Source organism: Streptomyces sp. R41, from assembly GCF_041053055.1.
Lineage (GTDB): Bacteria > Actinomycetota > Actinomycetes > Streptomycetales > Streptomycetaceae > Streptomyces.
The window spans coordinates 8,436,591-8,667,276 of sequence record NZ_CP163443.1; the positions used below are offsets into that span (position 1 = coordinate 8,436,591).

The window sequence follows — 230,686 nt, forward strand, 5'->3', positions numbered from 1 at the left end:
GTAGCCGACGCCGGGCACCGTGGCGATGATCCATGGTTCGCCGAGCCGTTTGCGCAGTGCGGAAACGGTGATGCGTACGGCGTTGGTGAGGGGGTCGGCGTTCTCGTCCCAGGCCCGTTCCAGCAGCTCTTCGGCGCTGACGACCCCGCCCTCGGCGGCGACGAGGACTTCAAGCACGGCGAACTGTTTGCGGGTGAGCGCGACGTAGCGTCCGTCGCGGAAGACCTCCCGGCGGAAGGGGTCGAGCCGCAGGCCCGCGATCTCGCGGACCGGGGGCCGGGCGTACGCGCGTCTGCGGTCGAGCGCCCTCAGCCGCAGGACGAGCTCCCGCAGCTCGAACGGTTTGGTGAGGTAGTCGTCGGCGCCGAGCTCGAACCCGGAAGCCTTGTCGTCGATCCGGTCGGCGGCGGTGAGCATGAGGATCGGGATGCCGCTGCCGGAGGCGACGATGCGCCGGGCGACCTCGTCGCCGGAGGGGCCGGGGATGTCGCGGTCGAGGACCGCGAGGTCGTAGGAGTTGACGCTGAGCAGTTCCAGGGCACAGTCGCCGTCGCCGGCGATGTCGGCGGCGATCGCCTCCAGCCGCAGACCGTCACGGACGGCTTCGGCCAGGTAGGGCTCGTCCTCAACGATCAGTACGCGCATGTCTGAAGCCTAAGCAGCACAACATATCGCCGACGTATGCAAAGACGTGTGCACACCGGACATGCGACTCAGCCCGCCGGTGCCGGCGCGGGGCGAGGCTGGTCCGACGGCGCTTTTGCCGTAGTGCGCCACCAGCGGCGCGACGCCAGCCCCGCCAGCACGGCGCCGGCGGCGTTGACCAGTACGTCGTCCACGGAGGACACCCGGTCCAGCCGCAGGACGTACTGTGCGGTCTCGACCAGGACAGAGCAGCCCGCGCCGAGCGCCAGGATCCGCGGCACGGACGCCAGCGCCGCGAACCGCATCGGGGCGAAGAACCCCAGCGACGCGAAGACCAGCAGGTTGCCGACGATCCCGAGCGGCCCCATCGTGACCAGGTCCCGCAGCGGTACCAGGCTCACCCGGGCGGGGACGATGCCGGCCCCGCCGCCCGGCATCATGGTCAGCCACAGGAACGGCACCGTCCCATGGACCATGCCCACCTCGGCCAGCGACGTCCGCCACGCCGCCGCGACGCCGGCGGCACGCCGACGGTGCGCCAGAGCCCACACCACCAGCGCCGACAGCGGCAGCGCGACCAACGTCATGAGCACGACTCCGTTGAACGTGTCGAAGCAGCCGTGCCACCGCCCGGCCATGCACCTCGGAGCGGCCATCATGAGCGGCCCCCGCACGACGAACGCGGCGCCCGCCATGCCGAGGATCGCCAGGCTGATCAGCACGATCCCGCGCGTGCGGCGGGGCGGTGCTGACAGGGATGCGTCGTGGTTCATGCCCCCATTGGAAACGGAGGGCCGTTGCGGTGGCGTATGCGATTTTCGATACGCCCGCGATACACGGAATCCCCGGCATCAAGGAACTCGCGCAAGCCGGGCAGTGAGATGGTCCCGCCGCTGGTGATCGCGCCGGCCCCGCTACCGCAGGTGCTGGACGACTCGTCCGTGAACATCGCACTGCCGAGCATCCAGGACGAGCTCGCCGTCACGCCCGCACATCTGCCCTGGACCGTGAACGCCTAAAGGCTGTCACGTATGGGGCGAGAGTTGTCCCGCGAGGGCGAGGTTGTGAAGCCGGGCGATGCCGAGCATGGCCTGGTGGACGCAAGTGTTCAGGAGGCCGTGTACGCCGGAACAACTGACCCCGGCACTGCAATGCCCGGGGCGGGATCGCGTGTGGTGGAGCCCGGGCGGCCTATGAGGAGGAGTAATCGCTGCCGCGCAGGCCCGAGTTGAAGTGCGCTTCAGGGCGGCGAACAGGGACAAGTCCTACTTCCCCTCGGTGGGTAGTCCGCGCAGGAGCTTCGGCAGGGCCGTGCCGATCGGTTCGCGTACGACTTGGTCGGCGAGTTCGTCGTACGGGGTCGGTTCGGCGTTGACGATGATCAGCTGTGCGCCGTGGTCGGCGGCGACGCCCGCGAGGCCGGCTGCGGGCTGGACCTGGAGGCTGGTGCCTACGGCGATGAAGACCTGGCAGGCTTTGGTGATGGCGACGGCCTCGCCGAGGACCACGGGGTCGAGTCGTTCGCCGAACATCACGGTCGCCGACTTGAGGATCCCGCCGCATTCCAGGCACAGTGGATCGTCCTCACCGGCCTCGACCCGGGCCAGGGCGTCCTCCATGGGGCCGCGTGCGTGGCACTTCGTGCAGACGACACTGCGTGCGGTGCCGTGCAGTTCGAGCACCTTGCGGGCAGGCAGGCCGGCGAGCTGGTGCAGCCCGTCGACGTTCTGCGTGATGACCCGGACGGGCACCCCGGACTGCTCCAGCTCGGCCACGGCCCGGTGCGCGGCGTTGGGCTCGGCCTTGAGCGTCCGGTTCTTCCGCCGCATCTGCCACGACCGCCGCCGGATCTCCGGATCCCCCATGTAGTACTCGTACGTGACGAGCTTCTCGGCCTCCGGATCCCGCCGCCACAGCCCGTTCGGGCCGCGATAGTCCGGGATCCCGGAATCCGTGGAGATCCCGGCACCGCTGAGAATGGCGACGAGTGGCTTGGTCATGGTGCCGAGGGTAGGTCGTGCGTCCGGACGCGGCGAATGGATATCGCCGGGGCCAGGGGCTGCTGGACCCTCCGGTGCTAGGGTCCGCGCATGGCCAAGGTCACCGTCTCGCTCGACGCCGAACTTGTCGTGGAAGTCATGGTGCTCGCGGGCGTGGGCAGTCCCCAGGACGCCGTCGAACTCGTCGTACGCGACTACATCGAGCGCGGTCACCGCACGGAGGCCAGGATCACCGAGCGCGACGAGGCCCTGCGCGCGGTGGACATCAAGCCGCGGGACGTCGAGGGCTGAACCGGTTCCGGTCAGCCGACCCGGTGGCCGTTCTCCAGTTCCGCCGTTCCCGCGCCCTCCGCCAGCACGTCGAGCCCGGCGAGTACGCGTCGCCCGAGGGCGCCCGGCAGATATTCGGCGAGCTCTTCGCGGGGCACCAGGCGCCAGGACAGCAGCTCCTCCTCCTGCAAGCGGATCGACTTGAGGTCGTCCTCTCCGAGGACGCCGCCGTCGTACAGGTAGGCCACCAATGGCGGCCGCGCCGTCCCGTGCACCCAGTCGACCGCGAGGAGCCGGCCGAGTTCGACGTCGAGGCCGATCTCTTCGGCCGTCTCGCGGTGTGCGCCCTGGCGTGGGGTCTCCCCGTCGTCCGACTCGACGGTGCCGCCCGGAAGGGCCCAGCCCTCGCGGTAGTTCGGCTCGACGAGCAGCACCCGCCCTTCGGCGTCGAGGAAAAGGGCGGCGGCGCCGGCGAGGACGCGGGGCAGGCCCGCGATGTACGTGGCGAAATCTGGAGTGGTCACCCACGAAGGGTAACGAGAGTCGTCATTCGCCAAGGGCGACGAGCCTGCGCAGCCGTTCCTCGGACTCGCTGCCCGGCTCGGCGAAGTGGCAGATCAGGCTGAGCCGGGGTGCTTCCTCCACTGCCAGGCGTACGTACGACACTTCGAGGTCGCCGGCCTCGGGGTGCCGGTAGCGGCGTACGGAGGAGCGGAACTCCACGACGTCGTGGGTCTCCCAGGCCTCCGCGAAGTACGGGCTGGTGTCGATGAGTTCGGCGACCAGCTCGGAGAAGCGCGGATTGTCGAGTTCGTACGCCGCCTGCTGGCGCAGCAGCCCGGCCATCCAGCGGGCCTCCCGCTCCCACTCCGGCATCAGCGCGCGGATCTCCGGGACGCGGAACAGCATCCAGGCGCTGTTGAGTTCGCGGCGCGGGCGGTCCAGCAGGGCCGGGCCGAGGATGCGCTCCTGCGCCGGGTTCCAGGCCAGGATGTCGAAGCAGCGGTCGATGACGAACGCCGGGTTGGGCATCAGCTTGTCCAGGAAGGTGCGGACGGCGTCCGGGACTTCCAGGGAGCGCTCGGCGGGCTCGGGCGCCGGAAGGCCCGCGAGCCGGAAGAGGTGGGCCCGCTCCACCTCGTCGAGCCGGAGGGCACGGACCAGGGCGAGCAGGATCTGTGGGGAGACATGGATGTCACGGCCCTGTTCGAGCCAGGTGTACCAGGTCAGGCTCACGCCGGAGAGCAGCGAGACCTCCTCGCGGCGCAGCCCGGGGGTACGGCGGCGGCCACCCGGTGGCAGCCCGGTCCCCGCGGGGTCCGCGCGCTCGCGGCGGGAGCGCAGGAACGCGGCGAGGGCCTTGCGGCCGTGATCGTCAGGGACCGGGGCGAGCGCCTTGCGGGCCTGGTCGCCGGTTCCGGGTGCTGATCCTGGTGTCGCTGCCACCAGTAAATTCTGCACTCTTCAACCGGGGTGCGGCCTGGCGGAGGGTGGAAGGGAAAGCGAACCCCCTTGTGAAAGGCGGCCCTTGTGGCTGAGCTGACCCCTGCCCGAACCGTTCTGATCACCGGCGCCACCGGCGGTGTGGGTGGCGCCCTCGCGCGCAGGCTGAGCGGCGACGGCTGGATCGTGTACGCCGCCCACCGCAAACCCGCGGACGCCGAAGCGTTGCGCGACGCCGGCGTGACCCCCGTCCTCCTCGACGTGACCGACGAGGAGTCCATCGCGGCGGCCGCGGACGTCGTGGGGCCCCGTCTCGACGCCCTGGTGAACAGCGCCGGAATCATGGGGCAGGGCCCCGTCGAACTGGTCCCGGCCGAGGCCTGGCGCCGCCAGTTCGAGATGAACGTGATCGGGCAGGCGGCGGTGATCCGCGCCTTCCTGCCCGCCCTGCGCGCGGCCGGCGGCCGGATCGTGAACCTCGGTGCCGTGTCCGCCCGCGTCACCCCGCCCTTCTTCGGCCCGATCGCCGCCTCCAAGGCCGCCCTCTCGGCGCTCACCCAGGCCCTGCGGATGGAACTGCGCCACCAAGACGTCAAGGTCTCCCTGATCGAGCCGGGAGCCATGGACACCGCCATCTTCACCACGGCGGACAAGGCGAGCGCCGACATGGGCTGGGCGGGCTCGCCCGAGACCCAGCACCGGTACGCGGCCGCCCTGGACGCCGTACGGACCGCCGCGGCACGCCAACCGCTGGGGCCGGTCGCCCCGGCCGTCAACGCCGTCGTACGAGCCCTGACCGCTCGTCGGCCCGCCACGCTCTACACCACCGGACGCGACGGACGGGTGCTCGCCCTGCTGCGCTTCCTCCCGGACGGCATGCGCGACCGACTGCTGCTGCGGGCGATGGGGGTGACGGCCGAGGCGTTCAGGACGAGCACGGCCGCGATCGTGGGCTAGGGCCTGTCTGACAATTTCCGTCGTCGCCCGGAGGGCGGCCTCGGGGCGTCAGGTGCGTGCTCTCGGCGTGCCGGGCGAAGGCCCTCGTACTGGACGTACTTGGGTCCGCGCCCGGTGCGGCGAAGGGGGTCCCCCGCCCGAGCCGAAGCCGGTTCGAGGGTGGGGGCGCGTGCATGGCGTCGCGGGGCAGACGGGAATTGTCAGACAGGTCCTAGGCCTCGGCCCCCACCAGCGCGACCGTGCGCGAGGCCAGCTCGCTGATCCGTACCCCGTCGAAGCCGAACACCGCGCTGCGGACGGTGTCCTCCAGCGGATCCTTCCACTGCGAGGGGACCGCGGTGGCCCCGCACAGGACGCCCGCGACGGAGCCGGCGGTCGCGCCGTTCGAGTCGGTGTCCAGGCCGCCGCGGACGGTCAGTGTGATGGTGCGGGTGAAGTCGCCGTCGCCGTACAGGAGCCCCGCCGTGAGCACCGCGGCGTTCGGGATCGTATGGATCCAGCCGAGGCCCGCGGTCTCCTCTGCCACCGTGCTGAGCGTGTCCTCCCAGGTCATCCGGGTCTCGTGAAGCGTGAGCACCCGCCGCACCGTGCGCGCGAGGCGGCTGCTCGCGGGGATGACGGTCAGCGCCGTGTCCAGGGCGTGCCGCACGGTGGGCGCGGTGAACGCCGCAGAGATCAGCGCCGCCGCCCACATCGCGCCGTACACACCGTTGCCGGTGTGCGAGAGGACGGCGTCCCGGCGGGCCAGGGAGGCCGCGCGGCGCGGCAGCCCCGGGCAGGTCCAGCCGTAGACGTCGGCGCGGATGAGCGCGCCGATCCACTCCTGGTAGGGATTGTCGTATGTCGCCGTCAACGGCGGTTTCAGCCCATTGGCGAGATTGCGGTACGCCGCCCGCTCCGCCGTGAACGTCTGCAGATACGGCAGCCGCAGCAGCCACAGGTCACCGACCTGCTCGGTGCTGAAGGAGAAACCGTGGGTCTCCAGGAGGTCGAGCCCGAGGATGGCGTAGTCGACGTCGTCGTCCCGGCAGCTGCCGTGGATCCGGCCGCGCACGCACTGCCGCCACTCCGGCCGCAGCTCGAACTCGGCGCTCGCCGCGCCGTCGCCGGCGGGCTCCGGGAGGTAGTCGGTGAGCGGCAGGGCAGCGGCCTGCCGCAGATAACGGTCGATCCGGTCCCGCGTCCAGTGGTCGCCCTGCTCGACCGGCTTGCCGAGCATGTTGCCCGCGATCCGGCCCAGCCAGCCCCCGAGGATGCGGTCGGCGAGCTCAGTGCCCACAGGGGTCATAGCTCCGGTTTACCCAATTCCGGGCGGGCACGCGCGGCATTCCGCGAGCTGGGCGGGGCATGACGGCGGGGGCTTCCTCCGGTTAAGGTCGCAGCGGCGCGACTGCCTTGACGTGAGCAAGGCCCGGAAAGCAAGGGGAATGCAAGGTGGCGGACGCTGCTGTGAATCGGACCCCGCGTGTGCTCATCGCCGCGGACAAGTTCAAGGGATCGCTGACGGCCGTGCAGGTCGCGGAGCGGGTGACGGCCGGACTGCGCCGATTCGCGCCGCGGGTCGAGGTCGAGGCGCTGCCCGTGGCCGACGGTGGCGACGGGACCGTCGACGCGGCGGTCGCGGCCGGCTTCGAGCGGCAAGAGGTGCGGGTCGCCGGGCCGCTGGGCGACGAGGTCACGGCCGCGTTCGCGCTGCGCGGAGACACCGCGGTCGTGGAGATGGCCGAGGCGAGCGGGTTGCAGCGGCTGCCCGCCGGGGTCTTCGCGCCGCTCACGTCCTCGACGTACGGCTCCGGGGAGCTGCTGCGCGCCGCGCTGGACGCCGGTGCCCGCACGATCGTTTTCGGCGTCGGCGGCAGCGCCACGACGGACGGCGGAGCCGGCATGCTCTCCGCGCTCGGCGCGCGCTTCCTGGGCGCGGACGGGGAGCCGGTGGCTCCCGGCGGTGCCGCGCTGCGTGACGTCGTGACCGCCGATCTGTCCGACCTGGACCCCCGGCTCTCCTCCGTCGACTTCGTCCTCGCCAGCGACGTGGACAACCCGCTGACGGGTCCCAAGGGTGCCCCTGCCGTGTACGGCCCCCAGAAGGGCGCGAGCCCCGACGACGTGGCCACCCTGGACGCGGCCCTCGCCCACTTCGCCACCGTCCTGGAGAAGGCGATCGGTCCCAAGGCCGCCGAGTTCGCGGCCGCGCCGGGTGCGGGCGCCGCGGGTGGCATCGGGTACGGGGCCCTCGTGATCGGCGCCCGCTTCCGCCCCGGTATCGAGGTCATGCTCGACGTCCTCGGCTTCGCGCCCGCGCTGGAGCGCGCCACGTTGGTGATCACCGGCGAGGGGTCTCTCGACGAGCAGACCCTTCATGGCAAGGCTCCCGCCGGGGTCGCCGCCGCTGCCCGCGCGGCGGGCAAGGAAGTCGTCGCCGTCTGCGGGCGCCTCGGCCTGCGCCCCGAGGCCCTCGGCAAGGCGGGTATCCGTCGCGCCTACCCTCTCACCGAGGTCGAGCCCGACGTCGCGAAGTGCATCGCGGATGCCGGGCCGATCCTGGAGCGGGTGGCGGAGAACATCGCGCGGGACTTCCTGACGGGCTGAGCGGGGATTTTCTTCGCCCCCTCCGCCCCTGCCCGTCCCGTACCTGGGGGCTGCCGCCCCCAGACCCCCGCTTAAAAGATTGCGCAGTTCCCCAACGCGCCGCAGCCGAAGAGACCGTCCATAGCCGAAGGGCCCCGAACCAACAGGTTCGGGGCCCTTCGATCACGTACGAGAAACGCCGCTACGGCAGCTGCGCCGCTCGCGCCTCCCGGCGATTGTCCCGGAAGTTGTTCACCCTCCGAGCGGTAGCGAAGAGGGGAATCACGGCGCCCATGACGAGCTGCAGCGCGCAGCCGGTCTGAAGGAGCAGCTGGCCACTCGGCGCGTCGAAGGCCCACGCCGCCAGCAGCCCCATGCTGAGCACGATCCAGGAGAGCATCGCCACCGCGAGGCGCCCCCGCGGCTTCGGGTACTCGACCCGGCTCACCATCAGCCACGCGGTACCGATGATCGCCATGAGCGTGGCGACGAACGGAAGCTCCAGCAGGACGATGGAGACCACGGTCAGCGCACCGAACGGCGACGGCATGCCCTGGAACGTGCCGTCCTTGACGGTGACGCAGGAGAAGCGAGCGAGTCTCAGCACCACGGCCAGCAGGACCACGATGGCCCCGACCGCCGCCACCCGCTGATGCGCGTCGTCCGCGACCATGCCGTAGACCAGCACGAAGTAGGCCGGGGCCAGACCGAAGCTGATCAGGTCGGACAGGTTGTCCAGTTCCGCGCCCATGGGGGAGGAGCGCAGCTTGCGGGCGACCAGACCGTCGAAGAGGTCGAAGACCGCCGCGCAGAGCATCAGGATGACGGCCGTGGCGGCGCTGTGCCGCGCCATGCCCGTCTCCTGGCTGCCGGTGAGGTGCGGGATGAGGATGCCCGTGGTGGTGAAGTACACCGCCATGAAGCCGCACGTGGCGTTGCCGAGGGTGAGGGTGTCCGCTATTGAGAGGCGGAGCGAGAGGGGCATCTCCTCCTCGTCGTCCACCTCGTCGGCCTCCGGCACCCAGCCGGCCTGTGTCTCAGGATCAATCACGGTCAATTCGAGTCACCCCAGCCACGGTCTTCTGACCGACCTCCACGTCGACCTCGACACCCTCGGGGAGGTAGATGTCGACGCGCGAGCCGAAGCGGATCAGCCCGATTCGGTCGCCCTGCTCGACCTTCGTGCCCTGGGGGATGTACGGCACGATACGCCGGGCGACCGCTCCGGCGATCTGGATCATCTCGATGTCGCCGAGCTCGGTGTCGAAGTGCCAGACGACTCGCTCGTTGTTCTCGCTCTCCTTGTTGAACGCCGGAACGAACCCACCGGGGATGTGCTCGACCGAGGTCACCGTGCCGGAGAGCGGCGCGCGGTTGACGTGGACGTTGAGCGGGCTCATGAAGATCGCGACGCGGGTGCGCCCGTCCTTCCACGGCATGATGCTCTGCACCACACCGTCGGCGGGCGAGATGACCCGGCCCTGGGTGATCTCGCGCTCGGGGTCGCGGAAGAACCACAGCATGCCCGCCGCGAGCGCGGTGGCGGGTACGGCCACGGCCTTGGCGGCGCCGGAGCGGCGCGCGCGGGCCAGGCTGAGTGCTGCGGTGGCAACGGTCGGGAGAAGCCACGGCGATGCTCCGCGCGCGAGGCGGACCCGGCCGCGTGGTGCAGAGGTTTGGCTGTGGGGCATGGATGACCTTCGTAGCGGATGATGCCGCGCTGCAACGGGGGACGGCGGCTTTCCCGGGATCGTACCGGTCGCGGGCCACAACTGGGCAAGCCAGGAAGCCGAGTCGGCGGCCGAAGAGTGTTGACGGGGTGTGATCTTCTTCTCGAAGAAAACACCCCGAACCCGGACATCTAGCCCTGGAGTCGATACTCTTCGAGCAACCTGCGCCCGATGATCATTTTCTGGATTTCGGCGGTACCTTCACCGATCAACAGCATCGGAGCCTCTCGGTAGAGGCGCTCGATCTCGTACTCCTTGGAGAAGCCGTAGCCGCCGTGGATCCGGAAAGCATCCTCCACGACCTCCTTGCAGTACTCGGAGGCGAGGTACTTCGCCATCCCTGCTTCGAGGTCGTTTCGTTCCCCAGAGTCCTTTTTGCGTGCCGCGTTCACCATCATCGCATGAGCGGCCTCGACCTTGGTAGCCATCTCGGCGAGCTTGAACTGGATGGCCTGGTGCTGGGCGATCGGCTTGCCGAAAGTGTGACGCTGCTGGGCATATGAGACACCCAGCTCGAACGCACGCTGTGCGACGCCGCAGCCGCGTGCCGCTACGTTGACGCGGCCGACCTCGACTCCGTCCATCATTTGGTAAAACCCTCGGCCGGTGGTCCCGCCGAGCACACGATTGGCCGGAATGCGCAGTCCGTCCATGATGAGCTCGGTGGTGTCGACGCCCTTGTAACCCATCTTGTCGATCTTCCCGGGGATGGTGAGGCCGGGGCGGACCTCTCCGAAGCCGGGCTCCTTCTCGACCAGGAAGGTCGTCATCGACTTGTGGGGCGCGCTCCCCTCGGGGTGTCCTTCGTCACTCCGGACCAGAACGGCCACCAGGGTGGACGTGCCGCCGTTCGTCAGCCACATCTTCTGACCGTTCAGGACGTACTCGTCGCCGTCCTTGACCGCTTTCGACGTGATCGCCGACACGTCCGAGCCAAGGCCCGGCTCCGACATCGAGAAGGCCCCACGCACCTCGCCGAGCGCCATGCGCGGCAGGAAGTAGTCCTTCTGCTCCTGCGTGCCGTGCTGCTTGAGCATGTACGCCACGATGAAGTGCGTGTTGATGATGCCGGAGACCGACATCCAGCCGCGGGCGATCTCCTCGACGCACAGCGCGTACGTGAGGAGCGACTCGCCCAGGCCCCCGTACTCCTCGGGGATCATCAGCCCGAAGAGGCCCAGCTCCTTGAGGCCGTCGACGATCTGCTGCGGGTACTCGTCGCGGTGTTCCAGCTCGGTCGCGACCGGGATGATCTCCTTGTCCACGAAGTCGCGGACGGTGGAGAGGATCTCCTGCTGGATGTCGGTCAGACCGGCGGTCTGGGCGAGTCGCGCCATGGCTACTTCTCCGTCTGCTTCAGCTCCGGGCGGCCAGGCTGCTCGCCGCCGCGCTCCTTGATGTACGTCTCGGTGGGGACCATGACCTTGCGGCGGAACACGCAGACCAGCGTGCCGTCCTGCTTGTAGCCCTTGGTCTCGACGTAGACGATCCCGCGGTCCGACTTGGACTTGGAGGGCGTCTTGTCGAGGACCGTGGTCTCGCCATAGATCGTGTCGCCGTGGAAGGTCGGCGCCACGTGCTTCAGCGACTCGATCTCCAGGTTGGCGATCGCCTTGCCCGAGACGTCCGGGACGGACATGCCGAGCAGCAGCGAGTAGATGTAGTTCCCGACGACGACGTTCTTGCCGAAGTCCGTCGTCTTCTCCGCATAGTTCGTGTCCATGTGGAGGGGGTGGTGGTTCATGGTCAGGAGACAGAAGAGGTGGTCGTCGTACTCCGTGACCGTTTTCCCGGGCCAGTGCTTGTAGACCGCGCCGACCTCGAACTCCTCGTACGTGCGTCCGAACTGCATGGTGCTCAGGCCTCCGGGGCTTCGAACTTGGACGTGCGCTGCATGCCGGCGGCCCGGCCCTTGCCCGAGATGACCAGCGCCATCTTGCGGCTGGCCTCGTCGATCATCTCGTCGCCGAGCATCGCGGAGCCCTTCTTGCCGCCCGCCTCGGACGTGTAGTACTCGTACGCGTCCAGGATCAGCTCCGCATGGTCGAAGTCCTCCTGGGAGGGCGAGAAGATCTCGTTGGCCGCGGCGACCTGGTCCGGGTGCAGCACCCACTTGCCGTCGAAGCCGAGGGCGGCGGCGCGCTGGGCGACCTCGCGGTAGCCCTCCTGGTTGCGGATCTGCAGGTAGGGGCCGTCGATCGCCTGGAGGTTGTGCGTGCGCGCGGCCATCAGGATGCGCATGAGGATGTAGTGGTACGCGTCCGCCGGGTAGCCCGGGGGCTGCTCGCCCACGACGAGCGACTTCATGTTGATCGACGCCATGAAGTCGGCCGGGCCGAAGATGATGGTCTCTACACGCGGTGAGGCAGCGGCGATCTCGTCAACATTGACCAGACCCTTCGCGTTCTCGATCTGCGCCTCAATACCGATCTTGCCGACCTCGAAGCCCATCGTCTTCTCGATCTGCGTCAACAGCAGATCGAGAGCCACGACCTGCTGGGCGTCCTGCACCTTCGGCAGCATGATGCAGTCGAGGTTCTGGCCCGCGCCCTCGACGACGGTCACGACATCGCGGTACGTCCACTCGGTCGTCCAGTCGTTGACGCGCACGACCCGCGTCTTGCCGGTCCAGTCGCCCTCGTTGAGGAACTTGACGATGGTGTGCCGCGCCTCGGGCTTGGCGAGCGGGGCGCACGCGTCCTCCAGGTCGAGGAAGACCTGGTCCGCGGGGAGGCCCTGGGCCTTCTCCAGGAAGCGGGGGTTCGAGCCGGGCACGGCCAGGCAGGAGCGCCGCGGGCGAAGGCGGTTGACGGGCGTGGTCATGCGGGGACCTCCAGGGGGTCGAGCTTGTTCGCTTTGCGGATCTCGTCGACGATACGGCCGATGATTCCGGTGATGTCGAAGTCCTTCGGGGTGAAGACCGCGGCCACTCCCGCGGCCCGCAGCTGTTCGGCGTCGGCGTTCGGGATGATCCCGCCCGCGATCACCGGAATGTCGGCCGCGCCGGCCTCGCGCAGCCTCTCCAGCACGTCCGGGACCAACTGGGCGTGCGAACCGGACAGGATGGACAGTCCGACCCCGTGCACGTCCTCGGCGACCGCGGCGTCCACGATCTGCTCGGGCGTGAGCCGGATGCCCTGGTAGACCACCTCGAACCCGGCGTCGCGGGCCCGCACGGCGATCTGCTCGGCGCCGTTCGAGTGCCCGTCCAGGCCCGGCTTGCCCACCAGGAAGCGGAGCTTGCCGACGCCGAGGTCCTTCGCCGTCAGCTCCACCTTGCGGCGGACCAGCGCGAGCGCGGTGCCCTCCTCGGCGGTGACCGCGACGGGGGCGGAGGAGACGCCGGTGGGGGCGCGGAACTCGCCGAACACCTCGCGCAGCGCCCCGGCCCACTCGCCGGTCGTGACACCGGCGCGGGCACACTCCAGGGTGGCCTCCATGAGGTTGTCGGTGCCCTTGGCGGCCTCCTTCAGCCGCTCCAGCGCCTTGCACGGGCGAGGGTGGTTGAAGGGCGGCTGGTAGCGCGTGTCGCGCCAGTGCTGGAGCGCGGAGATCACCCGGGCCTCGACCGCCGGGTCGACCGTCTGGATCGCCGCGTCCAGGTCGGCCGTGAGCGGGTTCGGCTCGGTCGACTCGAAGATGTTGACGCCGACTATCTTCTCTTGACCGGACTCGATACGGCCCCGGCGCTCGGCGTGCGAGGAGACGAGCTGCGACTTCAGGTAGCCCGACTCGACAGCGGCCATCGCGCCGCCCATCTCCTGGATCCGCTCGATCTCGGCCAGCGACTCCTCGACGAGAGCCGACACCTTGGTCTCGATCACGCGCGAGCCCTCGAAGATGTCCTCGTACTCCAAGAGGTCGCTCTCGTGCGCGAGCACCTGCTGGATACGCAGTGACCACTGCTGGTCCCAGGGGCGCGGCAGGCCCAACGCCTCGTTCCAGGCGGGAAGTTGGACGGCACGCGCGCGTGCGTCCTTCGAGAGCGTCACGGCCAGCATCTCGAGCACGATCCGCTGGACGTTGTTCTCCGGCTGCGCCTCGGTCAGACCGAGGGAGTTGACCTGGACTCCGTACCGAAAGCGCCGCTGCTTGGGGTCCTCGATGCCGTACCGCTCGCGCGTGATCTTGTCCCAGATCCGCCCGAACGCCCGCATCTTGCACATCTCCTCGATGAAGCGGACACCCGCGTTCACGAAGAAGGAGATACGGGCCACGACCTCGCCCTTGCGTTCCTCGGCGATCTGGCCGGACGCGAACACCGCGTCCAGGACGGCGATCGCGGTGGACATCGCGTACGCGATCTCCTGGACCGGGGTGGCTCCCGCCTCCTGCAGGTGATAGCTGCAGATGTTGATCGGGTTCCACTTCGGGATGTGGTTCACCGTGTACGTGATCATGTCCGTCGTCAGACGGAGGGAGGGACCCGGCGGGAAGACGTGCGTCCCCCGCGACAGGTACTCCTTCACGATGTCGTTCTGAGTCGTCCCCTGGAGCTTGGTGATGTCCGCACCCTGCTCCTCGGCGACGACCTGATAGAGCGCCAGCAGCCACATGGCGGTGGCGTTGATGGTCATCGAGGTGTTCATCTGCTCCAGGGGTATGTCCTGGAACAGCCGGCGCATGTCACCGAGATGCGAGACCGGCACCCCGACCCGGCCGACCTCGCCGCGGGCGAGGATGTGGTCGGGGTCGTAGCCGGTCTGCGTCGGCAGGTCGAACGCGACCGACAGGCCGGTCTGGCCCTTGGCGAGGTTGCGCCGGTACAACTCGTTGGACGCCTCGGCGGTGGAGTGACCGGCGTACGTGCGCATCAGCCACGGCCGGTCCTTCTGGCGCTCTGTCATCTGGGGGACCTCAGACGTTCCGGAAGCGGTTGATGGCGTCGATGTGCTGGGCGCGCTTCTCCTCGTCGCGCACACCCAGACCCTCGCGGGGCGCCAGCGCGAGAACGCCGACCTTGCCCTGGTGGAGGTTGCGGTGCACGTCGTAGGCGGCCTGCCCGGTCTCCTCCAGGGAGTACACCTTGGAGAGCGTCGGGTGGATCTTGCCCTTGGCGACGAGCCGGTTGGCCTCCCAGGCCTCGCGGTAGTTCGCGAAGTGCGAGCCGACGATGCGCTTCAGCGACATCCACAGGTAGCGGTTGTCGTACTCGTGGTTGTAGCCCGAGGTCGAGGCGCAGGTGACGATGGTGCCGCCCTTGCGGGTCACGTACACACTGGCGCCGAAGGTCTCGCGCCCGGGGTGCTCGAAGACGATGTCGACGTCCTCGCCGTCGGTCAGCTCGCGGATGCGCTTGCCGAAGCGCTTCCACTCCTTCGGGTCCTGGGTGTGCTCGTCCTTCCAGAACTTGTAGCCCTCGGCGTTGCGGTCGATGATCGCCTCGGCGCCCATCTTCCGGCAGATGTCCGCCTTCTGCTCGCTGCTGACGACACAGATCGGGTTGGCGCCACCGGCGAGCGCGAACTGCGTGGCGTACGAGCCGAGTCCGCCGCTCGCGCCCCAGATGAGCACGTTGTCGCCCTGCTTCATGCCGGCGCCGTTCCGCGACACCAGCTGGCGGTACGCGGTGGAGTTCACCAGGCCCGGAGCGGCGGCCTCCTCCCACGACAGGTGGTCCGGCTTCGGCATCAGCTGGTTCGACTTGACGAGGGCTATCTCGGCGAGACCGCCGAAGTTCGTCTCGAAGCCCCAGATGCGCTGCTCAGGGTCGAGCATCGTGTCGTTGTGGCCGTCGGAGGACTCCAGCTCGACGGACAGACAGTGCGCGACGACCTCGTCACCGGGCTTCCAGGCGTTGACGCCCGGGCCGGTGCGCAGGACGACGCCCGCGAGGTCGGAGCCGATGATGTGGTACGGCAGGTCGTGGCGCTTGGTGAGCTCGCTGAGCCTGCCGTAGCGCTCCAGGAAGCCGAAGGTCGCCATCGGCTCGAAGATCGAGGTCCAGACCGAGTTGTAGTTGACGGAGGAGGCCATGACGGCCACCAGAGCCTCGCCCGGGCCGAGTTCCGGCACCGGCACGTCGTCCAGGTGGATCGACTTGCGGGGGTCCTTGTCGCGGGTGGTGAGCCCGGCGAACATCTCCGTCTCGTCCTTGTGCACGGTGATCGCGCGGTACGACTCGGGGAGCGGCAGAGCTGCGAAGTCGGCGGACGTGGAGTCCGGCGACTGAATCGCGTCCAGGATTTCCTTCACGGTGTTGCCTCCGGCGATGAGCGTCCTGAGGGAAGACGCTGAGGGTTACGTCGGTGCTGCTGCTGAGGGGTGTGCCGTCGGTTCGGCGGAGGTGGTGCTGTGGCAGCGCTTTGTGGCGCGGGAGGTTGCCTGTGACGCAGGCGTCCGGGCGCGCAATCCAGTGGCTTGCGGGGACAGCCGGCGTACGAAAGGTCTCTGCACGCCGGCCGCCCGGACACCTTCAACGTATGGCACGGCGTGTCACCCCGCAAGGCACGGAGTGCCAGAAGTTGCGCTCAGGTGAAATCTTTACGTAACACGTGAGCGATGATCGATCAGACTGCGCGATGATCGATCGAATTCGGGGCGCAAAAACGCCGGACGCGCTCAAATCGAGCCCGTCCGGCGATGGAGAAGAAGCGGCGAAGCCGCGGTGCTGTGAGGGAAGTCGCTCCGACCGTTCCGGTCCTACGACCGTTCCTTGAGTGCCTGCTCGATGGTGCGCATCACCTGGTCCAGCGGGGCATCGACCCGGGCCACGGTCACCAGCACGTCCCCCTCGGTGAAGGAGGACGCCGGCGCCGACCGGGGCGCGGCCTCGCGCCCGGCGCCGATTCCCGTGCCGAACGTCTTGCGGACGATGGAGAAGGCGTGGTCCAGCTGGGCCTCGACGTCCCCCTGGCCGCCGGCCCGCAGCCAGCGCCGTAGAACATGGTTGTGCGCCGTCACCACGGCCGAGGCGGCGACCTCGGCGAGCAGCGGGTCGTCGTTGGCGTCGTCGTCGTGCGCGTGCTCGTCGAAGTGGCCCAGGAGATAGCGGGTGAAAAGCCGCTCGTACCGGGCCACCGAGGCGATTTCCGCCTCCCGCAGCGTCGGCACCTCGCGCGTCAGCTTGTAGCGCGAGACGGAGATCTCGGGCCGGGCCGCGTACATCTTCATGACTTCCTTGATGCCACGGCACACGGTGTCGAGCGGGTGCTCGTGCGCGGGCGCCGCGTTGAGCACCGCCTCGGCCCGGATCAACGTGTCGTCGTGGTCGGGAAAGATCGCCTCTTCCTTGGAACGGAAGTGACGGAAGAACGTGCGGCGGGCCACCCCGGCCCGGGCTGCGATCTCGTCGACCGTGGTCGCCTCGTACCCCTTGGTCGCGAACAGTTCCATGGCCGCGGCCGCCAGCTCTCGGCGCATCTTGAGCCGTTGCGCGGCCGCGCGACTGCCTGCGGCACTCTCCGGCGCGTCGGGCGTGGCTGGTGTACGTGAGGACTTGGCGGGCTGGGACATGACCCGAACGTACTGCATCTGCGCAGGAGAGCGCGCATGCCCGGGGATCCCCCCGCCCTCGACGGGCGGGGGGGTTCCGGTCGGGTCGAGCAGTCCGCCCCAGTCGGCGCTGTCTTCGAACCAGTCGCCCGGACGCTCAGCGCCGGGCATATTCGCGGAAGCCGCGGCCCGTCTTGCGGCCGAGGCAGCCCGCGGCCACCAGGTGCTCCAGGAGCGGCGCCGGGGCGAGGCCCGGGTCGCGGAACTCGCGGTGCAGAACCTTCTCGATGGCCAGGGAGACGTCCAGCCCGACCACGTCCAGGAGCTCGAACGGGCCCATCGGGTACCCGCCGCCCAGCTTCATCGCCGCGTCAATGTCGTCAAGAGACGCATAGTGCTCCTGCACCATCTTGATCGCGTTGTTCAGGTACGGGAACAGCAGCGCGTTCACGATGAAACCGGCACGGTCCCCGCAGTCCACCGGGTGCTTGCGGATCTTCGCGCAGACCTCACGCACGGTGGCGTGCACATCGTCGGCGGTCAGCACGGTCCGCACCACCTCGACGAGCTTCATCGCCGGGGCAGGGTTGAAGAAGTGCATACCGATCACGTCCTGCGGCCGCGAGGTGGCGCGGGCGCAGGCGACGACGGGCAGCGAGGAGGTGGTGGTGGCGAGGATCGCGCCGGGCTTGCAGACCTTGTCGAACGTGGCGAACAGCTGCTGCTTGATCTCCAAGTCCTCGGCGACCGCCTCAAGCGCCAGATCGACCTCGGCGAAGGCGTCGTACGAGCCGGCCGGAGTGATCCGCTCCAGGGTCTCTGCCGCCGCCTCGGCCGTCATCCGGCCCTTGTCGACAGAGCGCGAAAGCGACTTGCCGATACGGGCCTTGGCGGCCTGCGCCTTCTCCTCGCTGCGGGCGGCGAGGACGACCTCGTACCCGGCCTTCGCGAAGACCTCGGCGATACCGGACGCCATCGTGCCGGAGCCCGCGACGCCGACGGAGCGGACCGTGCGGCCCGGGGCCAGAGCGGCCCCCTCCAGCGGCGTCAGCGCGTCCCGCACGACGGTGGTGCTGCCGGGAGCCTCGTACGAGTAGAAGCCGCGCCCCGACTTGCGGCCGGTCAGGCCCGCCTCGCTGAGCTGCTTGAGGATGGGCGCGGGGGCGTGCAGCCGGTCGTGCGACTCGGCGTACATGGCCTCCAGGACGGTCCGCGCGGTGTCCACGCCGATCAGGTCCAGCAGCGCGAGCGGACCCATGGGCAGTCCGCAGCCCAGCTTCATCGCGGCGTCGATGTCCTCGCGGGAGGCGTACTTCGCCTCGTACATCGCGGCGGCCTGGTTGAGGTAGCCGAACAGCAGCCCGTCGGCGACGAAACCGGGCCGGTCGCCGACCGCGACGGGCTCCTTGCCGAGTTCGAGGGCGAGGTCGGTGACCGAGGCCACCGCGCTCGGCGCGGTGAGCACGGACGAGACGACCTCGACGAGCTTCATCGCGGGTGCCGGGTTGAAGAAGTGCAGGCCGAGCACGCGCTCGGGGTGGGCCGAGTCGGCGGCCAGGCGCGTCACGGACAGCGCGTTGGTGCCGGTCGCCAGGATCGTCTCCGGGCGCACGATGTCGTCGAGGGCGCGGAAGACCTGCTGCTTGATGTCGTACGACTCCGGGGTCACCTCGATGACCAGGTCGGCGTCGGCCGCGGCCTGCAGATCGGTGAACGTGCGGAAGCGGGAGAGAACGTCGGCGCGCTCCTGCTCGGTGCAGCGTCCGCGCTGCACGCCGCGGGCGGTGGACGCTTCGAGCGCCGTGACGGCCTGGGCGGTCGCGGCCTCGCTGATGTCGATGCCGATGACTTCGCGGCCGGCCCGGGCGAGGACCTCGGCGATGCCGGTGCCCATGGTGCCGAGGCCGACGACGGCGACGGTCTTGAGCGGGGACAGAGGGGTGTCGGACAGGGGAGTGGCCATCGCGGGACTCCAGGGAGAGGGTGACGACTGAGGAGCGCACGCAGGTGCGCCAACAGGCGCACACAGTGCGGAGGTTGCGGGTGTTGCCGGGCTGACGAGCGCACACGCCCGGTGCCGTCCTAGGGGCGCCGATGAACGGACGCCGCGCGGAACGGTGCTGATCGACCGGCCCTGTCCCGGAGCCGTGTCGTACGCAGGTACCTGAAGTACCGAACCGACTGCTCTCACGGTGGCTGCGTCACCAGGCCACCGTAAGTAAGACGCGAGTGGGTAACTCGCTCGTCTGAGCTTAACCCGCCAGTAACGAGCGCGCCAGCCCCCGAGTTTGTGATGTACGTCCCCGCGCCTCACGGGTTTCTCTAGGCTCGGCGCCATGGACGAAGCGTTGCGATCACTCACGGAGCGTATAAGGAGCGAGGCCGGGGCCTCGGCGGAGTACGACCGTCTGCTGGCGGCCGCGGACCTCGACGAGCTGGCGGCGGTGCTGACCGCGCCCGGGCAGCCACTGTGGGCCCGGGAGCTGGTCGCCTTCCGGCTCGGAGTCGCCGGGGACCGACGGGCCTTCGAGGCGCTCGTCCTGTTGCTCAACCACCGCGACCCGCAGCGCTGCGCGTCCGCCGCATTCGCCCTGGCCCGGCTCGGCGACCCCCGCACGGCCCGCGCGGCGGCCGCGCTCGCCACGAACGAGCTGCGCGTGGCCTACGCGCTCCACCCGGTACGGCTCCTGGTCGAGCTGCGCGCACCCGAGGCCGTGCCCGCGCTGATCACCACCCTGGAACGCAGGCTGCGCCCGCACGATCCGTACCGCAGGGTCGCACTCGCGTGCGTGGAGGGCCTGGGCGCGCTGGGGGACGTACGCGCGAGACCCGTCCTGAACGAGGCGCTGGCGCATCCGGCGCTCGCGGAGGCGGCCGTGCACGCGCTGGCGCGGCTGCCGAAGGATGAGGCGTAGGCCGACGCTCGCCCCAAGGAGATGGCGTAGGCCTATGTCCCACCCAGCGAGACCGTGCGGGCGTATGGCCGACCCAGCGGGACCGCGCAGGTGGATGGGCGACCCAGCGAGACGGCGCAGGTGCTCGCCCGATCCAAGAGGGAGGCGCCGCTGCACGCCCGCCCCAAGGAGACGGTATAGGTGTGCGTCAGTCCGCTCCGGCGTCGGCCAGCGGCCACACGTAGCGCACCTCGGGCACCGCGACCCCGTCCACGTCGAAGGGCTCCTCGGCGCCGTCGGGGGCGAAGCCGGCGCGCTCGTAGAAGCGGCGGGCCGGAGCGTTCTCCTTGAGCACCCACAGCAGCATCCGTGCGTGCCCTGCCGCCGCGCACCGGTCGACCGACTCCCGCAGCAGCGCGCGCCCCACCCCCTCGCCAACCCGGTCGGGATGTACGTAGATCGCGTACAACTCGACGTCGTCCGTGCCGACTTCACCGTCCCGGTACGGTCCGTGGCAGGCCCAGCCGACCACCTCGCCGTGCCGCTCCGCGATCAGGTTCACGATCTCGCCGCCGCCCTGCTCGAAGTACGCGTGGCGCCGTGCGGCGTCCCTCTCCACGCTGAGCGCGTCGAGGTACGGCTGCGGTATCAGTCCCTTGTACGCGGTCTGCCAGCCTCGGATACGGATCTCGGCCACGCGGTCGCAGTCGGCGAGGGTCATCTCGCGGATCAGGAGCCCGCTCACTCGGCCACCACCGCGTACGCCTCGATCTCCATGAGGAACTCCGGACGGACCAGCCCGGCGACCTGGACGGCGGAAGCGGCCGGGAGGCGGTCGGCGGGTATGTGTGCGTCGCGGGCCGCGCGGATCGCGGGCATATGGGCCATGTCCGTGACGAAGAAGGTGAGCTTGACGACGTCGTCGAACGTGGCCCCCGCGGCGGCGAGACACCGGCGCAGGTTCTCGAAGACCTGACGGGCCTGGGCGGCCGGGTCGCCCTCTCCGACGAGTTTGCCGTCCTCGTCGAGGGCGAGCTGGCCCGAGACCGCCACGAAGCGGCCGGTACCCATCACGACGTGGGTGTACGCGGCGGCGGGGGCGACCCCGTCGGGGGCGGAAATGCGCGTCAGCTCACTCATGCGTCCATGGTGGACCATGGGTCCGACAACGCCCCCGACGGGCCACTGCTCAGCGGGGGTTCAGCCCCGGAAGCCGAGCAGCCCGTGCAGCGCCGAGCCGCGCGAGGTGGTGGAGGCCACCTTGGTGCTGGTCAGCGGCTCCGGATCGGGCAGTGTCTTGCACACCGCGTCGATCTCGCCACCGCCGTGCGGCACCTTGCCGTTGGTCAGATACGTGGCCAGGTACTTGTCCAGGCAGTCGTTCCCGCTCAACGTGATGCCGTGGTTCCCACCGCCCTGCTCGACCACCAGGCTGGAGCCGCGCAGCTGGTGGTGGACGGTGACACCGCCCTCGTACGGGGTGGCCGCGTCGTTCGTGGCCTGGAAGAGCAGCGTCGGGGGCAGCGCGTTGTTGGAGATGTCCACCGGCTGGAGCGAGTCCGTCGGCCAGAAGGCGCACGGCGCGTTGTACCAGGCGTTGTTCCAGGCCATGAAGGGCGCCTTGTCGTACACCGCCCAGTTGTCCTTGCGCCACTGGTTCCAGTCGCGCGGCCAGGAGGTGTCACGGCACTGCACCGAGGTGTAGATGCTGTAGCCGTTGTCGCCCGAGGCATCGACGGCGCCGAAATTGCCGTACGCCTCGACGAGCGGGTCCGAGTTCTTGTCGTTCACATAGGCCGCGAACGCCTCGGCGAGGTAGGGCCAGTAGCCGTTGTAGTAGCCGCCGGGGATGAAGGTGTCCTCCAGTTCGGAGGCGCCCACCTTCTTCTCCGCGCGCTTCTTGCCGAGGGCCGCGCGCATCGCGTACCACTTGGCCTCGACCTTCGCCGGGTCGCTGCCGAGCTTGTACGTCGCGTTGTGCTTGGCGACCCAGGCCAGGAAGGCCAGGTGGCGGTCGTTGAAGGCGTAGTCCTGTGCGATGTTGTCGTCGTACCAGACACCGGTGGGGTCGACGATGGAGTCCAGGACCAGGCGGCGTACGCGGTTCGGGTAGAGCTTCGCGTACACGGCGCCCAAGTAGGTGCCGTACGAGTACCCGAAGTAGTTGATCTTCTGGGCGCCCAGCGCGCTCCGGATCGAGTCCATGTCCCGGACCGCGCTCACCGTGTCGATGTACGGAAGCAGGCTCGCGTACTTGGTGCCGCACGCCTTGGCGAAAGCCTTGGCGCGGTCGAGGTTGGCCTTCTCTATGGCCGGGGTGCTGGGGACGGTGTCGGGGCGTGCCGGGTTGAACTGCCCGGGCTTGCAGTCCAGAGCGGGCTTGCTGGCGCCGACGCCGCGCGGGTCGAAGCCGATGACGTCGTACTGCGCCGCCACCTTCTTCGGCAGCGAGGACGCCACGAATCCGGCCAGTGTGAGACCGCTGCCGCCGGGTCCGCCGGGGTTGACGAGCAGGGGCCCCTGGTATGTCTTCGCGGTGTGCGGGACGCGGGACAGGGCGAGTGTGATCAGCCCGCTGTGCGGGTTCGAGTGGTCCAGCGGCACCTTCAGGGACGCGCACTGGAGCTTCGGATAGTCGCTGGTGCCGCACTTCTTCCAAGTGAGCTTCGCGGTCTGGGTAGTGCGCGGTGCGGTCGCGGAGCCGGCGCTCGCGTCGGCGGGGATCGACGTGATCATCCCGGCCAGCACGGCGGCTGCCCCGCACAGAGCAGCTGCGCGTTTCTTCATAAAGCCTCCCCAGGACGGAGGATTTTGAGCCGTGCAGGCCACGGCCCTCGCCGCATCGTCCCGGAAAGGAAGGCCGGAAGAACTCGTTCTGACAAGACTTGACCCGATTGAGCCGCGGGATGCGCTCGGATGCCGTCAGGGATGTTTCGAAGGTGCGTCAGAGCAGCGTGAGCTGAGTCGGCTCCGCGGTCGCCGGCGGCTCGGCGGGGGTGGCGATCCTTCGGGGCATCCCCGCGCGCGTGGGGCCGATGCCGTACTCCTCGGCCAGCTCGTGGACCTGACGGGTGATCCGGCGCTGGTACCACTTCGGGGCGTACGCGCCCTCCGCGTACAGCCGCTCGTAGCGCCGTACGAGATACGGGTGATGGTGCTCGAGCCAGGCCATGAACCACTCGCGGGCGCCGGGCCGCAGGTGCAGCACGAGCGGGGTCACCGAGGTGGCGCCGGAGGCCGCGATCGCCCGTACCGTGGCGCGCAGCTGGGCCGGGTGGTCGCCCAGGAAGGGGATCACCGGGGCCATCAGGACACCACAGCCGATGCCGTGGTCCGTCAGGGTACGGACGACGTCCAGGCGGCGCTCCGGGGCAGGTGTGCCCGGCTCGACGGTGCGCCACAGGTCGGGGTCGGTGAAGCCCACGGAGACGGAGATGCCGACGTCGGTGACCTCGGACGCCTGCTTCAGGAGATCGAGGTCGCGCAGGATCAGTGTGCCCTTCGTCAGGATCGAGAAGGGGTTCGCGTGGTCGCGCAGCGCGGAGATGATGCCGGGCATCAGACGGTAGCGGCCCTCCGCACGCTGGTAGCAGTCGACATTGGTGCCCATCGCGATGTGCTCGCCCTGCCAGCGGCGTGAGGCGAGCTGGCGGCGCAGCAGGTCCGGCGCGTTGACCTTCACCACGATCTGGGAGTCGAAGTCGAGTCCCGTGTCGAGGTCCAGATAGCCGTGCGTCTTGCGCGCGAAGCAGTACACGCACGCGTGCGTGCACCCCCGATAAGGGTTGACCGTCCACTCGAAGGGCATGCGGGAAGCCCCCGGCACCCGGTTCACGATCGAGCGCGCCCGGATCTCGTGGAAGGTGATCCCGCGGAACTCCGGAGTGTCGAAGGTACGGGTGGTCACCGCGTCCGCGCCGAACAGCGCGGCGTCTCGGGCGGGGTCCCCGGCGGGGTCCACTGTGAGGTTCTCCCAGCGCATGACGCCTCCTCGATAGCACTGGGCACAGAATAGAACACATGTTCCCTTGATCGTGCGACCTCCTTTCCACGGCACCCCCGAGCGCCTCCCGGTGGCCCGTCCACGCCCTACGGGGACCCCGATTTGGGCGGCCGGGCCGCCTGGTGGTTGGCTGGCCGCACACCCCCGAGGAACCAATTGCTGGAGGAAGTGCCATGGCGCAGGTCGAGGCCACGACGGAACGGGTCATCGCGGCGGACGCGGAGGCGGTGTTCGACGCCCTGGCCGACTACAGCGGCACGCGCGCGAAGCTGCTGCCCGAGCACTTCAGCGAGTACGAGGTGCGCGAGGGCGGCGACGGCGAGGGCACCCTCGTCCACTGGAAGCTCCAGGCCACCAGCAAGCGCGTCCGCGACTGCCTGCTCGAGGTGAGCGAGCCCACCGACGGCGAGCTCGTCGAGAAGGACCGCAATTCCTCGATGGTCACCACCTGGCGGGTCACCCCGGCCGGCGAGGGCAAGTCGCGTGTCGTGATCAGCACCGCCTGGAACGGCGCGGGCGGCATCGGCGGCTTCTTCGAGAAGGCCTTCGCGCCCAAGGGCCTCGCCCGGATCTACGACGCGGTGCTCGCCAAGCTCGCCACCGAGGTGGAGAAGTAGCCCAAGGGGCGACCTCGCGGGAGCGAGCCCGACCAGCGGCAACTCCGTGGGAGCGCACCGCCCCAGAGGTCACTCCGTAGGGGCGCACCGTCCAAGAGGCAACCCTCCAGGGCGTGTTGCGCCCTCACCGTTTCGAGTGGATCTCCCTGTCGCGCGACGGTACGCCGTAACTCGTCGCGCTTACTCGCAGTTGTCGCGATAAGCGGGAATTGTGCAGTGGGCGCGACGAGGGGAGCGGTACGTGGGCGGGATCACTCTGATGAAGGACCAACCGGCTGCCGCGCCCCCGCAGGACTCCACTCAGCCGGCCACCGAGCCCGTCCAACTGGGCCCGCGCCAGGTGCGGTTGGTCTTCTTCGGGCTCATGCTCGCCCTGCTGCTCGCCGCCCTGGACCAGATGATCGTGGCCACCGCGCTCCCGAAGATCGTCGGGGAGCTGCACGGCCTGGACAAGATGTCCTGGGCGATCACCGCCTATCTGCTCACCTCCACCGTCGGACTCCCGGTCTACGGCAAGTTCGGTGACCTCTTCGGCCGCAAGGGCGTCTTCCAGTTCGCGATCGCCGTCTTCGTCGTCGGCTCGGCGCTCGCTGGATGGTCGCGCACCATGGACCAGTTGATCGCCTTCCGCGCGATCCAGGGCGTCGGCGCGGGCGGCCTCATGATCGGCGTGCAGGCGATCATCGCGGACATCGTGCCGCCGCGCCAACGCGGGCGCTTCATGGGCCTGATCGGCGCAGCGTTCGGCCTCGCCTCGGTTGCCGGCCCTCTTCTGGGCGGCTACTTCACGGACCACCTCTCCTGGAGGTGGTGTTTCTACATCAACGTTCCCTTCGGCCTGGTCACACTGGCCGTCGTCACCGTCGTGCTGAAGCTGCCGAAGCCCACCGCCAGGGGCCGCCTCGACCTGCTCGGGGTACTGCTCCTCGCCGCCGCCTCAACGTGCCTGGTACTGCTCACCAGTTGGGGCGGCACCGAGTACCCGTGGGGCTCGCGGGTCATCCTGGGGCTCGGGGCGGGTGCGCTCGCGGCGACCGTCCTCTTCTTCGTCGCCGAGCACTTCGCGGCCGAACCCCTCATCCCGCTACGGCTGTTCAAGGACGGCGTCTTCAACATCACCGCGCTGGTGGGCCTGGTCATCGGCGTCGCCCTCTTCGGGGCCGCCAGTTACCTGCCCACCTTCCTGCAGATGGTCGACGGGGCCAGCGCCACCGAGTCCGGACTCCTGATGCTCCCCATGATGGGCGGCATCGTCGGCGCCTCCGTGGTCTCCGGGCAGCTCATCAGCCGCACCGGCCACTACAAGGTCTATCCGGTCCTCGGCAGCGCCCTCTCCGCGGTCGGCATGTGGCTGCTGTCCCGCCTGGAAGTGGACACCCCCCGGCTGCACTACAGCATCTGGATGGTGGTGCTGGGCGCGGGCATCGGCATGGTGATGCCGGTGCTGATCCTCGCCGTGCAGAACTCCGTACGCCCGGCCGACCTCGGCACCGCGACCAGCGCCAACAACTACTTCCGGCAGATCGGCGGCAGCGTCGGAGCCGCCATCTTCGGCACCCTGTTCGCCCATCGGCTCACCGACGCGCTCGCCGATCGTCTCCCCACGCGCGCGGGGGCCGGTCTTCCGGACTCCGAGTCCCTCACCCCACAGCTCGTTCACGCGATGCCCGCCGCCCTGCGCGACGACTACATCGGGGCTTACGCGGACGCCATGCCGCGGATCTTCCTCTACCTCGTGCCCGTGCTCGTCCTGGGCCTGCTCATCGCCTTCTTCCTCAAGGAGAAACCTCTGGTGTCCCACAACACCCCCATCGCCGACCCGGAGTCCGGCCAGGTGAACGCCCGGATCCCGCAGGCCCGTTCGGCGTACGCGGCCGGAGTCCCCGTCTGCGGCACGGTGCAGCACCCCGACGGAACCGTCGTGCCGCGCGCCGCGCTCACCCTCATCGATGTCGCGGGACAGCAGATCGGGCGGGGTGCCAGCGGCGAGGACGGGCGGTACGCGCTGTCTACGCCCGGCTCGGGATCGTACGTCCTGATCGCCGCGGCGGGCGGCCACCAGCCGCAGGCCGTCTCGGTGACGGTCGGCGAGCGCCCCGTGGAGCTGGACGTCGTGCTCGGCGGCGCGGGACGCCTCGCCGGAAGCGTGCTGACCGCGGACGGCACCCCGGTGCGCGACGCCACCGTCACGCTCACCAATGTGCACGGTGAGGTGGTGGCCACCACGCGCAGCGGACGCGAAGGCGGCTATGTCATCACGGAGTTGGTGGCCGGTGAGTACACCCTCGCAGGCAGCGCGCCCGCGTTCCGCCCGGCCGCGCTCCCCGTCACCGTCCAGGCTGCCCGCGAGACCCGCCAGGACGTCGAACTGGCCGGCGGCGCGGTGCTGCGCGGCACTGTACGGGCGGGCGGCGGGCGGCCCGTCGAGGACGCGCGCGTGACGCTCCTGGACGCCGCGGGCAACGTGGTGGACACGCTGACCACCGGCGCAGACGGAACGTTCCGGTTCGTCGATCTGTCGTCCGGCGAGTACACCGTCATCGCGGCTGGCTATCCGCCCGTGGCCACTGTGCTCCAGGTCGCCGGGGGCGGCAGGACGGAACGGGACTTGCAGTTGGGGCACGAAGACTAGACAGACGGGGCATAGTGCGGCCCCGCCGTGCGCCGGAGCCGCCCCCGGAGAGGTCAATTCCCGTATTGCCACACATCGCTACGGGCCGCCGCCGTACGGTAGTGGAGGCGGCACAGATCTTGCGGAGCCGTGGGGAGAAAGGGCCTGGGCCATGGATCGTGGCACCGAAGTGGGCGCAGCTCCCAGTCGCGGAGCTGGGACCGGCGCGATGGGGCACGCCGCCGTCGGCCGCATCCCCCTGGCCGTGGTCGTCGTGGACCGCGACGGCCTGGTGTCGCACTGGAGCACCGGCGCCAGGCGCCTGTTCGGTGCCCCCAAGGAGGGCGCGGTGGGCCGCCCCGCCGTCGACCTGCTCCCCGTCTCCGGCGCGCTCCCCGAGGACGATGACACAGCGCCCTTCGGGGCATACGCGGCCTACGACGGACTCGGCCCCGACCTGGAGTCCTCCCTCGACGGGCGGATCTCCTACCCGGCCGCCGGGCGCGCCCGGCTCACGGTGACCGGCAGCGACCGGGTCGACGTTCTGTGGTGGGCGTACCCGCTCGTGGGCCCCGGACGTGAGCGACTGCTCGTGCTCGCCGCCGACGCGGGCGCGATGCGCCACGAGGACGACGACGTGGCCGTCGAGCGCATCGCACCCGGCTTCGCGCTGCACACCGACTTCCCCGGCGCCGAGGAGCTGGCCCGCAGGCTGCCCGAGATCCTGCCCAGCATGAGCGTGGGCGAGAGCGCCCGCATCGTCGCGCAGGTCCTTGAACTGGGCTATCCCGTCCTGGAGTTCAGCCAGAACGACCGGGTGCCGGTCACCCCCGACTGGGGCGTGCCCCGGCGGGCCGAGCGCAAGGCGCGCCGCGAGCGGGTGGCCAGGGCTGCCGCCTCCGGCGAGCCCGTGCCCCAGGACGTCAAGGACGAGGGCGAGGACCTCGAATACGTCGCCGTGCGCGAGCGCCTGGAGTTCCTCAACGAGGTCAGCGGCCGCATCGGCACCTCCCTCGACCTGTCGCAGACCATCCTCGAGGTCAGCCGGGCCGTCGTGCCGCGCTTCACCGATGTCGCGGGTACGTATCTGAGGGAACAGGTCGTCGCCGGTGAGGGCTTCCCCGAAGGGGTGCCCGACACGACCACCATGTGGCACCGGGTCGCCGTGGAGCACACGGACGAGCCGGGCCGCTGGGACGACGTCGTGCCGGTCGGCGAGGCCATGCCCTTTCCGGCGCACACCCCGTTCTTCCAGTGCATGACCACCGGGGAGCCCGTCCTCGTGCCGCGCATCAGCGAGCAGATGGGGCACATGATCGCCGCGCAGTTCGAGAAGCGCGACATCAGGCCGCTCATCACCAACCGCTCCATGCTGGTCGTGCCCCTGAAGGCCCGCAATGTGGTCCTCGGGTTCATGATCCTGCTGCGCCACCCCGAGCGGGTCGAGTTCAACGACATGGACCGGGTCACCGGCGCCGAACTCGCCGCCCGCGCGGGCCTCGTACTCGACAACGCGCGCATGTACACGTACCAGGAGAGTGTCGCCGAGACCCTCCAGGACAGCATGCTGCCGCACATCGCGCCCCGCATGTCCGGCTGCGACATCGCGACCCGCTACCTGCCCGGCACGCTTCTCGGGCGGGTCGGCGGCGACTGGTTCGACTCGGTGAAGCTGCCCGGCTCCCGCACCGCCCTGGTCGTCGGCGACGTCATGGGCCACGGTCTCAACTCGGCCGCGATGATGGGCCAGTTGCGCACCGCCGTCCAGACCATGGCCGCGCTCGACCTGCCGCCCGCCCAGCTGCTGCGCAACCTCGACGACCTCGCCCAGCGGCTCGGCGACAACTATCTCGCGACCTGCCTGTACGCCGTCTACGACCCCATCGCCGGCGAGCTGAGCATCGCCAACGCGGGCCACATCCCGCCCGTCCTGGTCCGCGCCGCCGACGGGTACAGCGAACTGCTCGACCTGCCGACGGGCGCGCCCATCGGAGTCGGCGGAGTCCCCTTCGAGGCGGTACGCGTGCGCGTGGCGCCCGGCGACCGGCTCGTGATGTGCACCGACGGACTGGTCGAGGTGCGCGGCGAGGACATCGGCGTCGGCCTCGCCACACTGTGCGAGTCCGCCGCCCACCCGGCCGCGTCCATGGACGACGCCTGCGACACCATCATCCGCGCGCTCAACACCCGTGGTGGCCGCAAGGACGACGTCGCCCTCCTGATGGCCCGGCTCAACGGCATCGAGCCCGAGTACGTCGCCGAATGGCGGCTCGCGCTCGACCCCCTGGAAGTGGGCAGGGCACGCGCCATGGTCCGCGAACAGCTGCATGTGTGGGGCCTGACCGCCCTTGCCGACAGCGCCGAGCTGATGGTCAGCGAGCTGGTCACCAATGCCGTACGGCACGCGCACAGCCGCCAGATCGGGTTGCGGCTCGTCCGGGGCGACGCCTTGCTGTGCGAGGTGGACGACGACGATCACACACTGCCGACGCTGCTCAGCGCCGGGCCCGGCGACGAGTTCGGGCGCGGCCTGCGCGTCGTCAGCACACTGGCCCACGAATGGGGGACCAGCCGGACCAGCGCGGGCAAGACCGTGTGGTTCGAACAGACACTGCCGCGACGCTGACCCCGTCGCGAGACGCCCGGGCGGGAGGGGGCGCGGGCGGTGTGCGGAGGCGTACGGGTGTCGAATGCGCCGTGAAGGAATGCGCCATCCGCTTGTCGCTTCGCGCCGGGCGCGATAAACCGTTCTGGCCTGCCAGGTCCCGGCGGGCTGCGGTCGCAACCTGGGGAGCGGGCATGAGTGTGACGAGTCGGTACCGGGAAGCCTGGGAGGGCTTCTGGCGCGAGGCCCCCGAGGAACAGGGGGCGGTCTTCTGGGATGCCGAGCCCGCGCTGACCGTCGGCGTCCATCTCCCCCTCTTCGAACCGCACTTGACGGCCCGTGACCTGCCCGTCGTCGACCTCGGCTGCGGCAACGGCACCCAGACCCGCTTCCTGGCCGACCGCTTCCCGCACGTCGTCGGCGCCGACCTGTCGGCCGCGGCACTCGACCACGCCCGTCTTGCCGACCCGGCGGGCCAGGCCGGGTACCGTCTGCTCGACGCGGCGGAGAAGACCGAGGCGGAGACGCTGCACGCCGAGCTCGGCGACGCCAACGTCTATATGCGAGGTGTGCTTCACCAGGCCGAGCCGGACGACCGGCAGCCGTTGGTGGACGGGCTGGCGACGCTGGTGGGGGAGCGCGGCCGGATCTTCCTCGTGGAACTCGCCGAGGCCGCCGGACTCGTGCTGAGGGGCCTGGCGCAGAGCGCCGGCGGGCCGCCACCCAAGCTCGCTCCGGTCTTCCGGCACGGCATCGCCCCCGGCGAGGTCGCGGACGCCGCGGTCCCCGAGTACCTCCGCGCCGCGGGCCTCACGGTCGTCGCGAGCGGCGAACTCCCCCTCGTCACGACCGAGTACACGGCCGACGGCTCGCGTATCGAACTTCCGTCGAAGTGGCTGGTGGCGGGGCGTACCGGGTGATGCCAGTGGTCTGGGCCGGTGAGAGTTGTCCACAGGCTCTGCCGGGCCCGGGCCGAAGCGCGTACGGTTTCGGGCATGAAGATCCTCATCAGCGCCGACATGGAAGGCGCCACGGGTGTGACCTGGCCGGCCGACGTGCTGCCGGGGACTCCGCAGTGGGAGCGGTGCCGCTCGATGTTCACCTCGGACGTCAACGCCGCCGTGCTCGGCTTCTTCGACGGCGGCGCCGATGAGGTGCTGATCAACGAGGCCCACTGGACCATGCGGAACCTGCTGCTGGAGCGACTGGACGAAAGAGCGGAGATGCTCACCGGGCGGCACAAGTCGCTGTCCATGGTGGAGGGAGTGCAGCACGACGACGTGGACGGCATCGCGTTCGTCGGCTACCACGCGGGCGCCGGCATGGAGGGCGTCCTCGCGCACACCTATCTGGCGAACTCCATCACCGGCGTCTGGGTGAACGACATACGGGCCAGTGAGGGACTGCTCAACGCACACGTCGTCGCCGAGTACGGAGTGCCGGTCGTGCTGATCACCGGCGACGACGTGGCCTGTGAGGACGCCCTGGGATACGCGCCCGAGGCGCTGAAGGTCGCCGTCAAGGACCATGTGTCGCGCTACGCGGCGGTGTGCCGTACGCCGTCCAGGACCGCGGCGGACATCCGGGCTGCCGCCAAGGAGGCCGCCTCGCTGGCGGTGCGTCACGAGCCGGTCGATGGCGGCCCATTCACCGTCGCGCTGGAGTTCGACGCCGAGCACCTGTCGATGGCCGCCACCGTCGTGCCCGGTGTCGAGCGCATCGGGGAGCGGAAGGTGGCGTACACCAGCGACACCATGTACGAGGGGATTCGCACCTTCAAGGCGGTCACCACGATCGTCTCGGCCGCGGTGGAGGAGCAATATGGCTGACGCACTGGCTCTCGATGAAGTCGTACGGTTCACCTCGGACCTCATCCGTATCGACACGACCAACCGTGGCGGCGGGGACTGCCAGGAGCGCCCGGCCGCCGAGTACGCCGCCGCGCGGCTGGCCGAAGCGGGCCTGGAGCCCACACTCCTGGAGCGCACGAAGGGACGTACGAACGTCGTCGCCCGCATCGAGGGCACCGATCAGTCCGCCGACGCGCTGCTCGTCCACGGCCATCTGGATGTCGTGCCCGCGCAGGCGGAGGACTGGAGCGTGCACCCGTTCTCCGGGGAGATCCGCGACGGTGTGGTCTGGGGGCGCGGCGCGGTCGACATGAAGAACATGGACGCGATGATCCTGGCCGTCGTGCGCGCGTGGGCGCGCGAGGGGGTGCGGCCTCGCCGCGACATCGTCATCGCGTTCACCGCCGACGAGGAGGCGAGCGCCGAGGACGGCTCGGGGTTCCTCGCCGACGAGCATCCCGGTCTCTTCGAGGGCTGCACCGAGGGCGTCAGCGAGTCGGGTGCCTTCACCTTCCACGACGGCGGCGGCAGGCAGTTGTATCCGATCGCGGCCGGCGAGCGGGGCACAGGCTGGCTCAAGCTCACCGCACACGGGCGGGCGGGGCACGGCTCCAAGGTGAACCGGAGCAACGCGGTGACGCGGCTCGCCGCCGCCATCGCGCGGATCGGTGCGTACGAGTGGCCGCTGCGGCTCACACCGACGGTGCGCGCGGCATTGACCGAACTCGCGGTTGTGTACGGCATCGACGGCGACCTCGACGACGTCGACGGCCTCCTGGAGAAGCTCGGTCCCGCCGCCACGCTCGTCGAGTCGACCGTGCGCAACAGCACCAACCCGACCATGCTGAGCGCCGGTTACAAGATCAACGTCATCCCGGGAGAGGCCGTCGCCTACGTGGACGGCAGATATCTGCCCGGGGCCGAGGACGAGTTCCGCACGACGCTGGACCGGCTCACCGGACCGGACGTGGAGTGGGAGTTCCACCACCGTGAGGTGGCCCTCCAGGCACCGGTGGACTCGGTGACGTACGCGAAGATGCGCGCGGCCGTCGAGGAGTTCGCGCCCGACGGGCATGTCGTGCCGTACTGCATGTCGGGCGGCACGGACGCCAAGCAGTTCTCGCGCCTCGGCATCACCGGGTATGGATTCGCGCCGCTGAAGCTTCCGGAGGGCTTCGACTACCAGGCGCTCTTCCACGGCGTCGACGAGCGCGTGCCGGTGGAGGCGCTCCACTTCGGCGTCCGTGTCCTCGACTGCTTTCTGCGCACGGCCTAGGGGGACGGGATGCAGAGCCTGGCATACGGTTCGTGGCCTTCGCCGATCGACGCGACGCTCGCCGCCGCGCACGACGGGCACGCCGAGTTCGTGGGCTTCGTCGGGGACGAGGCGTGGTGGACCGAGCCGCGGCCCACGGAAGGCGGGCGGCGCACGCTCGTACGGCGCAAGGGTGACGGCACGGAGGAGTCGGTGCTGCCGGCCCCGTGGAACGTACGGAGCCGCGTCATCGAGTACGGCGGTCACCCCTGGGCGGGGGTCATGCGCCCCGAAGGCCCTCTGGTCGTCTTCGTCAACTTCGCCGATCAGCGGCTGTATCGGTACGAGGCCGACGGCGAGCCACGGCCGTTGACACCCGTATCGCCGGTGGGCGACGGACTGCGCTGGGTGGACCCGCAGTTGCGGGTGGAGCACGGTGAAGTGTGGTGCGTCCTGGAGGAGTTCACCGGGGACGGGCCGACCGACGTACGGCGGGTCGTCGCCGCGGTGCCATTGGACGGGTCGGCCGCGCAGGACCGGGATGCCGTGCGGGAGCTGACCGACGGGCGGCACCGGTTCGTCACCGGCCCCCGGATCTCGCCCGACGGCCGGCAGGCGGCCTGGCTCGCCTGGGACCATCCGCGGATGCCGTGGGACGGGACGGAGGTGGTCCTCGCGGAGGTCGCCGACGACGGCACGCTGCGTGAGGCGCGGTCCGTCGCCGGTGGCCCCGAGGAGTCCGTCGTCCAGGCCGACTGGGCCCCCGACGGGACCCTGCTGTACGTCAGTGACCGCACCGGCTGGTGGAATCTGTACCGGCTCGGCCGGGACGGCGAGGAGACGGCCGTCTGCTCGCGCGAGGAGGAGTTCGGCGGCTCGCTGTGGCGGATCGGGTACCGCTGGTTCGCACCACTGGAGAGCGGGCTGATCGCCGTCGTGCACGGACGGGGCGCCACCGCGCTGGGCGTCCTGGACCCGGAGACCGGCGAGGTCGTCGACGCGGCGGGCCCCTGGACCGAGTTCGCCCCGACGCTCGCCGCGCACGGCAGCAGGATCGTGGGCGTCGGCGCCAGCCCCCGCAGCGCCTACGAGGTCGTCGAGCTGGACGCCCGCACCGGGCGGGCCCGGGTGATCGGCGCCGCGCACGACGACCCGGTGGACCCCGCGCACTACCCGGAGCCGCAGATCCGCACCTTCACCGGACCCGCGGGGCGCGAGATCCACGCGCACATCTATCCACCGCACCACCCCGACCATGTCGCCCCGGGCGACGAGCTGCCGCCGTACGTCGTCTGGGCACACGGCGGTCCCACCGGCCGGTCGCCCCTCGTCCTCGACCTGGAGATCGCCTACTTCACCTCGCGCGGGATCGGTGTCGTCGAGGTCAACTACGGGGGATCGACGGGACACGGGCGGGAGTACCGCAACCGGCTGCGCGAGCAGTGGGGCGTAGTCGACGTCGAGGACTGTGCGTCCGTCGCGCTCGCGCTCGCCGAGGAGGGCACGGCCGACCGGCGGCGGCTGGCCATCCGCGGGGGCAGCGCGGGCGGCTGGACGACCGCCGCGTCCCTGACGAGCACCGATGTGTACGCCTGCGGGACGATCCTCTATCCGATCCTCGACCTCGTCGGATGGGGTTCGGGGGAGACTCACGACTTCGAGTCGCAGTATCTGGAGTCGCTGGTCGGGCCGTTCGCCGAAGTGCCCGGCCGGTACCTGGAGCGCTCGCCCTCCGAGCACGCCGACCGGATCACCGCGCCCTTCCTGCTGCTCCAGGGCCTCGACGACGCCATCTGCCCGCCCGTGCAGTGCGAGCGGTTCCTGGCCAGGCTGGAGGAACAGGGCCGACGCGTTCCGCACGCCTACATCGCCTTCGAGGGGGAGGGACACGGCTTCCGCAGGGCCGAGACCATGGTGCGGGTGCTGGAGTCCGAACTCTCGCTGTACGCGCAGGTCTTCGGGCTGAACCCGTCCGGTATCCCCACCTTGGAGCTGGCCAAGTGAAGTTGTTCGGTCAGCATGTGGGTCAGCAGGTGGGTCAGCTTTTCGATCGGGATTTCCATCAGGATCTGGAGTACACCGAGTGACCTCACCGACCCCCCTGACCCGGCCCGCGCGACTTGCCGCCGGGGCCCGCGTCGCCGTCGTCGCGCCCAGCGGACCGGTGCCCGACGAGCGGCTCCAGGCCGGTCTCGACATCCTGCGCGGCTGGGATCTCGACCCGGTCGTGGCACCCCATGTCCTGGACCGGCACGCCGGGTTCGACTACCTGGCGGGCACGGACGCGGACCGGGCCGCGGACTTCCAGGCCGCCTGGTGCGACCCGGACGTCGCCGCGGTGCTGTGCGCCCGCGGCGGGTACGGCGCGCAGCGGATGGTCGACCTGCTGGACTGGGACGCGATACGGGCAGCGGGGCCCAAGGTGTTCCTCGGGTTCAGTGACATCACGGCGCTGCACGAGGCGTTCGCGAACCGTGCGGGCCTCGCAACCCTGCACGGACCGATGGTGGCGGCCGTCGACTTCCTCAAGAACGCGCGGGCGCAGGAGCATCTGCGGGCGACGCTCTTCGAGCCGGAGTCGGTGCGGACCATCGCGTCCAGCGAGGGCACCGCGCTGGTGCCGGGACGGGCCCGGGGTGTCACCCTCGGCGGCTGTGTGAGCCTGCTCGCCGCCGACCTGGGCACACCGCACGCCCGTGCCTCGGCCGGGGGAGGGCTGCTCCTGATCGAGGACATCGGCGAGGAGGCGTACCGGCTGGACCGGATCCTGACCCAGCTCCTGCGGGCCGGATGGCTCGACGGGGTCGCCGGTATCGCACTCGGCTCATGGGTGGACTGCGGTCCGTACGAGGGGTTGCGCGCGGTGTTCACCGACCGGCTCGGCGGGCTCGGCGTGCCCGTCGTCGAGCACTTCGGGTTCGGGCACTGCGAGGGGGCGCTCACGATTCCGTTCGGCCTCGGGGCCGAACTGGACGCGGACGCGGGGACGTTGACGCTGGACGAGCCCGCGCTGGCCTAGCGGCACTGCACCGCGCCCGCAGCCTCCGCGCACGGGGCCGTGGGCGCGGCCCGTTCACTGAATCTCCGTCAAGAAACGCTCGGCACGGTGATTGACCTCGTCTGACACGTGTCACAGCATGACTACCGGCCGGTAAGCACCGGTCGGTAGTCGGGTTGTCCTCAGTGTGGAGGTCTACGTGTCCCGTCGTTCGCGTGTGCCCAGATCCCGTTCCCGTGCCTCGCTCGCCCTGGCCCTCGGTGCGGCGCTCACCGCACCGCTCGCGTTCACCGCGCCCGCTTCGGCCACGGATCAATACACCGTCACCGCGCTGAAGTTCACGGTCCGGGCCGGTGGCCGCACCTGCACGATCGACGCCGATCTGTACCGTCCCGCGGGCGTGGACCGCGAACACACCGCGCCAGCCGTGCTCGCCACCAACGGTTTCGGCGGCAGCAAGTCGGACGGTTCGACGGACGCGATCGGCAAGGCGTTCGCGGCCCGCGGCTATGTGGGGCTCGTCTACTCGGGGCTCGGCTTCGGCAGGTCGGGCTGTCTGATCTCCCTCGACGACCCGCGCATCGACGGCGTGGGCGCGTCCCGGCTCGTCGACTTCCTGGCAGGCACGCGGGCCGCCGACGACGGCACGAAGGCCGACTACGTCACCCGGGACGGCAAGGGCGACCCGCGCGTCGGCATGGTCGGCGGCTCGTACGGGGGCGCCGTCCAGATGGCCACGGCCGCCGTGGACCACCGCGTCGACGCGCTGGTCCCGCTGGTCACCTGGAACGACCTGGCGTACTCGCTGGACCCGAACAACACGGTCGGCGCGACCGACGTGCCCGGCGCCTTCAAATGGCAGTGGGCCAACGGCTTCTACCTGATCGGCGAGAGCCAGCCACTGACCGCGCCGAATCTCGACCCCTCCCGGATCAACTCCCTCGCCTGCGTGCACTTCGTGAGCGACGCCTGCGACACGGTGCGGACCCTGAACTCGGGGAGCTACCCGGCCGCCAAGACCGGACCGCTGCTTCGCTACGCCCGCAGCGTGTCGCCCGTATCGTACCTGTGCGACGTGCAGGCGCCGACGCTCCTCGTCCAGGGGCAGGCCGACAGCCTGTTCAATCTGAACGAGGCGACAGCGACGTACAAGACGCTCAAGGCGCAGGGCACCCCGACGAAGCTGATCTGGCAGTCGTGGGGGCACAGCGGAGGGCTCACCGACCCGGCGACCGGTGAACTCAACCTGGGCCAGGGCAACTTGGAGACGAGTTACGTCGGCCGGCGGATCCTCGCCTGGTTCGACCGCTATCTGCAGCACCGCAAAGGCGTCGACACGGGGCCGGCCTTCGCGTACTACCGCGACTGGATCGCCGACCCGAACAACACCTACGCCACGGCCTCGCGGGTGCCGTCGCTCAGCCAGAAGCTCTATCTCTCCGGGGACGGCAAACTCGTCGACAACCGCAAGAAGGTCGCGCGCGGCAGCCGCGAATACCGCAACCAGCTGGTGCCCACGAGCCACTCCGAGAGCTCGCTCACCGGGATCGTAGGGCTGCCCGACCCGGCGCCGTACGACACCGAGGGCACCTATCTCGGCTGGACGAGCGAGCCCCTGTCCCGGGCGGTCGAGGTGGCCGGCGCGCCCAGGGCCACGCTGAAGGTCGTCTCACCGGAGACGGAGCGTGTGCAGAACTCCGGCAACGCTGCCGACAAGCTGCTCCTCTTCGCCAAGCTGTACGACGTGGCGCCCGACGGCACGAAGACGCTGGTGCACCGGCTGGTGGCGCCCGTGCGGGTGCCGGACGTGACGAAGAGGTTCACCGTCACGCTGCCGGGGATCGTGCACCGGTACGAGGCGGGGCACCGGCTCCAGTTCGTCGTCGCCGCCAGTGACGACGCGTACTTCGGGAACAAGGGGGTCAAGCCGGTGACGATCACCAGCGCGCCCGACGACACCGGGGTGTTGCAGCTGCCGGTCGTCGGGGACTGAACGCCTCGCCGCTGAGGATCGGCTGGGGATCGGGCTGGGATCAACCCGGGATCACCCGGAGGAACCTGCCACCGCGCGGGCCGGCACCTCGCGGCTCATGCTGAGCCCATGAGCCCGAAGACCTCGGAGAGCGCCGGCGCGAGCGGCGGGAAGAGCGGCGGCGGGCTGCTGACGCCCGGCAGGGTCAGTGTCGCCACACTGGCCCTGCTCGCCCTGATCTTCGTCTTCGAGAACACGCGCAGTACCAAGATCCGGCTGTTCATTCCGGAGGTGATCGTGCCGCTGTGGATGGCACTCCTCGGTACCGGGGTGATCGGCGGCCTGTGCGGGGCGTACGCCGTGAAGCGCAGAGGCTGAGCGCGCGCTCGCGTAGGGTGACGGGATGCCTGACAACGCCCGCTATCTCGCCGAAGGCCCTCGCGTGGGCATACGCCACTTCAGGTACGAGGACGGTGCGGAGTTCACCGCCCGGGCCCGGGAGAGCAAGGATCTGCACCAGCCGTGGCTCTTTCCGCCCAGCAGCGCCGACGCCTATGCCGCGTACGCCGGGCGGCTCATCGAGGATCGGACGAAGGCCGGGTTCCTCGTCTGTGAGCGGGACGGGGGCGGCATCGCCGGGTTCATCAACATCAACAACATCGTCGAGGGCGGCTTTCTGTGCGGGGCGCTGGGGTACGGCGCCTTCGCGCACGCCGCGGGGCGCGGGCTGATGGCCGAGGGGCTCGGCCTCGTCGTGCGGTACGCCTTCGGAAAGATGGGCCTGCACCGGCTGGAAATCAATGCGCAGCCGGGGAACGCCGCCTCCATCGCGCTCGCCCGGCGCTGCGGCTTCCGGCTGGAAGGCTTCTCACCGGACTTCATCTACATCGACGGGGCCTGGCGGGACCATGAACGGTGGGCGATCACGGCGGAGATGGTCTCTTCCCGCTGAGCTCTTCGCGGGTGAGGATGAGCCCCATGCGGAACATTGTCGTGCTCGACGCCCCGTCCAACCTGGGCCTGCGTCCGCCCGCGCCCGGCACCGTCCCCGGCTGCTACAAGCTGGCCGGTGCCCTGCGCGAGCAGCGGATCGTGCAGCGGCTCGGCGCGCTGGAGGGCGGGGTCGTCGTGCCGCCGCGCTACGACCGCGGGGACTGGCAGGAGGGCGACGGGGTCTTCAACGCGGCCGCCATCGCGACCTACACCCGAAAGCTCGCCGACCGCATCGAGCACCATGTCCGCGCCGGTGACCTGCCCGTCGTCCTCGGCGGTGACTGCTCCATCCAGCTCGGCGCCTCGCTCGCGCTGCGCCGCATCGGCCGTTACGGGCTCGCCGCGGTCGACGGGTCCGCGGACTTCCGGCATCCCGGGAACTCGGACCGGATCGGCGCGGCCGGCGGCGAGGAACTCGCCCTCGCGACCGGTCGCGGCCAGGACGACCTGGCGAACCTCGAAGGGCTGAAGCCCTATCTGCGGGACGAGGACGTACGGCTCTTCGGCATCCGCGACTACGACACGGAGCGGGACGAGCTCGCCGCGCTGAAGATCCCCACCGTGACCGTCGGTGAACTCCGCGAATGGGGCGCCGACGCGATCGCCAGGGCCACCGTGCAGACCCTCGAGCTCCCGCACCTGGACGGCTTCTGGGTGCACCTCGACGCCGACTCCCTCGATCCGAGCGTCATGCCGGCCGTGGACAGCCCGGACCCCGACGGACTGCTCCCCGACGAACTCCTCGCGTTGCTGCGCCCGCTGGTGACCTCCCCGCACTGTGTCGGCCTCAACGTCACCATCTACGACCCCGATCTGGACCCGGAGGGCACGGCGGGCGCGCTGATCGCGGACCTCGTCGTCTCCGCCTTTGCGGAATCCTGACCGGATCCTGACGAGCGGAGACCCTGGTCAGCTCGTCGATGACCATGTTCGATGGTCATCGTGACGACGATCCGACGTGACGTACTGACGCTTCCCGCCGCCGAGTTGGGTCCGAGCAACCCGCTGCCGCCGCTCCGGCCCCTCGACGAGATGCACCGCATCGACGAACGGGACAAGGAGGGCCTGCCGCGCGACATGGCGCGGCAGATCGGATACGAGCCGCTGCGCAGCGTCCTGCCCGAGCGCATCCGGGACGGGTACGGCAGACAGCGGGCGCCGCGCGAGATCGACACGATCGTGATCGAGAACGACCGGCTGCGGGCCACCGTGCTGCCCGGCTACGGGGGCCGTGTCGTCTCGCTCTTCCACAAGCCCTCGCAGCGCGAACTCCTCTATCGCAACCCGGTGTTGCAGCCCGCCTGCTTCGCCCTCAACGGCGCCTGGTTCTCCGGCGGCATCGAGTGGAACATCGGCGCGACGGGCCACACCACCCTGTCCTGCTCGCCCGTCCACGCCGCACGCGTCACCGCCCCCGACGGCGGCGAGATGCTCCGCCTGTGGGAATGGGAGCGGCTGCGCGACCTCCCCTTCCAGGTCGACCTGTGGCTGCCGGAAGGCTCCGACTTCCTGTACGTCGGCGTACGCATCCGCAATCCGCACGAGAAGCCCGCGCCCGTGTACTGGTGGTCCAACATCGCGGTCCCCGAGGAGCGCAGGGTGCTGGCGCCGGCCGAGGAGGCATGGCACTTCGGATACGAGCGCCGACTGCGGCGGGTGCCGGTACCGGAGTTCGAGGGTGTCGACCGGACCTATCCGCTGAACAGCACTTTCCCCGCCGACTACTTCTACGAGGTTCCCGACGGGCGGCGGCGCTGGATCGCCGCGCTCGACGACGCCGGCGACGGGCTCGTGCAGACGTCCACCGACGTCCTGCGCGGACGCAAGCTGTTCGTCTGGGGCTCCGGTCCGGGCGGGCGACGCTGGCAGGAGTGGCTCACCGAACCGGGGACCGGCGGATACTGCGAGATCCAGGCCGGTCTCGCGCGCACCCAGCTCGAACACGTACGGCTCGACGCGCAGAGCGATGTGTCCTGGCTGGAGGCGTACGGGCCGTTGGCCGCGAACGCGGAGGCGGTTCACGGGGCGGACTGGGAGGCGGCGCGGGCGGAGGCCGAGGCCCGGCTCGACGCCTGCCTGCCGCGGGGCGATGTCGACGCCGCATACGACGCCTGGTTGCCGCACGCCGACGCCGAGCCGGGCGAGGTGCTCGCCGTCGGATCCGGCTGGGGTGCGCTCGAAGTGCGCCGGGCCGCCTACAAGCTGCCGGGTACTCCCTTCGACGAGTCCACGTTGGGTGACGCGCAGGCGCCGTGGCTTGAGCTGCTGCGGTCCGGTGCGTTTCCCGAGCCGCGACGGGTCGGTCCGCCCGGCGAGACCCTGGTCGCCTCGCACTGGCGCGACATGCTGGAGACCGCGCCCGCCGCGCCGCTCGCCGAATATCACCTCGGAGTTGCCCAGTGGCACGCGGGAGATCTGGCGCAGGCGGTGAGGAGTTGGGAACGGGCACTCGAACTCGCCCCGTCCCTCTGGCCGTTGCTCCGCTGTCTCGCCGTTGCCGACCAGGAGGCCGGCAACCGGGAGCGGGCCGCCGACCGGTACGCCGAGGCGTTCGACGATCTGTGCCGGGAGCGCCGGGACGACGGTGAGGTCTGGACTGCCGCTACGGCGGCGCTGGGGCGTGAGGCGATCGGAGCCCTGCTCGCGGTGCGGCGGGTGGCGGATGCGCGGGCGGTGTGGGAACGGCTTCGGCCCGCTACGCGCTCGCGTGGGCGGTTCCGGTTGATCGAGGCGCAGTTGTTGCTGGCGGAGGGGGAGGTGGGGGCGGCTCGGGGTGTCTTCGACGCGGGGTTCGACGTTGCGGATCTGCGGGAGGGGGCCGAGGTGATTTCCGAGCTGTGGGCTCGGGTGACGGATGAGCCGTTGCCGGCGCGGTACGAGTTCCGGATGCGGCCGCCGGGCGAGTGAACGTGGGGGATTCTCGCCCCCGCCGCCCCTGCCCGTCCCGTCCCTGGGGCTCCGCCCCAGACCCCGTTCGCGCAGTTCCCCGCGCCCCTTTTCAGGGGCGCGGGGAACTGCGCAATCTTTTGAGCGGGGGTCTGGGGGCGGCAGCCCCCAGGGACGGGACGGGCAGGGGCGGCGGGGGCGAACAACCTACTCCGTCGGCCGGCGGTCCACGTACTCGTACACCGCGCCGTCCGGATGCATCGCGATCAGATTGCGGCCCACCGGCGTCGCCACCGGCCCCGCCAGGATGCGGGCGCCGGAGTCGCTGAGGACGCGGTGGGCCTCGTCGACGTCCTTGACGGCGATGGTCGCGGCGACCTTGCGGAGGACGTCCAGCTCGGCCTCGGGCCCGCTCATCAGCAGGAAGCAGCCGACCGCGGCGACCGAGACGCCACCGCGCTCGAAGCGGAGGGCGTGCCCGCCCGCGAGTCTTTCGTAGAAGGGGACCGAGGCCTCCAGGTCGTCGACGCAGATACGCAGCGTGGCTCCCAGAATCTCCATGCGCAGGAGCCTAGTTGGGTCCGGCGGCGGAGGAGATCGTTTCGTACGGACAGGGGCTCGGCCCAGACGATCGGGAGAGGAGACACCGTCTGGACCGAGAGATCAAGAGAGCGACCGGCCGACCTGGCGACCGGCAGACCAGCAAGCGGCCGACCCAGCGGCCGAGCGACCTGGAGACAGGGAGCCCGGCGGGGCTCGGTCACAGGCCGGGTAACCCGGGCGCGCGCCCCGAAACGTCGAGCGCCCCCGCGTTTGGGTGCCCTGACCAGGGGGACGCGGAAAGCCTCGTACGAGCGACACCGCCGGAGGCGAAACGTGAGTCGACCCCGCATTCTGATCGTCGGTGCCGGCTTCGCCGGGTATCGGACGGCCCGCACCCTGTCGCGGCTGACCCGGCACGAGGCCGACATCACCCTTCTGAATCCGACCGACTACTTTCTGTATCTACCCCTGCTGCCCCAGGTCGCCGTCGGGGTCCTGGAGCCACGCCGTGTCACGGTCTCGCTCTCCGGCACGCTGCCCCACGTACGGCTGGTGCTGGGTGAGGCCGACGGCATCGACCTCGACGGGCGCACCGTGCACTACACCGATCCGGAGGGTGACGGGGGCACGCTGACGTACGACCGTCTCGTGCTCGCCGTCGGCAGCGTCAACAAGCTGTTGCCCGTGCCCGGTGTCGCCGAGTACGCGCACGGCTTCCGGGGGCTGCCCGAAGCGCTGTATCTACGGGATCACGTGACCCGGCAGGTGGAGCTGGCCGCCGCGTCCGACGACCCCAAGAGCTGCGCCGCGCGGTGCACCTTCGTGGTGGTCGGCGCCGGGTACACCGGGACCGAGGTCGCCGCGCAAGGGCAGCTGTTCACCGATGCGCTGGTACGGAAACAGCCACTTCGGGAGGGCATGCGACCGCGCTGGCTGCTGCTCGACATCGCGCCGCGTGTGCTGCCGGAGCTGGACGAGCGGCTCTCGCGCACCGCCGACCGGGTGCTGCGGCAGCGCGGTGTGGATGTACGCACGGGAACCTCGGTGGAGGAGGCCACGCCGACCGGAGTCCGGCTCAGCGACGGGGAGTTCGTCGATACGCGGACGCTGGTGTGGTGTGTCGGCGTACGACCCGATCCGCTGGTCGAGGGGCTCGGGCAGCCCCTTGAGCGGGGGCGGCTGCTTGTCGATCCGTATCTTCAAGTGCCGGGCCGGCCAGAGGTGTTCGCGTGCGGGGATGCGGCAGCCGTACCCGATCTGGAGAAACCCGGCGAGTACACGCCGATGACCGCTCAGCACGCCTGGCGGCACGGGAAGGTCGCGGGCCGCAATGTCGCAGCCTCGCTCGGCATCGGCAGCCGCCGCGCCTACCGCCACCGCGACCTGGGCTTCACCGTCGACCTCGGCGGCGCGAAGGCGGCCGCCAACCCGCTCGGCGTCCCGCTGTCGGGGCCGCTCGCCGGAGCCGTCACCCGTGGCTACCACCTCGCCGCGATGCCCGGAAACCGCATCCGGGTCGCGGCCGACTGGCTGCTGGACGCCGTACTGCCGCGCCAGGCCGTGCAGTTGGGCCTGGTCCGCTCGTGGTCGGTGCCGCTGGACTCCGCCTCGCCGGAGCTGGCGAAAGCGCCCGGGAAGCCCGAGAGCCGTCCCGAAGGAGAGTCGTCATGAACACCCGTCAACTCATCGATCTCGCCCAGCAGTTGCGTGTGGACAGCGTTCGCGCCTCCGCCGCCGCCGGGTCCGGGCACCCCACCTCCTCGATGTCCGCCGCGGATCTGGTGGCGGTGCTGATGGCCCGCCATCTGCGCTACGACTTCGACCGCCCCCAGCACGCCGGCAATGACCGCTTCGTGCTCTCCAAGGGGCACGCCTCACCGCTGCTGTACGCCGCGTACAAGGCGGCCGGGGCCATCAGCGAGACCGAGCTGCTCACCTTCCGCAAGCTGGGCAGCCGGCTCGAAGGGCATCCGACGCCGCAGCGGCTGCCGTGGGTCGAGACGGCCACCGGCTCGCTCGGACAGGGGCTGCCCGTCGGGGTCGGCATCGCGCTGGCCGGGAAGCGGCTGGACCATACCGGATACCGCGTCTGGGTCCTGTGCGGCGACAGCGAGCTCGCCGAGGGCTCCATATGGGAGGCCGCCGAGCACGCCGGATACGAGCACCTCGACAACCTCATCACGATCGTCGACGTCAATCGCCTCGGCCAGCGCGGGCCGACCCGGCACGGGCACGACCTGGACGCGTACGCCCGCCGGTTCCAGGCCTTCGGCTGGCACACCGTCGAGATCGACGGGCACGACGTCGACGCCGTCGACCGCGCGTACACCGAGGCCGAGTCCACCGCCGGACAGCCGACCGCGATCCTCGCCCGCACCCTCAAGGGCAAGGGCGTCGCATCGGTCCAGGACCGCGAGGGCCTGCACGGCAAGCCACTGCCTGACGCCGACGAGGCGATCGCGGAGCTCGGCGGCGTGCACGACCGCCGGGTGGAGGTCCAACCGCCGCCCGCCGCAAGGATGTTGCACGCCGTACGGTCGGGCCATCTCGACCTGCCCCGCTACGAGCTCGGCGACAAGGCCGCAACCCGTGACGCCTACGGACAGGCGCTCGCCGCGCTCGGCACCGCCCGCGGGGACATCGTCGCCCTGGACGGCGAGGTGAGCGACTCGACGCGCTCCGAGTTCTTCGCCAAGGAGCACCCCGACCGCTTCTTCGAGTGCTACATCGCCGAGCAGCAGCTGGTCGCGACCGCGGTCGGCATGGCCGCGCGCGGCTGGGTGCCGTACGCCTCGACCTTCGCGGCCTTCCTCACCCGCGCGTACGACTTCGTCCGCATGGCCGCGATCAGCGGCTCCGGCATCAACCTCGTCGGCTCGCACGCGGGCGTCTCCATCGGCCAGGACGGGCCCTCGCAGATGGGCCTGGAGGACCTGGCGATGTTCCGCGCGGTGCACGGCTCGACCGTGCTGTACCCGTGCGACGCCAACCAGACCGCGAAGCTCGTCGCCGCGATGGCGGGCCTGGAGGGCATCCGCTATCTGCGCACCACACGCGGGGACACTCCCGTCATCTACAGCCCCACCGAGGAGTTCCCGGTCGGCGGCAGCAAGGTGCTCCGGGCCTCCGGCGAGGACCGGCTGACCCTCGTCGCGGCGGGCGTCACCGTCCACGAGGCCCTGGCCGCCGCCGAGTCGCTCGAGCGCGTGGGCATTCGGGCGAGGGTCGTCGACCTCTACTCGGTCAAGCCCGTCGACCGCGGCACCCTGAGGGAGGCCGCCGAGGACACGGGTTGCCTCATCACCGTCGAGGACCATCGCGAGGAGGGCGGCATCGGCGACGCCGTGCTCGACGCCTTCCTCGACGGCCGTCCGGTGCCGCGCCTGGTGCGCCTCGCCGTGCGGACGATGCCGGGCTCGGCCACCCCCGCCGAGCAGCTGCACGCCGCGGGCATCGACGCCGAGTCGATCGCGGCGGCGGCACGACTGCTGGTGGAGACGGCCATCGTGCCCTGACCCACGAAACCGAGAGCCGCGACGGCCATTCTCGACGTGCCCGCAACGGAACAAGACGCGTCCGCAAAGGAACACGACAAAGAATACGAGCCTGCAAAACAAATAGCGCGAAATGCGGCCCGAGGTCTGAAAGCCAGACCTCGGGCCGCTTGGACCGCTACTTCCCAGGGAACGGATTCACCCACTTCCCAGGGCACGGATTCACCACCGGTACCAGCGACTCCTGCCTCCCGAGGCGCTCGTGCCGCGCATCAGGAATCCGAGAAGCCACAGGACGAGAACCGCCAGTGCTATCCACCACAGAAGTTTCACTGCGAAACCCGCGCCGAAGAGAATCAGCACCAGAAGCAGTACCAGCAGGATAGGGACCATAATGTGAACCTCCTGCTGTCCGGGTTTCCCGGAGCGGCCGGATTAGACTTCCTTTCGGCAGAGAATTTCTCCGTGCAGTACGGAGAACCAGCCGTCCTTCTGCCGCCCCCACTCACGCCAGGCGTCCGACACGGCCCGCAGTTGCTCCGCAGTGGCGTGGCCACCCGCCGTGGCGCGTTCCGCGTACGCCGAGGCCAGCGTGCGGTCCGCCCACAGGCCGCTCCACCACTCCCGCTCGTCCTCGGTGGCGAAGGTCCAGGTGCTCGACGTGGCCGTGATGTCCCGGATGCCGGCCGTCAGCGCCCACGATGTGAGGCGTCGCCCGGCGTCGGGCTCGCCCCCGTTGGCGCGGGCCACCCGCAGATACAGGTCCAGCCAGTCGTCCATGCCCCGCGACTGCGGGTACCAGGTCATCGCCGAGTAGTCCGAATCACGAACGGCGATGAACCCGCCCGGCTTGGTCACCCGGTACATCTCGCGCAGCGCCTGCACCGGGTCGCCCACGTGCTGCAGCACCTGGTGGGCGTGGACCACGCAGAAGGTGTCGTCCGGATACTCCAGCGCGTGGATGTCCGCGACCGCGAACTCGACGTTGCCCAGGCCGCGTTCGGCTGCCACGGCACGCGCCTGGTCCAGGATCGCCGGTGCGTGGTCGACGCCCGTGACATGTCCGTCGGGAACCAGTTCCGCCAGGTCGGCGGTGATGGTGCCCGGGCCGCAGCCGATGTCCAGGATCTTCATGTGGGGCTTCAGCGAGTCGAGCAGGTACGCCGCCGAGTTGGCGGCGGTGCGCCAGGTGTGCGAACGCAGCACGGACTCGTGGTGGCCGTGCGTGTAGACGGCGGTCTCCTGCGACTTCGACATGGCCGTTCCCCTTCGCGTCTTCTCGGCGGTTACGCATCACCGTACGCGTCCATGTCGAATAGTGAGACCTGCGTCTTGCTATATGGACCAATGAATCGACTGAGGACTCTGAATCCGACTGCCCGACTGCCGTATGGACCCTTCAGTGAAGGGGGAGCGGGCGGTAGACGGTGAGCGCCTCGGGCAGCTTCCGGAGCGTCACCTCGCCCTCCACCTCGGTGACTTCACCGTCGTACGCGAGGAGCGTGCCGGGTGCGACGCCGTCCAGGTGCAGACGGCGCACGCGTACGGCGGCGTGGGCGGGAGAACGGGTGAGCGGGCCGGCGAAGGCGGCGGCCAGCAGGCGGACGGCGGGGCGGCGGCCGCCGTGCACGACCCGTACGTCCAGCCCTCCGTCCGAGAGGTCGAAGCGACGGGCCGGGGCGAGACCCACGCGGTGATACGTCCCGTTGCCGGCGAACAGAAGCCACAACGGGTGCGTGCGGCCGCCCAGTTCGGCGCGCAGCGGATGGCGGTCGGCGCGCAGGACGCGCAGGGCGCCGAGCACTCCGGCCGGCCACCCGCCGATCAGCGGCGACCAGCGTTCCCGTTCACGCACGAGTTCCGGATAGACGCCCAGGCTGCAGGTGTTGAGGAAGATGCCCTCCGTGGCGCCCGACGAGAACCGGCCCACGTCCACGCGTATCGCGTCGCCCTGCTGGAGGGCGCGGATCAGGTCGCGCTCGCCCTCCACACCGAGGTCCTGGGCGAAGTGGTTGAGAGTGCCGCCCGGGAGGACGGCGAGGGGGAGGCCGTGGCTCAGGGCCACCTCGGCGGCGGTGTTCACGGTGCCGTCGCCGCCGCACACGCCGAGAACCCGGGCGTGGGTCGCCGCCTTCTCCAACTCGGCCTGGATGTCGGACGGTTCGCACTCCACGATCTCCGCGTGCGGCATTGCGTCACGCAGGGCGTTCACCCGGTCCGGGGTGCCCGCGCCCGTGTTCGCCACCATGACCAGGCCGTCGCCCTCGGGGAGTGCGGGCGCGTCCACGCGGGGGCGGCCGGGAGGCGGGAGCTGGTCTCGGGTCGGGACCAGACCACGTACGGCGTAGGCGGCGCCCGCGCCCAGGGCGGCGCCCGCGAGGACGTCGCTCGGGAAGTGGACGCCGGTGTAGACGCGGGAGAGGGCGACCGCTGCGGCGAGCGGTGCGATCGCCGCACCCCAGCCGCGGGACTCCAGGGCCACGCCCGTGGCGAAGGCCGCGGCGGAGGCGGCGTGGCCCGACGGGAACGAGGTGGTGATCGGCTGGCGCTTGAGCTGTCGGATCAGCGGGACGGGGTCCAGGGTCGGGCGAGGGCGGCGGACCGAGCGCTTGCCGAGGGTGTTGATGGTGGCGGAGGCGAGGGTGAGGGAAGCGAGGCCTCGGGCGGCGGCCCGGCGGGACCTGGGGGTGCGGGTCGCTGCGAGGGCCGTGGCTGTGGCGAACCAGAGTGCGCCGTGGTTCGCGCTCTGGCTCAGCCTCGGCAGAAGGCGGTCGCAGCCCGGCCAGTGCCGGGCCGCTGCCGCCTCGAAGAGGCGGCAGTCCGCGGCGAGCAGCCAGTCCCTGAGGATGTGGGGTCCCGGGGGGCGGACGGTGAGGTCTACGTCTGGGGTCATGGCGGTGCGGGTACCCGGGACGAGCGTTTTTTCGCCCCCTCCGCCCCTACCCGTCCCGTACCTGAGGGCTCCGCCCCCGGCCCCCCCTGGGTTGTCCTTTTGCTGCGGACCGGTGGGGGCTTGTCGCGCAGTTCCCCGCGCCCCTTCCGGGGCCCTTACCTGGGGGCGGAGAAACCGCCCGGACCGGCACCCCGAATACGCGTTTGCCCATTGGCCCCGGCTGCCCGGAGAATGCCGCCTCATGGGACATCTCGAAGCCGCGCATCTGGAGTACTACCTTCCCGACGGGAGGGCGCTGCTCGGCGACGTGTCTTTTCGGGTGGGGGAAGGGGCCGTGGTGGCCCTCGTGGGGCCCAACGGGGCCGGGAAGACGACGCTGCTGCGGCTGATCTCCGGGGAGCTGAAGCCGCACGGGGGGACCGTCACCGTGGGTGGCGGGCTGGGCGTGATGCGGCAGTTCGTGGGGTCCGTACGGGACGAGACGACCGTACGGGAGCTGCTCGTGTCCGTGGCGCCGCCGAGGATCCGCGAGGCGGCCAAGGCCGTGGACGCCGCCGAACACGGGATCATGACCGTGGACGACGAGGCCGCGCAGCTGCGGTACGCGCAGGCGCTGTCCGACTGGGCCGAGGTGCGCGGATACGAGTCCGAGACGCTCTGGGACATCTGCACGATGGCCGCGCTGGGCGTGCCGTACGAGAAGGCGCAGTGGCGGCTGGTGCGGACGCTGTCCGGGGGCGAGCAGAAGCGGCTCGTGCTGGAGGCGCTGCTGCGCGGCACCGACGAGGTGCTGCTGCTCGACGAGCCGGACAACTATCTCGACGTGCCCGGGAAGCGCTGGCTGGAGGAGCGGCTCAAGGAGACCCGTAAGACGGTTCTCTTCGTGTCGCACGACCGGGAGCTGCTCGCTCGCGCCGCCGAGAAGATCGTCAGCGTCGAGCCCAGTCCGACCGGTGCGGACGCCTGGGTGCACGGCGGTGGATTCGAGACCTATCACGAGGCGCGGCGGGAGCGGTTCGCGCGGTTCGAGGAGCTGCGCAGGCGCTGGGACGAGAAGCACGCCCAGCTGAAGAAGCTGGTGCTGAATCTGCGTCAGGCGGCTTCCATCAGCCATGAGTTGGCGTCCCGGTATCAGGCCGCGCAGACCCGGCTGCGGAAGTTCGAGGAGGCCGGACCGCCTCCGGAGCCGCCGCGCGAGCAGGACATCAGGATGCGGCTGCACGGCGGACGCACCGGCGTCAGGGCCGTCACCTGCAAGGGACTTGAGCTCACCGGACTGATGAAACCGTTCGACCTGGAGATCTTCTACGGCGAGCGGGTCGCCGTGCTCGGCTCCAACGGCTCCGGCAAGTCGCACTTCCTGCGCCTGCTGGCGGGCGGCGCCGTGGCGCACACGGGGGAGTGGAAGCTCGGCGCCCGGGTCGTGGCGGGGCACTTCGCGCAGACACACGCCCACCCCGAGCTGGAGGGGCGGCCCCTGCTCGACATCCTGTGGACCGAGCACGCACAGGACCGCGGCGCCGCCATGTCGCGGCTGCGCCGCTACGAGCTGACCGCGCAGGCAGAGCAGCGCTTCGAGAAGCTCTCCGGCGGCCAGCAGGCGCGCTTCCAGATCCTCCTGCTGGAACTGGAGGGCTCCACGGCGCTGCTCCTCGACGAGCCGACCGACAACCTCGACCTGGAGTCCGCGGAGGCGCTCCAGGAGGGCCTGGAGGCTTATGAGGGCACGGTGCTCTCGGTCACCCACGACCGCTGGTTCGCGCGCTCGTTCGACCGCTATCTGGTCTTCGGCTCCGACGGCCGCGTCCGCGAGACCCAGGAGCCGGTGTGGGACGAGCGCAGGGTGGAACGGGCCCGCTAGAGCGCACCCCGAGGGCGCCCGCCGGCGCGCCCCAGGGGCCATTTCGAGCGCCGTACACGCACATACGGAGGCCCGGGGACCCGGATGTTCGTAGAGTGGAGGGAGACAGGTGAGTTCCATGGCTCCCTCCCGGACACCGCTCGGGGTAACTGCTTGCCGGGCGGGTACGCGGACCGCACCGAGGACACGACGAGCGGGGTACCACCATGACCGGAGTCGACCCGGGCCGGCTGGACGACCAGCAGCTCATGAAAGAGCTGGAAAGCATCCACCGCACGCGCCACGACACACTGCTGCACGGTTCGAACGACGCGCTGCGGACCCACAACGAGCGCATGGCCCAGCTGGAGGGCGAGTACCTGCGCCGCCATCCTCGCCGCCCCGCCAGCGCAGGCCGTACGCGTGACGGGGCGCGGGAGCGGGGATGCGCGGGAGCGCCCCCGGCATGACCGGCCCGAACCCGCTTCTCATCCGGCACGAGGAAGCTCTCGAGCTGTTCGGCGACCGCGTCCACACGGTCCGGGACGACCAGTGGGACGCCCCCACGCCCTGTGCCGACTGGGCGGTGCGTGATCTCGTCAACCATCTGGTCTCCGAACAGCTGTGGGTGCCCGCGATGGTCCGGGACGGCGCCACCGTGGAGGCGGTCGGCGACGTCTTCGACGGCGATGTGCTGGGCACCGATCCGGTCGCCGCCTGGGACACGTCGGCCCACGCCTCCTGTGCCGCCTTCGCCGCGCCGGGCGCGCTCGACCGCACCGTCCACCTCTCGTTCGGCGACACCACGGCCGCCTTCTACTGCGCTCAGATGGTGACCGACCTGGCCGTGCACGCCTGGGACCTGTCCCGGGCGATCGGCGCCGACGAGCGGCTGCCGGGCGACCTCCTGGAGTTCACGGTGCGCGAGGTCACCCCGTACGTTGCCGACCTGGCGAAGACCGGCCTCTTCGCCGCGCCGGTGGAGCCGCCGCCCGGCGCGGACGTGCAGACCAAGCTGCTGTGCCTGCTGGGGCGTGAGCCCTAGCGGTGAGTCAGGGGACATCAGGGGGGTGAGTGACGACTTCCTTCCGGACGAACGAAGTCGACCGGGCGCGCCGGTTGATCGGCGAGCGGTTCTACGCCAACTTCATGGATGTGCTGGGCGATACGCGCCGACTCGACGCCCGCTTCGACTTCGTACGCCGCGGGTCGGTGACCGTCGGTGTCCTCAACTGCGGTGCCGAGGTGCGCATCCGCACCGGCGAAATCGGCGCCCACCCCGTCGACGTACCGCTGAGCGGGCACATGGACTGGCCGCTGGTCGCCGCGCTCCAGGAAGCGCTGGTGAACGGGTTGCTGCCGACCGCCGGACACGGTCCCCCGGAGGAACTCGACCGGCCCGCACACCTGTTGCGGCCCGCGCCGCCACCTTGGGGCGCTTCGCCGAGCAGGACCGGGCGCACATCGCCCGCACGGCCCCGTCTCACGCCGTCTGACGCGTGAACGCCTCCAGGAGCGCCTCGCGGAACGCCTTGAGATCGGCCGGCTTACGGCTGGTGATCAGCGTGTTGGGCCCCTGCTCACAGACGTGTACGCGCTCGTCGACCCAGGTGCCGCCCGCGTTGCGGATGTCCGTGCGCAGGCTCGGCCAGGACGTGAGCACGCGGCCCCGGACCACGTCGGCCTCGACGAGTGTCCAGGGGGCGTGGCAGATCGCGGCGACCGGACGGCCCCGGTCGAAGAAGTCGCGTACGAAGGACACGGCCCGCTCGTCCAGCCGCAGGGTGTCGGGGTTGGCCACGCCGCCCGGCAGGACGATCCCGTCGAAGGACTGGGCCGACACGTCGGCGACGACCTCGTCCACGGTGAACGTGTCCGCCTTGTCCAGATGGCGGAAGGCCTGGATCCGCCCGGGCCTGGTGGACACGAGGACGGGCTCGCCGCCCGCGTCCCGGACGGCCTGCCAGGGATCGGTGAGTTCGACCTGCTCGACGCCCTCCGGCGCCATCAGGAACGCGATACGCATGGCTGCTCCCTCTTCTTTCCCTGCCGTCACAGAGGCGGGCGCGGGGTGCCGGGCCACCGCTCCGGTGCGGCGCGGCTGATGTCGGCGAGTGCCGAGCCCGGGTCCTGCGCCACCGCGAGGTCGCCGAGGCTCACCATCCCCACCGGCCGGCCGTCCTCGACGACCGGCAGCCGGCGTACGGCGTGCTCGCGCATCAGCTCGATCGCGTTGGACACGGTGTCGTCGGGGCCGATCACCACCGGATGAGGGGTGCACACGGCCTGGGCGCTCACGGTCAGCGGATCGGCACCGTCGGCTACGGCGCGCAGCGCGATGTCACGGTCGGTGAGGACCCCGATCAGCCGGTGGTCGCCGGTCACCAGGACATCGCCGATGTCCTGCGCACGCATCAGCTGCGCGGCCTCGACGAGCGAGGCGTCCGGGCCGACCGCGACGACTCCCGGCGTCATGACTTCCCTGACGAAATCTGCCATGGCTGATGGGCCTTCCTGCGTTCCCCGGCTGCGGGGGTGCGGATACGTCGGCGGGACGACGGCCGCAGTACCCCCGAGCCGGGCGCCTATGCCTTCCCTTCCGGCTACCCGGCGTGCACGACCGCTTCGGCCAGCTCGTGTGCCGTGGTGTAGCGCGCCTTGTGCGGCAGTCGCTCCAGGGCCTCGACGAGCACGTCCGGCGCGTGCTTGTCGCGCAGCAGGCCGGTCAGCTCGCGGGGACCCGCGGGGAACGACGTGCGGCCCAGCAGCCGCGCCAGTTCGAGCCGCACCGACTCGACGGAGGCGGTCGGCCGGCCCGGCGTCACGGGCCCGCCCGCGATCTCCGGGTCGTCGTCGGCGGTCGGCTCCGGATCGTGCCACTCCTCGGTCCGGGTGGGGTGCCCCGTCCTGAGCAGCTCTCGTAGTTCGTGCTTCATCTCTTCGTCCCGGTGGACGCTCAGCCGGTCGCTGCCTCGCTGCATGACTCCCTCCAGATGTTCGGGGGTGGTCATCACGTACCCGTGGACCGGGAGTCGACACGTCGCTCAGCAGTCACCAATCGCCCCGCTTTCGTAGCTGTGGGTGTTTGCGCCGCATGCCTCGGGGCAGACGCATTCCCAGTGCTTCGGACAGGAGGCACGTCCGTGGGAGCGGCGAACCGTCGCCACGGGTGTGTCTGTCCGGCACGCCCGCGTACTCCCACGGTGACTGTCCAACTCATGGCACTTCCAAGGGAGTTGCGACGCACCATGCGAACTCAAGCGAGCGCGAAGCATCATCCGCACGACGACGCCCCCGACACCGCAGAGGCATTCCGCAAGCTCGCCACGCTCCCCCCGGGCCAGCAGCGCGACACGCTCCGTGAGGAGATCGTCGAGGCCTGGCTGCCGATGGCCGAACGGCTCGCGGGGCGGTTCCGCAGCCGCGGCGAGAGTTACGAGGATCTGCGCCAGGTCGCGGCGCTCGGCCTGGTCAAGGCCGTCGACCGCTACGACCCCGAGCTCGGCAACGCCTTCGAGAGCTACGCCGTGCCGACCGTCACCGGTGAGATCAAGCGCCACTTCCGCGACCACATGTGGACCCTGCACGTGCCGCGTCGCGTCCAGGACCTGCGCAACCGCGTGCGGTTCGCCAGCCAGGACCTGTCGCAGACCATCTCGGGCCGCAGGCCCACCGTCGCCGAGATCGCCGAGCACGCCCGGATGAGCGAGGAGGACGTCCTGACCGGTCTGGAGGCCCTGGAGAGCTTCACCGCGCTCTCCCTGGACGCCGAGCTCCCGGGCAGCGAGGACGGCTACTCGCTCAGCGACGCCCTCGGCTCGCCCGACCCGGCCCTCGACACCGTGATCGACCGCGAGGCCGTCAAGCCGCGCCTGCAGGCCCTGCCCGAGCGGGAGCGCGCCATCCTCTACATGCGTTTCTTCGGCGACATGACCCAGAGCAGCATCGCCGACGAACTGGGCATCTCCCAGATGCATGTCTCCCGGCTGATCAGCCGCTGCTGCAACCGACTGCGCGACCAGGTGATGCACGACGTGGCCTAGCGTCCTTCGCCCGCACGATCCCGCCCGCGGGTCAGTTCAACCGCGCCATGGCCAGCGCGATGTGACGGGACATCATGTCCATCGCCTGCGCCTCGGCCATCGAGAACGCCAGCCGCGCGCCGCTGCGGAACAGCGTCAACACGCCCCGTACGGGCCCTGATTCGGTCGTCAACGGTACGCACAACAGTGACGTCACATTCGCGCGTACGAGGACGGGCGCGCCCGAGGTGTCACGGCCGAAGGCGTCCGGGTCCTCGGGGCGTACCTGCAGGGCAGTGGAACCGCCGCGTGCCGCCTCGACGACGAGGGGGCACGCGGCGGGATCCTGCCCGGCCACGGCCGCCACCTCCTCGGCGCGCTCCGACGGTCCCAGGACGGCCGTACGGGACAGCCGCGCGGCCCCGGCGTCGGCCACCACCCAGTCCGCGAACCGCCCGTGCAGCACCCCGGCCGCCCGTTCGAGCACCGCGGAGCGGTCCCCGCCGGGCGCGCTCAGCAGCGCCGTGGTCATCGCGTCCACCAGGTCCATCAGCGTGGCGTGCCGGGTGGTCTCGGAGAGGCTCGGCACCGCCTGGCCCGGCACGCTCCCCTCCGACGGCGCCCGGGAATCCCCGGGCTGCAGGACGACGAGGACGGCGGTCCGGGGTTCCCCGCTGGGCCGCAGGGCGGTCAGCGTCGCGCGCACCGGTACCTCCGGCTGCTGCTGGAGGTGCACGGTGAGACCGCGGTCGCCCTCGCCGCGCGCCACCGCCGCCGCCTGCGAGCGGAACGCGGCACGGTCGGCGTGCGCGAGGAACCCGGTCAGCGGCCGCCCCGTCGCATAGCCCGCCCGGACCCCGGTGAAGGCCGTCGCCGCGAAGTTCAGTCTGCGCACCACCGTCTCGCGGTCCACCAGCGCGACGGGCACCGGCACCCGCTGGAAGAGCGCCTTGAGAAGCTGCTGTTCCTGACGGTCCACCGAGGCGACGCCGGACGGGCCGTCCGAGTGCAGGCGCTGGAACCACGGCCACAACTGGTCGGCCACATGGTCGAGTTCGAAGATCGCCGCGTCGAGGACCGTCGGAAGGTCGTCGGCGGGCACGGACCGCGCCGCCTTGAGCTCCGCAACACGGCGTACGAAATCCGCGAGTTCTTCACCGAATTCGTCCGTCTGCGCCATGCGATGAACGTAACCCGAGCGGAGCGTTCCGGGTGTCGCGGGGGCCCAACCCGTAGAAGCAGTTTTCCGCGCTGGTGAGCGGGAAGGCGCGAAGAGAGGACGAGAGGAGGAGTGAAGCATGCCCGAAACCGATCAACTCGGCCAACTGGCAACGGAATCACCCGAGTCCGCCCTCCCCGGAAGGAGGCTCTCGGAACTCGCCGAGCAGGCCGCGCGCTGCACCACCGACTGCTGCGGCGCCAGCAGCATGGTGTCCGAGGGCGGCGCCGAGCGGCCCGCCGCGGTGACCCACCCCGACCTCGCCGGGCTCGTCTCGGTGCAGCTCCGCTCCGGTGACGGGCCGATCCCGGCCGCCCTGGAGCGCGGTGAGCCCGTCGACTCGGCGGATCTGTTGCGCGAGGAGCGCTGGCCGGAGTACCGCGCCATGGCCCTCGACGCGGGCGTGCGCTCCAGCATCACCATCCCCTTCCGGCGCTCCGGGCTGACCGTCACCCTCAGCCTCTACAGCTTCCGGCCCGGCGCCCTGGAGGACGCCCGCCGCGGCCCCGCCCGCGCGCTCGGCGACTTCACCACGACCTGTCTGCTCCGCGACCGCTCCTACCGTGCCGCGCTCACCGAGCTCGACCAGCTGGGCACCGCGCTGCGCTCCCGGCCCGTCGTCGACCAGGCGTGCGGCATCGTCATGCATGTGCTGGGCTGCGACGCGGACACGGCCTTCGGGGTGCTGCGCCGCATCTCGCAGGGCACCAACCGCAAACTGTCCGACGTCGCCTCGGCCGTCGTGGACAAACGGGGCCGGGGGCTGGAGAAGGAGCTCGTCTCACTGTCCGACTGAGGCTTCGTGGGCGCGGGCGGCCGGGCCCGGACGGGCGGCGGTCCTCGCGTCCGTGGCGGCGGGCGGTCTTCGTGCCTGTGGTGTCACCCGCTCGGGCGTCCGTGTCGCGCGAATGGTGCCCGGCCGCGCGCGCCGCGCCGCCGGGCGGGCTGTGATGGGCCCCGGGGGCACGACGGCCGTGCCCCCGGGAAAGCCGCCCGGCCGAAGGAGCCCATCCCATGCGCCGTACCGCCCGTGCCCTGTCCGCCACCGCCCTGGCCGGTGCCGCCCTTGGCGCCGCCGCGTCGGCCGCGTCCGCGGATCCGGCCGCGGAGGTCAGCCCGGGGTCCGTCGAGCCCGGTGGCACCGTCACCATCTCCGTCACCTGCGACGCGATCGGCGGCTCTCCGCCCGACTTCATCGACGCCACCTCGGAGGGCTTCGAGGAGGGTAAGGTCCAGCTGCGCCGGGTGGAGGGCGACGCGCAGGGTGTGGCGGGCGCCGCCGCCTACCGGGGTACGGCCCGTATCCCTCAGGGCGACGCCGCCGCCGACGACCCCGAAGCGGTGGGCGCGGAGTCGGAGTGGGGCGTCGACGGGGCGTGCCCCGGTGCCTCGGGTGGCCAGGAGAAGAAGTGGAAGGCCTCGTACACCGTGGCCCGTGGTCCAACCGCGGCGAGCGACACCGCCCAGAGCCTGCCGGACAGCGGTACAGGGCAGAGCCTGCTGGACAGCGACGCCGTTGAGCGCCCGCCGGACACTGGCACTGGGCAGAGCCTGCCGGAGAGCGACGCCGTTGAGCGCCCGCCCGACAGCGGTACAGGGCAGAGCCTGCCGGACGGCGACGCCGTTGAGCGCCCGCCGGACACTGGCACTGGGCAGAGCCTGCCGGAGAGCGACGCCGTTGAGCGCCCGCCCGACAGCGGTACAGGGCAGAGCCCGCCCGACAGCGGCACAGGGCACAGCCTGCCGGACAGCGACGACGGCGAGCGCCCGCCGGGAGTCGGCACCGTACAGCCCGAGAGCGGTACCGGGCAGCGTCCGCCGACCGTTGAGGGCGGGGTGCAGGCCGGGGAGGGCGGCGCCTTCACCGACTCCGTCCCGGCGTTGGTCGCCGGGGGTGTCCTGATCGCGGGCGGGCTGGGCGCTGCTGTCCACCGACTGCGCCACAAGGACACGTCAGCCGACGATTGACGCTGTGACGGGCAGAACCCGTCCGGCCGCCATGGGGCGACCGAACCCTGGGTACGGAGAGGCCGAGGGCGCGAGCGGCACCGTACGAGAGGCTGTACGAAGGGACAGGAACACCGGGGACGGTACGGAGGCAGGAGCACCGGAGCGGGGCACGGCAGCGGCGACGGGGCAGTACACCGGCGACACGGCACGGCACCACGGACTGCGCGGAGGAACGTATGCGGCGGACGGTTCCGGAAGGTCACGGCCCCGTCCGTTACGGCCCGCCCCTTCCCGATCAGGGCCTGCCCGTGCTGCCGGAACTCCGCTCCGCGCTGGCCGCCGCCGCGGATCGCGCCCACGCCGAGCCCTCCGGCGGCGGGCCGGCGCTCCTCGACGCGGCCTGTGCCTACTGGAGCCGACGCGGACTGCCCACCGCACACGACCGGGTGGCCGCCGCACCCGGTGCCCCCGCGCTGCTCCTCGCGCTGACCGGCGCGCTCGGCGGCGATGTCCTCGTGTCGCGCCCGTGCGCCGCCTGGTGGGCGCCGCAGGTACGGCTGTTGGGCAGATCCGTGTTCCATGTGGCGACGCCCGCGGAGTGCGGGGGCCTCCCGGATCCGTACGCCCTCCTGGAAACCGTCCGAAGGGTCCGCGCCGAGGGCGGTGAACCGCGGCTGCTCGTGCTCTCCGTGGCCGACGACCCCACCGCGACCGTCGCGCCGCCCGAGGTCGTCCACGAGACCGTCGAGGCCGCGGTGGGCGAGGGACTGCACATCGTCAGCGACGAGACCTGGCGCGACACGCTGCACCGGCCGCACGACACGGTGCTGCTCAGCCCCGCCGAGATGCTCCCCGACGAGGTCACCGTTCTCACGGACCTCACGGGCGCCTTCCTGCCGCAGGGCTGGCCGGCAGCCGTCGCCCGCTTTCCGGACACCGACTCCGGGGTCGGGCTGCGTGCCCGTGTCCTCGACGTGCTCACCGTGCTGGGCGCGCTGGTCGCCGAACCGGTCGCCGCGGCGGCCGCGTACGCGCTCGACGAACCCGCCGCGATCACGGATCGGCTCACCGCCGCCGTACACCTGCACGCGCGCGTGGCCGCCGCCGCGCACCACGCGGTGGTCGACGCGGGCGCCGTCGCGCGGCCCCCGCAGGCCGGCAGACACCTGTATGTGGACCTCGGCCCGCTGCGCTCCGCGCTCGGCGCGCACGGCGTGGGCGACGCCCAGGACCTGGAGGACTTCCTCACCGCCCGTCTCGGCATGCCCGCGCCGGGCGGCCACCGGTTCGGCGACGACCTCGCGGCGCTGAGGGTGCGGCTGGGCACCGGGCCGCTGCTCGGTGCCACGGACGAGGAGCGGGCGGAAAGCCTCACGTCACCCTCGCCGTTGGAACTGCCACATGTGCAACGCGCGTTGACCCTGTTGGGGTCGGCCTTCGACGATCTCCGTGACGACGCTCAGCGATGGGAGCCTCCTCGATGACGCAGCAGTCCGAGTCGACCACGAGCACGACTACGACCACTCAGGACGCCGACGATCCGGCGTCCTCTTCGCCCCCGGCGGCGGCCGGGCACGTGTCTCCCGCCGTTCCTCTCGCCCCTGCTGTTCCTGCCGGTCCTCTCGCTCCTGTCGGTCCCCTCGCCGAGCCCCGTCCGCTCGGCGAGCGGCGTGTCTGGCCGCGGTCCTTCGTGGACCGGCTGACCGCGCCGCTGCCCGGGATGCGGGCCTTCGCCCGGTTCGCGCGCGAGGGCGCGTTGCGGCCGGGGGCCGAAGGGCTCGCCGACATTCCGCTGCTGCCGTTCGACCCGGGGCCGTTGCCCCGGGTCGACGCGCGCACGGTCGCCGTCTCCTGGGCGGGCCACGCGAGTTGGGTGATCCGGATCGGCGGACTCACCGTCCTCACCGACCCGGTCTGGTCCCGCAAGATTCTCGGCACCCCGGCCCGGATCACGCCGGTCGGTGTGGCCTGGAGCGCGCTGCCGCGTGTCGACGCGGTCGTCATCAGTCACAACCACTACGACCACCTGGACGCGCCGACCCTGCGCCGACTCCCGCGCGACACACCGGTGTTCGTACCGGCCGGCCTCGGCCGCTGGTTCAGGTGCCGCCGGTTCACCCGGGTCACCGAGCTGGACTGGTGGGAGGCGGCCGAACTGCGCGGCGTCCGCTTCGACTTCGTCCCTGCCCACCACTGGTCCAAGCGCAGCCTGACCGACACCTGTCGCACGCTGTGGGGCGGCTGGGTCCTCACCGCACCGGACGGGCAGCGCCTGTACTTCGCGGGCGACACGGGGTACGGGCACTGGTTCGCCCGCATCGGCCGGCGCTACCCGGGTATTGACCTGGCGTTGTTGCCGATCGGTGCGTACGACCCCCGGTGGTGGCTCAGCGATGTCCACTGCGACCCGGAGGAGGCGGTGCGGGCCGCCGTCGACCTCGGCGCGCACCGCATGGCGCCCATGCACTGGGGCACCTTCGTCCTCTCCGCCGAGCCCGTCCTGGAACCGTTGACACGGGTGCGGGCGGCCTGGGAGAAGGCGGGGCTGGCCCGGGAGGCGTTGTGGGACCTGCCGGTGGGGGCGTCCCGGGTGCTGGGCCCCGTCAGGGGCGCGGGGAACTGCGCGACAAGCCCCCACCGGCCGGCAGACAAAGAACAACCCAGCGGGGTCTGAGGGCGGAGCCCCCAGGTACGGGACGGGTAGCGGCGGAGGGGGCGAAAATCGCTGGCCATGGCCTACGCGGCCGGCCTCCGTACCCTCCGCCACACGCTCGGTGCCACGCTGATCGCCAGCGTGAGCGCCACCGCGGCGACCACTCCCTCCCACGGCTCGCTGAAGAGGGACCCGCCGAGGATGCCGATCAACTGGTACGTCACCGCCCAGGCGAGGCAGGCGGGAACGTCGCCGCGGGCGAAGGTGCGCAGCGGCATCTTCGCCATGAGACAGGCGAGCATGACCGGGATGCGGCCGGCCGGGACCAGTCGGGAGAGGACGAGCACGGCGATGCCGTGGTCGCTCAGCTTCTCCTGGGCCTGGGCGAGCCGGTCCTCGGGGGCGCGGTCGCGGAGGGTCTCCAGCCAACGCGAGCCGTTCTTGGACCGCATACCGCGCTGACCGAGCCAGTACAGCGCGACATCACCGAGGAACGCCGCGAGCGCCGCCACCGCGAAGACCAGCAGGAGCGCGAACGGCGCCGTCTGATGAAAGGCGACGACAGCCGCCGAACTCACCAGCGCTCCCGTCGGCACCACCGGCACCAGCGCGCCGATCAGCACCAGCAGGAAGAGAGTGGGGTACCCGATCGCCTGCTGCGTGGACTCCGGCGGCGTGGTCGTGGCGGCCGCGGTCAGGAATATCACCGGGTGACCTCCGGCCGAGCGTCTCCGCCGTGCTCCGCTCCATGCACGGCATTCGCCGCGGGTGCGGTGGACAGGCTCGTCACCGCGCGGCCGCCTGCCGGGCGGCGCGACGACGGTCGCGGCGTCGCGGTGGACAGGTTCGCCACTGCGCGGCCGCTCGCCGGGCGGTGCGGCGGCTTCGGTGTCGCGGTGGCCAGGTTCGTCACCGCGTGACCGCCGGCCAGGCGGTGCGACGACGGTCGCGGCGTCGCGCTGGACGGGTTCACCGCGCGACCTCCGGGCGTACGCTCTCGCCGTGTTCGAGGCGGTGGACCGTGACCTGGGGCGCGCGTTCGGCGGCGAGGCGTACGAACTCCTCGCCCGGCGCGTGGAATTCGTGGGGGCGCACGGCGTCCATCCCGATCGGCCAGTACGTGCCGTAGTGCACCGGCACGGCGCTGAGCGGCATCAACTGGGCGAGCGCCTCCGCGGCGCGCCCCGCGTCGAGGTGGCCCTCCCCGAGGTACGGCCCCCATCCGCCCACCGGTAGGAGCGCGACGTCGACCGGTCCGACCTCCTCGGCCATTGTCGCGAACAGCCCGGTGTCCCCGGCGAAGTACGTGCGCGCCTCGCCCTCGACCACGTACCCGACGGCGGGGGAGCGGTGCGGCCCGACGGGCAGTCGCCGCCCGTCGTGGCGTGCCGAAACGGTGCGTACCACCAGGTCACCGACCTGCGTCCGGTCGCCGGGCACCACCTCGGTGATCCGGAGATGGTCGAGCCTGCGCAGCCCGGGCACCGCGCGCGGCGCGCCCTTCGGCACCAGCAGCCGCGTACCGGGCGCGAGTTTCGCCAGCGAGGGCAGGTGCAGATGGTCGGCGTGCAGATGGGAGACCAGTGCCACGTCGGCGACCGCCGCCCGGGGCGGGGGCGGCGCCCCGCGCCTGCGCCGAAGGTGTGCGAGCCGGCGCGCGAAGAGCGGGTCGGTGAGCAGGCGTGTTCCGGAGTCCTCCAGCGTGCAGGTGGCGTGCCCCCACCAGGTGATCTCCACCGGCACCTCTTTGCCTCCTTCGCGCGACTCCCCCCGAGCCTACGGGCAGGAGTAGGGTCGGCGGCGAAACCCGGAGGTGAGGGGGACGCCATGGGAGACGCGCGCGGTGCCTTTGGCACGCACGCCCTCAAGTTCTCGCTCGAACAGGGCGGCCCCGCGTCGCTTCGCGTGACGGCGATCGCGAGCCTGACGCCCCTGGAGGAGCTCGACGCGGACCCCTTCCTCGTCGACTCCCGCAGCCAGCACGCGATGTGCGCCCGCTGGGCCGCCGAGCGCGGCTACGTGGTCACGCGGGAACTCCTCGTACGTGGTCTGCGCCCCGATCACCGCACCCTGTGGGCGGACGTCGAGGCGGGCCTCGTCGATCTGTTCGTCGCGCCCAGCCGGCGTGTGCTGGAGCGCGCTCTCGCCTCGGTCGACGAGTTCACCGCCGAGTGCGCGCGCCGCGGCGTGCGGGTCGAGACCGTCGGCTGCGCGGAACCGTCGTACGACGCCCAGATGAAGGCCCGGGTCCACCGCCGTCTGTCGATGCCGACGGCGGGGTACGACGGCCGCTGAACCCCCGACGGGGACACAGAGCCCCATCCGCCCGTTGTGACAGGGTGGGAGCAGGCCTGGTCGACCGGGCGGGCCGGGACGTGAGGTGGACTGGGCGTGGGTGGAGGGCGTTGGCGGCGGGTCCTCAGCGGAGTGTGGCGGAGCATCGCGGTGTGGGCCGTGTCCACGGTCACGATGCTCGTCCTGGCCGGTGTGCTGCCCGACTTCCAGTTGCAGTCGGACACCGGAGACAGTGCCACGCAGATCACCGTCACCGCGGCGGCCGGCGCGGGCGTCTTCGGTCTGCTGTCCTCGCTCGTGTGGCCCCTGCTCGTCAGGGCGTTGCTGCTGGTGCCCGCCCTCGTGCTCGGGCTGCTCGTCTTCTTCCTCAACGGGTCCCTGCTGCTGATCGCCCTGCGGATCAGCCCCTCCGGGCAGGGTGAGGTCGCCCCCGAGACGGCCGTGGTCGTCGCCGCCGTGATGTCGGCCGTCGCCTCGGCCACGGGTGGTGCCCTGGCCGTACGGGACGACGACGCGTACCGACGCAGGCTGTACCGGCTCGCCGACCGGCGCCGCAGGCGCGCCGCCGGACAGGCCGGGCCCTCGACCCCCGGCGCCGTCTTCCTCCAGCTCGACGGCGTGGGCCACGACGTCCTGGAGGGGGCCATCGGCAAGGGGCTCATGCCGACCGTCGCGCAGTGGCTCGGCGGCAGGCGGCCCACCCACCGGCTCACCCCCTGGCGCACCGACTGGTCCAGCCAGACCGGCGCCAGCCAGCTCGGCATCCTGCACGGCAGCAACCACGACATCCCGGCCTTCCGGTGGTACGAGAAGGACAGCGGCGAGGTCATGGTGTGCAACCGGCCCACGAGCGCCGCCGAACTCCAGCGCCGGGCGATCGAGTACACCGGTGACGGGGGACTGCTCACCGTCGACGGCGCCAGCCGCGGCAACCTCTTCAGCGGCGGTGCCGACGAGTTGGCCCTCGTGCTGTCCATCGCGGCGCGAAGGGGCAGGGAGAACCGCTCCAGGGCAGGCTATTTCGCCTACTTCAGCGACCCCGCCAACGCCGTCCGAACCGCCATGTCGTTCGTCGCCGAGGTCTTCCGGGAGAGGGGCCAGGCCACGTGGGCCCGACTCAAGAAGCGGCGCCCGCGCGTCAAGCGCGGCGGGCTGTACCCCTTCGTCCGCGCCTTCGCGACCGTCGTCGAGCGGGACGTCGTCGTCGCCGCGGTGATCGGCGACATGCTCGCCGGGCGCAACGCGGTCTACGCGGACCTGGTGGCGTACGACGAAGTGGCACACCACTCCGGGCCGCGCAGCCGCGACGCCGAGAAGGTCCTGGAGCGGCTCGACCGGTCGCTCGCGCTGATGGCGAAGGTCGCCGAGCACGCGCCGCGGCCGTACCGGATCGTGCTGCTGTCCGACCACGGCCAGAGCCCCGGCGAGACCTTCCTGACCCGCTACGGCCTCACCCTCGGCAATCTGGTCCGCGCTGGCTGCGGGCTGCCCGTGCCGCGCAAGGCGCAGCGCACGCACAGCGGTGCCGAGGCCCGGGCCGCCGTACGGGCCGCGCTGCGCAGGCCGGTCGAGGAGGGCGGCGAGCAGCACCGCCCCTCGCGGCGCCGCTCCGAGCCCATCGTGCTGGCCTCCGGCAACCTCGGCCTGGTCTCCTTCCCCGATGTGCCGCACCGGATGAGCCGGGAGGAGATCGACCGGCGCCATCCCGCGCTGCTGTCCACGCTCGCCAACCACCCCGGCGTCGGCTTCGTGCTCGTCCGCAGCGAGGAGCACGGCGGCCTCGTGCTCGGCGCCCACGGCGCTCAGGTACCGGTGGACGAGCTCGACGACGCATACCCGGGCCCGCTCGCCGACTTCGGCCCCGGCGCCGCCGACGCCGTACGGCGCACGCACGCGTTCCCGCACGTCGCCGACATCATGGTCAACTCCTGGTACGAACCCGGGGAGGGCGAAGTCCTCGCCTTCGAGGAGCAGATCGGCTCGCACGGCGGACTCGGCGGGGCTCAGGCACGGCCCTTCCTGCTGTCGCCGGTGGCGCTGTCCGCGCCGGTGGAGGACGACGGCGAACTCGTCGGCGCGGAGCACGTGCACCGCGTACTGCGGCGCTGGCTGCGCGAGTGCGACGGCCCCCAGGTACCGCTGGCGGCACGCCCGAACGAGCGTGCCGCCTGAGCGCCCCCGCGCCCGCTGACTCGGAGTGGCTGAGCGCCTCTGCCTGCTGACTCAGCGGGCCTGAGCGCCTCTGCCCTGCCGACTCATCGGGCCAGTGGAGCGACCACCCAGCGCTGCGTCTTGTACATGCTGTCCTGCTGCCCGATCTCGATCAGCTTGCGGGCGGCCGGGAACGCCTCGTTGCCTTCGATCTCGTAGCCGACCTGGAGCGTGCCCGGCACGTCCCGGATCTCCAGCTGCTCGTGGATCTCGGCGGCGGAGCGCTGTTCGTCGGAGCCCACCACGGCGAGGTGCTGGACCAGCCTCAGCTGGGCCGCGGCCAGCGACTCGGCCGGGTCGCGCGGGAGCGGTGCCGCCGCGGCCTGCCGGCCCCGCCCGGACGGGGGTGCGACCACCGAACTCGGCGTCCGGGTCGAACCTGCCGCCTCCCGCGTCGACAGGTGCGCCTGCACGACCGTGCCGTCGTTGTCGAGCGCCACGCGGATCTCGCCGCGCCCCGGCGTGATGACGGGTACACCGTCGAAGGTCTGACGGAAGGTCACATGCGTCTGGAGCGATACGGGTTCACCGAGCTGCGAGCCGTCCTTGGTGCCGGAGTTCTGCCACAGGTCGTGCACCCCGTCGACGATCAACTCGGCGCCATCCGCGTGCTGTTCGGCGAAGTCTCGGGCCAACTCCACGGCCCGGCCGGTGTCCAGCTGGTCGGTGTTGCGGTGGTTGGCCTCGGCGAGCTTGACCCACCGCGCGGCGAGCGGCGCCGTCGCGACGTACCGGTCACCGGAGTTGGCGCTCAGCACACCCTGCCGCTCGACCTGGACCTCCTGGAGCGCGGCGGCCGGGAAGCTCGCCGCCTGTCCGAGCCTCGCGAGTTCCGCGCTCGGGTCGCGCGGCGCCAGCTGAACGGTCTGCTCCGGTACGGCGGTCGCCGCCTCGCGCAGGCTGCTGCGGGCGTAGTACCAGCGCCACGCGTACCAGGCGTCGGAGACATGCTCGCGGAAGAACGTCCGCTCGGCGTTGAGTCGGTTGGTCGCCTCCGCCTGGGTCGGCCCGGTCGCGCAGACCGAGGGCGCCTGCCCGTGGTAGATGTCCCAGGACGCGTTCAGCCAGGCGTCGCAGTACGTCTGCCCGGCCCGCCACTTCTCCCAGAACTTCTTGCCGTAGTCAGGGCTGTCGATGCTCGTCGTCTCGAAGCCGAAGATCATCCGGGAGCCGAGGTTGGGGCCCGCCCAGGTGCGCACCGGGGTGTGCCCGTCCAGGACGCGCAGCGAGTTGCAGGTGGACCAGAAGACGTAGTTCGCCTTCTCGTTGCCGAAGCCCATCCGGTTGGAGATCGCGTCACTGCGGCCGTCCCACACCGCGCCGAGCGGCGCGAAGAACACGCCGTTGCCGTCCATGCCGCCGTGTCCGGAGTGGTAGACGGCGACCACGGCGTCCACGCCGTAGCGGTCCTGCCAGTTGTCGTACGTCTCCTCGTACGCCCACACCTGCGCGCCGCCGTCCGCGAACCAGAAGTTCCGGTCGTAGAACTGCTGGAGATAGGCGAGCCACCCGGTGGCGTCCTCGTGCGTGTGCGAGAGCGGGTTCTGGTTCACGAACTTCTGGATGCTGAACGCACCCCACCAGCCGAACGTCGAGTCGCGGTCGGCCGCGCCGGGCTTGCCGGAGTCGAGTGGTGACGGACCACGGTCCGCGTAGATCATGCGCATGGTCAAACCCCCTGATGGTCCACCTCGCCGCGCTCGGTCCCGGAGGGGCGAGGAGGCCTCAAAATGTCACCGGCGCGGGGGTTTGCCCAGCGCGCATACCGGCCATCGCGGCCGCGTCCCGGGCATGGCACGGCGCCTCACCGGTCGCTCCCGGACAGCTGTCCCGTTGGTACGGAGGGAGTCCCGTGCGCCGGAAAACGGGCCGCAGTGGCGGACTCGTGCCCCCGCAATGTTCGTATCGCACACCGCGCACCAGCGCGCCCCACTCGAACACCCTTGTCCCTGCCGCGAAGTGATCAGGCCCGGTGCGATCACATCGGCTCAGAAGGTCTCGATGTCCTCTTCTGGACCCTACGGCGGCCGGACTTCGCCGGGATGCTGCAGACCTCGCCGAGTGGAAGAGAAAGCCTCCGCTTTCCCTGTCTTTCGTTGTTCGTCGTCGCCCTTCTGTCCTCACCCAGTCCCCACGGCGTCCCCACGGTCGAGGCGCGGCTGGGGTGTCAGGCGGGGAGGGTCATGCGCTGGGTGGGGATGTCTCAGCGGCACTCGCGGTAGAGGCGGTTGTAGTCGTGTTCGGCGTCGGGGTCGTCGGCGTTGCACGGTTCGTAGCCGTGGGGCCGAGGCGGTAGTAGAAGCCGTATTCGATGCATTCGGTTTCGCCGGGGAGGGTGCCGGTCCAGATGGTGTTGCAGGTCTCTGGTGGGTGGCAGGTGTCGCGCTGGCGTCCGGTGAGTGCGCAGCGGGCGATGTCGCAGCGGTCGAGGTCCCGGGCGTCCTCCCGCACCGCGCGGTCCCACTCCACTGCGAGACGGTGCTGCGGACCATGATCCGCAAGGGCACACGCGACTACCAGGAACTGCCCGCGACCCCCGATGCGTTCGTCTGGTTGCGGCTCGACCAGGAAGAAGCCTGGCGGAAGGGCATCCCCCGTCGTCGCAGGCAGCCGCTCTGGTGGACTCTGCGCCGGCCATGGGACCGTTGACCTACGACGCGGCCCGTGCCATGTTCAACCGCGCCAACCAGGTGCTGGGCGCCACCAACTGGACGCTGCACAACCTGCGCCACCCCGCGACCTGCTTGATGCTCGGCGATCCGTCGATGCCGCCTGCCTACGTCCAACACATCCTGGGCCACAAGTACTTGTCGACGCTGGACATTTATGACCGTCCCACCAGGGACGAGGCCATCGCCGCAGGACTCGCACACCATGTCCGCCAGCAGCAACGACGGGAGAACCCGCCGCCGGCTCCAGCCGCTCCGGCCGCCGAAGCCGGATCAGGCGCGCAGGGTGACGCCGAAACGGGTCCTCATCCGCCGCAGTTCCCACAGCGAGACAGCGGTCACCGACAGCGGCCCGCCCAGCGTGGAGCAGAACTGGACGATGGGCGGGCCCCCCGGCATGCCGTCGCCGATCAGGCTGAAGGCCGCGAACACCCACACCAGCGTCAGGGTGAGGACGGGCGGCAGCATCGGGTGGACCTGGGCGCTGTTGAAGGCACTTCGGGCCGAGTACAGCGACGCCATGAAGAAGAAGGGAAAACCCCACACGATCACGATCAGCGAGGCGACGGCCAGTACGTACTCCCACCAGCTCTTCCCGTCGTCGGCGTCGACGGTCAGGGCCGTCGGGACGAGGATTCCGCCCATCACGACCAACGTCAGCACGTACCAGCTGACCGCCTTGAGCGGAGCGCGCAGCCGGGAGCGCAGATGCGGCCGCAGGTGCGGGGGCGCGTAGTAGATGAATCCGATGATGACCAGGGGCGCGGCGATGATCAGCACGAACGGGGCGACGATGAGTTGGGCGGCACCGCCGTACGCCGCGTCCTCCCAGCGGTTCGGATCCACGTTGTAGGCGAGGATCAGGGCGATGGTGGCGGCGGCACCGAGCACCGTGCGGGCCAGCTGGACGCGGTCCACGGTGCGGTCCGCGATCCGGCCGTCGCCCTGCGCGAAGAGCCTGGTGGCAACGCGGTGCGCGGAGCGCAGGATCACGCCGACGAGCCCGAAGGGAGAGCCGAACGACAGGCAGCCGCGGCGGCGCCGGGCGGCGGGCCTCGTGGGCTGGGGGCCGTAGGGGTACGGAGGTTGGTTCGGGTACGGGCCCGGATTCGGTGGTGGCGGACCGTACGGGCCGCCCTGCGGTGGTCCGTAGGGAGCGCCCCAGCCGCCCTGGCTTCCCGGTCCGTTGCCGCCAGGCTGACCCGGGCCGTTTCCCGGCCCCCATCCCCCCGTAGCCATGCCGCTCCCCGTTCGCTTTCGGCCAGTTGGTGTGTGTCCTGTGGTGCCAGGCGCAGTGTAGTGGCACATCAGGTGACAGAGGCCGCGCTCGTTGCCGGTCGCGGCACCTTGCCCGTCGCGTCACATACGTGCATATTGCCACCCGCACGCGCGGGGATGATCCCCGCTACAGCCACTACGGGTCGCGCGGCATTCTCTGCTCCCCGCGCACGCGGGGAGGTTCCCGTCGTTCAGGCTCCGCGCACTGACTGCGACGTCTGCTCCCGGCGCCTGCATGGTGGTCCACGCTGTTGAAGGCAGGCGCGCGGAGCGTGTCGAGTTCGGCGTTCACCTGGTCGCGGCTGGCCATCTCGGGCAGGCCGCTCGGCTCCGGGGTCACGAGCTCGCCGCCGAGCGGGAGCTGCCCGTCGGTGGCGGCGCGGGCGCGGAACTGCCGGTGCAGTTCGGTGGCCTGCAGCAGCAGATCCCGAGCTCGACGCAGAGCTGCAAGACGACCACCAGGCGTCGGCGATGTGCCGTTGGAGGAGCGGATCCATTCCACCCTCTCGGCGCTGGTCAGCGATCTCCTGTAAGCGGGGCAGGATCGCGGCGCACTGGTTCGGCGAAAGGTCGGGGCCGGCATCTGAGGAGCGGTGTGAGCGGGGTGGAGACGTCGTTCCAGGAGCACGCGCCGGCCTCACCAAGATCTCGGGCTCAGTCCAGCCGATGGTGGCAGTCCCCCCGCCGGCTTCGCGTCGGGCCCGGTTTGACATGGATGCGGTACACGTTAATTATTAGTCGTATGGTTAACAATGTCGATGGGACGTTGTCGGCCCTGGCTGATCCCACCAGGCGCCAGATCGTTGAGCTGCTCCAGCAGCGGCCCCGGCGGGCCGGCGAGCTGGTGGCCGCGTTCGACGTGAGCGCGCCGTCGATCAGCCGGCATCTGCGCGTGCTACGGCGCAGTGGGCTGGTGACCGAGTCGGGCATACCGGACGACGCCCGCGTCAAGGTCTACGAGCTGCGCCAAGAGCCATTCGTGGCCCTGCAGGCATGGCTGGACCAGGTACAGGCGTTCTGGACCGACCAGCTCGGCGCCTTCAAGGAGCACGTCGAGAACACGAGTAAAGGAACAGAGAAATGAGCACGACCGCATCGGCATCCATCGAGGTGGCCTGCGACCCCCAGACGGCCTTCGACGCCTTCACCGCCGACATCGGCAGCTGGTGGAAGCGCGGCACGCAGTACTGGAACGACCCCGAGAAGGGCAAGGAGCTGCGCTTCGAGCCGAAGGTCGGCGGACGTCTGATCGAGGTCCACGACCTGGAAACCGGCGAGGGCTTCGAGATCGGCCGGGTGCTGGTGTGGGAGCCCGGCAAGCGGGTCGCGTTCACCTGGCGCCTGGCCCGCTGGGACGAGTCCGAGAACACCGACGTCCAGGTCGGCTTCGAACCCACCGTGGAAGGCACCCGCGTCACCATCGAGCACGGCGGCTGGGACCGGGTCCCCTCCGCGCCGCCCGGCATGATCCAGGGATACAGCCACGGCTGGAAGGAACTCCTCGGCTTCTACGCCCAGGCCACCCGCACGCAATGATCCTTCCTCCGTCTCCAACAGCCCAAGGCTGTGCCCTCTACGTCGTGAAGGTGGGACCGCCTCTGGTTATGCCTGCGCCTCCGTCAAGCCTCGTTCCCGTTCGCGCACTCGCAGCCACACATCGGTCGTAGTCGTCACGGAAGCGCGGTCAGAACCACCTGAGGCGCTCAGGCACACGAGGGCAACTGGGCATCGCTGGTTGGCCATTGAGAGTTTCAAATGGCCACGATGGCGCTCCGCCACGGCAGGACCTGACGGGGCGTCGGCCGGCAACTCAGTGCAGCGGAGGCTTCAGAGCGCCGAGCTGTAGCAGCATCGCCAAGTCGTCGCGTACCGCCCAGCGTTCGGCAATCCGTCCATCGACCAGTCGGTAGGCGAAGGTCCTGACCATCGACCACGGGCGCTATGCCGGCGCCCTCCCCGGCCCCGTCCCCTTGCACAAGCCCGCAGGGTGTCCCGGCATGCTCGCGCGTTGCGGTAACGGTCGTCGTGTCGGGGGAGGTTGCGTGCGGCGCGGTACTCGTCTGGCTCATCTCGCCCGGCTAGTGCCCTGTCGAACCGCTGCCCTGAGGTGGGACATCGCCCGGGTGCACAGCTCTGTGGCGTGTGGGCCGTCCGTCGAGGTGACGCTGAGGAAGAGCTGGCCGTCGAATCCGGCGACGCACACCAGCGGCGCCCCCGAGACGCTGGTGTGCGCGGCCAGGTACAGACTTTCCACGCGCAACGGGCCGTAGTCCACGGGGATCGGGACGCGCACGTTACTGAGGGAGACGTCGAAGAGGGTCCGCTTGAGCTCGCTGCGCCGCAGCAGTGCGCTGAGTGTCTTTCGGGGCAGGATTCGCAGCAGCCGGTTCACCCGAACCAAGGGGAGCAGCTGTTCGGGCCGCAGACGGTCGCGGATGTCCGTGGTGGAGCTGCGGGCCACGGTCCACAGGTCGTGCCGGGCGAGGCCGTCGACCGGGATGAGGAAGCTGGTCGCGTAGAGCCCCAGTGTCTCGCCCGGAGGCGCGGCCAGGATCCGCCGCAGGTCCGCGGCCACCGCGATACCGACGGGGGAGGGGTGACCGAGGTCGGCGTGAGCGCGGGCGAAGGCGGCGCAAAGGAGGCCCTGGAGGGTGGCCCCCTCCGTGCGACAGCGCGTGAGCACCGACGAGGTCTCCGCCGCGTCCATGGACCAGGCGGCGTAGGCGAGTTGACCGCTCGGGCGTGGTGTGCGGCCTGCTCCGCGCAGCATGCGGGCCACTCTGAGCAGGTCGAGCGGGTCGGCGCGGCGGGTGGGCAGGAGGTCGTCGGCGGGGACGGTGACGGCGGGGGGCACGGAGGTGGTGAAACTGGTCGGGTCGGCGAGCGCCCGGAGGAGGTCGCGCAGGACGAAGGAGACGGAGAGGCCGTCGATGACGAGATGGTGGCAGATCGCGACGAGATCGAAGGAGCCGTCCGACTCGACGACGACGAAACGGGTCAGGGGACCGGTGGCGGTGTCGAAGGGGCGTTTGAGTTCCTCCTCGAGGATCGCGGTCCAGCTCTGAGGGCTGTCGGCCCGGACGATCCGCAGCTCCGGGTCCGGTACTCCGTCGGTGGTGAACCGCGCTCTCCAGGGGCCGGAGGCGGCGACGCGGACGGCGAGCAGCGGATGGTGGGTGCGGGCCGCGGACAGTGCCTCGCGCAGCTGAGCGGGGGTGGTCCGGCCTCGAATCCGGCCGACGAGGGCCCCGTTGACGGGCAGCTTCTCGCCCGCCGCCCACAGGAGACGCTCGGTGGGTGACAGACGTCGTGGCTTCATGGGATTCACCGGTAGGCGGCCAGGGCGGTGGTCAGCCCCGCCGGGAGAGTGACCGCCGGCACGAACGGCAGGCGGCCGACGGCACATGTCCAGGCGGGATGCCGAAGCTCGGCGACCTTGTCCGGGTTGAGGAGAGAGGCGCCGGTCAGCCGGCCGGCGTGGCCGGCGACCACCGCCAGGGGAGCCGGGATATGGATCACCCGGGGCGGACGGCAGCCGAGCACGGCCGCCGTGACGGCACCGATGCGTTCCCAACGGTGCTCGATGCCGTCGCTGACGTGATAGACCGCGCCCGCTTCACCGGACTCGGCGGCGGTGAGCAGGGCCCGGCAGAGGTCGTCCACATGGATGAGCGAGTAGCGGCGCGGGCCCCGGCGGCCCACGGCGGGCAGCATTCCGGCCCGGACCGCCTTCACCAGCCGCGGTACGAACTCGCGGTCACCGGGGCCGTAGACGATGGGCGGGCGGACGACGACACCCGGCAGCCGGTCGGCGTGCGCGCGCAGCGCCAGCTCGCCGCCGAGCTTGCTGCGGCCGTACGCGGAGACCGGCGACGGTGGGTCCTCCTCGCGTCGCTGCCGCCCGGGGCCCGCGGCGGCGAGGGAGGAGCAGAGGACGAGGCGCGGTGGCTCCGGGAAGGCGGCGAGGACGGCACAGAGGCGGCCGGTGCCCCGTGTATTGACCTCGGCGTAGCCGAGGTGGGTACGGGCCTTGGTGACTGCGGCGAGGTGGACGACCCGGTCGGCGCCCTCGGCGGCTGCGGCCAGTCCCGCGCCGGTGGCGAGGTCGCCTTCGACCGTCCGGAGCCCGGGGAAGCCTCCGGGGACGCTCCGCCCGTCCCGGACGAGGGCGGTCACCTCGTGCCCTAGACGGACGAGGTGGCGGAGAAGGCACTGCCCGACGAAACCGGTCGCACCGGTGACGAGATACCTCATGCGGTGTACGTCATGGGCTTTACCTCATGCGGTGCGCCTCGTTGGGTGGTGCGCTCGTACAGGCGGTGGGTGCGGAACAGGATGCCGCCGGCGGCCTTGGTATAGCTGTTGACGTGCCGGTTGTCCTCCAGGACCCAGGAGAACTCGGTCTCGGTGTGGCCGAGGCGGAACGCGGCCCGCTGGGCCTGCGCGAACATGGCGGCGGCGAGGCCCCAGTTCCGATGCTCCCGCTTGATCCCGCAGGCCAGGGCGCGGGTCCGCTGGATCCGGCGGGTGGCGCGGGCGATGCGGATAAGCCCGATGGGTAGGCCGTAGCGGGTGAGCCGTCCGCGGGCGGCCCGCAGAGCCTGGTTGGCATCGGGAAGGCAGAGGAGGAAGCCCGCCGGCTCGCCGTGCACCTCGGCGATCTGCACCAGCTCGGGCTTCAGGATCGGCCTGAACTCCCGTACGGCGTGCGCGAATTCGCGGTCGGTCATGGGCGTGGCGGCGTAGTTCTCCGACCAGGCGTCGTTGTAGATGTCCTTGACGACGGCCATATCGGCGTCGAAGCGGTCCGGATCCAGCGCCCTGACCCGGACGCCCGGGGCGGCCAGCGCGCGCTGCGCCGCGCGGCGGAACCTGGCGGGAGGCTCGCCGTCGGCGGGCATCGGGATGCGCCAGGACAGCAGGTCCTTGGCCTTGGTGAATCCGCAGTCCTCGAAGAGCCGCGGATAGTAGGGGGGATTGTGCGGCATGAGCATGGTGGGCGGGCGGTCGTAGCCGTCGACGAGCAGTCCGCACTCGTCGTTGAGCGAGAAGTTCAACGGGCCCAGCATCCGGCTGAGCCCCCGCTCGCCCAGCCAGTCGGCCGCCGCCTCGAAGAGGGCGGCCGCCACCGCCGGCTCGTCCACGCACTCGAAGAGCCCGAACTGGCCGCATCTGGGGTCGTGCCGCTCGTGGTGACGGGGATCGACGACGGCGGCGATCCGGCCCACGACCCTCCTGCCACGCCGGGCGAGGAACAACTGGACCGTGCCCACCTCGAAGAACGGGTTACGGCCGGGATCGAGAAAAGCACGCCGCTCGCGCTCCAACGGGGCCACCCACAGCGGATCGTCGCGGTAGACGGCGTACGGAAGCCGGACGAAGGCGGTGGTGTCGGCGCGCCCCCGTACGGGCGTGACGGTGACGGGAGCACCCGTGGCAGAGGGGCCGGAGGCGGGGGCGGTCATCGTACGTGCACCGGCATGGCATCCCGGTCCCGCTGCGGGCCCGCCGTAGCGGCGCGACCCACCGCTACGGCGGGAATCACACCAAGGCGGCGGCCCGCGGCGGCGAAGGCGCCGAGGATGTGTGCGAGGTGTTCGTCGGTGTGCGTTGCCTGCAGCGTCAGGCGGATCAGCTCCCGGCCCACCGGCACCCCGGGAGCGACTACCGCACTGGTGAACACGCCCTCGGCGAGGACCTCCTCCCACATCCGGGCACACAACTCGGCCCCGCCGATGTACACGGGGATGATCGGGGTGACCACCGCTCTGGCGCTCCCCGTGTCGAACCCGAGCGCCCGCAGCCCGCTGTCCAGCCGCCCGGCCAGATCGAGTACACGGGTACGGCGTTCCGGCTCCGCTTCGACGATGTCCAGCGCGGCGAGCGCGGCCGCGACGGAGGCGGGCGTCATCGAGGCGCTGAAGAGCAGCGGGCGTGCGGTGTAGCGCAGATAGCCGATGATGTGGGCGGGACCCGCGAGGAGACCGCCGATCGAGCCGAAGCACTTCGAGAAAGTGCCGGTGTACAGGTCGACTGCGTCCGGCACCCCGAAGTGCTCCGCCACGCCCCGACCGTGGGCTCCCAGCAGTCCGATGTCGTGGGCGCCGTCGACCACCACCCTGGCGCCGTGCCGGCGGGCGAGTGCGGAGATCTCGGGCAGCCGGCACAGGTCGCCTTCCATCGAGAACAGCCCGTCGGTCACGATCACTTTGCCGGCGTCGGGATCGGCGGTCACGAGCTGCCGTTCCAGACCCGCCATGTCCGAGTGACGGTAGGGGCGCTTGCCCGCCCAGCCGAGCCGGATGGCGTCCATGAGGGAGGCGTGGTTGGCCATGTCGCTGAAGACGAGGTCACCGCGGCCGAACAGCGGGGCGAGCGCCAGGTTCGCCTGGAAGCCGGTCGTCGTGACGATCGCCGCCTCGCAGCCGAGGAAGGCGGCCAGCCGGGCCTCCAACTCCTCGTGCAACGGCAGCGTTCCGCACAGCGCACGACTTCCGGAGCAGGACGCGCCATAACGTTCCGTCGCCCTCGCGGCGGCACCCGTGACCCGTGGATCGCCCGACAGCCCGAGATAGTCGTTGCACGCCGCCATGACCACGCGCTCACACCGGACCCGGGCTTCGCCGTCCCTGGCCGACAGGGCTTGGTAGAACGGTCTGAACCCGGTCTCCATGAAGGACGGGGCAGATGACGAGAGAAGTTTGTCGAAGACATCCGCCATACCCACAGTCCTCACCTCAGGTAACACTCGCGATACAGAGCGTAAAAGCTACGTGTGCACCTACGTTTCGGGCCAGTCAGATGCCCCCCTGTCACCTGACTGGCCGGGCGCACGGGGCGCGCCGGACAACGACTCGTGGCCCCGCAATGTTCGTATCGCACACCGCGCATCAGCGCGCGCCACTCGAACACCCTTGTCTCTGCCGCGAAGTGATCAGGCCCGGTGCGATCACATCGGCTCAGAAGGTCTCGATGTCCTTTTCTGGACCCCTGCGGCGGCCGGACTTCGCCGGGATGCTGCGGACCTCGCCGAGTGGAAGAGAAAGCCTCCTCATTCCCTGTCCTCCGATATTGACATGGCCAGTTCATGAATGATTCATGGGGAGTTCGCCGGCTCCCTCGATTCTCCCGATCATGACATCTCGGAAAGCCTCGCTGAGGCTGGCTCTGCCCATGGCGATCGCCGCCTTCATGCTGACCATCGCCGGCACTCTGTCACCCGCCTCCGCGGCGACGACCGACTGGATGTACAAGAACGACTTCGGTCAGCCCTGTCTCACCTCGTCGACCGCAAGCAGTAACATCTGGGTGCAATACAGCTGTTCGGGAAACGGCGGTACGCTCTGGCACTGGGGCTCCGAGTCGAACCAGTGGGACGGGCACACGATGCGCCGACTGGTGAGCAACGCCAACGGCGACTGCCTCACGACGGACGTCGGGGCTGAAACCAACGCCGTCTACGCGGCCCCCTGCGGAGGCGGCCGCTCCGGACAGTTCTGGACAGCCGACAACGACCAGATCCAGAACCAGAACGGGAATTATCTCCGCACCTCTGACAGCGGTGACGGCGTCTACACCAGCCCGTACAGCGTGGTGGCCAAGTACGGCATCAACTCCACCCGGTTCGTCTGGTGGGGTTACCACTTCTGACGAGTCCGGCTCCGGTGACGGCCTCCGGGACCGTGACGTCCCGGTCCCGGGCGGCCGTCCGGCCCGTAGGCAACTGCGCGTGCTCACCGACATCGGCCTGGTCGACGACGCGGAAGGCTCCCAGCTCGGTGTGACGACCGGTCAGGTCTGCCGGGTTCCAATAGGTCTGACGGAGGGCGACGCGGTCTGCTGCTCGTCTGCGGGCGGATTTCGCGGTAGGCATGCACGTACGGCTGGAGGTCGGGGTGTCGCCGAACCGGCCGCCTTCGGCGCTGTTGCCGCGCCCGCCCGCACAGCGTGCCGCGGGCGCGTGCTGCGTGCCGGTGGCGCACCCCTCTTGCGGGCCGCGGTACTCCGTATGGACTCGATGACTCTGAGGGTTGCCCAAGTCTGGCTCGATGCTGGCTACTTTGTGCACACGGACTTGCCGACGCCTTGACGATCCGTTCCATGCACGTTCAACCAACTGTCCCTGCCCGCATTGTGTGCCGTCCCTAAGGTCCTTGAAGTTGCGGAAGAAGGGACCCATGGACACACTCCTCGCAGTCCGGGCTCGCGGGATCACCAAGTGCTTCGGCGACGTCGTCGCACTCGACGGCGTCGATCTGGATGTGGCGCAGGGGCAGATCCACGGCTTGGTCGGACCGAACGGCGCCGGCAAGACGACATTGCTCGGCCTCCTGCTGGGCCTGGCCGTCGCCGACAGCGGCCGCCTCGAGATCCTGGGTACGCCGGTCGGGCGGGCGCTCGCCGCTCCCGACGGTGTCGCCGGTTTCGTGGACGGGCCCGGTCTCTACCCCTCGCTCACGGCCAGGCAGAACCTCGCCGCGCTGGCCGCTCTCCGCGGCCTGGACAAGCGGACAACGGGGATCGACGACGTGCTCGACCAGGTCGGGCTCACCGATGTCGCCGACGACCGGGCCCGCGGCTTCTCCCTCGGCATGCGTCAGCGGCTCGGGCTCGCCGCCGCCCTGCTCACCAAGCCCCGGCTGCTCGTGCTCGACGAACCTTCCAACGGCCTCGACCCGGCCGGCAAGAAACACGTACACGGTGTCCTCATCCGCCTCGCGGCGGACGGAACCAGCGTCGTGCTCTCCAGCCACCGCATGGACGACCTCCAGGCACTGTGCTCCGAGGTCACCATCGTCGCCACCGGACGGGTCGTCTTCTCCGGCCCGCTGAGCAAGCTGGCCGCCGAGAACCGTGAACTCGACTACCGGCTGCTGACCTCCGACCCGCAGGCCGCCCGCCGGCTGGCTGTCGACACGGCCGGGATCCGCGTCGTCGACGACGCCGGGGCACGGCACGACGCCGAGGCGCTCGTCGTGCGCGCGCTCGTGCCCGGCCTCGACGAACTGGTGGTGGGGCTCGTGCACGCGGGCATCGCGGTGCGCGAGCTCGCCCCCGTGGTGTCGCCGCTCGAAGCCGCGTTCCTCGCCCTCACCGAGCAGCAGGAGGCCGGCCGATGACCGCGACCATCGCCGACGACAACGTTGTACGTGCCCGCCGCGTCTCGGTTCCGCGCGGCTACCGCTTCGAACTGGTCAAGCTGGTCTCGCAATGGCGAATCCGCCTGCTGGTCCTCGCCTGCTGGATCGCGCCGGCGCTCTTCGTCGCCGCGGTGAGCCAGCAGAGCACGCTCCCCGTCGACACCCTCTTCGGTCGCTGGATGCACGCCACGGGGTGGGCCGGACCGCTGGTGATGCTCGGTTTCGCGGGCACCTGGGCGCTCCCGCTGCTGACCGCGGTGGTGGCCGGCGACGTGTTCGCCTCCGAGGACCGGCTGGGCACCTGGCGCCACCTGCTCGTGGCGGTCCGGTCGCCTCGACGGATCTTCGCAGCAAAGGCACTGGCCAGCCTCACCGTCATCCTGCTGCTCGTGGCCGGGCTGGCCTTCTCCAGCGCGGCCGGCGGGGTCGTGGCGGTCGGCAACCAGCCGCTGGTAGGCCTCGACGGCCACCTGCTGGCGCCGGCGGACGCCGCCGGTCAAGTCCTCCTCGCCTGGGTGTGCGTACTCGCCCCTACCCTGGCCCTCGCCGGGATCGGACTCCTCGGGTCGGTCGCGCTGGGCCGGTCCCCCATGGGGTTGCTGCTGCCGGCGCTCGTCGCGCTCGCGATGCAGGTCGCCCAGATGATGCCGCTGCCCGTCGCCGTACGCCTCGCCCTGCCCAGCTACGCCTTCATCGCCTGGAACGGCCTGTTCACCGGCCCGGCACAGGTCGGCCCGCTCCTCATCGGCATCGTTGTCAGCCTGGTGTGGGCCCTGCTCGCGACAGCGCTGGCCTACCTGCTGTTCGTACGGCGCGACTTCACCAACCTGACCTACGACGGCTCGGGGCGCCGCGCGATCACCACCGGACTCCTGCCGCTGGTCGCACTGGTCGCCCTCACGGTCACGGTCGTCGCCGTGGCGACCCCGTCCATGGGTTCCGGAATCCGGCAGGACAAGGTGCAGCGGTCGGTCGCCACGGCATTCGCCCACCTCTACCGCTTGCAGACCAAGCAGCTCAACCGCCCCGACGTCACCGAGGCGCAACTGCGGGCCACGGCGGCGTGCAACAAGGGCGCCGGCCAGCGCGTCGCCGAGGGACCGGGCAACGACTGGCGCTGCGTCGTCTCCTGGCATCTCCCCGGCGTCGAGGCCGCAGGGACGGCCATCTACCAGCTCGACGTCACCCCCGACGGGCGGTTCGTGGCCGATGGCGACGGACCGAAGGAAGTGAACGGCTACTTCCTGGTGCGGACCCCGACCGGGGACGCATCGAACCCGCTATGGCAGTTCGACGGCAACGTCGAACTGCTCCCCACCCCGAAGGGATAACTCCATGCAGGTAACACGCCGCCGTCGGCGTGTCGAGAAGGAGCATTCCGGCTTTCTCGGTAGACGCATCGGCCGTCGGACCCTGGTAACGGCAGGCATCACCGCTGTCGCCGTGACCGCCGCCGGCACCGCTTTCGCCCAGACGCACCAGTTCGGCACCGACCAGGTCGGCCAGATCACCGATCAGGGCCAGGTCATCTCCAGCGACCAGTACATCGCCCCGTACGGCGACCGCCTCGTCGTCAACAACGGCAAGATCATGTCGTCCTCGGTCAGCCCGGACGGCACCCACCTCGCGGCCTCGGTCACCGACGGTGGCGCGGCGCTGTCCATCGTGGACCTGAAGAGCTGGAAGGTGCAGCAACTCGTCAGCAACGCCGCGTCGTCGACCCCGCGCATCAGCAGCAACAGCGTGGGCCAGGAAGGCCCCACCTACTCGCCCGACGGTTCGCAGCTGTGGCTCGGCCAGACCGACGGCTACACCAAGTTCACCGTGAACTCGGACGGCAGCGTCGCCAACCCGACGTCCGTCAACATCCCGGCGGACGGGTCCAAGCACGCGCTCGTCGGCGAGGCGGTGTTCTCCTCCGACGGCTCCACCGTGTACTCCGCGGTCAACGGCCAGAACCGCGTGGTCGCCATCGACGCGGCGACCGGCGCAATCAAGCAGAGCTGGTCCGTTGGTAACGCCCCGCGCGACATGACCGTGGTCGGCTCCAAGCTGTACGTCAGCAACGAGGGCGGGCGTCCGGCGAAGCCCGGCGACACCACCATCAACTCGTACGGCACCCAGGTGCCGGCCGACCCGAAGACCGCTGCCACCACCACCGGCACGGTCAGCGTCATCGACCTGGCGAACCCGGATGCCGCCGTCGCGAGCATCGACGTCGGTCTGCACCCGACCGCCCTGTACGCCAAGAACGGGGCGCTGTTCGTCACCAACACCGCCACCAACGACGTGTCGGTCATCGACACCGCCGGCAACAAGGTCGTGCAGACCATCGCCACCCAGCCGTGGCCGGAGGCCTCGGTGGGCTACGAGCCCGACGCGGTGACGCTCACCGACGACGGTCACCTGCTGGTGACGCTCGGCCGCGCCAACGCGGTCGCCGTCTACCGGTACACGAGCCCGCAGGAGCCGGTCAGCTACGTCGGCCTGCTCCCGACGGACTACTTCCCCGCGGAGATCGCCACTGTCGGCAACCAGGTGCTGGTCTCCAACACCCGTGGTATCGACGCCCGCCGCCCCACCAACAGCGCCGCGCACGGCACCCACGACACGACATCGAGCCTGCAGCGGTTCACGCTGCCGGACGACAGCGTCATCAAGTCCGAGACGGCCAAGGTCTTCAAGCAGAACGGCTGGAACGGCGGAGCGGTCACGCTGACCGAGGGCAAGGGCGACGCGAAGCCGGTGCCGGTCCCGCTGCGGCTCGGCGACCCCTCGACGATCAAGCACGTCTTCATGATCGTCAAGGAGAACCGGACCTACGACCAGGTCTTCGGGGACGTCAAGCAGGGCAACGGCGACCCGTCGCTTGCGCAGTTCGGCGAGAACGTGACGCCGAACCAGCACGCGCTGGCCAAGCAGTTCGGGCTGTACGACAACACGTACGACATCGGCACGAACTCCGCCGAGGGGCACAACTGGCTGATGCAGGCCGACGACCCGGAGTACACCGAGTCCTCGGCCGGTGAGTACCAGCGCAGCTACGACACCGAGGACGACGCTCTCGGTCACCAGCGGACCGGCTTCATCTGGACCGGTGCGCAGGCGGCCGGCAAGTCCGTGCGGGACTTCGGCGAGTTCCAGCAGTTCCTGACGAAGCCGGCGGGCGCGAGCTGGCAGAACCTGTACTGCGACTCCAAGAACATGGAGGCGACCGGGCAGGACACCGCCTACCCCCTGAACTCGTCCTCGCCGATTCCGTCCCTCAACGACGTGTCGGTGCACGGCTTCCCGAAGTTCGACACCAGCGTCCCGGACATCTACCGGGAGGGCATCTGGAAGCAGGACTTCGAGAAGAACGGTCCGGCGAACCTGAACATGTTCTGGCTCTCCAGCGACCACACCGGTGGTCCGGCGAACGCGGCCGCTCAGGTCGCGGACAACGACCTCGCGACCGGCAGGATCGTTGACGAGATCTCGCACAGCAAGTACTGGAAGGACTCGGCGATCTTCGTGGTCGAGGACGACTCCCAGGCGGGCCTCGATCACGTCGACGGCCACCGTGCCCCGATCCAGATCATCAGCCCCTGGGCCCAGCACGGCGTCGTCGACAGCCACTACTACTCTCAGATCACCATGATCCGGACCATCGAGCAGATCCTCGGGATACACCCGATGAACCAGAAGGACAGCGCGGCCAGCCCGATGCGAGGGGCGTTCACCCAGAACGCGGACTTCAGGCCGTTCACCGCTCTGCCCAACCGGACCTCGCTGACCGATGGTCTGAAGACTCCGCCTGCCTGCGGCCTGGACACTCCGGCACCGCAGAACCCCAGTGCGGCGGCCGCGCCGTCGGCGAAGGTGCCGGCGGACAAGCAGGCGCTCGCGGCGAAGTGGGAGACCTGGAAGTCGAAGCAGCGGCTGACCGGGCCCAACGCCGTGCCCGACTACGCGAACCCCGCGCAGATGAACCACTTCACGTGGTACGAGACGCACGACTGGAAGAAGCCGTACCCCGGCGAGGACAAGATCTTCGCGCCGGAGGACGTGCCGGGTGCCTACATCCCGTCGTCGGAGTCCGACGGCTGACGTAGACCGATCGCGTCAAGGGGCCCCCTGGCCGGCGTCACCGCCGGCCGGGGGCCCCTTCTGTCGCCGAGGGCCGACGACTGGGGTCGGCCGTGATCGTTACGCCGTTCGGCCCGAGCACTTCGAGCGACGTGTGCCCACGACGATCGTTCCCCGGAAGGCGTTCACCGGGTCGCGGGGGCGAAAGACGTAGTCCGCGGTGAGGCCTGATTCGGCGAGGATACGCAGCCACCCGGTGAGGCTGTACATCCAGCGAACCGTCCACATTGAGCGAACGGGCCCGGTCCGTACGAGCATGCGGCGCCGCCCCTCGGGCCTTCCGGGTGAGCGGTTGTGGCTTCGCAGTCCGGAGGTGAGCCAGTCGCGATCAGCGGTGTCCCGGAAGTCGGCTTGTCAGGACGCTGGCATCCGGTAGCGGCGCCTGTCACCGACCATGTCGATGAACCGGCTCCCGTTCGCTTCGATCACACGTCGGGAGGCGATGTTCGTCTCATCGACGGTCAGGAGGGCCTGCGTGATGCCGAGAGAACGGGCGATCGGCAACGCCGCGGCGAGTATCGCGGTCGCGTGTCCCCGGCGCCGCGCGCTGGGTCGCACGTCGTAACCGATGTGACCGCGGCCTTCTCCAGAGCCGGGGGCAGCCGGTGACGGATGGCCGGCCTGCTCAGCATCCGGTCGCCCTCGGTCGGCATCATGACCCGTCGAGCAGTTTCTTCACCTCGGGCGGAAGCTCCGTGCCGGAGTAGGCGGCGACGAACTTGGCTTCACCAGGTGCATCTCCGACTGCGATGGCCACCTTGGGAGAGATGCCCTCCACCTTGCAGGCAGTCTCCGTAGTCGCCGACTCCTTGGCGTCGTCCGGACCGCTGTCGTTACAGGGCGGCTTGGTGGCGTCGCCGAGCTTGTCCCCGACGGTGAACTCCACGTTCGCCACGTCCCGGTATGTCCGCTCCTGGTACAGGATCAGATAGGCACAGGACCCGGCCTCGTCGCCGCCGCTGCTGTCCGCCCCGCACGCGACGGCTGACACCAGCACGGCCGCCGCCAGCGCCATGGATCGCCCGACCCGGCTCATCAAGCCTCCTCAGTAGGTGCTGCGAAGAGCGAGGACGTCTCCCTTGCCGAGGGTCCTGGCTTTCGTCGAGCACTTGAACGAGTTCTTGCACATGGTGAGGCCCCGATCTGTGAAGATCGCCGCCTGCGAAGGCGGACTGAAGTGGTGCCACGCGGAGTGGACGAGCCCGCTTCGTCCTGCTCGGCGGGCCTGCCGCGGGCGGAGGATCCCTGGCGCGGTTCCGGGCCGCGCTGAGCCCGGTGTGGTCGGGCGTTTCCGTTCGTGGGCCGAAGGACGGACTATCGAAAGGGGGACTGAAGTCGGGAGCGCGACCTGTCGGCGGTGATGGCGGTGAGGGGCTCGATGCGTATCGGGAGTGTGCGCGGGGTGGCGTTGCGCGCGCACTGGAGCGTGCCGTTGATCATGCTGTTGTTCGCGTACGGTCTGGCCGCCCAGACCCTGCCCGGGTATGCGCCGGGCCTGGCACCGGTGGTGTACGCGGTCGCCGGAGTGGTCGGTGCTCTGCTGTTGCTGGTGAGTCTGGTGGTGCATGAGGCGGCGCATGCGCTGATGGCCCGCAGGGCCGGGATACCGGTACGGGACGTGACGCTGTGGGCGCTGGGTGGAATGACCCGGATGGACCGGCCGGAGACGGCACGGGCGGCGTTCGCGGTCGCCGTCAGCGGGCCGCTCGGCAGCCTGGTGCTGGGCGGGGTCGGGCTGGGCGCGGCAGCTGGGGTGGAGGCGACGCTGGGCTGGCGAATTCTGGTTGCCGTGCTGGGCTGGCTCGGTGGCACGAACCTGCTGCTGGGCGTCTTCAACCTGCTGCCCGCCGCACCACTGGACGGGGGCCGGGTGCTCCAGGCCGTGGTGTGGTGGCGTACGGGGGACCGCGAGCGGGCCCAGCGGGCGGCCGGGCGCAGCGGACAGGTCGTCGGCATGCTGCTGGCCGTGCTGGGGTGGCTGGTGTTCGCGAGAGGGGTGTCGGGCGGGCTTTGGCTGATGGCCATCGGCCTGTTCGTGGCGGTCACCGCCGCTGCCGAACGACGGTGGGCCGAGCTGGTCACGACCCTGCGCGGCGTACGGGCGGCCGACGCGATGACCACTCCGGTGGTCACCGGTCCCGACTGGCTGACCGTGGACCGCTTCCTGTCCGAGGTGGCCGCTCAAGCCGGGCACTCGGTACTGCCTGTGCTGGACTTCGAGGGCCACCCCAGCGGTGTCGTACGGCTGCGTCGCCTGACCGCCGTGCCGTCCGGGCAACGGGGGTCGCTGCGAGTACGGGGCGTGGCGACCCAGCTGTCCCAGTGCACGCTCGCCGCACCGGACGAGCTCCTGATCTCCGTCCTGGAGCGCCTGGGCTCCGGCGGCGGACTGCCCATCCTGGTCATGGACGGCGGCCGCCTCGGTGGGATCGTCACGGCGCACGACATCGACCGGCTCTCCCAGCGGCACATGACAGGCCCAGATCGCGGTGCTGCGTCATCCGGCGGTGGTGTCGGCCGCCACGGCATCCTGCGTTGCCGCCCCGGTTCTCATAAGCCTGACGTCGGCAAAGGACAGCGAGCACGGCCTCGATCGAGTCATCGACAGCCCCGCCGCCTGTTTCTCACCTCGACAGCACAGTGAAAGAGGGGCTTTCGACGCCGGCAAAGGGGGTGTCGACCGTGGTCAGGACGTGTCACACCGGAGTGTGGATGTGGCGATGGCGGCGGAATCCTCTCCGACGACGCAGTGACGTCGTCGAAGCCTGGATCGTGCTCGTCGCCTGGGTCCTCGCCGCGGTGGGCAGCGTGCTCGCGGGAGTCACGACGGCTGATGCGGTGGAACAGAGCCTTGACCGCCAGCGGCTGGAACGCCACGCCGTCACGGCGGTACTCGCCGAAGACGCGGCAGGCAAGGGGTCAGCTCGGTTCGTCGACGATGACCGTGTGTGGGTCACCGTGCGGTGGACCGCGCCGGACGGCTCCGCCCGCACCGGTCAGACCAAGGTGCCCCGCGACACCGCGGCGGGCAGCCCGGCCATCGTGTGGACGGACCGGCAGGGTCGGTTGACGTCGAAGCCGCTCAGCCCCTCGGAAGCGAATTTCCAGGCGACCTGGGCGGGCACGCTGGCCGCAATATGCGCTGGTAGCGCGGCGATCGGGAGTGCTCAACTCGTGCGCGGACGCCTGGAGCGCCGGCGCATGGAGGAATGGGCTGCCGAATGGCAGCGGTTCGGGGGACGCTGGGGCCGGACGAGTAATTGACCTTGTACTGCTGCTGTCCGCCCGTTCACCCCGCTGTTCGTCCCGGCGGCCGTGTTGGCCGTGGCCGGCGGAGGTTCTACTCCCGCGTGAGCTGTGCGACACGAGCCGCGGGTGGCGGCCCGCCCGGAGCCGCGCCAGCTGAGTGATTGATGTACGCCGGTCGGGTTCCTGTGGACGTGCCGCGGCAGGTGCGGCGCGGCTCCTCGCTACCGTCCAGGAACGTCGGCCAAAGGCCCCTGTCTTGGCCATGCACCCAATCACGAGGAGCTGACGTTCATGGCCGTGTGCGAGGTCTGCAACAACGACTACGAGATGGCGTTCGAGGTTCGTGCCGCAGGAGCTGTCCACATCTTCGACAGCATCGAGTGCGCCGCCCAGAAGTTGGCACCGATCTGCGACAACTGCCAGTGCCGCATCCTGGGCCACGGCCTTCAAACGGACGGACAATTCTTCTGCTGCGCGCATTGCGCGCGCCAGAGGGGCGTTGCGCAACTCGTCGATCACGCCTGAGAGGCCTCCCGCCCGACCGGTACTGACGATCACCGGGCCACCCCGGCGATGATGTCCCGCGTGGCGGCCCCAGGTCGCGTGCGAGGTGGGTGACTGCCTCGACGACCAGGCCCGGGCGAACGTCGGCTGCGCCGTGCCCCCCGATCCCGACGGGTGGCCGGCGAGCTCGGGCCGACCGAGCCCGTCTGTTCGGACAAAGGCGCGATGACCGGTTGGCCTCGCGGTTCAGCCATGCCGAAAACGCCGGATGATCAAACCGCCTGTTCGGATAGCGTGTCGAGGTATGACGTTCACCCACCGCCATACGGGCGTTCCTGAAAAGCCCAGCCTTGAGGGGCTGGAAGAGAAATGGTCTCGACGGTGGGACGAGCAGGGCGTATTCGTATTCGACCGCACCAAGACACGCGACCAGGTGTTCTCCATCGACACCCCGCCGCCCACAGTCAGCGGCTCGCTGCATGTCGGGCATGTCTTCTCGTACACGCACACCGACGCGATCGCCCGCTACCAGCGCATGCGCGGCAAGGAAGTCTTCTACCCCATGGGGTGGGACGACAACGGCCTGCCCACCGAACGGCGCGTGCAGAACTACTACGGAGTCCGCTGTGACCCGGCGCTCCTGTACGACCCCGGCTTCTCCCCGCCGACCACGCCTGGCAAGCAGCAAATCCCCATCTCTCGACGGAACTTCATCGAACTGTGCGAGCAGCTGACCGTCGAGGACGAGAGGGCCTTCGAGAGCCTGTGGCGCAACCTCGGCCTGTCGGTGGACTGGACCCGCACCTACCAGACCATCGACGGCGAAGCCCGCGCCACCTCGCAGCTCGCCTTCCTCAATAACCTTGCACGCGGCGAGGCGTACATGGCCGAGGCCCCCACGTTGTGGGACGTCACCTTCCGTACGGCCGTCGCGCAGGCCGAACTCGAAGACCGCGAACGCCCCGCAGCCTTCCACCGGTTGGCCTTTCACCAGGCGGACGGCCGACGAGTGATGATCGAGACGACCCGTCCCGAGCTGCTGCCCGCCTGTGTGGCATTGGTCGCGCACCCTGACGACGAGCGGTACCGGGACCTCTTCGGCTCACCCGTGCGTACCCCGCTCTTCGGCGTCGAGGTGCCCGTCGTCGCGCACAGGCTGGCGGACCCCGACAAGGGCTCAGGGATCGCGATGGTGTGCACTTTCGGCGACACGACCGACGTGACGTGGTGGCGCGAGCTGCAGCTGGAGACCCGGCCGGTGATCGGCTGGGACGGACGACTCACGGCCGAGCCGCCGGCAGGGCTGGACTCCGAGCAGGCCCGCGCCGCGTACACGCAGCTGGCCGGTGCCACGGCCCACACCGCCCGGGAACGCATCGTGTCAATGCTGCGGGCGAGTGGCGACATGGAGGGCGAGCCCCGCCCGATCACGCACGCGGTGAAGTTCTTCGAGAAGGGCGACAAGCCCCTGGAGATCGTCACAACCCGCCAGTGGTACCTGCGCAACGGTGGCCGGGACGTTCCCCTGCGCGAGGAGTTTCTCCAGCGGGGCAGTGACCTGGTCTGGCATCCCGAGCACATGCGGGTGCGCTACGAGAACTGGGTCAGCGGACTCAACGGCGACTGGCTGGTCAGCCGCCAGCGGTTCTTCGGGGTCCCCATTCCGCTCTGGTATCCCCTCGACGGAGACGGCAACCCGGACTACGACCAGCCGATTGCCCCGGACCCGGCGCTGCTGCCGGTCGACCCCAGTGCCGAGGCGCCTGCCGGGTATGCGGAAGGGCAGCGCGGCAAGCCGGAAGGCTTCATCGGTGACCCGGATGTGATGGACACCTGGGCGACGTCCTCGCTCACCCCGCAGATCGCCGGCCGCTGGTTGAAGGACCCCGACCTGTTCGAGCGGGTCTTCCCGATGGACATGCGGCCGCAGGCACACGAGATCATCCGCACCTGGCTGTTCTCCACCGTCGTGCGCGCCCATGCCGAGCACGGTGTGCTGCCGTGGAAGCACGCCACCATCTCGGGATGGATCCTCGACCCGGACCGCAAAAAGATGTCGAAGTCCAAGGGCAACGTCGTCACTCCGGCCGATCTCCTCGTCCAGCACGGCTCGGACGCCGTCCGCTACTGGGCGGCCGGCGGCCGACCCGGCACAGACACCGCCTTCGACACCGGCCAGATGAAGGTCGGCAGACGCCTCGCGCTGAAAATCCTCAACGCGAGCAAATTCGTCCTCAGCTTCGGCGAGGCGCCGGAAGCGGCCAAGGTGACGGAACCCCTGGACCGGGCGATGCTCGCCGAGCTCGCGGCGACCGTCGACGACGCCACCGAGGCGTTCGAGGACTTCAACTACGCGCGCGCCCTGGAGCGTACGGAGCAGTTCTTCTGGCGCTTCTGCGACGACTACCTGGAACTGGTGAAGACCCGCGCCTACGGCGAGCACGACGACACGGCGGGTACGGAATCGGCCAGGGGCGCGTTGATGACGGCCCTCGACACGCTGCTGCGCCTGTTTGCTCCGGTCCTGCCTTTCGCGACGGAGGAGGCCTGGTCGTGGCAGGCGGAAGGCTCGGTGCATCGCGCCGCCTGGCCGGTCGCGGATGAGCTCCGCCGGATGGCCGGCGGCGCGGACGGTGAGCTGCTGGCCACCGCGGCGGAGGTCATCGCGGCGGTCCGAAAGGCCAAGTCCGAGGCGCAGGTGTCCATGCGCACCGACGTGACCAAAGCCGTCATCTCCGGGTCCCTCGCGGCGCTCGACCGCTTCGCCCTGGTCCAAGCCGACGTGCGGGCCGCGGGTCGCATCGGCGTAGTGGAGCAGCAGGTGGGAGATGGAGCGTTCACCGTGACGGTCAGTCTCTGACGGTGTGCGGCGCACGGTGGAAGAATCCGAAACGGGCTTCCACCGCGCGCCGGTGACGCCATCGCCCTCCTGGATACAGGGGCCGCATCGTTCGGGGACCTGCATGGTGAGGTTGTGCTTCGACGTTCTCTCGCTCCGGATCATTGGAGACGTGCCGAGCAATCCGCCACCTCGGACAGCTGCCGCGGTGGTACGGAGACAGCCCCGTGCGCCGGAAAATGGGCTGCGGTGAACGGACGGCGGTGCCCACACTGTTCGTATCGGACACCGCGCATCTGCGGGCCCCACTCGAGCACCCTCAAGGAGCCGCTGCGTGCAGGCAGCCGTCACCGTCACTCCCGCCCGGATCCCGGAGCTGCTGCTCGGTCTCGCGACCGTACGGCCGGTCTTCATCTGGGGCGCCCCCGGCATCGGAAAGTCCTCTCTGGTGCGGGAGTTCGCCGAGTCGCTGGGTCTTGAGTGCGTGAGCCTGCTCGGCACCCAGCTCGCCCCCGAGGACCTCATCGGCGTCCCGCAGATCCGCGACGGCCGCTCCGTCTTCTGCCCGCCGGAGGCGATCGCCCGCGACGAGCCGTACTGCCTGTTCCTGGACGAGCTGAACGCGGCGACGCCAGATGTGCAGAAGGCCTTCTACTCGCTGATCCTGGACCGCCGCATCGGCAACTACGAGCTGCCGAAGGGCTCCATCGTGATCGGCGCGGGCAACCGCGCGACGGACAACGCGCTGGCGCGCCCGATCGCCTCGGCGCTGGTCAACCGCCTCACCCACGTCCACCTCGAGGCGTCCCCGAAGGACTGGCTCGTCTGGGCCGCCGCCAACGACATCCACCCGTGGGTCCTGGACCACCTCACCGACCGCCCCGACCACCTGTGGTCCAAGCCGCCGAAGACGGAGGAACCCTTCTCCACACCCCGCTCCTGGCACATGCTCTCCGACGCGCTGCGCTCCTTCGGTCCGGCCCTCGACGAGGCGACCCTGAAGGTGATCGCGCACGGCACGCTGACGCCCACGCACGCGGTCGCCTTCTGCGGCTACGTCAAGATCGTGCGCAGCCGGTTCGGCATCGAGGCCATCATCAAGGGCGACGCCCGCTGGCCGAACCGGCTGGAGGACCGCGACCTGCTCTACTACCTCGCCGAGTCCTTCCGCGGCCGTCTCATCAAGGAACTGCCCGCGAGCAAGGAGCACCTCTCGGCGAACGGCCGCCAGACCGCGTACCGCGCCAAGTCGCTGCTCGTCCAGCTCGCCGAGATCTCCGTCGAGGTCGCCCAGAGCGTCATCACCTCCGACGCCGACGGCAATCCCGTACTGCCCGCCTGGTTCCTGGTGGAGGCGGCGCGTGACATGCCGCGCCTGGTGGAGGCGCGGCGATGAGCGGAGCGTCGCGCGCGGCACGCGCGATACCGGCCCGAGGCCCGCGCCGCCCCGCCGCACCGACGCGTGCCCGGGCTGTCCGCCGCACTGAGGCGTCTGCCGAGGTCCGGACACCGGCCTCTGCCGGGGCTCGGACCCCGGCTGCCGAGACCCGCAACCCCGCGTCTGCCGAGCCTCGGACTCCGGCGTCTGCCGAGGCCCGCAACCCCGGGTCTGCCGGTGCTTTGACTGCGGCGTCTGCCGGGGCTCGGACATCGGCGTCTGCCGGGGCTCGGACATCGGCGTCTGCCGGGGCTCGGACTCCGGCTGCCGAGGCCCGCACCCCCGCGTCTGCCGAGGCTTGGACTGCGGCGTTTGCCGGGGCTCGAACTGCGGCCGTTGCCGAAGCCTGGACATCGGCCTCTGCCGAGGCCCGGATTTCGGCGCGGGCCGGGGCGCCGACACCGGGCTCTGTCGAGGCGCCGCGATGAGCCGGACCCGCAAGGCGGACGCCGTGGCCAAGCCGGATCCGGCGGCCGAGGCGTTCGCGGAGGGGATGCGGCTGGTGCGGGCCAATCGCGCGCTCGCCGCCATCGGGTTCAGTACGTGCCGTCAGGAGGAGTGCGTCATGGCGCCCCGGGACGGTCTCGTGCGGGTCGACTCCGACGGAACCCTGCACGTGCACCCCACCCGCAGGGCCGAACCCGTGGCCTGGGCCTGGGCCATCGCGCACGCCATCATCCATCTGGGCTTCGGCCATGTACCGGCCGCGACCGGCGAGCGCGAGCAGCCCGACCGCTTCGACGTCGCCGCCCGCTGCGTCGTGGTCAACCGCTTCCTGCTCGGCTTCCCGATCGGGCTGACCCCCGAAGACCTGCCGGCGTCGTACCCCGACGGCGAGGAGGAGCAGCTCGCCGCCCGCTGGCGCCGCGACGGCATCCCACCCGCGTACGACCGCTGCGGTACTGCGGGCCCCGACCCGGACCAGGTCCTGGTGCCCTGGAACACCTGGATCGGCGGCACCCCGCCCGACTGGCAGATCGCCTTCGCGCACGCGCTGACCCGCACCATGGCCACCGCGATGGACATGGCGGGCGGCCGCCGCGCGTCCATGCGCGGCGGGCCCACCCGGCTGCAGCCCTGGGAGAAGGCGCTGAGCTGGTTCATCTCCTCCTACCCCCTCCTGGGCGGCATCGCGGCCGGCATCACCCTCGTCGCCGACGCCGAACTCGCCCGTGCCCACGGGATTTCCGTCGCGGCCGTCGACGCGGAGGCGGCGGAGATCTACATCAACCCCCTGCGCCAATTCGGCGACGAGGAATGGCGGTTCGTCCTGGCCCACGAGATGCTGCACGCCGCCCTGCGCCACGGCGACCGCTGCGGCACCCGCGACCCGTATCTCTTCAACGTCGCCGCCGACTACGTCATCAATGGCTGGCTGTGCGAGATGCAGGTCGGCACGATGCCCGAAGGGCTGCTGTACGACCCGGAGTTGAAGGACCTCTCGGCGGAGGAGGTCTACGACCGAATCGCCGGCGACCTGCGCCGGATGCGCCGACTGGCCACGCTGCGCGGCAAGGGGGTGGGCGACATCCTCGGCGGTCCGCTCGGTTCACCGCGCGACTACGTCGATCTCGACGAGTTCTACCGCCGTGGCCTCGGCCAGGGCCTCGACCTGCACCAGCAGCAGGAGCGCGGCTACCTGCCGGGCGGTTTGGTGGAGGAGATCCGTGCGCTCAGTCACCCGCCGCTGCCCTGGGACGCCCAACTCGCCCGCTGGTTCGACGAGTTCGTGCCCCGCCCCGAACCCGTACGGACGTACGCGCGTCCGGCGCGCCGCCAGGCGGCGACCCCCGACATCCCGCGCGCGGGACGCTACTTCCCGCCCGAGGAGATCGCCCGCTGCACGTTCGGCGTCGTTCTCGACACCTCCGGCTCCATGGACCGCGTCCTGCTCGGCAAGGCACTGGGTGCCATCGCCTCGTACGCCGAGGCCCGCGACGTACCGGCGGCCCGGGTCGTCTTCTGTGACGCCGCCCCGCACGACGCGGGCTATCTGCCGGTCACCGAGATCGCCGGACGCGTCCGGGTGCACGGGCGCGGTGGCACGGTGCTGCAGCCCGGGATCGACCTGCTGAACCGCGCCGACGACTTCCCACCGGGCGCGCCCGTCCTGGTGATCACGGACGGTTACTGCGATGTGCTGCGGGTGAGGCGCGAGCACGCGTACCTGATTCCGCAGGACGGGCGGCTCCCGTTCACCGCGCGTGGACCGGTCTTCCGGGTGCGGTGACCCGTCCCGCGGGTGTGGCGCCGCGTCTCACGGGTGCGGTGACGTGTCTTCCGGGTGCGGTGACCTGTCTTCCGGGTGCGTCGCGCCAGGTTGTGATCGGATGGTGGGTACGGACCCCGAAAACGGGACCTCATCGAAGGGATTCATCGTGGCAACCACGCGCACCGCACACACCGTGTGGGAAGGCAACCTGCTCGAGGGCAGCGGCGTCGTCACCTTCGACTCCTCCGGCATCGGCCAGCAGCCGGTGACGTGGGCGTCGCGGGCCCAGGACGCGAACGGCAGGACCAGCCCCGAGGAGCTGATCGCCGCCGCCCACTCCAGCTGCTTCTCCATGGCGCTGTCGCACGCCCTCGCAGGCGCGGGCACCCCGCCCACCAAGCTCGTCACCAACGCCGACGTCACCTTCCAGCCCGGCGAGGGCATCACCGGCATCCACCTCACCGTCGAGGGATCGGTGCCGGGCCTCGACAACGACGGCTTCGTCGCGGCAGCCGAGGACGCCAAGAAGAACTGCCCGGTCAGCCAGGCGCTGACCGGTACGACGATCACGCTCTCGGCCAAGCTGGCCTGACGCCCGGAAGCGATACGGCGCCGCGGCCCCGCGAAGGGCCGCGGCGCCGTCGTGTCCGGGTCCGCCCGGACCACTCGCCCCATTGACAACCGGGCGCTCAAGTTTTGTGCTGGAGATCGGGCAGAGCCCTGGCGGAAGGGGACTGACATGGCACGTGCGGTCGGGATCGATCTCGGTACGACGAACTCGGTGGTGGCCGTCCTGGAGGGCGGCGACCCCACCGTCGTCGCCAACGCCGAGGGTGGGCGCACCACGCCCTCCGTGGTGGCCTTCGCCAAGAACGGCGAGGTGCTCGTCGGCGAGGTCGCCAAGCGGCAGGCGGTGACGAACGTGGAGCGCACCGCGCGCTCCGTGAAGCGCCACATGGGCGACGCGAGCTGGCGTTTCCCGGACAAGGACTCCATCGACGGCACCCGCTACCGCGCGCAGGAGCTGTCCGCGCGCGTGCTGCAGAAGCTGAAGCGGGACGCGGAGGCCTACCTGGGCGAGGACGTCACGGACGCCGTGATCACCGTCCCCGCTTACTTCGACGACGCCCAGCGCCAGGCCACCAAGGAGGCCGGCGAGATCGCGGGCCTCAAAGTCCTGCGGATCATCAACGAGCCGACGGCCGCCGCCCTCGCCTACGGCCTCGACCGCGGTGAGGAGCAGACCGTCCTCGTCTTCGACCTGGGCGGCGGCACCTTCGACGTCTCGCTCCTGGAGATCGGCGACGGCGTCATCGAGGTCAAGGCCACCAACGGCGACACCCGGCTGGGCGGCGACGACTGGGACCAGCGGGTCGTCGAGCATCTCGCCCAGCGCTTCAAGGCGTCGTACGGCATCGACCTCGGCCACGACAAGATGGCGCTGCAACGGCTGCGCGAGGGCGCCGAGAAGGCCAAGATCGAGCTGTCCAGCTCCTCCGAGACGACCATCAACCTGCCCTACATCACCGCCACCGCCGAAGGCCCGCTGCACCTCGACGAGAAGCTGACACGCGCCCAGTTCCAGGAGCTGACCGCCGACCTGCTCGACCGCTGCAAGACCCCCTTCCACCAGGCGGTCAAGGACGCGGGCGTGAAGCTGTCCGCCGTCGACCACGTCATCCTGGTCGGCGGCTCCACCCGTATGCCCGCGGTCACCGAGCTCGTGAAGGAACTCACCGGCAAGGACCCGCACAAGGGCGTCAATCCGGACGAGGTCGTGGCGGTCGGAGCCGCCCTTCAGGCCGGTGTCATCCGCGGCGACGTCAAGGACGTCCTGCTCCTCGACGTCACCCCGCTGTCCCTCGGCATCGAGACCAAGGGCGGCATCATGACCAAGCTCATCGAGCGCAACACCACGATCCCCACCCGGCGTTCGGAGATCTTCACCACGGCCGCGGACAACCAGCCGTCGGTCGGCATCCAGGTCTACCAGGGCGAGCGCGAGATCGCCGCGTACAACAAGAAGCTCGGCGTCTTCGACCTCACCGGGCTGCCGCCGGCGCCGCGCGGTGTGCCGCAGATCGAGGTCGCCTTCGACATCGACGCCAACGGGATCATGCATGTCTCGGCGAAGGACCTCGCCACCGGGCGCGAACAGAAGATGACCGTCACCGGCGGCTCCGCGCTTCCCAAGGACGACATCGACCGCATGATGCGGGAGGCCGAGCAGTACGCCGAGGAGGACCGCAACCGCCGCGAGGCCGCGGAGACCCGCAACCAGGGCGAGCAACTCGTCTACCAGACGGAGAAGTTCATCCGCGACAACGACGAGCGGATCCCGCCCGACACCAAGACGGAGGTCGAGGCGGCGGCCGCCGACCTGAAACGGCTCCTGGAGGACTCCGCCACCGACACGGCCGCCCTGCGGGCCGGCATCGAGAAGCTGGCCACCGTCAGCCAGAAGATGGGCCAGGCGATGTACGCGCAGGCCCAGCAGACGCCCCAGGACGAGCCGGCCACCGAGCACGCACAGCCCGAGGAGGAGGGCGTGGTCGACGCCGAGATCGTCGACGAGGACCGGGAGAAGGGCGGCGCGGCCTAGACGCCCGTCGGGCGATCGTCAGGCGTCCGTCTTCTCCCAGCCCCGCCGTGCGGGCCGCGGCCCGAGCTGCTTCGGGTCGCGGCTGCGGTACACCACGTACGGGCGGAACAGGTACCGCACCGGCGCGCTGAACATATGGACCAGCCGCGTGTACGGAACCAGCGCGATCAGCGCCATCCCGATCACCGCGTGCACCTGGTACAGCACCGGCACGCCGTGCATCAGCTCCGTCCTGGGCCGGAGCGTGAACAGGCTGCGGGCCCATGGGGCGATCGTCTGCCGGTAGTTGTAGCCGTCGCCGGACGCGTGGGTGAGCTTGGCGGTCATGCCCATCACGATCGCGCCGAGCAGCACGACGTACATCAGCTTGTCGTTGACGGTCGTCGCGCGGAACACCGGCGAGTTCGTCCGCCTGCGGTAGATCAGCAGCAGGATGCCGAGCACGGTGAGAGCTCCGGCCGCGGTGCCGCCGTACAGCGAGAACAGGTGGTACGTGTGCTCGCCGATCCCGAGGGACCCGGTCCAGGACTCGGGGACGAAGAGGCCGATCAGGTGCCCGACGAGCACGAACAGGATGCCGTAGTGGAACGCGGGCGAGGCGATGTTCAGCAGCTTCGACTCGTACACCTGCGACGAGCGCGTGGTCCAGCCGAACTTGTCGTAGCGGTGGCGCCAGACGAGCCCCGCGATCAGCAGCGCGAAGGCGATGTACGGCAGGGCGCCCCAGAGGAAGGTCGTCATGAGCGGTCTCCGATGACGGCAATGGGTTCGAGGCCGATGGCGCCGAAGGGTTCGAGCCCGACCTCTTCGCGGGGAGGACCGGACCGGGCCAGCGCCAGCGCCTCGGCGCGGTCCTTCGGGGACGGGCCCGGCAGCGTCGCGCACACCGCTTCGAGGACGGTCGCGTACGGCGTACCGAAGTCGGTGAGCGCGATCCGCAGCAACTCCAGGCCACCGCGGTGCTCGTCGAGGAGTCCCCGATGCCCCGTCCGCGCCGCGAACTCCAGCGCCACGGGCAGGAAGTCGGGCAACTCCTCGCCGGTGAACTCCAGCCCGTGCTCCCGGTACACCTCCTTGAAGCGCACCAGCGACATCCCGCGCCGCCGGGTGTCGCCGTCGCGCCACCAGCTCAGATAGAGGCTGTGCCGGTTCTTGAAGTCGAAGACCTGGACGTAGTGGGCGGCGAGATCCTGAGGGGGCTGTCCGGCAGCGTGGTCGAGGAACTCCCCGAGTTCCGGGGCGGCTCGACGCAGCAGCGGCAGCCGTACGTGGAAGTCGTCGTCCGGGTATGAGAGACAGTACGCGGCGGCCTGGTACAGCACGGCATGCTCTCTCACCTGTCCTCCCGGTCCGCCGTCTGCCGGTCCCGCAGGGCGTGGAAGTTCTCCACGGACACGAGCGGCAGCTGTATGCGGCCAGAGTCCTGGCCGAACGGGCCGTCGCCGCCCATGCCCGGTCCGCCGTCGTAGTCGAGGCTGCATCCGTCGGGCAGCGCCGACTCCTCCAGACTCCTGGCGTCCCCGACGGCGGCCGTCGGAATGACATACCGGTCCTCGTACTTGGCGATCGCCAGCAGTCGGTACATCGCTTCGATCTCCGCGCCCTCCATACCGACGGACGAGGCGATGGACGCGTCGGGTGGCTCACCGAGGTTGATGGCCCGCATGTGGGAGCGCATGGCGGCGAGTCTGCCGAGCGAGGCGCGGACCGGCTTGATGTCCCCGGCGGTGAAGATCTCCGCGAGGTATTCGAGCGGGATGCGGAGGGTGTCGATCGCGCCGAAGAGGTTGTCCAGGTCCTCGCCGTCGTGCCCGGTCTCGGTCAGCGCGTCGACCACGGGGGACAGCGGCGGGATGTACCAGACCATCGGCATCGTGCGGTACTCCGGATGCAAGGGCAGCGCCACCCGGTACTTGCCGACCAGCGCGTGCACGGGGGAGCGGCGGGCCGCCTCCATCCAGTCGTACGGGATCCCGGCCTCCTCGGCGGCCAGCTGCACGCCGGGGTCGTCGGGGTCGAGGAAGATGCCCAACTGGGCTTCGTACAAGTCCTGTTCGCTGGGCGTGGACGCGGCCGCGGTCACCTTGTCGGCGTCGTACAGGATCACCCCGAGATAGCGCAGCCGTCCCACGCACGTCTCCGAGCACACGGTCGGGAGGCCGACCTCGACGCGCGGATAGCAGAGCGTGCACTTCTCGGCCTTGCCGGTGCGGTGGTTGAAGTACACCTTCTTGTACGGGCATCCGGTCACGCACATCCGCCAGCCCCGGCACCGGTCCTGGTCGACCAGGACGATCCCGTCCTCGGCCCGCTTGTACATCGCACCGGACGGACACGACGCCACGCACGACGGGTTGAGGCAGTGTTCGCAGATGCGCGGCAGATAGAACATGAAGGTCTGCTCGAAGGCGAACTTCACCTTCTCGGCGGCCTGTTGGCGCACCCGCTGGACCATGGGGTCCTGGTCGCCGTGTTCCGCAGCGCCCGCCAGGCTGTCGTCCCAGTTCGAGGACCACTCGATCTTCATCGGCTTGCCGGTGAGCTGGGAGACGGGCCGCGCCACCGGGAAGTCGTCGCCGAGCGGGGCGTCGGTGAGGTTCTTGTAGTCGTACGTCCAGGGCTCGTAGTAGTCCTTGATCTCCGGGAGTTTGGGGTTGGAGAAGATTCCGGCGAGTTTCCTGAAACGTCCGCCGGCCTTCAGCTTCAGCGCACCCCGCTTGTTGAGCTCCCAGCCGCCGCGCCACTTCTCCTGGTCCTCGTAGCGGCGCGGATAGCCCTGCCCGGGACGGGTCTCGACGTTGTTGAACCAGACGTACTCCATGCCGTCCCGGTTGGTCCACGCCTGCTTGCAGGTGACCGAACACGTGTGACAGCCAATGCACTTGTCGAGGTTCATGACCATGGCGATCTGGGCCATCGGGCGCATCAGTACTCGACCTCCTGACTGCGGCGGCGGATGACCGTCACCTCGTCGCGCTGGTTGCCCGTCGGGCCCAGATAGTTGAAGGCCCACGACAACTGCGCGTAGCCGCCGATGAGATGGGACGGCTTGAGGATCAGCCGGGTCAGGGAGTTGTGGATGCCGCCGCGCCTGCCGGTGGCCTCCGTCTTCGGGACGTTCACCGTGCGCTCCTGGGCGTGGTGCATGTAGACCGTGCCCTCGGGCATCCGGTGCGAGACGACGGCCCGCGCGACGACCACGCCGTTGCGGTTCACGGCCTCGATCCAGTCGTTGTCCTTCACACCGATCGCGTCCGCGTCCTGCGGTGACATCCAGATGTTCTGGCCGCCGCGGGAGAGCGTGAGCATGAACAGGTTGTCCTGGTACTCGGAGTGGATGGACCACTTGTTGTGCGGGGTGAGATAACGGACCGTCACTTCCCGTTGCCCGTCCGGGCCGATGTGCGGCTCTCCGAACAGCCGGTGCATGTCGAGCGGCGGCCGGTACACCGGCAGCGCCTCGCCCAGTTCGTGGATCCAGTCGTGGTCGAGGAAGAAGTGCTGGCGCCCGGTGAGGGTGTGCCAGGGCTTGAGGTGCTCGGTGTTGAGAGTGAAGGCCGTGTAGCGACGGCCGCCCGATTCGCTCCCCGACCACTCCGGCGAGGTGATCACCGGGACCGGCGCGGCCTGCGTGTCGGCGTACGTGACCCGCTTGCCCTCGTGCTCGGCGGCCAGGTGCGCCATCTCCTGGCCGGTACGGACCTCCAGCGTGCGGAAGCCCTGCGTGGCCAGCCGCCCGTTGGTCGTCCCGGACAGCGCGAGGATCGTGTTCGCGGCCTTCACGGCGGTGTCGAGCTCGGGACGCCCGTCGGCGGGTCCGCCGCGCACGACACCGTTCAGCTCCTTGAGGCGCCCGACCTCCTCGTCCGGCTTGAGCGCGATTCCCTTGGCGGGCAGACCCAGTTGCTCCACCAGCGGCCCGAGCGCCGCGAACTTCGCCCCGATCGCCGTGTAGTCGCGCTCCACCACCGTCAGATTCGGCAGCGTCTTCCCGGGCACCGGATCGCACTCACCGCGCTTCCAGTCCCGTACGACCCCGCCGGGCTGGGCGGTCTCGCCGGGAGTGTCGTGCTGGAGCGCGGTGGCGACGACATCCTTGCGCACGCCCAGGTGGCCGACGGCGAGCTCACTCAGCCGCTCGGCCAGCGCCTTGAACGTGTCGAAGTCGGTGCGCGCCTGCCACGGCGGGTCCACCGCCGGAGCGAAGGAGTGGACGTACGGATGCATGTCCGTCGTCGACAGGTCATGCTTCTCGTACCAGGTGGCGGCGGGCAGGACGACGTCCGAGAGGAGGGTGGACGAGGTCTGCCGGAAGTCCAGCGAGAGGAGCAGATCGAGCTTGCCCTCGGGGGCCTCGTCGCACCAGGTCACATCCCTCGGCCGGACAGCGGGCTCCGCCTCCTCGGCCCGCAGCGACGAGTGGGTGCCCAGCAGATGCTTGGTGAAGTACTCGGCACCCTTGGCCGAGGAGCCGAGCAGGTTGGCGCGCCAAAGGGCCAGCACACGCGGCCAGTTCTCCGGCGCGTCCGGGTCCTCGCAGGCGAACTTCAAGCTGCCCGCCCGGAGTTCGGCCACGACCTTTGCCACCGGATCGCCGAAGACCTCACCGAGCTCCAGCGGATTCCGGTCGAACGTCGGGTACGACGGCATCCACCCCGAACGCGCCGACAGCGCAAGACAGTCCGCGCCGGTCATGCCCGCGAAGCGGCCCTCGCCGAGCGGTGAGGCGAGCACATCCGCCGCGAATGTGTCGTAGCGCCACTGGTCGGTGTGGAGGAACCAGTACGCGGTGCCGATCATCTGCCGCGGCGGCCTGCTCCAGTCGGCGGCGCCCGCGAGCGTTGCCCAGCCGGTGACCGGGCGGCACTTCTCCTGGCCGACGTAGTGCGCCCAGCCGCCGCCGTTGCGGCCCTGGCAGCCGGTGAGCTGGAGCAGCGCGAGGAAGGCCCGGTAGATGGTCTCGGAGTGGAACCAGTGGTTGGTCCCGGCGCCCATCAGGATCATGCAGCGACCCCGCGACTTCTCCGCCGTCCGCGCGAACTCCCGTGCGATCTTCACGCACTTGGCCGCCGGAACGGAGGTGTGCGCCTCCTGCCAGGCGGGCGTCCCGGGCGCCCCGGCGTCCTCGTACGAGGAGGGCCAGCTGCCCGGAAGCCCCTCGCGCCCCACCCCGTACTGCGCGAGCAGCAGATCGAAGACCGTGGTGACGAGCGGACCGCCGGGCCCGCCGAGCTGAGTCGCCGGAACGCCGCGGTGTACGACCTCGCCGCGTCCCTGGCCGTGCTCACCGCCCTCGGTGTCGAAGCGCGGGAGGAGGACCTCGACACCGCCTGCGGCCTCATGGTCGTACAGGCTCAACTGTGGCTCGATGGCACCCAGTTCGAGATTCCACCTGCCCTTGCCGGACTCGGTCCAGCGGAAGCCGAGCGAACCGTTCGGCACGACGGCCCGCCCGCTCACGGAATCCAGGACCACCGTCTTCCAGGCGGCGCCCTCGCCGGTGTGGCCCAGATCGGTGGCGCGCAGAAACTTCGCGGGGACGTACGCGCCGTCCTTCTCCGTCAGGGTCACCAGGAACGGCAGGTCGGTGAACTTCCGTACGTAGTCCGCGAAGAAGGGCGTCTCGCGGTCGACGAAGAACTCCTTCAGGATCACGTGCCCCATCGCGAGGGCGAGCGCGCCGTCCGTGCCGGGGTGCGGGTGCAGCCACTCGTCGGCGAACTTGGCGTTGTCCGCGTAGTCGGGGGCGACGACCACCACCTTCTGGCCGCGATAGCGGGCCTCGGCCATCCAGTGCGCGTCCGGCGTGCGCGTCACCGGGACGTTCGAGCCCCACATCATCAGATACGCGGCGTCCCACCAGTCGCCCGACTCCGGCACGTCGGTCTGGTCGCCGAAGACCTGCGGGGAGGCGACGGGGAGGTCGGCGTACCAGTCGTAGAAGGAGAGCATCGGCGCCCCGATGAGGCTCATGAAGCGGGCGCCGGCGGCGTGCGACACCATCGACATCGCGGGAATGGGGGAGAACCCGGCGATACGGTCGGGGCCGTACGTCTTGATGGTGTGGACGTGCGCGGCGGCGACGATCTCGACCGCCTCGTCCCAGGTGGCGCGCACCAGACCGCCCTTGCCCCGGGCCCGCTGATAGCGGCGGCGGCGCTCGGGGTCGGCCTGGATGTCCGCCCAGGCGAGAACGGGGTCCCGCAGCCGGCCCTTCGCCTCCCGGTACATCTCCAGCAGGACGCCCCGGATGTACGGGTAGCGCACGCGGGTCGGCGAGTACGTGTACCAGGAGAAGGCGGCGCCCCGGGGGCAGCCGCGCGGCTCGTACTCGGGGCGTTCGGGGCCCACCGAGGGATAGTCCGTCCCCTGGGTCTCCCAGGTGATGATGCCGTCCTTGACGTACACCTTCCAGCGACAGGAGCCGGTGCAGTTCACGCCGTGCGTGGAGTTCACGACCTTGTCGTGGCTCCAGCGGTCCCGGTAGAAGGAGTCCGCCTCGCGACCGCCGGTCAGCCGGACGCTGTGCAGGTCGGGCGCGGCCGTGCCGGGCCGGAAGAACTTCCCGGCGCGCAGCAGCGCGGCGCCCGGTTCCGTGGGCGGCATCTGCGTGTCGGTCACGTGCGCTCCCTCACTCGCCCCGTGGTTTCGAACCTAGGGGCGAGTGCGGGAGCGCACCCGTTCACAGCATCCGTACGGGTCAGGACGCGCGCGGACGGGTCAGAGCCTGCGCGTACGGGTCAGGACGCGCGCGGACGGGCCGGGGCCTGCGCGTACGACTCAGGACGAGCACGGACGGGTCAGGACTCGCACGCACGGGTCAGGACTCGGCGTACCGGTCAGGACTTGATCGCGACCCCCGCGTACACCGGGACGACGCCCTCCGCCTGTGCCGCCACGTCCTCCGGCTCCGGCTGCCACTCGGAGACCGCGACCACGCCGGGCTCCTGGAGTTCCAGCCCGTCGAAGAACCGCGAGAACTCGGCGCGCGAGCGCGGGAAGAAGGGGGTGCCGCTCTGGCGGAAGAGACCCGCGGCCTTCTCGACGCCTTCGGGGCTGATGTCGGAGGTGACCTGGGACAGCACCAGCCAGCTGCCGGGGGCGAGCACCTCGATGTACCCCTTGAGCAGGCCGTACACGTCGTCGCCGTCGGACGCGTCGCCCAGGTAGTGGGTGAGCGCTACCAGCGACAGCGCGACCGGCTGCGCGAGGTCAAGGAACTCGCCGGCCAGGCGCAGGATCGTCTCCGGGTCGCGGACGTCGGCGTGCACATAGTCGGTGGTGCCCTCGGCGGAGCCGTGCAGCAGGGCCTCCGCGTGCCGCAGGACGATCGGGTCGTTGTCCGCGTACACGACCTTGGACTCCGGCGCGACCTGCTGGGCCACCTGGTGCAGGTTGGGCTGGGTGGGGATGCCCGTGCCGATGTCCAGGAACTGGCGTATCCCGGCCCGGGCGGCGGCGCGGGTCGCCCGGTGCATGAACCGGCGGTTGGCGCGCGCCCCGCGTACCACGGTGCCGTCCGCGGCGAGGATCCTGCGGGCCAGCTCCTCGTCCACCGGGTAGTTGTCCTTGCCGCCCAGCCACCAGTCGTAGACGCGGGCGGGATGGGGCCGACTGGTGTCGACACGGGTGGGCGCGGATTCACTGCCGGTCATACGGATGCTCCTCAAGGTGCTCAATGGGTTCGGATGGCGTCTCGTCCGGGTGGCGTCTCAGAAGCTCCCGCGGAACTCCTGCAGGATCTTCTGGGTGCGCTGGGCGGAGGCCGCGTGGGCGGACATGTGGTCGAGGACCTCCAGGTGCGTGGCCACCTCGGCGCGCGAGTCGAGGTAGAGGGCACCGGTCACGTACTCGCTGTAGACCATGTCCGGCAGCTCCGGCTCCGCGAAGCGGAACAGCGCGAAGGACGTGTACGTGCCCGGGTGCGGGCCCTTCGCGTACTCGGCGACCTGGAGCGTGATGTGATCGCTCTCGATCGCCTGGAGGAGCCGGTCGATCTGGTCGCGCATGACCGAGGCGTGGATGCCCACGGGCCGGATCAGCGCCGTCTCGTCCATGATCACCCACAGGTGCGGCGGACTCTCGCGCGTGAGCAGCTTCTGCCGGTTCATGCGCAGCGCCACATGCCGCTCGATGGCATCGGGACCCGTCTGCCCGACCGTTCCGGCCTCCAGTACGGCCCGCGCGTAATCCTCGGTCTGCAGCAGCCCGGGCACGAAGTGCGGCTCGTACGAGCGGATCATCCGGGCGGCGCCCTCCAGGCTGACGTGCATGCTGAACCAGTCCGGCAGCACATCGTGGAACCGCTGCCACCACCCCGGCTGGTTCGCCTCCTCGGCCAGCGCGACGAAGGCGCCCACCTCGTCGTCGGCCACACCGTACGTCGTCAACAGCACCTGTACGTAAGGGATCTTGAGGGCGACCTCGGCCATCTCCATGCGGCGCACGGTCGCCGGGGCGACCCGCAACACACGGGCCGCCTCCTCCCGCTTCAGCCCCGAGGCCTCCCGCAACTCCTGCAACCGCCGCCCCAGCACCACCTGCCCCACGGTGGGCGCAGCCCGCCGCTCACTCACGCCACGCCTCCCCACGCGCCGAAGTACCCGAGCAGTGTGTCATGTTCCGGTGGGAAGCCCCATGGGTCCGCGGGGAGTGCTCATTGCCCTGTCGTACCGTCAGGCCAGTAGCTTGCGCAGCGCCTTGAGAGAGGCATCACCGCGGACGGCGGCGCGGAGGTTCTCGCCGGTCTCGTCCAGCCGAAGCAGCAGAGGAGCCAGTCCGATCACATCCGCTACGAGCTCGCTGCGGCGGCGCCACCGACCGTCCGTCAGCCAGCGGCCTGCGATCTCCGCCGCGACGGGGACGGGCACCGAGACCTGCAGAGGACTCGAACTGGCGAGGACGGCCGCCCTCAGTTCGTTGCTTCGGGTACCCGAGAACCGCCTCAGAACAGCGTTGATCCACTCGCCCAGGAACTCGGGAGCCATCCCGTCGGCGATCTCCATGGCTGCATGGGCGGAGCTCGGGGCCCACCCGCAGTCATGAATTCCGTCCAGGGCCTCCGGTATGTCGCCGAGGTGCGCCTTGCGCACCGCTATGGCCGCGCGCAGGCTGTCGCGCTCCCCGGAACTCCCGGCCTGTCGTTCAACGGTCCCGGCCAACACATCCAGGTGGTGGCGGTCGAAGGCGTCGATGAGTTCCGCGACGCGACTCGCCCACCCCACGGGCACATCCCCTGGACGAGAGCCCTGGGAGAACGAGGTCTCGCCCTCGGCGAATCCAGGCGGCAGGAGCAGACTCCACGCCCTGGCACGGAAGCGGTCGGGAACGTGGTGGAAGAGCTGCGTGGCCCGGGAGAGATTCCACGGCATCTCCGCTTGCTGGCCGTCCAAGTACGTTTCCACCTCCTCCCAGAGCCTGTCCGCTTCGGGCGCTGACACCGACGGGAGGAGGGCGACAAGCAGGTTCGCCGCGCTCCACGCTCCCTCCTTCGTGCGGTCCCGGTATTCGGCCGCGTGAGCCCGCCGCCGCGCGGCGGCCATGGTCAGGGACACCGCGGAGGAAGGGAGGTCAGGGCCCGCAGCCGACAGTGCGCAGGCCAGCAAGGAGTGGCTGCCACCGCGCTGCGCGAATGCCACTGCCGCCGCCGGGGTGACGGACCGGGCGAGCCGGACGAAGTAGGCGTGGGTGAGGCGCTCCTTGTCGAGGTCGAGGTCTTCTCCCGCGCAATCGTCGATGAGTCGGGACAGCGCCACCTCGTCGATGCCGTGGGCCAGCGCGGTCCCGGCGACTCGCCGGGCCTTGTCCCGCAGCCAAGAAGGGGGAAGCGTCTTCGCCAGGCGCATCGCCCCTGTCGGGGTCATGGGGAGGCGTGCGCACATACCTGCCAGCACCGCGAACCTCAGCTCCTCGCCGGCCAGTTCACGCAGCGCGCTGTCCCAGCCCCCGTCGGGCGGCTCGGGGGTGAGGCTCAGTGCGAGGGCGTCGTCATCCGTGACCGAGAGGCGGGTGCGGTAGGTCTCGGCCAAGGCGTCACTCGCCGCGGAGGGCCCAAAGCTCGCCCAGCGCGCGACGACGGCACGCAGGCCCGACGAGTCCCCCGCGGAGGAGTCCGCCATGGCAAGGCGCAGTGCCTCTGGAATCAGTTCCTCCTCCAGAGCCGGAGCGACGGCTTCCAGCACGCTCAAGGCATCACCTTGGCGGTCCCTCGCGCGGATGATGCGAAGGACAAGGCGGCCCAGGCCTCCTTGGGTCATGGCAGCCATGGCGTCCCGGAAGTGATTGCTGCCGCCGAAGAGTGCTGTTTCGGCATGCCCGTCGAGGAACTCGACGATCTGCTGTCGCTCGTGGGCCGGGAACGGGCCTCGACTCAATGCCGCGTACACCCTGCACCGATCGGGCGCACTGAGCGACGACGCCATGTGCTGGGCACGCCGGCACAGGTCCGGTGTCAGATGGGGCGCCATGCGGCCGAGCACGTCCGGCCACAGCACAGGGTCGAAGTCCCGGATGACGTCGTCCAGCGCACCGGACAACCGCTCGGCTCGAATGCTGTCCGGCAGCCAGGGTGCCGTGATGGCCACCACATCGGGGAAGCGGGCCACGTTCTCGTATTGGTCCGGCGAAAGGGCCTTGCCCCTGGTCATCCAGTGCACGACGGCATGCTCGGGATCCTGGTGGCCCAATGCGGCGGCCAGCCGTACTGCACGGTCCAACGGCACGCTCGCGGTCAGTACGCGCAGCAGCTCTTCACCGCTTCCCAGCCTGTCGAGGCGCTCGACGGCCTTCCGGCACGCCCGCGCGGCGAGGTCGCCGTCGAGGTGCGGTACGAGGCTGATGAGGGCGTACGCCTCTTCGTAGGTGCGTCGGCTGCCGGCGTAGATCGTGCCGGTGTCCGGCACGATTTGGTGTTCGGCCACCCGCACAGCCTCGTCCGGCGACGAGATTCGGGCGAGGTGGACGACGTATGCGGCCAGGGCTTCGGCGAATTCGAGGTCGTGGGCGGGGCGTGCGCTGTCCAGCAGCCCGTCGATCTCCGCTCGCCCTGTGGTGCGCAGTACGGGGATCAGCACGCCGACTCCCGTCGCGCGCTCCACCGGCGACTGCAGGCCGAGGACGTATCCGATGGCCCGGCTCTCGCTCCAGACATTCCAGCGGACGAGTTCGGCGGCCAGTGCGGGTGACAGACATGCGGCTTGGACGCTGGTGTTCGCGCGTGAGGCAGCCACGCCGAGGGCGGCAGCGACCGGGAAGGCTCTGCGTCGGCGCACGGTGCCGCGCCGCGCCTCAGCGGTCAGCCCGGACATCGCCCGGCGGACGTCCGGCAGATGGCCGTGCACATCCTCCGACGTACTGTCCCAAGCGCGCCGCCACTCGGTGGAGCCGAGCGGGACCAGGAGTTCGGGGCGGACGGCGCCGGCCCGGTCGAGATGCTGCCCAAGGTGTTTCACCAGGTATGCGGGGATGTCGTCGGCGGCCAGTCGTCCCTTGCGGACGTCACGGAATGTCTCCTGTGCCCAGGTCAGATAGGCGTCTTCGACCCGAGCGAACTCGCCGTCCTCACGCAGTCGGCGCTGCCGTGTGGACGCGTAGCGCGGGTGTCCCAGGACGAGTGCCCGGTCGCCCTCGCGTCGGGTCAGGAAGCGGCGCAGCGCGACGAGGGACCGGTCGAGCCTGTCTCCCATCGGTGTGCGCCGGTTCTGCGGGGGCGACAGATGGCGCATCACCTGGAGCGCGTCGCCCCGGGTCAGGGGACCGCACGCCAGGGCCAACGTGTCCAGCAGGGCGCCCACGTCGGAGGAGGGTGGTCCGAGACCGGACCGCCACTGGACCTCCTGGTCGGCCCACCAACGCTCGAAGTAGGCCGTGAGCCCCCGTTCCACGGAGCGCAGCGACGAGAGGTCGGGTACCTGTCCTTTCTCTTGGAGGAGTTCGGCCAATTCGTCGACGTAGAGCCTGAGTACGACGGGTTCCCCGTCGGACAGGCGGTGCAGCTCGGCAGCGAGGCCTGACAGGTCGGGGAGCGCGGCGCGAAGATCGGGCTGGTGCGCCAGTACCTCCCGGACACCCTCGACGGAGAGTGCCGGCACGTCCAGGGTCCGGGCCCTGCGCCATCCCAGACGTTCGCGCCAGTCGTGCGCCGTGGGCCGGTCGGCCGTATGCCGGGCGGACAGGACCACACGCACGTCCTCCGCGAGTTCGTGCGGAAGGAAGTGCGGCCCCGGGTCCCAACCGACGGCCTCGTCCAGCCCGTCCACGACGACGAGCAGGCGGCCTGAGGGCGGCGGACGGCGTAGGAGATCCGCCAGCTCCTCCCTGAGCTCGTCCGCTCCCCGGCCGGAGACGGCCACCGGCACCCGGTATGCCCGGGCGACGCGGGCCACCAGTGCTCTGTGGACGACGTCCTCGGTCGCGATGTCGAAGGCGATGCTGATCGGGACGAAGACGACGGAGAGCGCCGGGGAGCCAACCAGGGAGTCGATCCACCTGATGAGCAAAGAGGACTTGCCGCGCCCCGCCGTGGCGGTGACCAGCAGACGCCTGTCGGCGCTCGCGTCCCACAGCCAGTCGGTGAGTTCCGCGAGCTCCGCGCTCCGGCCCCCGAACGGGACGGGTTCGTCGGCGCTTCCGAGGGTGGCCTCCACCAGATTGCCGATGGGTGTTTCCAGGGGGAGCCGAGCGCTGACCCGAACCGTGCCGGTCAGGCGGAAACGTGCCACCACCGTGTCGACCGGCACCGCGTAGAGCACGTTCGAGGCGGGGCGTTCCTGGCCCACCGTGGTGCGTGTCCGTAGCGGCACCTGTTCGACGAGGATCCCGGCGACGCCCCCGGATCCCGGTATGACGACAGCGCTGCCTGAGTATCCCTTGAAGCTGCCCAGATCCTGCTGGACGCGCAGTTGAAGGACATGAAGCCCGTACCCCCGGTCATTGGTGATCTCTGTGGCGGCGAAGTCCACGATGCCGGTGAGTCCGGGGTCGTTGCCACGGGGTGTGTGCGGCGCGGCACGGACCCGCCATACGGCGCCCTCGGTCGCGGTCGAGAGGGAGGAGGGCTCGACGTCTTCCGCGAGATGGAGAACCGCCACGTCGAGCTGCTCGTCGTCCTCGGTTCGGACGACTTCGACCGTGCGTCCGGTCGGCAGCGCGAACGCCAACTCCGCCGTGTCGTGGCCGCGAACCACATGGCGAGCCGTGAGCACCGCGCGGGCCGTCACGGCGCAGCCACCGCCGCGGTCACGCGCGCCGACGAGCACACGGCCGTGCACGGCCCGCGCCTACTCGCCCCGGCGGCGGAAGGTCAGCGCCACTTCGAAGGTCGCCTCCGCCGATGCCTTGGAAAGAATCACTCCCGCCTCCGCGGTCAGCGTGATTCCGAAGGTCGCGGAAACCTCGCCCACTTCCCAGTCTTCATGGCTGGGCAGGTCGCCGAGACTGCCCGCGACCGATGCCGCACCGGCGTGGACGGCCTCTCGGATGTCGTCGATCCGGCTCCTCAGCGACTCGGCGATATTGGAGCCCCACGAGATCTCACGGCCACTTTGAAGATCCACGACCTGAACGAGCACCTCGGTCGCCGACTCGCCGTCCGGCTCGGCCATGCGCTTCCCCCTGCGGTGCCGTCCTGCAGTTGCGTAGATGCTTCCACAGATCCACGACTTGAACGAGCACGCGGTCGCGTCAAGTCGCCGACGACTGAAGGTATTTGACCGTCGCCGGGTCGGCCGGGAGGAAGGTCTCGATGGCCAGCTCGGCGACCGTCACGTCCATCGGCGTGTTGAAGGTGGAGATGGAGGAGATGAAGGACAGGAGCCGCCCGTCGTGCTCGATCTGCATGGGGAGGGCGAAGTAGGCGACGGGTCCGGCGAGTTCGTCGTCGGCGGGGTCCGGGGCCGGGACTGGGTAGGCGGCCACCTCCTCGTACAGGGCGCGCAGCGGCTCCGAGCGGCGCAGCGCGATCTGGCGGTCCATCTGGGCGAGCAGATGGTCGCGCCAGGCGCGCAGATTGCGGATGCGCGGCGCCAGACCCTGCGGGTGGAGGGTGAGACGCATGGCGTTCAGCGGAGGCGTGAGCAGGGACTCCGGTACGCCTTCCAGGAGCATGACGATGCCCCGGTTCGCGGCGAGCACGTTGTATGTGGCGTCGACCACCAGCGCCGGATACGGCTCATAGCCCTGGATCAGCCGCTCCATGCCCTCGCGCAGGGCATCCATCGACGGGTCGTCGAGCGGGGTCTCCGGGTAGTGCGGAGCGTAGCCCGCCGCGAGCAGGAGCGCGTTGCGGTCCCGGACGGGGATGTCGAGATGCTCGGCGAGCCGCAGCACCATCTCCTCGCTGGGGCGGGAGCGGCCCGTCTCGATGAAGCTGATGTGCCGGGCCGAGGAACCCGCCCGCAGCGCCAGCTCCAGCTGGCTCACCCGCCGCTGCTCGCGCCAGCCGCGCAGGAGCGGGCCGATGCCCTTGTCGACGGGGGCAGTTGGGGGCGCCGCGGCTCCGGACGGGACAATGGTCATACAAGGACCGTAGTCGAGGAGTTGTGCGTGAACGAGTCGGGGAATCTGTCCTGGGAGGCAGAGGCGGTCTACCGGGCGCGGGTGCGGGGCTGTCTGCTGGGCGGGGCGGTCGGGGACGCCCTCGGCTATGCCATCGAGTTCGCGTCGCTGGAGCGGATCCGTGCCGGGTACGGGCCCCAGGGTGCGACCGGGCTCGTACCCGACGGTGACGGGGTCGTGGGCCGGGTCAGCGACGACACACAGATGACGCTCTTCACGGTGGAGGGGCTCCAGCAGGCCCACGCGCGGGCCCGGCTCAAGGGGATCGGCGGTGCGTCGACCGCGTTGGTCCGGCAGGCGTACGAGCGGTGGCGGGAGACGCAGCATGAAGCCGAACCGGACGCGACGGCGACCGGCGGGCTCGCCGCGCAGGCCTGGCTGTACGCGCGCCGCGCCCCCGGCAACGCCTGTCTGTCCGGGCTCGCGCAGCACCACGTCCCCGACCCGTGGGGCGAGCTGGGTCCGCCCGGGCCCGTCAATCCGGAGTCGAAGGGGTGCGGCACGGTGATGCGCTCGGCGCCGTTCGGGCTCATGGTGCGCACCCCGGCCCGGCACGCGTTCGAGCTGGCCGCGCGGTGCGCCCAAATCACTCACGGTCACCCCACGGGGTACTACGCCGCGGGGGCGCTGGCCGCCATCGTCAGCCATCTGGTCGCGGGGGACTCCCTGGAGGGTGCCGTGCTGCGCACGCTGCGACTGCTCGTCCGCCATCCCGGGCACGAGGAGACCGCGGCCGCCCTGAACCAAGCCCTCGACCTGTCCGCCGAAGGCGCTCCGACCGCCGAGAAGGTCGAGTCCCTCGGTGCCGGCTGGATCGCCGAGGAGGCCCTGGCCATCGGCGTCTACTCCGCCCTCGCCGGCGACAAGGTCACCGACGCCCTCCTTCTCTCCGTCAACCACTCCGGCGACAGCGACTCCACCGGCTCCATCTGCGGCAACCTCCTCGGCGCGCGGTACGGCGACCACGGGCTCCCGCAGGAGTGGCTGGAGCGGATCGAGGGGCGCGCGCAGATCGCCGCCCTCGCGGACGACTTCGCCACGGAGTGCGTACGCCGCTGAGGTGGGGTTTGTTCCGCCCCGCCGCCCCGCAAGGGGCGCGGGGAACTGCGCGACAAGCCCCCACTGACCCGCAGCCAAAAGACAACCCAGGGGGTCTGGGGGGGGCGAAGCCCCCCGAGGTACGGGAATGGGTAGGGGCGGAGGAGGCGAAAGACCCTCGGTGTACCGGCGCCTGGCGTGTGCGGCGCAGCCGGCAGGGGACTGTGGCACGCTGAGGAACAGCCTCACCCGCACCCCCCCGCCGGACGAAAGGAGCGAGGTCATGGCCGTCGAACCGTTGTCGCAGAAGGAGATCGAGGAGCGGCTCGCGGAGTTGCCGGGCTGGTCGGTGGACGGCGACCGACTCGCCCGTTCCTACCGCCTCGGCTCGCACTTCGCGGCGACCGCGATGGTCGTGCACATCGCCCAGGTGCAGGAGGAGCTCGACCACCACTCCGACCTCACGCTCGGCTACAACACCATCTCCCTCACCGTGAACACGCACAGCGTCGGCGGCGCCATCACCGAACTCGACTTCGCTCTCGCCCGCAGGGTGGAGGACCTCGCCCCGGGACACGGGGCAAGCTGACCCACGTGCTGGATTACGACAAGGAAGCGGACGAGTACGACGCGACGCAGGGCGGCGAGCCCCGGGCCGCCGCGGCCGCCGACGCGGTGCTCGGCCTCGTCCCCGAGGGCGCGCGCAGCCTGCTCGACGTCGCGTGCGGCACCGGGATCGCGACGCGGCACCTCGCCGCCGGGCGGCCGGGGCTGCGGGTGACGGGCGCGGACGCCGCGCACGGCATGGCGCGGATGGCGGCCGCGCGCCTCCCGGGTGCCGTCATCCTCGCCGACTCCCGTCAACTACCTTTCACCGAGGGCTCGTTCGACGCCGTGTCCGTCGTCTGGCTGCTGCATCTGCTGGACGACGCGGCGCCCGTCGTCGCCGAGGCAGCGCGCGTCCTGCGCCCCGGCGGCGTCCTCGTCACCACCGTCGACAAGGCCGCCTCCCACCACGTGGGCAGCGACATCGACGCACTCGCCGCGCCCTACCGCGAGGAGCGAGCCACGGACGAGGCCGAACTCGTCACGGCGTACGCCGCCGAGCACGGCCTGCTCCCGAGCGGTACGGCCCGGTTCCGGGGCCACGGCCAGGGACGGATCCCGCGCCGCCTGGCCCGCTGCGTCCGGGACGGCGAGATCTACGCGGCCGGCGGCACCACGCTCGCCGAGCGCATCGAGGCGCTCCCGGACCCGGACTCACCGCGCCCGGACCCCGAGTTCACGCTGCGGGCGTTCCGGAAGGCCTGACCTGACGCGCGGCCGTTCCCGAAGGCCGGCTTGAGCACCCCTGCTCAAGCAGCTCCCCGCCGCGTGAACTCCATGACCCAGTTGGTCACCCACGTCCTCTCCCCGTCCACGGAGAACGCCTGCTCCCAACGCGCCGTGGTCTCCGAGATCCCCGACCACAGGAACCGCACCCGCACGTCCTTCCCGTCGTGCGTGTCGTCCCCGTAGAACTCGCCCCGGCCATCCGTGAATCGACCGATCACCGGCGGGAACAGCCTGCCGCTGCGGCTGGAGGACCAGTTCAGGGACCACTCGCGCGCCGCGGGGTCGAAGAGCCGCAGGGTGAGTCCCGTCCAGCCCTGCTCCGGCACCGCCAACTCGTCGACGTTCGCGGCCCCGTCGAACAGACTCCAGCAGCGGTTGGTGGCCGGGAACTCCTCCCAGTCGCTGTCGGCGTCGAGGAAGTCGGCTCGGCGGCGGTTGAGGACGTCCCACTCGCCGTGGAAGAAGTCGAAGTCGTGCGGAGTGCTGGTGCTGTCGTGTGCGCTGCTCATGAGCGGTCTCCTGTGGTGCCCTCGGGAAGAGAGTCCGCGAGGTAGGCGTCGAGGTCGGGGACGTCGGGCGCGAGCATGTGCCGCACCCAGGCGTCGCGTTCGTGCAGGATCGGCGGCAGCTCCCAGACGCAGCCGATCCACGGCAGGTCGGGCGTGATGAAGTGCGTCGGGTCCCGGTCCGGGCACCCGAGCACCGGCTGGCCCGCCGACGCGCCCCGGAAGTGCAGGACGTTGTCCCACACCCAGCTGTACGCGTTGAGGTACGCGCCGTCGTCGCCGCCCCGGTGCAGGACGACGAAGGTCGCGGGCGGGGTGCCGTCCGGCTCCGGGAGCAGCTTCGGGAGCATCGCGTAGGCCGCCTGCTCCACCTCGGGCGCGATACCCGCCGGATCGGCGGTGACGTGGTAGCGCTTGATCCGCCGCCCGGCCACCTCGATGGGCGGCGGCACGGTCAGCAGTTTCTCCAAGAAGGCCATGCGAGGAAGCTAGGTCCGCTTTCCTGACACCTTCTGTCAGTGAAGTCTGGGATTCTGGAGCGGTGAAATCAGCGCGGCTCGTCTCGATCCTCCTGCTCCTGCAGACCCGCGGCCGGATGACCGCCGCCCAGCTCGCCGAGGAGCTCGACGTCTCGGTGCGCACCATCTACCGGGACGTCGAGGCGCTGAGCACGGCCGGCGTCCCGCTGTACGGCGACGCCGGCCACGCGGGCGGCTACCAGCTCCTCGACGGCTACCGCACCCGCCTCACCGGCCTCACCACCGACGAGGCCGAGGCCCTCTTCCTCGCGGGCGTCCCCGGACCCGCCGCCGAGCTCGGCCTCGGCTCGGTCCTCGCCGCGGCCCAGTTGAAGGTGCGCGCCGCCCTCCCGCACGAGCTGCGCGCGCACGCCGACCGGATCAGCGGCCGCTTCCACCTGGACGCGCCCGGCTGGTACGCGGACGCCGACGAGACCCCGCACCTGCCCACCGTCGCCGACGCCGTCTGGAACAGCCGTGTCCTGCGCGTCCGGTACCGCCGCTGGCGCGAGCCCACCGACGTGGAGCGCCGCCTGGAGCCGTACGGCCTCGTCCTGAAGGCGGGCCGCTGGTACGTCGTCGCGGGGCCGGGGCCGCGTACGTTCCGCGTCGACCAGATCCTTGAAATCGCCCCGCCCGAGGAGGAGTTCACCCGTCCCGGGGACTTCGATCTCGCCGCGTACTGGTCGGCGTACCAGAGGGACTTCCTCGATCGGCTGCACCGAGCGGAGGCGGTCGTCCGACTCGCACCGGGAACTCGACTGAGCGGCCCCATGGCTCACGCCGTGCAGGTCAATGGCCGTACGGACAAGGATGGTTGGACACGTGCGACCGTCCCCATCGAGTCCGTGGACCACGCCCACCACGACTTCCTCCGCCTCGGTGCGGACATCGAGGTGCTCGAACCGGCGGAGCTGCGGGAGAGGATCGCGGCGACGGTGATCGCACTGGCGCGCATGTATGCGGGGTAGAGAGCGCTTGCCTATGGGCGGCAACTCCCTTGTGTCCAGCGGCAACTGAGGGAACAGAAGCAGTCTGTCCTCTCAGGAGGTAGTCACCGTGCAGCACCCGCACAGGCAGCACCGCAGACGCGCGATCGGATCGGCGATGGCGGCCACCGCCGCCCTCATCGCCGCCGGGCTCGCCGCCCTCGGCACCGGCTCGGCCCAGGCCGCCACCGCCCGTCAGGTCGAAGCCCTCGACCGGGGTGTCGTCAGCGTCCACACCGACAGCGGCGACCTCGTCAGCTGGCGCTGGCTCGGCACCGATCCGAACGACGTGTCGTTCAACGTCTACCGAGCCGGTACGAAGGTCAACTCGACCCCGATCACCGGCTCGACGAACTACTTCCACTCCGGCGCGCCCGCCCAGGCCGACTACACGGTCCGCGCGATCGTGAACGGCGTCGAGCAGGCCGACTCGGTCCACGCGATCCAGTTCCGTAGGGGCTACAAGGACGTGCCGATCACCCCGCCTGCCGGAGGCACGACGCCCGACGGAGTCGCGTACACCTACGAGGCCAATGACGCCTCCGTCGGCGACCTAGTGCTGTGACCGCATAGGTTCGCCGGGTCGGCGGTCGTGGCGGTTGGATGTGCGGTGACATCCGATCCGACCGCTGGAGGCGCGGTGGCCGAGCCCGTCCGTGTGCGCAGACTGACCGACCACGAGGGGCAGAAGCTGCAGCAGATCGTGCGCCGGGGCAGCACGAGTTCGGTGCGCTACCGGCGGGCGATGATGCTGCTGGCCTCCGCTGGAGGGGGCACCGGCAGCGGATGATCAGGCGGATCCCGGCCGGCCCGCGGAGCGGGTATGTGCGGCGCTGATGTGTCCTCAGACGCCCGCTTCCACCAGGTCGTCGGTATGGAAGGTGCGGCGGTAGGAGGCGGGTGAGACACCGAAGGCGGTGCGCATGTGGGCGCGCAGGGAGTTGGCGGAGCCGAAGCCACAGCGGTGGGCGACCAGGTCGATGGACAGGTCGGTGGTCTCCAGCAACTGCTTGGCCAGTTCCAGGCGTTGCGCGGTGAGCCACTGCACGGGGGTCATGCCGACCTCGTCGCGGAAGCGGCGGGTGAAGGAGCGCAGGCTCATCCGGGCGTGTTCGGCCAGGCGGTTCAGGGAGAGGGGTTCGCCGAGGTGTTCCAGGGCCCAGGCGCGGGTGGCGGTGGTGGTGGCGACGGTGGGTTCGGGCACCGGGCGGTCGATGTACTGGGCCTGGCCGCCGTCCCGCCAGGGCGGGACGACGCACATGCGGGCGGCGCGGTTGGCGGCGGCGGCGCCGTGGTCGCGGCGGATCATGTGCAGGCACAGGTCGACGCCGGCGGCGACGCCCGCGGAGGTCAGGACGTCGCCGTCGTCGACGAAGAGGACCTCCTCGTCGACCTTGACGCGGGGGTAGGCGCGGCGGAACTCGGGGGCGAGGTTCCAGTGGGTGGTGGCGGGCCGGCCGTCGAGGAGGCCCGCGGCGGCCAGGACGTAGGAGCCGGTGCAGATGGACACCAGGCGGGTGCCGGGCCGGATGCCGGCGATGGCCGCGGTGACCTCGGGCGGCAGCGGGCCGCCGCGGCCCAGCTCGGGCATGGCGTGCGTGGGCGGGACGATCACGGTGTCCGCGGCGGCCAGGGCCTCGGGACCGGCCGCGGGCTGCACGGTGAACCCGGCGTCGCTGAGGACCGGGGCGCCGTCGGCGGTGCAGACGGTGACCTCGTACAGCGGGCGTGAGCCGGCGTCCAGGACGCTGCCGAAGACGCGGGAGGGGATGCCGAGTTCGAAGGGCGGGACGCCGGGCAGGGCGAGGACGGCGATGCGGTGCCGCCCGGCCGCGTCGGCGCTCGGGTCGGGGCGGGGGTCGGTGCACGGCCACTGCATCTCGCTCATGGCCAGATCCTGTCACATAGTGGCCAGACGGCCAACACCATGGTGGGGGCGGGTGCCGGATCGTGGACTGCGTCGCGCCGGGAAGGGCCCGGGCGGCCGGTATCCGATCAAGACGGAAAAGAGTGAGGCGGACAGCATGCGTGCGGTGGTCGTGGAGCAGTGGGGCGGACCGGAGGTGCTCGTGGAGCGTGAGGTCGCCCGGCCCGAGCCGGGACTGAACGAGGTCCTGGTGCGGGTCCACGCGGCCGGTGTGAACCCGGTGGACTTCAAGACCCGGGCCAGCGGGGCCCTGATCGAGTGGGGCGAGGTCCCGGCGGTCGGCTGGGACGTCTCCGGCACCGTGGAGGCCGTCGGACCGGGCGTGGGGATGTTCCGCCCCGGGGACGAGGTGTACGGCATGCCGCTGTTCCCGCGGCAGGCCGGCGCCTACGCCGAGTACGTCGTCGCCCCGGCCCGCCACCTCGCGCCCAAGCCGGCGAACCTCACCCACGTGCAGGCGGCGGCGCTGCCGCTGGCCGCGCTGACCGCCTGGCAGGCCCTGGTGGACACCGCCGGGGTGCGCGCCGGTGAGCGGGTGCTGGTGCACGCGTCGGCCGGCGGGGTCGGCCACCTGGCCGTGCAGATCGCCAAGGCCCGCGGCGCGTACGTCATCGGCACGGCCAGCGCCGGCAAGCACGACCTGCTGCGGCAGCTGGGCGCGGACGAGGTGATCGACTACCGCACGGTCCGCTTCGAGGACGCCGTCGGGGACGTGGACGTGGTGCTGGACGGGCTCGGCGGCCAGAACGCCGAGCGGTCCCTGACGGTGCTGCGCCCGGGCGGCCGGCTGATCACCCTGCCCGGCCCCGACGACGTCCCCGCCGACGTCCCCGGCCACGTGCGGGCGGTGTGGATGCTGGTCGAGCCCGACCACCTGGGTCTGCGCGAGATCGCCGCCCTGGCCGAGCGGGGCGCGCTCACGCCCGTGGTCGAGACCGTCGTCCCGCTGGCCGAGGCCGCGAAGGCGCACGAGATCGGCGAGCAGGGCCGCACCACCGGGAAGATCGTCCTGAGCGTCGCCTGACGCCGGCCGCCCCGGCCGGGTCGGCTGCGGGCAGGTGGAGCGGGACCGGAGCCCCGGGACCGACCGGTCCCGGGGTTCCGGGCGCGGCCGAACGGGACGGGGCGGACCTGCGGGCACGGCCGGCTGCTGTGCCGTGACCCCGCTGACGCCATGTGCGGCGAACAGTTCGCGGGCTGCGGTCATGATGCGCTCACGCTTGGCCTGCTTGGCCCGCTCGCGGCGCCCGATCGGCATGTGACCGCGTCCCATGGGACCTCCCTTGAGAATAATTCTGAGTAGACTCATAATTGAGTGCAATCGGATTAATGGAGTGAGGGCTAGGCCCCATGTCACGCCGAATTGGCTGATCTGGCCTCACGCCTGGATAAACAGGATGAAGACAAGGAGTAGCGCCCCATGCGAGCGTTCGTCGTCACCAAGTACAAGGAGCCGCTGCAAGAGGCGGACGTCCCCGAACCCACCGTGGGGGAGCACGACGTGCTCGTCCGGGTGGAGGCCGCCGGACTGAACCCGCTGGATGAGAAAATCCGCGCCGGTGAGTTCAAGCAGATCCTGCCCTACAAGCTGCCGCTGATCCTGGGCAACGACGTCGCGGGCACCGTCATCAGCGTCGGGACGGCAGTTCGCGGCTTCAAGCCCGGAGACGAGGTCTACGCCCGGCCCCACCAGGACCGCATCGGCACGTTCGCCGAGCGCATCGCCATAGCGGAAGGCGACCTGGCGCTCAAGCCCGCTTCCATCAGCATGGAAGAGGCCGGCTCGCTGCCGCTGGCGGCGCTCACGGCGTGGCAGGCGCTGGTGGAGCGCGGGAAGGTGCGGCCAGGGCAGAAGGTTCTCATCCACGCCGGCGCCGGCGGGGTCGGTTCGATCGCGATCCAACTCGCCGCACACCTCGGGGCGAGCGTCGCCACGACCGCCAGCGGTTCCAACGCGGACTTCGTGCGCGCGCTCGGCGCGGACACGGTGATCGATTACCGCAGCCAGGACTTCGAGCAGCTCCTGACCGGCTACGACCTGGTGCTGGACAGCCTCGGTGGTGAGAATCTCGAGAAGTCCCTGCGGGTGCTCAAGCCCGGCGGCAAGGCCATCGGGATCGCCGGTCCCCCGGACCCCGCGTTCGCCCGCGAGGCCGGCCTGAACCCGCTGATGCGCCTCGCGGTCGCAGGCATGAGCGGCAAGATCCGCAGGCAGGCCAAGAAGCTCGGCGTGACGTATGAGTTCCTGTTCATGCGCGCCAGCGGCGACCAGCTCCGCCAGATCACCACCCTCGTCGACCAGGGCGTGGTGCGTCCGGTCGTGGGAAAGGTGGTCGGCTTCGACCAGACCCCGCAGGCGCTGCAGTCCCTGTCCCAGGGTGGTATCCGCGGCAAGGCCGTCATCGGCAGCAGCTGACCCGCCGCAACCGCGACGGGCGACACAGAACGCACGAGGACACCACCCATGTCTGTCGCCTCCCAGTCGGTCGGACGGCGCGAGCGGAACAAGCAGGAGAAACTCGACCGCATCGTCGCTGCCGCCAGTGAGCTGTTCGCCGAACACGGCGTCGATGAGGTCACGACCCAGCAGATCGCGGACAAGGCCGACATCGGCACCGGGACCCTGTTCCTTTATGCCAAGACCAAGGGCGAACTCCTCCTGCTTGTCCAGAACGCCAAGTACGTCGAAGCACTTGAGCAGGGCCGGGCGGACGCCGAGACCGTCCCAGGCGTGCTGGACGCGGTGCTGGCGATCGTCCGGCCGATCGTGGAGTGCAACCGCATCCAGATCGACAACGGACGCACCTACCTGCGAGAGATGGTCTTCGGCGACCCCGAGGAGCCCCGGCACGGCGCGGCACTGGCCATCGTCGCGCAGACCGAGGAGGCCGTCGCCGCCGTGCTGCGCCGAGACGAACGGGTCGCAGAGGGCGACGCCGCGACGCTGGCACACATCGTGTCCGCCGTGATGTTCCTCAGCATGGCGGCAGGCGTGAACATCGCCTTGAGCGTCGAGGAGATCGTGCAGGACATCCGCAGGCAGGTCGACGTCCTGCTGCCTCGCTGAAGCGCGGCCCCAGCCTCAGGCCCAGGCGACCATCCGGGTAGTCCTCGGCTGCAGCATGGCCCGAATCCCCAAATGGCAGGTCATCCGGCCGTTGCTGCCCATACCGGCATGACTGGACGGGTGGGGCGGCCGGCCGGAGGACTACCGCCACCGCGTGCTGCTGGGATTCCGGAGATTGCCTGCCTACGTGGCGTCGAGTCCCCGTCGCACAGTCCCTGTCCGCAGGATTCCGGGTCGAGGCCCGTGTGGTGCGGTCAGGGCTTTGTGGGTCGATTCAGCAGTTCAAGGGCGCCTTCGACGCGATGATGCCGTCCTACCGCGTCGTGCGTGGCGCAGGCGGCCAGGTCGGGGCGCTCGTAGGGCTGCCGGCAGACATGGCAGTCGTAGGTGACCGCCCCACCACTCGAACGCCGCCCGGTCGTCCATGGGCGCATCACGCCAGTCCCGCCTGCCTCGCGCGAACCACAGGAAGTCGAAGTACGTGCGCAGGTCCCGGACATGGGCGGCCTGGGTGTTCCACGGCGAAGACGCCAGCCACACCGAGAAATACCGGTTCAGCGCCACGTCGTACACGCCCGCCGGACTGATCAGGAACGGCTGCCCCTCGGGCACCCCCAGATCATCCAACCCCTCACCGAGATCGGCCAACAGGGAGCTGAACTCCCGTGCTCGCCAACCGGTGATCGACATGACGCTGGACGATAGTCCGTGGACAGCTCAACAGCGCATAACAGAAGTTATGGACAGGGTTTGCCATTGCCCGTTGTCCATGGCCCAAGTCAGGACGATGAAGGGCGGCTGGCCCACTCGCACGGATCGCCGCACTCGTCGGTGTCGGTGTCGGTGGACTGATCGCCTCCGTCATTGCCCTGTCTGTCGGCTCACCCTCTTCAGACGTCTACAAGTCACCGACACCCCCGCCGCACTCGAGGAGCGGGGGTGTCGCATGTTGGACTGACCTGGCCGTCACCCCGTACTTGTCGCACGGCGCCGGGGTCCGCGCTGCGGCCGAAGACCCGTGCTTCACAGGTCTTGGAGCTTGTCGACGCGGACGGGACCGCCGGTGGTGACGGACTGGATGGCGGCGAGGGCGATGGCCAGGGCAGCGCGTGCGTCCTCGCCGGTGGCGGAGGGGGTGCGCTCGGTGCGGACGCTGTCGGTGAAGTCGGCGAGTTCGGCCACATAGGCGTCGTGGAAGAGGTGCTGGTCATAGGTGACGCACTCGGCGGCGACGCCGTCCGGGCCGTATGCGGTCAGGTGGGTGCGGCGGACGTCGCCCATGGTGAGCATCCCGGCCGAGCCGAGGACCTCGGCGCGTACGTCATAGCCGTAGACGGCCTGGAAGCTGGCCTCGGCGGTGGCGAGGGCGCCGTTGTCGAAGCGGACGGTGACAACGGCGGTGTCGAGCAGGCCGCGGTCCTTGAAGTCGGGGCGGATCAGGGCGTCCGCCATGGCGAAGACCTCGACGGGTTCGGCACCGGGATTGAGGTGGCGCAGGACGTCGAAGTCATGGATGAGGGTCTCCAGGAAGATCGTCCACGGCGGTATGCGGGCCGGGTCGGCCAGAGCGGGGTCGCGGGTGAGCGAGCGCAACAGCTGCGGTGTGCCGATGGCGCCGGCGGCGATCTTCTCGTGGGCGGCCCTGAAGCCCGCGTCGTAGCGGCGGTTGAAGCCCACCTGGAGGGGCACGCCCGCATCCGCGGCGGCCGCGATGGCGCGGTCGGCCTCGGCGAGGGTGACCGCCATCGGCTTCTCACAGTAGACCCCCTTGCCCGCCTTGGCGGCCGCCTCGACCAGGTCGGCGTGGGTACGGGCCGGGGTGGCGATCACCACCGCGTCGATGTGCGGGTCGGCGAGCAGTTCACCGATGTCGGTGTAGGCGGTGGCGCAGCCGAGCCGGTCGCCCAGGCTCCGCGCGGCGCCCGGGGTGGGGTCGGCGATGGCGACGAGCCGGACGCCCGGGAGGCGGTGGGCGAGGGTCTCGGCGTGGAACGAACCCATCCGTCCGGCGCCGAGGAGGCCGACGGCGAGAGGCTGCTGGGTGGTCATGCGGGTGCTCCGTACGTCGTCGTCGGGGTAGGTACAGGCTGTGGAGACAGTCAGACGGTGAAGGCGGAGCGGAAGCGCTCCAGAGCGAGCTCGCTGTCGCTGGAGGCCCACGCCTCCATCGCGACCGTGCCCTCGTAGCCGAGGCCCGCCAGGGCGCGGGCGACGGCTGGGTAGTTGATCTCCCCGGTTCCGGGTTCGCGGCGGCCGGGGACGTCGGCCACCTGGATCTCGCCGATCAGGCCCAGGGCATGGGCCCTGCGGACCAGCTCGATCAGATTCCCCTCGCCGATCTGGGCGTGGTAGAGGTCCAGATTCATCCGCAGCCCGGGCCGGTCCACGGCCGCGACCAGGGCCAGGGTGTCGGCGGCCGTCGCGAACGGCACCCCGGGGTGGTCGACGGCGGTGTTGAGGTTCTCCAGGGTGAAGACGACCCCGGCGCTCTCGCCCAGCTCGGCGAGGCGGGTGAGCGTGCGGTGGGCGGTGATCCACATCTCTCCGGTGGCCTCGCCGGTCACCGGCACCACGGGCAGGCCCTGGCCGTCCAGTCCGGTGCCGTGCAGGTTCAGGCGAGGGCAGCCCAGTTGCTCGGCCGCCTTGAGCGACTCCTCGGCGGTGCTCAGGAGTTCGGCCGCGCCCTCCTCGTCGGTCAGACTGCCGCGGATGTAGCCGGTCATGGAGGAGAAGTCGGCCGGGGTCCGGGCCAGAGCGGCAAGGTCGTGCCGGGTCCAGTCCCAGATCTCGACCTGGAAACCGGCGTCATGGATGCGCCGTGCCCGCTCGTCGATCGGCAGATCCAGGAAGACCATCTCGGCGCAGGCCGCCAGTGTGTACATCGCCACGTACCTCTCTCCGCGACTTCGGACTAGAACGTTCAAGGAACTAGAACGTTCTAGAACTCCGTGGAGCAGCAGTACGCCAGCTGTCGCCCTCCCCTGTCAAGGCTCCGGTGGCCCGTGAAAGCTAGAACGTTCTATAGTCGACTCCGTAGGAGACGACTCCGACCAGGGAGGACAGGTTGCCGGCGACCCCAGCGGTCCCCAACGGAAAGCGACCGACGCTCGCCGACGTGGCGTCACGGGCAGGGGTGTCCACGGCGCTGGTCTCCATCGTGATGCGCGGCGCGAAGGGGGCCGGCGAGGCCACCCGCGAGCGCGTCCTTCAGGCCGCGCGGGAGATCGGTTACCGACCCGACGCCCGGGCCCGGCTGCTCCGCAGCCACCGCTCCCATCTGCTCGGGGTGCAGTTCGGCCTCCAGCATCCGTTCCACTCCGACCTGGTGGAGGGCATCTACGCGGCGGCCGAACCGGCCGGGTACCAGATCGCGCTGAGTGCAGTGGCCGCCGGGCGCGGCGAGCAGCGCGCCGTCGAGACGCTGCTCGACGACCGCTGCGAGGCGCTGATCCTGCTCGGCCCGCAGGCCCCCGCCGCGCGGCTGGCGGAACTCGCCGGGCAACTGCCGGTCGTCTCCGTGGCCCGCCGGCTGCGGCCGTCCGTCCCGGGCCTGGAGGTCGTACGGACCGCCGACGACGAGGGAGCCCGCCAGGCGGTGGTCCACCTCGTCGCTCTGGGCCACCGCGACATCGCCCACATCGACGGCGGCCGGGCACCGGGCGCAGCCGACCGGCGCCGCGGCTACCGCACCGCCATGAACCGCCACGGCCTGGGCGAATACATCCGCATTCTCCCCGGCGGTCTCACTGAGGAGGAAGGCGCCGAGGCCGCCCGAACCCTGTCGGCCACTCGCCCGCGCCCCACCGCCGTACTGGCCTTCAACGACCGCTGCGCGACCGGCGTACTCGACCTCTTCCTCCGCTCCGGCGTCGCGGTCCCCGGCGACATCTCCGTCGTCGGGTTCGACGACAGCCATCTGGCCCGCCTGGCCCACATCGACCTCACCACCGTCGGACAGGACATCGCACGCCTCGCCGGGCTCGCCGTCGGCCGGGCCGTCGCACGCCTGGAGGGCGCGGAGATCCCCGCCGGGGAACAAGTCATCACCCCCCGTCTTGTCGTCCGGGGAACGTCCGCCCCGCCCCGCTGAAGGCAGATCCCGGGGTGCGCGGCCTGTGTGTTCCACGGCGACGACGCCCGCCACACCGAGAAGTACCGGTTCGACTCGACGTCGTACATGCCGACCGGCCTGATCAGGAACGGCTGCCCCTCGGGCACACGCATCCCGCGGCCACATCAGCTCGGCGAGTGAAGTGCGCCCGCCATGTCGATCACTGGATGGCGGGTGCACTTCACCCGCCATCCAGTGATCGACATGGCGCCGGACGATATCCCGCGGACAGCTCAACAGCGCATAACAGAAGTGGGACGGTTACCGCGCCCTGGCCGGCCGGTGGGCCGACGGCCGTGTCGCCCTACGGAGCCGCAACGGCAGCGATCTAATGCTGTGACCGCGTAGGTTCGCCGGGTTGGATCAGGCTGCGGTTGTGAGGGGGCGTCCGCCCCATCGGGTGCCTTTCTCGCTGCGGATGCGGGCGCGTTCCTTGCGTTCGGCGGCCAGGACGTCGCAGTGGCGGGCATTGGCGTTGCGCCAGCGGAGGTAGGAGTGCAGGGCCCTGGTCTGGACGGTGTGGTTGGGGTGGTGGGAGTTGGCGATGGTGAACTGCCGCAGTGGTCCGAAGTGCGCCTCGATCGGGTTCGCCCAGGAGGCGTAGGTCGGGGTGAAGCACAGCTCGACCTTGTGCTTCTTTGCCCAGCGGCGGATGTCGGCGCTGAACGTGGGCGCCGGCACCGGCTCCTACGAACCCCCGGACCGCGACGTGACCGCGGTGGAACCGTCGGCGGTCATGCGGGCGCAGCGTCCCGCGAGCGCGGCGCCGTGCGTGGCCGCCGCCGCGGAGAGCCTCCCGTTCGAGGACCAGTCCTTCGACGCCGCGATGGCCTTCAGCACCGTTCATCACTGGCAGGACCCGATCGCCGGGCTGCGTGAGATGCGGCGCGTGGCCCGCCGCGTGGTGGTGTTCACCTACGACGCCAGTGACACCGGCTGGCGTCAGCGGTTCTGGCTCACCCGCGACTACCTGCCCGAATTCGCTGACCTTCTCGTCGACTGGCCTTCACTGGCCGACCTGACCCGCGCGATCGGGGGCCGTGCGGAGCCGGTGCTCATCCCGTGGGACTGCGCTGACGGCTTCTTCGAGGCCTACTGGCGCCGGCCCGAGGCGTACCTGGACGAACAGGTGCGCCGCGCGGTATCGGTATGGACCAGAGTCGGGCCGGAGGCCGAGCAGCGGGCGGTAAACAGGCTTCGCGACGACCTGTCCTCAGGCCTGTGGGCCGAGCGCAACCGCGACCTCGTCGCACTCGACGCGGCAGAGCTCGGCCTCCGCCTTCTCGTAGCCTGAACCATCGTGCGCGAGAACGCCGCAAGGAGCTGACCCGCCGGAATCAGTAGACGTTGCCGCGGCGACGCTTGGTCTCGAAGGCGCGCTCGACCTGGAGGCCGTCGCCGTACAGGTCGAGCCTGGACCGGTCGGTCCAGGCCATCAGCTGCATCAGGGCGCCCTCGGAGCGCGCTACGCCCACCTCGGTATGGACGCCGCCGCCGCGCTGCCATCTGGCTCCGCACATGATCGACGGACAACTCCTAGTCGGCGGGCGCGTCGGCGGGCGCGTCCGACTCCAGCCGTTGCGTCCACACCTGCGCCGCGATCAGATCAGCCTCATCCTGCGGCGTGCCCGCCTTGACCAAGATGATTCCGCTGCTGCCGTCGGGGAACTTCACACTCCGCGCCTCCATGCCCAACCGGCCAGGCGTCGACTCCTCCGGCATGCTCGCTCCTCCCAGTCGGGGAGACCACGCTAAAACGCCTCCACCACAGTCGGCATGGGCGTTCGGCCAGACGGCCTACGGCTCAGTCAGCGTGTACGGATCAGGCAGCGGCCCGATCGGCAGCCCGGGTCGGCCAGGCCGGGCATCGCCGAAGCGGCAGCCGCCCGCCTCGCGGAAGGGCGTCAGGAAGCCCCAGACGGGTCGTACCGCCGGCCTCGCGCCGCGTGACCGTGACGCTGCGACCGTGCCGGAAGCCTCCCCTTCGGGAGTGGTGGTCGCTCCCAGGCGCCGCCCCTCAGCGGCAACCACGCCGATCCCGACCACAACGCGGCCCCGCCCCGCCATCGGACGAAGCAGAGGCAGGCCCCAGCCTCTGGCCCGAGCCAGAACTGGCCGCCTGGGTGGACCCTTGAGAGCGGATCAAGACCGCACCGAATCTGGCCTCCCACCTGCGGGAACCGTCGAATCGGCCGGCCCTGTAGGATCCGTCGCGCAGCGTGGGGGTTGCGCGGCAAGGCGTTGGCCAGAGGTGGAAGCGGCCGGAACTCGTCAATGCGGCAGGACGCTGTCGAGGTACGTCTGCACCGGCCCGAACAGCCCGGCCGGAATCAGCGCCGAAATCTCCCGGAGCCGCACCCAGCGAGCCTCCGAGACCTCCCGCGGACTCGCGGCGTGGGCCATGCCCGAGACATACCGGCAGGCCACGTAGACCACCGGCCTGCCGGTCGCCGGATGCACCCGCTCACCGAGCAAGAGGACCGGCTCCACCGTCACACCCGCCTCCTCCAGGGCCTCCCGCGCGGCAGCCTCGCCCGCGGTCTCGCCTGGCTCGACCTTGCCCGAGGGGAACGTCCACAGCAGGGAGCCGGCGGGGGTGCTGCGGCGGATCAGCAAGACACGGCCCGCGTGAGCGACCACCGCGCCGGCAATCGGGGGATCGTCCATCCAACCTCCAGCGCACCGTTTCCTACGAAAGGCACTACACCTCCGGCCCGAAACGGAAACCTCAACTCCTGCTCTGAGAACGGAAGCTGTGTGGCGATTGCCGAGCACGTCACAAGCTTCGGAACCGACTACGAAGCAGCCCGGAACGCCTTGCTCCACCTGTAGTCGAACCAGGCCCCTCAAGGGGGCTGGAGTTCTCCACGCCGCGGCGGGCGATCCGCGGCACGATCTGCCGGCGTCGCAGCCAAGCGCGCAGATGGGGTCGCGTCCCAGAACCCCAAGAAAATCACGTGCCGCGCTGCGCCCGATCGTCGAGAATCCAGGCGTGGCCACCATGAACATCGACTGGACCAAACGCGGCCCGTCCCCCCGACCCTCCCTGACCGCGCGGGCTGGACGTACCTTCGGCGCGATCCCGCCCACGGCACTTGTACTGCTCGGCATCGTCAGCGTTCAGGTGGGCTCGGCATTGGCCAAGCACCTGTTCAGCGCAGTGGGCAGCTTCGGGACAGTCTCGTTGCGACTGTTCTTCGCGGCGGCGGTGTTGATGCTGTTGTGGCGGCCGTCACTGCGCATGAATCGTCGCACGTGGACAGTAGTGCTCAGCTACGGCGTGATTCTCGGCCTGATGAACCTGTGCTTCTACCTGGCGCTGGCCCGGATCCCGCTGGGGATCGCGGTAACCACCGAGTTCCTCGGGCCGCTGGTTGTGGCCCTGGCCGGGTCGAGGCGATGGCTGGACGCTTTCTGGGCCGTGCTCGCGGCAGGCGGTGTGGTCCTGCTGATGGAGGGAAGCGGCGACCTCAACCTTGTCGGTTTTCTGTTCGCCCTCGCCGCGGGAACGTGCTGGGGCCTGTACATCCTGGTCGGCGCGGCGCTGGGCCGCCACACCACGGAAGGCAATGGTCTGGCTCTGGGAATGGCCGTCGCGGCACTGGTGGCTGTGCCTTTCGGCGTGGCCGACAGCGGAACGGCGCTGATTCAGCCGTGGATCCTGGTTGCGGGGCTCGGCGTGGCACTGTTGTCGTCGGTGATCCCGTACTCGCTGGATCTGGAAGCACTACGCAAGATCCCACCGCGCGTGTTCGGCATCCTGATGAGCCTCGAACCAGCGATGGCGGCCCTCATCGGCCTCATCGTGCTCCAGGAGTCGCTGCACTGGTCGCAGTGGATCGCGGTGCTGTGCGTGGTGGCCGCATCGGCGGGCGCCGCACGCGGCACCGGCCCAGACGTCTGACCGCCGGTAGCGGGAGGGGCGGTCATCTCGCAGACGGTGCCGTAACTCCGTAGTGCTTGCCGCTCCTTGGAGAGGGCGCGTGCCCGGTGTGGCACGCGCCCTCGATCGTCAGGCGACCGTGCAACTCTGGTCGCCCAGCTTGAATGACGTCGGCTTCGTGTTGGAGCCCGACCAGCTCCCCGTGAACCCGAAGCTCACCGACGAACCCGGTGCCACATTGGCGTTCCAGTTCAGGTTCTTCGCCGTCACCGCCGCGTCGGTCTGTGTGTAGTCGGCGTTCCAGAGCTGTGTGATCTTCTGGCCGTCCGGGAAAGTCCAGCCGAGTGACCAGCCGCTCCAGGCGCCGGAGCCGGTGTTGGCGAGTGCCACGTCCGCCTGGAAGCCGCCCGACCACTGGTTCGTGATCTTGTACGTCACCGTGCAGGCGCCCGTCGGTGTGGGATCCGTGCCGCCTCCGCCGCCCCCGCTCGTGTCCGAGGTGTCGCCGTAGATGATCCCCCGCCCGTTCGTCGAGATGTACACCCGCCCGTAGACCCGAGGGTCGCCGGTGATCGCCGCGCCCGTCCAACCCCACTGGTGGGCGTCGTCGTTGATGCGGGTCCAGTTCGCGCCCTTGTCGGTCGAGCGGAAGATCCCGCGTACGCCGCCGATCTTCGCGCTGGTGTAGAGCGTCTGGTACGAGACTCCCGTGGCCGCCTTGCCGAAGCCGATGGTGTCGGCCTGCTCCACGTTCGACAGCTTGGTGAAGCTCGCGCCGCCGTCCGTCGAGTGCCACAGCCCGTACGCGCCGTCGCTCGCGCCGCCCGCGAGCCACACGTCGCCCTTCGTACCGGGCAACGCCTTGAAGCGCACGCTGTCACCGCTCGGGAGGCCGGTGGCGAGCGACGCCGTGAAGGTCGCGCCGCCGTCCGAACTGACGTAGAACTTGCCTGACTTGAAGCCGTAGAAGGTCTTCGGGTCCACCCGGTCCGACTCGACGACCGCGCCGGAGGGGATCCCGCTGGACGCCGCCCACGACGTGCCGAACCCGGTCACGTACTGCACGCCGGTGCCCGCCGGGCTCCACACGAAGCGGCTGCCGTCGGACGCGGCCGCGGCCGTGCCGCCTCCCGTGACGCCCGAAGGGTCGGTGCCCGCGAACCAGTTGGCGCCGTTGTCCGTCGAGAAGCCGATGTGCGGGCCCGAGTCGAGGTTGCCGACCCGGACGACCGTGTTCGGGTTGGTCTCGGCGTAGTCGAGGCTCGTCGTGGTGGTGAGGTTCGGCGAGGTGTACATCATCGACGGCACCTTGGTGAGGTCCGTGTGCCGGAAGCCGCCGATGTCACCGAGGGCACTGAGCAGAGAAGCCCCCGACGGGGGAGAGGCGAGGTCGTTGACGGCCGTCTCCTCCAGGCCCTGGACCATCGGCTTGATGGTGAACTGGCTTCCGCTGTCCCAGTTGGTGAGGTTCTCGGTGCCGTAGATCGTCGCGCCCGTTCCGTACATCATCCGAGCGGAGTCGAACGGGTCGATTTCCAACCCCTCCGTCATCCAGCCGAGTTTGGGGGTCTGTTCGGGGGGTGAGGGGTTCGCGCCGAAGGTCAGCCAGGGGACGGACGACACGTCCATGGTGTAGCGGTTCGAGCGGTTGGGGTACGAGGTGTAGTCCCAGGCCTTCGTCCAGGTGCCGCCGCTGTCCGTGGACCTGAAGATCTGGGTGTCGGGCCACCAGGAGCTGTACGCCGTCGCCATCACCGTGCCCGGGTGTTGCCGGTCGACCGTCAGCCCGCTGAAGCCGTAGTACGTGTCGGCCTCCGCGACCGGGCTGATGTTCGTCCAGGTCCCGGTCCTGGTCGCGTACCGCCACAGCTGCCCCTTGCCACCGTCGTACGGGCCGCCCTTGTCGCTGTAGGCGAGATAGAGGTAGCCATTGGTGGCGTCGAGGACGCCCTTGTGGGCGAGGTAGCCGGTGGGCTGCCCGGAGAGCCGGGACCAGGTCGTGCCGCCGTCCGTCGAGCGGTAGACCGCGTTGTCCTTGTCGGCGACGCCGACGTAGACGGTCTGCGTCGCGCTGCCCGACGTACCCGTCGACTCGTCGAAGGTGACCCAGACGATGCCTTGGTTGTCGGAGGCGTAGCCGCTGGTGTCGGTCGAATCCTGCACGTAGTCGCCGACGTTGGGGAAGTTCGTGACCTGGGACCAGCTCGCCCCCGAGTCCGTCGACCGCCACAAGCCCTTGCCGCTGGGCGTGCCCAGATAGAGCACGCTGTTCTTGTGGGGGTCCACGGCCAGGCGCTCGCCCATGCCACGTCCGGGCATGTTGCCGCCCAGCTTGAAGGGCAGGTCCGCCTTCTGCCAGCTCGCGCCCCGGTCGGCGGAGCGGAGCACGGCGCCATTCGTCGGGTCCCAGCTGTTGGTGTACGTGCCGACCGCCGCGTACACCTTGTTCGGGTCGACGGAGTCCGAGGCGAGGCTGACGACCCCGGTGTGGCCCCACTCGCTCCAGCCGACCGAGTCGAGCAGTGGGGTCCAGGTCTTGCTCGACTCCACCCAGCGGTACGCGCCGCCGATGTCCGTGCGGGCGTAGGCGAGGTTCTTCTCGGAGCGGTTGAAGACGATGCCGGGGACGAAGCCGCCGCCGTCGACCCGGGCGTTCTTCCAGGTGTACGTGTCGGCGGCGAGGCTTGTCGCATTGGGGGTGCTCGCGGCCACGGCGGGCGGGGTGCCGGCCAGTAAGCCGGCCGCGAGCGCGAGCACGGCCGTGAGGATGCGGGTTCTTCGCACGGTGGGGGTCCTCTCATGAAGAGAAGGGCGCGACGGCCGGGCGGCCCCCTGTGCGGGTGAGGACCGCCCGGCCCGAGCCCTGCCGCACGAAGGCGACAGGGCCTGGTACGCGGAGCTTTAGCGGGGACTATTCGAGGAGCTCCGCGTACGAGCCCATGGCGAGGGCTATGTCCGCCTGGGCCCAGAACCGGTGGTACGTGAAGGAGGGCGCGGCCCCGCCCGCCAGATAGCTCTCGATCTTCGACCAGGCCGGGTCGTTCTTGTAGAAGGACCGGAGCGAGGCGAAGGTCGAGGAGGAGTTGATCGTGTCGCCGTTCGGCATCTTGCCGCTCCAGCCGCTCGGCACGTACACGCTGTCGTCGAAGCGGTTGTAGTCGGCGCGGGTCTCCGGGACGGCGATGCCCAGGCCGTCCTGGTAGTTGCTCCACATGCCGTCGAGCAGCGCCTTCGCCGTGGTCTTTGCCTGGGTGTTGCCGGACTTGGCGGCGTAGTACGACAGCGTCTTGGCGTACGCGGCCGCCACGCCCACGTCGTTCGTGTAGTCAGCGACCGTGACGTGAAGTCCGCTGTTGGCGCCGGGACTCGATGCGTTCCAGGTGTCGGGCGCACCCGACCACTGAAGGGTTGACGGGATCTGGTAGGTGCCGTCCGGGTTGATCGTGGTCTTGGACAGCGCCCAGGAGACCCACTTGTCGAGGACCGCCTTCGCGCTCGCGTTCCCCGTCTGCTGGTAGTACTCGGCGACCCGCTCCATGGACCACGCCTGGAAGCCGAACCACTGGTTGGAGGGCGGGTCGTGGTAGACCGGCTGCTGGTCGTAGTACATGCCGTAGAAGGTCGGCGTCCCGGTGGGCGGCGTCGCGTAACGGCCCGCCCAGCTATTGGTCGCACCGCCCGCGATGGCGCCCTCGTTCGACTGGAGCCAGCGGTAGAACTCCAGCTGCCGGGTCAGCGACGTGCCCCAATCCGCCGCCCCTGTCGACGACTTGGGCTTCAGATCGGCGTTCGAGCTGAGCGCGTACGCGGCCAGGGGGTTCTGGTAGCCGCCGTGGACGTGGCTGGAGCCGATGCGCCAGGCCCAGCCCGCGGAGGTGTCGTTGGCGCCACCCCAGGCGTAGTACCAGGACAGCAAATAGTGCGAGGCATCCTTGCCGGTGCCCGCCGAACAGGTCGAAGGACCGACGCAGTTGCCGATCTTCTTGAAGTACTTGTCGTACATGGCGTAGCGCAGATAGTCGCCCATCTTCGCCGCCTTGCCGACGGTCGCCGACACATCGCTGCCCCTGCCCTGCGCCTTGGCCCAGACATCGGCCCAGTACGCGGCCTGCACCGCCCGCGCGTCGGCGTCGGGAGCGTCGGTGTACTTCCACTGCTTGGCGTACGAGGAGTCGCCCGTGAAGAGGTCCAGGTACCCGTTGGTGCCGCCGTACTTGAAGGCGTCACAGGTCGGCTGCGGCACCGTCTCCCATACCGACTCCTGCACTCCGCGCTGGAAGGTGTTGATGTACGAAGGGCCGGTCGCGGTCGGTCCGGCCTCGCACTTGCCGGGCTCGTCGCCGTAGCCGTAGACGTTGTCGACGTCCTGCAGCCAGTGCATGCCGTAGACGTCGTCCGTGCCGTACGCGCTCTTCAGCTCACCCGCGATCGGGTCCGAGCCGACCGAGACGCCGGTGTCGAGCTTCGCCGGGTACTCGTTCGGGGTGTCCAGTTCGGGCGCGTAGGTCGCCGGCTTCGAGGCGTTGTAGAAGGAGTTCGTCGGCTGGTCGGCGTGCGTGGGGATCATGTACGTCTCCATGGTCGCCCACGCGGCGTTGAACTTGGACCAGTCGCCGGTGACCTTCCCGTACATGGCCTGCAGCCAGATCAGATAGCTGTACGCCTCCGACGTCGTCTCGTGCCCCTGGTCCGGCGCCTCGACGATCAGCGTCTCCACCGAGTGGTAGGGGATGCCCTCGGGGGAGAAGTAGCCGTTCGCCGGGTTGGTGATCTTGCCGTAGAGGTCCAGGAAACGGGCGTCGTACGCCTTCGAGGCGGCCAGTTCCGTCACGGTGACCGTGGCCTTGGTGTGGCCGGTCGCGGAGGCCGTGAAGGTCGCCGATCCTGTGCCGGAGGCGTCGGCGGTGATGGTCACGGTCTGCGCCGTGTTCCAGTTGGACGGCGTGAAGGTGAGCGAGGAGCCGCCGGAGACGGACAGGCCGGTGTTGCCGTCCGTACGCGCGGTGGACACGGTCACGTTCGCGCTCGGCTGCGTCGACAGCTTCACGTCGAAGGTGCCCGACTTGCCCTGCTGAATGCCGAGTTGGGTCGGCGAGGCCACAACGGCGGGACCCGAGGCGACCGTGATGCCGACCGGAGTGGAATCCGCCGACGCGCCGAGACTGTCGTAGGCCTTGGCGATCAGCGAATGACTGCCCACGGTCAACCCAGAGGCCGAGAGCGTGTAGGGAGAGCTGGTGTCCGTGCCCAGCAGCGTCGTGTCGTCATAGAACTCGACCTTGCTGATGGTCGCGCTGTCGGCCGCCGCGGCGGTGGCGGCCAGCGGGATCGCGTCGCCCTGGGTGTAGACGGCGCCCGCGGTGGGGCTGGTCAGCACGGTGACCGGCGGCTGGTGTGCGCCCGTGCAGGTCGTGCCGTTGATCGCGAAGGAGGCGGGGGCGGTGTTGGTGCCGCTGTAGGTGAACTGCGCCCCGGTGGATACTGCGGCCCCGGCGGCGATCGTCCCGTTCCAGGAGGCGTTCTTCGCGGTGACCGTCTTGCCGGACTGGGACCAGGTTCCGTTCCAGCCGTTGGTGAGGGTCTGGTTGCCCGTGTAGCCGTAGGTCAGCGTCCAGCCGTCGATGGCGTCCGTACCGCGGTTGGTGATCGTCAGATCCGCGGTGAAGCCGGAGCCCCAGTCATTGGTCTTGTAGTCGACACTGCACTGAACCGTGGCCGCCTGTGCGGGAGTTGTACCGGTCGCCAGTGTCGCCAGGGGAAGCGCGAGGGCCGCCACGGCAGCGGTCCACAACCGCCGCGCGGTGCGGCGTCTCCTTCTGGGGTGCATGTGCTGGTTCCTCCTTGCGGCTCGGAGAATGGGGGGAGGAGCAACAAGCCTTGAACCAGTGGGAGCGCTCCCATAGTGGAGAGGAGGGTGTGAGGGGTCAAGGTGCTTGAAGAGTCGAAATGATTCGATTGATCAACAGTGCAACACCTCTGTCCTTTACTGACACTTGGCGCTAGCTTCATCCGCACCAGTGGGAGCGATTCCATCAGTCGACGCGTCCGTCACGACGCGCCCGAGCTGCAAGGAGTCGCTCATGCGACACCCCCCGCGTTTGAGTCTTTTAGTGGTCGGTGCCGCGGTCGCCCTCGTGGGAACCGCGATCGCGCCGGTCGTCACGGCTTCAGGAGCCACACCCGCGTGCACGGTGGAGTACTCCGTCACCAGCCAGTGGGACACCGGATTCCAGGGCGCCGTGAACGTCACCAACAACATGTCAGCGGTGAGCAGTTGGAGCCTCACCTTCGACTTCGGACACGGCCAGAAGATCAACCAGGGCTGGAACGCCAAGTGGTCCCAGTCCGGGACGACGGTCACCGCGTCCAACGAGAGCTGGAACGGCTCGTTGGGTTCGGGGAGCAGTGTCAGCGCCGGGTTCCTCGCCTCGTGGTCGGGGAGCAACGCCGTACCGACGGCGTTCAAGCTCAACGGGACCACGTGCAACGTGGATTCCGAGCCGACGCCGACGCCCACGCCCACCGAGCCTCCGTCGGACGGCACGGCACCGGCGCTGCACGTCTCCGGTAACAAGCTCGTGGACGCCGGCGGCAAGACCCGCCGGCTGCTCGGCGTCAACCGCTCCGGCGGCGAGTTCATGTGCGTCCAGGGCCGCGGCATCTTCGACGGCCCCGTCGACGACGCGTCCGTGAAGGCCATCGCCGACTGGAAGGCCAACACCGTCCGCATTCCGCTGAACGAGGAGTGCTGGCTGGGTCTGTCGAACATCGACGCCCAGTACGCGGGCGCCAACTACATAACCGCCGTCAAGGACTTGGTGGCCAAGGTCGTTGCGCACGGCATGACACCGCTCGTCGAGCTGCACTGGTCGTACGGCCAGTACACCGGCAACTCCTCGGGCTGCTCCGACGTGCACGCGAGCTGCCAGAAGCCGATGCCGGACGCCCAGTACACCCCGTCCTTCTGGGCCTCGGTCGCGAGCACCTTCAAGGACGACCCGGCCGTCGCGTTCGACCTGTTCAACGAGCCCTACCCGGACCGCGCGACGTCCACCACCACCCAGGCGTGGACCTGCTGGCGGGACGGCGGAACCTGCCCCGGCATCTCCTACGAGGTCGCGGGAATGCAGGACCTGGTCGACGCGGTACGCGGCACCGGCGCCAAGAACCTGATCCTGGCGGGCGGGCTCGCGTACTCCAACGACCTGAGCCAGTGGCTGACGTACAAGCCCAGTGATCCGACGGGCAATCTCGTCGCCGCGTACCACGTCTACAACTTCAACACCTGTGCCAGTGAGAGCTGCTGGAACTCGACGCTCGCCCCGGTGGCCGCCCAAGTCCCGCTCGTGGCGGGAGAGATCGGCGAGAACACCTGCTCCCACTCCTTCGTCGACACCGCCATGAAGTGGTTCGACGACCGGGGGCTCTCCTACCTCGGCTGGACCTGGAACACCTGGGACTGCTCCTCCGGCCCTTCCCTGATCTCCAACTACGACGGCACTCCCACGTCGTACGGCATCGGGCTGCGCGACCATCTGCGCGCCCTCAACGACTAGTCCTCAAGGGCTGGTCCTCAACGGTCGGTCCTCGACGGCCGGTCCTCAACAGATTGTCCTCAACCGATGGGAAACCCGCACTCATGAGCCGTACCAGAACAGCGTTACTCGCAACGCTCTTGATGATCGCCGGTGGCACGGGCACCGCCGTCGCGGTCGTCCCCGCGGATGTCGGCACGGCCACCGTCCCCTGCACCGTCGACTACAAGGTGCAGAACCAGTGGGACACCGGCTTCACCGCCGCCGTCACGGTAACCAACAACGCGGCCGCCAAGAGCAGTTGGGCGGTGAAGTGGTCGTACGCCGGAAACCAGAAGGTGACCAGCGGCTGGAACGCCAAGATCACCCAGAGCGGGACGGGAGTCACCGCCGCCAACGAGACCTACAACGGCTCGCTGGCGACCGGCGGCTCGGTCAGCTTCGGGTTCAACGCCTCGTACAGCGGGACCAACGCGTTGCCGACCACGTTCACGCTCGACGGGGTGACGTGCAACGTCGATGACGGCGGCACCGACCCGGACCCGGATCCGGACCCGTCGGGCAAGGTCGACAACCCCTACGCCGGTGCCAAGGTGTACGTGAACCCCGAGTGGTCCGCGAAGGCCGCGGCCGAGACCGGAGGCAGCCGGATCTCCAACCAGCCCACCGGTGTCTGGCTCGACCGGATCGCCGCGATCAACGGCGTGAACGGCGGCATGGGCCTGCGCGCCCACCTCGACGCGGCGCTCGCACAGAAGGGCAGCGGCGAAGAGGTCGTCCAGCTCGTCGTCTACGACCTTCCCGGACGGGACTGCGCGGCCCTCGCCTCCAACGGTGAGCTCGGCCCGACGGAGATCGACAAGTACAAGACACAGTTCATCGACCCGATCGCGGCGATCCTCGCGGACAGCAAGTACGCCTCGCTCCGCATCGTCACGACCATCGAGATCGACTCGCTGCCGAACCTCGTCACCAACACCGGCAGCCGCGCCACCGCCACGCCCGCGTGCGACACGATGCTCGCCAATGGCAACTACGTGAAGGGCGTCGGCTACGCCCTGGCCAAGCTCGGCGCGATCCCCAACGTCTACAACTACATCGACGCCGGACACCACGGCTGGCTTGGCTGGGACGACAACTTCGCTCCCTCGGCCACCCTGTTCAAGCAGGCCGCGACGAGCGAGGGCGCGACGGTCGACGACGTCCACGGGTTCATCACCAACACGGCGAACTACAGCGCCCTCAAGGAGAACAACTTCACCATCAACGACGCGGTGAACGGCACCTCCGTGCGCCAGTCCAAGTGGGTCGACTGGAACCGCTACGTCGACGAGCTGTCCTACGCCCAGGCCTTCCGCAACCAGCTCGTATCGGTCGGCTTCAACTCCGGCATCGGCATGCTGGTCGACACGTCCAGGAACGGCTGGGGCGGTACGGCGCGGCCCACCGGTCCCGGCGCGACGACCAGCGTCGACACCTACATCGACGGCGGCCGCTACGACCGCCGCATCCACGTCGGCAACTGGTGCAACCAGTCCGGCGCCGGTCTCGGCGAGCGTCCGCAGGCGGCCCCGGCTGCCGGCATCGACGCCTATGTGTGGATGAAGCCCCCGGGCGAGTCCGACGGCTCCAGCTCGGCGATCCCGAACGACGAGGGCAAGGGCTTCGACCGGATGTGCGACCCGACGTACACGGGCAACGCCCGCAACGGCAACAACCTGTCGGGCGCGCTGCCGAACGCTCCGCTGTCCGGGCACTGGTTCTCCGCCCAGTTCCAGCAGCTCATGACGAACGCGTACCCGCCGCTGTAGCGGCCTGAGGCGATCCGCCGGGGTCAGGCCTGCCGGGCCAGCCCCCGGCGGATCGCGAATTCCACCGCCGAGTAGTCGGCGTCGGCCCGCTCCAGCTCGTACGGCACCGCCGGGTACAGCGGCGGCTGCGCCATGAAGCGGGGTCGGGTGCCGTGGTGCGGCTGCGCCGCGTGCACCAGGAAGGGGTGACACAGGTATACGTCGCCGGGGCGGCCGGTGGCGTACGCGAGCGGGCGGTGCGCCGAGGCCTCGACCAGCTTGGGGGCGATGTCCAGGCCGGAGACCCCCTCTTCGCCGTACGGCTCCAGGAGCGGCGGCACGTCCAGGTGCGAGCCGACGCGGATCCGGGTGGGGGCGTCCTGAGGGCCCACCTCGCTGAAGAGAAAGAGCATCAGCAGGGCGCGGCCCTTGGACCTGAGGTTTGTGAAGTACCAGCTCTCGCCCTCGGGCAGATAGCTCCCCTCGATGTGCCAGCCGGCGTCGTCCGGCTCCTCCTCGTGCGGGAAGCGCAGCGGAAAGCTGCCCAGTGAGTAGCGCGGCTCCCAGCGACCCTCGCCGAGCAGCAGGTCGAACGCCTCGTGCAGGGCGGGGGAGTTGGCCGCCGCGGCGAACGGGCCCTGGGCCATGCCGGAGACCCAGTGCACCGGCTCGGCCCAGGTCGCCGGATCGTGCGGGTCGTAGCCCGTCTCTTCCCACAGCAGCCGTGCGCAGTCCTCGGCGACGCGCGGGGGGAAGGCGCCCTCGATCTTCACGAAGCCGTCCTCGAGGAAACGCTCCACCATCTCGTCGTCCATGGGGCCATGCTCGGGGACCGGTCCGCGCGGGCGCATCCGGTTTTTCTGCGGGCTTTGTGCTCGCCCCCTTTTTTGCTGTTTGCGCAACACGACTGGCCGTTTCCGGGAGTGGCGGAGCAGGCTGTCGGCATCCCGGACGAGAGGCTCGGAACCATGGCACACCACCACCACGACCACACACAGATCGACTTCACCGAGTGGCTGCCCCTGCTGGAGCAGGAGGCCGAACTGTTCACCCCGCTGTACTCCGAGGCGGCGGCCTGGATCCGGGAGCGGCGGCCGGATCCCGAGATGATCGTGGACGCGGGCAGCGGCCCCGGCGTGATCTCCTGTCTCCTCGCGGACACCTTCCCGCAAGCGAGGGTCGTCGCCGTGGACGGCGCGGAACCTCTCCTGGAACGGGCCCGCGCCCGTGCGGACCGGCTCGGCGTCGCCGACCGCTTCAGCACCGTGGAGGCCGAACTCGCCGACGGGCTCGGTGACTTGGAGTACCCGGCGGACCTGCTGTGGGCCAGCAGGTCGCTGCACCACGTCGGCGACCAGCGAGCCGCGCTCGCCGGATTCGTGCGCGGCCTCGCGCCCGGCGGCACCCTCGCCCTCCTGGAGGGCGGCCTGCCCACGCGCTTCCTGCCGCGCGACATCGGCATCGGCCGCCCCGGTCTGCAGTCCCGGATCGACGCGGTACACGACGAGTGGTTCACACGGATGCGGGCCGAGTTGCCCGGAGCGGTGGCCGAGACGGAGGACTGGCCCGCCCTGCTGACCGCCGTGGGCCTGCGCCACACCGCGACCCGCACCTTCCTCCTCGACCTCCCGGCCCCGCTGTGGGACGAGGCCCGCGCCTTCGTCGTCACCTCCCTCACCCACCGCCGGGACGGCCTGGCCGAGGGCCTCGACGCGGACGACCTCGCCACCCTCGACCGGCTCCTCGACCCGGACGACAAGGCGAGCGTGCACCATCGTCCGGACGTCTTCCTGCTGACGGCGCAGACGGTGTACCTCGGCGTGAAGCCGGAGTAGGCCGCTGCCCGGAGTAGCCGCCCGCTGCCGGTCAGCACTCGCCCGGGTGCGCGTACACGGTGACCCGCGCACCCCGCACCTGCCGCGTGCCACACTCCTCGAAGTACTCCGCCAGGACCCGCCGTTTGACGATCTCCTGCGGTGTCCGGTCGAGAGGCTGCCCCGCGGGATCGCGCAAGGCGACCACCCGGGGCGTGGCGAGCATCCGCGCGCGGATGACGGTCGCCGGAACCTCCGTGCCGTACAAGGTGTGGGAGGCGACCGGACCGCGCTCCAGGGCCAGATCGCGCAGCCCGCGCACCGATCCCGGGTCGGGCAGTGACCACACGCGGCGCCGCGCCGGCATGTAGAGCACCCCGTCGCCCCGGTCACCGGCCTCCGCGACGGCCCGGGCCACGGCGGTGACGTCGTCGGTCCGGCTCTCGGGCGTGCGCAGCTGCAGCGTGACGGGAAGCAGCGCGAGGACGGCGGCGCCCGCGCCGGCCAGCGCCAGGGTGCGGGTCCGTCCGGCGGTCCGTATGAGCCGGTCCAACGCGGCGCCGACCAGGAGAGCGGTGCCGGCCTGGCCGTAGAGCACGTAACGGTCCACGTACAGGGGTTTGACCAGCGAGACCAGCAGGAGCAGGAGGGAGGGGAGGAGGAGAAGGCCGAGCGCCAGGGCGGGGAGTCGGGGGTGGGATGCGGTGCTGGTCCCGAGGAGGGGGCGCCGGGGGCCGAGTGGGGGCAGCGGGGTGTCGCGCGCGGGTGCCGACGGGTGGGTGTCGGGTGCGGTGGTGTGCGTGAGTGCTGACGGGTGGGTGTCGGGTGCGGTGCCGTTCGCGGGTGCCGGCTGCCGGAATCCGTGTGCGGCGCCGAGCCCGAGTACGCGTGCGCAGGCCGCCCCCAATACGGCCAGTCCCGCGAAGCCGAGGTAGGCGCCGGTACCAGGACCCCCGATCCAGGACACCTGGTCCGACTGACGCAGGCTCAGCGTGCCGAGCGGTGCCATCGCGACGAGGACCGTCACCGCCGCCCGGGCCCATCCCCGGCGGGCGCCGCGCGGCACGGCCGGCGCGTGCGCGGCCAACGCCAGTACGGCGAACTCGTGCAGCAGACAGGCCGCCAACAGCACCGCGCCGTACGCGGCCCAGGCCCGGGCGCTGCCTCGGCTCCCCACGGCCCGCACCAGCAAATACGTCGCCCACACGACCAGAGCGCACACGAGCGCGTACGACCGGCCCTCCTGCCCGTAGCGCTGCACCTGCGGCAGCACCGCGAAGACGGTCCCCGCCAGGAGACCGGCGCGGGGCCCGGCCAGCCGGCGCCCGAGCAGGGCCACCGTCCCGGTCGCCGCGGCCGTGGCGAGGACAGACGGGAGCCGGAGCACCAGGAGGGGATCAAGCCCGCCGCAGACCTCGAACAGGGCGTGCATGAAGAGGTAGTACAGGCCGTGCACGGCGTCGGCACCGGCGAGCGTCGACCACAGGTCGGGCAGGCTGCGCCGGGCCATGTCGTACGTCACCGCCTCGTCCCGCCACATGCTGCCGTCGCGCCGCACGCCCCACAGCCCGAGCACGAGCGAGACAAGGGCGGGGGCGAACACCGGCACCGGGGTGCCTGGGACGCGCGGTGGCAACCGTGCGGGGGCGAACGGTGGTCTGGAAGTCTGTGTGGTGGCGATGGTCGGCTCCGGTGCGTGGCGAAACCTCGCGGTCCCCGCTGACGGGGCCCCGAGGACGTACACCACCGAGTCCAGACGCCGGTCGATTGATGGGCAGCCCCGTTGCGCCGCACCTATCAATCCAGGTGGGAGCGGGTTTCGGCGGATCGGGCCGACGCGAGCAGGGGGGAGTCACGAGTGGGACGCCGTGAGAAGCCGGTGGACCCGGCCGAGGGCGCGGTGCCGCGTTTCGCGTACGAGCTGCGCAAGCTCCGCGACGGCGCGGGCACCCCGACCTATCGCGCGATGGCGCAACGCACCGGCTACTCGGGGCCCACCCTGTCCGCCGCCGCGGCGGGCGAACGGCCGCCCACGCTGCCCGTGCTCCTGGCGTACGTCACCGCGTGCGGAGGCGACACCGCCGAGTGGGAGCGGCTCTGGCGCGAGACCCTCGGGGCGGAGGCCGGCACGCGTGCGCCGGACGACGCCGACAGCCCCTACCCCGGGCTCGCCCGCTTCGAGCCCGCCGACCGGGACCGGTTCCACGGCCGCGACGACCTGATCGCCGAACTCCTCGAACTCTGCGCCCGCAGAAGGATATCGGCGGTCGTCGGCGCTTCCGGCAGCGGAAAGTCGTCCCTCTTGAGGGCCGGTCTGATTCCCGCACTGCGGGAGAGGACCGCGGAGGGGCGAGCGGCGCCGAGCACCCGGGGGGATATTTCAGCCGCCGTGCGGGAGAGGCACGCCCCGGGTGCGTTGCGGGACCGCGATACGCCGCCCACGGCGCGGACGACCGACATGCCCGACAGCACACGCGATCCGTCGCCGCCCCTGCGCGTCGCACCCGCCACCGCACCGACACGCGACCTGCCCGGCGCGGCGCGCAAGCCATGGGCCGGGGCACCCGCCGCCGTGCCGGGGGGCGACCTGCCCGGCGTGGCGCTCAACCCGCCGGTCACGGCACCCGTTGCCGCACCCCGCGACCTGCCCGACGTGCCGCGGCCCCCGTCGGTCACGGCATCAGCCCCACCCGTTGCCGCACCGCGCGACGTGCCTGATGTGCCGCGGCCCCCGTCGGTCACGGCATCAGCCGCACCCGTTGCCGCACCGCGCGACGTGCCTGATGTGCCGCGGCCCCCGTCGGTCACGGCATCAGCCGCACTCGCCGCCGCACAGCGCGACCTGTCCGGCGCGGCGCGCCCCCCGTCCGCCGCCGCCCCCGGAGCGCCCGCCACCGATCCGCCGAGCCCCAGCCCCGCGCCGCCCGCCGCCATCCGCATCCTCACACCCGGAGCGCACCCCCGTACCCACGCCGACCTGTTCACCCCGCACGACGCGCCCGGCGACACCCTGCTCGTCATCGACCAGTTCGAGGAGGTCTTCGCGCTCTGCACCGACTCCGCCGAACGGGCCCTGTTCATCGAGCGGTTGCTCACGGCGTTGGACCCGGACAGCCGGCTGCGGGTGATCATCGGTGTCCGGGCCGACTTCTACGGGCGGTGTGCCGAACACGGCCGACTGGCCGAGGCTCTGCGCGACTCGACCCTGCTGGTCGGGCCGATGACCGCCCAGCGGCTGCGCGAGGCGGTCGTCCGGCCGGCCGCGGCGCGGCGGCTCGTCGTCGAACGTGCCCTGACCGCACGGATCGTGGCGGACGTGGCCGATGAACCCGGCGGTCTGCCGCTGATGGCCCACGCGCTGCGCGAGATCTGGCGGCGCCGCAACGGCCGGACGCTCACCCTCGCCGCGTACGAGTCCGTCGGCGGTGTCGAGGGCGCCGTCGCCCACACGGCGGAAGAGCTGTACGCCCGCTGCACACCTGCCGAAGCCGCGGCGGTACGGGCGTTGCTGCTGCGGCTGGTGAACCCGGGCGACGGTGCCGAGGACACCCGGCGCCCCGTCGACCGTGCCGAACTCGGCTACGACGGGACGACCCCAGAGGTCCTCGAACGGCTCGTCCGCGCCCGGCTGTTGACCGTCGGCGGCGACACCGTCGACCTCGCCCACGAGGCCCTGATCGGCGCCTGGCCCCGGCTGCGCGGCTGGGTGGACGAGGACCGCGAACGGCTGCGGCTGCACCGTCGGCTCACCGAGGCGGCACACACCTGGCGCGAGCTGAACCGGGACGGGGGCGCCCTCTACAGAGGCGTACGACTGACGGCCGCGCAGGAGGAATTCGGGTCCCGGCAGGCCGAGTTGAGCCCACTGGAGCGCGACTTCCTGGCGGCGAGCCTCGCGGCGTACGAGCGCAGCCGTCGGGCCGCCGCCCGTACGACACGCCGGCTGCGGGGCCTGACCGCCGGGCTCGCCGTGCTGCTCTGCCTGGCGGTGGTCGCGGGCGTGGCCGCCTGGCGGCAGAGCGGGGTCAGTGCCCGGCAGCGGGACGAGGCGGAGGCCCGCCGGGTCGCCGCGTTCGCGGACACGCTCCGGGCGACCGACCCGCGCACATCGATGCGCCTCGCCCTGGCGGCCTGGCGGACGGCCGACCTGCCCGAGACCCGCGAGGCGATGCGGCGGGCCGCGGCCCAGAGCGAACAGGACGCCTTCACCCAGCCCGCACAGGTCCGTGCGCTCAACGCGCCGTACTGGCTCAGCACGGACGGCCGGATCCTCACGACCGTCGTGCGGGACCGCGCCGTCCAGTGGGACGTACGCCGACACCGGCAACTGCGCGCTGTCGCCGTGCCCGGCCTCTCGGAGGGGATCGTCGACGTCAGCTCCGACGCCCACTGGATCGCGTACCGCAACCGGGGTGGCGCGACGGTCAGGAACCTGACGAGCAGGGAGAACCACCGCATCCCGTTCGGAAGTTGGACCGACAGCGACGGGGCGTTCGGGCCGAGTGGTCGTACCTTCGTCGTACGCCGCCTCGACCGCGCCTCGGACGGCAGGCGCGCCACGCTCGAGGTCTGGGACGTACGACGTCAGCGGGTCCTCTTTCGATACGCGCAGGGCGATCCGGACGGACCGCTGCCGGTACTGAGCCCCAACGACCGCTTCCTCGCCTGGTGCACCCACGACGGGGAGCAGCTGCGCATCTGGGACGTCGTCGATCGGCGCCGGGTCGCGACCGAGCCACCCGCGCGGACGCAGCGGCTCCTGTGCCGGTCGGACGAGCCGACGTTCACCCCAGACGACCGCGCTCTGGCCGCGGGAACCGCTGATGGCGTCGTCACCTGGGACTTCCACGCCGACCGCGCACGTCCCCTGCTGCCGATGCCCGGCGAGGGCGTCAACTCAGTGGAGTTCGACCCCACGGGCGCCTACGTCCTCACCTGGAGTTCGACCGGCCTGGCACTGTGGCGTTCGGACAGCCCGGACCCGGCGGACGGCGGGCCACGCCGGCCGCTCGTCACGTTCCCCGTCGACACCCCCGCCGTCACCGACATCCGGCTCGACCCGCGCGAGGGTGTGCTGCGCTATCGCGAAGGCTCCCAGGCAGGAGTTGTACGCACCCTCTCGCTGCACGGGCTCATCGGTCCGGCGTGGCGGAAGAAGGCGCAGACCGCCGCCGCCTTCGACGTCGCCGGGGAGCCGGTCGAACCCGCGGTGCGGCCCGCGGTGAGGGCCGTGGCCGCCGACGGCACGGTGCACACCGCCGTCAACACCCGCTACGGGATCCGCGTCACGCGTCAGGGCCCGCACCCCGGCTCCCACGTCATCGGAAAGCGGACCGAAGGCCCCGCCGCGATCGACCCGGCCGGGCGTACGGTCGTGACCCTCGAAGGAGTCCTGATCGACGTCGCGACGGGCCGGCGCAGGCAGGGATTCGAGGGCGAGGATCTCCTGCCCGCCGCGGCCTTCAGCCCGGACGGACGCTTCTCGGCCGTCGCTGACATCCAGGGGCGCCTCACCCTGTGGGACGGGGCCGGGCGGCACCGGATCGCCGTCCTGGCAGGCGCCGACTCCACCGTCGAGCGACCCGCCCTGGCTTTCTCGGCCGACGGCTCGCTGCTGGCCGCGAGCCGGGCCGACGGTTCGGTCCGGGTGTGGGAGACGGCGTCACCACGGCTGCAGGGGGCGACCCTGCCGGCCGGTGACGGGCCCGTCCTGGCGGTCGGATTCACCCAGGGCGGGCGGGAGTTGCATGTCGCCACCGCTCATATGCCTCTCCGCTCGATGCAGTTGGCTCCGGGCCGGGCAGCGGCCGAGGTGTGCGCACGGGCGGGCGGCGGGGCGACCCGTGCCGAGTGGAGCAGGTATCTGCCCGACGTTCCCTATCGGCGCACGTGTTGAGACTTCCCGCCCTGACGTCGACTTTTCTGGTCTTGACTTCGAGAGTGCTCCAAGTGATGGACTCCCGGAGTTGACCGGAAACGTATGGGGGTAACCATGACCGACTCGCCTGTCGCGCTCATCACGGGTGGCGGTAGCGGTATCGGCGCCGCGGTCGCGCGGCGACTTCTCGACGCGGGGCACCGGGTCACGGTCACCGGACGGGGTGAGAAGCGGCTGCACGCCTTCGCCGAGGAACTCGGGCGCCCCGAGGGGCTGTTGACGGTCGTCGGGAACGCGGCCGAGTACGACCAGGTGCAGGCGGCCGTCGACGCGACGCTCAAGGAGTTCGGCCGTCTCGACGCCGTCGTCGCCAACGCCGGCTTCGCCACGCACGACACGGTCGCGGACGGCGACCCGGCGGGCTGGTCCGAGATGGTGCTGACCAATGTCCTGGGTCCCGCGCTGCTGATCAGGGCCTCCATCGACGCCCTGAAGGAGACACGCGGCCGGATCGTGCTGGTCGGCAGCGTCGCGGGTCACATCCACACTCCCGGCAACATCTACGGGGCGACGAAGTGGGCCGTGACCGGCCTCGCCGAGAACACCCGCCGTCAGGTCACCGAGTTCGGTGTCGGCGTGACCCTGATCTCCCCCGGCCGCGTGGAGACCCCGTTCTGGGACAGTTACGGCAGCCTGCCGCCGGGCCACCTGCTCACGGCCGATCAGCTCGCCGAGTCGATCGTCTGGGCGATCGGCCAGCCGGAAGGTGTCGACGTGAACACCGTGGTCGTACGCCCGATCGGCCAGCCCGTCTGACGGGTGCCCCGTAAGGGGCGCGGGGAACTGCGCGATCAGCCACGGACGGCACGCAGTTCCCCAACACCCCTCAGCCGACTGCTCAGTTGTTCTGGATGAACTGCTTCGCCAACGAGTCGCCCAGCGACACAGCCGCGCTGTGACTCTCGATCGGCGACACCTGAGAGTTCTTGAACAGGATGTAAGTCACGCCGGAGTCGGTCCCGCCGGTCTCCGGGTCGGGGTCGATGCCGAGCGCCTTCGCGGTGGCGTACGAGGCCTCGCCGATGATCTTCGTGGGTCCGGTGTCACCGACCACCGCGTACTCGACCTTGTTGTTGTAGATGACCGCGACCACGCCGCCGCCCTTGATGCCGGAGCTCGTGTACTTCCAGATGCTGCTGGTGCTCGGTACCACCACATACGGCAGCGAGTCGGCGCGCAGCGGCTTGCCGTCGGACTGGTGGAAGGCGGTGTCGTCCTGGAACCAGGGGTCGGTGTCGCCGTTGCACTTGCTGGTGACCTGGCCGTCGCAGTCGATGTCCATGTCGGCCTTCCAGAACACGGCGCCGTTCTTGCCGCAGACCGGGATGGTGGCCGACGTCTCGTCGTCGGTCTTGTACTTGCCGTTCGAGATCTGCGAACAGGACGTCACCTTGGCGAGCAGGTCGGCCGCGCTGACCGAACCCTCCTGTGCGGAACGGGGGTTGACGGTGCCGGAGGCGTTGGCCGGGAGTAAGGCGGTGGCGAGGAGCGCGGCGCCGGAAGCCGCGGCGAGGGTCAGTGTTCGAGTGCGCACTGTGGGGGACCCTTCTGTTAGGAAACTTTCCTTACCGGGTGCCGTACAAAGTGGCCCCCTTTGCATGACCTCGTCAAGCCCCTGTCGTGAACTCCGGGTTTCTGAGCCGATTGCGACCAGTCCCTTGCGGGAGAAGACTGGTTATATCGAACATTCCGGGTAATGGCCCGGCTTCTGGGAGGCGAGGCGTCATGTTCGTCCGGACTGTGTACGTGACCGGCGATCCCGCGAAGATCGACACGGCGATCAAGTCGTTGAACACCCAGGGGCGGGACCTGCTCGAGGATCGCCCGGGGTATCGCGGATCCGGCATCTTCGTGGACCGGGAGCTCGGCAAACTCCTCGTGGTGAGCTGGTGGGAGTCCGAGGAGGCCAGACGGAACAGCGACGAGGTGCTGCGTGATCGGCGTGCGGCGCTCCTGGAGCCGTTCGCGGCGACGCTGGCGGTCGACAACTACGAGGCGGTGGTCTTCCATCCGGTCCGGCAGCCGCAGGCGGGAGGCGGACTGCGGGTCAGCAGGCTGGAGTTCGACCCCGCGGACGCGGATCTGCTTGCCGACACCTTCCGGACGACGGTGGTCCCCAGGCTGGAGAGCCTCCCGGGGCTGGCCAGGACGTCACTGCTCATCGACCGGGAGCGTGGGCGCGGCCTGGTCGGCGCCCTGTTCACCGACCGTGAGTCCCTGGCCGCGTCCCGCGGCGCCCAGTCGGCGGCCCGGCACGAGGGCGCGGCCAAGGCGCATGTGACCGTGACCGGACTGGAGGAGTTCGAGATCGTCTTCACGGACGTGCGGGGCGGCTGACGCCTACCGCGGCTGACGCCTACCGCGGCTGACGCCTACCGCGCGGGGGCCGGGCGACGACGGGTCGTGTCCCTTACGGGCCAGGCCGGAAGGGTCGTGTTCCGTGCGGGGAGAGGCCGACGGCGGGTCGTCTGACGGAGCGTGTCCCGTATGTGCGCCGACCGACGACGGGTCGGCGCACGTACGCGTCTGCCCCGACGCGAGGCCGGCTCCCGCACGCGTCCGCACTGCCGTGGGAGACCCCGCGGCAGTGCGGCGGACCGTCTGCGGCCGCGGGCCTCAGCCCATGTCGAAGGTCGCCGGGTCCGGACCCAGACGGCGGTCCTCGTTCAGCGCGGTGATCGCCGCGATGTCCTCGGCGTCCAGCGAGAAGTCGAAGACGCTGATGTTCTCCTTGATCCGGGACGGGGTCACGGACTTGGGGATCACGACGTTCCCCAACTGGAGGTGCCAGCGCAGCACGACCTGAGCCGGCGTGCGGCCGTGCTTCTGGGCGATGGCGACGATCGCCGGGACCTCCAGGAGGCCCTTGCCCGAGCCGAGCGGCGACCAGGCCTCGGTCGCGATGCCCTGCTCCGCGTGGTAGTCACGCGCCGCGTGCTGCTGGAGGTGCGGGTGCAGTTCGATCTGGTTGACGGCCGGGATGACGGACGTCGCGCCGATCAGCTTCTCCAGGTGCTCCGGAAGGAAGTTGGAGACGCCGATGGCCTTGGCGCGGCCGTCGGCGTAGAGCTTCTCGAAGGCCTTGTACGTGTCGATGTACTTGCCCCGGGACGGCAGCGGCCAGTGGATCAGATACAGGTCGACGTACTCCAGGCCGAGCTTCTCCAGGGACGCGTCGAAGGCGCGCAGCGTCGAGTCGTACCCCTGGTCGCCGTTCCAGAGCTTGGTGGTGACGAAGAGATCCTTGCGGGCGATGCCGGAGGCGGCGACGGCCTTTCCGGTGCCCACTTCGTTGCCGTAGATCGCAGCGGTGTCGATGCTGCGGTACCCGGCCTCCAGTGCGGTGGCGACCGCCCGCTCCGCCTCGTCGTCCGGCACCTGCCAGACGCCGAAGCCCAGCTGCGGCATCGCGACGCCGTTGTTCAGGATGATCGGGGGGACCTTGCTCACGAGCTCTCGATCCTTCAGTCGTCGGGTGGTACTCCCATGGTCAACGATCACGGGCCGTAATGCATTCCTGACCGGTGGATTCCTCGTGGATTCATGGTGGGGGCCGGGCGTCGGCCCCTGCCCCGAGCGGAGGTTGGCCGGAAATGGATCCGACCTTCTCGGTCCGGACCATTGACCGGATCCCGTCACCCCGCAACTCTGTATCACGTCACTGAACGCTCTCATGAACTCAGTGCACGCATGTGAACGCCAGCGTCTGTCTGGGCCCCACCACACCTGTCTGGGCTCCACACCCCCCACCCATCAGGAAAGCGGGTACGCACACATGAACGAACAGTCGGCTCTCGAGGCCTCCCGTACACAACCGACCATTCGGGAAACATCGGAGGAAAGGGTCTGGGAGACCCCCGGGTATCTCGTCGTCGAGACCGCCCTGGAGGTCACCGCGTACGCCCTCGGCGAGCGCTAGACCACCGGTGGTCGAACCATGACCGCGACAACCGTGCGCGACGACGGTGCCGCGGCCCCTTGGCGAACCCCCGAGTTCACCGAGCGGCTGCGCGCCGTCGCCGAGGAGCGCTACCACGACCGGCACCCCTTCAACACCCGTATGCATCAAGGCGAGTTGACGCCCGACGAGCTGCGCCGCTGGATCGCCAACCGCTTCCACTATCAGCGCCACATCCCCGTCAAGGACGCCCTGATCGTCGCCAAGTTCGGCGAGCCCGCGCTCCGCCGCGCCTGGCTGCGCAGGATCCAGGACCACGACGGAACCCCCGACGGCGAGGGCGGCATCGAACGCTGGCTGCGGCTCGGCGAAGCGGCCGGCCTTGACCGCCTGACACTGTGGGACGCGTCCCGGGTGCTGCCCGGCGTACGGTTCGCGGTCGAGGGTTATGTCACCTTCTGCCGCCGGCGACCGGCACTTGACGCGGTCGCCGCCTCGCTCACCGAGTTGTCGGCGCCCGGCCTGATGCGCAAGAGGATCGCCGCCTTCGAGCGGCACTATCCCTGGATCGACGCCGACGGGCTCGCCTACTTCCGGGCCCGCATCGGCCAGGGCGGACGGGACAGCGAGGAGGCCCTCGCACTCGTCCAGGCCTGGGCCCGCACCAGGGAACAGCAGGAACGGGCGGTGGCCGCGCTGGTGTTCAAGTGCGAGGTGCTGTGGGCCTTGTTGGACGCGGTGGACCAAGGCGGCGGGGAGGAGCGGGGCGTCCGGGTGGACCGGGGCGGCGGAGTGGACCACGCCGGCGTGCTGCGCGACCCGGTGAGCGGGTCATGACCTGGCGCCCCGCCCTCTCGCGATCCGTGATGCTCCGTCACGATCACGTCAGAGACACCGACTTGCTGCTCCTCCCCGAGCGAGTCGTCGTCCTGCGCGGCACCGCGGGCAGCGTCGTCCGGCTCTGCGACGGCAGTCGCGCGGTTCCCGAGATCGTCGCCGAGCTGGGCGAACGGTTCCCCGGCGCGCCGGTCGCCGACGAAGTCCCGTTATTCCTCTCGGCGTTGCGGAAGGAGGGCTGGCTCCAGTGACCGTGGCTCCCCCCTGGGCCCTGCTCGCCGAACTCACCCACGGCTGTCCGTTGCGCTGCGCGTATTGCTCCAACCCCGTCGAACTGATCAGTCGGTCAAGAGAGCTGAACACCGAACAATGGGACGACGTGCTGCGCCAGGCCGCTGACCTGGGCGTCGTGCAGACCCACCTCTCCGGCGGCGAACCGCTCCTCAGGCGCGACCTCACCCGGATCGTCGAGGCCGCCGACACCGCGGGGCTCTACACCCAGCTCGTCACCAGCGGCGTGGGCCTGCACGAGCGGCGGCTCGCCGAACTGCGCGACGCCGGACTGCGCTGCGTCCAGCTCTCCGTGCAGCACGCCGACCCGATTGCTTCCGAACTCATCGCGGGCGCCCGCTCGTTCGCCGCCAAGGAACGCGCAGCGCGCCTGGTGCGCGCCGCCGGACTCCCGCTCGGTCTGAACGTCGTGCTCCACCGCGCCAACATCGACGCCCTCGACGATCTGATCACCCTCGGCCTCGACTGGGGTGCCGAGCGGATCGAGCTCGCCAACACCCAGTTCTACGGCTGGGCGTTACGCAACCGCGCGGCCCTGCTGCCGACCCGCGTCCAGGTCGACCGGGCCCGTATCACCGTGACCCGACGCCGTGAACAGCTCGCCGGTGCTCTGGAGTTGATCTGGGTCGCACCCGACTACCTCGACGGCACCGCGAAACCGTGCATGGGCGGCTGGGGGGCCGTCTCCCTCACCGTCGCCCCGGACGGCACCGTACTCCCGTGCCCGGCTGCGGCGACCCTCCCCGACCTCGACCCGCCGAACGTGCTGGACCACCGACTCGACTGGATCTGGCGCGAGTCGAAGGCCTTCAACGCCCACCGCGGCGAGGGCTGGATGCGGGACCCCTGCCGCACCTGCGCCCTGCGCACCACCGACTACGGCGGCTGCCGCTGCCAGGCGTACGCGCTCACAGGCGACGCCACGCGCACGGACCCGGCCTGCCGTCACGCCCCCGACCACCACCTCGTACGCACGCTCGTCGACGACAGCCCGCGTACGACCTCTGCCTACGCCTACCGAGAGGGAGGATCATGAGACGACGACTGCGAGCGGCGCTGCTCGCGGGCGCGCTCGCCACCGCCGGCCTGATGACGGTGTCCGCGACCGCGCCCCAGACTGCCGCCGCCGACCCTCAGCAGATCGCCGCGCCCGACGGATCCCGGATCGCCGCGCCCGCCGGATCCCGGATCGCCGCCCCCGGCCGGTCCCCGGTCGCCACGCCAGACTGGTCGGTCGCCCTCGTCGACTCGACCATGGCCCGCTACACGCCGAGCACGATCGGCGGCTGGTCGTACCCGGTCGGTCTCTACCTCTACGGCCAGTATCTCACCTATCGGCGCACGCACGACGCCCGCTATCTCACGTACATCAAGAGCTATGCCGACCGCTTCGTGAAGAGCGACGGGACGATCAGCCAGAGCTTCAACAGCCTCGACAGCATGCAGGCCGGCCGACTGCTGACCATCCTGCACCACGAGACGGGTCAGGACCGCTACCGCAAGGCGGCGAAGAAGATCCGCGACCGGCTCACCACCTATCCGCGCACCGCCGACGGCGGCTTCTGGCACGCCGACACCAGCAGCCGTGCGCATCAACTCTGGGCGGACGGCGTCTACATGGTGAATCCGTTCCTCGTCGAATACGGCAAGGAGTTTGGGGACACGACGTACGCGAACGACGAGGCGGCCAAGCAGCTGTACGTCTACGGCAGCCATCTCCAGGTCGCGAGCGGCCTGTTGAAGCACGCGTACGACGAGTCGAAGACCGCGAGCTGGGCCGATCCGCAGACGGGGCTCGCGCCCGAGCACTGGTGCCGGGCGGTCGGCTGGTACTCGATGGCGATCGTCAACGTGCTGGACGCGATCCCCGTAAGCCATCCCCGTCGGGCTCAACTGGTCGGCATCCTGCGGAAGTTGGCGGTCGGCCTGGAGAAGTACCAGGACCCGGCCACCGGGCGCTGGTTCCAGGTGATCGACAAGGGCGGCAGAATCGACAACTGGACCGAGACGTCCTGCTCCAGCATGTTCACCTACGCCCTCTCGCGCGGCGTCCAACAGGGCTACCTCGACGCGCACTACGCCTCAGTCGCCCAGCGCGGTTACGAAGGCGTTCTCGCCAAGATCTCGACGGGCTCCGACGGCCGCACCAACCTCACCGACATCTCGATCGGCACGAACGTCGGCGACTACGCGTACTACGCCGCCCGCACCCGGGCCACGAACGACTTCCACGGCCTCGGTGCCTTTCTGATCATGAACGAACAGTTGCGAGGTGATTAGTGTCATGAGCACGTCCAGAAGAGGGTTGCTCGGCGCCGCTCTCGGCGGCGCGGTCGGCCTCTCGAGCGCTACAGCGGCGCACGCTGCCTCCTGGCAGCAGAAGTGGGCCCCCTCGGCGAGCGGCAACGGACTCGGCGCTTTCGAGACCGTCGAGGACGATCGCGCCGACTCGCACCCCGCCGGACAGCCACACATCTACGCGACCGGCGACAACTGGCGCTTCAACATGCACAGAGTCGACCGGGACACGTCGACCGACCGGCAGCGCCAGGAGGTCACCGGACTGCGCAACGGCAGCGGCAGCAATTATCTGAAGTGGACCGAGGGCCAGACCTGGCGGGTCACGTACTCGATGTACATCCCGAGCTCGCTGAAGGCGACGACCACCTTCACCCACATCATGCAGATGAAGCAGCCCGGCAACGGCACCTCGCCGATCGTCGTGCAGTCACTGCGGCGTGTGAACGGCGTGCAGACCATCGAACTGAAGCTCGCGATCGACGACATCCTCGTCGGCCGTACGGACCTGGAGCCGCTGCACGACAAGTGGATCGACGTCGACTTCCAGATCAAGGTCGGTAACGGCTCGGCGGGCTCGGTCCGTTGGATCCTCAAGAACGGCTCGACCACGGTCGTCGACAAGTCGAGGACGGGCGTCGACACCTTCCTCGCCGACCGGGTGCGGCCCAAGTGGGGCATCTACCGCTCCCTCGGTGACACCTCCGGGTCACTGCAGGACTGCTACCTGCTGCTGACCAACCTCCGCGGCTACCAACTGGTGTGAGGAGCCGTCACATGAAACGCACACACTGGGTGACGACGGTCTTCTTCGCCTTCGCCGTGGTTCTCGGCCTGACACACCCCGAGGCCCTCGCGGCCGCACCGACGACCCGGGCCGGCGTCTTCGACGTACGCGACTACGGAGCCAAGGGCGACGGCTCCACCAACGACACCTCCGCCATCAACAAGGCCATCACGGCTGCCAATTCGGCGGGCGGCGGCACGGTCCGCTTCCCCGCGGGCAAGTACAAGTCCAAGAACACCATCCACATGAAGAGCGAGGTCACGCTCCAGGTCGACAAGGGCGCGACGATCCAGGGCTCCAGCGCGGACACGTACGACCCGCCCGAGGACAACCCCAACGACGCCTACCAGGACTACGGGCACAGCCACTTCCACAACGCGATGATCTACGGCGACCGGCTCACGAACATCGGCTTCGTGGGCGACGGCGTCATCGACGGCCTCGGCAACCTCATCACCGGCAATCCCAAGTCCGGCGAGGCCGACAAGATTCTGTCCCTGACCCGCTGCAACGGCCTGCGCATCGGCGACGGCCTCACCCTGCGCCGCGGTGGCCACTTCGCGGCCCTCATCAACGGCTGCACGAACGTCACCTCGGACCACCTCACCATCGACACCGCGAGCGACCGCGACGGCTGGAACATCATCAGCACGACGAACGTCACGGTCACAGGCGCAAACATCAAGGCCAACGACGACGCACTCGTCTTCAAGAGCGACTACGCGCTCGGCGCCAAACTGCCCAACGGCCATGTACGGGTGAGCGATTCGTATCTGTCGGCGGTGTGCTGCAACGCGCTGATGTTCGGCTCCGAGACCTGCGGGGACTTCTCCGACTACCAGTTCGCGAAGATCCGTATCGAGGGCTCCAACAAGTCCGGGCTCGGCATGGTCTCGATGGACGGCGCGAAGATCTCGGACGTCCACTACCGCGACATCACGATGACCAACGTCCACTCGCCGATCATGCAGAAGATCGGTACCCGGAAGCGCTGCGGCAACAGTCCGGGCATCGGCTCGATCAGCGACATCACGTACGACAACATCACGGCGACCGGCTCCAGCCCCTCCTTCAGCCCGACGCTGTGGGGCGAGAGCGGCCACCGGATCAAGGGCGTCACCTTCACCGACGTCAACATCACCGTGCCCGGCGGCAACGGGACCATGTCCACCGCCGTGCCGAGCAACGACCCGAACGACTACAACCCGAAGGCCATCGGCACGCGCCCCGCGTACGGCTGGTACCTCCACAACGCGGACGACGTCACCTTCACGGACAGCTCTGTGAAGTTCACGGCGAACGACGGACGCCCTGCCGTCATCGCCAACGCGGCGAGCGGGATCAGGTTCACGCGCCTCACGGCTCAGCGGGGGAGCGCGTCGCCGTATGACGCGGGGTTCCAGAACGTCACCGGGTACTGCCTGACGGACAGTCACAACACCACGGGCGGCGCGCTGCGGGTGTCCTCCACCGGGTCGACCGAGAACTGTGCCGCCATGGCGAAGCCGCTCGACCTGGAGAACCCCCGCCAGGCGTTCCTCCGCGGCTCCGTCGGCGGACTCTTCCTGCACTGGGGTGAACGCACCGCTCCCGCCCACACCAGCTGCACCGCCTGGGAGAACGACGTCACCAGCGGTGGCTGGACCCCCGACTACTGGGTGAAGGAGGCCCAGAAGCTGCACACCCAGTACCTCGTCCTCGCCACCTTCCACAGCCGGCTCGGCTACGCCCGCCCGTGGCCGTCGAAGATCCCAGGAAGCTGCTCCACCCGGCGCGACTTCCTCGGCGAACTGATCGGCGCGGCCAAGGCCGAGGGCCTCAAGGTCATCCTCTACATGACCGACGACCCTCAGTGGCACAACGAGGGCGGCCATGAATGGCTCGACTCGGCCGCGTACTCCGCCTACAAGGGCACGAAGGTCGACCTCACCACCCGCGACGGCTTCGGCCGCTTCTCCTACGACAACTTCTTCGAGGTCATGGACCGCTATCCCGACCTCGGCGGCTTCTGGATCGACAACGACAACGCGTACTGGGAGAGCCACAACCTCTACGCGCAGATCCAGCAGAAGCGCCCGAACTACACGCTCAGCAACAACAACGAAGACACGCCGATCATGGACATGATCAGCAACGAGCAGAAGACGGGGATGACACCGCCGTACGACTACCCCCAGGCGGTCTACACGGCCCAACCCCGCCTGACCGAGGCCGACTTCAAGCTCCCGTCGAGCGGGGCCTGGTGGTACGACGGCTCGAATCCCTCCGTCGACAAAATGCTCACACTCGGCCGGCTGATCACCAACGCGGGCTCGTCAGTGAAAGCACTGATGGCCGAGACCGCCCAGGTCAACGGCAAGTTCCCGAGCAACCAGGCCGCTTTCAACAACTTCGCCGACTCCTACCTCGACCCCATCTGGCCGTCCCTGCACGGCACCGAGGGCGGCGGCTACATGTACGGCGGCCTCAAACCCGGGTTCTGGAACGACGGCGCCCACGGCGTGACGACGATCAGCAAGAGCGACCCCAACCTCCAGTACGTGCATGTGCTGACGCCGCCGTCCACCAGCACGCTGCGCATCCGGGACAACGGCTACCGGATCGCGTCGGTCGCCAATCTCCGTACGGGAGCGGCGATTTCATGGTCACAGTCCGGCGGGGTGCTCACGTTGAGCGGCCTCGCCAACTGGGACCCGTACGACACCGTCTTCAAGGTCACGACCGCTGGGCGGCAGGGCATCCTCTCCGGGGTCACGGTCAGCGCGAGCGCCGCGTCGAGCGGTCACGCGGCCTCGGCCGCGGGCGACGGCAATTACCTCACGTACTGGGACAGCGACAAAGCCCTGCCGGTCAACCTCACCTTCGACCTCGGCTCGGCGAAGAAGGTCCAGTACATCGGACTGAACCAGCGTGAGGACTCCGTCGCCTACCCGCGCTCCGAGACCGAACAGTCGGCGCGGATCAAGGCGTACAAGGTGTTCCTCAGCAACGACGGTTCCAGCTGGGGAAGTGCGGTGAAGACTGGGCAGCTGCCAAGCCGCCGTGGAATTCAGGGGATTGACCTGACGGCGGCCAATGCCCGCTACGTACGCCTCGAAGTCGACTCCACCTGGGCCGCGTCCACCGACTCCACCCGGTATAAGCGGCTGCGGATCGACGAGGCGTGGATCGGGACGTCGTACGCCACACCGGCGACGTACTCCACCTTCTCGGACAACGGTCAGTCCGTCCGCCCCGCGATGGGCTGGAGCAGTTGGAGCTTCGTGCGCCGCTGGCCCACCGAGGCGAAGATCAAGGCGCAGGCCGACGCCCTCGTGTCGAGCGGCCTCAAGAACCACGGCTTCGTGTACGTCAATCTCGACGACTTCTGGCAGAAGTGCGACGCCAATGGGTTCGTTGTCGACGGCTACGGGCGCTGGACCGTCGACTCCGCCAAATTCCCCTCCGGGATCAAGGCGCTGGCCGACTACATCCACTCCAAGGGACTGAAGTTCGGCTTCTATGTGACACCGGGCATCGCCAAGAACGCGGTCACCAAGAACACGCCGATCGAGGGGACTTCGTATCACGCGGCCGATATCGCGGACACGTCGAAAACCGAGAAGAACTACAACTGCAAGAACATGTATTACATCGACTACGGGAAGCCGGGCGCGCAGGAGTTCGTGAACTCGTGGGCGAAGCAGTTCGCCTCCTGGGGAGTCGACTACCTGAAGATCGACGGGGTGGGCAGCGCCGACATTCCCGACGTCCAGGCCTGGGACAAGGCGCTGCGAGCGACCGGCCGTCCGATCAACTTCGCGCTCTCCAACAACCTTCCGATCGCGAACGCCTCCACCTGGCGCGCGCTGGCGAACAGCTGGCGCACTCAGGGCGATGTCGAGTGCTACTGCGGTTCGGGCGCGAACGGCAGCGGCTATCCGCTGACCGACTGGTCGCATGTCTCCGCCCGCTTCACCTCGGCGGCCAACTGGCAGCCGTACGCCGGCCCGGGCGGCTGGAACGACCTCGACTCACTGGAGATCGGCAACGGAGACCAGGCGGGACTCACCGCCGATCAGCGCCGCTCCCACTTCACGCTGTGGGCGATGGCGGCCGCTCCGCTGCTGCTCGGTACCGACCTCACGCACGTCGACTCCGTCGACAAGGCGATGCTGACGAATGACCGGCTCATCGGCGTCGACCAGGACGGGGCCGCCGCGAAACGGGTTGTGAGCAGTGGTGTCAAGCAGGTCTGGAGCAAGAAGGAAAACAGCGGCGACTATGTCGTGGCGCTGTTCAACACCGGTACGTCCGGCAACACCACGGTCGGTGTGAACTGGTCGCAGGTCGGTTTCACGGGCTCCGGCGACGTCACGGACCTGTGGTCGGGTTCCCACAAGGGTGTGATCGCGGACTCGTACAGTGCGACGCTGCGGCCGGGGGAAACACGGCTGATCCGTGTGAAGCCGGTGAGCGGCACGAGAGCTGTGGGTCCGGTCAACAGCGCCATGGCTGTGGACTCGGACAACAGCGCGATGGTTGTGGATCCGGTCAACAGCGCGATGGCTGTGAACTCGGTCAATCAGGTGAACGTTTCTGCTGCGGCTCCCGGTATGGCCGTCGCCCCCTACGAGTACCTCGGCTGGGGCAACCCGCAGAACCCCACCTCCGTGATGTCGGCGACCGGGGTCAAGTGGTTCACGCTCGCCTTCATCCTCTCCGATGGCTCCTGCAACCCGAAGTGGGACGGCTCGCGCCCGCTGACCGGCGGAAACGACCAGTCGAAGATCAAGGCGATCCGGGCGGCCGGCGGTGACGTCATCGTCTCCGTCGGCGGTTGGAGCGGTGCCAAACTCGGTGAGAAGTGTTCCAGCGCCTCGGCGCTCGCGGGCGCGTATCAGAAGGTGATCAACGCCTACGGCCTCAAGGTCATCGACATCGACATCGAGAACACCGAGTGGAACAACGCGACGGTACGGCAGCGCGTGATCGACGCGCTGAAGATCGTGAAGGCCAACAACTCCGGTCTGAAGACCATCATCACCTTCGGTACGACGACCAGCGGGCCGGATTCCACCGGAGTGGACATGATCAAGCGGGGCGCCAACTCCGGTCTCGCGAACGACATCTGGTGCATCATGCCGTTCGACTTCGGCGGCGGCACCACCAACATGGGCACGCTGACCACGCAGGCCATGGAGGGCCTCAAGGCGCGAGTGAAGTCGGCGTACGGATACAGCGACGCGACGACGTACGCGCACATCGGCCTGTCGTCGATGAACGGCAAGACCGACGACTCCGGTGAACGGGTCCGCGTGGCCGACTTCAAGACCATGCTCGCCTACGCGCAGCAGCACCACATCGCGCGCCTCACCTACTGGTCCGTGAACCGCGACCGGGCCTGCGGCTCGGGTTCCGACGGTGACTCCTGCAGCGGCGTCTCCCAGCAGCCGTACGACTACCTCAAGGTCTTCGCCCAGTACACGGGCTGAGGGGATCAACCATGAAACTCACAAGAGCGCTTCCCTGGTGCCTTTCCCTGGCCCTGGCCGTGCCGCTGATCGGTCTGACCGGTTCGACGGCCCGCGCGGCCACCGACTACCAGGCCGAGGACGCCACGATCTCGCAGGGCACGGTGGCCTCCAACCACACCGGCTACACGGGCACCGGCTTCGTCGACTACACCAACACCACGGGCTCGTATGTAGAGTTCACGGTGAGCGCGGCCTCGGCGGGCACCTCGTCGCTGGCCCTGCGCTACGCCAACGGCACCACTACCGACCGCCCCATGAACATCTCCGTCAACGGAACGGTCGTCGCCACCGGCGTCTCCTTCCCGGCCACCACCAACTGGGACACCTGGGCGGCCAAGAGCCTCAACGTCTCTTTGAACGCGGGCTCCAACAAGATCCGCGCGACCGCCACCACGGCCAACGGCGGCCCCAACCTCGACCGGATCAGCATCGGAGCGGCGGCCGACACCCAGGCGCCGAGCCGCCCCGGCCAGCCGAGCTGCTCGGCGGTCACGGAGGACGGCCTCACCCTTTCGTGGGGCGCCTCGACGGACAACGTCGGCGTGACGGCCTACGACATCTACGAACACGGCAACAAGCTCGGCGAGGCGCCTGGCGACGCGACCTCGAAGGCGCTCACCGGGCTGAGCCCCAACACCACCTACGACCTGACGGTCATCGCCCGGGACGCGGCCGGCAACGCCTCGCAGGCCAGCCCCGTCGTGGACTGCACCACCGCGCCGAGCTCCGACACCACCCCGCCGACCAAGCCCGGCACCCTCACCTCGTCCAACGTCACGGCCAACAGCGTCGACCTGAGCTGGGGCGCCTCGACCGACGACAAGGCGGTCGTCGGGTACGACGTGCGCAGCGGAACGACCGTCTACAAGTCCGTGACCGGCGGTACGTCGACCACGCTGACCGGACTCGCCTGCAACAGCCCGTACACCCTGAACGTCGTGGCGCGCGACGCGGCAGGCAATGTGTCGCCTGAGAGCAACACGGTCACCTTCACCACGCAGGCGTGCGCGACGGACGGCGGTGTTCCGTCGTCGATCGGGACGGTCTCCAGCGGGTGGACGATCCCGTGGGGCACGTACTGGATGCCCGACGGCCAGACCGCGCTGGTCACCGAGCGGGACGACTTCCGCGTCTGGAAGGTCACCAAGGACGGCACGAAGACGCAGGTCGGGACCGTGCCCAACGCGGTGACGACGAACGGCGAGGGCGGCCTGCTGGGCGTGGCGGCCGATCCGAAGTGGGAGACCAACCACTACGTCTACTTCATGCACACGGCGTCCGAGGGCAACCGGGTCGTCCGCATGACGTACAACGGCAGCTCGCTGACCAACTACACGATCCTGCTCCAGGGCATCAAGAAGAACCGCTACCACAACGGCGGACGCCTCGCCTTCGGCCCCGACGGCTATCTGTACGTCTCGACCGGTGAGGCCCAGACACCCGCCCTCGCGCAGGACAAGAACTCGCTCAACGGCAAGATCCTGCGCATGACGACGGACGGCAAGGCCGCTCCCGGCAATCCGTTCGGCAACTACGTCTACAGCTACGGTCACCGCAACCCGCAGGGCCTGGCGTTCGACCGCAACGGACGGCTGTGGGAGGCCGAGTTCGGCGACAGCTCCAAGGACGAGCTGAACCTCATCAAGCCGGGCGCCAACTACGGCTGGCCGACCTGCGAGGGCACGTGCAGCGTCTCCGGGATGACCAACCCCAAGAAGACCTGGAACGTCTCCGAGGCCTCGCCCAGCGGCATCGCCATCGTCCGCAACGTCATCTACATGGCGTCCCTGCGCGGTGAACGGCTGTGGCGCATCCCCATCAACGGCGACACGGAGAACGTCGGCACGGCGACCGCCTACTACGTGGGTACGTACGGCCGTCTGCGTACGGTCACCAAGGTCCCCGGCGCCGACCAGCTCTGGCTCTCGACCACCAACTGCGACAACAACGGAGGTGCGGCGGACGGCTCGGACAAGATCTTCCGGGTCAGCATCGGCTAGCACCTGTCCGGCCGATCGGCAGCACACGCGGCCGACCGCGGGCGGGGTGGATCAGGTCCCCGTGTAACGACCTGCCTCCTCGTCCGCGGTACGGCCGTCCAGCCGGGCGAGCAGGCGGTCCCGGACGTCGCTTCCTTCGGCCCCGGACACCTGCTCGTACCCTGCGAGGGCTTCGGCCCAGCAGGTACGGGCACGCGCGGACTCACCCCGTTCCTCCATGGCGTCACCCAGCACTACCAGGACATCGGCCCTGCGCCGGGCACCTCCCACCCGGCCCAGCACGGCGAGCGCCTGCTCCGCCTCCGCGGCCGCGGAGGCGGGCCGGCCCGCGCCGAGGTGTATCTCGGCGCGCCGGAAGCGCGCCATGCCCTCGCCGAGCGCCTGTCCGCACTCCTCGTAGATCCCTAGCGCCTGGTCCAACTGCTCCAGGGCTTCGGGAATCTGCCCCGCTGCGGACAGCGCGAGCCCCAGCGCGTAGCGTGACTCGGCGAGCGCGAGCGTGGCGGCCTCCGAGCCGAGCCGCTCGATGGCCTCCTCGGCGAGTGCCACCGCACTGCGGACATTGCGCAGACTCGCCTCGACGTGGGACAGCTGACACAGCGCACTGGCCACACCGAACGGGTTCTCGTCCTCACGGAACCGCGACAGGGCCTCCCGCAGACACCGGTCCGCCTCCGTGTACCTGCGCTCCTGGAGTGCGATGACACCACGGTCGTACGGCACCCAGGCACTGGTCACGGGATCGTCGATCGCCACGGCCAGCGCCAGCGCACGCTGCGCCTCCGCATCGGCCTCCCGCAGATTCCCCGCCGTCAGATGGACCGCGGTGAGCGCCGCACACGCGCGGCCCTCCGCCTGGGCGTCCCGTGCCTCGCGCGCGGCACGCTGCGCCGCGGCCGCCGTGTCCTGGTACTGGCGGAAGTTGCCGGAGCCCACGATGTCCTTCACGCTCCACAGCAGATCGATCGACCTGCGCAACTCGGAGCCCTGAGCGAGCTGGCGGGCGCAGGACAGGATGCACTGGGCCTCGGAGGCCAGCCAGCGCCTGGCGTCGTCGAGATAGGAGAACTCGACGCCGGGATACCGGGCCGGTTCCAGATGCTCCACGCTTCGGTCACCGGGATGCTCGACCGCGTACACCCCGGTCGCGGTGGCCAGATAGAAGTCCAGCAGGCGGGTCAGTGCCGCCCCCCGTTCACTGGCGGGCTGTTCGTCCCGCTCCGCACAGGCGCGGGCGTACAGCCTGGTGAGGTCGTGGTAGCGGTAGCGGCCCGGTGCCGCCGCCTCCAGGAAGCCGGTGTCGACGAGCGCTTCGAAGATGTCCTCCGTCTCCTCCGGCGGCTGACCGAGCATGGCGGCGGCCGCGGCGAGAGAGATGTCCGATCCGTCGGCGAGGCCGACGAGACGGAAGGCGCGCGCCTGAGCAGGATCCAGCTGCCCGTATCCCATCTCGAACGTCGCCTTGACCGCGAGGTCCCCCGCCTGCAACTCGTCGAGGCGGCGGCGCTCGTCGGAGAGTTTGGCGGCGAGTACGGACACGGTCCAGGTACGGCGGGCGGCGAGGCGCGAGGCCGCGATACGGATCGCGAGCGGAAGGAAACCGCAGGCGGCGACCACATCGAGGGCGGCACTGCGTTCGGCGCCGACGCGCTCGGCCCCCACGATCCTGGTGAACAGCAAAAGCGCCTCGTCCGGGCTCATCACATCGAGGTCCACGAGGTGAGCCCCGGCCAGATCCACCATGCGGACGCGGCTGGTGACGAGCGTGGCGCACCCGGGAGTGCTGGGGATCAACGGCCGTACCTGGGCGGCGTCGCGGGCGTTGTCCAGGAGCACCAGCACCCGGCGGTCGTTCAGGACTGAGCGGTAAAGCGCCGAGCGTTCCTCCAGCGAGTCCGGGATCGCCGAGTCCTCCATGCCCAGAGCGCGCAGGAAGGAGCCCAGGACGGTCTCGGGCTCCGCCGCCCGAGCCCCGGCCCCTTGCAGGTCCACGTACAACTGCCCGTCCGGGAAGCCCTGGCGCACCTGGTGCGCGACGTGCACGGCGAGAGTGGTTTTGCCCACGCCTCCGATGGCGGCCAGGGCGGAAACGGCCACGACGGCTCCCGGCGTGCGGCCAAGGACCTGGCTCAGCTCGCGCACGAAGCCGGCACGCCCCGTGAAATCGGGGACGGTGGCGGGGAGTTGTGAGGGACGGACGAAGGCCGGCGCCGTCTCGCGGTGCTCCACGGAGGGTTCCGCAAGTCTCGGGTCGGCTTGGAGGATGCGCTGCTGCAACTCCTGTAGTTCGGACCGCGGGTCCACGCCGAGTTCGTCGGCGAGCAGGCGTCGGGTGTCCGCGTACACGGCCAACGCCTCGGCCTGGCGCCCGCTTCGGTACAGGGCAAGCATGAGCAGCTCACGCAGGCGCTCGCGCAAGGGGTGGGCGGCGGTCAGTGCCGTGAGCTCCGAGACCGCCTCCGCATGGCGACCGAGTTCCAGGTCCAAGTCCAGGCGTGTCTCGCAGAGTTGCAGCCGCCACTCCTCCAATCTGACGCGCTGTGCTTCGGCATAGGGGCCCGGCAGGCCTGCCAGGGGCTCTCCGTCCCAGAGCGCGAGGGCCTGGTTGAACGTGTCACGTGCCTGCGCTCGTTCGCCGGCCGAACGGAGCGACTCCGCTTCTGCCGCAAGGCGCTGCGCATCCGCCAGATCGACCGAGCCGGCCGCGGTGCGCAGTGCGTATCCGCCGGACTCGCTGGCCAGGACACCTGGGCCGAGCACCTTGCGGAGCCGGGACGCGTACGTACGAACGGCTGCGAGGGCCTGGGACGGAGGCTCGTCTCCCCACAGCGCGTCGATCAACTGGGCGGCCGTGGCCGTGCGGCCTTCACCCAGCAACAGGGCGGCGAGCAGAGCACGTTGCGGCGGCGAGCCGGCGGACAGGGCCTCCGCGCCGCGCCACGCCCGAACCGGACCGAGCACACTGAAACGCAGCGTCGGCGTGCCCTCCTCGGTCCGGCCCTGCGGCACGTCCCCGACGGACGTGTCAGGAACGTGCCGGCGTACGGGTACACGAGGGCCTCGGGGCTCGGGCGGGGAGATCGGTGCCGCGGGCGCTCGCTGCACCCCCCGCCGCATGACATCGGCACGCCGCGCGGCCTCCACGAACAGGGCCCTGACTCCGGTGACACGGCGGTCGTCCCGAGCGTCGCGGGCCCCTTCGCCCTCGACGGCGGCGAGACTGAGCAGCGCGGCGACCGTCTGGGGATGGTGCGCGCCCACGGTCGCGGCGGCCTTCTGCGTGGCGACGGCCAGCACGTCCGCGGCGCGTCCCATCCGGTCACGGTCTCCGGCGGCCCGCGCGGACTCGAACTCCGCGGTGGCCAGGGCCACCAGCGCCGACAGGGACTGCGGGTGTTCGCCGCCGAGCAGGCCCACCACGCGGCGGACGGCGCTTTCGAGGCCGTCCAGCAGCTCGTCCGCGTCGTCGTGCCGACCCTGCCGCCGCGCCGTCGCCGTCAGGACGGAGGCCACCAGGAGGCGTACGTCCAGCTCCTCCTCGGCGTGGTCGACCGCGGCCATCCGCTCCCGGGCCTGCGCGGCCGCTGCCGCGGCACCTTCGATGTCGCCCAGCCGGATCTTGAGCGCCGCGAGATTGGCCAGCGTCCTCGTGGCAGCCGCGTCGCCGCCCGGATCGAACTGCAGCGCTGAGGACAGCACGGTCGCGGCGGCGGCCAGATATCCGCGATCGGCCAGGGTCACCGCCAGTTGGTTGCGCGAGGTGCTGTCGAGGTTCAGCCCGTCGGTGTCCCACGCCAGACGGGATGCCACATGCTGGAGGAGCGCCTGCGACGCACTCTGCAGACCGAGGCTGTCGAGCAGCGCGGTGAGGCGCGCCAGGTCGCGGCTGAGGGCCGGATGGTGCAGCACGTGGTCGTCCGCACGCAGGCGTTCGACGGCGCGGGTGGTCCGTACGGCGGCCGTGCTGTCGCCCCGCAGTGCGAGGGCGGCGTGGGAGATCGCTTCCTGCCAGACGTCGGTCATGCGGTGCCCCCGTTCCCCTCGCCGTCGATGAGCGCCTTCACGGCCATGAACTTGAGCTCGGCGATCTGGGACGGATCGATTAGGCTGCGCTGCGCCCATGCGTCGAGCTGGAGCAGGAGCGCCTCCGTGCCCACGAACCGGGCGGGCGTCGTGCCGTCCTGGACGAGGTGGTCGCGGTCCGGGCCCGGTGGCCGGAGCACGTCGATGAGGTGGACGACATCGAGGTGGTCGAAGCGGCGGATCGCCTCCCTGATGGTGGCGGCGAAGAGCACGTTGGCGGCGCGGGCCTCGGCGGCCCGGTCGGGGGCCTGCTCGATGAGGATGCCGACGACGGCGGGCTGCCGGGTGCCGTCGTCCCCCACACCCTCGACCGGCCCTCCCGAGTAGCCGGAGTAGTCGCCGAGATGCTGGTCCGTCGTGAGCTGCAGCGCTTCGATGGTCGCGCCCCCGACGCAGAGGTGCTGTGCGGCCCCGGCGCTGACCCGGCCGCTGAGGTGTACGTCGTTTGCGGCGGGCCGGTAGGGGCCGCGCCAGCGGTCCCCGTCGCGGGCGACGTCGGCCGCGGGGATCGGCAGCGTGACTTGGTGCCCGGCGCCGATCTCGACGAGGGCCAGATCGGCTTCCTTGTCCTGGCGGCAGACGCGGCCCTCGACCCGCTCCCCGTCGGCCAGTTCGATGCCGACGTGTTCGTCGAGCGACAGGCCGCGCAGGCAGTGCAGTGCGGTGAGCACGAACCGGCGGGTGAGCAGGAAGCCGCCGCCCAGGCGCTGCTGAGCCTGGTAGAGGTCGACCCAGTAGCTCGTGCCCGTCACGGGTTCCCCGGAGTGCGCTCCACGGTGAGGGTGACCTCGAACGAGGCCTCCGCCGAAGCCTTGGACAGGATGACGCCGGCTTCGGCCGCGAGGGTCAGACCGAAGGTGACGTCCAGGCTGGTGATCTGCCAGCCGTCGCGCTCGGGGACCTGCGCCAAGGACCGCTGGGCGATGGAGGAGGCCTGGACGATCGCCTCCTCGATCTCGGCGGCGCGCTCGCCGAGGGATGACGTCGCCCGTGTTCTGCTGGCGATCTGCCTGTTCCCGGCTGTGTCGAGTGCGACCGTCTCGACCCTGACATCGGCCATGACCGTACTTCTCCTGTGTGCCCGGCACCTTCGTCGGTGGTACGTGATCTCGGCGAGAGCCTAGTCGCGCAGCTCGGGCGGTGCGACCGCTTCCCGGACAAGTCCCGGTCCTGCCCGTGGTGTTGGCGGTCATGGCCCTCGGCCGACGTACGACTCGGCTGACGTACGGCTCGACTGACTTACGACTCGGGCGTGTTCAGGCCGTTGCCATGCCGAGGTACGCCTCGCGCACCCGCGGGTCGGCGTGTACCTCGGCGGCCGTGCCCTCCGCGAGGACGCTGCCGAGGTCGAGGACGACGACGCGGGCGCAGAGTTCCATGACGAAGGCGACGTTGTGTTCGACGAGGAGGACGGCGCAACCTTCTTCAACTGACAGATGACGGATGACAGACAACAGATGACGGATTTCACTGTCCGTCATCCCACTTGCGGGCTCGTCCAGCAACAACACCCTGGGCGGGTCCGCCACCGCGCGCGCGAGTTCGACCATCCGGGCCCGGCCCACCGGCAGGGCTCCCGCGTAGCTGCCCCCGAGCTCCTCAAGGCCGCACGTCCTGAGCACCGCGTCCGCCCGCTTCCTGCGTTCCCTCTCGTACGGACGCCGAGTGGGCGCCGCCAGCAGATCCGCCGCGAGGCCGCCTCCGCCGCCCCGCCACTCCTGAGCGACCACCAGGTTGTCGGCCACGGTGAGCTGGCCGAACAGCTGCTGACGCTGAAAGGTACGGCGCATGCCGTGGCGGGCGCGCCAGACGGGGGAGCGGCGCGTGATGTCGGTCCCGTCGAGGAGGATGCGGCCCTCGTCGGGGCGGCGGATGCCCGACAGGGCGTCGAAGAGGGTGGTCTTCCCGGCGCCGTTGGGTCCGATGAGTCCGCACACCTCGCCGGGGCACAACGCGAGGTCCACGCCGTCGAGGGCGTGGACGCCGCCGAAGCGGACGCCGATGCCTACGGCTTCGAGCACGGGAGCGTTCATGACTGGGGCACCCCCTTGGCCGATGACCGGGGCGTCCCCTGCGGCGAGGCCGCGATGCCCAAGTACGCCTCCGTCAGCCGGTCCGCCTCCACCTCGGCGCGCGAACCGCACCACGTCACCCGCCCTTGAGCGAGATAGGCGACCGTGTCCGCGAACTCGAGGACCTCGGCGGCCTTCTCCTCGACCAGCAACAGCGCGGTCCCTGCCTCCTTCAGCTCGGTCAGCAGCCGGAACACCTCGTCGACCACGCGCGGGGCGAGGCCGAGCGAGGGCTCGTCCGCGATGAGCACCTTCGGCGGGCGCTGAAGCAGCGGCGCCAGCGCGAGCATCTGCTGTTCGCCGCCGGACAGCGAGCCGGCGAGGACGCCGCGGCGCGCCGCGAGGCCGGGGAAGCGCGCGTACACGGCGTCACGTTCGTCCTTCGCGCGCAGGTGCAGGGCGAGATTCTCCTCGATGGTGAGGGACGGGAAGATCCCGCGCCCCTCGGGCGCCAGCACGACCCCCGCCCGAGACCGCCCGACGGCCCGCTCGCGTGTGGCGTCCCGCCCGGCGACGTACACCCGGCCGGTGAGCGGGGTCAGGAGCCCGGCGGCGACACGGCAGGTGGTGGACTTGCCGGCGCCGTTCGGGCCGAGGAGGGCAAGGATCTCGCCGGGGCGGACCGCGAGGTCGACGCCGTGCAGGACGGCGGCGCCGTCGTATCCGGCGTGTACGGCCCGGAGTTCGAGGGCCGCGTCGGGGGATGCCGCCGAAGGTGCCTTCGTCGGCGCATCCGGTGTCGTCGTCGCGCGCCTGCGGTGCAGGCGGGTGGAGACCGCCGCCGCGTAGCCGTCCGGGTCATTGGCCAGCGCCAGCCCCGCCAGGCCGAAAAGGATCACCGGCAGATGGACGGACTGGGTGACGTAGTCCGACAGCAGATGCGGTACGACGGCGTAGACGAGGCCCGCGACCACGGCGAACTGGGGGCGGCGCACCCCCGCCGCCACGACGACCGCCAGCCAGATCAGCCCGGTCATCGCGGTGAAGTCGGTCGCGGTGATGCGGGTGCTGTAGGACGCGTACATCACGCCGCCGAAGCCCGCGAGTCCGGCCGACAGCGTGAACAGCATGAGCTTGGTGCGGATCACCGACACGCCCGACGCCATCGCCGCCGCCGGAGCCGAGCGGACGGCGAGCATCGCACGCCCGGACGGCGAGTGACGCAGCGCGCTGAGCGCCGCCACGGCCAGCGCGACGAGCACGATCATCGCCAAGCCCATCGCGCGGTCGTCGCCCAGATCCACCGGTCCGAAGACCGGTCGCGGAATCGCCCAGCCCGTGTCGCCGTTCCTCAACCAGCCGATCTGGAAAAGGACTTGGTCGGCGAGGAAGGCGAGCGCGAGGGTCGCGAGGGCGAGCGAACGCCCGCCGAGCCGCAGCGCCGGGAGCGCCACCAGGGCGCCCAGTACGGCGGCCGCGCAGGTCCCCACCGCCGTGGCCGCCGCGAAGGGCCAGCCATGGCTCATCAGCAGCCCCGCCACCAGCGCCGCGCCCGTCACGAAGGTCGCCTGCGCCAGCGACACCATCGCGCCGAGCCCCGTCACCACCGTGAACGAGACGAACACCAGGGAGAGGGCGAGCCCTTGGGCGAGAATGCCGCTCCAGAAGGGGGTCGTGACCGTGTAGAAGGCGAGGGCCAGCAGCAGCCCGGCGGCCGTCCAGGGGCCCCAGCGCCGTACCCACGACCGGCCCGCCAAGTAGTCGATGGGCGGCGCGTCGACGGCCGCCGCCGTGCCCGCCGTCCGCTGTCGCCGCGTCAGCACCAGCAGCCCGGCGAAGAGAATCAGGAACGGAACGGCCGTACGGAAACCGGTGATCCGCTCGGCGAACGTCGCATACCCGGCGACCAGGTTCTGCAGCACCCCGAGCCCCAGTCCGCCCGCGAAGGCCAGCGGAATGGAGGCGAAGCGGCCGATGACCGCGGCCGTGGCCGAGACGAAGAGGAAGAGCGTGAAGTCGTGGGCGGACAGGCCGAGGAGAGGAGTGGCGAGCACACCCGCGAGTCCGGCGAGCGCTGACGACAGCATCCAGGCGATCGACGACAGCCTGTCCGCGCTCATCCCGCGCAGCTCCACGAGCGAGCGATTGTCCACCGCGGCCCGGAGTTCGAGTCCAAGCGGCGTGTGCCGCATCAGGATCCACAGCCCGACGGCGACCACGGCGGTCGCGACCCAGGTGATCAACTGGTCGGAGTCGACGCCGACGCCGTCCATCAGCTGCCACGACTTCGCCGGGCTCGGCCCGACCCCCGGAAGCCCGAACTGGTTCTCGGCCGGTTTGACGGACACCCCGGCGTCCTCGAGCAGCTCGACGATCCACAGCCCCAGCGCGGGCAGCGCCACCAACAACCCGATGGTGGCGACGATTTGGGCCGTCTCGCCGACCCGCGCCAGTTTGCGGAACATCAGCCGGTCCAGACCCAAGCCCAGCGCGGGCGCCACGACACCCACCAGCAGCACGGCCGTCGGCACGGCGGGCCAGCCGAGGCCCGAGTGCAGCTCGTAGAAGGCGAGCGCGCACAGGTAGGCGGTGGCGCCGTGGGCGAAGTTGAACAGCCCCGAGGCCGAGTAGGACAGCACGAGCCCGGTCGCGAGCAGGGCGTACAGCGCGCCGGAGACCAGTCCGCTCAGTACGAACCCCAACAGGTCCGACATGCCAAGCCCCCTTCAGAAGCGGCTACTTGAAGGGAATGGGCGAGTAGCACGTGAAGGGCGCCGACACGACGTACTTCCCGTCCTTGAGCTGGACGAGGGCCCCGCAGCCGAACGACTCCTTGCGTCCCCTGGGTTCGGCCCGGTCGCCGACCATCGTGCCCGTGTCGGAGAAAGCGTCCGCCGCCTTCTGGAAGGACGCCACCGTCAGATCCTTGCCCGCCTTCTCGGCGATGGCGAGGAAGAGGTCGGCGCTCATGTACCCGGTCGTCATGTGCATGTTCAAGGGAACGCTCTTTCCGGCCGCCTTCCCGATGTCCTCCTTGAACTGCCGCATCGCCGCGCTGTCTTGCTCGAACGGCTGGAACGACAGCAGGATGTGCACCCCGTCGAGCGCCTTCTTCGTCGCGCTCTTGGCGAGCAGCGACGGGTCGTAGTCGGTGGGATCGGTGAGCACGCCCTCGTACCCGGTGCGCTTGAGCGCCGTGAACAGACCGATGTTGTACGGGGTTTGCATCACGGAGACCACGGCGTCGGGTGCCTTGCCGCCGTTGCTGCGCAGGATCTCCTTGGTGTACGCCGACCAGTCGCTCGGCACGGCGCCCGCGGGCACGGACGACTTGGCGAAGGTCACCTTGTAGCCCGCCGAGGTGAAGCTCTGCTTGTAGGTGCGGATGGCGAAGGTGCCGGCGTCGCTGTCATTGGCCAGGATCGCCACGGACTTGCCCTGTGAGCCGCCCGTCACGTGTTTGAGCCCTTCCGGCCAGGTCTGTGAGATGGTGCCGCCGGGCATCGGCACCATGCAGCCGCCGAAGCCGTAGATGTATGTCGGCCCGCAGAACGAGGGCAGGGTGCCCCAGCCGAAGGTCGGTACCTTCTGCTGCTGCAGGAAGTCCGCCCCGGAGAAGGTCGTCGAACTCATCGGCGCGATCGCGAACACCTTGTCCTGCTGGACGAGTTTGCGTGCCGCGGCGAGGTTCTTGGCCGGGTCCTGTCCGTCGTCCTCGGCGCCGAGATAGTCGATCTTGCGGCCGTTGACCCCGCCCTCCGCGTTCGCCCGGTCGAAGCGGGCCTTCGCGCCGAGGTCGGTGTCCTTCTTCGAGTACCCGGTGGCGGTCGTCATCGAGACGATCCCGCCGACCTTGATGGAGTCGTCGGTCACCCCGCGTACGGAGCTCCCCGCCTTGTCCGAACCGCCGCCACTGGAAGCCGAGTTGCAGGCGGTGGTGGCGAGCAGCAGCGCGGCCACGGCGGCGGTCATGGTGCGGATCGGTCGCGACACGTCGGTCCCCCTCCGTCGGGTGACCGAAAGTGTGCGTGGGATCTGACGGACCGTCAATATCTGACGCATCGGTAAGTGACGAAGCGTCAGGGAACCTCCATTGGCGGCGCGCACCGCCCGAAGGGAGGCTCAGGCCCGGTACAACGCCTCGACCTCCGTCGAGTACGCCTTCTCGATCGCCTTCCGCTTCAGCTTCAGCGAAGGCGTCAGCAGCCCGTGCTCCTCGGTGAACTGGTGGGCCAGTATCCGGAATGTACGGATCGACTCGGCCTGCGAGACCAATGTGTTCGCGGCGACCACCGCGCGCCGCACCTCGGTCTCCAGGTCGGGGTCGCGCACCAACTGGGCAGGCGACAACTGCGGCTTGCCGCGCATCTGGAGCCAGTGTTCGACGGCTTCGGAGTCGAGCGTGACGAGTGCCGCGATGTACGGCCGGTCGTTGCCGACGACGATGCACTGGGCGACGAGCGGATGGTCGCGCACCCGCTCCTCCAGGATCCCAGGCGAGACGCTCTTGCCGCCGGAGGTCACCAGGATCTCCTTCTTGCGCCCGGTGATGGTGAGATAGCCGTCCTCGTCGAGCGAGCCCAGGTCACCGGTGGCGAGCCAGCCGTCGTGCAGGGCGGCGTCGGTGGCCTTCTGGTTGTTGAGGTAGCCCTGGAAGACGTTGCCGCCGTGCAGCCAGATCTCGCCGTCGTCCGCGATGTGCACGGTGGTGCCGGGGATCGCCTGGCCGACGGTGCCGAACCGGGTGCGCTCGGGCGGGTTGGCGGTCGCGGCCGCCGTGGACTCGGTGAGTCCGTACCCCTCGTAGATGGAGACGCCGGCGCCCGCGAAGAACAGCCCGAGCCGCCGGTCCATCGCCGAGCCGCCCGACATCGCGTGCTTGACCCGGCCGCCCATGGCGGCGCGCACCTTGGAGTAGACGACCTTGTCGAAGAACTGGTGCTGCATGCGCAGGCTCGCGGAGGGGCCGGGCCCGATGCCCCAGGCCTTCGACTCGATCGCGTCCGCGTAGCGCACGGCGACCTCGACGGCCTTCTCGAAGGGACCCGACTTGCCGTCCTTCTCGGCCTTGCGGCGAGCGGCGTTGAAGACCTTCTCGAAGATGTACGGCACGGCCAGGAAGAAGGTCGGCTGGAACGCGGCCAGGTCCGGCAGCAGGGCCGCCGCGTTCAGCTGCGGCTGGTGCCCGAACTTGACCTTCCCGCGGAAGGCGGCGACCTGCACCATCCGCCCGAAGACATGCGCGAGCGGCAGGAACAGCAGCGTGGCCGCCTCGTCGCCCCGCTTGGAGTGGAAGACGGGCTCCCAGCGCTCGATGACGGTGTCCGCCTCGAACATGAAGTTGGCGTGGGAGATCACACAGCCCTTGGGGCGGCCGGTGGTGCCGGAGGTGTAGATGATCGTCGCGGTCGACTCGGGCGTGACCGCGCGCCGGTGCCGGTGGACCACCTCGTCGTCGATGTGCGCGCCGGCCTCGTACAGCTCCTGCACGGCGCCCACGTCGAGCTGCCACAGCTTGTGCAGCTGCGGCAGCCGGTCGACGACCGTGGCGATGGTCATCGCGTGGTCCTCGTGCTCCACCATGACGGCCGACACCTCGGCGTCGTACAGCATCCAGAAGACCTGTTCGGCAGAGGAGGTGGGGTAGATGGGCACGACCTGGACGCCGATCGTCCACAGGGCGAAGTCGAAGAGCGTCCACTCGTAGCGCGTACGGCACATGATCGCGACCCGGTCCCCGAACCGGATGCCCTGGGCGAGCAGGCCCTTGGCAAGTGCGAGCACCTCGTCGCGGAACTCGGCGGACGTCACATCGCGCCACTGCCCCTGCTCGTCCTTGCGGCCGAGAGCGATGTGCAGCGGGTCTTCCAGGGCATGGTCGAAGACGACGTCAGCCAAGCCGCCCACCGGCGGCGCCGACGCCAACGGAGGGTTGGTGAACTCGCGCAATCCCGCTCCTTGTGGCGCTCCGCACAGCGCCGTGAAAGCTACCCCACCGGGCCGTCGTGCGGGAGGGGGGTCGGAGCGCCGAGGGCCGCGGCATATGCACAGGTCAGTCGGGGAAATGCCCGCACAAGGGGAAGGGCCGGACAGAATCGCTTACGGTTCCGTAGGTTTCCGGCCCGTAATCTCCACGGAATCTGTACGACCCGATGACAGTGCGCGGGCCCCCGGATACCGGACGTGGAGCATCTGCTTCCGGGCTCCCTGCGGCCCCGGAAGGTCCTGTGCGAAGGGTGCCGAGCCGGTCCCGGATGGACCCGGGACCGGCTCGGCACGCCTCGTGGCGTCACCGGCGAGACGCCGTCACCGTCTCGGCCGGTGCCACGGCCTCGCTCGCCGCAGGACGCGGTGTCCGCACCAACATCAGTACCAGCGCGCCGGCGACCATCCCCGTCACACCCGCGGCCACCGACGCCGTGTTGAGCCCCGACGCGAAGGCGGCCCGCAGCGTGTGCTCGGACAGTGCGCCCCGCAGCGCCCCGGCGCCGCCGCCCGCCAGCGTGTGCGCCGCGTCGTGCGACAGCGTGTCCTGCATACGGGAGGTCAGCACCGTGCCGAAGACGGCCACTCCGAGCGCGTACCCGAGCTGGCGGACCGTGTTGACCGCGCCGCCCGCCATGCCCGCCCGCTCCGGCGGTACCGCTGCGAGCGCCGCGCCGGCGATGGCGGGGGAGACGAACCCTGTGCCGATTCCCACCAATACCAGGCCCGGCACCAGCACCGTCCAGCTCGCACCCGCGTCCAGTACGGCCTGGCACAGGGCGCCCGAGCCGATCAGCAGCAGCCCGCCGCCTATCGTCAGCCGCGCCGGAACCCCGTGCAGCAGCTTCCCTGCCAGGATCGCGACCACCACCGAGGCGCCCGTCATCGGCAGCAGGGTGAGCCCACCGCGCACCGGGCTCATGCCCAGCACCGTCTGCATCCAGGTCGACAGATACGGGATGACACCGAACGCTGCCCCGTTGAAGGCGAGCGCGCCCACCATCACGCCCACGAAAGCGGGCTTGCGCAGCAGCGACAGATCGAGCAGCGGATGGGCCGCCCGACGCTCGACGAGCACGAACGCGACCAGCGAGAGCGCCGCGAGCGCGAACGAGCCCGTCGTGACCGCCGACGTCCAGCCGTCGGACCCGGCCCGCACCACCCCGTACGTCGTCGCCCCCGCGAAGCACGCGAACGCCGCCGTGCCCGCCCAGTCGATGCGCATGCCGCGTGGACCTCGCGACTCGGGCACGACCTTCAGCGTCAGCCACACCGACGCCACGCTCACCGGCAGGTTCACGAAGAAGATCCACCGCCAGCCGGGCCCCTCGGTGAGCAGCCCGCCAAGCACCGGCCCGACCGCGGCCGCGCTCCCGCTGACCGCACCCCACACCCCGAGCGCCGCCGATCGCTGTCGCCCCTGGTAGACGGAGCCGAGCAGCGGCAGCGTCGTCGCGAACATCGCCGCCGCGCCCACGCCTTGCAGTGCGCGCGCGGCCACCAGCATCCCGGGCCCGGACGCCAGCCCGCACAGCAGCGACGCCACCGCGAAGAGCGCGACGCCCGCCACATGCACCCGGCGGCGGCCGAGGATGTCGGCCGCGGCCCCGACTGCCAGCAGCAGTGCGGCGAGAGCGAGCGCGTACCCGTCGATCACCCACTGCAGATCACCCAGTGACGCGTGCAGCGCCCGCGCCATGTCCGGCAGCGCGACGACCCCGATCGTCACGTCCAGCAACAACATGAAAGTCCCCAGGCACACCGCCGTGAGCGGCCCCCATGTACGCATGTCCTCAACTCCTTGTGCCACGGATGCGTATGCCTCCGTACGATGAGGTCGTGCCGGATGATCGCGGCGGTTACCGAGGTCCGATCGACGGAATCCGACAAGGACAGGCCTTATGGAGATGGAATCCCACACCTTCGACAAACTCGATCTGCAGCTGTTGGCGGCACTGGAGGTGGACGGCCGGGCGCCCTTCAGCCGGATCGCGGAGGTGCTGGGCGTCTCCGACCAGACGATCGCGCGGCGCTACCGCAGGCTGTGCGCCGAGGGCGGGCTCCGCGTCGTCGCCGTCCGCGACGCCCAAGCGCTCGGCCAGGACCACTGGATGCTGCGGCTGCGCTGCGCGCCCGACAACGCGGAGGCGATCGCGGACGCGCTGGCCAAGCGCCCCGACACCGCCTGGATCGGGCTCGCATCGGGCGGTACCGAGGTGGTCTGCATGACGCGCCCCCGTAGCCCCGACGACCACGACGAACTGCTGCTCGGCAAGCTTCCGCGCACCCCGAGCATCATGGAGATCCGCGCCCACCAGCTGCTGCACCGCTTCTTCGGCGGACCCAACGGCTGGCTCGGCAAGTTCACCGTGCTGACGGACGATCAGATCGCCGCGCTGCGCCCCGAGCCGCCGGGCATCACCGGCCCCGCCCGGATCGACCCCGAGGACGAGCCGCTGGTCGCCGCCCTCGAACGCGACGGACGCGCCACCTACCCCGAGCTCCAACGGGCCACCGGCCGCTCGGAGTCCGCCGTCAAACGCCGGCTGGCCGGGCTGATCGCCTCCGGCGCCGTGTACATCGACGTCGAGTACCACTCCGAGATCCTCGGCTACCCCCTCGCCGCCTGCCTGTGGATCACGGCCGCCCCCGCCGCGCTCCACTCCGTCGGCCAGGCTCTCGCCACCCACGACGAGATCGCCTTCGCCTCCGCGACAGCGGGCCCCTCCAACGTCGTCGTGACCGCCGTAGCGCGCGACACGGCGGGCCTCTACGCCTACCTGAGCGAGGGGCTCGGCCGCCTCGAAGGCGTGCAGTACGTCGAGACGACGCCGTTCCTGCGCAGGGTCAAGCAGCTCACCTACGCGAGGCCGGCACGCTAGGCGCCGGTGCGCCGGCGCGCTCGCGCAGCTGCCGGCGGAACGTTCGGGAGGGCCTAGGCCTGGTACTCCGTGAGGTCGATCCCGTACACCCGCAGATCGTGCCCCGTCTCCGCGTCCCGCGCCGTGCTCTCCGCCCGCATTCCGAGTTTGTCCAGCACGTTCGCGGACGCGGTGTCGCTCGTCCGGCATACGGCGACGACCCGGTCGAGACCGCGGTCCTGAAGAGCGAACTCGAGCGTGGCCTGCGCCGCCTCCGACGCGTACCCCTGCCCCCAGAACGGCCGCCCGAGCCGCCAGGCGATCGCCACCTGACCCGCGACGTCGGGCGGTGAGTCCGGAACGTACAGGCCCACCGCTCCGGCCAGCTCACCGGATCCGAGGAGCTCGACGGCGAAGATCCCGAAGCCCTCCTCGTCCCACTCCTCCTCCCACGCCTCGATGTCCTCGGCGGTCTCTTCCAAGGAGCGCGGCGTACCGTCGCCGACCCAGCGCATCACCTCGGGATCGGCGTGGATCTCGGACAGGGGGACAAGGTCGTCATCCAGCCAGCGGCGCAGGAGAAGACGGGGGGTGCGGATCTCGCTCATGGCCCCATCCTGCCCTTCTGCTTCCTACCAGCGCTCACCGCACCGGGCGTCAGCCTCCCGCTGCCTGGTGTCGAGGCATCACGATCTCCCGTGCAACCGGACCCCGCCACTCAGGATCGCCGCCGCCAGCGCGTCCGCCGCCTCCTGCGCGGACGTCCGGCGCCGCCCGTGCACCAGGACGAAGTCGACCTCGCCGAGTTCCGGCAGTCCCGCCCGCTCCGGTACCCGGACCAGCCCCGGCGGGACGAGTCCCCGTGAGTGGGCCATCACGCCCAGGCCCGCGCGGGCGGCGGCGATGAGGCCGTTGAGGCTGCCGCTGGTGCAGGCGATGCGCCACGGCCGGCCCTGGCGTTCCAGGGCTTCGAGGGCGAGGGCGCGGGTGATGCCCGGGGGAGGGTAGACGATCAGGGGCACCGGGCGGTCAGGGTCGAGGCGCAGGCGTTCCGCACCGATCCACACCAGGCGGTCGTGCCAGACGAGCTCGCCGCGCGGGTCCTCGGGCCGCCGCTTCGCCAGCACCAGGTCGAGCCTGCCCGCCGCGAGCTGCTCGTGGAGCGTGCCGGACAGCTCGACCGTCAGCTCCAGGTCCACCTCGGGATGGTCGTACCGGAAGCCCTCCAGGATCTCCGGCAGCCGGGTGAGGACGAAGTCCTCTGACGCGCCGAAGCGCAACCGGCCGCGCAGCCGCGTCCCGGTGAAGAACGCCGTCGCCTGCTCCTGCACCTCCAGGATCCGGCGCGCGAAGCCGAGCATCGCCTCGCCGTCCTCCGTGAGCTCCACGGAGTGCGTGTCCCGGGCGAACAGCTGACGCCCGGCGGTGTCCTCGAGACGGCGTACGTGCTGGCTGACCGTGGACTGACGCAGCCCGAGGCGCCGCGCGGCCCGGGTGAAGCTCAGGGTTTGGGCCACCGCCAGGAAGGTACGCAGCTGCGACGGGTCGTACATGGTTTCACGTTATCGCGATTCGCAATGACAGTCAGAGCGGTATGACGGATTCCCGATTGCGGGTCGGAGGAGGACGATGGAGAGGGCACGACCCGACCTCGTACGACGACGCACAGAACCGAGCAGTGGAGCACCGTTGAAACGCCTGCAGTGGCCGAGTTGGATGCCGATCGACCCGTACATCCTGCTGTTGCTCGGGACGGTGGGCCTCGCGGCCCTCTTCCCGGCGCGGGGTACGGGCGCCGACGTCGCCTCGGGCGCGTCCACGGCCGCGATCGCCTTCCTGTTCTTCCTCTACGGGGCGCGCCTGTCCACCCGCGAGGCGGTCGAGGGGCTCAGGCACTGGCGGCTCCACGGCACGGTCCTGGCCTGCACCTTCGTGATCTTCCCGCTGCTCGGCCTCGCCGCGCGCGGCCTCGAGCCGGTCTTCCTGACGCACAACCTCTACACCGGCCTCCTCTTCCTCACGCTCGTCCCCTCGACCATCCAGTCGTCGATCGCGTTCACCTCCATAGCGCGGGGCAATGTGCCCGCCGCGATCTGCGCGGGCTCCTTCTCCTCGCTCGCGGGCATCGTGATCACCCCGCTGCTCGCGGCGTCCCTGCTGGGCAACAGCGGCGGCGGATTCTCCGCGGACGCGCTCGTCAAGATCGTGCTGCAGTTGCTGGTGCCCTTCATGGCGGGGCAGGTGCTGCGCCGCTGGATCGGCGGGTTCATCACGCGGCACAAGAAGGTCCTCGGATACGTCGACCGAGGCTCGATCCTGCTCGTCGTCTACACGGCCTTCAGCGAGGGCATGGTGAAGGGCATCTGGCACCAGGTGAGCCCGGTCAGGCTGGCCGGACTCCTGGTCGTCGAGGCCGCGATGCTCGCCGTGATGCTCGCGCTCACCTGGTACGGCGCGAAGGCCCTGCGCTTCAACCGGGAGGACCGGATCGCGATCCAGTTCGCCGGGTCGAAGAAGTCCCTCGCCTCCGGGCTCCCCATGGCCAGCGTGCTGTTCGGCGCGCACGCCTCGCTCGCCGTGCTGCCGCTGATGCTCTTCCACCAGATGCAGCTCATGGTGTGCGCGGTGATCGCCAAGCGCCGCGCCCGTGACCCCGAGGCCGCCGAGACGGCTACGACCCCGGTCCCGCCAGTCGCAGAGTCACGAATCTCGGTCGGTACAGGGACACGTTCCGGCTGAGGTTCGCCTGCGCCGCGGCGCCCGTCGCGTCCAGCCAGTTGACGTCGTAGCTGAGCACGATCCCGTCCCCGTCGCTCAGCTCAGGGTGCGCCTGCGGGTTGTACGCCGCGACGTCGCCCTCGGGCAGCGACGGGCTGAAGCTCCGGGTGGGCCCGTGCCAGGGGCCGGTCGGCGAGCACGCCCAGTACGAGGTGATCGTCGTCAGGCCCGCCGTACCAGCCGCCATCGTGAACAGCACATACGTACCGCCGTCGCGCACCACCGTGAACGTGCTGCCCACGCCCGTGAGCCGTCCGTCCCCGAGCACCGGCGCCGGACGCGCCCGCACCGCCCATCCCGAGCCGTTCCAGTACTCCCAGGCCCCCGGCTCGGCGAGCCTGCCGCGCGGCACGCGCGCCACGTACGCCTTCGAGGCGGGGCGCGCGGCGGCCTGCCCGTCGTCACCGCCGAAGACGTACGTCCAGTCGCCCGCGTCGACCGCCGAGGTGCCGAACAGCACCCGCTGTGAGGCGTCCGCCACCGAACGCTGGTCCAGGACCGTCGTGATGCCTTCGAGGCGCAGGTCCGGCAGTGAGAGCGTGGCGACCTCGGTGGCGGTGGGTACGCCGTAGATCCACGGGGCCTGGCCCGTCGTACGGGTCCACAGCAGGACGCGTACGACCTTCTCCGAGGAGCCGGGGGAGCGGGGCTCGACGCGTGCCGCGACCGGCCAGCGCCACTGCTGCGGCCCCGGGTCCGGGAACAGGGGCGCGGGAAGTGTGGTTTGCAGACGGCCCTCGCGGGACATCACGACGGCCGAATTGCGCACGAGAGGCGCGCTCGTGTCGCGCCAGGCGTACGACTCTCCGACCGGGTTCGGCGGCCCGTGCACCAGGCCCAGATAGGTGTCGGAGAACAGCCACAGCACCCGCCCGTCCGGCAGCCGCACCGAGTGGGTGCCGTCGCCGCCGGTCCAGTCGTCGGTGCGGCCGGCGTCGTCCCCGTACCGGGCGAACTCGCCCGTGAGTTTCGCGTCCGAGGTCCAGGACCTGAGCGTACGAGCCGTGCATGCGCCGCCGCCCTCCCGGTCGTGGTCCGGGAGGGCGGTGAGCAGCACGGCCGCGCAGACCAGGGCCAGCAGAATGCCCAGCCCGGTCCCGTTCTGCCGTCGTGCTCGTGCGTCGTCGGGCACGGACGGGACGTTAGTGGTCTGCGCTCACATGGTCCATGGGCAGCCACAGCACGGTGTCCCGAGTCATCCTCTGCGAGGGCGCCGCCGCCAGCTCGTCGTCGCTCAACGCCCGGTCGAAGACCCGTACGTCGTCGATCGCACCGGTGAAGAACGCCCGGCTGTCCATCCGTTGGCCGATGTGCACCCCGAACGGCGAGTCGCGGCTGACCGATCCGGGCACGTCGGCGGTACTGACCGTCGTACCGTCGACGAACAGCGTGAGCTGCCCGCCGCCGCGGCGCAGCGCCAGATGGTGCCATTGGCCGTCGTTGTACGCGCCCGTGGAGCGGACGGACGCGGACGTCGGGGCAGACGCGCCGTTCCTGGTGGTGATCAGTCCGGTGATCCGGTTGGACGCGGGCTCGCCGCGCAGCCACACCTGCGGTTGCGTCGTCCCGATCCCGCCCATCCACAGCAGCGGCTGCTCACCGGTGGTGGCGGTGTAGCGGAACCACAAGGACGCCGTGAAGTCCTTCGTCCCGAGCGGCAGTCGGTCCTGATACGGCAGTCGTACGGCGTCGTCGGTGCCGTCGAAGGCGAGCGCGCCGCCGAACACGCCCTCCGTCTCCTGGGCGCCGCCGAGGACCGCGGCCCGCTTGGTGCCCGGAGCGAGGTCGGCCGTCGTCGGGTCCGGGCCACGGCGTGGCTTGAGCCAGTCCTCGGTGAACCGGGCGAAGCGGATCTCGTCGCGTGCGTCGACCGCGCCGCCCTCATACATCAGACCCACGGTGTCGCCGTCGACGCGGACCATGTCCGAGTACCCGGACCAGTCCGTGGTGACGACCGTGCCGCGGTCCACGCTGTCCCAGGTGCGCCCGCCGTCGTACGAGGAGCGGATCATCATCGTCCGGCGGCGGTCCGGGTCGCCGGGGCAGGACAGCAGGATCCGGTCGCCGAGGCGCAGGGTGGAGCCCTGGACCTGGGGCGCGTAGAGGTCCGGGATGTCGCGGAAGGGGGTCACGAAGCTGACGCCGCCGTCGCGGCTGACGGCCTGGGTGCGGTGGCCGAGGTCCGTACCGTCCTGCTCGCGCCCGCTGACGAGGACGGAGCCGTCGGTGCGTTCGGTGAGCGCCATCTCGGACGGCTTCTGGCGGAAGGTGCCGTCGTCGGCGATCGGCCACGAGTCGCTCGCGCCGATGTCCCAGTGCTCGCCGCCGTCGTCACTGGTGATGAGCGCGGCGTTGTTGGCGGTGACCCGACTGCCGTTCCACGTCTCGGTGTTGACGCCGAAGACGAGCCGTCCCGCGTGCCGGCCCCGGGTCAGCTGGATGCCGTGCACGGGCCCGGTGGCGTACCAGGAATTCCAGTTGGCCGGAAGGATCTCGTCGCTCAGGTCGCGCGGCTGCGACCAGGTGAGGCCGTCGTCGTCGCTGTACTGCAGGTGCGGGGTGCGGTCGCAGGGCACGGAGCAACTCGCGCTGTCCGTACGGCCCGTGTTGTACGTCTCGGCCAGCAGGATGCGGCCCGTCTCCCGGTCCACGATGGGCGCGGGGTTGCCGTGCGTGTCGCCGCCGCCGTCGTTGACGACCTGGAGGGGGCCCCAGGTGCGCCCGCCGTCGGTGGAGCGCTTGACCACGATGTCGATGTCGGCCGCGTCACCGCAGTTGAGGACGCGTCCTTCGGCGAACGCCAGCAGCGTGCCGTCGGTCGTCTTCACCACGGCCGGGATACGGAAGCAGGCGTAGCCGGGATCCTGGGAGGCCTTGAAGAGTACCTGCTGCTCGAACTCGCCTGTGGTGGAGGTCTGTTCGGCCCCTGCAGGGCCCGGCAGCGCGAGCAGTGCGGCGGTGGTGAGAACGGCGGTGAGGACGGCGGTGAGGGTGGATCTGAGACGTGTCTGAGGAGTGGATCTCGGGCGTGCGCGGAGACTTGACGGCATGGTGCGACCTGCCCTTCATGCGTCTGGGCAATCCGGATACTCTGGACATCCAACATCCCACGTCCAACGTTCGCGTCACAGACGCTACTTGGGCTCTCAGGCACCCCACAAGAAGCGTGCACCGGTCGTGTTCACGCCAGATCCCGTCGGCGCCGTGGCGGCGGCAGCATCGGAAGTATGGCCGCGGGCTGGGGAGTTGACGCCGGGGCCGCTCCACTCCTGCGGCAGACCAGGGCGTCGGGGTCGTTCGCCGGCGCCTGGAGGGTGTAGCCGTCCGGACAGGTGGGTCCGGGGTCACCCTGGGGGCCGGCCGGACCGGGATCTCCCTTGTCTCCCTTGTCGCCCTTCACGCCCGACACGCCGGAGGACCCTGGTTGGCCCTGGTAGCCCTGCTCGCCCCGGGGGCCGGGCGGCCCCGCCGGGCCCGGGGAGCCGTCCGCACCCGGCGCTCCCGAGGGGCCGGGCGAGCCGGACAGTCCCGGGGGACCGGACTCACCCCGCGGCCCGCGCTCGCCGGTGGCACCCGTTTTCCCGCCCGCACCCCGCTCGCCCTTCGCGCCGGGAGCCCCGGGCGATCCTGCGGGCACGCGCACCCGGTCGATCAGGTTGTCCACGGCCTCGGAGGGGTCCGGGGCCGCAGGGGTACCGCCGCCGGCCTCCACCTGGGCGCGCAGCGCGCGCACGTCGTCCGCCAGCGTGGAGAGCGCCTTGCCGCGCCGGTCCGCCTCCGAGCGCAGTTCCTCGGCCCTGCGGTCCCCGGCGTCGATGCGCGCCCACAGGATCACCGCGACGCCGGAGAGCGCGATCAGCACGCAGACGAGGAAGATGCTGCGCCAGCGCAGGGCGAGCAGCCGCTGGAACCCGTTCACGGCGCACCTCCGAGGCGGTGGATGTCGAGGCGCAGCCGGGCGATCTCCGACTGGTCCGCCGCGTGCAGCGAGGACAACTCGTTGATGCGCGAGTCGCGTTCGGCGACCTGGCGTTCGAGGCGGTCGCGCTCGGACTGCAGCTTGTCGGTGAGACTGGAGAAACCGTTCAGGGCGTTCTCGCCCCGCTTCCCCAAATACGCCACGACGGCCGCGCCCAGCACGCCCGTGCAGGCCAATAACGAGCCGAGCAGGGTGGTGCCGGCATCCAAGTAACTGCCTCCTACCTGGACGACGGGCCGCGCGGACGTGGCCCGATGGAACTCGCCAGGAGTAACGAGCCCGGGCGCGCGGGGATGTGCGGACGGCGTGCGGCACCCCGGACGGGTGGTGACGGAGCGTCATGGCTGCAGTTCGGCCTTGCCATCGATCGGCAATTGGCGCAGTGCCACCCTGCCGTTGGTCGACCCCGCCGCGGTGCCACCGTGCCGTCGGTCGACCCCGCCGCGGTGCCACCCTGCCGTCGGTCGGCCGGCTGCGGAGCCGCCGCGCGATCGGTCGGCCGGCCGCGTGCCACCGTGCCGTCCATCGGTCAGGGGCGCAGCACCACCTTGCCGAAGTTGCTCCGAGACTCGATCGCCTCGTGCGCCTTCGCGGCATCCTCCAGCGCGAACTCCCCGTGCACGGCGGGCTTCAGCGCGCGGTCCGTGAACAGCCGCCAGAGCTCCTGCCGCCACCGCTCGTACAACTCCGGCTCCCCCCGGGCGATCCGTGCCATCTGGAAACCGATCACCGACTTGGCGCCCACCAGAAGGTCGTACGCCTGGACGCTCCCGCCGCCCGAGCTGTACGCGACCAGCCGCCCGCCCGGGGCGAGCGCGGCGACGGCCGGGGTGAGCAGGTCGCCGCCGACCGCGTCGAGGGCGTAGTCGACGGGGGTGCCCCAGTCGGCGCTGTCGTACGTGATCACCTCGTCGGCGCCGAGACCGCGGACGAACTCCGCTTTCCCGGGAGCGGACACCGCGCCCACGACACGCGACGCGCCGCGCAGACGGGCGAGCTGGACGGCGAGGTGCCCGACACCGCCGGCCGCCGCCGTGACGAGCGCGGACTCGCCGGGTGCGGGGCGCGCCGCTTCCAGGACGCCGAGCGCGACCAGGCCGCTGCGGACGAGGGCGACCGCGTCGACGGCGCTCGCGCTCTCGGGGATGGGCGTGGCCATGGCTTCGAGCAGTGGCGCGTAGTCGGCGTACCCGTGCCCGAAGCAGAGCCCGGTGACGCGGTCGCCCGCCCTGAAGCGGGTGACGCCCTCACCGACGGCGACGACCTCCCCGGCGATCTCGCCGCCGAGCGCGATCGGCCCGGCCGCCTCGGTCACCTTGCGTACGACGGGGAGGGTCACACCGATCGCCTCGGTGCGGACGAGCAGTTCGCCGGGGGCGGCGGTGGGTACGGGAACGTCCTCCAGGAGCAGTGGGCCGCCAGTGTGCTCGTACCGGACGCGACGCATCGCACCTCCACAGTCGAAAGCAGGTGAAGTCGTTGGGAGTCCCAACGATATCCGGAGATTCATTGGGGTGTCCAACGGTTATTCGCTACCCTGGCGGCATGTCCGCTCCCCTGCCCGCGATCCGTGCCCTCCCCAGCTGGCTGCTCGGCCGGGCCGCCGCCCGGGGCCGCACGCTGGTCGCCGAGGCCCTGGCCGCCGAGGGCGTCAAGATGTGGCACCACGTGGTGCTCTCCGCCGTCGGCGATCTCGGCCCCGTCGCCCAGGCCGAGCTCGGCCGCTCCATTCAGCTCGACCCCAAGGACCTGGTCGGGATTCTCAACGACCTTCAGTCCGCCCGTCTGGTCGTCCGCGAGCCGGATCCGAAGGACCGCCGCAAGAACGCGGTGTCCCTCACCGAGGAAGGTGCCCGCCTGCTGGAGCGCTGCGAAACGGCGGCCCGCGACGCGAACGACACCCTGCTGGCGCCGCTCTCGGCGGCCGAGCGGGAGCTGTTCATGGGCTTGTTGACACGGATTTCCGGCACGGAGCCGCCGGCGGGCTGAAGGGCGGCGGAGCCTGAGGCGGGGCCCGGCTGAGCCGCGGCCCGGCTGGAAGAGGCCGGGCCGAGGCGGGGCCCCTCCGGCGCAGGGGGCGCTCCCCGCCGTTCGGGGCCCCGCCGCCGTGTCGCGGGGGAGCCGGTCAGCCCTGGGTGGCCGTGGCCCGCAGGGCGATGCGGTGCTCGCCCGCGTACACGTTCATGGAGGCGCCGCGCAGGAAGCCGACCAGGGTCAGGCCCGTCTCCGCGGCCAGGTCGACCGCCAGGGACGACGGGGCCGAGACCGCAGCGAGCACCGGGATGCCCGCCATCACCGCCTTCTGTGCCAGCTCGAAGGAGGCCCGCCCCGAGACCAGCAGGACCGTGCGGGAGAGCGGGAGTGTGCCGTTCTGCAGGGCGCGGCCGACCAGCTTGTCGACCGCGTTGTGCCGGCCCACGTCCTCCCGTATGTCGACCAGCTCGCCCTCCTCGGTGAACAGCGCCGCCGCGTGCAGGCCCCCGGTCCGGTCGAAGACCCGCTGGGCCGCCCGCAGCCGGTCGGGGAGGCTCGCGAGCAGCTCGGGTTCCAGCCGCACCGGGGGAGTGGTGTCGCCCGCCGTGTCGTCGATCGTCCAGCGGGCCGTCGTACGGACCGAGTCCAGGCTCGCCTTGCCGCACAGGCCGCAGGAGGACGTCGTGTACACGTTGCGTTCGAGCGTGATGTCGGGGATGACGACGCCCGGCGCCGTCCGCACGTCGACGACGTTGTACGTGTTGGAGCCGTCCACGGTGGCACCCGCGCAGTACACGATGTTCTGCAGCTCGTCGGCCCTGCCCAGCACCCCCTCGCTGACCAGAAAGCCCGCCGCGAGCGCGAAGTCGTCGCCCGGAGTGCGCATGGTGATGGCGAGGGGTTTGCCGTTGAGGCGGATTTCCAGTGGTTCCTCGGCGACGAGCGTGTCCGGGCGGGTGCTCACGGCCCCGTCCCGGATACGGATCACCTTGCGTCGTTCCGTGACTCGTCCCATGTCCTGATCAGCCCCGGTTCTTTACGTGCTGGTGGCCGAATCGGCCCTTGCTGCGGAGGTTGGCGTGGGTCACCGGGTCGTCGTGCGGCGAGGTGACCTTCGCGACCTCATTGTCCTGCACGTGCAGGGTGAGGTCGCGGCCCACTCCGCGGCGCCGGACATGGACCTGCAGATCCGCACCGCCGCGACGGGCAGCTTCTCGATCCGGGCCGCCGTGGCCTTGAACTCCGCCGTCCACGCGATCGGGCAGTTCGCCTCGATCGTCCGCCGGTCGGGTGTCCACCTCGTCCGGAAAGCCCATGGCTCTGAACGCCGGCCCGGGCCGCAGCTCGGGCCGGCGTTCACCCACACCGGCGGCACCACCGAGCCACTCCGCGAGCAGCGACTGGGTGGGCCGGGCGTAGGCCTTCGGGTCGGGTCTGCTCATGCCGCGGTCCGCAGCGCGAGCAGATCCGAGATGGCGTGGACGGTACGGAGCGTCGGCACCGGAACCCCGGTGATCTCCGCCAGCTCCACGACGGCCGCGAGCAGCACGTCGAGTTCGAGCGGTTTGCCGCGCTCCAGGTCCTGGAGCGTGGAGGTGCGGTGGTCGCCCACGCGCTCGGCGCCGGCAAGGCGCCGCTCGATGGAGACGCCCACCTTGCAGCCGAGGGCCTCCGCGACGGCGAGCGTCTCGGTCATCATGATCTCGATGACCTTGCGCGTGCCGCCGTGCAGGCACATCTGCCGCATCGTCGCGCGGGCCAGCGCGCTGATGGGGTTGAAGGAGATGTTGCCCAGCAGTTTGAGCCAGATGTCGTTGCGCAGGTCCTGCTCGACCGGACACTTGAGTCCGCCCGCCTGCATGGCCTCGCTGAACGCCTGACAGCGCACGGAGAGGGAGCGGTCGGGCTCGCCGATGGAGAACCGGGTGCCTTCGAGATGGCGTACGACTCCCGGTCCTTCCAGCTCGGTAGCGGCATAGACCACGCACCCGATGGCCCGTTCGGGCGCGAGCACCGCACTGACCGCGCCGTCCGGGTCCACGCTCTCGACGCGGTGGCCGTCGTGCGGGCCGCCGTGCTGGTGGAAGTACCACCAGGGAATGCCGTTCTGGGCGGCGATGACCGCCGTGGTGTCGTGCAGCAACGGCTCGATCAGCGGCCCGCACGCCGCGTACGAGTTGGCCTTCAGACCGAGGAAGACGTAGTCGACCGGACCGATCTCGGCCGGGTCGTCGGTGGCGTGGGCGCGCGCGGTGAAGTCTCCGCGCGGGCTGAGGACTCTGACTCCGTGCTGCCTCATGGCCGCCAGATGCGGTCCACGGGCGACGAGGTGCACGTCGGCGCCTGCGCGGTGCAGCGCGGCGCCGACGTAGGCGCCGATCGCACCGGCGCCGAGAACTGCGACTTTCACTGTGTGGCGCTCCGTTCGGTCGAGGGTACCGAGGAACTGCCGAACTGTGTCGACGAAATATTGTCTACAGGATGGAAGGGGTGGCAGCAAGGGGCGAGACGGCACTCGAACCGCCTTTCGTGCGGCACCAATGGCCTTTCGCGCGGCATTCACGGGGCTGTTCGCCCCGCCTCGCCGACCGTTCGTCGCTGCGGACCGTTCACCCCGCCCCGCCGACCGTTCGTCGCGCCAGGCGTACCGCTCATCGCATACGGTCGACGAGTTTGCGCCTCGCGGCTTCCCCATCGGGCAACCGCTTCCTATCGTTCGGGATCATGAGCCCCCCTGTCGCACCGCCCGGCTGGAGCCGCTGGCTCGTCCCGCCGGCCGCTCTGTCGGTCCACCTCTCCATCGGCCAGGCCTACGCCTGGAGTGTCTTCAAGCCGCCGCTCGAATCCGCGCTCGGCCTCAGCGGAACCCAGAGCGCGCTGCCCTTCCAGCTCGGCATCGTCATGCTCGGTCTGTCGGCGGCGTTCGGCGGCACGCTCGTCGAGCGCAACGGACCGCGCTGGGCGATGACCGTCGCCCTCGTCTGTTTCTCCTCCGGCTTCCTGATCGCCTCTCTCGGCGCCGCCACCGAGCAGTACTGGCTGATCGTGTTCGGCTACGGCTTCGTCGGCGGGATCGGCCTCGGCATCGGCTACATCTCACCCGTCTCGACCCTGATCAAGTGGTTCCCGGACAGGCCCGGCATGGCCACCGGTATCGCGATCATGGGCTTCGGCGGCGGAGCGCTGATTGCCTCGCCGTGGTCCACGCAGATGCTGAAGTCGTTCGGTTCCGACTCCTCCGGCATCGCGGTCGCCTTCCTCGTGCATGGGCTGACGTACGCCGTCTTCATGTCGCTCGGTGTACTGCTGGTGCGGGTGCCGCGGGGTGAGAAGCCGGTCGCGTCCGGGCCGAGCGCGCTCGACGGTGTGCAGGTCTCGGCCGGGAACGCCGTGCGCACCCCGCAGTTCTGGTGCCTGTGGGTCGTGCTCTGCATGAACGTGACCGCGGGCATCGGCATCCTGGAGAAGGCCGCCCCGATGATCACCGACTTCTTCGCGGACACGTCCACGCCGGTGTCCGTCTCCGCGGCCGCCGGATTCGTCGCCCTGCTGTCCGCGGCCAACATGGCGGGCCGTATCGGCTGGTCCTCGACGTCCGACCTGATCGGCCGCAAGAACATCTACCGGGTCTATCTCGGGGTGGGCGCGCTGATGTACGCGCTGATCGCCTGGTTCGGGGACTCCTCGAAGCCGCTCTTCATCATCTGCGCGCTGGTGATCCTCTCGTTCTACGGCGGTGGCTTCGCGACGATCCCGGCGTACCTGAAGGACCTCTTCGGCAGTTACCAGGTCGGTGCGATCCACGGCCGGCTGCTCACCGCGTGGTCCACGGCGGGCGTCCTCGGTCCGCTGATCGTCAACTGGATCGCCGACCACCAGGAGGCGGCGGGCAGGCACGGCTCGTCCCTCTACGGCCTCTCGTTCCTGATCATGATCGGCCTGCTCGCGGTCGGCTTCGTCGCCAACGAGCTGGTCCGACCCGTCCATGTCCGGCACCACATTCCCGCACCGAGGGAGGCAGTCGATGTCCAGCGAGAGCAGTCCGCCCAGTAGGCGGGGATTGATCGCGTTCGCCTGGCTGTGGGTGGGCGCGCCCCTGTGCTACGGCCTCTACGAACTGGTATTGAAGGCCAAGCAGCTGTTCACGGGGTGAGGACCCGGCGCGGGTGCGGAATCTCGCGGCCCCCGGCCTGGGCGCGCGTGCGGAAGGTGTTCGGGCGTCCGAAGGTCTGACAGAAGCCGACAAGCCTGGCGTCCCATTCCTGTGGCATCACCTGCCGTCGTACCCGTGAGTCACTGATCAGACTGGTGGATCCCGCTACCCAAGGCAACGAGGGGGACCACTCATGAACGGCTCACGGATCGCCGCCGTCGGCCACTACCAGCCCGCCAAGGTACTCACCAACGAGGATCTGGCGGGCCTGGTCGACACCAGCGACGAGTGGATCAGGAGCCGGGTGGGCATCCGCACGCGCCACATCGCCGGGCCCGACGAGCCGGTCGACGAGCTGGCCGCGCACGCCGCCGCCAAGGCGCTCGCGGCGGCGGGCCTGACCCCGGGCGACATCGACCTCGTCCTGGTCGCCACGTCCACGGCCGTCGACCGCTCCCCGAACATGGCCGCCCGGGTCGCCGCCCGCCTCGGCATCCCGTCACCGGCCGCCATGGACGTCAACGTCGTCTGCGCGGGCTTCACGCACGCGCTGGCCACCGCCGACCACGCCGTCCGCGCGGGCGCCGCGACCCGGGCGCTGGTCATCGGCGCCGACAAGATGTCCGACGTGACGGACTGGAGCGACCGTACGACCTGCGTGCTCGTCGGCGACGGGGCGGGGGCCGCGGTGGTCGAAGCCTCCGACAACGCGGGGATCGGGCCGGTGCTGTGGGGCTCGGTGCCCGAGATGGGGCATGCCGTCCGGATCGAGGGCACCCCCGCGCGGTTCGCCCAGGAGGGGCAGAGCGTCTACCGCTGGGCCACCACCCAGCTCCCGCCCATCGCCCGCAAGGCCTGTGAGCGCGCCGGGCTCGCCCCCGAGGACCTCGCCGCGGTCGTCCTGCACCAGGCGAACCTGCGCATCATCGAGCCCCTCGCCGTGAAGATCGGCGCGGTCAACGCCGTCGTGGCGCGGGATGTCACCGACTCCGGGAACACGTCCGCCGCGAGCATTCCGCTGGCCTTCTCCAAGCTCGTGGAGCGCGGGGAGATCTCCACGGGCGACCCCGTCCTGCTCTTCGGCTTCGGCGGGAATCTGTCGTACGCGGGACAGGTCGTCCGCTGCCCGTGAACTGCTCGTACGCTCCCCTGCAAGCCTCCTGGTACGCCCCCTCGCACGCCCCGGTGCGACGAGCCCAACTCCTGTGTCTCCTGGCGTTTGTGCGCCGTAGACTGTAGGCGAAAGACAATTCATAATTGGCTTTCATATTGCAGCGACGGCGCTGCCCAGGAGGGACCCTGATGTTGTCGACGACAGGACTGCCGCAGGGTGCGGTGCCCAAGCTCGAAAGGCCCGGCCCGCTGCGCGACCGCGTCTACGAGGCGCTGCTCGAACTCATCACCACCCGCGCCCTCCAGCCCGGCCAGCACCTCGTCGAGAGCGAACTCGCCGGGCACCTCGGGGTGTCCCGGCAGCCCGTGCGCGAGGCACTGCAGCGTCTCAGCACCGAGGGCTGGGTCGATCTGCGGCCCGCCCAGGGCGCGTTCGTGCACGAACCGACCGAGGAGGAGGCGGACCAGCTTCTCACGGTCCGTACGCTCCTGGAGGCCGAGGCCGCCCGGCTCGCCGCCGCCAACGCGGGTACCGATGCGATCACCGCGCTCGAGGAGCTGTGCGAGGAGGGTGAGCGTGCGGTGGCCGCCGATGACGTGGACGGCGCGGTCGCGATGAACGCCCGGCTCCACGCGAAGGTCATGGAGCTCGCGGGCAACACGGTCCTCGCCGAGCTGGCCGCGCAGGTCGACCGGCGGGTCCGCTGGTACTACACGCCGGTCGCCCGGCAGCGCGGCCACCAGTCCTGGATCGAGCACCGTGAGCTGATCGCGGCGATCGCGGACCGTGACGAGCAGCGCGCCACGGCGGTCATGCGCGCCCACACGGAACACACGCGGAAGATGTACCACGAGCGGGAGAAGTAGCGGATCAGGCGACGGCCGCCGGGGAATCGGGGCTCTCCGGAGACTCCGCGCCGGCCCGGCACGGTGACCATCGCGCCTCTGCCCCGAGCATGGCCACCAACACGCCCACCAGCGCGAGGAGTTCGACGACCGCCGACAGGTTGATCCCGAGCAGCGCGGTGGCCAGGGTGACGGGCACCGCGGCCGCGCGGAAGCTCACCGGGAACAGCCGCAGCACGGCGCGGAACGCCACGTCACCGGCGAGGAAGAGAGCGACCCCGCCGGCGAGCGCGAGGGCCGGGCCGGTGTGCAGATGCTCGGTGAGATGCCCGAGGGACTTCTTCACGCCCGCCGCGAGAAAGGCGATGCCGAGGAGCATGGGCAGGAAGGCGTAGTAGTACGCGTTCATCGCCAGGCGCCAGCGCCGGTCCGGCGGGGTCGCAGAGAACACGGCCTCCGCACCGTGCTCGTCGCGCACGAAGTACGTCCACCACAGCGCGATCGCCAGCGCGAGAGCGAGGAAGGCTCCGCCGAACAGGCCTACCGTCAGCGGCAGATCGCCGACGCCGATACCGATCGCGATGACCGACTCGCCGAACGCGACGATCAGCAGCAGCCCGTGCCGCTCCACGAAGTGCGCCGGGTCGAGACCGCCCAACTGCGCGCGCAGAAAGGCGGCTTCACGCCCGTCCCGGCGCCGCGGACCGTGCTCCGCCAGGAACGGCGTCACGAACTGCAGCACCAGCGCGAACAGCCACAGTCCGTCGGCGGCGAGTCCGTCGTACAGCCCGGCCGCGGTGACGGACACCGCGGCCAGGGAGTTCGGCACCGCGTACCAGATGACATCGCGGCCGTGGCTCCTGGTGTAGAGCGCGCTGTGCACGAGCACGACGGCCAGGAAGCCGAGGCCGAAGACGACTCCGCCGTCGTCGAAGGCGCGCGGGATGGCGAGGGCGCACACCAGGAAGGCGCCCATGCCCAGCATCAGCAGGATCCGTCGCGAAGGCCGGTCGGGCGGCACCTGGTTGGTGAGATACGCGTACGCGCCGTACATCCAGAACAGCACCACGAAGATCAGCGCGACGCGCGCCGCCGTCGCGAACGACAGGTCGGCGGTGAGCAGCACGGTGAGCTGGGTGAGCGTGAAGACGAAGACCAGGTCGAAGAAGAGCTCAAGGGTGCTGACTCTGCGCCCTGCCTCGCCCAAGGCCGTGTGTCCTGCCGCGTCTGCGGCTGTGCGCCCTGCCTCGCCCAAGACCGTGTGTCTTGCCGCGTCTGCGGCTGTGTATCCGGTCTCGTGCGCGGTCGTGTGTCCTGCCGCGTCTGCGGCTGTGCGTCCGGCCTCGCCCACTGCCGCGTGCCCCGCCTCGTCCTCTGCCGTGCTCATGCGTTCCCCCCGAAAACGATCGCTGCTCAGATCGTATGCGGCTCCCTCGTGGTGTGCAGACCTCGCTTTGTCCTGTGAGTGGAGAAAGTTGACACGAATTCGTGCGCGACTTCTTCCCACTCCCGGCAGCCGCTGCTACGTTCCCCTCGAAAGCAAGACCGGTGAAGTGGCCGGAACTTGACGGACGCAGGCCGATTGAGGCGGGGAGGGGCTCGTGAGACGTATGACGGCACGACCCGCTAACGCGCACCAGGCGCGGCTGCTGCGCCTGTTGCGTGACGGTGGCCCCAACTCCCGGGCCCAGCTGGGCGATCAGATCGACCTCTCGCGGTCGAAGCTGGCCGTCGAGGTGGACCGGCTGCTGGAGACCGGGCTCGTGGTGGCCGACGGACTCGCCGCATCCCGTGGCGGCCGCCGCTCCCACAACATCCGGCTCGCGCCGGCCCTGCGCTTCCTCGGCGTCGACATCGGCGCCACCTCGATCGACGTGGCCGTCACCAACGCGGAACTGGAAGTCCTGGGGCACATCAACCAGCCCATGGACGTACGCGAGGGTCCGGTCGCCGTATTCGAACAAGTCCTGTCCATGGCCGCCAAGTTGAGGGCTTCGGGGCTCGCGGAAGGGTTCGACGGCGCCGGAATCGGCGTACCGGGGCCCGTCCGTTTCCCCGAGGGCGTCCCGGTCGCCCCGCCGATCATGCCCGGCTGGGACGGCTTCCCGGTGCGCGAGGCGCTCAGCCAGGAACTCGGCTGTCCGGTCATGGTCGACAACGACGTGAACCTGATGGCCATGGGGGAGCAGCACGCGGGCGTCGCCCGCTCCGTGGGCGACTTCCTCTGCGTCAAGATCGGCACGGGCATCGGCTGCGGCATCGTCGTCGGCGGTGAGGTCTACCGCGGTACGACGGGCAGCGCGGGCGACATCGGGCACATCCAGGCCGTGCCCGACGGACGTCCGTGCGCCTGCGGCAACCGGGGCTGCTTGGAGGCCCACTTCAGCGGCGCCGCGCTGGCGCATGACGCCATGGAGGCGGCCCAGCAGGGCCGCTCGGCGGAACTCGCCACGCGTCTGGAGACGAACGGCTCCCTGAGCGCCGTCGACGTCGCAGCCGCGGCCGCGGCGGGCGATGCCACCGCGCTCGATCTGATCCGCGAGGGCGGCAACCGTACGGGTCAGGTCATCGCCGGACTCGTGTCGTTCTTCAACCCCGGCCTGGTGGTGATCGGCGGCGGTGTCACCGGCCTCGGCCATACGCTGCTCGCCGCGATCCGCACCCAGGTCTACCGCCAGTCGCTGCCGCTGGCGACCGGCAACCTGCCCATCGTTCTGGGGGAGTTGGGCCCGACCGCCGGCGTGATCGGCGGGGCCCGGCTGATCAGTGACCACCTGTTCTCACCCGCGTAAGGCCTGAGGTCCGCGAGGCCTCACGTCACCTCATCTGCACAACGCCCTGCTCTGCCACGCCCTGAAATCGCTTGCCCTGTAAGCGCCCTGCCCTGAAACCGGCCCGCACGCCCGCCAAGGGGAACCGTCATGGCACCAGAACCACCGCTGCTCACCATGTCCGGCATTACCAAGTCGTTCCCCGGTGTCCGGGCCCTCGACGGCGTCGACCTCGACGTCCAGGCCGGCGAAGTGCACTGCCTGCTCGGCCAGAACGGCGCCGGAAAGTCCACGCTCATCAAGGTCCTGGCCGGCGCCCACCAGCCCGACGAGGGCACCATCGGCTGGCGTGGCGAACACGTCACCCTCAGGTCGCCGATCGCCGCCATGCGCCTCGGCATCGCCACCATCTACCAGGAACTCGACCTGGTGGAGGGCCTGTCGGTGGCCGAGAACGTCCACCTCGGACATGAACCCACGGCCGCCGGTTTCGTCGTACGGGGAAAGGCGGCGCGATCATCAACTGCCACCCTTCTCAAGCGACTTGGACATCCGGAGATCGACCCGGCGCGGCTCGTCGGGGAGCTGTCGGCGGCCCAGCAGCAGATCGTCTCGATGGCCCGGGCGCTCTCCCACGACGTACGCCTGATCGTCATGGACGAGCCGTCCGCGGCCCTCGACCCCGACGAGGTCGACAATCTCTTCCGCATCGTGGGCGATCTGACCGCGGACGGCGTCGCCGTCGTCTACATCTCGCACCGCCTAGAGGAGATCCGCCGGATCGGCGACCGCGTCACCGTGCTGAAGGACGGGCGTGCGGTGGCCGGTGGGCTGCCCGCGAAGTCCACGCCGACGCGCGAGGTCGTGGCGCTGATGACGGGGCGCAATGTCGAGTACGTCTTCCCGGAGCGGCCCCGGTCACGGCCACCCGGTGAGCCCGTGCTCAAAGTCCAAGGTCTGGCCCGGGCGGGGGAGTTCGCGCCGCTCGACCTCGATCTGCGCCCCGGCGAGATCGTCGGCCTGGCCGGGCTCGTCGGCTCCGGACGCTCCGAGATCCTGGAGACGATCTACGGGGCCCGGAAGCCGACGGCAGGTCAAGTGAGTGTGGACGGGCGGTTGTTGCGGCCCGGCAGCGTACGCTCCGCCGTCCGGGCCGGTCTCGGGCTCGCCCCGGAGGAGCGCAAAGCGCAGGCCCTGCTGATGCTGGAGTCCGTCACCCGCAATGTGTCGGTCTCCTCCATGTCCCGCTTCGCGCACGGAGGTTGGATCGACCGGAGTGCCGAACGCGGCGCGGCGCGGGCGGCGACCCGCGAGCTGTCCCTGCGCCCCGACAACCCGTCGGTGCCCATCCGGACGCTGTCCGGCGGCAACCAGCAGAAGGCCGTCCTGGCGCGCTGGCTGCTGCGCGGCTGCCGCGTCCTGCTCCTCGACGAACCGACCCGCGGAGTCGACGTCGGCGCCCGCGCCGAGCTGTACGCGGTCATCCGCCGGCTCGCCGACGAAGGGCTCGCCGTGCTGCTTGTCTCCAGCGAAGTGCCCGAGGTGCTCGGGCTCGCCGACCGCGTCCTGGTGCTCCGCGAGGGGCGCGTCGTCCACACGGCGCCCGCCCAGGAACTCGACGAACACCGCGTACTCGACCTCGTCATGGAAGGAAGCCCCGTGGCCGGTGAAGGAAGCCCGGTGGCCAGTGAAGGGAGCCCGGCGTCGTGACGCAGCACGTATCTCCGCCCAGGGATGACACCCCCAAGGTGTCACCGTTCAAGGAACACGCCCCGTGGCGGACGCTCGCGGCCCGCGCCGACGTCCGCACCCTCTCGCTCCTCGGGGTGCTCGCCGCCCTGATCGTCATCGGCGGCATCACCAAGCCCGACGAGTTCCTCGACACCCGCAACCTCCAACTCGTCCTCACCCAGGCCTCGGTGATCGGCGTCGTCACCGTCGGCATGACCTTCGTCATCACTTCCGGCGGCATCGACCTGTCGGTCGGCGCGATCGTCGCTCTCTCCTCGGTGTGGGCGACCACCGTCGCCACACAGGAGTACGGCTTCGCGGGAGTCCTGTTCACCGCGGTGCTCGTCGGCCTGGGCTGCGGCCTGGTCAACGGACTGCTCATCGCGTACGGCGGGATGGTCCCCTTCATCGCGACGCTCGCCATGCTCGCCTCGGCCCGCGGCCTGGCCCTGCAGATCACGGACGGCAAGACGCAGATCGTCAGCATCGACGGGATCCTGAAACTCGGCGAGCGCGACTCGTACGTGCTCGGCATACCGCCCCTGGTGCTCGTCTTCGCCGTCGTCACGGTCATGGGCTGGCTGATCCTCAACCGCACGACTTTCGGGCGGCGTACGGTCGCCGTCGGCGGCAACGCGGAGGCGGCACGGCTCGCCGGCATCGACGTACGACGCCAGCGGCTGTACCTCTATCTGCTCTCCGGACTGTGCTGCGGCATCGCGGCCTTCCTGCTGATCATCCTGTCCGGCTCTGGCCAGAACACCAACGGCAACCTGTACGAACTCGACGCCATCGCGGCCGCGATCATCGGCGGCACCCTGCTCAGCGGGGGCCGCGGCACCATCACCGGCTCGGTGCTCGGTGTCCTGATCTTCACGACGATCACCAACATCTTCGCGCTGAACAACCTCCAGAGCGACGTCCAGCAGATCGCCAAGGGCGCGATCATCGTCGCCGCGGTCCTGGTCCAGCGGCGCACAGCAAGCACGACCTGACACGGGAAGGGTCCACCGCCATGCCAGAACCCACGAGCCTCACGAGCCGTAGAGGGCTGCTCTTCGGGACCGCCGCCGTCTCGGCCGGTGCCCTCCTCGTCGGCTGCACCAGCAACGACACCAAGGACGAGAAGACGGCCGCGAACAGCCAGCCGGCCGCCGACGACAAGCCCGGCAAGCACGTCACCATCGGCTTCGCCGGCCCGCAGGCCGACCACGGCTGGCTCAACGCCATCAACGACAACGCCAAGAACCGGGCCAAGAAGTACTCGGACGTCACCCTGGAGATCACCGAGGGCTCCAACGACACAGCCGCGCAGATCGGCCAGATCGAGACACTGATCAACAAGAAGGTCGACGTCCTGGTCGTGCTGCCCGCCGACGGCGCGGCGCTCACCCAGGTCGGTCTCAAGGCGATGCGCGCGGGCATCCCCGTGGTCAACCTGGACCGGATCTTCAACTCACCTCAGGCCTACCGCTGTTGGATCGGCGGTGACAACTACGGCATGGGCCTCAGCGCCGGCCACTACATCGGCGAAAAGCTCAAGGGCAAGAAGAACGCCCGCGTCATCGAACTCGCCGGGCTCGACAACCTGGAGCTCACCAAGCAGCGCACCCAGGGCTTCGACGCGGCTCTGAAGAACTACCCGAACATCAAGAAGGTCGCCCGCCAGGCCGCCGAGTTCACTGTGGAGTCCGGGCAGGCCAAGATGGCCCAACTCCTGCAGGCGCAGTCGAAGTTCGACGCACTGTGGAACCACGACGACGACCAGGGCGTGGGCGCGCTGCGTGCGATCAAGCAGGCCGGGCGCGACGACTTCCTGATGGTCGGCGGCGCCGGCGCCCTCTCCGCGTTCCAGGCCATCGACGCCGACAACAGCGTCCTCAAGGCCACCGTCCTGTATCCGCCGACCATGGCCGCGTCCGCGATCGACCTCGCCCGCGCGCTCGGCCAGGGCAAGGGCATCGGCGGCCTCGCCGAGTTCGAGATCCCGGCGTCCCTCACCCTCTACTCGGCCGTCGTCGACAAGGACAACGTCCAGCAGTACATGGCCACCGGCTTCAAGTGATGCGCCCTGCCCCCGGGGCCTGTCCGGTGGACCAGCTTCCATCGGACCAGGTCCCGCCGGGGTCAGGCCCCACCCCCCACCGCGCCACGACGACGAGGAGGACATCCGCATGGGACAGCCGCACCAGGGCGACGAGGCCGAGAAGCCGCCATTGGGCGTGGGCATGGTCGGTTACGCCTTCATGGGCGCCGCCCACTCACAGGGCTGGCGCACCGTGGGCCGCGTCTTCGACCTGCCGCGCCGCCCGGTCCTCGCCGCCGTCTGCGGCCGTGACGGACAGGCCGTGCGGGCGATGGCGGACCGGCACGGCTGGGCGGCGGCCGAGACCGACTGGCGCGCCCTGATCGCCCGCGACGACGTCGACCTCGTCGACATCTGCACCCCCGGTGACAGTCACGCGGAGATCGCCGTCGCCGCCCTGGCCGCGGGCAAGCACGTGCTGTGCGAGAAGCCCCTCGCGAATACGGTCGAGGAGGCCGTCGCGATGACACAGGCGGCCGAAGAGGCCTTCGCGCGCGGCCAGTTGGCCATGGTCGGATTCAACTACCGGCGGGTGCCCGCCACATCCCTCGCGCGGAAGATGGTCGCCGAGGGACGCCTGGGCACCCTGCGGCACGTACGAGTGACGTACCTTCAGGACTGGCTGGTGGACCCGCAGTTCCCGCTGACCTGGCGCCTGCGCAAGGAACTCGCTGGATCGGGAGCGCTGGGCGACCTCGGCGCGCACATCGTGGACCTCGCGCAGTATCTGGCGGGTGAGCCGCTCGTCGGGGTGTCTGCGCTCACCGAGACATTCGTACGGGAGCGGCCGCTGCCCGGCGGGGCGTCGAGCGGGCTGTCCGCCGTGTCGGAGGCGGGCGGCGCCGGTACCGGCGCCGGCTCAGGCTCTGGTGCCGGTTCGGGCTCCAGTGCCGACCCAGGTTCCGGTGCCGGTTCCAGCCCTGGCTCGGGTGCCGTGACCGTCGACGACGCGGCTCTCTTCACCGCTCGCTTCGCCTCCGGCGCCCTCGCCTCCTTCGAGGCCTCCCGTTTCGCGACCGGGCGCAAGAACTCCCTGCGCATCGAACTCAACGGGGAGCGCGGCTCGCTGGCCTTCGACCTGGAACGGCTCAACGAACTCTCCTACCACGACCACACCGAACCCGGTGCGCACGCGGGCTTCCGCCGCATCCTGGTCACCGAGCCCGACCACCCCTACCTGGACGCCTGGTGGCCGCCGGGCCACGGCCTCGGCTACGAGCACACGTTCGCGCACCAGGCCCGCGACCTCGTGCACGCCATCGCGGCGGGCCGTCCACCGGTGCCGTCCTTCGCCGACGGGCTGCAGGTGCAGCGCGTGCTGGCGGCGGTCGAGGAGAGTGCCGAGAAGAACTCCGTCTACACACCCATCGCGGTCTGAGGAGGCCCCGGGAATGCCGCGCAACTTCACGCTCTTCACCGGCCAGTGGGCCGACCTGCCCCTCGAAGAGGTCTGCCGCCTCGCGCGCGACTTCGGCTACGACGGACTCGAACTCGCCTGCTGGGGCGACCACTTCGAAGTCGACAAGGCGCTCACCGACCCGGCGTACATCGACTCCAGGCACGCGCTCCTCGACAAGTACGGCCTCAAGTGCTGGGCGATCTCCAACCATCTGGTCGGCCAGGCCGTCTGCGACGCCATCATCGACGAGCGCCACCGGGCGATCCTGCCCGCACGCATCTGGGGCGACGGCGAACCCGAGGGCGTACGGCAGCGGGCCGCCGCGGAGCTCGGCGACACCGCCCGCGCGGCGGCGGCCTTCGGCGTCGACACCGTCATCGGCTTCACCGGCTCGGCGATCTGGCATCTGGTCGCGATGTTCCCGCCCGCCCCCGAGTCGATGATCGAGCGCGGCTACGAGGACTTCGCGACGCGCTGGAACCCGATCCTGGACGTGTTCGACGAGCAGGGCGTGCGGTTCGCGCACGAGGTCCACCCGAGCGAGATCGCGTACGACTACTGGACAACACACAAGGCACTGACGGCAGTTGACCACCGTCCGGCCTTCGGCCTCAACTTCGACCCGTCGCACTTCGTGTGGCAGGACCTCGACCCGGTCGGCTTCCTCTACGACTTCCGCGACCGGATCTATCACGTGGACTGCAAGGAAGCCCGCAAGCGGCTCGACGGACGCAACGGCCGTCTCGGCTCGCACCTGCCCTGGGGCGATCCGCGCCGCGGCTGGGACTTCGTCTCCGCGGGTCACGGCGACGTCCCCTGGGAGGACGTCTTCCGCATGCTCCGCTCCATCGACTACGCGGGCCCCATCTCGGTGGAGTGGGAGGACGCCGGCATGGACCGGCTGCAGGGCGCACCCGAAGCCCTGACCCGCCTCAAGGCGTACGACTTCGCCCCGCCGTCGGCTTCGTTCGACGCGGCGTTCGGCGGCAACGACTAGGCCGCGTCGGAGAGTTCAACGCATTCCGGGGTGACGGCGCACCCCGGCGTATCGCACCCGCCCAGTACGACCAGCCCCTTCATGGAGGCATTTCGTGCACCCGAACGGACGCAACAGGAAGAACACGAGCCACTCGAGACGTCCAAGACTCCGCGGGGCACTCGCCCTGCTGAGCGGCGCGCTGCTCGCGGCCGCTTCCCTCACCCTCACCGCACCTCAGGCCGGCGCAGCCGTCGCCGAGCCGGAAAGCGCAGTTGCGGCAGAGGACTTCCAGCAAGTCACCCTCGCCAAGGGCGAGCCCGAGGTCGGCGAGCCCATGTCGCTCGCCGTGCTCCCGGACCGCTCGGTCCTGCACACCTCGCGCGACGGCGAACTCCGGCTCACCGACAGCGCGGGCAACACGAAGATAGCGGGCAAGCTCGACGTCTACTCGCACGACGAGGAAGGCCTGCAGGGCGTCGGCATCGACCCCGAGTTCGCCAGCAACCGCTACATCTATCTCTACTACGCACCGCCCCTGAGCACCCCCGCGGGCGACGCCCCGGAGACCGGCACCGCCGCCGACTTCGCGCCCTTCGACGGCGTCAACCGCCTCTCGCGGTTCGTTCTCAAGGCCGACGGCACACTGGACAACGCCAGCGAGAAGAAGATCCTCGACGTCCAGACGTCCCGCGGCATCTGCTGCCACGTCGGCGGCGACATCGACTTCGACGCGGCGGGGAACCTCTACCTCTCCACCGGGGACGACTCCAACCCCTTCCAGTCGGACGGCTTCACCCCCATCGACGAGCGGGCCGACCGCAACCCGGCCTTCGACGCCCAGCGTTCGGCCGGCAACACCAATGACCTGCGCGGCAAGATCCTGCGCATCAAGGTGAACGCCGACGCCTCGTACTCCATACCCGACGGCAACCTCTTCCCGCCCGGCACGGACAAGACGCGCCCCGAGATCTACGCGATGGGCTTCCGCAACCCGTTCCGCTTCAGCGTCGACAAGGCGACGGGGATCGTCTACGTCGGTGACTACGGCCCGGACGCGGGCGCGGCCGACCCGGCGCGCGGCCCCGGCGGCCAGGTCGAGTTCGCGCGGGTGACCGGCCCCGGCAACTTCGGCTGGCCGTACTGCACGGGCAAGAACGACCCCTACGTGGACTACGACTTCGCCACGAAGACCTCCGGCGCGACCTTCGACTGCAACGCGCCCAAGAACACCTCGCCCCACAACACCGGCCTCACCGACCTTCCCCCGGCCCAGCCCGCCTGGATCCCGTACGACGGCGCGTCCGTCCCGGAGTTCGGCAGCGGCTCGGAGTCCCCGATGGGCGGCCCGGTCTACCACTACGACGCCTCGCTCGACTCGCCGGTGAAGTTCCCGCAGGCGTACGACGGGAACTTCTTCGCCGGAGAGTTCGGCCGCCGCTGGATCAAGCGGATCGTGTCGGACGGCAACGGCACCGTGCAGTCCATCAACGCCTTCCCGTGGACGGGCACCCAGGTGATGGACATGGCGTTCGGTCCCGACGGCGCGCTGTACGTCCTCGACTACGGCACCGCCTGGTTCGGGGGCGATGAGAACTCCGGCCTCTACCGCATCGAGAACGCCACCGACGGCCACTCACCCGTCGCCCAGGCCGCGGCCGACCGCACCTCGGGACAGGCCCCGCTCAGGGTCCGCTTCTCCTCGGTCGGTTCGTCCGACGCGGACGGTGACGCCCTCACGTACAGCTGGGACTTCGGCGACGGCGGCAAGTCGACGGCGGCGAACCCGACGTACAAGTACAAGAAGAACGGCACGTACACGGCGACCGTGACGGCCAAGGACGCGAGCGGGCGCACGGGCAGCGCGAGCGTGCAGGTCGTGGTCGGCAACACCGCGCCCAAGGTGACGCTCGAACTCCCGCGGGACGGCCAGCTGTTCAGCTTCGGGGACACCGTGCCCTTCAAGGTGAAGGTGAGCGACCCGGAGGACCGGACGATCGACTGCTCCAAGGTGAAGGTCAACTTCATCCTCGGCCACGACAGCCACGGCCACCTGCTCACCTCCGCCAACGGCTGCTCCGGCACCATCAACACCGGCGCGGGCAGCGGCCATGACGAGGACGCGAACATCTTCGGAGTCTTCGACGCCGAGTACACCGACGGCGGTGGCGGCGGACAGGCCCCGCTGACCAGCCACGACCAGCATGTCACCCAGCCCAGGCACCGCCAGGCCGAGCACTACGGCAACGCCTCGGGGATCACGGTCCAGACGAAGGCCACCGCGCACGGCGGCAAGACGGTGGGCGACATCAACAACGGTGACTGGATCTCGTTCGAGCCGTACATCCTGAGCAACGCCACGAAGATCACGGCGCGCATCTCCTCCGCCGGATCGGGCGGCACCCTCGAGGTCCGTGCGGGCTCCTCGACCGGCCGACTGCTGGGCACCGCGACCGTGCCGGTGACCGGGGGCTGGGAGACCTTCCAGGACGTGACCGCGGATCTCTCGGATGCGCCCCGTGGCACCACCACGCTCTACCTCGTCTTCAAGGGGAGCGGCACCGGTGCGCTCTACGACGTGGACGACTTCACCTTCACCACGAGCTGACGGGAGGTGTGACGGGCATGCGCACATCAGCGCAGATGCTGACGGTGGGTGCCGCGGCCGCTCTGCTCATCGGCTGTGTGTCGGGACCGGCCGCCTCGAAGGGAGCCGACGAGAGCCGGGTCCTGGTCTTCTCCAAGACCGCCGGCTTCCGGCACGACTCGATCCCGGAAGGGATCGCGGCCGTACGCGAGTTGGGGACGACCGGCGGTTTCGCGGTCGACGCCACCGAGGACGCGGGCGCCTTCACCATGAAGAACCTCGCCCGCTACGACGCCGTGGTGTTCCTTTCCACCACGGGTGACGTCCTCGACGACACCCAGCAGGCCGCTTTCGAGCGGTACATCAAGCGGGGCGGCGGCTATGTGGGCATCCATGCGGCCGCCGACACCGAGTACGACTGGGCCTTCTACGGCGGTCTGGCGGGCGCGTACTTCCAGTCGCACCCCGCGATCCAGCCCGCGACCGTCGACGTCGAGGACCGGGCGCACCCGGCGACCTCGGAGTTGCCGAAGGCCTGGGACCGCACGGACGAGTGGTACAACTACCGTTCCAATCCACGGGAACGGGCCCATGTACTGGCCTCGCTCGACGAGTCGTCGTACACCGGCGGCACGATGAGCGGCGACCATCCGATCGCCTGGTGCCAGGAGTACCGGGGCGGCCGCGCCTTCTACACCGGGGGCGGCCACACCAAGGAGTCCTACGCCGAACCGGCCTTCCGCAAGCACCTGTTGGGCGGGATCCGGTACGCCATCGGTGACGCGCAGGCCGACTGCCGCCCGGAGAACGGCTACCGGCCGCTCTTCGACGGTACGGCCGAGTCGCTGTCGGCGTGGAAACAGGCGGGCCCCGGTTCGTTCTCGCTGTCGGACGACGGCACGCTGACGTCGAACGGCGGGCTGGGGATGCTTTGGTACGCCGGCTCCGGGGCCGGCTCCGACTCCGATCCGGGCTTCGGCTCGTACTCGCTGAAGCTGGACTGGAAGGTGGCCGGGGACGACAACTCCGGTGTCTTCGTGGGCTTCCCGGCCTCCGACGACCCCTGGTCGGCCGTCAACAACGGCTACGAGATCCAGATCGACGCGACCGACGCCCCTGATCGCACGACGGGGGCCGTGTACAGCTTCCAGTCCGCCGACATCGACAAGCGCGACCGTGCGCTGAACCCGCCGGGGGAGTGGAACACGTACGAGATCCGCGTGGAGGGCGAACGACTCCGCGTCTGGCTCAACGGCGTGAAGATCAACGATTTCACCAACACCGATCCGGCACGGAGCCTGCGCGACGGGCACGTCGGCATCCAGAACCACGGAGCCGACGACCAGGTGTCCTTCCGCGATGTGCGGATCAAGGAACTGCCCACGAAGCCGTCAGCACTTACGGCTTCGCCGGGCGACTGAGCGGCGGCGGGCGGGAGACGCCGTACTCCCGCCCGCCGTCTCGCCCCTCGCCTCTCCCGGCAGACGCATCTCCTGCCCGATGTACCTCCCTGGCTGATGAATCTCCTGATTGACGTACGACAAGGAGGCTGCCCATGTCCGCGTCCCTTTCCGATTCCCGGGTGGGGGTGTGGCTGATCGGAGCGCGTGGCTCCGTCGCCACCACCGTCATCGCGGGCTGCGCGGCCGTCACCGCCGGGCTGCACGCCCCCACGGGCATGGTCACCGAAACCGACCTCTTCGCCGACTGCGGTCTGCCTGCCCTGTCGTCCCTCGTCTTCGGCGGCCACGACACAGTGGACTGCCCGCTGCCGAAGCGGGCGGAGGCCCTGGTCGCAGGTGGCGTACTCCCGCACGGCCTCCCGTCGGCGATCGCGGCCGAACTGGAGGCCGCCGACCGGGAGATCCGCCCGGGCGGGCCCGCCCCGGGCGACACCCGCGACCCGGCCGAGCTCGTGGACGCCTTCGCCTCGGACATACGGGACTTCGTACGCCGCCGCGGCCTGACCCGGGCGGTCGTGGTGAACGTGGCCTCCACGGAGCCGGCTACCACCGGGACCACGCTGCCACCCAGCTCGCTGTACGCGGCGGCGGCGCTGCGGGCCGGCTGTCCGTACGTGAACTTCACCCCCTCCACGGGCCTGCATCACCCGGCCCTTGTGACCTTGGCCGAGTCCAGCGGGCTGCCCTACGCCGGACGCGACGGCAAGACCGGCCAGACGCTGCTCCGCTCGGTGCTCGGCCCGATGTTCGCCCAGCGCGCGCTGACGGTCCGCGCCTGGTCCGGCACCAACCTCCTGGGCGGCGGCGACGGAGCCGCCCTCGCCGACCCGGCCGCCGCCGCGGCCAAGAACGCCGGCAAGGAGCGCGTGCTCGCCGACACCCTGGGCGCGGCCCCCGAGGGCGAGACCCACATCGACGACGTCCCCGCCCTCGGCGACTGGAAGACCGCCTGGGACCACATCGCCTTCGACGGCTTCCTCGGCACCCGCATGATCCTCCAGACCACCTGGCAGGGCTGTGACTCCGCACTCGCGGCCCCACTCGTCCTCGACCTCGCCCGCCTGGCGACCCGCGCCCACGAGGCCGGCCTCACCGGCCCGTTGAGCGACCTCGGCTTCTACTTCAAGGACCCGATGGGGGAGGGTCCCTCGGCCCTGGGCGAGCAGTACGCGGTACTGGCGGGGTTCGCGGGACGCCTTCGGGGACTCGCTGGGGAGGGCCGGTGAGGTTGTGGCGAGTCGGGGCGACTGGGCCGGGCGCTTCTGTTGGACGAGGGGAGCGGGTTGGGTCGAGGGGGTCGGTCGGGTGGGCTGGGGCGAGCGAGCCAGCCGGGTCGGCTGATGTGAGCGCGTCGGCTGGGGTGGCCGGGGCGAGTGAGTCGGCCGGGCCGGTCAGGGCGGGCGCGGTGGCCCGGGTGGCTGGGGCGAGCGCGATGGCAGGGACGGTCAGGGCAAGCATGTCGGCCGGGTTGGCTGTGGCGAGCGCGGTGGCCGCGTTGGCCAAGGGGAGCGCGCCGGCTGGGTTGACCGGGGCGGGCGCGCCGGCTGGGTCGGGCACGGCGAGCGTGTCGGCGGGATTGGGCGCGAAGGCGCGGGCGAAGGCCTGGGCCGAGCTTCTGCGTCTGCCCGCCCTGTTCACCGTTCCCGGAGACGCCCTCGCGGGGGCCGCTGCCGTCGGCGCCCGCCCGAACTCCCGCACTCTGCTCGCCATCGGTTCCTCCCTCTGCCTGTACGAGGCGGGCATGGCCCTGAACGACTGGGCCGACCGTGCCGAGGACGCCGTGGAACGCCCGCACCGCCCGCTGCCCTCCGGCCGCATACACCCAGCCGCGGCACTCGCGGCGGCCGGAGCCCTGACCGCGGCCGGCCTCGCCCTCGCGGCCCGCGCGGGCCGCCCCTCCCTCGCGGTCGCCGCCCCTCTCGCGGCCACCGTCTGGGCGTACGACCTCACGCTCAAACGAACCCCCGCCGGACCTGTGGCGATGGCAACCGCGCGCGGCCTGGACGTACTCCTCGGCGCCGCGGCCACCGCCGGTACGGCTCCCAGCCGGGACCGGGTCTTCGGGACCGCGGCCACCGCCGGTACGGCTCCCAGCCGGGACCGGGTCTTCGGGACCGCGGTTACCGCGGGTGCGGTGCGCAGTCGGGACCGGCTCTTCGGCCCGGCGGCCAACGGACGTGTCGCGCCCGGTCAAGACGTGCCCCTCCGCATGGCCACCCTCTCTCGCACCGCCCGCCGCGCCCTCCCCTCCGCCCTCACCCTGGCGACCCACACCCTCGCGGTGACCATGGTGTCGCGCGGCGAGACCCAGGGCGGTTCGCCGGTGGCACCGCTGGCCGCTCTGGCCACGACCGCTGCGTTGGCCTGGGAACTGTCGAACGGTCGGGCAGCCGCGAGCCGGCCTGCCGACGCTGCCCCAACAGCGGTGCATCCAGGGAGTGTTAACGCCTCCACGCGCACTGGTACGGGCAAGGCGGGCGACGGCATCGCCGCGAGACTCGGGCCGGCATCCGCTGCCGATCCTGCCCCTCGCCCCTTCCCCCACCCCGTCACAGACACCCTGCGCGCAGCCCTCACCCTCGCCTACGCGGCGACCTCCGCCCACCCGCTCTTCCATGCCGCCCTGAACCCCTCACCCCCGCTCACCCAACGAGCCGTCGGTGGCGGAATCCGCGCCATGATCCCCCTTCAGGCCACTCTCGCCGCCCGCGCGGGCGCCCCCGTCACCGCCCTGCTGACCGCCGCTCTCGCCCCGGCGGCACGCAAGTTCGCGAGGAAGGTGAGCGTCACATGATCCCGAGCCCCCGCACGGCCACCCACGCGGGCCCCGCCCCGGCCCCCCACCCCCTCCGCTTCGGCTACGGCACCAACGGCCTCACCGACCTCCGTCTCGACGATGCCCTCGGGCTCCTCGCCGACCTCGGCTACGACGGCGTGGGCCTGACCCTCGACCACATGCACCTGGATCCGCTCGCCCCGGACCTGGCCGCCCGCACCGGGAAGGTGGCCAACAGGCTGGCGGCGCTCGGCCTGGGCGTCACGGTCGAGACCGGCGCCCGCTATGTCCTCGACCCACGGCGCAAACACGGCCCTTCGCTCCTCGATCCCGCCCCGGACGACCGCGCGCGCCGCGTCGGCCTGCTCATCCAGGCCGTCCAGGTCGCCGCCGACCTCGGCGCCCACGCCGTGCACTGCTTCAGCGGAATCACCCCGGCCGGCACCGACGAGGACACCGCGTGGAAACGCCTGGCCGAGGCGCTCGCCCCCGTGCTGGACGCCGCCACCCGCGCCGGCATCCCCCTCGCCGTCGAACCCGAACCAGGCCATCTGCTCGCCACCCTCGCCGACTTCCACCACCTGCGCCGAACACTCGGCGACCCGGCCGCCCTCGGGCTCACCCTCGACATCGGCCACTGCCAGTGCCTCGAACCCCTTCCTCCCGCCGACTGCGTACGCGCCGCCGCCCCCTGGCTGCGTCACGTCCAGATCGAGGACATGCGCCGCGGCATCCATGAACACCTCCCGTTCGGGGACGGGGAGATCGACTTCCCGCCCGTACTCGAAGCGCTGGCCGCCACCGGCTACCAGGCCCTGACCGTCGTCGAACTGCCCCGCCACTCCCACGCGGGCCCCCACTTCGCCGAACACTCCCTCCCGTTCCTCCACCGCGCGGCCCGGGCGATCCCCAAGGGCCTCGAAGGGAGAAACCCGTGAACCACCCGCACCGAGCCCAGCGCAGCCAAGGCAGCCACGACATCCAGGGCACCCAGCACGGCTCTGCCGGCCACCGAGCTCAGCCGGCCCTCGCCGCCCTGCACGCCCGCCTGAACACCCATCTCGGCGGAGAAGCTCGCGCCTGGCTCGACCAGGCCCTCGACGAGGCGGCCGCCCACCCCGGCACCCACGGCCCCATCTCCGTCTGGGAGTTGCGCATCGCCGAGGCAGGCCGCCGGTGCGGGCCCGAGTACGCCGACATCGCCCGCGTGCTCCTCCTGCACGCCGCTCACGCCGACCCGGACGCACTCACCCGCGTCTACCGCCAGGGCACCGCCGCCGAACGCCGAGCCGTCCTGCACGCCCTGCCCCACCTCGTGCCCGGACCCGACGCGCTGCCCCTCGTCGAGGACGCCCTGCGCACCAACGACACCCGACTCGTCGCGGCCGCCGTCGGGCCCTACGCCGCCCTGCACCTGGACTCCCACAACTGGCGCCACGCCGTGCTGAAGTGCCTGTTCACCGGCGTCCCGGTCGACGAGGTGGCCGATCTGCCCCGGCGCGCCCACGCCGACGCCGAACTCGCCCGCATGCTCGGCGCCTACGCCGACGAACGCGCCGCCGCGGGCCGTCCCGTACCCGAGGACCTGTACCGCGTCCTGGCCCTGACCGAGCCCACGGCCACCCCCACCGGCACGTCCCGAAGCCCCGGCGCCCCCGGCACGTCCGGCACCTCCGGCAAGGAGTCCTGATGCGCATCTTCGACCCCCACATCCACATGACGTCACGGACCACCGACGACTACGAGGCCATGCACGCCGCGGGCGTCCGCGCCGTCGTCGAGCCCGCCTTCTGGCTCGGCCAGCCCCGCACCTCACCCGCCTCCTTCCTCGACTACTTCGACTCGCTTCTTGGCTGGGAACCCTTCCGCGCCGCCCAGTACGGCATCGCCCATCACTGCACGCTCGCCCTCAACCCCAAGGAGGCGAACGACCCCCGCTGCGTCCCCGTCCTCGACGAGCTGCCCCGGTATCTCGTCAAGGACCAGGTCGTGGCCGTGGGCGAGATCGGCTACGACTCGATGACCCCCGCCGAGGACACCGCGCTCGCCGCCCAGCTGCAGCTCGCCGCCGACCACGGGCTGCCCGCGCTCGTCCACACCCCGCACCGCGACAAGCTGGCCGGCCTGCGCCGCACCCTGGACGCCGTCCGCGAGTCCGCCCTGTCTCCGGGCCGGGTCCTGCTCGACCACCTCAACGAGACCACCGTCAAGGAGGCCAAGGACAGCGGCTGCTGGCTGGGCTTCTCCGTCTATCCGGACACCAAGATGGACGAGGAGCGGATGGTCGCGGTCCTGCGGGAGTACGGGCCGGAGCAGGTGCTCGTCAACTCGGCCGCGGACTGGGGGAGAAGCGACCCCCTCAAGACCCGCAGGGTCGGCGACGCCCTGCTGAAGGCCGGATTCACCGACGACGACGTCGACCGGGTGCTGTGGCGCAACCCCGTGGCCTTCTACGGGCTCAACGGACGGCTGTCTCTCGACGTGACCGGCACCGACGCGACCCACGAAGGCAACTCGATCCTCCGCGGCGGGGAGTGAGCCATGCGCTTCCGCCACCCCGACGGCTCCACCGTCCACCTCGCCTATTGCACCAACGTCCACCCGGCCGAGACCCTCGACGGCGTCCTCGCCCAGCTCCGCGACCACTGCGAACCCGTCCGCCGGCGCCTGGGACGAGACCGCCTCGGCATCGGACTGTGGCTCGCCAAGGACGCCGCCCACACACTGGTCGGCGATCCGTCCGCGCTGCGCGGCCTGCGCACCGAACTCGACCGCCGCGGCCTCGAAGTGGTCACCCTCAACGGCTTTCCGTACGAAGGCTTCGGCGCCGAAGAGGTCAAGTACCGCGTCTACAAGCCGGACTGGGCAGATCCGGAGCGGCTCGCCCACACGACCTCCCTGGCGCGTGTCCTCGCCCAGCTCCTTCCTGACGACGTCACCGAGGGCAGCATCTCCACACTGCCCCTCGCCTGGCGCACCGCGTACGACGACGAGCGGGCGGCGACCGCCCACTCCGCGCTGAGCACGCTGGCCGAACGCCTGGACGCCCTGCACGAACTCACCGGCCGCTCCATCCGCGTCGGCCTGGAACCCGAACCCGGCTGCACCGTCGAGACCACTGCCGACGCCCTCGCCCCGCTCACCGCGATCGGCCACGACCGCATCGGCATCTGTGTCGACACCTGCCACCTCGCCACCTCCTTCGAAGACCCGCACCACGCCCTGGACGCGCTCGCCCAAGCCCGCGTCCCCGTCGTCAAATCGCAGCTCTCAGCCGCCCTGCACGCCGAACACCCCCATCTCCCCGAAGTCCGCACCGCCCTCGCCGCCTTCGACGAACCCCGCTTTCTGCACCAGACCCGCACCCGGACGTCCGCCGGCCTGCGCGGCACCGACGATCTCGGCGAGGCACTGACAGGCGACGCCCTGCCCGATGCCTCCCCATGGCGCGCCCACTTCCACGTCCCGCTGCACGCGGCCCCCGCCGCGCCCCTCACCTCCACACTCCCCGTCCTCCGGGCCGCGCTGGCCCACCTCGTCGGCGGCCCGCACCCGCTCACCCGCCATCTGGAGGTCGAGACCTACACCTGGCAGGCCCTCCCGCCCGAGCTGCGCCCCCGGGCCCGCGCCCAGCTCGCCGACGGCATCGCCGCCGAACTCACCCTCGCCCGCGACCTGTTGACCGACCTCGGCCTCAAGGAGCTGCCGTGACCCAGCCGCCGGCACCGACAGCCCAGCCCGAGCACGCCGGCGAGGACCCCCGTCCCACTCCCCTCCTCGTCCTGGACGTCGTAGGACTCACCCCCCGTCTCCTCGACCACATGCCCCACCTCAAGGCCCTCGGCCAGTCCGGCTCCCGTGCCCCGCTCGGCACCGTCCTGCCCGCCGTCACCTGCGCCGCCCAGTCCACCTTCCTGACCGGCACCCACCCCGCCGAGCACGGCATCGTCGGCAACGGCTGGTACTTCCGCGAGCTCGGCGACGTACTGCTGTGGCGTCAGCACAACGGCCTGGTGTCCGGGGACAAGTTGTGGGACGCCGCGCGGCGCGCGCATCCCGGCTACACGGTCGCCAATATCTGCTGGTGGTACGCCATGGGCGCCGACACCGACATCACCGTCACTCCCCGTCCCGTCTACTACGCCGACGGCCGCAAGGAACCCGACTGCTACACCCGGCCCCCGGCCCTGCACGACGAACTCACCGAGAAATTCGGTACGTTCCCCCTCTTCCACTTCTGGGGTCCCGGCGCCGACCTCGTCTCCAGCCGGTGGATCATCGACGCGACCCGCCACATCAATCGCACCCGCCGGCCGGACCTGACCCTCTGCTACCTCCCTCACCTGGACTACGACCTGCAGCGCTTCGGCCCCGACGACCCGCGCTCCCTCCAGGCGGCCGCGGACCTCGACGCGGCAGTGGCTCCCCTCCTCGACGACGCCAGAACCGAAGGCCGCAGCGTCGTTGTGTTGTCCGAGTACGGCATCACGCGTGCGGACCGTCCCGTCGACATCAACCGCGCCCTGCGCCGCGCCGGACTCCTCGAAGTGCACACGCAGGACGGCATGGAGTACCTCGACCCGATGGCCTCCCGTGCCTTCGCGGTCGCCGACCACCAGATCGCCCACGTCTATGTGCGACGACCCGAGGACCTGGAGGCCACGAAGGCGGCGCTCGCCGACCTGCCCGGCATCGAGCAACTCCTCGACGACGAGGGCAAGAAGACCCATCACCTCGACCATCCGCGCTCCGGCGAACTCGTCGCCGTCGCGGAGCCGGACGCCTGGTTCACGTACTACTACTGGCTCGACGACGCCCGCGCGCCCGACTTCGCGCAGCTCGTCGAGATCCACCGCAAACCCGGCTACGACCCCGTCGAACTCTTCATGGATCCCCTCGACCCCTACGTCAAGGTCAAGGCGGCGACGGCTCTGGCCCGCAAGAAGCTCGGCATGCGCTACCGCATGGCGGTCGTGCCCCTGGACCCCTCACCTATTCGCGGCAGCCACGGCCGCCTCCCCCTGAGCGACGACGAAGGTCCGCTCATCATCTGCTCCACCCCCCGCTCAGTCACCGGCCGCGTCGCGGCCACCGAAGTGAAATCCCTGCTGCTCGACCTGGCCGGCCTCACCTGACGAGGCCTGACAAGCCGTGACGAGCGACTACAGAAAGTGAAACACGCGCCACTGACAACGCGTCCGGCGAGCGCTCGGCAGGCGTCCGACCTGGGCACGAGCAGCAGACCTCCCGGCACCCGCCACCGCTGAACTCCGATCCGAAAGAGAGAAACCGTGACCGCGTTCAACGACGAATCCGGAACCGGCGACGCCCTGCGTCGCACTCTCGGCGTCAGCCGCCGCCGCTTCCTCAGCACCTGCACCGCCGCCGCGACCGCGGCGATCGCCGCGCCCGTCCTCGGCGCCTCACCGGCCCTGGCCCAGGACCGGGACAGAGGTTATGACCACGGCGGCGACGTCCTCGTCCCCGCGAACAAGCGGGGCATCATCCTCTACACCGTCCGTGACGCGACGGGCCGCGACCCGCTCGCCACCGATCTGCCCTCCGGTTTCCGCGAGGTCTTCAAGGAGCTCTCGCGATTCGGCTACCGGCAGGTGGAGTTCGCCGGATACGGCCAGCACGCCAACGCCCCGGGCGGCGCGAGCCTGGAGTCCGTGGAGGGTGCCAAGCTGCTGCGCTCCTGGCTCGACGAGTACGGGCTGCGGGCGCAGGGCAACCACGGCTTCATACCGCCGTCCTGGCCCTTCACGACGGCCGACCTGGACACCTTCAAGAAGCACCTGGAGATCGCCAACATCCTCGGCATGGCGCACATGGGCACCGGCGGCGACCCCACCGGCAGCGCCTACCGCGCCGATTGGGACGTGGCCGCCGACAAGTGGAACGCGCTCGGCGAGATCGCCCGCCGCGAGGGCATCAAGCTGTACACCCACAACCACGACGCGGCGTACGGCTTCCTGCTCGACGGCGGTCCGCTGGACGCGCAGGGCCACCCCACCCGAAGCTCCGGCATCCGCAAGCTGGAGTACTTCCTCAAGGTCACCGACCCGAAGGTGGTCTGGCTGGAGATGGACATCTTCTGGGCGCACGTGGCCCAGTACAAGTTCCACACGTACACGGCCCACGACGGCTCCACACAGGAGAACGTCTTCGATCCCGCGGGACTCGTCGTCCGCAACAACAAGCGCTATCCGCTCTTCCACGCCAAGGACGGCACCGTCAACACCACGAACGGCATGGGCTATGACATGGTGCCGTTCGGCACCGGCGTCATCGACTACACCACGTTCTTCTCGCGCGTCGGCGCCCGCAATTACCACAACCCGATGGTCGAACAGGACAACGCGCCCAGCGCCACCGACCCCGGGCAGTCGCTGAAGCACGCGAAGATCGGTTACGACAACCTCGCGGCCCTCCGCGAGAAGCGCCACTAGCTCCGCGGCAACGGATCAGGCGGCCCTCCCCACATGGGGAGGGCCGCCTGATCCTTCTCGTGCGAGGTGTCCGTCAGGTCGCGGTCGCGGGCTGTGGCTCCGCAGTCCGGCTGACGTCGCCGGTGCGGCCCGGCTGCTTCAGCAGGAGGGCGATCGCCGCCGCCACCATAGAGACGCCGCCCGCCAGCGCGTAGGCGCCGTTGTAGCCCCAGGCGGCGACCACCATCGAGCCGAGTCCGCCGCCGAACAGGCCGCTGATCAGCTTGCCGCTGTACACCAGCCCGTAGTTGGTGGCGTTGTAGTTCTCGCCGAAGTAGTCCGGGGTGAGCGCCGCGAACATCGGGTAGAACGCGCCGCCGCCGAATCCGGAGAGGAAGGCGAAGAACAGGAAGAGCGCCTCGCTGTGGATGTCACCGGCCCAGATCACGCCGAACTGGGCGAGACCCAGGACGACGATGACGAACACCAGGGTCTGCTTGCGACCGTAGGTGTCGGACAGCCAGCCCACCACCCCTCGCCCGATGCCGTTGATGACGGCCATGACGCCCATCGACGACGCCGCGACCAGCGGGCCGAAGCCCACCTCCTTGGCGAAGTCGACCTGGAAGGAGATGCCGAAGATCGACACACCCGCGGTCATGACGAGGGCGATCCACATCAGGGGGAGCATGCCGGTCCTGATGGCCTCCTTGGGGGTGTACTGCTTCACCGCGGGAGGGTTCTTGGCGAGGCCGGCCGCGCCCTTTTCGGTGCCGCCGAAGGTCAGCGGGTCGATGTCCGCCGGCCACCAGTTCTTCGGCGGGTCCTTGAAGAAGAACGCGGAGGCCAGGACCACGACCATCACGTAGCAGCCGATGAGGTCCAGTACGCGGTGGTAGTTGGCCGTGTCGAACGCGTAGTTGAAGATGAAGATGAACGGCAGGGAGCCGTACGCGAATCCGCCGTTGACGAATCCCGTCTTCGCGCCACGGCGCTCGGGGAACCACTTGCCGACCATGTTGATACAGGTCGCGTACACCAGGCCCGAGCCGAGGCCTCCGATGACGCCGAAGCCCAGGATGGCCAAGAAGACGTTGCTGAGGTGCGAGAGGGCGAGGAAGCCGATCAGGCACATGGCCGAACCGGTGTACATGGCCCTGCGCGCCGTCAGGATGCCCTTCTCCCGCAACCAGCCCGCCGGGAAGGCGATGCCGGCCTGGAAGAAGACCCAGACGCTCAGGATCCAGAAGGTGTTGCTCTGCGTCCAGCCGTGCGCGTGGGACAGGGTGTCCTCGGCCGAGCCGTACGCGTACTCGAAGACACTGATGGCCATCATGGCGATCCACGGCAGATACACCATGAACTTGCGTGAATGGCCCAGGATGTCCCGGTCCGTCTCACCTATTCGGTAGACACGGCCTCGAGAGTCGGTGACTTCCCGGTACGAGCGGGTTGAGGTGCCGGGCGCGCTCGACGCGTCCTTAGCGGCGATAGGTTCCGCCGTCATCAAGCCATCTCCTCGCCAAGAGGTTGCGGGTTGGGAACGATCCGGGCCGTTGGCCGGCCCGGAGCTTTGAGGAACAGCGCCAGCACCGCGGATGCCAGCCCGATGGATCCGGCGAGAACGAAGGCGCCGTGGTAGTCCCACGCGCCGACGACGACCGCGCCCATTCCGGAGCCCACGAGCCCGGAGATCAGCTTCGAGCTGTAGACCATTCCGTAGTTGGAGGCGTTGTTGTTCTCGCCGAAGTAGTCAGCCGTCATGGCCGCGAACAGCGGGAAGATCGCGCCGCCGCCGAATCCGGAGACCATGGAGCAGAACAGGAAGAACGGCATGCTGCCCATCTGGCCGGAGACCAGAACGCCGAACTGGGCGGAGCCGAGCACCAGACAGACGATGATCAGCGTTTGGCGGCGGCCGAACTTGTCGGAGATCCAGCCGATCACACCGCGCCCGGTGCCGTTGACGATCGCCTTGAGGGACATCGCCGTGGCCACGATCCCGCCCGCGAAGCCCATGTCCTTGCCGAACGGCACTTGGAAGGCGATGCCGAAGATGTTGATCCCGGCGGTGCACAACAGGCAGAACCACATCATCCACAGGACGGGTGTACGAGCGGCCTCCTTCGGGGTGTACTGCTTCACCGCCGGCGGGTTCTTCTCCAGCGCCCGCCGGACCCTCGGGTCGTCGGACACCTTCAGCGGATCCGCGTGCGAGGGCCACCAGCCCTTGGGCGGGTCCTTGAAGAACCAGCCCGCGAACGCCACGACGGCGCAGCAGATCAGGCCCACCATCACCAGGACGTTCTCGTAGTTGCTGAGGTCCATGTACGAGGTGAACAGGAAGACGAAGGGCACCGAGCCGTAGGCGAAGCCGCCGTTGACCAGGCCGGTCTTGCCGCCCTTGCGCTCCGGATACCACTTGCCGACCATGTTCACGCAGGTGGCGTAGACCAGGCCGGCTCCGATTCCGCTGAACATCCCGAACCCGATGTACGCGACGATCACGTGCGGCGCGAACGCGAGCGAGAGATAGCCGAGGATCGTGCCGAGTGCGCCGAGGAACATGGCGTACCGCGCGGGCAGTTTTCCGCTTTCACGGAGCTGCCCCGCCGGGAAGGCGACGGCCGCCTGGAAGAACACCCAGACACCCATCAGCCAGAAGATGTGCCCGCTGCTCCAGAGATGCGCATCGTGCAGCGTGTCCTCGGCCGACGTGAACGCGTACTCCGAGGAACTGATGCCCAGCATGCCCATCCATGGGAAGAGCACCATGGTCCAGCGTGGTCGCCCCATGATGTCCCGATCGGTCTCTCCGATGCGGTACATGCGGCCGTTGACGTCCGTCACCTGTTGATAGGGGACGGAGGCCGAGTAGTCGGTGGTTGTCATCTTTGTCAAACACCCCTTGCGTCGAAAGATCTGGTCAGCGCCCCCTGCCAAATGCCTTTCGTGCGCTTACGGGTCCCGGGGGCGGCCGACGCGCACCGTCGGCCGCCCCCGCGCACACTCACGTCATGAACCCGCCCCCCAACAGCCCTGCCGCACGCGCCCAGCGGTACTTCGCGCCGAGTACGGCCACCGGCTTCTCGGTCGTGTACGGGTAGGCCACGACCCCCCGTTCGTACAGGTACTGGCAGGCCTCCTCGACCTCTACGTCGCCCGCGAGTGACGCCACCACGGGCTTCTCGATCCCGCGCTCGCGGAACTCGGCCACCACGCGCGCGGTGAGCTCGGCGAAGACCATGGGAGGGGTCACGATGGTGTGCCAGTAGCCGAGGACGAGCGCGTGGACACGCGGGTCCGTAAGGCCCAGCCGGATCGTCGCCTCGTACGTCGACGGCGGCTCGCCACCCGTGATGTCCACGGGGTTGCCGGCGCTCCCGAAGGGCGGGATGAACTTCCGGAAGGACGAGTCCAGGTCCGGCGGTATCTCCATCAGGGAGAGGCCGTTGTCGGTCACCGCGTCGGACAGCAGTACGCCGCTGCCGCCCGCGCCCGTGATGATCACGACGTTGTCGCCCTTGGGAGTCGGAAGCACCGGCAACGCGCGCGCGTACTCCAGCATTTCGTTCAGTCCCGGGGCCCGGATGACACCGGCCTGCTTCAGGATGTCGTCGTACATGGCGTCGTCGCCCGCGAGCGCGCCCGTGTGCGAACCGGCGGCCCTGGCGCCGGCCGCCGTACGACCGGCCTTCAGGACCACGACCGGCTTCTTCGGGACCGTGGCGCGGGCCGCCTCCACGAACGCGCGGCCGTCCTTGAGGTCCTCCAGGTGCATCGCGATGCACTGCGTGTGCGGGTCCTCGCCGAACCAGGTGAGCAGGTCGTCCTCGTCCAGGTCCGCCTTGTTGCCGAGCCCGACGATCGCCGAAACACCAGTCTTCGTAGTGCGCGCGAAGCCCAGGACGGCCATTCCGATGCCGCCGGACTGCGAGGTCAACGCGACGCCGCCCTTCACGTCGTAGGGCGTGCAGAAGGTGGCACACACGTCGTGCCACGTCGAGTAGTAGCCGTAGATGTTCGGACCGAGGAGCCGGATGCCGTACCGCTCGCCGATGGCCACGATCTCGTCCTGGAGTTCGGGCTCGCCGCTCTCCGCGAATCCGGACGGGATCAGTACGGCGTTGGGGATGTTCTTGCGTCCCACTTCCTCCAGGAGCCGGGCCACGGACGGGGCGGGGACGGCGAACACCGCCACGTCCACCTCGCCCGGAATATCCGTGACACTTGGGTAGGTCTTGCGGCCCAGAATGTCGTCGGCCCTGGGGTTCACCGGATGGATCTCACCCGAGAAGCCGCCGTCGATGAGATTGCGCAGGACCGAATTGCCGATCTTGCCCTGCTCGTTGGAGGCGCCGATCACGGCAATCGACGAGGGCCGCATCAGGCGACGCATGGAGGTGAGGATCTCCTCGCGCGTGTGCGTCCGGCGCTCGGCGGGAGCCCGCTCCGCGAGGATCACGCGTATGTCCGCCGCGACCGCACCCTCCGCAGTGGCGATCACCGGGTTGAGGTCCACCTCGGCGATCTCCGCGAAGTCCGCGACGAGTTCGGAGACCCGGCGGATCTGGTCGGCGATCGCCCGCCTGTCCACCGGCCGCGCACCGCGCACCCCGCGCAGAATCTGCGCCGAGCGGATCGAATCCAGCATCGACAGCGCCTCGTCGGCGTCCACGGGTGCGAGCCGGAAGGTGACGTCCTTGAGGACCTCGACCAGTACACCGCCGAGCCCGAAGGCCACGATCTTCCCGAACGTCGGGTCGGTCACCGCGCCGACGATGACCTCCTGCCCCTGCGGGAGCAGTTCCTGGATCTGTACGCCCTCGATGCGGGCCTGGAGGTCGTACTCCCGTGCGTTCTCGACGATCTGGCGGAAGGTGGCCCGCACGTCCGCCGCACCCTCGACGCCGACGACCACGCCGCCGGCGTCGGTCTTGTGCAGGATGTCCGGGGAGACGATCTTCATCACGACGGGCCCGCCGAAGCGCGCCGCGCAGGCCACCGCCTCGTCCGCGTCCTTCGCGAGTGCCTCGCCGGGGACGGTGATCCCGTACGCGTCGGCGATCACCTTGCCCTCGGGTGCAGTCAGCGCGGTCCGTCCCTCGGCCCGTACGCCGTCGAGGAGGGCTCGCACCCGTAGGGCCTGGTCCTGGGTCACCATGTCAGATCACCCCGTTCGACTTGAGCAGGCGCAGCTCTTCGTCGCCGAGGCCGAGCTCGCCGATGTAGACCTCTTCGTTGTGCTCGCCGAGCAGCGGCGAACTGGTCACGTCCACGGGGGAGTCGGAGAGCTTCAGCGGGCTGCCCACGGTCACGAACTCGCCCCGCTCGGGGTGCGCCACCTTTACGACCATCTCGTTGGCGACCAGCGACTCGTCCTCGATGATCTCCTTGGTGGACAGGATCGGTCCGCACGGGATGTTGTGGGCGTTGAGCTTCTCCAGCACCTGCCACTTGGGGAGGGTGCTGGTCCACTCCTCGATGAGCTGGAACATCTTCTCGAGCTTGGGCAGTCGGGCTTCTGGGGTGGCCCACTCGGGGTCGTCGGCGAGTTCGGGCCTGCCGATGAGCTCGCTGAGGGGCTTCCAGCCGATGGGCTGCACGATGACGTACACGTAGTCGTTGGGGCCGCCCGGTGCGCACCTGACCGCCCAGCCGGGCTGACCGCCGCCGGACGCGTTGCCCGACCTGGGAACCTCGTCGCCGAAGTCCTCGTTCGGGAACTCGGCGAGCGGACCGTGCGCGAGCCGCTGCTGATCCCGCAGCTTCACCCGGCAGAGGTTGAGCACAGCATGCTGCATGGCCACGTTGACCCGCTGACCACGCCCGGTGTTCTCCCGCTGGAACAGCGCCGCGAGAATCCCCGCCACCGCGTGGATGCCCGTGCCCGAGTCCCCGATCTGGGCTCCGGTCGCCAGTGGTGGTCCGTCCTCGAAGCCGGTGGTCGACATGGACCCGCCCATGGCCTGTGCGACGACTTCGTACGCCTTGAAGTTGGTGTAGGGGCCTTCGCCGAAACCCTTGATGGAGGCGTAGACGATACGGGGGTTGATCTCGCGGATGCGTTCCCAGGTGAAGCCCATGCGGTCGACCGCGCCCGGGGCGAAGTTCTCGACCATGACGTCGCAGCGGCGGATCAGCTCGGTGAGGATCTGCTTGCCGCGCTCGGTCTTGGTGTTGAGGGTGATGCTCCGCTTGTTGCTGTTGAGCATCGTGAAGTAGAGGGAGTCGACGTCCGGGATGTCCCGCAGCTGCTTGCGGGTGATGTCACCGGTCGGCGCCTCCAGCTTGATGACGTCCGCGCCCAGCCAGGCCAGCAGCTGGGTCGCCGAGGGGCCGGACTGGACATGTGTCATGTCGAGGACGCGAATGCCTTCGAGAGCCTTGGTTGTCACAGGTCACCTCACTTGTCCGTTGCCTTGAGCGTCCTGGCGTCGCCGGTCGTGGGCCGTGTCCGGCACATTGCATACAGTCGACGGATACTGTATGAAGATTGTTATCCCGCATCCGATGGGTGATGTCCAGGGGTCGTGCAGCACTTTTAAGACAGGAGCCGAATCATGGACCTGTACGAGCACCAGGCACGGGGGCTCTTCGAGGAACACGGCATCTTGGTGCCGCGGGCCGAGGTCACGGGCTCGCCCAAGGAGGCGCGCGAGATCGCCCGCCGGCTCGGCGGTCGCGTCGTCGTCAAGGCCCAGGTGAAGACCGGCGGGCGCGGCAAGGCGGGCGGTGTGAAGCTCGCCGCCGACCCGGCCGCCGCCGAGCTCACGGCACGCCGGATCATCGGCATGGACATCAAGGGCCACACGGTCCGCGAGGTGATGCTGGCTCAGCCTGTCGACATCGAGAGCGAGTTCTACGTCTCCTACGTCCTCGACCGTGCCGCCGGACGCTTCCTCGCGATCGCCTCCGCCGAGGGCGGCATGGACATCGAGGAGGTGGCCGCGACCAGGCCGGAGGCGGTGGCGCGCATTCACATCGACCCGGCGGAGGGCGTCACGTCGGCGAAGGCGTCCGAGATCGCGCAGGCCGCGGGTCTGCCACCGCAGACGGTCGACGTCCTGGTGCGGCTGTGGCAGGTGCTGACTCGTGAGGACGCCGTCCTCGTCGAGGTGAACCCCCTCGTCCGCACGGCCCGGGGGCAGATCCTCGCCCTGGACGGCAAGGTCACTCTTGACGACAATGCCCGCTTCCGGCAGGCGCGTTGGGGAGAAGAGGGCGCCGGGCACGACGACCCCCTGGAGGCGGCCGCCGCGGCCAAGGGCCTCAACTACGTCAAGCTGGACGGCGAGGTCGGCATCATCGGCAACGGCGCGGGCCTGGTCATGTCGACGCTCGACGTGGTCGCCGGCTGCGGCGCCCGGCCCGCCAACTTCCTCGACATCGGCGGAGGGGCCTCCGCCCAGATCATGGCCGACGGCCTGGCGGTCATCCTCTCCGATCCGGACGTGAAGTCCGTCTTCGTCAACGTCTTCGGCGGGATCACGGCCTGCGACGCGGTCGCCGACGGCATCGTGCAGGCCCTGGACGCCGTGCGGCTGACCAAACCGCTCGTGGTCCGCCTCGACGGCAACAACGCCGTCCGCGGCCGCGCCATCCTCGACGGCCACGCGCACCCCTTGGTGCAGCAGGCCACCACCATGGACGGTGCCGCCCGCCGTGCCGCCCAACTCGCCAACACAAGCTGAAGGAGCGGGACATGGCCATCTTGCTCACCAAGGAGTCCAAGGTCCTCGTCCAGGGCATGACCGGCGGCGAGGGCATGAAGCACACCCGGCGCATGCTCGCGGCCGGCACGGACGTCGTCGGGGGCGTCAACCCGCGCAAGGCCGGACAGACCGTCGACTTTGACGACCGTGCCGTGCCCGTCTTCGGGTCCGTGCGCGAAGGCATGGAGGCGACCGGCGCGGACGTGAGCGTGGTCTTCGTGCCACCGGCCTTCGCCAAGGCGGCCGTTGTGGAGGCCGCCGACGCCGGGATCGGACTCGCCGTCGTCATCACCGAGGGCATCCCGGTCCACGACTCCGTCGCCTTCCACGCGCACGCCGCGAAGAAGGGCACTCGCGTCATCGGCCCCAACTGCCCGGGCCTGATCACGCCCGGCCAGTCGAACGCGGGCATCATCCCCGCCGACATCACGAAACCCGGACGCGTCGGCCTGGTCTCCAAGTCGGGCACCCTGACGTACCAGCTCATGTACGAGCTCCGCGACATCGGCTTCTCCACCTGCGTGGGCATCGGCGGCGACCCCGTCGTCGGCACCACCCACATCGACTGCCTGGCGGCCTTCCAGGACGACCCCGACACCGAACTGATCGTTCTCATCGGGGAGATCGGCGGCGACGCCGAGGAACGGGCGGCCGCGTACATCCGCGACCACGTCACCAAGCCCGTCGTCGGCTACATCGCCGGCTTCACCGCGCCCGAAGGCAAGACCATGGGGCACGCGGGAGCCATCGTCTCCGGTTCGTCGGGCACCGCCCAGGCGAAGAAGAAGGCCCTGGAGGAGGTCGGAGTGCGCGTGGGCGGCACCCCGACCGAGACGGCTCGGCTGGTGTTGGCTCAGCTGGAAACGGAACGTGACGTCACTCATAGTTGACGTAGAGTGACTGTCGGAAACTATCCGGCGTCACTACGTTTCCTCCCTACATACGCGACCACCGTTCGCGACATACGCGACCACTGTTCGCGCGGGCATGCATTCTGCGGATCGGCAGATGCCAAGCCCCCCGCCCCCGACTGTGCACCGAGAGCGGAGACACCGAATGGCAACCACCCTCAACCCCACCAACCTCGTCATGAAGTCCGGTACGTCCTGGACCGACGCCTGGCAGCGGTGCCTCGCCGTCGCTCCCGAGGCGTTCCGCGACGACCGCGTCCTCAATCTCTGGGCCGCCGCCTGGCAGGCGGACGGCCGGGCACTGCCCGCCACCAGCCCCGTCGACGGCAGCCCCATCGCGGGCCCGCCGCGTCTGGACCGTGCCACCGCCCAGCAGGCCGTACGCGCCTCGCTCGACCAGCACCGCGCCTGGCGCCACGTGCCCCTGGAGGAACGCCGCGCCCGTGTGGCGGCCACCCTCGACGCGCTCACCGAGCACCGCGAACTGCTCGCCCTCCTCCTCGTCTGGGAGATCGGCAAGCCCTGGCGGCTCGCGCAGGCCGACGTGGACCGGGCGATCGACGGCGTGCGCTGGTACGTCGACGGCATCGAGCCCATGGTGGACGGCCGGGCCCCGCTCGACGGTCCCGTGTCCAACATCGCGAGCTGGAACTACCCGATGAGCGTGCTCGTTCACGCGATGCTGGTACAGGCATTGGCAGGCAATGCGGTCATCGCCAAGACCCCGACCGACGGCGGCGTCGCCTGCCTCACCCTGGCCAGTGCGCTCGCCGCGCGCGAAGGGATCCCCGTCACCCTCGTCAGCGGCAGCGGCGGCGAGCTCTCGGAGGCGCTCGTCCGCGCGCCCGAGATCGGCTGCGTCTCCTTCGTCGGCGGCCGTGACACGGGCGCCGCGGTGGCCACCGCCGTCGCCGACCTCGGCAAGCGGCATGTGCTCGAACAGGAAGGACTCAACACCTGGGGCATCTGGAACTACACCGACTGGGACGCGCTGACCGCGGTCATCCCCAAACTCTTCGACTACGGCAAGCAGCGCTGCACGGCCTACCCGCGCTTCGTCGTCCAGCGCGAGCTCTTCGACGAGTTCCTGGCCGCGTACCTGCCGGCCGTCCGCACCCTGCGGGTCGGTCACCCGCTCGCGGTCGAGCACCCCGATGACCCGTACCCGACACTCGACTTCGGTCCGGTCATCAACGCGGCGAAGGCCAAGGAGCTGCACGACCAGGTCGCCGAGGCCATCGACCGGGGCGCCGTCCCGCTGCACCGCGGCAAACTGTCCGACGCGCGCTTCCTGCCCGGCCAGGACACGGCGGCGTACGTCCAGCCCGTCACGATCCTGAACCCCCCGCCGTCCTCTCCGCTGCACCACGCGGAGCCCTTCGGCCCGGTCGACACCATCGTCCTGGTCGACACCGAGGCCGAGCTGCTCGCCGCGATGAACGCGTCGAACGGCGCGCTCGTCGCCACGCTCTCCACGGACGACGAGGCGACCTACGACCGACTCGCCCCGCAGATCCGCGCGTTCAAGGTCGGCCGCGGCAAGCCCCGTTCCCGAGGCGACCGTGACGAACTCTTCGGCGGCTTCGGCGCGTCGTGGCGCGGTGCCTTCGTGGGCGGCGAGCTGCTGGTGCGCGCGGTGACGCAGGGGCCGGCGGGGGAGCGGCTGCCCGGGAACTTCCCGGACTACCACCTCATGCCGTGAGATGAGGCCGGGCGGCGCCCTTGCGGGGCGCCGCCCGACGACCGGCTCGGTGATCTCGTCCGCCGGCCAGTGCGCGACGCCCGTCGGACAGGGCGCCGGCAGGCTGGGGACGACATGGCTCACGCCGACGCCGACGAGCTCGGCGACCACCGCACGGGTGGCGCCGGGGTCGTCGTACGAGACACATTGTGGAGCTGACCGTCGCGGGCCGGGACTGCCTGCGCCGCGCGGAGCGGACGCGCCGCGACATGGAGCGCCGCTTCCTCGCCCCGCTGGACGAGGAAGCGGCCGCCAGGCCTGTACGAGCCCTGCGAGTCCTGGCAGTGGACGAGCGGGTCACGGAGTGACCGTGTAGGTCTGCACGTCGAAGGTCTGCCCCAGGGAGTTGGTGGGCGCGACCGTCACCGAGGCGCTGTCCACCGTCACCTTCAGGAAGTGGTAGACCTGTGCGTCGTCCGTCGGAGTGGTCGCGGCGCCGCAGGCCGAGCCGCGGTTGCGGCTGTAGGACCAGCCGATCCCGTACGCGTCGGTCGCCGAGCAGCCGTTCTCGCCGACGGAGTGGACATCGGCGCCACCTCCTCCCGTGACGTAGGAGACGATCCGCCCCGCACCCCCGGAGTTGCGCTGGTAGAGATGCGAGTGGCCGTTGAAGACGAGGTCGACGCCGCCGTCCAGGAGCGTTTGCTCGACGTTCGCGAGGAAGGCGTCGCTCGGCTCGCTCGCGCTGTCGGAGCGCAGCGGGAAGTGGAAGAACGCGAATTTCGGACCAGTCGGATGCGCGGCGAGGTCCGCCTTCAGCCACTCGAACTCGGCGGACCCGTTCTGCCAGTGGGCGTGCGCGTCCTGCTCATAGATCGCGCAGTGCGAACCGCACGAACCGCCCGTCGCGGAACCGGTATTGGAGTTCCCCCACGCCGTGTCGAGGACATAGAAGCGGACGCCGCCGGTCGTGAAGGCGTAGTACGTCGTCGGATAGCTGATCGCGGTCGAGCCGAGGTACGACGGATAGTCGACCATCGAGAACACGCCGCCCGATGCCGCAGTCAAGGCCGACTGTTTCCACACCGACAGATAGGTGGCCGTCATGCTGTGGTTGCCGACCGTGCCGATGAGAGGGATGCGCATGCCGGGCTGGGCCCAATAGGACGGGCCGAACCACGAACTCACCTCGGGGCCAGTCTGGTTGAGGTCACCGTACTGCGTCTGCGAGGTGCCGGGATGGGTGTTGTCGCCGGTCTGCACGACGAAGCGGGCGCCGCTCGACCCGATCAGGCTCATCACGTTCGCCTGGTTCACGTTGACCGAGCCGTCGTCGACGCCGCTGTTCGTGGTCTCGCCGGTGTCGCCGAGTACCGCGAAGGTGAAGGGCTCGGACGAGGACGCCGAATCGGGTGTGGTGAAGCTCGGGGTGGCCAGGGTGCCGAGCAGGTCGGTTCCGGAGCCGGTGTAGACGCGATAGCAGAAGCCGGTGCTCGCGCTCAGTCCTGTCAGCGTCACCGTGTTGGCGTACTCGCGGGTCGATCCGACGGTGATCGGGCTGCCCAGAGACGCCGAAGCCGTGGTTTGGGCGGAGCAGTTGCCCAGCGGACCGTAGCGGACCGAGCCGCGGCTCTGCGTCGTGGTCGCCCAGTTCACCTGGACCGAGGTGGTCGTGGCGTCCGCGAGATACGGCGCCCGGGTCAACTGCGGGTCGGTTCCCGGGAGATCGGCGTGCGCCGGAGCCGCGAACGACAGCGCCGCGCTCACCCCCAGCCCGAGGGCGAGCGCGGTGCGTCGTGTCTTTCTGGTCAGCGAACCTCTGCTCATGTTCTTCTCTCCCTTCTGGTTCTGACGCCCCGCAGCCGGGCGAGCCCCGCCACCGCGCCCACCAGCAGCGCGGTGCAGCCGAGGATCCGCAGCAACCCCGGCCAGTAGCCGAGGGGTTGGTGCCGGGCGGTCCCCGAGGCCGGGGGCGGTACCGACGGCGAGGCGGAGGCGGGCAGGCCACGCAGTCGGCGCAGCTCGTCCAAGGCCTGAGTGCCGTGCTCCACCGACGGCTCCACATGTGAGTTCTCACTGAACTCGTTCCAACTGATCAGCCCGAGCACATCCGGCTCGGAGGCCACGGCCGCGGCGTACTCGGCGCGCAGAGTCCGACCCCCGGCACGCGGTACCGACCTCGTGCCGCCCACCTTCCGTGCGTCGAAACCGGGCGCGAACGGCGCCATCCAGTAGCCGTGCGCCCGGTGCACGGCCTCGGCCATGGCACGCAGTTTGGTCTCGTGCCGGTCATTGGTGTCGGGGTTCACCGACGACCAGTAGTACGCGTCCCCGTCGGTGACCCGCGCCAGCCTGCGGCAGCCCTCCGGGTTCTTCTCGGTGCCGAGGACCGTCAGCCGTGACCGCACCGGCCCGGTGATCCGCGCGATGTCCGCGGTCGCGTACTCCCAGGTGCCGCTGAACACGGTGAGCGGTTTGCCACCGAGGCGGAAGAAGGCCGGGTCCCGCGCGTAGCGGTCGCGCAGCAGCCGGAAGTCGGCCGCGAGGCGTGCCGTCGCCAGCGGGCGCCGGTGGAAGTCGAGGCCCTGGTAGATCACCGCGACCTTGAAGTCCTGCGCCCGGGCCTCGCCCAACAGCAGCTCCAGCCGACGGTTGTTGACGGCACTGGACTTCCAGCTCACCACGAAACCGTCGATGCCGGCCGACCGCGCCCACGCGATGTGCGTACGAATCACGGAGGCGTCGTTGCTCGAATACCGGCCCAGGCGTGGGTAGTCGGTCTTCGCCCGCTGCCACGAGGAGCGCTCGAACCACTGGTAGTAGTACGCGAGGAGCGGCGCCCTGTGCGGGGGTGCGAGAGTGAACGGCGGCGTCCGGTCCTGCGCCGCCGACGCAGGCGCCCTCAGGGCGGGGGAGGTCAGGACGGGCATCGGTAGCAGCCCGGCCATCACCAGGGCCAGGACCACCACCAGCGCCGCTCGTCTCACACCCCACCCCGCCCTCTGCGCAGCCTCCGCCCCGCGAGGAGCAGACCGAGCGCCACCGTCGCCAACACCCCGGCGGTCAGGGCCAGATCGGCCCGGCTGACCACCCGAACCTGCACCGATTGCGTCCGTGACAGACGGATCTGCTGCGCGGCCCGCAGCCCGTTGCCACCGGTGACCTCCACCTCGTACTGCCCGTGCGGCAGACCCCGCAGCGTCGCCGTTCGGTCGGTGCCGAACGGGACGGCGCGTACGGATCCGTCAGGCAGCGTCACCTGCGCGGTGCTCCCGGCCGCCGAACCGAACACGGCGTCCCGCGCCGAGACCGTCAGATCGTGGAAGGGCGTGGTGAAGGTGACCGTCCGCTCCTCGGCGGGCCGGAACCCTTGCCGGCCGGCGTCCACGGTGTTCGCGCCGTATGCGTCGGCCGACAGCAGTACGTATCCGACCCTGCGCGAGGTCAGCACGCTCTTGCGGTACACGGGCCGCAGCCCGTCCAGCCAGACCGGGCGGCCCACCGGCAGCCGCTGCGTGCGACCCGTGTCACTGCGTACGGTCACCTGTGGCACCAGCGTCCGGGGCACCGGCTTCCCGTCCTGGTCGACGCAGCGCAGCGTCACCCGGAAGCGCGCCGTGAACGCCGCCGTCACCGTGTAGTCGGCGCGCAGCGGCAGTCCCTGCACCGTGCGCCGGAAGGCCTGGTCGGGATCCCGCTGCCCGGCCCACCGAGCGAAGTTGAATTTCTGCCCGGCAGAACCCAGTTCACTGTCGTCAACGGCCAGAGTGTGTCCGCCGAAGTCGTGCTCGCCCGTGAACCGTGCCGTCCCGTCCGCACCCGTGACAGCCGTCCGACCGTCGAACGCGAAGCGCACTCCGGCCAGTTGAGGCGTGGTGCGCACGGTGACGGTGACCGGGCCCGCGGCGAACGCGGGCGTCGGCACCAGCCAACAGCCCAAGGTGATGACCAGTAGCGCCAACCACCTCATGATGTACGCCATTTGGGTCGCACCGCCCCCCAGAGCAGCAGCGCCACTACGGCCGAGGCTCCGCCGTACACCGCGTACACGGGCATGGGCGATGGTCGGTGGGCCACGGGAAGGGCGGCCTCGCGCGCGCCGTGGGGGATGAGTTCGGCCCGGCGCGGCGGCGACCGGAAGTCGAAGGCATCGGCCAGACTGCGCACCTCGGTCGTCCGTCCGCCGAGCGTCCGCAGACCCCAGTTCTCCTCCACGAACCGCAGTGCGCTGGCCGCCTCGTACCCGCTGTGCTGCACCTTGCCACGCGCCGCGTACGGGCTGACCAGCAGCGCGGGCACCCGCAGCCCGCGATCTTCCGGTGGCTTCACGTGGTCGTACCAGCCCCCGGACCCGTCGTAGGACCACAACAGTGCCGAAGAGCGCCAGTACCGACTGACCATCAACTGCGAGGTCAGCTCGCGCACCAGCCGCTGACCAGCCGGGATGGACCGCGCGGACCGCTCGCCCGCGCCCGACGACGCGATGTACGCGACCGCGGGCAACGTCCCGCGGTCCAAGTCCCGGTAGTACTCGCCGAGATCGGCGATGTGGGAGTCCAGCTTCGGATCGTCGACGAAGCGCGGGATGTCGAGGAGCGGCACGCGCACGGTCTGGGTGGCCGGGTCGGTGGGGGAGGTGGTGCGGTAGGTCTTCTTCGGGTCGTAGTTCTGCACGTAGAACTTCCAGCTGACGCCTGCCTGTTGGAGCCGGTCGAAGATGGTCGGCCCGTCGAGGTCGGGGCCGCCGGTCACCCACTGGGCGCGATTGGCGCGGGTTCCGTCGAGCGAGGACGCGAAGAAGTGGTCGAAGAGTTCGTAGCGGTCCGCCGCGTTCCAGTAGAAGGGCAGGTCCCGGCGGTCGTAGTGGCCCATCGCCACGCGCCCGTCCCGACCCTGCCGCTCGAAGGCGGCGACGAAGGAGTCCATCCGGCCACCGTTGTACTGCTGTTGGACCAGCCGGGGCCCGGCGCCGGGCGACACGGGGGTGGCGTCGTGCAGGGGGTAAGGCGCCACCAGTCCGTCGTCCGGATGCTTCAGGTCGACAGCTTGGCGGGCCCGTGCCGGTAGCCCGTCGGCTCCGGGATACGTACCGAAGTAGTGGTCGAAGGTGCGGTCGCCCTGCATGAGGTAGACGAAGTGCTCAATCGGCGTACGGGTGACCGGAGTCGATGCCGAAGCGGTGCCGCTTCCCACGAGCAACAGAAGGACCACCGCCACGAAAACAGCTTTCATGACGCCCTCACCCGGTAGACGATCACGACCTGAACCCCGTCCCCGTTCCGCGCCGTGAACACAGCGTCTCCGTGGTAACGCCCCACCATCTCCTGCAACTTGGCGGTGAAGAAGGGCGTACGGCGAGCGGTGTACGCGTCCCACACCAGGTACTGGAAGCGGCCGTCCCGCAAGGCGCGGTCGGGGTTCTCGACGGCCCGGTAGCTGGGATTGCGGCGCGCCGGATCGGGTGAGACGGAGAGTGCGGAGACGGGCCGCAGTCCGTAGTACTGCACCACGTTCGCCATCGAAGGGCCGATGGCCAGCAGCCGCGCACCCTCGGGCGCGTTCGTGCGCACCCACAGCCCCGCCTCGCGTCCGCCCGGCAGCCCGCCGGTCCCGGCCAGAAACCGGGTGCCGGTCTGCGGCGCGGTCCGCGACCAGGACGGAACGGCGAGCGAGACGACCACCAGGCAGACGGCGGCAGCGGCGGCGACGCGCTGTGCGCGCACGACCCGCGGGAACGAGGTGAGCGTACGTCCCGCCAGCACCGCGAAGACGGGCGCGGCGGGCAGCAGATACTGGAAGCCCTTCACCGGCCAGACCGTGAAGAACAGCGCGGGCACGGCCACCCAGCACACCAGCAGCCGCTCCCGCCAGGTGTTCTCCCGCCGCAGCCACACCAGCCCGGCGACGGCGGCCACGACCACCAACGGGCCCACTGCCCAGGGAACTTCGCGCGCATAGAAATAGTAGGGATGGTTGGCGCGCCGGAACATCTGCCACAGCAGATAGTTCCCGCCCGCCTTCGAGTGCCCGGCGACCGCCTGCGACAGCGGATGCGCCACCGCCACCACCACGATCGCCGCCAGCGCGGGCAGCAGATGCCGCCAGCGCGTGCGCACGGCCGGGGTCAGCGCGAAGAAGGCGTACAGCGAACCCAGGAAGACGATCGACGTCTCCTTGGCGAGCACGGTGAGCCCGAGCATGCCGCCCGCGGCCAACAGCCAGCGTTGCGCGGGCGATTCCGCGTACCGCACGACGCAATACAGTGCACCGGTCGCGCACAGCGTCATCGGCGCGTCGAGCAGCACCTGGCGGCTCACCACGACGTGGTACGGCATGACGGCGAGCAGCAGCGCGGCGACGAGCGCGGCCCGCCGTCCGTACAGTCTGCGGGCCAGCCCGTACGTCATCGCGACCGTCACCACGCCCAGCAGCGCCGACACCGCGCGCGCCGCCCACTCGCTCTCGTGCACCCGCAGCGCCAGCGACACCAGCGACTGGAAGAGCACGGGATGCGCCCTGAACACCGGGAAGAGCGAACCGAGCTGGTCGTCTCCGGCGAGCGAGGCCGACGTGCCCGCGTACACCGCCTCGTCACTGTTGAACCCGGTGTCCGTCAGCCCGTACAGACGCAGAAACGTCGCGACGAGCAGCACCGCGGTCAGTGGTGCCGCGCGGCGCAGGGAGGCCCCGGCGCCGGAGGGGGCCGACGCCGGGGTGGTGCGGGGCGCTCCCGAGGGGAGCACGGACCGTTCGGTCATGCGGCGGCGCCGGGCAGCAGCCCCCAGCGAGGCCACGCGTCGACCTGCACCTGCCCGTTGTGCCGCTCACCGGGTACCTGCGCGGTGTTCCGCTCTCCGGCCAGCAGCCGCGGGATCTCGTCAGCCCAGCCGAAGCAGTCCGACGCGAGGACGCGAGTGCGGACGCCGGAGAGGAATCCGGCGAGTATCTCCCGCTCACGGGCACGCAGTTCGGCGTGATCGAGACCGTCGATGCGCAGCGCCGGCGCGAGATAGCGGTACGGCGGAAAACCGTACGCGTCCTCGGTGTTGACCAGCATCCGCTCCAAGGCCTCGGCGGAATCGAGGTCGTACAACGCCGGCGCACCGCGTTCGATGACGAACAGGTCCTTCACCTCGACGCTCGACCCGAGCCGGCAGGGCACGAGCCGGTCGACGCTGTACTTCGGCGGCGGCACCAGGATCTGGGTGATCGCGTTGATGCCCATGATCGGCAGGTTGAAGCGGGCCAGCATCAGCGCGATCGACCGGCCGCCCTTGGAGTGCAGCCGCGACTGGAGGTTGAGCCGGCGCCACTCCTTCTTGGTCAGATCCTCGGCGTGAACGGCGCGCAGGGTGTGCGCACTGATGGTGAGCGGCTTCGGGAAGCAGACCGCCCGCCCGGTGGGGTCCACCACGGTCATGTCGTCCGACAGGAACCGCCCGCTGTGCTCGCGCAGCAGCCGCAGTACGGTCGCGGTCTTGCCGGTGTCGGTCAGCGCGGACAACATCACGCCGTGCCCGTCGAGCTCGACACAGGCCGAGTGCAGCAGCATCCTGCCGCGTGAGATCAGTACGAATCGCAGCAGTGCCTCGACTACGTTCGTGTAGACGACATGCGGGGAGCGCGCGAGCAGCGGACCGACCTCTACCGTGATCGGCGGACCCAGCCGTACGCGGAAGTTGGCGCCGAACCGGCCCAGGTGCTCCTCGTAGCGCAGCGCCGCCGACTCGCCGCGGTCCTCCGTCAGCGCGGCCCGCCGCCGCGGCCTGCGCCGGCCGACGTCACCGACGCGCACCGCGATGTCGACCTCCGCGTCCGGGATCCACTGGGCGCGGAAGAACTCCAGCTCGGGCAGACGGATTTGAGAGCCGATGGTGACGGTGCCTGCGACGTCGTACCGATAGGGCAGGTAGACGGACCGCTTACGGCTGGGCACTTCGGCGCTCTCCGCGTTCGGATAAGGGTCCGGGTCCACCAACATCCGTACGGGATCACGCTGTCGGACCTTCGTCTCGCCGCCCCGGTAGATCATGCGGTCGCTGATCAGGAAGCGGAGGACGAAGAGGAGCACGAGCGTGAGGGCGTTGGCGGTCAGCACGCCCATGCCCGCGAGCACCAGCCACTGCAGCAGCGGCAGACGGGCCACGAGCAGCAGGTTGTTCATCGCGAAGAACCGGCCCGCTCGCCCGTACCAGGTGCCTTTCCGCTGCCCTCCGCGATATACGGCGGCGTCGGTGAGGACGAAATTCCAGGCGGTCGAGAACTGCGTGGCCAGGGCCGCGCCGACCAGGTGATGGACGCCGAGCAGATCGAAGAAGAACCACAGTGCGGCCGTGTTCACCGCGACCCCGGACAGCCCGACCGCTCCGAACGCCGTCATCCGCAGCAGCTGCCGCTGCCCGCCCGCCACTCCGCGGCGCAGCCGCCCGACATGGCGTACGAAGGCGATTCCTTCCCGGAGGGAGGCCTTGGAGTGGCCTGCCTCGCGGGGCGCGAAGGTGTACGCGACCTCGGCGACCCGGGCCGCCGGGTGCCGTACCAGGATCTCCAAAAGGATCTTGAAGCCGACGGGCCGCAGCCGGTCGGTGTCGATCGCGTCCTTGCGGAAGGCGAACAGGCCGCTGAGCGGATCGCTGACGGTGGCGAGCCGACGCGGGAACGCCGCCTTGACCACGCGTGTCGCGGTCGACGAGGTCGCCTGCCTACCGGCGCCCGCAAGCCCTTCGGACTGGCCGTTCCCGGCGTACCGGGTGCCGACGGCGATGTCGACGCCCTCCCGCATCGCCGTCCTGGCCAGCAGCGCCGCGGCTCCCGGCGGATGCTGCAGATCCCCG

187 protein-coding genes and 6 pseudogenes (2 of these 193 only partly in view) are annotated in these 230,686 nt (G+C 70.3%); 100 read left to right on the top strand and 93 right to left on the bottom strand.

Annotated elements, in window-relative coordinates; genetic code table 11:
* Both AB5J53_RS38360 and AB5J53_RS38365 read right to left on the bottom strand, forming a co-directional pair.
* Positions 1 to 645, bottom strand: partial view of a response regulator transcription factor gene (locus AB5J53_RS38360; RefSeq protein ID WP_369250202.1) — the 5' portion only. Its footprint begins 51 nt before the window's first position; 645 of the gene's 696 nt are visible here — the first part of the coding sequence; it begins with the start codon at positions 643 to 645; its stop codon lies off the left edge, out of view.
* 68 nt (positions 646 to 713) lie between these two features.
* The gene (locus tag AB5J53_RS38365; RefSeq protein ID WP_369250203.1) at positions 714 to 1,418 is read right to left on the bottom strand and encodes a VanZ family protein; all 705 of its coding nucleotides are present in this window, start codon (positions 1,416 to 1,418) and stop codon (positions 714 to 716) included.
* 123 nt (positions 1,419 to 1,541) lie between these two features.
* On the opposite strand from AB5J53_RS38365, the gene AB5J53_RS38370 reads away from it, so the two are divergent.
* On the top strand, positions 1,542 to 1,664 hold the full coding sequence (locus tag AB5J53_RS38370; RefSeq protein WP_369250204.1) for a hypothetical protein: 123 nt from the start codon (positions 1,542 to 1,544) through the stop codon (positions 1,662 to 1,664).
* 246 nt (positions 1,665 to 1,910) lie between these two features.
* Here the strand turns inward: AB5J53_RS38370 and AB5J53_RS38375 are convergent, their stop codons facing one another.
* Entirely contained in the window at positions 1,911 to 2,645 is a 735-nt protein-coding gene (locus AB5J53_RS38375; RefSeq protein WP_369250205.1) for an NAD-dependent deacetylase, read from the bottom strand.
* 90 nt (positions 2,646 to 2,735) lie between these two features.
* Between AB5J53_RS38375 and AB5J53_RS38380 the strand changes: the two genes are divergently transcribed.
* Positions 2,736 to 2,936, top strand: coding sequence for a DUF2191 domain-containing protein (locus AB5J53_RS38380; protein WP_369250206.1), 201 nt, complete (start codon positions 2,736 to 2,738; stop codon positions 2,934 to 2,936).
* An 11-nt stretch (positions 2,937 to 2,947) separates the two neighbouring features.
* On the opposite strand, the gene AB5J53_RS38385 is transcribed toward AB5J53_RS38380, so the two are convergent.
* On the bottom strand, positions 2,948 to 3,439 hold the full coding sequence (locus AB5J53_RS38385) for an NUDIX domain-containing protein (protein ID WP_369250207.1): 492 nt from the start codon (positions 3,437 to 3,439) through the stop codon (positions 2,948 to 2,950).
* Positions 3,440 to 3,461: 22 nt separating this feature from the next.
* Positions 3,462 to 4,361 carry a helix-turn-helix transcriptional regulator gene (locus AB5J53_RS38390; RefSeq protein ID WP_369250208.1) on the bottom strand — a complete coding sequence of 300 codons (900 nt, stop codon included), beginning with the start codon at positions 4,359 to 4,361 and terminating at the stop codon, positions 3,462 to 3,464.
* Positions 4,362 to 4,445: 84 nt separating this feature from the next.
* Here AB5J53_RS38390 and AB5J53_RS38395 point away from each other — a divergent pair, with 84 nt between their 5' ends.
* Positions 4,446 to 5,315 (top strand): SDR family NAD(P)-dependent oxidoreductase, encoded by an 870-nt coding sequence (locus AB5J53_RS38395; RefSeq protein ID WP_369250209.1) that lies wholly within the window; start codon positions 4,446 to 4,448, stop codon positions 5,313 to 5,315.
* A gap of 211 nt (positions 5,316 to 5,526) precedes the next feature.
* Here AB5J53_RS38395 and AB5J53_RS38400 read toward each other — a convergent pair whose 3' ends face one another.
* A complete protein-coding gene (locus AB5J53_RS38400) occupies positions 5,527 to 6,603 on the bottom strand; it encodes an ADP-ribosylglycohydrolase family protein (protein WP_369250210.1) in 1,077 nt (358 codons plus the stop codon).
* 161 nt (positions 6,604 to 6,764) lie between these two features.
* Here AB5J53_RS38400 and AB5J53_RS38405 point away from each other — a divergent pair, with 161 nt between their 5' ends.
* Entirely contained in the window at positions 6,765 to 7,904 is a 1,140-nt protein-coding gene (locus AB5J53_RS38405; protein ID WP_369250211.1) for a glycerate kinase, read from the top strand.
* A 181-nt stretch (positions 7,905 to 8,085) separates the two neighbouring features.
* Here the strand turns inward: AB5J53_RS38405 and pssA are convergent, their stop codons facing one another.
* The 9 genes from pssA to AB5J53_RS38450 all read right to left on the bottom strand — a co-directional run bounded on the left by pssA (position 8,086) and on the right by AB5J53_RS38450 (position 19,010).
* Positions 8,086 to 8,904 (bottom strand): CDP-diacylglycerol--serine O-phosphatidyltransferase, encoded by an 819-nt coding sequence (gene pssA, locus AB5J53_RS38410; protein WP_369252715.1) that lies wholly within the window; start codon positions 8,902 to 8,904, stop codon positions 8,086 to 8,088.
* A gap of 22 nt (positions 8,905 to 8,926) precedes the next feature.
* Complete coding sequence (locus AB5J53_RS38415) at positions 8,927 to 9,574, bottom strand: phosphatidylserine decarboxylase (RefSeq protein ID WP_369250212.1); 648 nt, start codon at positions 9,572 to 9,574, stop codon at positions 8,927 to 8,929.
* A 170-nt stretch (positions 9,575 to 9,744) separates the two neighbouring features.
* Positions 9,745 to 10,950, bottom strand: a complete 1,206-nt coding sequence (locus AB5J53_RS38420; protein ID WP_369250213.1) for an acyl-CoA dehydrogenase family protein — start codon at positions 10,948 to 10,950, stop codon at positions 9,745 to 9,747.
* 2 nt (positions 10,951 to 10,952) lie between these two features.
* On the bottom strand, positions 10,953 to 11,465 hold the full coding sequence (locus AB5J53_RS38425) for a MaoC family dehydratase (RefSeq protein WP_369250214.1): 513 nt from the start codon (positions 11,463 to 11,465) through the stop codon (positions 10,953 to 10,955).
* 5 nt (positions 11,466 to 11,470) lie between these two features.
* Complete coding sequence (locus AB5J53_RS38430) at positions 11,471 to 12,436, bottom strand: CoA ester lyase (RefSeq protein ID WP_369250215.1); 966 nt, start codon at positions 12,434 to 12,436, stop codon at positions 11,471 to 11,473.
* The gene (locus AB5J53_RS38435) at positions 12,433 to 14,460 is read right to left on the bottom strand and encodes a protein meaA (protein ID WP_369250216.1); all 2,028 of its coding nucleotides are present in this window, start codon (positions 14,458 to 14,460) and stop codon (positions 12,433 to 12,435) included. The genes AB5J53_RS38430 and AB5J53_RS38435 overlap by 4 nt, the downstream gene beginning before the upstream one ends.
* A gap of 10 nt (positions 14,461 to 14,470) precedes the next feature.
* Positions 14,471 to 15,808, bottom strand: coding sequence for a crotonyl-CoA carboxylase/reductase (gene ccrA / locus AB5J53_RS38440; RefSeq protein ID WP_369250217.1), 1,338 nt, complete (start codon positions 15,806 to 15,808; stop codon positions 14,471 to 14,473).
* A gap of 447 nt (positions 15,809 to 16,255) precedes the next feature.
* Positions 16,256 to 17,068: a TetR family transcriptional regulator gene (locus tag AB5J53_RS38445; RefSeq protein ID WP_369250218.1), complete on the bottom strand. Its 813-nt coding sequence runs from the start codon at positions 17,066 to 17,068 to the stop codon at positions 16,256 to 16,258.
* A gap of 136 nt (positions 17,069 to 17,204) precedes the next feature.
* Entirely contained in the window at positions 17,205 to 19,010 is a 1,806-nt protein-coding gene (locus tag AB5J53_RS38450) for a 3-hydroxyacyl-CoA dehydrogenase family protein (protein WP_369250219.1), read from the bottom strand.
* 373 nt (positions 19,011 to 19,383) lie between these two features.
* On the opposite strand from AB5J53_RS38450, the gene AB5J53_RS38455 reads away from it, so the two are divergent.
* Positions 19,384 to 19,962 carry an adenylosuccinate lyase gene (locus AB5J53_RS38455; protein WP_369250220.1) on the top strand — a complete coding sequence of 193 codons (579 nt, stop codon included), beginning with the start codon at positions 19,384 to 19,386 and terminating at the stop codon, positions 19,960 to 19,962.
* Between the two features lie 187 nt (positions 19,963 to 20,149).
* On the opposite strand, the gene AB5J53_RS38460 is transcribed toward AB5J53_RS38455, so the two are convergent.
* From AB5J53_RS38460 to AB5J53_RS38475, 4 genes are all read right to left on the bottom strand, one after another.
* Complete coding sequence (locus AB5J53_RS38460; RefSeq protein ID WP_369252717.1) at positions 20,150 to 20,662, bottom strand: N-acetyltransferase family protein; 513 nt, start codon at positions 20,660 to 20,662, stop codon at positions 20,150 to 20,152.
* A 20-nt stretch (positions 20,663 to 20,682) separates the two neighbouring features.
* Positions 20,683 to 21,081: a RidA family protein gene (locus AB5J53_RS38465; protein WP_369250221.1), complete on the bottom strand. Its 399-nt coding sequence runs from the start codon at positions 21,079 to 21,081 to the stop codon at positions 20,683 to 20,685.
* Positions 21,082 to 21,141: 60 nt separating this feature from the next.
* A complete protein-coding gene (locus AB5J53_RS38470) occupies positions 21,142 to 22,728 on the bottom strand; it encodes an alpha/beta hydrolase (RefSeq protein WP_369250222.1) in 1,587 nt (528 codons plus the stop codon).
* 157 nt (positions 22,729 to 22,885) lie between these two features.
* Positions 22,886 to 23,923, bottom strand: a complete 1,038-nt coding sequence (locus tag AB5J53_RS38475) for an Rv2578c family radical SAM protein (RefSeq protein WP_369250223.1) — start codon at positions 23,921 to 23,923, stop codon at positions 22,886 to 22,888.
* A 194-nt stretch (positions 23,924 to 24,117) separates the two neighbouring features.
* Between AB5J53_RS38475 and AB5J53_RS38480 the strand changes: the two genes are divergently transcribed.
* From AB5J53_RS38480 to AB5J53_RS38540, 13 genes are all read left to right on the top strand, one after another.
* Complete coding sequence (locus AB5J53_RS38480; protein WP_369250224.1) at positions 24,118 to 24,561, top strand: SRPBCC family protein; 444 nt, start codon at positions 24,118 to 24,120, stop codon at positions 24,559 to 24,561.
* A 241-nt stretch (positions 24,562 to 24,802) separates the two neighbouring features.
* On the top strand, positions 24,803 to 27,193 hold the full coding sequence (locus AB5J53_RS38485) for an MFS transporter (protein WP_369250225.1): 2,391 nt from the start codon (positions 24,803 to 24,805) through the stop codon (positions 27,191 to 27,193).
* Between the two features lie 151 nt (positions 27,194 to 27,344).
* Positions 27,345 to 29,798 carry a SpoIIE family protein phosphatase gene (locus tag AB5J53_RS38490; protein WP_369250226.1) on the top strand — a complete coding sequence of 818 codons (2,454 nt, stop codon included), beginning with the start codon at positions 27,345 to 27,347 and terminating at the stop codon, positions 29,796 to 29,798.
* 173 nt (positions 29,799 to 29,971) lie between these two features.
* Positions 29,972 to 30,697, top strand: a complete 726-nt coding sequence (locus AB5J53_RS38495; protein WP_369250227.1) for a class I SAM-dependent methyltransferase — start codon at positions 29,972 to 29,974, stop codon at positions 30,695 to 30,697.
* A 75-nt stretch (positions 30,698 to 30,772) separates the two neighbouring features.
* On the top strand, positions 30,773 to 31,606 hold the full coding sequence (locus tag AB5J53_RS38500; protein ID WP_369250228.1) for a M55 family metallopeptidase: 834 nt from the start codon (positions 30,773 to 30,775) through the stop codon (positions 31,604 to 31,606).
* Positions 31,599 to 32,903, top strand: coding sequence for a M20/M25/M40 family metallo-hydrolase (locus AB5J53_RS38505; RefSeq protein WP_369250229.1), 1,305 nt, complete (start codon positions 31,599 to 31,601; stop codon positions 32,901 to 32,903). Before AB5J53_RS38500 ends, AB5J53_RS38505 begins: the two co-directional genes overlap by 8 nt.
* A gap of 9 nt (positions 32,904 to 32,912) precedes the next feature.
* Positions 32,913 to 34,886 carry a prolyl oligopeptidase family serine peptidase gene (locus tag AB5J53_RS38510; RefSeq protein WP_369250230.1) on the top strand — a complete coding sequence of 658 codons (1,974 nt, stop codon included), beginning with the start codon at positions 32,913 to 32,915 and terminating at the stop codon, positions 34,884 to 34,886.
* Between the two features lie 79 nt (positions 34,887 to 34,965).
* On the top strand, positions 34,966 to 35,901 hold the full coding sequence (locus AB5J53_RS38515) for an LD-carboxypeptidase (protein WP_369250231.1): 936 nt from the start codon (positions 34,966 to 34,968) through the stop codon (positions 35,899 to 35,901).
* A gap of 196 nt (positions 35,902 to 36,097) precedes the next feature.
* Positions 36,098 to 37,873, top strand: a complete 1,776-nt coding sequence (locus AB5J53_RS38520) for a CocE/NonD family hydrolase (protein WP_369250232.1) — start codon at positions 36,098 to 36,100, stop codon at positions 37,871 to 37,873.
* A gap of 108 nt (positions 37,874 to 37,981) precedes the next feature.
* Complete coding sequence (locus AB5J53_RS38525; protein WP_369250233.1) at positions 37,982 to 38,230, top strand: DUF1049 domain-containing protein; 249 nt, start codon at positions 37,982 to 37,984, stop codon at positions 38,228 to 38,230.
* A gap of 25 nt (positions 38,231 to 38,255) precedes the next feature.
* On the top strand, positions 38,256 to 38,804 hold the full coding sequence (locus tag AB5J53_RS38530) for a GNAT family N-acetyltransferase (protein ID WP_369250234.1): 549 nt from the start codon (positions 38,256 to 38,258) through the stop codon (positions 38,802 to 38,804).
* 26 nt (positions 38,805 to 38,830) lie between these two features.
* Complete coding sequence (locus AB5J53_RS38535) at positions 38,831 to 39,727, top strand: arginase family protein (protein WP_369250235.1); 897 nt, start codon at positions 38,831 to 38,833, stop codon at positions 39,725 to 39,727.
* Positions 39,728 to 39,778: 51 nt separating this feature from the next.
* The gene (locus AB5J53_RS38540) at positions 39,779 to 41,752 is read left to right on the top strand and encodes a DUF5107 domain-containing protein (RefSeq protein WP_369250236.1); all 1,974 of its coding nucleotides are present in this window, start codon (positions 39,779 to 39,781) and stop codon (positions 41,750 to 41,752) included.
* 186 nt (positions 41,753 to 41,938) lie between these two features.
* Here the strand turns inward: AB5J53_RS38540 and AB5J53_RS38545 are convergent, their stop codons facing one another.
* On the bottom strand, positions 41,939 to 42,292 hold the full coding sequence (locus AB5J53_RS38545) for a VOC family protein (protein ID WP_369250237.1): 354 nt from the start codon (positions 42,290 to 42,292) through the stop codon (positions 41,939 to 41,941).
* A 315-nt stretch (positions 42,293 to 42,607) separates the two neighbouring features.
* Between AB5J53_RS38545 and AB5J53_RS38550 the strand changes: the two genes are divergently transcribed.
* The gene (locus tag AB5J53_RS38550) at positions 42,608 to 43,945 is read left to right on the top strand and encodes an NAD(P)/FAD-dependent oxidoreductase (protein ID WP_369250238.1); all 1,338 of its coding nucleotides are present in this window, start codon (positions 42,608 to 42,610) and stop codon (positions 43,943 to 43,945) included.
* The gene (locus AB5J53_RS38555; RefSeq protein ID WP_369250239.1) at positions 43,942 to 45,789 is read left to right on the top strand and encodes a transketolase; all 1,848 of its coding nucleotides are present in this window, start codon (positions 43,942 to 43,944) and stop codon (positions 45,787 to 45,789) included. Before AB5J53_RS38550 ends, AB5J53_RS38555 begins: the two co-directional genes overlap by 4 nt.
* Positions 45,790 to 45,990: 201 nt before the next feature.
* On the opposite strand, the gene AB5J53_RS38560 is transcribed toward AB5J53_RS38555, so the two are convergent.
* The 3 genes from AB5J53_RS38560 to AB5J53_RS38570 all read right to left on the bottom strand — a co-directional run bounded on the left by AB5J53_RS38560 (position 45,991) and on the right by AB5J53_RS38570 (position 48,661).
* Positions 45,991 to 46,161: a hydrophobic protein gene (locus tag AB5J53_RS38560; protein WP_369250240.1), complete on the bottom strand. Its 171-nt coding sequence runs from the start codon at positions 46,159 to 46,161 to the stop codon at positions 45,991 to 45,993.
* 42 nt (positions 46,162 to 46,203) lie between these two features.
* Positions 46,204 to 47,025 carry a class I SAM-dependent methyltransferase gene (locus tag AB5J53_RS38565; protein WP_369250241.1) on the bottom strand — a complete coding sequence of 274 codons (822 nt, stop codon included), beginning with the start codon at positions 47,023 to 47,025 and terminating at the stop codon, positions 46,204 to 46,206.
* Between the two features lie 142 nt (positions 47,026 to 47,167).
* A complete protein-coding gene (locus AB5J53_RS38570) occupies positions 47,168 to 48,661 on the bottom strand; it encodes a bifunctional phosphatase PAP2/diacylglycerol kinase family protein (protein WP_369250242.1) in 1,494 nt (497 codons plus the stop codon).
* 241 nt (positions 48,662 to 48,902) lie between these two features.
* On the opposite strand from AB5J53_RS38570, the gene AB5J53_RS38575 reads away from it, so the two are divergent.
* The 4 genes from AB5J53_RS38575 (at position 48,903) to AB5J53_RS38590 (ending at position 52,004) form a co-directional block, all read left to right on the top strand.
* Entirely contained in the window at positions 48,903 to 50,522 is a 1,620-nt protein-coding gene (locus AB5J53_RS38575) for an ATP-binding cassette domain-containing protein (protein WP_369250243.1), read from the top strand.
* Positions 50,523 to 50,728: 206 nt separating this feature from the next.
* Entirely contained in the window at positions 50,729 to 50,971 is a 243-nt protein-coding gene (locus AB5J53_RS38580; protein ID WP_369250244.1) for a DUF6158 family protein, read from the top strand.
* Positions 50,968 to 51,546, top strand: a complete 579-nt coding sequence (locus AB5J53_RS38585) for a TIGR03086 family metal-binding protein (RefSeq protein ID WP_369250245.1) — start codon at positions 50,968 to 50,970, stop codon at positions 51,544 to 51,546. Before AB5J53_RS38580 ends, AB5J53_RS38585 begins: the two co-directional genes overlap by 4 nt.
* Positions 51,547 to 51,575: 29 nt before the next feature.
* Positions 51,576 to 52,004 (top strand): hypothetical protein, encoded by a 429-nt coding sequence (locus tag AB5J53_RS38590; RefSeq protein ID WP_369250246.1) that lies wholly within the window; start codon positions 51,576 to 51,578, stop codon positions 52,002 to 52,004.
* Here AB5J53_RS38590 and AB5J53_RS38595 read toward each other — a convergent pair.
* From AB5J53_RS38595 to AB5J53_RS38605, 3 genes are all read right to left on the bottom strand, one after another.
* The gene (locus tag AB5J53_RS38595) at positions 51,985 to 52,527 is read right to left on the bottom strand and encodes a type 1 glutamine amidotransferase domain-containing protein (protein ID WP_369250247.1); all 543 of its coding nucleotides are present in this window, start codon (positions 52,525 to 52,527) and stop codon (positions 51,985 to 51,987) included. The two genes, AB5J53_RS38590 and AB5J53_RS38595, sit on opposite strands and share 20 nt — an antisense overlap.
* A gap of 26 nt (positions 52,528 to 52,553) precedes the next feature.
* Positions 52,554 to 53,000: a CBS domain-containing protein gene (locus AB5J53_RS38600; RefSeq protein ID WP_369250248.1), complete on the bottom strand. Its 447-nt coding sequence runs from the start codon at positions 52,998 to 53,000 to the stop codon at positions 52,554 to 52,556.
* A 104-nt stretch (positions 53,001 to 53,104) separates the two neighbouring features.
* The gene (locus AB5J53_RS38605) at positions 53,105 to 53,482 is read right to left on the bottom strand and encodes a DUF2795 domain-containing protein (protein ID WP_369250249.1); all 378 of its coding nucleotides are present in this window, start codon (positions 53,480 to 53,482) and stop codon (positions 53,105 to 53,107) included.
* Positions 53,483 to 53,749: 267 nt separating this feature from the next.
* Here AB5J53_RS38605 and AB5J53_RS38610 point away from each other — a divergent pair, with 267 nt between their 5' ends.
* Positions 53,750 to 54,544, top strand: a complete 795-nt coding sequence (locus tag AB5J53_RS38610; RefSeq protein ID WP_369250250.1) for an RNA polymerase sigma factor SigF — start codon at positions 53,750 to 53,752, stop codon at positions 54,542 to 54,544.
* A gap of 31 nt (positions 54,545 to 54,575) precedes the next feature.
* Here the strand turns inward: AB5J53_RS38610 and AB5J53_RS38615 are convergent, their stop codons facing one another.
* Positions 54,576 to 55,703, bottom strand: coding sequence for a PAS domain-containing protein (locus tag AB5J53_RS38615; protein ID WP_369250251.1), 1,128 nt, complete (start codon positions 55,701 to 55,703; stop codon positions 54,576 to 54,578).
* 118 nt (positions 55,704 to 55,821) lie between these two features.
* Between AB5J53_RS38615 and AB5J53_RS38620 the strand changes: the two genes are divergently transcribed.
* The 4 genes from AB5J53_RS38620 (at position 55,822) to AB5J53_RS38635 (ending at position 60,366) form a co-directional block, all read left to right on the top strand.
* A complete protein-coding gene (locus tag AB5J53_RS38620) occupies positions 55,822 to 56,538 on the top strand; it encodes an ANTAR domain-containing response regulator (RefSeq protein ID WP_369250252.1) in 717 nt (238 codons plus the stop codon).
* A 218-nt stretch (positions 56,539 to 56,756) separates the two neighbouring features.
* Positions 56,757 to 57,710: a hypothetical protein gene (locus tag AB5J53_RS38625; RefSeq protein WP_369250253.1), complete on the top strand. Its 954-nt coding sequence runs from the start codon at positions 56,757 to 56,759 to the stop codon at positions 57,708 to 57,710.
* 218 nt (positions 57,711 to 57,928) lie between these two features.
* Entirely contained in the window at positions 57,929 to 59,176 is a 1,248-nt protein-coding gene (locus tag AB5J53_RS38630; protein ID WP_369250254.1) for an aminotransferase class I/II-fold pyridoxal phosphate-dependent enzyme, read from the top strand.
* The gene (locus AB5J53_RS38635; RefSeq protein ID WP_369250255.1) at positions 59,173 to 60,366 is read left to right on the top strand and encodes an MBL fold metallo-hydrolase; all 1,194 of its coding nucleotides are present in this window, start codon (positions 59,173 to 59,175) and stop codon (positions 60,364 to 60,366) included. Before AB5J53_RS38630 ends, AB5J53_RS38635 begins: the two co-directional genes overlap by 4 nt.
* Before the next feature lie 62 nt (positions 60,367 to 60,428).
* On the opposite strand, the gene AB5J53_RS38640 is transcribed toward AB5J53_RS38635, so the two are convergent.
* Entirely contained in the window at positions 60,429 to 61,052 is a 624-nt protein-coding gene (locus AB5J53_RS38640) for a DedA family protein (protein ID WP_369250256.1), read from the bottom strand.
* A gap of 66 nt (positions 61,053 to 61,118) precedes the next feature.
* On the opposite strand from AB5J53_RS38640, the gene AB5J53_RS38645 reads away from it, so the two are divergent.
* Positions 61,119 to 61,265 carry a hypothetical protein gene (locus AB5J53_RS38645; protein ID WP_369250257.1) on the top strand — a complete coding sequence of 49 codons (147 nt, stop codon included), beginning with the start codon at positions 61,119 to 61,121 and terminating at the stop codon, positions 61,263 to 61,265.
* 49 nt (positions 61,266 to 61,314) lie between these two features.
* Here AB5J53_RS38645 and AB5J53_RS38650 read toward each other — a convergent pair whose 3' ends face one another.
* Positions 61,315 to 62,088, bottom strand: a complete 774-nt coding sequence (locus tag AB5J53_RS38650; protein WP_369250258.1) for an MBL fold metallo-hydrolase — start codon at positions 62,086 to 62,088, stop codon at positions 61,315 to 61,317.
* Positions 62,089 to 62,172: 84 nt separating this feature from the next.
* Between AB5J53_RS38650 and AB5J53_RS38655 the strand changes: the two genes are divergently transcribed.
* Complete coding sequence (locus AB5J53_RS38655; RefSeq protein ID WP_369250259.1) at positions 62,173 to 62,640, top strand: hypothetical protein; 468 nt, start codon at positions 62,173 to 62,175, stop codon at positions 62,638 to 62,640.
* Between the two features lie 96 nt (positions 62,641 to 62,736).
* Complete coding sequence (locus tag AB5J53_RS38660; RefSeq protein WP_369250260.1) at positions 62,737 to 64,812, top strand: phage holin family protein; 2,076 nt, start codon at positions 62,737 to 62,739, stop codon at positions 64,810 to 64,812.
* Positions 64,813 to 64,895: 83 nt separating this feature from the next.
* Here the strand turns inward: AB5J53_RS38660 and AB5J53_RS38665 are convergent, their stop codons facing one another.
* Positions 64,896 to 66,518, bottom strand: a complete 1,623-nt coding sequence (locus AB5J53_RS38665) for a DUF6345 domain-containing protein (RefSeq protein ID WP_369250261.1) — start codon at positions 66,516 to 66,518, stop codon at positions 64,896 to 64,898.
* Positions 66,519 to 67,221: 703 nt separating this feature from the next.
* On the opposite strand from AB5J53_RS38665, the gene AB5J53_RS38670 reads away from it, so the two are divergent.
* Positions 67,222 to 67,500, top strand: coding sequence for a hypothetical protein (locus AB5J53_RS38670; RefSeq protein ID WP_369250262.1), 279 nt, complete (start codon positions 67,222 to 67,224; stop codon positions 67,498 to 67,500).
* Positions 67,501 to 67,793: 293 nt separating this feature from the next.
* Here the strand turns inward: AB5J53_RS38670 and AB5J53_RS38675 are convergent, their stop codons facing one another.
* Together AB5J53_RS38675 and AB5J53_RS38680 are read right to left on the bottom strand one after the other, a co-directional pair.
* A complete protein-coding gene (locus AB5J53_RS38675) occupies positions 67,794 to 68,513 on the bottom strand; it encodes a hypothetical protein (RefSeq protein WP_369250263.1) in 720 nt (239 codons plus the stop codon).
* 421 nt (positions 68,514 to 68,934) lie between these two features.
* Entirely contained in the window at positions 68,935 to 69,300 is a 366-nt protein-coding gene (locus tag AB5J53_RS38680) for a hypothetical protein (RefSeq protein WP_369250264.1), read from the bottom strand.
* Positions 69,301 to 69,540: 240 nt separating this feature from the next.
* On the opposite strand from AB5J53_RS38680, the gene AB5J53_RS38685 reads away from it, so the two are divergent.
* Both AB5J53_RS38685 and AB5J53_RS38690 read left to right on the top strand, forming a co-directional pair.
* Positions 69,541 to 69,882, top strand: coding sequence for an ArsR/SmtB family transcription factor (locus AB5J53_RS38685; RefSeq protein WP_369250265.1), 342 nt, complete (start codon positions 69,541 to 69,543; stop codon positions 69,880 to 69,882).
* Complete coding sequence (locus AB5J53_RS38690) at positions 69,879 to 70,334, top strand: SRPBCC domain-containing protein (protein WP_369250266.1); 456 nt, start codon at positions 69,879 to 69,881, stop codon at positions 70,332 to 70,334. Before AB5J53_RS38685 ends, AB5J53_RS38690 begins: the two co-directional genes overlap by 4 nt.
* A 529-nt stretch (positions 70,335 to 70,863) precedes the next feature.
* On the opposite strand, the gene AB5J53_RS38695 is transcribed toward AB5J53_RS38690, so the two are convergent.
* From AB5J53_RS38695 to AB5J53_RS38710, 4 genes are read right to left on the bottom strand one after another with little or no spacing between them, the layout of a single operon-like run.
* Complete coding sequence (locus AB5J53_RS38695; protein WP_369250267.1) at positions 70,864 to 72,117, bottom strand: condensation domain-containing protein; 1,254 nt, start codon at positions 72,115 to 72,117, stop codon at positions 70,864 to 70,866.
* A 5-nt stretch (positions 72,118 to 72,122) separates the two neighbouring features.
* Entirely contained in the window at positions 72,123 to 73,052 is a 930-nt protein-coding gene (locus AB5J53_RS38700) for an NAD-dependent epimerase/dehydratase family protein (RefSeq protein ID WP_369250268.1), read from the bottom strand.
* Entirely contained in the window at positions 73,049 to 74,263 is a 1,215-nt protein-coding gene (locus AB5J53_RS38705) for a hypothetical protein (protein WP_369250269.1), read from the bottom strand. Before AB5J53_RS38705 ends, AB5J53_RS38700 begins: the two co-directional genes overlap by 4 nt.
* Positions 74,260 to 75,519, bottom strand: coding sequence for an aminotransferase class I/II-fold pyridoxal phosphate-dependent enzyme (locus tag AB5J53_RS38710; RefSeq protein ID WP_369250270.1), 1,260 nt, complete (start codon positions 75,517 to 75,519; stop codon positions 74,260 to 74,262). The genes AB5J53_RS38705 and AB5J53_RS38710 overlap by 4 nt, the downstream gene beginning before the upstream one ends.
* 413 nt (positions 75,520 to 75,932) lie before the next feature.
* Here AB5J53_RS38710 and AB5J53_RS38715 point away from each other — a divergent pair, with 413 nt between their 5' ends.
* The 4 genes from AB5J53_RS38715 to AB5J53_RS38730 all read left to right on the top strand — a co-directional run bounded on the left by AB5J53_RS38715 (position 75,933) and on the right by AB5J53_RS38730 (position 82,027).
* Entirely contained in the window at positions 75,933 to 76,448 is a 516-nt protein-coding gene (locus AB5J53_RS38715) for a hypothetical protein (protein WP_369250271.1), read from the top strand.
* A 527-nt stretch (positions 76,449 to 76,975) separates the two neighbouring features.
* A complete protein-coding gene (locus tag AB5J53_RS38720; RefSeq protein ID WP_369250272.1) occupies positions 76,976 to 77,917 on the top strand; it encodes an ABC transporter ATP-binding protein in 942 nt (313 codons plus the stop codon).
* A complete protein-coding gene (locus AB5J53_RS38725) occupies positions 77,914 to 79,269 on the top strand; it encodes an ABC transporter permease (protein WP_369250273.1) in 1,356 nt (451 codons plus the stop codon). Before AB5J53_RS38720 ends, AB5J53_RS38725 begins: the two co-directional genes overlap by 4 nt.
* Positions 79,270 to 79,273: 4 nt before the next feature.
* Positions 79,274 to 82,027 carry an alkaline phosphatase family protein gene (locus tag AB5J53_RS38730; RefSeq protein WP_369250274.1) on the top strand — a complete coding sequence of 918 codons (2,754 nt, stop codon included), beginning with the start codon at positions 79,274 to 79,276 and terminating at the stop codon, positions 82,025 to 82,027.
* Positions 82,028 to 82,420: 393 nt separating this feature from the next.
* Here the strand turns inward: AB5J53_RS38730 and AB5J53_RS38735 are convergent, their stop codons facing one another.
* Positions 82,421 to 82,624, bottom strand: coding sequence for a GNAT family N-acetyltransferase (locus tag AB5J53_RS38735; RefSeq protein ID WP_369250275.1), 204 nt, complete (start codon positions 82,622 to 82,624; stop codon positions 82,421 to 82,423).
* Between the two features lie 94 nt (positions 82,625 to 82,718).
* Positions 82,719 to 83,102, bottom strand: a complete 384-nt coding sequence (locus tag AB5J53_RS38740; RefSeq protein ID WP_369250276.1) for a DUF6281 family protein — start codon at positions 83,100 to 83,102, stop codon at positions 82,719 to 82,721.
* Between the two features lie 330 nt (positions 83,103 to 83,432).
* On the opposite strand from AB5J53_RS38740, the gene AB5J53_RS38745 reads away from it, so the two are divergent.
* The 8 genes from AB5J53_RS38745 to dnaK all read left to right on the top strand — a co-directional run bounded on the left by AB5J53_RS38745 (position 83,433) and on the right by dnaK (position 94,910).
* Positions 83,433 to 84,710, top strand: a complete 1,278-nt coding sequence (locus AB5J53_RS38745) for a site-2 protease family protein (RefSeq protein WP_369250277.1) — start codon at positions 83,433 to 83,435, stop codon at positions 84,708 to 84,710.
* A 38-nt stretch (positions 84,711 to 84,748) separates the two neighbouring features.
* Entirely contained in the window at positions 84,749 to 85,330 is a 582-nt protein-coding gene (locus AB5J53_RS38750) for a hypothetical protein (protein WP_369250278.1), read from the top strand.
* A gap of 276 nt (positions 85,331 to 85,606) precedes the next feature.
* Positions 85,607 to 85,840, top strand: a complete 234-nt coding sequence (locus tag AB5J53_RS38755) for a hypothetical protein (protein WP_369250279.1) — start codon at positions 85,607 to 85,609, stop codon at positions 85,838 to 85,840.
* Between the two features lie 283 nt (positions 85,841 to 86,123).
* Positions 86,124 to 88,679: a valine--tRNA ligase gene (gene valS / locus AB5J53_RS38760; RefSeq protein ID WP_369250280.1), complete on the top strand. Its 2,556-nt coding sequence runs from the start codon at positions 86,124 to 86,126 to the stop codon at positions 88,677 to 88,679.
* 313 nt (positions 88,680 to 88,992) lie between these two features.
* Complete coding sequence (locus AB5J53_RS38765) at positions 88,993 to 90,054, top strand: ATP-binding protein (RefSeq protein ID WP_369250281.1); 1,062 nt, start codon at positions 88,993 to 88,995, stop codon at positions 90,052 to 90,054.
* Positions 90,055 to 90,520: 466 nt separating this feature from the next.
* Positions 90,521 to 92,326 carry a hypothetical protein gene (locus AB5J53_RS38770; RefSeq protein ID WP_369250282.1) on the top strand — a complete coding sequence of 602 codons (1,806 nt, stop codon included), beginning with the start codon at positions 90,521 to 90,523 and terminating at the stop codon, positions 92,324 to 92,326.
* 148 nt (positions 92,327 to 92,474) lie between these two features.
* Positions 92,475 to 92,900 carry an OsmC family protein gene (locus AB5J53_RS38775; RefSeq protein ID WP_369250283.1) on the top strand — a complete coding sequence of 142 codons (426 nt, stop codon included), beginning with the start codon at positions 92,475 to 92,477 and terminating at the stop codon, positions 92,898 to 92,900.
* A 147-nt stretch (positions 92,901 to 93,047) separates the two neighbouring features.
* Positions 93,048 to 94,910: a molecular chaperone DnaK gene (dnaK, locus tag AB5J53_RS38780; RefSeq protein WP_369250284.1), complete on the top strand. Its 1,863-nt coding sequence runs from the start codon at positions 93,048 to 93,050 to the stop codon at positions 94,908 to 94,910.
* 18 nt (positions 94,911 to 94,928) lie between these two features.
* Here dnaK and narI read toward each other — a convergent pair whose 3' ends face one another.
* The 9 genes from narI to AB5J53_RS38825 form a co-directional block, all read right to left on the bottom strand.
* Entirely contained in the window at positions 94,929 to 95,651 is a 723-nt protein-coding gene (narI, locus tag AB5J53_RS38785; RefSeq protein WP_369250285.1) for a respiratory nitrate reductase subunit gamma, read from the bottom strand.
* A complete protein-coding gene (narJ, locus tag AB5J53_RS38790) occupies positions 95,648 to 96,247 on the bottom strand; it encodes a nitrate reductase molybdenum cofactor assembly chaperone (RefSeq protein ID WP_369250286.1) in 600 nt (199 codons plus the stop codon). Before narJ ends, narI begins: the two co-directional genes overlap by 4 nt.
* On the bottom strand, positions 96,244 to 97,836 hold the full coding sequence (gene narH, locus AB5J53_RS38795) for a nitrate reductase subunit beta (protein WP_369250287.1): 1,593 nt from the start codon (positions 97,834 to 97,836) through the stop codon (positions 96,244 to 96,246). Before narH ends, narJ begins: the two co-directional genes overlap by 4 nt.
* Positions 97,836 to 101,531, bottom strand: a complete 3,696-nt coding sequence (locus AB5J53_RS38800) for a nitrate reductase subunit alpha (RefSeq protein WP_369250288.1) — start codon at positions 101,529 to 101,531, stop codon at positions 97,836 to 97,838. The genes narH and AB5J53_RS38800 overlap by 1 nt, the downstream gene beginning before the upstream one ends.
* Before the next feature lie 218 nt (positions 101,532 to 101,749).
* On the bottom strand, positions 101,750 to 102,565 hold the full coding sequence (locus AB5J53_RS38805) for an SAM-dependent methyltransferase (protein ID WP_369250289.1): 816 nt from the start codon (positions 102,563 to 102,565) through the stop codon (positions 101,750 to 101,752).
* Between the two features lie 57 nt (positions 102,566 to 102,622).
* Complete coding sequence (locus AB5J53_RS38810; protein WP_369250290.1) at positions 102,623 to 103,486, bottom strand: helix-turn-helix domain-containing protein; 864 nt, start codon at positions 103,484 to 103,486, stop codon at positions 102,623 to 102,625.
* A gap of 99 nt (positions 103,487 to 103,585) precedes the next feature.
* The gene (locus AB5J53_RS38815; protein WP_369250291.1) at positions 103,586 to 108,178 is read right to left on the bottom strand and encodes a trypsin-like peptidase domain-containing protein; all 4,593 of its coding nucleotides are present in this window, start codon (positions 108,176 to 108,178) and stop codon (positions 103,586 to 103,588) included.
* 9 nt (positions 108,179 to 108,187) lie between these two features.
* The gene (locus AB5J53_RS38820) at positions 108,188 to 108,511 is read right to left on the bottom strand and encodes a CU044_2847 family protein (RefSeq protein WP_369250292.1); all 324 of its coding nucleotides are present in this window, start codon (positions 108,509 to 108,511) and stop codon (positions 108,188 to 108,190) included.
* A 79-nt stretch (positions 108,512 to 108,590) separates the two neighbouring features.
* Complete coding sequence (locus AB5J53_RS38825; protein ID WP_369250293.1) at positions 108,591 to 109,424, bottom strand: helix-turn-helix domain-containing protein; 834 nt, start codon at positions 109,422 to 109,424, stop codon at positions 108,591 to 108,593.
* Positions 109,425 to 109,451: 27 nt separating this feature from the next.
* Between AB5J53_RS38825 and AB5J53_RS38830 the strand changes: the two genes are divergently transcribed.
* From AB5J53_RS38830 to AB5J53_RS38840, 3 genes are all read left to right on the top strand, one after another.
* Positions 109,452 to 110,522 (top strand): ADP-ribosylglycohydrolase family protein, encoded by a 1,071-nt coding sequence (locus tag AB5J53_RS38830; protein ID WP_369250294.1) that lies wholly within the window; start codon positions 109,452 to 109,454, stop codon positions 110,520 to 110,522.
* Positions 110,523 to 110,784: 262 nt separating this feature from the next.
* Positions 110,785 to 111,090 (top strand): 4a-hydroxytetrahydrobiopterin dehydratase, encoded by a 306-nt coding sequence (locus AB5J53_RS38835; protein ID WP_369250295.1) that lies wholly within the window; start codon positions 110,785 to 110,787, stop codon positions 111,088 to 111,090.
* 5 nt (positions 111,091 to 111,095) lie between these two features.
* Positions 111,096 to 111,812, top strand: a complete 717-nt coding sequence (locus AB5J53_RS38840; protein WP_369250296.1) for a methyltransferase domain-containing protein — start codon at positions 111,096 to 111,098, stop codon at positions 111,810 to 111,812.
* Between the two features lie 44 nt (positions 111,813 to 111,856).
* Here the strand turns inward: AB5J53_RS38840 and AB5J53_RS38845 are convergent, their stop codons facing one another.
* Together AB5J53_RS38845 and AB5J53_RS38850 are read right to left on the bottom strand one after the other, a co-directional pair.
* Positions 111,857 to 112,345 (bottom strand): hypothetical protein, encoded by a 489-nt coding sequence (locus AB5J53_RS38845; RefSeq protein WP_369250297.1) that lies wholly within the window; start codon positions 112,343 to 112,345, stop codon positions 111,857 to 111,859.
* Entirely contained in the window at positions 112,342 to 112,821 is a 480-nt protein-coding gene (locus AB5J53_RS38850) for a hypothetical protein (RefSeq protein WP_369250298.1), read from the bottom strand. Before AB5J53_RS38850 ends, AB5J53_RS38845 begins: the two co-directional genes overlap by 4 nt.
* A 62-nt stretch (positions 112,822 to 112,883) precedes the next feature.
* On the opposite strand from AB5J53_RS38850, the gene AB5J53_RS38855 reads away from it, so the two are divergent.
* From AB5J53_RS38855 to AB5J53_RS38865, 3 genes and pseudogenes are all read left to right on the top strand, one after another.
* Positions 112,884 to 113,831, top strand: coding sequence for a helix-turn-helix transcriptional regulator (locus tag AB5J53_RS38855; RefSeq protein ID WP_369250299.1), 948 nt, complete (start codon positions 112,884 to 112,886; stop codon positions 113,829 to 113,831).
* Between the two features lie 88 nt (positions 113,832 to 113,919).
* Positions 113,920 to 114,405, top strand: a pseudogene (locus AB5J53_RS38860) (rhamnogalacturonan lyase); the annotation flags it as partial.
* Positions 114,406 to 114,489: 84 nt separating this feature from the next.
* Positions 114,490 to 114,621, top strand: a pseudogene (locus tag AB5J53_RS38865) (IS630 family transposase); the annotation flags it as partial.
* A 72-nt stretch (positions 114,622 to 114,693) separates the two neighbouring features.
* On the opposite strand, the gene AB5J53_RS38870 reads toward AB5J53_RS38865, so the two are convergent.
* Positions 114,694 to 115,728: a GlxA family transcriptional regulator gene (locus AB5J53_RS38870; RefSeq protein ID WP_369252719.1), complete on the bottom strand. Its 1,035-nt coding sequence runs from the start codon at positions 115,726 to 115,728 to the stop codon at positions 114,694 to 114,696.
* Between the two features lie 145 nt (positions 115,729 to 115,873).
* Here AB5J53_RS38870 and AB5J53_RS38875 point away from each other — a divergent pair, with 145 nt between their 5' ends.
* From AB5J53_RS38875 to AB5J53_RS38885, 3 genes are all read left to right on the top strand, one after another.
* Positions 115,874 to 116,800, top strand: a complete 927-nt coding sequence (locus AB5J53_RS38875) for an NADP-dependent oxidoreductase (RefSeq protein ID WP_369252721.1) — start codon at positions 115,874 to 115,876, stop codon at positions 116,798 to 116,800.
* A 396-nt stretch (positions 116,801 to 117,196) separates the two neighbouring features.
* On the top strand, positions 117,197 to 118,192 hold the full coding sequence (locus AB5J53_RS38880; RefSeq protein WP_369250300.1) for an NADP-dependent oxidoreductase: 996 nt from the start codon (positions 117,197 to 117,199) through the stop codon (positions 118,190 to 118,192).
* A 48-nt stretch (positions 118,193 to 118,240) separates the two neighbouring features.
* Complete coding sequence (locus AB5J53_RS38885; RefSeq protein WP_369250301.1) at positions 118,241 to 118,843, top strand: TetR/AcrR family transcriptional regulator; 603 nt, start codon at positions 118,241 to 118,243, stop codon at positions 118,841 to 118,843.
* 282 nt (positions 118,844 to 119,125) lie between these two features.
* Here AB5J53_RS38885 and AB5J53_RS38890 read toward each other — a convergent pair whose 3' ends face one another.
* The 3 genes from AB5J53_RS38890 to AB5J53_RS38900 form a co-directional block, all read right to left on the bottom strand.
* The gene (locus tag AB5J53_RS38890; protein ID WP_369250302.1) at positions 119,126 to 119,533 is read right to left on the bottom strand and encodes a hypothetical protein; all 408 of its coding nucleotides are present in this window, start codon (positions 119,531 to 119,533) and stop codon (positions 119,126 to 119,128) included.
* Positions 119,534 to 119,866: 333 nt separating this feature from the next.
* Positions 119,867 to 120,892 carry a Gfo/Idh/MocA family oxidoreductase gene (locus AB5J53_RS38895; protein ID WP_369250303.1) on the bottom strand — a complete coding sequence of 342 codons (1,026 nt, stop codon included), beginning with the start codon at positions 120,890 to 120,892 and terminating at the stop codon, positions 119,867 to 119,869.
* Between the two features lie 50 nt (positions 120,893 to 120,942).
* Positions 120,943 to 121,725, bottom strand: a complete 783-nt coding sequence (locus AB5J53_RS38900) for a TIM barrel protein (protein WP_369252723.1) — start codon at positions 121,723 to 121,725, stop codon at positions 120,943 to 120,945.
* Positions 121,726 to 121,907: 182 nt separating this feature from the next.
* Between AB5J53_RS38900 and AB5J53_RS38905 the strand changes: the two genes are divergently transcribed.
* Together AB5J53_RS38905 and AB5J53_RS38910 are read left to right on the top strand one after the other, a co-directional pair.
* Positions 121,908 to 122,933, top strand: a complete 1,026-nt coding sequence (locus AB5J53_RS38905; RefSeq protein WP_369250304.1) for a LacI family DNA-binding transcriptional regulator — start codon at positions 121,908 to 121,910, stop codon at positions 122,931 to 122,933.
* A 27-nt stretch (positions 122,934 to 122,960) separates the two neighbouring features.
* A complete protein-coding gene (locus AB5J53_RS38910) occupies positions 122,961 to 123,095 on the top strand; it encodes a hypothetical protein (protein ID WP_369250305.1) in 135 nt (44 codons plus the stop codon).
* A 222-nt stretch (positions 123,096 to 123,317) separates the two neighbouring features.
* On the opposite strand, the pseudogene AB5J53_RS38915 reads toward AB5J53_RS38910, so the two are convergent.
* Positions 123,318 to 123,614, bottom strand: a pseudogene (locus tag AB5J53_RS38915) (IS630 family transposase); the annotation flags it as partial.
* Between AB5J53_RS38915 and AB5J53_RS38920 the strand changes: the two are divergent.
* Positions 123,610 to 124,248, top strand: a pseudogene (locus tag AB5J53_RS38920) (class I SAM-dependent methyltransferase); the annotation flags it as partial. The pseudogenes AB5J53_RS38915 and AB5J53_RS38920 overlap by 5 nt on opposite strands.
* Before the next feature lie 43 nt (positions 124,249 to 124,291).
* Here AB5J53_RS38920 and AB5J53_RS38925 read toward each other — a convergent pair.
* From AB5J53_RS38925 to AB5J53_RS38935, 3 genes are all read right to left on the bottom strand, one after another.
* Positions 124,292 to 124,474: a hypothetical protein gene (locus tag AB5J53_RS38925; RefSeq protein ID WP_369250306.1), complete on the bottom strand. Its 183-nt coding sequence runs from the start codon at positions 124,472 to 124,474 to the stop codon at positions 124,292 to 124,294.
* 16 nt (positions 124,475 to 124,490) lie between these two features.
* Complete coding sequence (locus AB5J53_RS38930) at positions 124,491 to 124,676, bottom strand: hypothetical protein (protein WP_369250307.1); 186 nt, start codon at positions 124,674 to 124,676, stop codon at positions 124,491 to 124,493.
* A gap of 549 nt (positions 124,677 to 125,225) precedes the next feature.
* Positions 125,226 to 125,621 carry an NUDIX domain-containing protein gene (locus AB5J53_RS38935; RefSeq protein ID WP_369250308.1) on the bottom strand — a complete coding sequence of 132 codons (396 nt, stop codon included), beginning with the start codon at positions 125,619 to 125,621 and terminating at the stop codon, positions 125,226 to 125,228.
* A 334-nt stretch (positions 125,622 to 125,955) separates the two neighbouring features.
* Between AB5J53_RS38935 and AB5J53_RS38940 the strand changes: the two genes are divergently transcribed.
* A complete protein-coding gene (locus tag AB5J53_RS38940; protein WP_369252725.1) occupies positions 125,956 to 126,858 on the top strand; it encodes a DMT family transporter in 903 nt (300 codons plus the stop codon).
* A 108-nt stretch (positions 126,859 to 126,966) separates the two neighbouring features.
* Here the strand turns inward: AB5J53_RS38940 and AB5J53_RS38945 are convergent, their stop codons facing one another.
* Positions 126,967 to 129,621 carry a cellulose binding domain-containing protein gene (locus AB5J53_RS38945; RefSeq protein WP_369250309.1) on the bottom strand — a complete coding sequence of 885 codons (2,655 nt, stop codon included), beginning with the start codon at positions 129,619 to 129,621 and terminating at the stop codon, positions 126,967 to 126,969.
* Positions 129,622 to 129,748: 127 nt separating this feature from the next.
* Positions 129,749 to 132,664, bottom strand: a complete 2,916-nt coding sequence (locus tag AB5J53_RS38950; RefSeq protein ID WP_369250310.1) for a glycoside hydrolase family 48 protein — start codon at positions 132,662 to 132,664, stop codon at positions 129,749 to 129,751.
* Positions 132,665 to 132,917: 253 nt separating this feature from the next.
* Between AB5J53_RS38950 and AB5J53_RS38955 the strand changes: the two genes are divergently transcribed.
* Together AB5J53_RS38955 and AB5J53_RS38960 are read left to right on the top strand one after the other, a co-directional pair.
* Positions 132,918 to 134,393 carry a cellulase family glycosylhydrolase gene (locus AB5J53_RS38955; RefSeq protein WP_369250311.1) on the top strand — a complete coding sequence of 492 codons (1,476 nt, stop codon included), beginning with the start codon at positions 132,918 to 132,920 and terminating at the stop codon, positions 134,391 to 134,393.
* Positions 134,394 to 134,476: 83 nt separating this feature from the next.
* Positions 134,477 to 136,183, top strand: a complete 1,707-nt coding sequence (locus AB5J53_RS38960) for a glycoside hydrolase family 6 protein (RefSeq protein WP_369250312.1) — start codon at positions 134,477 to 134,479, stop codon at positions 136,181 to 136,183.
* 23 nt (positions 136,184 to 136,206) lie between these two features.
* Here AB5J53_RS38960 and AB5J53_RS38965 read toward each other — a convergent pair whose 3' ends face one another.
* Entirely contained in the window at positions 136,207 to 136,977 is a 771-nt protein-coding gene (locus tag AB5J53_RS38965) for a phytanoyl-CoA dioxygenase family protein (protein WP_369250313.1), read from the bottom strand.
* A 153-nt stretch (positions 136,978 to 137,130) separates the two neighbouring features.
* Here AB5J53_RS38965 and AB5J53_RS38970 point away from each other — a divergent pair, with 153 nt between their 5' ends.
* Positions 137,131 to 137,997, top strand: a complete 867-nt coding sequence (locus tag AB5J53_RS38970) for a trans-aconitate 2-methyltransferase (RefSeq protein ID WP_369250314.1) — start codon at positions 137,131 to 137,133, stop codon at positions 137,995 to 137,997.
* A 31-nt stretch (positions 137,998 to 138,028) separates the two neighbouring features.
* Here the strand turns inward: AB5J53_RS38970 and AB5J53_RS38975 are convergent, their stop codons facing one another.
* Positions 138,029 to 139,579 (bottom strand): glycosyltransferase family 39 protein, encoded by a 1,551-nt coding sequence (locus AB5J53_RS38975; RefSeq protein WP_369250315.1) that lies wholly within the window; start codon positions 139,577 to 139,579, stop codon positions 138,029 to 138,031.
* 255 nt (positions 139,580 to 139,834) lie between these two features.
* On the opposite strand from AB5J53_RS38975, the gene AB5J53_RS38980 reads away from it, so the two are divergent.
* Positions 139,835 to 143,872: a hypothetical protein gene (locus tag AB5J53_RS38980; protein WP_369250316.1), complete on the top strand. Its 4,038-nt coding sequence runs from the start codon at positions 139,835 to 139,837 to the stop codon at positions 143,870 to 143,872.
* A gap of 96 nt (positions 143,873 to 143,968) precedes the next feature.
* The gene (locus tag AB5J53_RS38985) at positions 143,969 to 144,670 is read left to right on the top strand and encodes an SDR family oxidoreductase (protein ID WP_369250317.1); all 702 of its coding nucleotides are present in this window, start codon (positions 143,969 to 143,971) and stop codon (positions 144,668 to 144,670) included.
* Between the two features lie 82 nt (positions 144,671 to 144,752).
* On the opposite strand, the gene AB5J53_RS38990 is transcribed toward AB5J53_RS38985, so the two are convergent.
* Positions 144,753 to 145,448 carry a glycoside hydrolase family 75 protein gene (locus AB5J53_RS38990; RefSeq protein WP_369250318.1) on the bottom strand — a complete coding sequence of 232 codons (696 nt, stop codon included), beginning with the start codon at positions 145,446 to 145,448 and terminating at the stop codon, positions 144,753 to 144,755.
* 191 nt (positions 145,449 to 145,639) lie between these two features.
* Between AB5J53_RS38990 and AB5J53_RS38995 the strand changes: the two genes are divergently transcribed.
* A complete protein-coding gene (locus AB5J53_RS38995) occupies positions 145,640 to 146,251 on the top strand; it encodes an antibiotic biosynthesis monooxygenase (protein ID WP_369250319.1) in 612 nt (203 codons plus the stop codon).
* A 279-nt stretch (positions 146,252 to 146,530) separates the two neighbouring features.
* Here AB5J53_RS38995 and AB5J53_RS39000 read toward each other — a convergent pair whose 3' ends face one another.
* A complete protein-coding gene (locus tag AB5J53_RS39000) occupies positions 146,531 to 147,322 on the bottom strand; it encodes an aldo/keto reductase (protein WP_369252727.1) in 792 nt (263 codons plus the stop codon).
* Positions 147,323 to 147,689: 367 nt separating this feature from the next.
* Here AB5J53_RS39000 and AB5J53_RS39005 point away from each other — a divergent pair, with 367 nt between their 5' ends.
* The 8 genes from AB5J53_RS39005 to AB5J53_RS39040 are packed head-to-tail and all read left to right on the top strand — an operon-like array spanning position 147,690 to position 159,541.
* Positions 147,690 to 147,833 carry a pyrroloquinoline quinone precursor peptide PqqA gene (locus AB5J53_RS39005; RefSeq protein ID WP_369250320.1) on the top strand — a complete coding sequence of 48 codons (144 nt, stop codon included), beginning with the start codon at positions 147,690 to 147,692 and terminating at the stop codon, positions 147,831 to 147,833.
* Positions 147,834 to 147,851: 18 nt separating this feature from the next.
* Positions 147,852 to 148,649, top strand: coding sequence for a pyrroloquinoline-quinone synthase PqqC (pqqC, locus tag AB5J53_RS39010; RefSeq protein ID WP_369250321.1), 798 nt, complete (start codon positions 147,852 to 147,854; stop codon positions 148,647 to 148,649).
* A complete protein-coding gene (gene pqqD, locus AB5J53_RS39015) occupies positions 148,646 to 148,900 on the top strand; it encodes a pyrroloquinoline quinone biosynthesis peptide chaperone PqqD (RefSeq protein ID WP_369250322.1) in 255 nt (84 codons plus the stop codon). The genes pqqC and pqqD overlap by 4 nt, the downstream gene beginning before the upstream one ends.
* Positions 148,897 to 149,976, top strand: a complete 1,080-nt coding sequence (gene pqqE / locus AB5J53_RS39020; protein WP_369250323.1) for a pyrroloquinoline quinone biosynthesis protein PqqE — start codon at positions 148,897 to 148,899, stop codon at positions 149,974 to 149,976. Before pqqD ends, pqqE begins: the two co-directional genes overlap by 4 nt.
* The gene (locus tag AB5J53_RS39025) at positions 149,970 to 151,220 is read left to right on the top strand and encodes a glycoside hydrolase family 105 protein (RefSeq protein ID WP_369252729.1); all 1,251 of its coding nucleotides are present in this window, start codon (positions 149,970 to 149,972) and stop codon (positions 151,218 to 151,220) included. The genes pqqE and AB5J53_RS39025 overlap by 7 nt, the downstream gene beginning before the upstream one ends.
* Positions 151,221 to 151,224: 4 nt before the next feature.
* The gene (locus AB5J53_RS39030; protein ID WP_369250324.1) at positions 151,225 to 152,004 is read left to right on the top strand and encodes a heparin lyase I family protein; all 780 of its coding nucleotides are present in this window, start codon (positions 151,225 to 151,227) and stop codon (positions 152,002 to 152,004) included.
* 11 nt (positions 152,005 to 152,015) lie between these two features.
* Positions 152,016 to 157,499: a glycosyl hydrolase family 28 protein gene (locus AB5J53_RS39035; RefSeq protein WP_369250325.1), complete on the top strand. Its 5,484-nt coding sequence runs from the start codon at positions 152,016 to 152,018 to the stop codon at positions 157,497 to 157,499.
* An 11-nt stretch (positions 157,500 to 157,510) separates the two neighbouring features.
* Entirely contained in the window at positions 157,511 to 159,541 is a 2,031-nt protein-coding gene (locus tag AB5J53_RS39040) for a PQQ-dependent sugar dehydrogenase (RefSeq protein ID WP_369250326.1), read from the top strand.
* Between the two features lie 51 nt (positions 159,542 to 159,592).
* On the opposite strand, the gene AB5J53_RS39045 is transcribed toward AB5J53_RS39040, so the two are convergent.
* The 8 genes from AB5J53_RS39045 to AB5J53_RS39080 all read right to left on the bottom strand — a co-directional run bounded on the left by AB5J53_RS39045 (position 159,593) and on the right by AB5J53_RS39080 (position 173,410).
* Positions 159,593 to 162,550 (bottom strand): BTAD domain-containing putative transcriptional regulator, encoded by a 2,958-nt coding sequence (locus AB5J53_RS39045; RefSeq protein WP_369252731.1) that lies wholly within the window; start codon positions 162,548 to 162,550, stop codon positions 159,593 to 159,595.
* 1,010 nt (positions 162,551 to 163,560) lie between these two features.
* Positions 163,561 to 164,376 carry a trypsin-like peptidase domain-containing protein gene (locus tag AB5J53_RS39050; protein WP_369250327.1) on the bottom strand — a complete coding sequence of 272 codons (816 nt, stop codon included), beginning with the start codon at positions 164,374 to 164,376 and terminating at the stop codon, positions 163,561 to 163,563.
* Positions 164,373 to 164,684 carry a CU044_2847 family protein gene (locus AB5J53_RS39055; RefSeq protein WP_369250328.1) on the bottom strand — a complete coding sequence of 104 codons (312 nt, stop codon included), beginning with the start codon at positions 164,682 to 164,684 and terminating at the stop codon, positions 164,373 to 164,375. The genes AB5J53_RS39050 and AB5J53_RS39055 overlap by 4 nt, the downstream gene beginning before the upstream one ends.
* A 196-nt stretch (positions 164,685 to 164,880) precedes the next feature.
* On the bottom strand, positions 164,881 to 165,657 hold the full coding sequence (locus tag AB5J53_RS39060) for an ABC transporter ATP-binding protein (protein WP_369250329.1): 777 nt from the start codon (positions 165,655 to 165,657) through the stop codon (positions 164,881 to 164,883).
* Positions 165,654 to 168,350, bottom strand: coding sequence for an ATP-binding cassette domain-containing protein (locus AB5J53_RS39065; RefSeq protein ID WP_369250330.1), 2,697 nt, complete (start codon positions 168,348 to 168,350; stop codon positions 165,654 to 165,656). Before AB5J53_RS39065 ends, AB5J53_RS39060 begins: the two co-directional genes overlap by 4 nt.
* Before the next feature lie 22 nt (positions 168,351 to 168,372).
* Positions 168,373 to 169,629: an ABC transporter substrate-binding protein gene (locus AB5J53_RS39070; RefSeq protein ID WP_369250331.1), complete on the bottom strand. Its 1,257-nt coding sequence runs from the start codon at positions 169,627 to 169,629 to the stop codon at positions 168,373 to 168,375.
* 129 nt (positions 169,630 to 169,758) lie between these two features.
* A complete protein-coding gene (locus tag AB5J53_RS39075; protein ID WP_369250332.1) occupies positions 169,759 to 171,585 on the bottom strand; it encodes a long-chain fatty acid--CoA ligase in 1,827 nt (608 codons plus the stop codon).
* A gap of 340 nt (positions 171,586 to 171,925) precedes the next feature.
* Positions 171,926 to 173,410, bottom strand: coding sequence for an MFS transporter (locus AB5J53_RS39080; RefSeq protein ID WP_369250333.1), 1,485 nt, complete (start codon positions 173,408 to 173,410; stop codon positions 171,926 to 171,928).
* 112 nt (positions 173,411 to 173,522) lie between these two features.
* Here AB5J53_RS39080 and AB5J53_RS39085 point away from each other — a divergent pair, with 112 nt between their 5' ends.
* On the top strand, positions 173,523 to 174,503 hold the full coding sequence (locus AB5J53_RS39085; protein ID WP_369250334.1) for an Lrp/AsnC family transcriptional regulator: 981 nt from the start codon (positions 173,523 to 173,525) through the stop codon (positions 174,501 to 174,503).
* Positions 174,504 to 174,556: 53 nt separating this feature from the next.
* On the opposite strand, the gene AB5J53_RS39090 is transcribed toward AB5J53_RS39085, so the two are convergent.
* Positions 174,557 to 175,090, bottom strand: coding sequence for a GNAT family N-acetyltransferase (locus tag AB5J53_RS39090; RefSeq protein ID WP_369250335.1), 534 nt, complete (start codon positions 175,088 to 175,090; stop codon positions 174,557 to 174,559).
* A gap of 78 nt (positions 175,091 to 175,168) precedes the next feature.
* Positions 175,169 to 176,035 carry a LysR substrate-binding domain-containing protein gene (locus tag AB5J53_RS39095; RefSeq protein ID WP_369250336.1) on the bottom strand — a complete coding sequence of 289 codons (867 nt, stop codon included), beginning with the start codon at positions 176,033 to 176,035 and terminating at the stop codon, positions 175,169 to 175,171.
* A 136-nt stretch (positions 176,036 to 176,171) separates the two neighbouring features.
* On the opposite strand from AB5J53_RS39095, the gene AB5J53_RS39100 reads away from it, so the two are divergent.
* Entirely contained in the window at positions 176,172 to 177,221 is a 1,050-nt protein-coding gene (locus AB5J53_RS39100; RefSeq protein ID WP_369250337.1) for a bile acid:sodium symporter family protein, read from the top strand.
* Here AB5J53_RS39100 and AB5J53_RS39105 read toward each other — a convergent pair.
* From AB5J53_RS39105 to AB5J53_RS39125, 5 genes are all read right to left on the bottom strand, one after another.
* Positions 177,154 to 178,392, bottom strand: a complete 1,239-nt coding sequence (locus tag AB5J53_RS39105) for a DUF4185 domain-containing protein (protein ID WP_369250338.1) — start codon at positions 178,390 to 178,392, stop codon at positions 177,154 to 177,156. The two genes, AB5J53_RS39100 and AB5J53_RS39105, sit on opposite strands and share 68 nt — an antisense overlap.
* A gap of 10 nt (positions 178,393 to 178,402) precedes the next feature.
* Entirely contained in the window at positions 178,403 to 180,310 is a 1,908-nt protein-coding gene (locus AB5J53_RS39110; RefSeq protein ID WP_369250339.1) for an exo-alpha-sialidase, read from the bottom strand.
* Positions 180,311 to 180,441: 131 nt separating this feature from the next.
* Complete coding sequence (locus AB5J53_RS39115) at positions 180,442 to 181,179, bottom strand: collagen-like protein (RefSeq protein ID WP_369250340.1); 738 nt, start codon at positions 181,177 to 181,179, stop codon at positions 180,442 to 180,444.
* Positions 181,176 to 181,448 carry a hypothetical protein gene (locus tag AB5J53_RS39120; protein ID WP_369250341.1) on the bottom strand — a complete coding sequence of 91 codons (273 nt, stop codon included), beginning with the start codon at positions 181,446 to 181,448 and terminating at the stop codon, positions 181,176 to 181,178. The genes AB5J53_RS39115 and AB5J53_RS39120 overlap by 4 nt, the downstream gene beginning before the upstream one ends.
* 320 nt (positions 181,449 to 181,768) lie before the next feature.
* On the bottom strand, positions 181,769 to 182,686 hold the full coding sequence (locus AB5J53_RS39125) for a zinc-binding alcohol dehydrogenase family protein (RefSeq protein ID WP_369250342.1): 918 nt from the start codon (positions 182,684 to 182,686) through the stop codon (positions 181,769 to 181,771).
* Positions 182,687 to 182,784: 98 nt separating this feature from the next.
* Between AB5J53_RS39125 and AB5J53_RS39130 the strand changes: the two genes are divergently transcribed.
* Complete coding sequence (locus tag AB5J53_RS39130) at positions 182,785 to 183,228, top strand: MarR family winged helix-turn-helix transcriptional regulator (protein ID WP_369250343.1); 444 nt, start codon at positions 182,785 to 182,787, stop codon at positions 183,226 to 183,228.
* A gap of 136 nt (positions 183,229 to 183,364) precedes the next feature.
* Here AB5J53_RS39130 and fdhD read toward each other — a convergent pair whose 3' ends face one another.
* The 4 genes and pseudogenes from fdhD to AB5J53_RS39150 form a co-directional block, all read right to left on the bottom strand.
* Positions 183,365 to 184,228, bottom strand: a complete 864-nt coding sequence (gene fdhD, locus AB5J53_RS39135) for a formate dehydrogenase accessory sulfurtransferase FdhD (RefSeq protein ID WP_369250344.1) — start codon at positions 184,226 to 184,228, stop codon at positions 183,365 to 183,367.
* Positions 184,229 to 184,235: 7 nt separating this feature from the next.
* A pseudogene (locus AB5J53_RS39140) lies at positions 184,236 to 184,376 on the bottom strand (Fe-S-binding domain-containing protein); the annotation flags it as partial.
* Positions 184,377 to 184,402: 26 nt separating this feature from the next.
* A pseudogene (locus AB5J53_RS39145) lies at positions 184,403 to 184,606 on the bottom strand (formate dehydrogenase); the annotation flags it as partial.
* Between the two features lie 45 nt (positions 184,607 to 184,651).
* A complete protein-coding gene (locus AB5J53_RS39150) occupies positions 184,652 to 185,623 on the bottom strand; it encodes a 2-dehydropantoate 2-reductase (RefSeq protein WP_369250345.1) in 972 nt (323 codons plus the stop codon).
* Between the two features lie 314 nt (positions 185,624 to 185,937).
* On the opposite strand from AB5J53_RS39150, the gene AB5J53_RS39155 reads away from it, so the two are divergent.
* The 3 genes from AB5J53_RS39155 to AB5J53_RS39165 all read left to right on the top strand — a co-directional run bounded on the left by AB5J53_RS39155 (position 185,938) and on the right by AB5J53_RS39165 (position 189,346).
* On the top strand, positions 185,938 to 187,266 hold the full coding sequence (locus tag AB5J53_RS39155) for an OFA family MFS transporter (protein WP_369250346.1): 1,329 nt from the start codon (positions 185,938 to 185,940) through the stop codon (positions 187,264 to 187,266).
* Between the two features lie 293 nt (positions 187,267 to 187,559).
* Positions 187,560 to 188,498: a beta-ketoacyl-ACP synthase III gene (locus AB5J53_RS39160; RefSeq protein ID WP_369250347.1), complete on the top strand. Its 939-nt coding sequence runs from the start codon at positions 187,560 to 187,562 to the stop codon at positions 188,496 to 188,498.
* A 170-nt stretch (positions 188,499 to 188,668) separates the two neighbouring features.
* Positions 188,669 to 189,346 carry a GntR family transcriptional regulator gene (locus AB5J53_RS39165; protein WP_369250348.1) on the top strand — a complete coding sequence of 226 codons (678 nt, stop codon included), beginning with the start codon at positions 188,669 to 188,671 and terminating at the stop codon, positions 189,344 to 189,346.
* Between the two features lie 4 nt (positions 189,347 to 189,350).
* Here AB5J53_RS39165 and AB5J53_RS39170 read toward each other — a convergent pair whose 3' ends face one another.
* Positions 189,351 to 190,712 (bottom strand): low temperature requirement protein A, encoded by a 1,362-nt coding sequence (locus AB5J53_RS39170; RefSeq protein WP_369250349.1) that lies wholly within the window; start codon positions 190,710 to 190,712, stop codon positions 189,351 to 189,353.
* Positions 190,713 to 190,935: 223 nt separating this feature from the next.
* Between AB5J53_RS39170 and AB5J53_RS39175 the strand changes: the two genes are divergently transcribed.
* The 16 genes from AB5J53_RS39175 (at position 190,936) to AB5J53_RS39250 (ending at position 211,566) form a co-directional block, all read left to right on the top strand.
* Entirely contained in the window at positions 190,936 to 192,117 is a 1,182-nt protein-coding gene (locus AB5J53_RS39175; RefSeq protein ID WP_369252733.1) for an ROK family protein, read from the top strand.
* 129 nt (positions 192,118 to 192,246) lie between these two features.
* Positions 192,247 to 193,806 carry a sugar ABC transporter ATP-binding protein gene (locus AB5J53_RS39180; protein ID WP_369250350.1) on the top strand — a complete coding sequence of 520 codons (1,560 nt, stop codon included), beginning with the start codon at positions 192,247 to 192,249 and terminating at the stop codon, positions 193,804 to 193,806.
* Positions 193,803 to 194,822, top strand: a complete 1,020-nt coding sequence (locus AB5J53_RS39185) for an ABC transporter permease (RefSeq protein WP_369250351.1) — start codon at positions 193,803 to 193,805, stop codon at positions 194,820 to 194,822. The genes AB5J53_RS39180 and AB5J53_RS39185 overlap by 4 nt, the downstream gene beginning before the upstream one ends.
* Positions 194,823 to 194,842: 20 nt before the next feature.
* Positions 194,843 to 195,892 (top strand): substrate-binding domain-containing protein, encoded by a 1,050-nt coding sequence (locus tag AB5J53_RS39190; protein WP_369250352.1) that lies wholly within the window; start codon positions 194,843 to 194,845, stop codon positions 195,890 to 195,892.
* Positions 195,893 to 196,001: 109 nt separating this feature from the next.
* Positions 196,002 to 197,291, top strand: a complete 1,290-nt coding sequence (locus tag AB5J53_RS39195) for a Gfo/Idh/MocA family protein (protein ID WP_369250353.1) — start codon at positions 196,002 to 196,004, stop codon at positions 197,289 to 197,291.
* 13 nt (positions 197,292 to 197,304) lie between these two features.
* Positions 197,305 to 198,309: a sugar phosphate isomerase/epimerase family protein gene (locus AB5J53_RS39200; protein ID WP_369250354.1), complete on the top strand. Its 1,005-nt coding sequence runs from the start codon at positions 197,305 to 197,307 to the stop codon at positions 198,307 to 198,309.
* A 94-nt stretch (positions 198,310 to 198,403) separates the two neighbouring features.
* Positions 198,404 to 200,896, top strand: coding sequence for a PQQ-dependent sugar dehydrogenase (locus AB5J53_RS39205; protein ID WP_369250355.1), 2,493 nt, complete (start codon positions 198,404 to 198,406; stop codon positions 200,894 to 200,896).
* 17 nt (positions 200,897 to 200,913) lie between these two features.
* Positions 200,914 to 202,296, top strand: a complete 1,383-nt coding sequence (locus tag AB5J53_RS39210) for a ThuA domain-containing protein (RefSeq protein ID WP_369250356.1) — start codon at positions 200,914 to 200,916, stop codon at positions 202,294 to 202,296.
* Between the two features lie 134 nt (positions 202,297 to 202,430).
* Positions 202,431 to 203,564, top strand: coding sequence for an inositol-3-phosphate synthase (locus AB5J53_RS39215; protein ID WP_369250357.1), 1,134 nt, complete (start codon positions 202,431 to 202,433; stop codon positions 203,562 to 203,564).
* Between the two features lie 230 nt (positions 203,565 to 203,794).
* Entirely contained in the window at positions 203,795 to 205,132 is a 1,338-nt protein-coding gene (locus tag AB5J53_RS39220; protein WP_369250358.1) for a UbiA family prenyltransferase, read from the top strand.
* On the top strand, positions 205,129 to 206,052 hold the full coding sequence (locus AB5J53_RS39225) for a sugar phosphate isomerase/epimerase family protein (protein WP_369250359.1): 924 nt from the start codon (positions 205,129 to 205,131) through the stop codon (positions 206,050 to 206,052). Before AB5J53_RS39220 ends, AB5J53_RS39225 begins: the two co-directional genes overlap by 4 nt.
* 41 nt (positions 206,053 to 206,093) lie before the next feature.
* Positions 206,094 to 206,804: an EboA domain-containing protein gene (locus AB5J53_RS39230; RefSeq protein WP_369252735.1), complete on the top strand. Its 711-nt coding sequence runs from the start codon at positions 206,094 to 206,096 to the stop codon at positions 206,802 to 206,804.
* Positions 206,804 to 207,652: a TatD family hydrolase gene (locus tag AB5J53_RS39235; protein WP_369250360.1), complete on the top strand. Its 849-nt coding sequence runs from the start codon at positions 206,804 to 206,806 to the stop codon at positions 207,650 to 207,652. Before AB5J53_RS39230 ends, AB5J53_RS39235 begins: the two co-directional genes overlap by 1 nt.
* Before the next feature lie 3 nt (positions 207,653 to 207,655).
* A complete protein-coding gene (eboE, locus tag AB5J53_RS39240) occupies positions 207,656 to 208,825 on the top strand; it encodes a metabolite traffic protein EboE (RefSeq protein ID WP_369250361.1) in 1,170 nt (389 codons plus the stop codon).
* A complete protein-coding gene (locus AB5J53_RS39245) occupies positions 208,822 to 210,249 on the top strand; it encodes an alkaline phosphatase family protein (RefSeq protein ID WP_369250362.1) in 1,428 nt (475 codons plus the stop codon). Before eboE ends, AB5J53_RS39245 begins: the two co-directional genes overlap by 4 nt.
* Positions 210,250 to 210,405: 156 nt before the next feature.
* The gene (locus AB5J53_RS39250; protein WP_369250363.1) at positions 210,406 to 211,566 is read left to right on the top strand and encodes a sugar phosphate isomerase/epimerase family protein; all 1,161 of its coding nucleotides are present in this window, start codon (positions 210,406 to 210,408) and stop codon (positions 211,564 to 211,566) included.
* Between the two features lie 73 nt (positions 211,567 to 211,639).
* Here AB5J53_RS39250 and AB5J53_RS39255 read toward each other — a convergent pair whose 3' ends face one another.
* From AB5J53_RS39255 to frc, 4 genes are all read right to left on the bottom strand, one after another.
* Positions 211,640 to 213,052 carry an OFA family MFS transporter gene (locus AB5J53_RS39255; protein WP_369250364.1) on the bottom strand — a complete coding sequence of 471 codons (1,413 nt, stop codon included), beginning with the start codon at positions 213,050 to 213,052 and terminating at the stop codon, positions 211,640 to 211,642.
* Positions 213,052 to 214,437 (bottom strand): OFA family MFS transporter, encoded by a 1,386-nt coding sequence (locus tag AB5J53_RS39260; RefSeq protein WP_369250365.1) that lies wholly within the window; start codon positions 214,435 to 214,437, stop codon positions 213,052 to 213,054. Before AB5J53_RS39260 ends, AB5J53_RS39255 begins: the two co-directional genes overlap by 1 nt.
* 118 nt (positions 214,438 to 214,555) lie before the next feature.
* A complete protein-coding gene (locus AB5J53_RS39265; protein ID WP_369250366.1) occupies positions 214,556 to 216,709 on the bottom strand; it encodes an acetate--CoA ligase family protein in 2,154 nt (717 codons plus the stop codon).
* Between the two features lies 1 nt (position 216,710).
* Positions 216,711 to 217,943, bottom strand: coding sequence for a formyl-CoA transferase (gene frc / locus AB5J53_RS39270; RefSeq protein WP_369250367.1), 1,233 nt, complete (start codon positions 217,941 to 217,943; stop codon positions 216,711 to 216,713).
* A gap of 165 nt (positions 217,944 to 218,108) precedes the next feature.
* Here frc and sucC point away from each other — a divergent pair, with 165 nt between their 5' ends.
* The 4 genes from sucC (at position 218,109) to AB5J53_RS39290 (ending at position 222,220) form a co-directional block, all read left to right on the top strand.
* Positions 218,109 to 219,239: an ADP-forming succinate--CoA ligase subunit beta gene (sucC, locus tag AB5J53_RS39275; protein WP_369250368.1), complete on the top strand. Its 1,131-nt coding sequence runs from the start codon at positions 218,109 to 218,111 to the stop codon at positions 219,237 to 219,239.
* 11 nt (positions 219,240 to 219,250) lie between these two features.
* Positions 219,251 to 220,150, top strand: coding sequence for a succinate--CoA ligase subunit alpha (sucD, locus tag AB5J53_RS39280; RefSeq protein WP_369250369.1), 900 nt, complete (start codon positions 219,251 to 219,253; stop codon positions 220,148 to 220,150).
* A gap of 166 nt (positions 220,151 to 220,316) precedes the next feature.
* Positions 220,317 to 221,873, top strand: coding sequence for an aldehyde dehydrogenase family protein (locus tag AB5J53_RS39285; protein WP_369250370.1), 1,557 nt, complete (start codon positions 220,317 to 220,319; stop codon positions 221,871 to 221,873).
* A 188-nt stretch (positions 221,874 to 222,061) separates the two neighbouring features.
* Positions 222,062 to 222,220, top strand: a complete 159-nt coding sequence (locus AB5J53_RS39290) for a hypothetical protein (RefSeq protein ID WP_369250371.1) — start codon at positions 222,062 to 222,064, stop codon at positions 222,218 to 222,220.
* On the opposite strand, the gene AB5J53_RS39295 is transcribed toward AB5J53_RS39290, so the two are convergent.
* The 6 genes in view from AB5J53_RS39295 to AB5J53_RS39320 are tightly spaced (at most 5 nt apart) and all read right to left on the bottom strand, a layout consistent with a single transcriptional unit that may run on beyond the window.
* Positions 222,210 to 223,679: a fibronectin type III domain-containing protein gene (locus AB5J53_RS39295; RefSeq protein ID WP_369250372.1), complete on the bottom strand. Its 1,470-nt coding sequence runs from the start codon at positions 223,677 to 223,679 to the stop codon at positions 222,210 to 222,212. The two genes, AB5J53_RS39290 and AB5J53_RS39295, sit on opposite strands and share 11 nt — an antisense overlap.
* A complete protein-coding gene (locus tag AB5J53_RS39300) occupies positions 223,676 to 224,839 on the bottom strand; it encodes an endo-1,3-alpha-glucanase family glycosylhydrolase (protein ID WP_369250373.1) in 1,164 nt (387 codons plus the stop codon). Before AB5J53_RS39300 ends, AB5J53_RS39295 begins: the two co-directional genes overlap by 4 nt.
* Positions 224,836 to 225,813: a hypothetical protein gene (locus AB5J53_RS39305; RefSeq protein ID WP_369250374.1), complete on the bottom strand. Its 978-nt coding sequence runs from the start codon at positions 225,811 to 225,813 to the stop codon at positions 224,836 to 224,838. The genes AB5J53_RS39300 and AB5J53_RS39305 overlap by 4 nt, the downstream gene beginning before the upstream one ends.
* 5 nt (positions 225,814 to 225,818) lie before the next feature.
* Entirely contained in the window at positions 225,819 to 227,084 is a 1,266-nt protein-coding gene (locus AB5J53_RS39310) for an alkaline phosphatase family protein (protein WP_369250375.1), read from the bottom strand.
* Positions 227,081 to 228,610 (bottom strand): ArnT family glycosyltransferase, encoded by a 1,530-nt coding sequence (locus AB5J53_RS39315; RefSeq protein WP_369250376.1) that lies wholly within the window; start codon positions 228,608 to 228,610, stop codon positions 227,081 to 227,083. Before AB5J53_RS39315 ends, AB5J53_RS39310 begins: the two co-directional genes overlap by 4 nt.
* On the bottom strand, positions 228,607 to 230,686 hold the 3' portion of the coding sequence (locus AB5J53_RS39320) for a glycosyltransferase (protein ID WP_369250377.1). The gene runs 383 nt beyond the window's last position; only the last 2,080 of its 2,463 coding nucleotides appear in the window; its start codon lies off the right edge, out of view; the stop codon is at positions 228,607 to 228,609. The genes AB5J53_RS39315 and AB5J53_RS39320 overlap by 4 nt, the downstream gene beginning before the upstream one ends.

Coding starts and splice junctions, on each gene's coding strand:
- AB5J53_RS38885 (WP_369250301.1), top strand. CDS start 118,241: ATGTCTGTCGCCTCCCAGTCGGTCGGACGGCGCGAGCGGAACAAGCAG.
- AB5J53_RS38630 (WP_369250254.1), top strand. CDS start 57,929: ATGCGGCGGACGGTTCCGGAAGGTCACGGCCCCGTCCGTTACGGCCCG.
- AB5J53_RS38600 (WP_369250248.1), bottom strand. CDS start 53,000: ATGGCAGATTTCGTCAGGGAAGTCATGACGCCGGGAGTCGTCGCGGTC.
- AB5J53_RS38365 (WP_369250203.1), bottom strand. CDS start 1,418: ATGAACCACGACGCATCCCTGTCAGCACCGCCCCGCCGCACGCGCGGG.
- AB5J53_RS38475 (WP_369250223.1), bottom strand. CDS start 23,923: ATGCGCTGGGAGAACCTCACAGTGGACCCCGCCGGGGACCCCGCCCGA.
- AB5J53_RS39295 (WP_369250372.1), bottom strand. CDS start 223,679: ATGAGCAGAGGTTCGCTGACCAGAAAGACACGACGCACCGCGCTCGCC.
- AB5J53_RS38455 (WP_369250220.1), top strand. CDS start 19,384: ATGGACGAAGCGTTGCGATCACTCACGGAGCGTATAAGGAGCGAGGCC.
- AB5J53_RS38495 (WP_369250227.1), top strand. CDS start 29,972: ATGAGTGTGACGAGTCGGTACCGGGAAGCCTGGGAGGGCTTCTGGCGC.
- AB5J53_RS39065 (WP_369250330.1), bottom strand. CDS start 168,350: ATGTCGGACCTGTTGGGGTTCGTACTGAGCGGACTGGTCTCCGGCGCG.
- AB5J53_RS38375 (WP_369250205.1), bottom strand. CDS start 2,645: ATGACCAAGCCACTCGTCGCCATTCTCAGCGGTGCCGGGATCTCCACG.
- AB5J53_RS38985 (WP_369250317.1), top strand. CDS start 143,969: ATGACCGACTCGCCTGTCGCGCTCATCACGGGTGGCGGTAGCGGTATC.
- AB5J53_RS39155 (WP_369250346.1), top strand. CDS start 185,938: ATGAGCCCCCCTGTCGCACCGCCCGGCTGGAGCCGCTGGCTCGTCCCG.
- AB5J53_RS38560 (WP_369250240.1), bottom strand. CDS start 46,161: ATGGTCCCTATCCTGCTGGTACTGCTTCTGGTGCTGATTCTCTTCGGC.
- AB5J53_RS39040 (WP_369250326.1), top strand. CDS start 157,511: ATGAAACTCACAAGAGCGCTTCCCTGGTGCCTTTCCCTGGCCCTGGCC.
- dnaK (WP_369250284.1), top strand. CDS start 93,048: ATGGCACGTGCGGTCGGGATCGATCTCGGTACGACGAACTCGGTGGTG.
- AB5J53_RS38535 (WP_369250235.1), top strand. CDS start 38,831: ATGCGGAACATTGTCGTGCTCGACGCCCCGTCCAACCTGGGCCTGCGT.
- AB5J53_RS38435 (WP_369250216.1), bottom strand. CDS start 14,460: ATGACAGAGCGCCAGAAGGACCGGCCGTGGCTGATGCGCACGTACGCC.
- AB5J53_RS38875 (WP_369252721.1), top strand. CDS start 115,874: ATGCGTGCGGTGGTCGTGGAGCAGTGGGGCGGACCGGAGGTGCTCGTG.
- AB5J53_RS38465 (WP_369250221.1), bottom strand. CDS start 21,081: ATGAGTGAGCTGACGCGCATTTCCGCCCCCGACGGGGTCGCCCCCGCC.
- AB5J53_RS39285 (WP_369250370.1), top strand. CDS start 220,317: ATGGCAACCACCCTCAACCCCACCAACCTCGTCATGAAGTCCGGTACG.
- AB5J53_RS38700 (WP_369250268.1), bottom strand. CDS start 73,052: ATGAGGTATCTCGTCACCGGTGCGACCGGTTTCGTCGGGCAGTGCCTT.
- AB5J53_RS38690 (WP_369250266.1), top strand. CDS start 69,879: ATGAGCACGACCGCATCGGCATCCATCGAGGTGGCCTGCGACCCCCAG.
- AB5J53_RS39030 (WP_369250324.1), top strand. CDS start 151,225: ATGAGCACGTCCAGAAGAGGGTTGCTCGGCGCCGCTCTCGGCGGCGCG.
- AB5J53_RS39095 (WP_369250336.1), bottom strand. CDS start 176,035: ATGTACGACCCGTCGCAGCTGCGTACCTTCCTGGCGGTGGCCCAAACC.
- AB5J53_RS38850 (WP_369250298.1), bottom strand. CDS start 112,821: ATGGCCTTCTTGGAGAAACTGCTGACCGTGCCGCCGCCCATCGAGGTG.
- AB5J53_RS38805 (WP_369250289.1), bottom strand. CDS start 102,565: ATGACCGGCAGTGAATCCGCGCCCACCCGTGTCGACACCAGTCGGCCC.
- AB5J53_RS39005 (WP_369250320.1), top strand. CDS start 147,690: ATGAACGAACAGTCGGCTCTCGAGGCCTCCCGTACACAACCGACCATT.
- AB5J53_RS39260 (WP_369250365.1), bottom strand. CDS start 214,437: ATGACAACCACCGACTACTCGGCCTCCGTCCCCTATCAACAGGTGACG.
- AB5J53_RS39125 (WP_369250342.1), bottom strand. CDS start 182,686: ATGCGTCGCGTCCGGTACGAGCACACTGGCGGCCCACTGCTCCTGGAG.
- AB5J53_RS38580 (WP_369250244.1), top strand. CDS start 50,729: ATGACCGGAGTCGACCCGGGCCGGCTGGACGACCAGCAGCTCATGAAA.
- AB5J53_RS39060 (WP_369250329.1), bottom strand. CDS start 165,657: ATGAACGCTCCCGTGCTCGAAGCCGTAGGCATCGGCGTCCGCTTCGGC.
- AB5J53_RS38770 (WP_369250282.1), top strand. CDS start 90,521: ATGAGCCGGACCCGCAAGGCGGACGCCGTGGCCAAGCCGGATCCGGCG.
- AB5J53_RS39225 (WP_369250359.1), top strand. CDS start 205,129: ATGATCCCGAGCCCCCGCACGGCCACCCACGCGGGCCCCGCCCCGGCC.
- AB5J53_RS39035 (WP_369250325.1), top strand. CDS start 152,016: ATGAAACGCACACACTGGGTGACGACGGTCTTCTTCGCCTTCGCCGTG.
- AB5J53_RS39315 (WP_369250376.1), bottom strand. CDS start 228,610: ATGACCGAACGGTCCGTGCTCCCCTCGGGAGCGCCCCGCACCACCCCG.
- AB5J53_RS39310 (WP_369250375.1), bottom strand. CDS start 227,084: ATGAAAGCTGTTTTCGTGGCGGTGGTCCTTCTGTTGCTCGTGGGAAGC.
- AB5J53_RS38995 (WP_369250319.1), top strand. CDS start 145,640: ATGTTCGTCCGGACTGTGTACGTGACCGGCGATCCCGCGAAGATCGAC.
- AB5J53_RS38525 (WP_369250233.1), top strand. CDS start 37,982: ATGAGCCCGAAGACCTCGGAGAGCGCCGGCGCGAGCGGCGGGAAGAGC.
- AB5J53_RS39235 (WP_369250360.1), top strand. CDS start 206,804: ATGCGCATCTTCGACCCCCACATCCACATGACGTCACGGACCACCGAC.
- fdhD (WP_369250344.1), bottom strand. CDS start 184,228: ATGGGACGAGTCACGGAACGACGCAAGGTGATCCGTATCCGGGACGGG.
- AB5J53_RS38665 (WP_369250261.1), bottom strand. CDS start 66,518: ATGCGCATGATCTACGCGGACCGTGGTCCGTCACCACTCGACTCCGGC.
- AB5J53_RS38500 (WP_369250228.1), top strand. CDS start 30,773: ATGAAGATCCTCATCAGCGCCGACATGGAAGGCGCCACGGGTGTGACC.
- AB5J53_RS39195 (WP_369250353.1), top strand. CDS start 196,002: ATGGGACAGCCGCACCAGGGCGACGAGGCCGAGAAGCCGCCATTGGGC.
- AB5J53_RS39220 (WP_369250358.1), top strand. CDS start 203,795: ATGTCGGCCGGGTTGGCTGTGGCGAGCGCGGTGGCCGCGTTGGCCAAG.
- AB5J53_RS38615 (WP_369250251.1), bottom strand. CDS start 55,703: ATGGCGCAGACGGACGAATTCGGTGAAGAACTCGCGGATTTCGTACGC.
- AB5J53_RS39265 (WP_369250366.1), bottom strand. CDS start 216,709: ATGGTGACCCAGGACCAGGCCCTACGGGTGCGAGCCCTCCTCGACGGC.
- valS (WP_369250280.1), top strand. CDS start 86,124: ATGACGTTCACCCACCGCCATACGGGCGTTCCTGAAAAGCCCAGCCTT.
- AB5J53_RS38595 (WP_369250247.1), bottom strand. CDS start 52,527: ATGCGTATCGCGTTCCTGATGGCGCCGGAGGGCGTCGAGCAGGTCGAA.
- AB5J53_RS38705 (WP_369250269.1), bottom strand. CDS start 74,263: ATGACCGCCCCCGCCTCCGGCCCCTCTGCCACGGGTGCTCCCGTCACC.
- narH (WP_369250287.1), bottom strand. CDS start 97,836: ATGCGCCCGATGGCCCAGATCGCCATGGTCATGAACCTCGACAAGTGC.
- AB5J53_RS38845 (WP_369250297.1), bottom strand. CDS start 112,345: ATGAGCAGCGCACACGACAGCACCAGCACTCCGCACGACTTCGACTTC.
- AB5J53_RS38635 (WP_369250255.1), top strand. CDS start 59,173: ATGACGCAGCAGTCCGAGTCGACCACGAGCACGACTACGACCACTCAG.
- AB5J53_RS38890 (WP_369250302.1), bottom strand. CDS start 119,533: ATGTCGATCACCGGTTGGCGAGCACGGGAGTTCAGCTCCCTGTTGGCC.
- AB5J53_RS39090 (WP_369250335.1), bottom strand. CDS start 175,090: ATGAGCGAGATCCGCACCCCCCGTCTTCTCCTGCGCCGCTGGCTGGAT.
- AB5J53_RS38925 (WP_369250306.1), bottom strand. CDS start 124,474: ATGTGCGGAGCCAGATGGCAGCGCGGCGGCGGCGTCCATACCGAGGTG.
- AB5J53_RS38725 (WP_369250273.1), top strand. CDS start 77,914: ATGACCGCGACCATCGCCGACGACAACGTTGTACGTGCCCGCCGCGTC.
- AB5J53_RS38585 (WP_369250245.1), top strand. CDS start 50,968: ATGACCGGCCCGAACCCGCTTCTCATCCGGCACGAGGAAGCTCTCGAG.
- AB5J53_RS38415 (WP_369250212.1), bottom strand. CDS start 9,574: ATGCCCCACAGCCAAACCTCTGCACCACGCGGCCGGGTCCGCCTCGCG.
- AB5J53_RS38400 (WP_369250210.1), bottom strand. CDS start 6,603: ATGACCCCTGTGGGCACTGAGCTCGCCGACCGCATCCTCGGGGGCTGG.
- AB5J53_RS39200 (WP_369250354.1), top strand. CDS start 197,305: ATGCCGCGCAACTTCACGCTCTTCACCGGCCAGTGGGCCGACCTGCCC.
- AB5J53_RS39085 (WP_369250334.1), top strand. CDS start 173,523: ATGGAGATGGAATCCCACACCTTCGACAAACTCGATCTGCAGCTGTTG.
- AB5J53_RS38880 (WP_369250300.1), top strand. CDS start 117,197: ATGCGAGCGTTCGTCGTCACCAAGTACAAGGAGCCGCTGCAAGAGGCG.
- AB5J53_RS39210 (WP_369250356.1), top strand. CDS start 200,914: ATGCGCACATCAGCGCAGATGCTGACGGTGGGTGCCGCGGCCGCTCTG.
- AB5J53_RS38950 (WP_369250310.1), bottom strand. CDS start 132,664: ATGCACCCCAGAAGGAGACGCCGCACCGCGCGGCGGTTGTGGACCGCT.
- sucD (WP_369250369.1), top strand. CDS start 219,251: ATGGCCATCTTGCTCACCAAGGAGTCCAAGGTCCTCGTCCAGGGCATG.
- AB5J53_RS38470 (WP_369250222.1), bottom strand. CDS start 22,728: ATGAAGAAACGCGCAGCTGCTCTGTGCGGGGCAGCCGCCGTGCTGGCC.
- AB5J53_RS38450 (WP_369250219.1), bottom strand. CDS start 19,010: ATGGCCACTCCCCTGTCCGACACCCCTCTGTCCCCGCTCAAGACCGTC.
- AB5J53_RS38480 (WP_369250224.1), top strand. CDS start 24,118: ATGGCGCAGGTCGAGGCCACGACGGAACGGGTCATCGCGGCGGACGCG.
- AB5J53_RS39190 (WP_369250352.1), top strand. CDS start 194,843: ATGCCAGAACCCACGAGCCTCACGAGCCGTAGAGGGCTGCTCTTCGGG.
- AB5J53_RS38490 (WP_369250226.1), top strand. CDS start 27,345: ATGGATCGTGGCACCGAAGTGGGCGCAGCTCCCAGTCGCGGAGCTGGG.
- AB5J53_RS38695 (WP_369250267.1), bottom strand. CDS start 72,117: ATGAAGCCACGACGTCTGTCACCCACCGAGCGTCTCCTGTGGGCGGCG.
- AB5J53_RS39165 (WP_369250348.1), top strand. CDS start 188,669: ATGTTGTCGACGACAGGACTGCCGCAGGGTGCGGTGCCCAAGCTCGAA.
- AB5J53_RS38755 (WP_369250279.1), top strand. CDS start 85,607: ATGGCCGTGTGCGAGGTCTGCAACAACGACTACGAGATGGCGTTCGAG.
- narI (WP_369250285.1), bottom strand. CDS start 95,651: ATGACGACCTTCCTCTGGGGCGCCCTGCCGTACATCGCCTTCGCGCTG.
- AB5J53_RS39175 (WP_369252733.1), top strand. CDS start 190,936: ATGACGGCACGACCCGCTAACGCGCACCAGGCGCGGCTGCTGCGCCTG.
- AB5J53_RS38820 (WP_369250292.1), bottom strand. CDS start 108,511: ATGGCCGAGCCGGACGGCGAGTCGGCGACCGAGGTGCTCGTTCAGGTC.
- AB5J53_RS38930 (WP_369250307.1), bottom strand. CDS start 124,676: ATGCCGGAGGAGTCGACGCCTGGCCGGTTGGGCATGGAGGCGCGGAGT.
- AB5J53_RS38715 (WP_369250271.1), top strand. CDS start 75,933: ATGACATCTCGGAAAGCCTCGCTGAGGCTGGCTCTGCCCATGGCGATC.
- AB5J53_RS38610 (WP_369250250.1), top strand. CDS start 53,750: ATGCGAACTCAAGCGAGCGCGAAGCATCATCCGCACGACGACGCCCCC.
- AB5J53_RS39180 (WP_369250350.1), top strand. CDS start 192,247: ATGGCACCAGAACCACCGCTGCTCACCATGTCCGGCATTACCAAGTCG.
- pqqC (WP_369250321.1), top strand. CDS start 147,852: ATGACCGCGACAACCGTGCGCGACGACGGTGCCGCGGCCCCTTGGCGA.
- AB5J53_RS38530 (WP_369250234.1), top strand. CDS start 38,256: ATGCCTGACAACGCCCGCTATCTCGCCGAAGGCCCTCGCGTGGGCATA.
- AB5J53_RS38835 (WP_369250295.1), top strand. CDS start 110,785: ATGGCCGTCGAACCGTTGTCGCAGAAGGAGATCGAGGAGCGGCTCGCG.
- AB5J53_RS38575 (WP_369250243.1), top strand. CDS start 48,903: ATGGGACATCTCGAAGCCGCGCATCTGGAGTACTACCTTCCCGACGGG.
- AB5J53_RS39215 (WP_369250357.1), top strand. CDS start 202,431: ATGTCCGCGTCCCTTTCCGATTCCCGGGTGGGGGTGTGGCTGATCGGA.
- AB5J53_RS38900 (WP_369252723.1), bottom strand. CDS start 121,725: ATGTACACACTGGCGGCCTGCGCCGAGATGGTCTTCCTGGATCTGCCG.
- AB5J53_RS39055 (WP_369250328.1), bottom strand. CDS start 164,684: ATGGCCGATGTCAGGGTCGAGACGGTCGCACTCGACACAGCCGGGAAC.
- AB5J53_RS38625 (WP_369250253.1), top strand. CDS start 56,757: ATGCGCCGTACCGCCCGTGCCCTGTCCGCCACCGCCCTGGCCGGTGCC.
- AB5J53_RS38510 (WP_369250230.1), top strand. CDS start 32,913: ATGCAGAGCCTGGCATACGGTTCGTGGCCTTCGCCGATCGACGCGACG.
- AB5J53_RS38710 (WP_369250270.1), bottom strand. CDS start 75,519: ATGGCGGATGTCTTCGACAAACTTCTCTCGTCATCTGCCCCGTCCTTC.
- AB5J53_RS39080 (WP_369250333.1), bottom strand. CDS start 173,410: ATGCGTACATGGGGGCCGCTCACGGCGGTGTGCCTGGGGACTTTCATG.
- AB5J53_RS39110 (WP_369250339.1), bottom strand. CDS start 180,310: ATGCCGTCAAGTCTCCGCGCACGCCCGAGATCCACTCCTCAGACACGT.
- AB5J53_RS38425 (WP_369250214.1), bottom strand. CDS start 11,465: ATGCAGTTCGGACGCACGTACGAGGAGTTCGAGGTCGGCGCGGTCTAC.
- AB5J53_RS38565 (WP_369250241.1), bottom strand. CDS start 47,025: ATGTCGAAGTCGCAGGAGACCGCCGTCTACACGCACGGCCACCACGAG.
- AB5J53_RS38540 (WP_369250236.1), top strand. CDS start 39,779: ATGGTCATCGTGACGACGATCCGACGTGACGTACTGACGCTTCCCGCC.
- AB5J53_RS38555 (WP_369250239.1), top strand. CDS start 43,942: ATGAACACCCGTCAACTCATCGATCTCGCCCAGCAGTTGCGTGTGGAC.
- AB5J53_RS38870 (WP_369252719.1), bottom strand. CDS start 115,728: ATGCAGTGGCCGTGCACCGACCCCCGCCCCGACCCGAGCGCCGACGCG.
- AB5J53_RS39130 (WP_369250343.1), top strand. CDS start 182,785: ATGTCCGCTCCCCTGCCCGCGATCCGTGCCCTCCCCAGCTGGCTGCTC.
- AB5J53_RS38960 (WP_369250312.1), top strand. CDS start 134,477: ATGAGCCGTACCAGAACAGCGTTACTCGCAACGCTCTTGATGATCGCC.
- AB5J53_RS38655 (WP_369250259.1), top strand. CDS start 62,173: ATGGGAGACGCGCGCGGTGCCTTTGGCACGCACGCCCTCAAGTTCTCG.
- AB5J53_RS38970 (WP_369250314.1), top strand. CDS start 137,131: ATGGCACACCACCACCACGACCACACACAGATCGACTTCACCGAGTGG.
- AB5J53_RS39170 (WP_369250349.1), bottom strand. CDS start 190,712: ATGAGCACGGCAGAGGACGAGGCGGGGCACGCGGCAGTGGGCGAGGCC.
- AB5J53_RS38740 (WP_369250276.1), bottom strand. CDS start 83,102: ATGAGCCGGGTCGGGCGATCCATGGCGCTGGCGGCGGCCGTGCTGGTG.
- AB5J53_RS38730 (WP_369250274.1), top strand. CDS start 79,274: ATGCAGGTAACACGCCGCCGTCGGCGTGTCGAGAAGGAGCATTCCGGC.
- AB5J53_RS38460 (WP_369252717.1), bottom strand. CDS start 20,662: ATGACCCTCGCCGACTGCGACCGCGTGGCCGAGATCCGTATCCGAGGC.
- AB5J53_RS38940 (WP_369252725.1), top strand. CDS start 125,956: ATGAACATCGACTGGACCAAACGCGGCCCGTCCCCCCGACCCTCCCTG.
- AB5J53_RS38570 (WP_369250242.1), bottom strand. CDS start 48,661: ATGACCCCAGACGTAGACCTCACCGTCCGCCCCCCGGGACCCCACATC.
- AB5J53_RS39160 (WP_369250347.1), top strand. CDS start 187,560: ATGAACGGCTCACGGATCGCCGCCGTCGGCCACTACCAGCCCGCCAAG.
- AB5J53_RS38430 (WP_369250215.1), bottom strand. CDS start 12,436: ATGACCACGCCCGTCAACCGCCTTCGCCCGCGGCGCTCCTGCCTGGCC.
- AB5J53_RS38605 (WP_369250249.1), bottom strand. CDS start 53,482: ATGCAGCGAGGCAGCGACCGGCTGAGCGTCCACCGGGACGAAGAGATG.
- sucC (WP_369250368.1), top strand. CDS start 218,109: ATGGACCTGTACGAGCACCAGGCACGGGGGCTCTTCGAGGAACACGGC.
- AB5J53_RS39000 (WP_369252727.1), bottom strand. CDS start 147,322: ATGCCGCAGCTGGGCTTCGGCGTCTGGCAGGTGCCGGACGACGAGGCG.
- AB5J53_RS38545 (WP_369250237.1), bottom strand. CDS start 42,292: ATGGAGATTCTGGGAGCCACGCTGCGTATCTGCGTCGACGACCTGGAG.
- AB5J53_RS38445 (WP_369250218.1), bottom strand. CDS start 17,068: ATGTCCCAGCCCGCCAAGTCCTCACGTACACCAGCCACGCCCGACGCG.
- AB5J53_RS38895 (WP_369250303.1), bottom strand. CDS start 120,892: ATGACCACCCAGCAGCCTCTCGCCGTCGGCCTCCTCGGCGCCGGACGG.
- AB5J53_RS38955 (WP_369250311.1), top strand. CDS start 132,918: ATGCGACACCCCCCGCGTTTGAGTCTTTTAGTGGTCGGTGCCGCGGTC.
- AB5J53_RS38685 (WP_369250265.1), top strand. CDS start 69,541: ATGGTTAACAATGTCGATGGGACGTTGTCGGCCCTGGCTGATCCCACC.
- AB5J53_RS38935 (WP_369250308.1), bottom strand. CDS start 125,621: ATGGACGATCCCCCGATTGCCGGCGCGGTGGTCGCTCACGCGGGCCGT.
- AB5J53_RS38505 (WP_369250229.1), top strand. CDS start 31,599: ATGGCTGACGCACTGGCTCTCGATGAAGTCGTACGGTTCACCTCGGAC.
- AB5J53_RS38420 (WP_369250213.1), bottom strand. CDS start 10,950: ATGGCGCGACTCGCCCAGACCGCCGGTCTGACCGACATCCAGCAGGAG.
- AB5J53_RS38720 (WP_369250272.1), top strand. CDS start 76,976: ATGGACACACTCCTCGCAGTCCGGGCTCGCGGGATCACCAAGTGCTTC.
- AB5J53_RS38825 (WP_369250293.1), bottom strand. CDS start 109,424: ATGACCATTGTCCCGTCCGGAGCCGCGGCGCCCCCAACTGCCCCCGTC.
- AB5J53_RS38380 (WP_369250206.1), top strand. CDS start 2,736: ATGGCCAAGGTCACCGTCTCGCTCGACGCCGAACTTGTCGTGGAAGTC.
- AB5J53_RS38620 (WP_369250252.1), top strand. CDS start 55,822: ATGCCCGAAACCGATCAACTCGGCCAACTGGCAACGGAATCACCCGAG.
- pqqD (WP_369250322.1), top strand. CDS start 148,646: ATGACCTGGCGCCCCGCCCTCTCGCGATCCGTGATGCTCCGTCACGAT.
- AB5J53_RS38965 (WP_369250313.1), bottom strand. CDS start 136,977: ATGGACGACGAGATGGTGGAGCGTTTCCTCGAGGACGGCTTCGTGAAG.
- eboE (WP_369250361.1), top strand. CDS start 207,656: ATGCGCTTCCGCCACCCCGACGGCTCCACCGTCCACCTCGCCTATTGC.
- AB5J53_RS39255 (WP_369250364.1), bottom strand. CDS start 213,052: ATGACGGCGGAACCTATCGCCGCTAAGGACGCGTCGAGCGCGCCCGGC.